General features: G+C 63.2%; 212 protein-coding genes, 4 tRNA genes and 1 pseudogene (1 of these 217 running past the window's edge). 112 read left to right on the top strand and 105 right to left on the bottom strand.

Annotated features, from left to right (window positions below; genetic code table 11):
* From BHD08_RS05485 to BHD08_RS05470, 4 genes are all read left to right on the top strand, one after another.
* Window positions 1-201: the 3' end of a carboxylate/amino acid/amine transporter gene (locus BHD08_RS05485; RefSeq protein ID WP_015276151.1), read on the top strand. It extends 657 nt beyond the left edge of the window; only the last 201 of its 858 coding nucleotides appear in the window; the start codon falls outside the window, past its left edge; it ends in the stop codon at window positions 199-201.
* A 100-nt stretch (window positions 202-301) separates the two neighbouring features.
* Window positions 302-1,015 (top strand): endonuclease, encoded by a 714-nt coding sequence (locus BHD08_RS05480; RefSeq protein ID WP_125021090.1) that lies wholly within the window; start codon window positions 302-304, stop codon window positions 1,013-1,015.
* A gap of 74 nt (window positions 1,016-1,089) precedes the next feature.
* Window positions 1,090-1,725 carry a DUF2238 domain-containing protein gene (locus tag BHD08_RS05475; RefSeq protein WP_125021089.1) on the top strand — a complete coding sequence of 212 codons (636 nt, stop codon included), beginning with the start codon at window positions 1,090-1,092 and terminating at the stop codon, window positions 1,723-1,725.
* Window positions 1,722-2,093 (top strand): DUF2784 domain-containing protein, encoded by a 372-nt coding sequence (locus tag BHD08_RS05470; RefSeq protein WP_125021088.1) that lies wholly within the window; start codon window positions 1,722-1,724, stop codon window positions 2,091-2,093. The genes BHD08_RS05475 and BHD08_RS05470 overlap by 4 nt, the downstream gene beginning before the upstream one ends.
* Here the strand turns inward: BHD08_RS05470 and BHD08_RS05465 are convergent.
* On the bottom strand, window positions 2,051-2,611 hold the full coding sequence (locus BHD08_RS05465) for a flavin reductase family protein (RefSeq protein WP_125021087.1): 561 nt from the start codon (window positions 2,609-2,611) through the stop codon (window positions 2,051-2,053). The two genes, BHD08_RS05470 and BHD08_RS05465, sit on opposite strands and share 43 nt — an antisense overlap.
* Window positions 2,612-2,666: 55 nt before the next feature.
* Between BHD08_RS05465 and BHD08_RS05460 the strand changes: the two genes are divergently transcribed.
* Window positions 2,667-2,858, top strand: coding sequence for a hypothetical protein (locus BHD08_RS05460; RefSeq protein WP_125021086.1), 192 nt, complete (start codon window positions 2,667-2,669; stop codon window positions 2,856-2,858).
* Between the two features lie 11 nt (window positions 2,859-2,869).
* On the opposite strand, the gene BHD08_RS05455 is transcribed toward BHD08_RS05460, so the two are convergent.
* Complete coding sequence (locus BHD08_RS05455) at window positions 2,870-3,664, bottom strand: amidohydrolase (protein WP_015276145.1); 795 nt, start codon at window positions 3,662-3,664, stop codon at window positions 2,870-2,872.
* Window positions 3,652-4,800: a pyridoxal phosphate-dependent aminotransferase gene (locus BHD08_RS05450; protein ID WP_125021085.1), complete on the bottom strand. Its 1,149-nt coding sequence runs from the start codon at window positions 4,798-4,800 to the stop codon at window positions 3,652-3,654. Before BHD08_RS05450 ends, BHD08_RS05455 begins: the two co-directional genes overlap by 13 nt.
* Before the next feature lie 158 nt (window positions 4,801-4,958).
* Here BHD08_RS05450 and cysE (BHD08_RS05445) point away from each other — a divergent pair, with 158 nt between their 5' ends.
* The gene (gene cysE, locus BHD08_RS05445) at window positions 4,959-5,753 is read left to right on the top strand and encodes a serine O-acetyltransferase (protein ID WP_125021084.1); all 795 of its coding nucleotides are present in this window, start codon (window positions 4,959-4,961) and stop codon (window positions 5,751-5,753) included.
* Window positions 5,754-5,757: 4 nt separating this feature from the next.
* On the opposite strand, the gene der is transcribed toward cysE (BHD08_RS05445), so the two are convergent.
* The 19 genes from der to trmJ all read right to left on the bottom strand — a co-directional run bounded on the left by der (window position 5,758) and on the right by trmJ (window position 22,408).
* A complete protein-coding gene (der, locus tag BHD08_RS05440; RefSeq protein ID WP_015276142.1) occupies window positions 5,758-7,251 on the bottom strand; it encodes a ribosome biogenesis GTPase Der in 1,494 nt (497 codons plus the stop codon).
* A gap of 102 nt (window positions 7,252-7,353) precedes the next feature.
* Window positions 7,354-8,502, bottom strand: coding sequence for an outer membrane protein assembly factor BamB (gene bamB / locus BHD08_RS05435; RefSeq protein ID WP_041756925.1), 1,149 nt, complete (start codon window positions 8,500-8,502; stop codon window positions 7,354-7,356).
* Between the two features lie 3 nt (window positions 8,503-8,505).
* A complete protein-coding gene (locus BHD08_RS05430) occupies window positions 8,506-9,147 on the bottom strand; it encodes a tetratricopeptide repeat protein (protein ID WP_125021083.1) in 642 nt (213 codons plus the stop codon).
* 27 nt (window positions 9,148-9,174) lie between these two features.
* Window positions 9,175-10,464 (bottom strand): histidine--tRNA ligase, encoded by a 1,290-nt coding sequence (hisS, locus tag BHD08_RS05425; RefSeq protein ID WP_125021082.1) that lies wholly within the window; start codon window positions 10,462-10,464, stop codon window positions 9,175-9,177.
* A 16-nt stretch (window positions 10,465-10,480) separates the two neighbouring features.
* Window positions 10,481-11,593, bottom strand: coding sequence for a flavodoxin-dependent (E)-4-hydroxy-3-methylbut-2-enyl-diphosphate synthase (ispG, locus tag BHD08_RS05420; protein ID WP_015276138.1), 1,113 nt, complete (start codon window positions 11,591-11,593; stop codon window positions 10,481-10,483).
* A 7-nt stretch (window positions 11,594-11,600) separates the two neighbouring features.
* Window positions 11,601-12,611, bottom strand: coding sequence for a RodZ family helix-turn-helix domain-containing protein (locus BHD08_RS05415; protein WP_125021081.1), 1,011 nt, complete (start codon window positions 12,609-12,611; stop codon window positions 11,601-11,603).
* Window positions 12,608-13,366, bottom strand: a complete 759-nt coding sequence (gene pilW, locus BHD08_RS05410; protein WP_015276136.1) for a type IV pilus biogenesis/stability protein PilW — start codon at window positions 13,364-13,366, stop codon at window positions 12,608-12,610. The genes BHD08_RS05415 and pilW overlap by 4 nt, the downstream gene beginning before the upstream one ends.
* Window positions 13,367-13,377: 11 nt before the next feature.
* Window positions 13,378-14,526 (bottom strand): 23S rRNA (adenine(2503)-C(2))-methyltransferase RlmN, encoded by a 1,149-nt coding sequence (rlmN, locus tag BHD08_RS05405; protein ID WP_125021080.1) that lies wholly within the window; start codon window positions 14,524-14,526, stop codon window positions 13,378-13,380.
* A gap of 19 nt (window positions 14,527-14,545) precedes the next feature.
* Window positions 14,546-14,977, bottom strand: a complete 432-nt coding sequence (gene ndk / locus BHD08_RS05400) for a nucleoside-diphosphate kinase (protein WP_003284654.1) — start codon at window positions 14,975-14,977, stop codon at window positions 14,546-14,548.
* Window positions 14,978-15,143: 166 nt separating this feature from the next.
* Entirely contained in the window at window positions 15,144-15,344 is a 201-nt protein-coding gene (gene iscX / locus BHD08_RS05395) for a Fe-S cluster assembly protein IscX (protein WP_125021079.1), read from the bottom strand.
* A gap of 12 nt (window positions 15,345-15,356) precedes the next feature.
* Window positions 15,357-15,695: an ISC system 2Fe-2S type ferredoxin gene (fdx, locus tag BHD08_RS05390; RefSeq protein ID WP_015276133.1), complete on the bottom strand. Its 339-nt coding sequence runs from the start codon at window positions 15,693-15,695 to the stop codon at window positions 15,357-15,359.
* Between the two features lie 5 nt (window positions 15,696-15,700).
* Window positions 15,701-17,563 carry a Fe-S protein assembly chaperone HscA gene (hscA, locus tag BHD08_RS05385; RefSeq protein ID WP_125021078.1) on the bottom strand — a complete coding sequence of 621 codons (1,863 nt, stop codon included), beginning with the start codon at window positions 17,561-17,563 and terminating at the stop codon, window positions 15,701-15,703.
* Between the two features lie 41 nt (window positions 17,564-17,604).
* Window positions 17,605-18,126, bottom strand: a complete 522-nt coding sequence (hscB, locus tag BHD08_RS05380; protein ID WP_015276131.1) for a co-chaperone HscB — start codon at window positions 18,124-18,126, stop codon at window positions 17,605-17,607.
* 7 nt (window positions 18,127-18,133) lie between these two features.
* Window positions 18,134-18,457, bottom strand: a complete 324-nt coding sequence (gene iscA, locus BHD08_RS05375) for an iron-sulfur cluster assembly protein IscA (protein WP_003298170.1) — start codon at window positions 18,455-18,457, stop codon at window positions 18,134-18,136.
* Window positions 18,458-18,468: 11 nt separating this feature from the next.
* Window positions 18,469-18,855, bottom strand: coding sequence for a Fe-S cluster assembly scaffold IscU (gene iscU, locus BHD08_RS05370; protein WP_003284664.1), 387 nt, complete (start codon window positions 18,853-18,855; stop codon window positions 18,469-18,471).
* A gap of 43 nt (window positions 18,856-18,898) precedes the next feature.
* Window positions 18,899-20,113: an IscS subfamily cysteine desulfurase gene (locus BHD08_RS05365; RefSeq protein ID WP_125021077.1), complete on the bottom strand. Its 1,215-nt coding sequence runs from the start codon at window positions 20,111-20,113 to the stop codon at window positions 18,899-18,901.
* A gap of 31 nt (window positions 20,114-20,144) precedes the next feature.
* Window positions 20,145-20,636 carry a Fe-S cluster assembly transcriptional regulator IscR gene (gene iscR / locus BHD08_RS05360; RefSeq protein ID WP_015276129.1) on the bottom strand — a complete coding sequence of 164 codons (492 nt, stop codon included), beginning with the start codon at window positions 20,634-20,636 and terminating at the stop codon, window positions 20,145-20,147.
* A gap of 159 nt (window positions 20,637-20,795) precedes the next feature.
* Window positions 20,796-21,572: a serine O-acetyltransferase gene (gene cysE / locus BHD08_RS05355; RefSeq protein ID WP_125021076.1), complete on the bottom strand. Its 777-nt coding sequence runs from the start codon at window positions 21,570-21,572 to the stop codon at window positions 20,796-20,798.
* Window positions 21,572-22,408: a tRNA (cytosine(32)/uridine(32)-2'-O)-methyltransferase TrmJ gene (trmJ, locus tag BHD08_RS05350; RefSeq protein WP_232422570.1), complete on the bottom strand. Its 837-nt coding sequence runs from the start codon at window positions 22,406-22,408 to the stop codon at window positions 21,572-21,574. Before trmJ ends, cysE (BHD08_RS05355) begins: the two co-directional genes overlap by 1 nt.
* 94 nt (window positions 22,409-22,502) lie before the next feature.
* Here trmJ and suhB point away from each other — a divergent pair, with 94 nt between their 5' ends.
* Complete coding sequence (gene suhB, locus BHD08_RS05345; RefSeq protein ID WP_015276126.1) at window positions 22,503-23,318, top strand: inositol-phosphate phosphatase; 816 nt, start codon at window positions 22,503-22,505, stop codon at window positions 23,316-23,318.
* Window positions 23,319-23,376: 58 nt separating this feature from the next.
* Here the strand turns inward: suhB and BHD08_RS05340 are convergent, their stop codons facing one another.
* From BHD08_RS05340 to queA, 6 genes are all read right to left on the bottom strand, one after another.
* A complete protein-coding gene (locus tag BHD08_RS05340) occupies window positions 23,377-23,910 on the bottom strand; it encodes a glycine zipper 2TM domain-containing protein (protein ID WP_015276125.1) in 534 nt (177 codons plus the stop codon).
* A gap of 77 nt (window positions 23,911-23,987) precedes the next feature.
* Window positions 23,988-24,899 (bottom strand): protein translocase subunit SecF, encoded by a 912-nt coding sequence (gene secF, locus BHD08_RS05335; RefSeq protein ID WP_015276124.1) that lies wholly within the window; start codon window positions 24,897-24,899, stop codon window positions 23,988-23,990.
* A 12-nt stretch (window positions 24,900-24,911) separates the two neighbouring features.
* Entirely contained in the window at window positions 24,912-26,780 is a 1,869-nt protein-coding gene (gene secD, locus BHD08_RS05330; protein ID WP_125021075.1) for a protein translocase subunit SecD, read from the bottom strand.
* 64 nt (window positions 26,781-26,844) lie between these two features.
* On the bottom strand, window positions 26,845-27,174 hold the full coding sequence (gene yajC / locus BHD08_RS05325; protein ID WP_003296020.1) for a preprotein translocase subunit YajC: 330 nt from the start codon (window positions 27,172-27,174) through the stop codon (window positions 26,845-26,847).
* A 42-nt stretch (window positions 27,175-27,216) separates the two neighbouring features.
* Window positions 27,217-28,332, bottom strand: coding sequence for a tRNA guanosine(34) transglycosylase Tgt (gene tgt, locus BHD08_RS05320; protein WP_085990607.1), 1,116 nt, complete (start codon window positions 28,330-28,332; stop codon window positions 27,217-27,219).
* 14 nt (window positions 28,333-28,346) lie between these two features.
* Entirely contained in the window at window positions 28,347-29,396 is a 1,050-nt protein-coding gene (queA, locus tag BHD08_RS05315) for a tRNA preQ1(34) S-adenosylmethionine ribosyltransferase-isomerase QueA (RefSeq protein ID WP_125021074.1), read from the bottom strand.
* Window positions 29,397-29,509: 113 nt separating this feature from the next.
* Here queA and BHD08_RS05310 point away from each other — a divergent pair.
* The 3 genes from BHD08_RS05310 to BHD08_RS05300 all read left to right on the top strand — a co-directional run bounded on the left by BHD08_RS05310 (window position 29,510) and on the right by BHD08_RS05300 (window position 30,900).
* Window positions 29,510-29,596 (top strand) — tRNA-Leu (locus tag BHD08_RS05310).
* 496 nt (window positions 29,597-30,092) lie between these two features.
* Window positions 30,093-30,305: a cold-shock protein gene (locus BHD08_RS05305; protein ID WP_003298189.1), complete on the top strand. Its 213-nt coding sequence runs from the start codon at window positions 30,093-30,095 to the stop codon at window positions 30,303-30,305.
* 97 nt (window positions 30,306-30,402) lie between these two features.
* Entirely contained in the window at window positions 30,403-30,900 is a 498-nt protein-coding gene (locus BHD08_RS05300) for an RDD family protein (protein ID WP_015276120.1), read from the top strand.
* A 68-nt stretch (window positions 30,901-30,968) separates the two neighbouring features.
* Here BHD08_RS05300 and lptG read toward each other — a convergent pair whose 3' ends face one another.
* Both lptG and lptF read right to left on the bottom strand, forming a co-directional pair.
* Entirely contained in the window at window positions 30,969-32,030 is a 1,062-nt protein-coding gene (gene lptG, locus BHD08_RS05295; RefSeq protein ID WP_015276119.1) for an LPS export ABC transporter permease LptG, read from the bottom strand.
* Entirely contained in the window at window positions 32,023-33,144 is a 1,122-nt protein-coding gene (lptF, locus tag BHD08_RS05290; RefSeq protein ID WP_125021073.1) for an LPS export ABC transporter permease LptF, read from the bottom strand. Before lptF ends, lptG begins: the two co-directional genes overlap by 8 nt.
* A gap of 266 nt (window positions 33,145-33,410) precedes the next feature.
* Here lptF and BHD08_RS05285 point away from each other — a divergent pair, with 266 nt between their 5' ends.
* The 9 genes from BHD08_RS05285 to rlmF all read left to right on the top strand — a co-directional run bounded on the left by BHD08_RS05285 (window position 33,411) and on the right by rlmF (window position 45,088).
* A complete protein-coding gene (locus BHD08_RS05285) occupies window positions 33,411-34,898 on the top strand; it encodes a leucyl aminopeptidase (protein WP_125021072.1) in 1,488 nt (495 codons plus the stop codon).
* Window positions 34,899-34,971: 73 nt separating this feature from the next.
* On the top strand, window positions 34,972-35,391 hold the full coding sequence (locus BHD08_RS05280) for a DNA polymerase III subunit chi (protein WP_015276116.1): 420 nt from the start codon (window positions 34,972-34,974) through the stop codon (window positions 35,389-35,391).
* 71 nt (window positions 35,392-35,462) lie between these two features.
* Window positions 35,463-35,843 (top strand): hypothetical protein, encoded by a 381-nt coding sequence (locus BHD08_RS05275; protein WP_015276115.1) that lies wholly within the window; start codon window positions 35,463-35,465, stop codon window positions 35,841-35,843.
* A gap of 125 nt (window positions 35,844-35,968) precedes the next feature.
* Window positions 35,969-38,803 carry a valine--tRNA ligase gene (locus tag BHD08_RS05270; RefSeq protein ID WP_125021071.1) on the top strand — a complete coding sequence of 945 codons (2,835 nt, stop codon included), beginning with the start codon at window positions 35,969-35,971 and terminating at the stop codon, window positions 38,801-38,803.
* 367 nt (window positions 38,804-39,170) lie between these two features.
* Complete coding sequence (nhaD, locus tag BHD08_RS05265; RefSeq protein ID WP_015276113.1) at window positions 39,171-40,553, top strand: sodium:proton antiporter NhaD; 1,383 nt, start codon at window positions 39,171-39,173, stop codon at window positions 40,551-40,553.
* 64 nt (window positions 40,554-40,617) lie between these two features.
* Window positions 40,618-40,914, top strand: coding sequence for a helix-turn-helix domain-containing protein (locus tag BHD08_RS05260; protein WP_015276112.1), 297 nt, complete (start codon window positions 40,618-40,620; stop codon window positions 40,912-40,914).
* Between the two features lie 6 nt (window positions 40,915-40,920).
* A complete protein-coding gene (locus BHD08_RS05255; RefSeq protein WP_125021070.1) occupies window positions 40,921-42,747 on the top strand; it encodes an SLC13 family permease in 1,827 nt (608 codons plus the stop codon).
* A 109-nt stretch (window positions 42,748-42,856) separates the two neighbouring features.
* Complete coding sequence (locus BHD08_RS05250; protein ID WP_015276110.1) at window positions 42,857-44,026, top strand: YbfB/YjiJ family MFS transporter; 1,170 nt, start codon at window positions 42,857-42,859, stop codon at window positions 44,024-44,026.
* A 69-nt stretch (window positions 44,027-44,095) separates the two neighbouring features.
* Entirely contained in the window at window positions 44,096-45,088 is a 993-nt protein-coding gene (gene rlmF, locus BHD08_RS05245; RefSeq protein WP_015276109.1) for a 23S rRNA (adenine(1618)-N(6))-methyltransferase RlmF, read from the top strand.
* 27 nt (window positions 45,089-45,115) lie between these two features.
* Here the strand turns inward: rlmF and BHD08_RS05240 are convergent, their stop codons facing one another.
* From BHD08_RS05240 to BHD08_RS05230, 3 genes are all read right to left on the bottom strand, one after another.
* Complete coding sequence (locus BHD08_RS05240) at window positions 45,116-45,307, bottom strand: hypothetical protein (protein ID WP_003298204.1); 192 nt, start codon at window positions 45,305-45,307, stop codon at window positions 45,116-45,118.
* Window positions 45,308-45,763: 456 nt separating this feature from the next.
* On the bottom strand, window positions 45,764-46,975 hold the full coding sequence (locus BHD08_RS05235; RefSeq protein ID WP_015276107.1) for an MFS transporter: 1,212 nt from the start codon (window positions 46,973-46,975) through the stop codon (window positions 45,764-45,766).
* A 100-nt stretch (window positions 46,976-47,075) separates the two neighbouring features.
* Window positions 47,076-47,975, bottom strand: coding sequence for a prenyltransferase (locus tag BHD08_RS05230; RefSeq protein WP_125021069.1), 900 nt, complete (start codon window positions 47,973-47,975; stop codon window positions 47,076-47,078).
* A 163-nt stretch (window positions 47,976-48,138) separates the two neighbouring features.
* Here BHD08_RS05230 and yejK point away from each other — a divergent pair, with 163 nt between their 5' ends.
* The 3 genes from yejK to BHD08_RS05215 are packed head-to-tail and all read left to right on the top strand — an operon-like array spanning window position 48,139 to window position 50,811.
* Window positions 48,139-49,146, top strand: a complete 1,008-nt coding sequence (gene yejK / locus BHD08_RS05225; RefSeq protein WP_015276105.1) for a nucleoid-associated protein YejK — start codon at window positions 48,139-48,141, stop codon at window positions 49,144-49,146.
* Window positions 49,147-49,153: 7 nt separating this feature from the next.
* Complete coding sequence (locus tag BHD08_RS05220; protein ID WP_125021068.1) at window positions 49,154-49,972, top strand: hypothetical protein; 819 nt, start codon at window positions 49,154-49,156, stop codon at window positions 49,970-49,972.
* Window positions 49,969-50,811 carry a DUF4344 domain-containing metallopeptidase gene (locus tag BHD08_RS05215; protein WP_125021067.1) on the top strand — a complete coding sequence of 281 codons (843 nt, stop codon included), beginning with the start codon at window positions 49,969-49,971 and terminating at the stop codon, window positions 50,809-50,811. Before BHD08_RS05220 ends, BHD08_RS05215 begins: the two co-directional genes overlap by 4 nt.
* A 3-nt stretch (window positions 50,812-50,814) precedes the next feature.
* Here BHD08_RS05215 and BHD08_RS05210 read toward each other — a convergent pair whose 3' ends face one another.
* Together BHD08_RS05210 and BHD08_RS05205 are read right to left on the bottom strand one after the other, a co-directional pair.
* Window positions 50,815-51,753, bottom strand: coding sequence for a glutathione S-transferase family protein (locus BHD08_RS05210; RefSeq protein WP_125021066.1), 939 nt, complete (start codon window positions 51,751-51,753; stop codon window positions 50,815-50,817).
* Window positions 51,754-51,841: 88 nt separating this feature from the next.
* Window positions 51,842-52,117, bottom strand: coding sequence for a GIY-YIG nuclease family protein (locus BHD08_RS05205; protein ID WP_015276101.1), 276 nt, complete (start codon window positions 52,115-52,117; stop codon window positions 51,842-51,844).
* Window positions 52,118-52,287: 170 nt separating this feature from the next.
* On the opposite strand from BHD08_RS05205, the gene mltF reads away from it, so the two are divergent.
* Window positions 52,288-53,748: a membrane-bound lytic murein transglycosylase MltF gene (gene mltF, locus BHD08_RS05200; RefSeq protein WP_015276100.1), complete on the top strand. Its 1,461-nt coding sequence runs from the start codon at window positions 52,288-52,290 to the stop codon at window positions 53,746-53,748.
* Between the two features lie 21 nt (window positions 53,749-53,769).
* Here the strand turns inward: mltF and BHD08_RS05195 are convergent, their stop codons facing one another.
* Window positions 53,770-56,484: a cation-transporting P-type ATPase gene (locus BHD08_RS05195; RefSeq protein ID WP_125021065.1), complete on the bottom strand. Its 2,715-nt coding sequence runs from the start codon at window positions 56,482-56,484 to the stop codon at window positions 53,770-53,772.
* Between the two features lie 206 nt (window positions 56,485-56,690).
* Between BHD08_RS05195 and BHD08_RS05190 the strand changes: the two genes are divergently transcribed.
* The 8 genes from BHD08_RS05190 to guaD all read left to right on the top strand — a co-directional run bounded on the left by BHD08_RS05190 (window position 56,691) and on the right by guaD (window position 67,689).
* The gene (locus BHD08_RS05190) at window positions 56,691-57,371 is read left to right on the top strand and encodes an SDR family oxidoreductase (RefSeq protein WP_125021064.1); all 681 of its coding nucleotides are present in this window, start codon (window positions 56,691-56,693) and stop codon (window positions 57,369-57,371) included.
* Window positions 57,372-57,585: 214 nt separating this feature from the next.
* Complete coding sequence (locus BHD08_RS05185; RefSeq protein ID WP_125021063.1) at window positions 57,586-58,941, top strand: 8-oxoguanine deaminase; 1,356 nt, start codon at window positions 57,586-57,588, stop codon at window positions 58,939-58,941.
* A 202-nt stretch (window positions 58,942-59,143) separates the two neighbouring features.
* On the top strand, window positions 59,144-60,235 hold the full coding sequence (locus tag BHD08_RS05180; RefSeq protein WP_125021062.1) for a BMP family ABC transporter substrate-binding protein: 1,092 nt from the start codon (window positions 59,144-59,146) through the stop codon (window positions 60,233-60,235).
* Window positions 60,236-60,372: 137 nt separating this feature from the next.
* Window positions 60,373-61,347 (top strand): 2-oxoglutarate and iron-dependent oxygenase domain-containing protein, encoded by a 975-nt coding sequence (locus tag BHD08_RS05175; RefSeq protein WP_125021061.1) that lies wholly within the window; start codon window positions 60,373-60,375, stop codon window positions 61,345-61,347.
* A 161-nt stretch (window positions 61,348-61,508) separates the two neighbouring features.
* The gene (gene xdhA / locus BHD08_RS05170) at window positions 61,509-62,957 is read left to right on the top strand and encodes a xanthine dehydrogenase small subunit (RefSeq protein WP_125021060.1); all 1,449 of its coding nucleotides are present in this window, start codon (window positions 61,509-61,511) and stop codon (window positions 62,955-62,957) included.
* Window positions 62,950-65,346 carry a xanthine dehydrogenase molybdopterin binding subunit gene (gene xdhB / locus BHD08_RS05165; protein ID WP_125021059.1) on the top strand — a complete coding sequence of 799 codons (2,397 nt, stop codon included), beginning with the start codon at window positions 62,950-62,952 and terminating at the stop codon, window positions 65,344-65,346. The genes xdhA and xdhB overlap by 8 nt, the downstream gene beginning before the upstream one ends.
* A gap of 101 nt (window positions 65,347-65,447) precedes the next feature.
* Window positions 65,448-66,296: a xanthine dehydrogenase accessory protein XdhC gene (xdhC, locus tag BHD08_RS05160; RefSeq protein WP_125021058.1), complete on the top strand. Its 849-nt coding sequence runs from the start codon at window positions 65,448-65,450 to the stop codon at window positions 66,294-66,296.
* 85 nt (window positions 66,297-66,381) lie between these two features.
* Window positions 66,382-67,689, top strand: coding sequence for a guanine deaminase (guaD, locus tag BHD08_RS05155; RefSeq protein ID WP_125021057.1), 1,308 nt, complete (start codon window positions 66,382-66,384; stop codon window positions 67,687-67,689).
* A 187-nt stretch (window positions 67,690-67,876) separates the two neighbouring features.
* On the opposite strand, the gene BHD08_RS05150 is transcribed toward guaD, so the two are convergent.
* The 4 genes from BHD08_RS05150 to BHD08_RS05135 all read right to left on the bottom strand — a co-directional run bounded on the left by BHD08_RS05150 (window position 67,877) and on the right by BHD08_RS05135 (window position 71,351).
* A complete protein-coding gene (locus BHD08_RS05150) occupies window positions 67,877-68,749 on the bottom strand; it encodes a metal ABC transporter substrate-binding protein (RefSeq protein ID WP_125021056.1) in 873 nt (290 codons plus the stop codon).
* 9 nt (window positions 68,750-68,758) lie between these two features.
* Window positions 68,759-69,577 (bottom strand): metal ABC transporter permease, encoded by an 819-nt coding sequence (locus BHD08_RS05145; protein ID WP_177412650.1) that lies wholly within the window; start codon window positions 69,575-69,577, stop codon window positions 68,759-68,761.
* Between the two features lie 41 nt (window positions 69,578-69,618).
* Window positions 69,619-70,290 carry a metal ABC transporter ATP-binding protein gene (locus BHD08_RS05140; protein ID WP_125021054.1) on the bottom strand — a complete coding sequence of 224 codons (672 nt, stop codon included), beginning with the start codon at window positions 70,288-70,290 and terminating at the stop codon, window positions 69,619-69,621.
* Window positions 70,291-70,595: 305 nt separating this feature from the next.
* Entirely contained in the window at window positions 70,596-71,351 is a 756-nt protein-coding gene (locus BHD08_RS05135; RefSeq protein WP_015276087.1) for a GntR family transcriptional regulator, read from the bottom strand.
* 347 nt (window positions 71,352-71,698) lie between these two features.
* On the opposite strand from BHD08_RS05135, the gene BHD08_RS05130 reads away from it, so the two are divergent.
* Both BHD08_RS05130 and BHD08_RS05125 read left to right on the top strand, forming a co-directional pair.
* Window positions 71,699-73,045 (top strand): NCS2 family permease, encoded by a 1,347-nt coding sequence (locus BHD08_RS05130; RefSeq protein WP_015276086.1) that lies wholly within the window; start codon window positions 71,699-71,701, stop codon window positions 73,043-73,045.
* 80 nt (window positions 73,046-73,125) lie between these two features.
* Window positions 73,126-73,752, top strand: a complete 627-nt coding sequence (locus BHD08_RS05125) for a LysE family translocator (protein WP_125021053.1) — start codon at window positions 73,126-73,128, stop codon at window positions 73,750-73,752.
* Between the two features lie 201 nt (window positions 73,753-73,953).
* Here BHD08_RS05125 and uraH (BHD08_RS05120) read toward each other — a convergent pair whose 3' ends face one another.
* Window positions 73,954-74,307 carry a hydroxyisourate hydrolase gene (gene uraH / locus BHD08_RS05120; protein WP_125021052.1) on the bottom strand — a complete coding sequence of 118 codons (354 nt, stop codon included), beginning with the start codon at window positions 74,305-74,307 and terminating at the stop codon, window positions 73,954-73,956.
* A 280-nt stretch (window positions 74,308-74,587) separates the two neighbouring features.
* Here uraH (BHD08_RS05120) and puuE point away from each other — a divergent pair, with 280 nt between their 5' ends.
* The 10 genes from puuE (at window position 74,588) to BHD08_RS05070 (ending at window position 85,525) form a co-directional block, all read left to right on the top strand.
* Window positions 74,588-75,520 carry an allantoinase PuuE gene (puuE, locus tag BHD08_RS05115; RefSeq protein WP_125021051.1) on the top strand — a complete coding sequence of 311 codons (933 nt, stop codon included), beginning with the start codon at window positions 74,588-74,590 and terminating at the stop codon, window positions 75,518-75,520.
* Complete coding sequence (gene uraD, locus BHD08_RS05110) at window positions 75,517-76,032, top strand: 2-oxo-4-hydroxy-4-carboxy-5-ureidoimidazoline decarboxylase (protein ID WP_125021050.1); 516 nt, start codon at window positions 75,517-75,519, stop codon at window positions 76,030-76,032. The genes puuE and uraD overlap by 4 nt, the downstream gene beginning before the upstream one ends.
* A gap of 60 nt (window positions 76,033-76,092) precedes the next feature.
* Window positions 76,093-77,088: an allantoicase gene (alc, locus tag BHD08_RS05105; RefSeq protein WP_125021049.1), complete on the top strand. Its 996-nt coding sequence runs from the start codon at window positions 76,093-76,095 to the stop codon at window positions 77,086-77,088.
* A gap of 111 nt (window positions 77,089-77,199) precedes the next feature.
* Window positions 77,200-77,712: an ureidoglycolate lyase gene (locus tag BHD08_RS05100; RefSeq protein WP_015276080.1), complete on the top strand. Its 513-nt coding sequence runs from the start codon at window positions 77,200-77,202 to the stop codon at window positions 77,710-77,712.
* An 87-nt stretch (window positions 77,713-77,799) separates the two neighbouring features.
* Window positions 77,800-79,026 (top strand): urate hydroxylase PuuD, encoded by a 1,227-nt coding sequence (locus BHD08_RS05095; protein ID WP_125021048.1) that lies wholly within the window; start codon window positions 77,800-77,802, stop codon window positions 79,024-79,026.
* Between the two features lie 147 nt (window positions 79,027-79,173).
* A complete protein-coding gene (locus BHD08_RS05090) occupies window positions 79,174-80,514 on the top strand; it encodes a nucleobase:cation symporter-2 family protein (RefSeq protein ID WP_125021047.1) in 1,341 nt (446 codons plus the stop codon).
* 127 nt (window positions 80,515-80,641) lie between these two features.
* Window positions 80,642-82,189, top strand: coding sequence for a cation:proton antiporter family protein (locus BHD08_RS05085; protein ID WP_015276077.1), 1,548 nt, complete (start codon window positions 80,642-80,644; stop codon window positions 82,187-82,189).
* Window positions 82,190-82,364: 175 nt separating this feature from the next.
* On the top strand, window positions 82,365-83,876 hold the full coding sequence (locus tag BHD08_RS05080) for a nucleobase:cation symporter-2 family protein (protein ID WP_177412640.1): 1,512 nt from the start codon (window positions 82,365-82,367) through the stop codon (window positions 83,874-83,876).
* Window positions 83,877-83,975: 99 nt separating this feature from the next.
* Window positions 83,976-84,785 carry an outer membrane protein OmpK gene (locus BHD08_RS05075; protein ID WP_125021046.1) on the top strand — a complete coding sequence of 270 codons (810 nt, stop codon included), beginning with the start codon at window positions 83,976-83,978 and terminating at the stop codon, window positions 84,783-84,785.
* A 122-nt stretch (window positions 84,786-84,907) separates the two neighbouring features.
* On the top strand, window positions 84,908-85,525 hold the full coding sequence (locus BHD08_RS05070; RefSeq protein WP_125021045.1) for a TetR/AcrR family transcriptional regulator: 618 nt from the start codon (window positions 84,908-84,910) through the stop codon (window positions 85,523-85,525).
* A gap of 64 nt (window positions 85,526-85,589) precedes the next feature.
* Here BHD08_RS05070 and BHD08_RS05065 read toward each other — a convergent pair whose 3' ends face one another.
* From BHD08_RS05065 to BHD08_RS05045, 5 genes are all read right to left on the bottom strand, one after another.
* The gene (locus BHD08_RS05065) at window positions 85,590-86,042 is read right to left on the bottom strand and encodes a PA2169 family four-helix-bundle protein (RefSeq protein WP_015276072.1); all 453 of its coding nucleotides are present in this window, start codon (window positions 86,040-86,042) and stop codon (window positions 85,590-85,592) included.
* A gap of 122 nt (window positions 86,043-86,164) precedes the next feature.
* Window positions 86,165-87,415 (bottom strand): EAL domain-containing protein, encoded by a 1,251-nt coding sequence (locus BHD08_RS05060; protein ID WP_125021044.1) that lies wholly within the window; start codon window positions 87,413-87,415, stop codon window positions 86,165-86,167.
* Window positions 87,416-87,561: 146 nt separating this feature from the next.
* On the bottom strand, window positions 87,562-88,353 hold the full coding sequence (gene xth / locus BHD08_RS05055) for an exodeoxyribonuclease III (protein ID WP_125021043.1): 792 nt from the start codon (window positions 88,351-88,353) through the stop codon (window positions 87,562-87,564).
* 82 nt (window positions 88,354-88,435) lie between these two features.
* The gene (locus tag BHD08_RS05050) at window positions 88,436-89,794 is read right to left on the bottom strand and encodes a heavy metal sensor histidine kinase (RefSeq protein WP_125021042.1); all 1,359 of its coding nucleotides are present in this window, start codon (window positions 89,792-89,794) and stop codon (window positions 88,436-88,438) included.
* The gene (locus BHD08_RS05045) at window positions 89,791-90,465 is read right to left on the bottom strand and encodes a heavy metal response regulator transcription factor (RefSeq protein WP_125021041.1); all 675 of its coding nucleotides are present in this window, start codon (window positions 90,463-90,465) and stop codon (window positions 89,791-89,793) included. The genes BHD08_RS05050 and BHD08_RS05045 overlap by 4 nt, the downstream gene beginning before the upstream one ends.
* 142 nt (window positions 90,466-90,607) lie before the next feature.
* On the opposite strand from BHD08_RS05045, the gene BHD08_RS05040 reads away from it, so the two are divergent.
* Both BHD08_RS05040 and uraH (BHD08_RS05035) read left to right on the top strand, forming a co-directional pair.
* Complete coding sequence (locus BHD08_RS05040; protein WP_125021040.1) at window positions 90,608-91,111, top strand: heme-binding protein; 504 nt, start codon at window positions 90,608-90,610, stop codon at window positions 91,109-91,111.
* 16 nt (window positions 91,112-91,127) lie between these two features.
* The gene (gene uraH / locus BHD08_RS05035; protein WP_046620990.1) at window positions 91,128-91,538 is read left to right on the top strand and encodes a hydroxyisourate hydrolase; all 411 of its coding nucleotides are present in this window, start codon (window positions 91,128-91,130) and stop codon (window positions 91,536-91,538) included.
* Window positions 91,539-91,543: 5 nt separating this feature from the next.
* Here the strand turns inward: uraH (BHD08_RS05035) and BHD08_RS05030 are convergent, their stop codons facing one another.
* A complete protein-coding gene (locus BHD08_RS05030) occupies window positions 91,544-92,452 on the bottom strand; it encodes a LysR family transcriptional regulator (protein WP_125021039.1) in 909 nt (302 codons plus the stop codon).
* A gap of 310 nt (window positions 92,453-92,762) precedes the next feature.
* On the opposite strand from BHD08_RS05030, the gene gcl reads away from it, so the two are divergent.
* From gcl to BHD08_RS05000, 6 genes are all read left to right on the top strand, one after another.
* Window positions 92,763-94,544: a glyoxylate carboligase gene (gene gcl / locus BHD08_RS05025; protein WP_125021038.1), complete on the top strand. Its 1,782-nt coding sequence runs from the start codon at window positions 92,763-92,765 to the stop codon at window positions 94,542-94,544.
* A 207-nt stretch (window positions 94,545-94,751) separates the two neighbouring features.
* Window positions 94,752-95,534, top strand: coding sequence for a hydroxypyruvate isomerase (hyi, locus tag BHD08_RS05020; RefSeq protein WP_125021037.1), 783 nt, complete (start codon window positions 94,752-94,754; stop codon window positions 95,532-95,534).
* 32 nt (window positions 95,535-95,566) lie between these two features.
* A complete protein-coding gene (locus BHD08_RS05015) occupies window positions 95,567-96,457 on the top strand; it encodes a 2-hydroxy-3-oxopropionate reductase (protein WP_106157874.1) in 891 nt (296 codons plus the stop codon).
* Window positions 96,458-96,785: 328 nt separating this feature from the next.
* Entirely contained in the window at window positions 96,786-98,057 is a 1,272-nt protein-coding gene (locus tag BHD08_RS05010) for a glycerate kinase (RefSeq protein WP_125021036.1), read from the top strand.
* A gap of 32 nt (window positions 98,058-98,089) precedes the next feature.
* Window positions 98,090-99,505, top strand: a complete 1,416-nt coding sequence (gene pyk / locus BHD08_RS05005; RefSeq protein ID WP_125021035.1) for a pyruvate kinase — start codon at window positions 98,090-98,092, stop codon at window positions 99,503-99,505.
* Between the two features lie 94 nt (window positions 99,506-99,599).
* The gene (locus BHD08_RS05000) at window positions 99,600-100,448 is read left to right on the top strand and encodes an urea transporter (RefSeq protein ID WP_125021034.1); all 849 of its coding nucleotides are present in this window, start codon (window positions 99,600-99,602) and stop codon (window positions 100,446-100,448) included.
* A 1-nt stretch (window position 100,449) separates the two neighbouring features.
* Here the strand turns inward: BHD08_RS05000 and BHD08_RS04995 are convergent, their stop codons facing one another.
* Window positions 100,450-100,674, bottom strand: a complete 225-nt coding sequence (locus BHD08_RS04995; protein ID WP_125021033.1) for a DUF2188 domain-containing protein — start codon at window positions 100,672-100,674, stop codon at window positions 100,450-100,452.
* A 261-nt stretch (window positions 100,675-100,935) separates the two neighbouring features.
* On the opposite strand from BHD08_RS04995, the gene hmpA reads away from it, so the two are divergent.
* The 4 genes and pseudogenes from hmpA to pncB all read left to right on the top strand — a co-directional run bounded on the left by hmpA (window position 100,936) and on the right by pncB (window position 104,317).
* Window positions 100,936-102,114: an NO-inducible flavohemoprotein gene (gene hmpA, locus BHD08_RS04990; RefSeq protein ID WP_125021032.1), complete on the top strand. Its 1,179-nt coding sequence runs from the start codon at window positions 100,936-100,938 to the stop codon at window positions 102,112-102,114.
* 51 nt (window positions 102,115-102,165) lie between these two features.
* Complete coding sequence (locus BHD08_RS04985) at window positions 102,166-102,399, top strand: hypothetical protein (protein ID WP_125021031.1); 234 nt, start codon at window positions 102,166-102,168, stop codon at window positions 102,397-102,399.
* Between the two features lie 253 nt (window positions 102,400-102,652).
* Window positions 102,653-102,805: pseudogene (locus tag BHD08_RS04980) on the top strand (general stress protein); the annotation flags it as partial.
* A gap of 309 nt (window positions 102,806-103,114) precedes the next feature.
* On the top strand, window positions 103,115-104,317 hold the full coding sequence (gene pncB, locus BHD08_RS04975) for a nicotinate phosphoribosyltransferase (RefSeq protein ID WP_015276056.1): 1,203 nt from the start codon (window positions 103,115-103,117) through the stop codon (window positions 104,315-104,317).
* A 38-nt stretch (window positions 104,318-104,355) separates the two neighbouring features.
* On the opposite strand, the gene BHD08_RS04970 is transcribed toward pncB, so the two are convergent.
* Window positions 104,356-105,549 (bottom strand): diguanylate cyclase, encoded by a 1,194-nt coding sequence (locus BHD08_RS04970; RefSeq protein WP_125021030.1) that lies wholly within the window; start codon window positions 105,547-105,549, stop codon window positions 104,356-104,358.
* A 348-nt stretch (window positions 105,550-105,897) separates the two neighbouring features.
* On the opposite strand from BHD08_RS04970, the gene BHD08_RS04965 reads away from it, so the two are divergent.
* Window positions 105,898-107,799 (top strand): autotransporter domain-containing SGNH/GDSL hydrolase family protein, encoded by a 1,902-nt coding sequence (locus BHD08_RS04965; protein WP_125021029.1) that lies wholly within the window; start codon window positions 105,898-105,900, stop codon window positions 107,797-107,799.
* A 60-nt stretch (window positions 107,800-107,859) separates the two neighbouring features.
* Here BHD08_RS04965 and BHD08_RS04960 read toward each other — a convergent pair whose 3' ends face one another.
* Window positions 107,860-108,759, bottom strand: a complete 900-nt coding sequence (locus BHD08_RS04960; protein WP_125021028.1) for an ATPase — start codon at window positions 108,757-108,759, stop codon at window positions 107,860-107,862.
* A 358-nt stretch (window positions 108,760-109,117) separates the two neighbouring features.
* Here BHD08_RS04960 and BHD08_RS04955 point away from each other — a divergent pair, with 358 nt between their 5' ends.
* A complete protein-coding gene (locus BHD08_RS04955; protein ID WP_125021027.1) occupies window positions 109,118-109,387 on the top strand; it encodes a hypothetical protein in 270 nt (89 codons plus the stop codon).
* 5 nt (window positions 109,388-109,392) lie between these two features.
* Here BHD08_RS04955 and BHD08_RS04950 read toward each other — a convergent pair whose 3' ends face one another.
* Window positions 109,393-110,283, bottom strand: a complete 891-nt coding sequence (locus tag BHD08_RS04950) for a LysR family transcriptional regulator ArgP (RefSeq protein WP_015276051.1) — start codon at window positions 110,281-110,283, stop codon at window positions 109,393-109,395.
* A 92-nt stretch (window positions 110,284-110,375) separates the two neighbouring features.
* On the opposite strand from BHD08_RS04950, the gene BHD08_RS04945 reads away from it, so the two are divergent.
* From BHD08_RS04945 to BHD08_RS04930, 4 genes are all read left to right on the top strand, one after another.
* Complete coding sequence (locus BHD08_RS04945; protein ID WP_125021026.1) at window positions 110,376-110,984, top strand: LysE/ArgO family amino acid transporter; 609 nt, start codon at window positions 110,376-110,378, stop codon at window positions 110,982-110,984.
* A 401-nt stretch (window positions 110,985-111,385) separates the two neighbouring features.
* Window positions 111,386-111,967: a superoxide dismutase gene (locus BHD08_RS04940; RefSeq protein ID WP_003294652.1), complete on the top strand. Its 582-nt coding sequence runs from the start codon at window positions 111,386-111,388 to the stop codon at window positions 111,965-111,967.
* A 282-nt stretch (window positions 111,968-112,249) separates the two neighbouring features.
* Window positions 112,250-114,310 (top strand): bifunctional diguanylate cyclase/phosphodiesterase, encoded by a 2,061-nt coding sequence (locus BHD08_RS04935; RefSeq protein WP_125021025.1) that lies wholly within the window; start codon window positions 112,250-112,252, stop codon window positions 114,308-114,310.
* Window positions 114,311-114,435: 125 nt separating this feature from the next.
* Window positions 114,436-115,119, top strand: coding sequence for an MnmC family methyltransferase (locus BHD08_RS04930; RefSeq protein ID WP_125021024.1), 684 nt, complete (start codon window positions 114,436-114,438; stop codon window positions 115,117-115,119).
* A gap of 14 nt (window positions 115,120-115,133) precedes the next feature.
* Here BHD08_RS04930 and BHD08_RS04925 read toward each other — a convergent pair whose 3' ends face one another.
* Window positions 115,134-116,027 carry a GIDE domain-containing protein gene (locus BHD08_RS04925; protein WP_125021023.1) on the bottom strand — a complete coding sequence of 298 codons (894 nt, stop codon included), beginning with the start codon at window positions 116,025-116,027 and terminating at the stop codon, window positions 115,134-115,136.
* Between the two features lies 1 nt (window position 116,028).
* The gene (locus BHD08_RS04920; RefSeq protein ID WP_125021022.1) at window positions 116,029-116,601 is read right to left on the bottom strand and encodes a LemA family protein; all 573 of its coding nucleotides are present in this window, start codon (window positions 116,599-116,601) and stop codon (window positions 116,029-116,031) included.
* 169 nt (window positions 116,602-116,770) lie between these two features.
* Between BHD08_RS04920 and BHD08_RS04915 the strand changes: the two genes are divergently transcribed.
* The 7 genes from BHD08_RS04915 (at window position 116,771) to BHD08_RS04885 (ending at window position 128,100) form a co-directional block, all read left to right on the top strand.
* Entirely contained in the window at window positions 116,771-118,105 is a 1,335-nt protein-coding gene (locus BHD08_RS04915; protein ID WP_125021021.1) for an imelysin family protein, read from the top strand.
* Between the two features lie 166 nt (window positions 118,106-118,271).
* The gene (locus BHD08_RS04910) at window positions 118,272-119,690 is read left to right on the top strand and encodes a di-heme oxidoredictase family protein (protein ID WP_125021020.1); all 1,419 of its coding nucleotides are present in this window, start codon (window positions 118,272-118,274) and stop codon (window positions 119,688-119,690) included.
* Window positions 119,691-119,735: 45 nt separating this feature from the next.
* Complete coding sequence (locus BHD08_RS04905; RefSeq protein WP_125021019.1) at window positions 119,736-120,812, top strand: imelysin family protein; 1,077 nt, start codon at window positions 119,736-119,738, stop codon at window positions 120,810-120,812.
* A gap of 2 nt (window positions 120,813-120,814) precedes the next feature.
* Window positions 120,815-121,909, top strand: a complete 1,095-nt coding sequence (locus BHD08_RS04900; protein WP_125021018.1) for a DUF1513 domain-containing protein — start codon at window positions 120,815-120,817, stop codon at window positions 121,907-121,909.
* 81 nt (window positions 121,910-121,990) lie between these two features.
* Window positions 121,991-123,613, top strand: a complete 1,623-nt coding sequence (locus BHD08_RS04895) for a methyl-accepting chemotaxis protein (RefSeq protein ID WP_125021017.1) — start codon at window positions 121,991-121,993, stop codon at window positions 123,611-123,613.
* Between the two features lie 225 nt (window positions 123,614-123,838).
* The gene (locus tag BHD08_RS04890; protein ID WP_125021016.1) at window positions 123,839-124,975 is read left to right on the top strand and encodes an efflux RND transporter periplasmic adaptor subunit; all 1,137 of its coding nucleotides are present in this window, start codon (window positions 123,839-123,841) and stop codon (window positions 124,973-124,975) included.
* Between the two features lie 68 nt (window positions 124,976-125,043).
* Window positions 125,044-128,100: a multidrug efflux RND transporter permease subunit gene (locus BHD08_RS04885; protein ID WP_125021015.1), complete on the top strand. Its 3,057-nt coding sequence runs from the start codon at window positions 125,044-125,046 to the stop codon at window positions 128,098-128,100.
* Between the two features lie 32 nt (window positions 128,101-128,132).
* On the opposite strand, the gene BHD08_RS04880 is transcribed toward BHD08_RS04885, so the two are convergent.
* The 5 genes from BHD08_RS04880 to BHD08_RS04855 all read right to left on the bottom strand — a co-directional run bounded on the left by BHD08_RS04880 (window position 128,133) and on the right by BHD08_RS04855 (window position 132,059).
* Window positions 128,133-128,354, bottom strand: coding sequence for a hypothetical protein (locus BHD08_RS04880; RefSeq protein ID WP_125021014.1), 222 nt, complete (start codon window positions 128,352-128,354; stop codon window positions 128,133-128,135).
* Between the two features lie 167 nt (window positions 128,355-128,521).
* Window positions 128,522-130,171 carry a chaperonin GroEL gene (gene groL, locus BHD08_RS04875; RefSeq protein WP_125021013.1) on the bottom strand — a complete coding sequence of 550 codons (1,650 nt, stop codon included), beginning with the start codon at window positions 130,169-130,171 and terminating at the stop codon, window positions 128,522-128,524.
* A 49-nt stretch (window positions 130,172-130,220) separates the two neighbouring features.
* Window positions 130,221-130,514, bottom strand: a complete 294-nt coding sequence (locus tag BHD08_RS04870) for a co-chaperone GroES (protein WP_003294630.1) — start codon at window positions 130,512-130,514, stop codon at window positions 130,221-130,223.
* A gap of 247 nt (window positions 130,515-130,761) precedes the next feature.
* Window positions 130,762-131,220, bottom strand: a complete 459-nt coding sequence (locus BHD08_RS04860) for an FxsA family protein (RefSeq protein ID WP_014819374.1) — start codon at window positions 131,218-131,220, stop codon at window positions 130,762-130,764.
* 131 nt (window positions 131,221-131,351) lie between these two features.
* Entirely contained in the window at window positions 131,352-132,059 is a 708-nt protein-coding gene (locus BHD08_RS04855; RefSeq protein WP_023444102.1) for a HugZ family protein, read from the bottom strand.
* Between the two features lie 100 nt (window positions 132,060-132,159).
* Here BHD08_RS04855 and BHD08_RS04850 point away from each other — a divergent pair, with 100 nt between their 5' ends.
* Window positions 132,160-132,918 (top strand): SDR family oxidoreductase, encoded by a 759-nt coding sequence (locus tag BHD08_RS04850; RefSeq protein ID WP_023444101.1) that lies wholly within the window; start codon window positions 132,160-132,162, stop codon window positions 132,916-132,918.
* Between the two features lie 75 nt (window positions 132,919-132,993).
* On the opposite strand, the gene BHD08_RS04845 is transcribed toward BHD08_RS04850, so the two are convergent.
* Window positions 132,994-133,998, bottom strand: a complete 1,005-nt coding sequence (locus BHD08_RS04845) for a DUF481 domain-containing protein (protein ID WP_015276031.1) — start codon at window positions 133,996-133,998, stop codon at window positions 132,994-132,996.
* A gap of 136 nt (window positions 133,999-134,134) precedes the next feature.
* On the opposite strand from BHD08_RS04845, the gene BHD08_RS04840 reads away from it, so the two are divergent.
* Both BHD08_RS04840 and BHD08_RS04835 read left to right on the top strand, forming a co-directional pair.
* On the top strand, window positions 134,135-134,494 hold the full coding sequence (locus tag BHD08_RS04840) for an MGMT family protein (protein ID WP_125021011.1): 360 nt from the start codon (window positions 134,135-134,137) through the stop codon (window positions 134,492-134,494).
* Between the two features lie 38 nt (window positions 134,495-134,532).
* Window positions 134,533-136,233, top strand: a complete 1,701-nt coding sequence (locus BHD08_RS04835; RefSeq protein WP_125021010.1) for an AmpG family muropeptide MFS transporter — start codon at window positions 134,533-134,535, stop codon at window positions 136,231-136,233.
* A 48-nt stretch (window positions 136,234-136,281) separates the two neighbouring features.
* Here the strand turns inward: BHD08_RS04835 and BHD08_RS04830 are convergent, their stop codons facing one another.
* Together BHD08_RS04830 and BHD08_RS04825 are read right to left on the bottom strand one after the other, a co-directional pair.
* Complete coding sequence (locus BHD08_RS04830; protein WP_106157841.1) at window positions 136,282-137,106, bottom strand: mechanosensitive ion channel family protein; 825 nt, start codon at window positions 137,104-137,106, stop codon at window positions 136,282-136,284.
* A gap of 90 nt (window positions 137,107-137,196) precedes the next feature.
* Complete coding sequence (locus tag BHD08_RS04825) at window positions 137,197-137,676, bottom strand: YajQ family cyclic di-GMP-binding protein (protein WP_125021009.1); 480 nt, start codon at window positions 137,674-137,676, stop codon at window positions 137,197-137,199.
* A 157-nt stretch (window positions 137,677-137,833) separates the two neighbouring features.
* Here BHD08_RS04825 and BHD08_RS04820 point away from each other — a divergent pair, with 157 nt between their 5' ends.
* Genes BHD08_RS04820 through BHD08_RS04800 form a run of 5 tightly spaced genes read left to right on the top strand, consistent with a single transcriptional unit; the run spans window position 137,834 to window position 143,403 of the window.
* Window positions 137,834-138,799: a response regulator gene (locus BHD08_RS04820; protein ID WP_014819368.1), complete on the top strand. Its 966-nt coding sequence runs from the start codon at window positions 137,834-137,836 to the stop codon at window positions 138,797-138,799.
* Window positions 138,800-138,801: 2 nt separating this feature from the next.
* Window positions 138,802-139,713: a putative 2-dehydropantoate 2-reductase gene (locus BHD08_RS04815; protein WP_125021008.1), complete on the top strand. Its 912-nt coding sequence runs from the start codon at window positions 138,802-138,804 to the stop codon at window positions 139,711-139,713.
* Between the two features lie 46 nt (window positions 139,714-139,759).
* A complete protein-coding gene (locus BHD08_RS04810) occupies window positions 139,760-141,775 on the top strand; it encodes an ATP-binding protein (protein WP_023444096.1) in 2,016 nt (671 codons plus the stop codon).
* 16 nt (window positions 141,776-141,791) lie between these two features.
* On the top strand, window positions 141,792-142,382 hold the full coding sequence (locus BHD08_RS04805) for a cob(I)yrinic acid a,c-diamide adenosyltransferase (RefSeq protein ID WP_023444095.1): 591 nt from the start codon (window positions 141,792-141,794) through the stop codon (window positions 142,380-142,382).
* Window positions 142,375-143,403, top strand: coding sequence for an ion transporter (locus tag BHD08_RS04800; protein ID WP_177412639.1), 1,029 nt, complete (start codon window positions 142,375-142,377; stop codon window positions 143,401-143,403). Before BHD08_RS04805 ends, BHD08_RS04800 begins: the two co-directional genes overlap by 8 nt.
* A 63-nt stretch (window positions 143,404-143,466) precedes the next feature.
* Here BHD08_RS04800 and BHD08_RS04795 read toward each other — a convergent pair whose 3' ends face one another.
* The 8 genes from BHD08_RS04795 to secA form a co-directional block, all read right to left on the bottom strand.
* Window positions 143,467-144,243 (bottom strand): S9 family peptidase, encoded by a 777-nt coding sequence (locus BHD08_RS04795; protein ID WP_023444093.1) that lies wholly within the window; start codon window positions 144,241-144,243, stop codon window positions 143,467-143,469.
* On the bottom strand, window positions 144,230-145,357 hold the full coding sequence (locus tag BHD08_RS04790; RefSeq protein WP_125021477.1) for a DUF3182 family protein: 1,128 nt from the start codon (window positions 145,355-145,357) through the stop codon (window positions 144,230-144,232). Before BHD08_RS04790 ends, BHD08_RS04795 begins: the two co-directional genes overlap by 14 nt.
* A 152-nt stretch (window positions 145,358-145,509) precedes the next feature.
* The gene (gene ahpF, locus BHD08_RS04785; protein ID WP_125021006.1) at window positions 145,510-147,072 is read right to left on the bottom strand and encodes an alkyl hydroperoxide reductase subunit F; all 1,563 of its coding nucleotides are present in this window, start codon (window positions 147,070-147,072) and stop codon (window positions 145,510-145,512) included.
* A 120-nt stretch (window positions 147,073-147,192) separates the two neighbouring features.
* Entirely contained in the window at window positions 147,193-147,756 is a 564-nt protein-coding gene (gene ahpC, locus BHD08_RS04780; protein ID WP_003284760.1) for an alkyl hydroperoxide reductase subunit C, read from the bottom strand.
* A 168-nt stretch (window positions 147,757-147,924) separates the two neighbouring features.
* Window positions 147,925-148,866 carry a Nudix family hydrolase gene (locus BHD08_RS04775; RefSeq protein WP_125021005.1) on the bottom strand — a complete coding sequence of 314 codons (942 nt, stop codon included), beginning with the start codon at window positions 148,864-148,866 and terminating at the stop codon, window positions 147,925-147,927.
* Window positions 148,863-149,495 (bottom strand): glutathione S-transferase family protein, encoded by a 633-nt coding sequence (locus BHD08_RS04770; protein WP_011914251.1) that lies wholly within the window; start codon window positions 149,493-149,495, stop codon window positions 148,863-148,865. The genes BHD08_RS04775 and BHD08_RS04770 overlap by 4 nt, the downstream gene beginning before the upstream one ends.
* 123 nt (window positions 149,496-149,618) lie before the next feature.
* Entirely contained in the window at window positions 149,619-150,836 is a 1,218-nt protein-coding gene (gene argJ, locus BHD08_RS04765) for a bifunctional glutamate N-acetyltransferase/amino-acid acetyltransferase ArgJ (protein ID WP_003284766.1), read from the bottom strand.
* Between the two features lie 114 nt (window positions 150,837-150,950).
* Window positions 150,951-153,692 (bottom strand): preprotein translocase subunit SecA, encoded by a 2,742-nt coding sequence (gene secA / locus BHD08_RS04760; RefSeq protein ID WP_125021475.1) that lies wholly within the window; start codon window positions 153,690-153,692, stop codon window positions 150,951-150,953.
* 282 nt (window positions 153,693-153,974) lie between these two features.
* On the opposite strand from secA, the gene BHD08_RS04755 reads away from it, so the two are divergent.
* The 4 genes from BHD08_RS04755 (at window position 153,975) to BHD08_RS04740 (ending at window position 155,759) form a co-directional block, all read left to right on the top strand.
* Complete coding sequence (locus tag BHD08_RS04755) at window positions 153,975-154,430, top strand: DciA family protein (RefSeq protein ID WP_125021004.1); 456 nt, start codon at window positions 153,975-153,977, stop codon at window positions 154,428-154,430.
* A gap of 122 nt (window positions 154,431-154,552) precedes the next feature.
* The gene (locus tag BHD08_RS04750; RefSeq protein ID WP_003299830.1) at window positions 154,553-155,017 is read left to right on the top strand and encodes a hypothetical protein; all 465 of its coding nucleotides are present in this window, start codon (window positions 154,553-154,555) and stop codon (window positions 155,015-155,017) included.
* A gap of 96 nt (window positions 155,018-155,113) precedes the next feature.
* A complete protein-coding gene (locus BHD08_RS04745; RefSeq protein ID WP_003299828.1) occupies window positions 155,114-155,368 on the top strand; it encodes a YebG family protein in 255 nt (84 codons plus the stop codon).
* Window positions 155,369-155,489: 121 nt separating this feature from the next.
* Complete coding sequence (locus BHD08_RS04740) at window positions 155,490-155,759, top strand: DUF3509 domain-containing protein (protein WP_042922310.1); 270 nt, start codon at window positions 155,490-155,492, stop codon at window positions 155,757-155,759.
* 170 nt (window positions 155,760-155,929) lie between these two features.
* On the opposite strand, the gene BHD08_RS04735 is transcribed toward BHD08_RS04740, so the two are convergent.
* From BHD08_RS04735 to BHD08_RS04720, 4 genes are all read right to left on the bottom strand, one after another.
* A complete protein-coding gene (locus tag BHD08_RS04735) occupies window positions 155,930-158,551 on the bottom strand; it encodes a LuxR C-terminal-related transcriptional regulator (protein ID WP_125021003.1) in 2,622 nt (873 codons plus the stop codon).
* A 251-nt stretch (window positions 158,552-158,802) separates the two neighbouring features.
* On the bottom strand, window positions 158,803-160,164 hold the full coding sequence (locus tag BHD08_RS04730) for a DUF1329 domain-containing protein (RefSeq protein ID WP_125021002.1): 1,362 nt from the start codon (window positions 160,162-160,164) through the stop codon (window positions 158,803-158,805).
* Between the two features lie 102 nt (window positions 160,165-160,266).
* Window positions 160,267-162,138, bottom strand: a complete 1,872-nt coding sequence (locus BHD08_RS04725; RefSeq protein ID WP_125021001.1) for a DUF1302 domain-containing protein — start codon at window positions 162,136-162,138, stop codon at window positions 160,267-160,269.
* A gap of 589 nt (window positions 162,139-162,727) precedes the next feature.
* Window positions 162,728-163,285 (bottom strand): hypoxanthine-guanine phosphoribosyltransferase, encoded by a 558-nt coding sequence (locus BHD08_RS04720; RefSeq protein WP_041016218.1) that lies wholly within the window; start codon window positions 163,283-163,285, stop codon window positions 162,728-162,730.
* A gap of 250 nt (window positions 163,286-163,535) precedes the next feature.
* Between BHD08_RS04720 and upp the strand changes: the two genes are divergently transcribed.
* From upp to BHD08_RS04705, 3 genes are all read left to right on the top strand, one after another.
* Window positions 163,536-164,174, top strand: coding sequence for a uracil phosphoribosyltransferase (upp, locus tag BHD08_RS04715; RefSeq protein ID WP_003284783.1), 639 nt, complete (start codon window positions 163,536-163,538; stop codon window positions 164,172-164,174).
* A gap of 2 nt (window positions 164,175-164,176) precedes the next feature.
* Entirely contained in the window at window positions 164,177-165,436 is a 1,260-nt protein-coding gene (locus BHD08_RS04710) for a uracil-xanthine permease family protein (RefSeq protein WP_125021000.1), read from the top strand.
* An 82-nt stretch (window positions 165,437-165,518) separates the two neighbouring features.
* A complete protein-coding gene (locus tag BHD08_RS04705; RefSeq protein WP_003284787.1) occupies window positions 165,519-165,830 on the top strand; it encodes a YkgJ family cysteine cluster protein in 312 nt (103 codons plus the stop codon).
* A 57-nt stretch (window positions 165,831-165,887) separates the two neighbouring features.
* Here the strand turns inward: BHD08_RS04705 and BHD08_RS04700 are convergent, their stop codons facing one another.
* The 6 genes from BHD08_RS04700 to hemA form a co-directional block, all read right to left on the bottom strand.
* Entirely contained in the window at window positions 165,888-166,406 is a 519-nt protein-coding gene (locus BHD08_RS04700; RefSeq protein WP_014819350.1) for an acyloxyacyl hydrolase, read from the bottom strand.
* An 81-nt stretch (window positions 166,407-166,487) separates the two neighbouring features.
* Window positions 166,488-167,282 carry a glutamate racemase gene (murI, locus tag BHD08_RS04695; RefSeq protein ID WP_125020999.1) on the bottom strand — a complete coding sequence of 265 codons (795 nt, stop codon included), beginning with the start codon at window positions 167,280-167,282 and terminating at the stop codon, window positions 166,488-166,490.
* Complete coding sequence (locus BHD08_RS04690; RefSeq protein ID WP_102820282.1) at window positions 167,275-168,030, bottom strand: molybdopterin-synthase adenylyltransferase MoeB; 756 nt, start codon at window positions 168,028-168,030, stop codon at window positions 167,275-167,277. Before BHD08_RS04690 ends, murI begins: the two co-directional genes overlap by 8 nt.
* Window positions 168,031-168,052: 22 nt before the next feature.
* A complete protein-coding gene (prmC, locus tag BHD08_RS04685; protein ID WP_046622410.1) occupies window positions 168,053-168,880 on the bottom strand; it encodes a peptide chain release factor N(5)-glutamine methyltransferase in 828 nt (275 codons plus the stop codon).
* A gap of 34 nt (window positions 168,881-168,914) precedes the next feature.
* Complete coding sequence (prfA, locus tag BHD08_RS04680) at window positions 168,915-169,997, bottom strand: peptide chain release factor 1 (protein WP_125020998.1); 1,083 nt, start codon at window positions 169,995-169,997, stop codon at window positions 168,915-168,917.
* The gene (hemA, locus tag BHD08_RS04675) at window positions 169,994-171,262 is read right to left on the bottom strand and encodes a glutamyl-tRNA reductase (protein ID WP_014819346.1); all 1,269 of its coding nucleotides are present in this window, start codon (window positions 171,260-171,262) and stop codon (window positions 169,994-169,996) included. Before hemA ends, prfA begins: the two co-directional genes overlap by 4 nt.
* 200 nt (window positions 171,263-171,462) lie before the next feature.
* Between hemA and BHD08_RS04670 the strand changes: the two genes are divergently transcribed.
* The 9 genes from BHD08_RS04670 (at window position 171,463) to ychF (ending at window position 178,403) form a co-directional block, all read left to right on the top strand.
* Window positions 171,463-173,190: a tetratricopeptide repeat protein gene (locus BHD08_RS04670; protein ID WP_125020997.1), complete on the top strand. Its 1,728-nt coding sequence runs from the start codon at window positions 171,463-171,465 to the stop codon at window positions 173,188-173,190.
* Between the two features lie 3 nt (window positions 173,191-173,193).
* A complete protein-coding gene (lolB, locus tag BHD08_RS04665) occupies window positions 173,194-173,814 on the top strand; it encodes a lipoprotein insertase outer membrane protein LolB (protein ID WP_106157812.1) in 621 nt (206 codons plus the stop codon).
* Window positions 173,815-174,675, top strand: coding sequence for a 4-(cytidine 5'-diphospho)-2-C-methyl-D-erythritol kinase (gene ispE, locus BHD08_RS04660; protein ID WP_125020996.1), 861 nt, complete (start codon window positions 173,815-173,817; stop codon window positions 174,673-174,675).
* Window positions 174,676-174,694: 19 nt separating this feature from the next.
* A tRNA-Gln gene (locus BHD08_RS04655) sits at window positions 174,695-174,769 on the top strand.
* A gap of 58 nt (window positions 174,770-174,827) precedes the next feature.
* Window positions 174,828-174,902: transfer RNA gene (locus BHD08_RS04650), tRNA-Gln, on the top strand.
* 78 nt (window positions 174,903-174,980) lie between these two features.
* Window positions 174,981-175,922: a ribose-phosphate pyrophosphokinase gene (locus tag BHD08_RS04645; protein WP_003294564.1), complete on the top strand. Its 942-nt coding sequence runs from the start codon at window positions 174,981-174,983 to the stop codon at window positions 175,920-175,922.
* Between the two features lie 119 nt (window positions 175,923-176,041).
* Complete coding sequence (locus tag BHD08_RS04640) at window positions 176,042-176,659, top strand: 50S ribosomal protein L25/general stress protein Ctc (protein WP_015275994.1); 618 nt, start codon at window positions 176,042-176,044, stop codon at window positions 176,657-176,659.
* A gap of 33 nt (window positions 176,660-176,692) precedes the next feature.
* Complete coding sequence (pth, locus tag BHD08_RS04635; protein ID WP_125020995.1) at window positions 176,693-177,277, top strand: aminoacyl-tRNA hydrolase; 585 nt, start codon at window positions 176,693-176,695, stop codon at window positions 177,275-177,277.
* Between the two features lie 25 nt (window positions 177,278-177,302).
* A complete protein-coding gene (gene ychF, locus BHD08_RS04630; protein ID WP_125020994.1) occupies window positions 177,303-178,403 on the top strand; it encodes a redox-regulated ATPase YchF in 1,101 nt (366 codons plus the stop codon).
* A gap of 71 nt (window positions 178,404-178,474) precedes the next feature.
* On the opposite strand, the gene BHD08_RS04625 is transcribed toward ychF, so the two are convergent.
* The 10 genes from BHD08_RS04625 to BHD08_RS04580 form a co-directional block, all read right to left on the bottom strand.
* Complete coding sequence (locus BHD08_RS04625) at window positions 178,475-178,672, bottom strand: hypothetical protein (RefSeq protein ID WP_125020993.1); 198 nt, start codon at window positions 178,670-178,672, stop codon at window positions 178,475-178,477.
* 105 nt (window positions 178,673-178,777) lie between these two features.
* The gene (locus BHD08_RS04620; RefSeq protein ID WP_015275982.1) at window positions 178,778-179,785 is read right to left on the bottom strand and encodes a branched-chain amino acid ABC transporter permease; all 1,008 of its coding nucleotides are present in this window, start codon (window positions 179,783-179,785) and stop codon (window positions 178,778-178,780) included.
* Between the two features lie 2 nt (window positions 179,786-179,787).
* Window positions 179,788-180,675 (bottom strand): branched-chain amino acid ABC transporter permease, encoded by an 888-nt coding sequence (locus BHD08_RS04615; protein WP_125020992.1) that lies wholly within the window; start codon window positions 180,673-180,675, stop codon window positions 179,788-179,790.
* 67 nt (window positions 180,676-180,742) lie between these two features.
* On the bottom strand, window positions 180,743-181,960 hold the full coding sequence (locus BHD08_RS04610; protein WP_125020991.1) for an ABC transporter substrate-binding protein: 1,218 nt from the start codon (window positions 181,958-181,960) through the stop codon (window positions 180,743-180,745).
* 85 nt (window positions 181,961-182,045) lie between these two features.
* Window positions 182,046-182,762, bottom strand: coding sequence for an ABC transporter ATP-binding protein (locus BHD08_RS04605; RefSeq protein WP_023446998.1), 717 nt, complete (start codon window positions 182,760-182,762; stop codon window positions 182,046-182,048).
* Entirely contained in the window at window positions 182,759-183,535 is a 777-nt protein-coding gene (locus BHD08_RS04600; RefSeq protein ID WP_014819324.1) for an ABC transporter ATP-binding protein, read from the bottom strand. Before BHD08_RS04600 ends, BHD08_RS04605 begins: the two co-directional genes overlap by 4 nt.
* A gap of 319 nt (window positions 183,536-183,854) precedes the next feature.
* The gene (locus BHD08_RS04595) at window positions 183,855-185,129 is read right to left on the bottom strand and encodes an OprD family porin (RefSeq protein WP_015275977.1); all 1,275 of its coding nucleotides are present in this window, start codon (window positions 185,127-185,129) and stop codon (window positions 183,855-183,857) included.
* Window positions 185,130-185,231: 102 nt separating this feature from the next.
* Window positions 185,232-185,837, bottom strand: a complete 606-nt coding sequence (locus tag BHD08_RS04590; protein ID WP_125020990.1) for a peroxidase-related enzyme — start codon at window positions 185,835-185,837, stop codon at window positions 185,232-185,234.
* Between the two features lie 57 nt (window positions 185,838-185,894).
* A complete protein-coding gene (locus tag BHD08_RS04585) occupies window positions 185,895-187,577 on the bottom strand; it encodes an AMP-binding protein (RefSeq protein ID WP_015275975.1) in 1,683 nt (560 codons plus the stop codon).
* A gap of 289 nt (window positions 187,578-187,866) precedes the next feature.
* Window positions 187,867-188,898, bottom strand: a complete 1,032-nt coding sequence (locus BHD08_RS04580) for a UV damage endonuclease UvsE (RefSeq protein ID WP_125020989.1) — start codon at window positions 188,896-188,898, stop codon at window positions 187,867-187,869.
* A gap of 318 nt (window positions 188,899-189,216) precedes the next feature.
* On the opposite strand from BHD08_RS04580, the gene BHD08_RS04575 reads away from it, so the two are divergent.
* From BHD08_RS04575 to BHD08_RS04500, 16 genes are all read left to right on the top strand, one after another.
* On the top strand, window positions 189,217-190,380 hold the full coding sequence (locus BHD08_RS04575) for an isovaleryl-CoA dehydrogenase (RefSeq protein WP_125020988.1): 1,164 nt from the start codon (window positions 189,217-189,219) through the stop codon (window positions 190,378-190,380).
* Window positions 190,381-190,494: 114 nt separating this feature from the next.
* A complete protein-coding gene (locus BHD08_RS04570; RefSeq protein ID WP_125020987.1) occupies window positions 190,495-192,102 on the top strand; it encodes a carboxyl transferase domain-containing protein in 1,608 nt (535 codons plus the stop codon).
* A gap of 57 nt (window positions 192,103-192,159) precedes the next feature.
* On the top strand, window positions 192,160-192,957 hold the full coding sequence (locus BHD08_RS04565; RefSeq protein WP_125020986.1) for a gamma-carboxygeranoyl-CoA hydratase: 798 nt from the start codon (window positions 192,160-192,162) through the stop codon (window positions 192,955-192,957).
* On the top strand, window positions 192,957-194,867 hold the full coding sequence (locus tag BHD08_RS04560; protein ID WP_125020985.1) for an acetyl/propionyl/methylcrotonyl-CoA carboxylase subunit alpha: 1,911 nt from the start codon (window positions 192,957-192,959) through the stop codon (window positions 194,865-194,867). Before BHD08_RS04565 ends, BHD08_RS04560 begins: the two co-directional genes overlap by 1 nt.
* A gap of 176 nt (window positions 194,868-195,043) precedes the next feature.
* The gene (locus tag BHD08_RS04555; protein ID WP_125020984.1) at window positions 195,044-195,943 is read left to right on the top strand and encodes a hydroxymethylglutaryl-CoA lyase; all 900 of its coding nucleotides are present in this window, start codon (window positions 195,044-195,046) and stop codon (window positions 195,941-195,943) included.
* Between the two features lie 85 nt (window positions 195,944-196,028).
* Complete coding sequence (locus tag BHD08_RS04550) at window positions 196,029-196,724, top strand: CoA transferase subunit A (RefSeq protein ID WP_125020983.1); 696 nt, start codon at window positions 196,029-196,031, stop codon at window positions 196,722-196,724.
* A 4-nt stretch (window positions 196,725-196,728) separates the two neighbouring features.
* On the top strand, window positions 196,729-197,358 hold the full coding sequence (locus BHD08_RS04545; protein ID WP_125020982.1) for a CoA transferase subunit B: 630 nt from the start codon (window positions 196,729-196,731) through the stop codon (window positions 197,356-197,358).
* 258 nt (window positions 197,359-197,616) lie between these two features.
* Window positions 197,617-198,798 carry an acetyl-CoA C-acetyltransferase gene (locus BHD08_RS04540; RefSeq protein WP_106157799.1) on the top strand — a complete coding sequence of 394 codons (1,182 nt, stop codon included), beginning with the start codon at window positions 197,617-197,619 and terminating at the stop codon, window positions 198,796-198,798.
* 77 nt (window positions 198,799-198,875) lie between these two features.
* On the top strand, window positions 198,876-199,274 hold the full coding sequence (locus BHD08_RS04535; RefSeq protein ID WP_038662757.1) for a MerR family DNA-binding transcriptional regulator: 399 nt from the start codon (window positions 198,876-198,878) through the stop codon (window positions 199,272-199,274).
* Between the two features lie 406 nt (window positions 199,275-199,680).
* Window positions 199,681-200,766: a TRAP transporter substrate-binding protein gene (locus BHD08_RS04530; protein ID WP_038662759.1), complete on the top strand. Its 1,086-nt coding sequence runs from the start codon at window positions 199,681-199,683 to the stop codon at window positions 200,764-200,766.
* Window positions 200,767-200,939: 173 nt separating this feature from the next.
* Window positions 200,940-201,542, top strand: a complete 603-nt coding sequence (locus BHD08_RS04525) for a TRAP transporter small permease subunit (protein WP_125020981.1) — start codon at window positions 200,940-200,942, stop codon at window positions 201,540-201,542.
* Window positions 201,543-201,558: 16 nt separating this feature from the next.
* A complete protein-coding gene (locus BHD08_RS04520; protein WP_125020980.1) occupies window positions 201,559-202,929 on the top strand; it encodes a TRAP transporter large permease subunit in 1,371 nt (456 codons plus the stop codon).
* Window positions 202,930-203,004: 75 nt separating this feature from the next.
* Complete coding sequence (locus BHD08_RS04515; protein ID WP_125020979.1) at window positions 203,005-204,504, top strand: sigma-54-dependent Fis family transcriptional regulator; 1,500 nt, start codon at window positions 203,005-203,007, stop codon at window positions 204,502-204,504.
* 110 nt (window positions 204,505-204,614) lie between these two features.
* On the top strand, window positions 204,615-205,013 hold the full coding sequence (locus BHD08_RS04510; RefSeq protein ID WP_125020978.1) for a DoxX family protein: 399 nt from the start codon (window positions 204,615-204,617) through the stop codon (window positions 205,011-205,013).
* 255 nt (window positions 205,014-205,268) lie between these two features.
* The gene (locus BHD08_RS04505; RefSeq protein WP_125020977.1) at window positions 205,269-206,984 is read left to right on the top strand and encodes a tannase/feruloyl esterase family alpha/beta hydrolase; all 1,716 of its coding nucleotides are present in this window, start codon (window positions 205,269-205,271) and stop codon (window positions 206,982-206,984) included.
* A gap of 273 nt (window positions 206,985-207,257) precedes the next feature.
* The gene (locus BHD08_RS04500) at window positions 207,258-208,520 is read left to right on the top strand and encodes an OprD family porin (protein ID WP_125020976.1); all 1,263 of its coding nucleotides are present in this window, start codon (window positions 207,258-207,260) and stop codon (window positions 208,518-208,520) included.
* 123 nt (window positions 208,521-208,643) lie between these two features.
* On the opposite strand, the gene BHD08_RS23040 is transcribed toward BHD08_RS04500, so the two are convergent.
* The 8 genes from BHD08_RS23040 to otsB form a co-directional block, all read right to left on the bottom strand.
* Window positions 208,644-208,805 (bottom strand): hypothetical protein, encoded by a 162-nt coding sequence (locus BHD08_RS23040; RefSeq protein ID WP_177412638.1) that lies wholly within the window; start codon window positions 208,803-208,805, stop codon window positions 208,644-208,646.
* Window positions 208,806-208,976: 171 nt separating this feature from the next.
* Window positions 208,977-209,186, bottom strand: a complete 210-nt coding sequence (locus BHD08_RS04495; protein WP_125020975.1) for a hypothetical protein — start codon at window positions 209,184-209,186, stop codon at window positions 208,977-208,979.
* Window positions 209,187-209,428: 242 nt separating this feature from the next.
* On the bottom strand, window positions 209,429-209,710 hold the full coding sequence (locus BHD08_RS04490) for a hypothetical protein (RefSeq protein WP_125020974.1): 282 nt from the start codon (window positions 209,708-209,710) through the stop codon (window positions 209,429-209,431).
* Between the two features lie 78 nt (window positions 209,711-209,788).
* Window positions 209,789-209,865 (bottom strand) — tRNA-Met (locus BHD08_RS04485).
* A gap of 178 nt (window positions 209,866-210,043) precedes the next feature.
* The gene (locus tag BHD08_RS04480; protein WP_102821591.1) at window positions 210,044-210,943 is read right to left on the bottom strand and encodes a DMT family transporter; all 900 of its coding nucleotides are present in this window, start codon (window positions 210,941-210,943) and stop codon (window positions 210,044-210,046) included.
* A complete protein-coding gene (gene can, locus BHD08_RS04475) occupies window positions 210,943-211,587 on the bottom strand; it encodes a carbonate dehydratase (protein WP_125020973.1) in 645 nt (214 codons plus the stop codon). Before can ends, BHD08_RS04480 begins: the two co-directional genes overlap by 1 nt.
* An 80-nt stretch (window positions 211,588-211,667) precedes the next feature.
* Window positions 211,668-213,083 (bottom strand): alpha,alpha-trehalose-phosphate synthase (UDP-forming), encoded by a 1,416-nt coding sequence (gene otsA / locus BHD08_RS04470; RefSeq protein ID WP_015275953.1) that lies wholly within the window; start codon window positions 213,081-213,083, stop codon window positions 211,668-211,670.
* 16 nt (window positions 213,084-213,099) lie between these two features.
* Window positions 213,100-213,876, bottom strand: coding sequence for a trehalose-phosphatase (otsB, locus tag BHD08_RS04465; RefSeq protein ID WP_125020972.1), 777 nt, complete (start codon window positions 213,874-213,876; stop codon window positions 213,100-213,102).
* Window positions 213,877-214,055: 179 nt separating this feature from the next.
* Here otsB and BHD08_RS04460 point away from each other — a divergent pair, with 179 nt between their 5' ends.
* On the top strand, window positions 214,056-214,598 hold the full coding sequence (locus BHD08_RS04460) for a hypothetical protein (protein WP_125020971.1): 543 nt from the start codon (window positions 214,056-214,058) through the stop codon (window positions 214,596-214,598).
* Between the two features lie 236 nt (window positions 214,599-214,834).
* Here the strand turns inward: BHD08_RS04460 and rimI are convergent, their stop codons facing one another.
* From rimI to BHD08_RS04435, 5 genes are all read right to left on the bottom strand, one after another.
* Entirely contained in the window at window positions 214,835-215,287 is a 453-nt protein-coding gene (gene rimI / locus BHD08_RS04455) for a ribosomal protein S18-alanine N-acetyltransferase (RefSeq protein WP_125020970.1), read from the bottom strand.
* Between the two features lie 9 nt (window positions 215,288-215,296).
* On the bottom strand, window positions 215,297-216,106 hold the full coding sequence (locus BHD08_RS04450; RefSeq protein ID WP_125020969.1) for an energy transducer TonB: 810 nt from the start codon (window positions 216,104-216,106) through the stop codon (window positions 215,297-215,299).
* Window positions 216,103-217,647, bottom strand: coding sequence for a 2-isopropylmalate synthase (locus BHD08_RS04445; protein ID WP_125020968.1), 1,545 nt, complete (start codon window positions 217,645-217,647; stop codon window positions 216,103-216,105). The genes BHD08_RS04450 and BHD08_RS04445 overlap by 4 nt, the downstream gene beginning before the upstream one ends.
* A gap of 317 nt (window positions 217,648-217,964) precedes the next feature.
* Window positions 217,965-219,203, bottom strand: coding sequence for a saccharopine dehydrogenase family protein (locus BHD08_RS04440; RefSeq protein WP_125020967.1), 1,239 nt, complete (start codon window positions 219,201-219,203; stop codon window positions 217,965-217,967).
* A 26-nt stretch (window positions 219,204-219,229) separates the two neighbouring features.
* Window positions 219,230-220,327 (bottom strand): carboxynorspermidine decarboxylase, encoded by a 1,098-nt coding sequence (locus BHD08_RS04435; RefSeq protein ID WP_125020966.1) that lies wholly within the window; start codon window positions 220,325-220,327, stop codon window positions 219,230-219,232.
* 318 nt (window positions 220,328-220,645) lie between these two features.
* Between BHD08_RS04435 and mksB the strand changes: the two genes are divergently transcribed.
* The 3 genes from mksB (at window position 220,646) to mksF (ending at window position 225,516) form a co-directional block, all read left to right on the top strand.
* Window positions 220,646-221,887, top strand: coding sequence for an Mks condensin complex protein MksB (gene mksB / locus BHD08_RS04430; protein WP_177412637.1), 1,242 nt, complete (start codon window positions 220,646-220,648; stop codon window positions 221,885-221,887).
* Window positions 221,888-221,995: 108 nt separating this feature from the next.
* Window positions 221,996-222,685, top strand: coding sequence for an Mks condensin complex protein MksE (mksE, locus tag BHD08_RS04425; RefSeq protein ID WP_014819293.1), 690 nt, complete (start codon window positions 221,996-221,998; stop codon window positions 222,683-222,685).
* Window positions 222,682-225,516, top strand: coding sequence for an Mks condensin complex protein MksF (gene mksF / locus BHD08_RS04420; protein ID WP_125020964.1), 2,835 nt, complete (start codon window positions 222,682-222,684; stop codon window positions 225,514-225,516). The genes mksE and mksF overlap by 4 nt, the downstream gene beginning before the upstream one ends.
* A 97-nt stretch (window positions 225,517-225,613) precedes the next feature.
* On the opposite strand, the gene BHD08_RS04415 is transcribed toward mksF, so the two are convergent.
* Genes BHD08_RS04415 through BHD08_RS04405 form a run of 3 tightly spaced genes read right to left on the bottom strand, consistent with a single transcriptional unit; the run spans window position 225,614 to window position 229,182 of the window.
* Complete coding sequence (locus tag BHD08_RS04415) at window positions 225,614-227,923, bottom strand: PqiB family protein (RefSeq protein ID WP_125020963.1); 2,310 nt, start codon at window positions 227,921-227,923, stop codon at window positions 225,614-225,616.
* Window positions 227,916-228,539, bottom strand: coding sequence for a paraquat-inducible protein A (locus BHD08_RS04410; protein WP_125020962.1), 624 nt, complete (start codon window positions 228,537-228,539; stop codon window positions 227,916-227,918). Before BHD08_RS04410 ends, BHD08_RS04415 begins: the two co-directional genes overlap by 8 nt.
* Window positions 228,526-229,182, bottom strand: a complete 657-nt coding sequence (locus BHD08_RS04405; RefSeq protein ID WP_015275941.1) for a paraquat-inducible protein A — start codon at window positions 229,180-229,182, stop codon at window positions 228,526-228,528. The genes BHD08_RS04410 and BHD08_RS04405 overlap by 14 nt, the downstream gene beginning before the upstream one ends.
* Window positions 229,183-229,691: the final 509 nt, after the last annotated feature.

Raw genomic sequence — 229,691 nt, 5'->3', positions numbered from 1 at the left:
CAGTTCTGCTGGAACAAGGGCGCGACACTGGTGGATGCCGGTACCCTGGCGGTAATGAACAACATGGCGGTGCCGGTGGGCCTGATGCTCAACCTGTTGTTCTGGGGCACCACGACCAATCTGCTACTGCTCGCGGTGGGCGGGACGATCATCCTCGCCTCGCTGTGGATCAATCGCCTGGGGCAGATGAAGGCCAGGTGACATCATACAAGTTATTGTTTTATATGGCTTTTAATAGCAAGGACGGTAGAATGCCGGCCCTTCGCATGGATGCGGAACTCGTTCAGTCGTCGAGATTTCCATGCGCCGCTTCAGCTTTTTCCTGCTCGCCCTGCTGGTGTCCTCCAGCAGCTACGCCGACGCGCCTCGCACCTTCCGCGAGGCCAAGAAGGTAGCCTGGACCATCTATGCCGACCGCCCGGTGGATTTCTATTGCGGCTGCGAGTTCAAGGGCAACCGCATCGATCTCGCCAGTTGTGGTTACATTCCGCGCAAGCAGCCCAAACGTGCCGAGCGGGTCGAATGGGAGCATATCGTGCCGGCCTGGGTGATCGGCCATCAGCGCCAATGCTGGCAACAAGGCGGACGCAAGCACTGCACGGCCAACGATCCGGTGTTCAGCCGGGCGGAGGCCGACCTGCACAACCTGGTTCCGGTGGTCGGCGAGGTGAACGGCGACCGCAGCAACTTCGGCTTCGGCATGCTCAGCGAAAAGCCCAGCCAGTACGGTGCCTGTCCCTTCGTGGTCAACTTCAAGCAGCGCACGGCGATGCCGCCCGAATACAGCCGCGGCGCCATTGCCCGCACCTATCTGTACATGAGCGAGCGCTACAAGCTGCGCCTGTCGAAACAGGACCAGCGTCTGTACGCCATCTGGAACCGCCAGTATCCGGTCAGCGAATGGGAACGCTGGCGCAACCAGCGCATCGCCTGCGTGCAGGGCAACGGCAACGACCATGTCGGCAGCGTTGACCGGCGAAGTTGCAGCAAGGCCCCGTCGGTCGCTGCGCGCTGACGCTCCAAGCGACCGCTTGCCGTAGTTGCAGCGCAGCGCCATGCTAGCGCCAGTATTCGCCCAAGGCAGACCCTATGCAGCGAACCTCCGACAATGTTGCGCTGGCGAGCGCCGTCCTGCTGGCGCTGATCGTTTCCGGGATAGCTCCCTACGATAGGCCGACCTGGCTACTGGAGGTCGCACCAGTGCTGATCGCGGCGCCGATACTACTCTGCACCTACCGCCGCTTCCCGCTCACGCAGTTGCTCTACGTCCTGATCGCCGCCCATGCGCTGGTACTCATTCTCGGCGGCGCCTATACCTACGCGCGGGTGCCATTGGGCTTCTGGGTGCAAGACTTCTTCGAACTCAGTCGTAATCCATATGACAAGCTGGGGCATTTCATGCAGGGGCTGGTGCCAGCGCTGATCGCCAGGGAAATCCTGCTCCGCGGTGGCTATCTGGTTAGAGGCAGAATGCTCAATTTGCTGGCGGTTTGCGTGGCTCTCGCCATCAGCGCTTTTTATGAGCTGATCGAATGGTGGGTCGCACTCCTGGCTTGTCAAGGCGCAGTAGATTTCCTCGGTACCCAGGGAGACCCGTGGGATACCCAGTCGGACATGCTCCTGGCGTTGATTGGCGCGCTGGGCGGCCTGCTGCTGTTCGCAAAGCTGCAGGACCGCCAGCTTGCCGAGCTGCCCGGTGCCCGCCCCGCCAGGTCATCGCCATGATCTACCGCGTTGCAGCGGACGGGTTGCTGCTTCTGCACCTTGCCTTCGTGCTGTTCGCTCTGCTGGGCGGCCTCCTTTGCCTGTGGCGCCCAAGCATGATGCTATGGCATTTGCCGGCGGCGGCCTGGGCGATATTCGTCGAAATAGCCGACCGTGGATGCCCACTGACACATTGGGAGCAGCTGCTGCGTCTGCGTGCGGGCGACGCTGGCTACAGCGAAGGCTTCGTCGAGCACTATCTGATGCCGCTGATCTACCCGGACTGGCTGACCCTGCCGGCGCAATACGTGCTGGCCGCGGTGGTGCTGCTGGTCAATGTGGGTATCTATGGCTGGGTATGGCTACGCCGTCGCTCAACGCATCTTTGAAGCGAGCTGGATTTCTTTCCGGCAAGCATGAACTTGCCGTAGCCTCGATGATGCAGCGTACGTGGCGCAGTGACGGAAGGATCGATCCACGCCTGCACCACCTGCAGGATGAAGAAGTTGTAGCGATCCACCAGCTGCCGATCCACCACGCGGCATTCCAGATTCGCAAAACACTCCTCCACTCGCGGCACCGCCACCTCTGCCGAGGGCAGCGGGGTAAGTCCGAAACAGGCGAACTTGTCGCACTGATCGCCATGGCAATTGCCGCAACCAACCAGTTGTCGAGCGAGTGACTCGGTCGGGACGTTGATCACGCATTCGCCGGTGGCCTGCAAGGCGCTGAACGAATGGTTTCCAGCGCTGACCACACAGCCGACCAGCGGTGGCTCGAACTCCATCATGCAATGCCATGACAGCGGCATGAGATTGGCCCGCCCGCCCAGTGAGGTGCCAAGCAACACCACGGGGCCCGGCTCGAGAATGGCATAGACTTCGCTGAGCTGAAGAAGGCTCTTCACCGGACACCTCCCAAGTAGCTGGACTTCCGAATGGCTTGCTGCTCAGGGGAAGCCAATGAATACGCAGCGATCAGCGGCCGAGCGACCCAACTGGGTGCTTTACCGGATCGACGATAACGGCAACGAAGTGGAAATGCAGCGTTTCCATGATCGCGCCAGCGCCGAGCGGTGGATGGAGGCCTACCAGCGACGCGGACACAAGCAGACCTATCTGGTCACGCGGACCGCTGAACAGCCCTCGCGCTGATCGGCATACCGTCAGAATTTCAGCTCGAACTCGTCGCCATCGTGATAGGCCGGGAAACGCTCGCGGAACGCCGCTAGGTCGCGCGCGCGCAATGTGCAACGCAATACCGCATCGCGATCTTCGCCGTTCAGCAGCGTGTCGCCCTTGAAGTCGAGCACCTGGCTGTCGCCACTGTACGGGTAGCCCTTGCCGTCCTCGCCGACCCGGTTGACCGCGGCCACGTAGCACAGATTTTCGATGGCACGCGCCGGCAGCAGGCGATTCCAGGCATCGCGACGCGCGGCGGGCCAGTTTGCCGTGTAGAGCAGCAGGTCGGTGCCGTGCGGGTCGCGACTCCACACCGGGAAGCGCAGGTCGTAGCAGATCAGTGGGCGCACGCGCCAGCCGTTCAGCTCGAACAACGCCTGCTGCTGCCCGGGGGTGTAGTGCTTGTGCTCTCCAGCCATGCGGAACAGGTGGCGCTTGTCATAGTGCAGCACCTCACCATCCGGGCGCGCCCAGAGCAGGCGGTTGCGATGGCTGCCGTCGGCCGCCTCGATGATCACGCTGCCGGTGATTACTGCTTCCAGCCGCGCGGCCTGGGTGCGCAACCAGGCATAGGTCGCGCCCTCCTCCGGCTCGGCGAGCGCGGAAGATTCCATGGAGAAGCCGGTGGTGAACATTTCCGGCAGCACGATCAGATCCGCGCCGCTGGCCTGATCCAGCAGCGTGGCGAAGCGTTCGTGATTGGCGGCAGCGTCCTGCCAGATCAGGCTGGTCTGCACCAGCGCCAGTTCGAGGTCGGGCAGATTGTTCAAATCGCGCATAGTCGTTCCGCCGCTTGTCGCAGCGTCTCCTCTCGTTTGGCAAAGCAGAAGCGCACCAGCCTGAGATTGGCCGGCGGGTTCTGATAGAAAACCGATATCGGAATGCATGCAACGCCGTGCTCGCGGGTCAGCCACTCGGCCATGGCGACGTCGTCGAGGTCGGGGCGGATCGCCGAATAATCGGCGAGCTGGAAGTAGGTGCCGGCAGCACGGGTAAAGCTGAAGCGGGAACCAGCCAACAGATCGCAGAACAGATCGCGCTTGGCCTGGTAGAACGCCGGCAATTCGGCCAGGTGTTCGGGATGAGCGGCCATGAAATCGGCCAAGGCCCACTGCAGCGGCGTCACGCCGGTGAAACTGACGTACTGATGCACCTTGCGCAGCTCGACGCTGAGCATCGGCGGCGCAACGACGTATCCGGTTTTCCAGCCGGTGACGTGGTACGTCTTGCCAAAGGAACTGATGACGAACGCACGCTGGTAGAGCTCATCGTGGCGCAGCACGCTGGCATGCTCGCGGCCGTCGAACACCAGGTGTTCATAGACCTCGTCGCTGAGCAGATAGATATCGCGCTCGCGAATCAGCGCAGCCAGCCGATCGAGATCATCGGCATCGATCAGCGCGCCGCTGGGATTGTGTGGCGTGTTCAGCACGATCATCCGCGTGCGCGGTGTGATGGCGTCAGCCAGGCGCTGCCAGTCGATGCGGAAATCCGGCAGGCTCAGCTGCTGGTGGATGCAGACGCCACCGGCTAGCTGTACCGACGGCTCGTAACTGTCGTAGCAGGGGTCGAATACGATGACCTCGTCGCCGGGCCGGATCACCGCCTGGATCGCGCAGAAAATGGCCTGGGTAGCGCCTGGGGTGATCGTGACCTCGGCGGCGGCATCCACATCGCGCCCATACAAGCCGGCGACCTTCGCCGCGACCTGCTCACGCAACGCCGGCAAGCCGGTCATCGGGGCGTACTGATTGTGCCCCGCCATGACGTGACGTGCGACGGCTTCGCGTAACGCTTGGGGGCCGTCGAAATCGGGAAAGCCCTGGGACAGGTTCAACGCACCCGTGTCCGCAGCCAGTTGCGACATGGTAGTGAAAATGGTGGTGCCAACGTTGGGCAGTTTACTGATGAGCATGACGGCCTTCCGACAAGCCTGCCGCATGGGGGACGGCAGGAAGGCGAACAGAATAGCCGATGACGACTGCCCGATACGAGGCCGCCACAGCAGCCGCTGTCGGACTGCTACAGTTGCAGGCAACGGGCATCACTCGTATCGAACATAAGGAATTTTCCATGCCGAGCCATTCCGTCAGCGCTTTGTGGAACGACCTGCGCAATCAGGCGCAACATGCACTGGATACGGAGCCGACCCTGGCCACGGTGTTTCGCCAAGCCATCCTCGATCGTTCCGACTTCGGCTGTGCGCTGGCGTACCGCATCGGCCATGCGCTGGCCGAAAACGCCGACCAGAGCCACACGTTGGCCGATCGCTTCGCCGGCATACACCATCACGCCCCACGGCTCGCCGAGGCGGCGGGCAGCGACTTGCAGGCAATCGTCAGCCGCGACCCGGCGTTCGATACGGCACTGGAAGTCTTTCTGTTTTCAAAAGGCTTTCTTGCCCTGCAGGCCTATCGCGTCGGGCACGACCTGCAAGCCCGGGGCGAGCGTCTGCTGGCGATGTTCATCCAGGCGCGCTGCAACGAACGCCTCGGCATCGATATCAACCCGGCCAGCCGGATCGGTAATGGCATCATGCTCGACCACGGCACCGGTATCGTCATTGGCGAGACCGCGGTGGTAGGTGATGACGTGTCGATTCTGCAGGGCGTTACCCTGGGCGGCACCGGCAAGGAAGGCGGCGACCGTCATCCGAAGGTTCGCAGCGGGGTGATGATCGGCGCGGGCGCGAAGATTCTCGGCAACATCGAGATTGGCGAGGGGGCCAAGGTGGGTGCCGGCAGCATCGTGCTGCACCCCGTAGCGCCACATACCACGGTGGTCGGCAATCCGGCACGCCAGGTCGGCACGCCGCGCCACGCACGACCGGCCCTGGATATGGACCAGTCGTTCGACGGAGATCGCTGAGCAGTCAGCGCTTGTCGCGGCGCTTCTTCTCGGCCTTCTTGTGGTGCGACATGAGACGGCGCTTCTTGTTGACCTGGCGGTCGGTAAGCGTGTTTTTCTTGCCCTCGTAAGGGTTTTCTCCGCCCTTGTACTCGATCCGGATGGGCGTACCGACCAGCTTCAAAACGCGCCGATAGGTGTTTTCCAGATAACGGGTGTAGGACTTTGGAATCGAGTCGACCTGATTGCCATGGATAACGATCAGCGGCGGGTTGGCGCCGCCCAAGTGCGCGTAACGAAGCTTGATCCGGCGGCTGGCAACCATCGGCGGCGCATGCTCGCGCACCGCATCTTCAAGGATCTGCGTCAGACGGCTGGTCGGCCAGCGGGTAATGGCCGACTTGAATGCGGCCTGTACCGACTTGTACAGATGGCCCACGCCGGTGCCGTGCTTGGCTGAGATGAAGTGGATATCGGCGAAATCGACAAAGAACAGCCGGCGCTCCAGCTCGGTCTTCACATAGTCGCGCTCACCCGGTTCCATGCCGTCCCACTTGTTCAGTGCGATGACCAGCGCACGGCCAGTTTCCAGCACGAAGCCCAGCAGGTTCAGGTCGTGCTCGACGACACCTTCGCGGGCATCCATGACGAAGATGACCACGTTGGCATCCTGGATCGCCTGCAGCGTCTTGACTACCGAGAACTTTTCCACCGCCTCGAAGATCTTGCCGCGACGACGTACGCCTGCGGTGTCGATCAGGGTGTATTTCTCGTCGTCACGCTCGAAGGGGATGTAGATGCTGTCCCGGGTGGTGCCGGCCTGGTCGTAGACGATGACCCGCTCTTCGCCGAGCATGCGGTTGACCAGCGTCGACTTGCCGACGTTGGGGCGACCGATGATGGCGATCTTGATTCCGTCCTTTTCGCTCGGACCGGGGATGCGCTTGGGCTCCTGGCCCTCGGCAACGACTTCCTCACCGTCAATCAGCTCGGCAGCGTCATCGCCTTCTGCGTCCTCGGCATTGTCCTTGGGGAAAATGCCCAGCGCTTCTTCGAGCATGTGACTGATGCCGCGGCCGTGGGCGGCTGCGATCGGCAGTGCATCACCCAGCCCCAGCGGACTGAATTCGGCGCGGGCGATATCGGGGTCGACGCTGTCGACCTTGTTCGCCACCAGGAAGCAGCGCTTGTTCCGTTTGCGCAGATGCTCGCCGATCATCTGGTCCGCCGCCGTCATTCCGGCACGGGCATCAACCATGAACAGTACGGCGTCAGCCTCTTCGATGGCCTGCAGCGACTGCTCGGCCATTTTGGCGTCGATGCCCTCTTCGTCACCGGAAATGCCGCCAGTGTCGATCACGATGTAGGTCCGTCCCTGCCACTTGGCCTCGCCGTACTGGCGATCACGGGTCAGCCCGGCGTATTCGGCAACGATGGCGTCGCGGCTCTTGGTCAGGCGGTTGAACAGGGTGGACTTGCCGACGTTCGGGCGGCCCACCAGGGCGATTACGGGAACCATGCGGCTCTCCACTGCGATATTTCAGAAAACACGAAGGCCGCTGCAAGGCAGCGGCCGAATATTCATGGCTCCGCCAGGCGGAGCCGTAGGCACAACCTGCGGTCAGTCGGCCTGACGAATCGTCAGCGCCACCAGCTTGCCGTCGTTGCCGAATGCGTACAGCCAGTCACCTTCGACTACTGGCCGTGCACGTACGCCGGAGCTGTCGATACGCTCGCGGGCGACGAAACGGCCGTCGACCTGGCTCAGCAGGTGCAGATAGCCTTCGATGTCGCCCACCACAACATAGCTGGAAAACACGGCGGGAGCCGAAAGCTGGCGACGGGCCAGGGAATCGTTACGCCACAAGGCAGTGGTGGAGCGCTCGTCGATGCCTTCGACCGTACCGTCGGCAAGGCTCAGATAAACACTGCCATAACCCAGCGCGGCGCCCGAATAACTGGAGGCATCGCGCTGCCAGAGGATACGGCCACTCTCCAGTTCCAGCGCTGCGGCGCGGCCCTGGTAGCTTGCGACATAGAGCGTACCGCCGGACAGCAACAGGCCACCGTCGATATCGACGACACGCTCGAGCTCCGAACGACCTTGCGGAATGGCAACGCGCTGCTCCCATACCGGAAGGCCGCGGCGGGTATCCAGCGCAACGACCTTGCCGCTCGACAGCCCGGCGACAGCGAGCTGATTAGTCAGCAGCGGCGCACCGGTGCCGCGCAGCGTCAGCACGGCAGGCGAACTTTCATAGCTCCAGCGCTGCGCGCCGGTGTCGATTTCCAGAGCGATCAGCCGGTCATCCTGGGTCTGGACCAGCACGATATCGCCGTTCACTGCCGGAGCGGCCAGCACTTCACTGCTGACTTGGCTGCGCCAACGCTCCTCACCGGTGCTGACGTCCAGCGCCAACACCTCACCACGCAAGGTGCCAACCAGTACGAGGCCGTAGCCGGCGCCAACTGCACCGGAAACCGGCTTGTCGAGCTTCTTCTTCCAGTTGACCTTACCGGTCAGGCGGTCCATGGAAACCACCAGCCCTTCGACATCGGCGGCATAGATCTGGTCGCCATAAACCACCGGCGTCAAGAGATTGTAGGTCTTGCCCTGACCATCGCCGATCGAGCGGCTCCACTCTTTCTTCAGCGAAACCTCGGCCTTGAACTTCACCAGTTCTGCCGGCTCCGCCTCTTTGGTGTCCTTGCTGCTGCAACCTGCGGCCAGTACGGCCAAGGTCAGCAATGCTGCGGTCTTCCAGCGCATCGTTTACGCCTCCCCTCGGGCCAGATCATCCAGCTTCATTTGCAGACCGCCGATGGCCGCGTCCTGGGACAACGACTCCTTGGCCTTGGTGTAGGCGGCATGCGCCTCGTCGTTACGGCCAAGCTGCACCAGGAGATCGCCCTTGAGTTCTTCGCGACTGGCAGCAAAGGCCTGATCTACCTTGCCGTCCAGCAGCTTGATCGCTTCCTCTGCCTTGTCCTGCGCCGCCAGAACGCGCGCAAGACGCTGACGTGCCAGCTCGTCCAGGGTCTTGTCGGCCGGCTTGTCGACAACAGTGCGCAGCTCGCTGGCTGCCTCGTCCAGGCGACCGGACTCCACCGCAACCTTCGCCACGAAGAGGCTGCCGTACTGGGCGTAATGCGTGCCGGCAAAGTCCTTCTTCAACAGATTACCCAGGCGCGATACTTCAGCGGCATCGGCTTCGCCAGCTTCCAGCGCCGCACCCAGCAATTGCTGATAAACGATCGAGGCGTTCTGCGCCTGGGTGATCTGATGCTTCTGCCAGAACTGCCAGCCAAACACCAATACCAGTGCGAGCACTGCACCCAGCACCAGCGGCTTGCCGTTGCGCTGCCACCAGTCTTTGATCTGCGCCAGTTGTTCTTCTTCGGTACCCGAGGTCACGCTGTCACTCCTTTCATTCGCTTAGTCTCAGACCTGCTCGAGGCAGGCAGCCAGACGCTCGGGCAGAGCATCCCAGGCAATGCTTTGTTGTTCGCTGTCGTCGCGAAGCGGCTTGCAACCTACCACGCGCCCTGCCAGTTCGTCCTCACCCAGAATCAGTGCAAAGCGAGCGCCGCTCTTGTCAGCCTTCTTGAACTGGCTCTTGAAACTGCCACCACCGGCGTTGACCAGCAGGCGCAAGCCAGGAAGCGTATCGCGCAGGCGCTCGGCCAGGGCCAGCGCCGCCAGCTCTGCAGCCTCGCCGAATGCGCAAATATAGGCGTGCGGCGCCGGACTCAATGCATCCGGTACCAGTTCAAGGGTCTCCAGCAGCAATACCAGACGCTCGACGCCCATGGCGAAACCGACACCAGGTGTAGGCTTGCCGCCGAACTGGCTGATCAGGCCGTCGTAGCGACCACCTGCACAAACGGTCCCCTGGGCGCCCAGCCTGTCAGTCACCCACTCGAACACGGTGCGGCCGTAGTAATCCAGGCCACGCACCAGCTTTGGATTGATTTCGTAGGCGATGCCTACCGCATCGAGACGGGCTTTCAACCCGTCGAAGTGCGCTCTCGACTCGTCGTCGAGGTAGTCATGCAGCGTCGGCGCGTCGGCCAGCAGCGCCTGCGTCTGGGCGTTCTTGCTATCGAGGATACGCAGGGGATTGGTCGTCAGACGGCGCTGGCTGTCCTCGTCGAGCTGATCGAAACGCTGCTGCAGGTAGGCCACCAGTGCATCGCGATAGCGGGCGCGTGCTTCGCTGGAACCCAGGCTGTTGAGCTGCAGCGTCACGGCGCTGGCGAGACCTAGCTGCTTCCACAGACGCGCGGTCAGCACGATCAACTCGGCATCGATGTCCGGCCCGGGCTGGTTGAAGACTTCCACGCCGATCTGGTGAAACTGGCGATAGCGGCCCTTCTGCGGTTTCTCGTAGCGGAACATCGGCCCGGTGTACCAGAGCTTCTGCACTTGACCACCACCAGTCAGCCCGTGCTCGAGCACGGCACGCACGCACCCGGCAGTCCCTTCCGGACGCAGGGTCAGCGACTCCTCGTTACGGTCGAGGAAGGTGTACATCTCCTTGTCGACCACGTCGGTGCCTTCACCGATACCACGGGCGAACAGGTCGGTGAACTCCAAGATCGGCAAGCGAATCTCGCTGTAGCCATAGCTATCGAGCAATTGCGCGAAGGTGCTTTCCAGGTAACGCCAGATCGGGGTCTGCGCAGGCAGGATGTCGTTCATGCCACGAATGGCTTGCAGGGACTTGCTCAATGGATTTCCTTAAAGATCAGCTGCGCGCGATGACCGCCGCGTCGGACGCGAGCTTTTCGGCGGCCTTGCGCCGGATGAGCTGCTCCAGCTCATCGACGAGGTTTTCGTTGTTCAGTTTCTGTGCCGGCTTGCCATCGATGTAGACGAGGTTGTTCGGGCTGCCACCGGTCAAGCCGACATGGGCTTCCTTGGCTTCTCCCGGACCATTGACCACGCAACCGATCACCGCAACGTCCATCGGTACCAGCAGGTCTTCAACGCGGGCTTCCAGCTCGTTCATGGTCTTGACCACATCGAAGTTCTGTCGCGAGCAGCTCGGGCAGGCGATGAAGTTGATGCCACGCGAGCGCAAACGCAGGGACTTGAGGATGTCGAAGCCGACCTTGATTTCCTCGACCGGGTCAGCTGCCAGTGACACACGGATGGTGTCGCCGATGCCGTCCGCGAGCAGCATGCCCAGCCCCACAGCGGATTTCACCGTACCGGAACGCAGACCGCCCGCCTCGGTGATGCCCAGGTGCAGCGGCTGCTCGATCTGACCGGCAAGCAGCCGATAGGCCTCCACCGCCATGAACACGTCGGACGCTTTGACGCTGACCTTGAAATCCTGGAAATCCAGTCGATCCAGATGATCGACGTGGCGCAGCGCCGACTCCACCAACGCCTGCGGCGTCGGCTCACCGTATTTTTTCTGCAGGTCCTTTTCCAGCGAACCGGCATTGACGCCGATGCGAATCGGGATGCCCTTGTCGCGCGCGGCGTCGACCACGGCGCGCACGCGGTCCTCGCGGCCGATGTTGCCTGGATTGATGCGCAGGCAATCAACGCCAAGCTCCGCCACGCGCAACGCGATCTGGTAATCGAAATGAATGTCGGCCACCAGGGGCAACTGGACGAGCCGCTTGATGCGCCCGAACGCCTCGGCAGCCTCCATGGAAGGCACCGAAACCCTGACGATGTCCGCACCGGCATTGGCCAGGCGCTGGATCTGCGCAACCGTCGCCTCGACGTCGCAGGTCTCGGTATTGGTCATGCTCTGTACGGAAATCGGCGCATCACCACCGACCGGAACGCTGCCTACCCAGATCTTACGGGACTGACGGCGCTTGATAGGAGATTCGGAATGCATGGTCAATTTACTGTCCGAGCTTGAGGCGCGCTGTCTCGCCGCGCATGTGAGAGGCGAGGTTTACAGCTTCGCCGTTGTAACTGAGCTGGGCACCGCGAGCGTATCCCAGGTGTACGTCCAGCGGCGCCTTGCCACTGACCGTCCTGCTGGTCCCGGCCTTGGCCAATGCACTGAACAGTACACGGCCATCGGCATCCGACACACGGGTCCAACAATCGGCGGTAAAGCGCAGCTCCAGCTGGGCCTCGCCGGGTACCGGTGCCGGCGCCACGGACTCACTCGCTGGGGCTGGGGTCGCCAACGCAGGCGCCTGAGCGGAAACTACCGCGCTTTCGCTGGCGGTTTCGGGAAGTGCCAACGGCTGCGATTGCTGAGACTCGGCAGCAGGTGAGCTCGAATCAGAAGGCTCAGCGTTGCCTTCCAGTGTCTCGTCAGTCTCGCTTGCATCCGATTCGGCAATCGGCGCGCCCTGTTCGGGCTGCGCCTCAATCGCTGGTTCGGCAACTTCGTCAGTACGATCGAGCAGATGGATCTCAGTGGTGCCGTCAGCACCTTCCACTTCAATCCGCTCCAACACCGAGACAGGAGATCGCGTGGCCTCTCGCTCTGCGCGCTCCTGCCACCAGTACCAGGCAACGGCGGCCAGCAGCAGCAATAAAGCGAAGCCGAAGAAACGCATGAAGGTTCGCGACAGACGGCCCGGTTCCTCGATGCGTCCGAGGCTGTTGACGTTGCTACCGGATGCGTTGGTTCCGGTGTGCTGATCGAACTCCTGGACCAGGCGGGTCTGGTCCAGACCCAGCAACTTGGCATAGGCGCGAACATAACCACGGGCAAAGGTATGCCCCGGCAACTGACTGAAGTCACCCGCTTCGATACGGCCCAGCGAACGCTCGGTGAGATTGAGCTGTTGCGCAACAGCAGACAGCGTCCAGCCCTTGTCTTCACGGGCTTTACGCAGCGTCTCGCCTGGATTGTTGCCCGTCGGTGCAGCGGATTCTTGGTGCGGCGCGGTCATCGTTGCTCCGAAAGATATTGCTTGTACTCATCCGTACCGGGATACAACCGCCTCAGCTGCAGCCCGAGGCTGGCAGCCGTGTCGCGGTCCTGATGGATGTTGGCCAGACGAATACCGAGCAGCAAACTGCGTGCGTTCTGTTCGGCTACCTGGCTGAAGCTATCGTAGTAACGCTTGGCTGGAACGTACTGCTTGTCTTCGAAGGCCATGAGGGCAAGCTCGAGCAGCGCGCGAGGCTGGCGACCGTCGAGGCGCAGCGAGCGAGTAAAGTGAAGCTCGGCCTCTTCGCGCTGCCCCAGCTGCAGCGCGGTCATGCCGAGGTTCTGAAACACCCGTGCCCGCTCCGGGTACATGTTGTCTTCAGCCGCCTGACGAAAGCGCTCCATCGCCTCCGGATAGCGCTTCTGCTCGAATAGAAAACTGCCGTAATTGTTGAGGATGCGGGCATCCTTGCGGCTGGACAGCGCCTCACGGTAATGCTTGTCGGCGAGATCGTTTTCCATCTCGGTCTGGAATACCAAGGCCAACGCAGCATGTGCATCGGCACTGCGCGGATCCATCTCCAGCGCCTTGCGCAAAGGTGTCTTCGCGCGAGCTGCCGCGCCCTGCTGCAGATAACCGATGCCCAGTTGAATATAGGCGTCACGCGCCTGCTGGCGACCTTCGTCAGTTCTCAGCGGATCGACGGTTCCAGAAGACACACAACCGGCCAACAGGCCGGTCAGTAGAAGCAGCAGCGCAGCGCGCAGAGTCATCAGCATCCCCCTCAGGATCGGTTCGAAGCAATTTGCGCCGTACCTGGCTCGCTCTGTAGCTCACGCACAGCGATGTATCTCTCGCTTCGACGCGTCCGGTCCAGAACCTGGCCGACGAGCTGACCGCAAGCCGCGTCGATGTCTTCGCCGCGGGTGGTACGCACCGTCACATTGTGCCCGCCTTTGTGCAGGATGTCCTGAAAACGCCGGATGGCATTGTTGCTCGGCCGCTCATATCCGGAATGAGGGAACGGATTGAACGGAATCAGATTGATCTTGCAGGGAATATCCGCCAACAGCGTGATCATCTGCTCGGCATGCTCGGGCTGGTCATTGACGCCCTTGAGCAGCGTGTACTCGATGGTCAGCACGCGCTTCTCGCCAAGCTGCGAGATATAGCGCTTGCAGGCCGCCAGCAACATATCCAGCGGGTACTTCTTGTTGATCGGCACCAGCTGATCACGCAGCGCATCATTGGGCGCGTGCAGCGACAGCGCCAGGGACACGTCGATGACCTTGGCCAGCTCGTCAATCATCGGCACGACGCCCGAGGTCGACAACGTCACCTTGCGCTTGGAAATACCGTAGCCGAGGTCATCCATCATGATATGCATGGCGGCGACTACGTTATCGAAGTTCAGCAGCGGCTCGCCCATTCCCATCATCACCACGTTGGTGATAGCGCGATCGATCTTCGCCGGGATGGAGCCGAATGACTTGTTGGCAATCCACACCTGCCCGATAACTTCGGCAGCGGTGAGATTGCTATTGAAACCTTGTTTGCCGGTGGAGCAGAAGCTGCAGTCCAGCGCGCAGCCAGCCTGCGAGGACACGCATAGCGTTCCGCGCCCGCCCTGCGGGATATACACCGTTTCCACGCAACTGCCCGAAGCGACACGTACGACCCACTTGCGGGTGCCGTCGCTGGAGATGTCTTCGCTGACGATCTCCGGGCCGCGAATCTCGGCGCAGGCCTTGAGCTTTTCGCGCAAGGCCTTGCCGAGATTGCTCATGGCATCGAAGTCATCGACGCCAAAGTGGTGAATCCACTTCATCACCTGACCGGCGCGAAAACGCTTTTCCCCGATGGACTCGAAGAAGCTCTCCAGTTGCGACTGGGTAAGCCCGAGCAGATTCACTTTACCGGTGCTGGCAATCATTGGATTCACCTTCGCTCAATCAGCGAATGCGTGCGCACACTTCGGTGGCAGCGAAGAAGTAAGCGATTTCACGAGCAGCGGAAGCTTCCGAATCGGAACCGTGTACGGCGTTCTCGTCGATGGAAACGGCGAAGTCGGCGCGAATGGTGCCGGCAGCAGCTTCTTTCGGGTTGGTAGCACCCATCAGCTCACGGTTCTTGGCAATGGCGTCTTCGCCTTCCAGCACCTGAACGATAACCGGGCCGGAAGTCATGAAGGCAACCAGGTCCTTGAAGAAACCGCGCTCGCTGTGCTCGGCATAGAAACCAGCAGCTTCGCGCTCGGACAGCTGAACCATCTTGGAAGCGACGACGCGCAGGCCGGCCTTCTCGAAACGGGTGGTGATTTCGCCGATGACGTTCTTGGCGACAGCGTCAGGCTTGATGATGGAGAAGGTGCGTTGCAGGGCCATGTAGGGACTCCAAAACTGATGGGTTAAAGCGAACGAGTAAACCCGCGGATTATACGCGGGTTCAGCGTGAAAACATAAGGGTAGAGGGGTGGACTGTCGAAGAGGCGATCAACTGCCAAACGGTTGCTTCAACGCTCTCAGGGCAGCGATGCAAGCCACCCCGCTATCATTCGGCCTCTTCGATCCAGGCGGCCTGAATGGCCTCGAGGACCTTTTCTCCGCCGCGACTGGGTTCGTCAGAAAAGTCAGGCAATTCGATCACCCAACGGTGCAGATCGACGAAATTCACATAGCGCGGATCGACACCGGGCTTGCGCTCGGCCAGCTCGATGGCGATCTCCAGCACATCACTCCATTTAAGCTGCATCACGCTCGCCCCTTAATGACCTTCGGAAACCTGATTGATGGTGTACTTCGGTATTTCGACGACGAGATCGGCATCAGCCACCACCGCCTGGCAGGACAAGCGCGAATTAGGCTCCAGCCCCCAAGCCTTGTCGAGCATGTCGTCCTCCAGCTCGTCAGAGACCTCAAGCGACTGGAAGCCTTCGCGCACCACCACGTGACAAGTTGTGCACGCACAGGACTTTTCGCAAGCATGCTCGATGTCGATGCCGTTACGCAGCGCGGCATCCAGTACCGTCTCACCCGTCTGCGCCTCGATAACGGCACCTTCCGGGCAATGATCGGCGTTAGGCAGGAAAATGATCTGCGGCATCTGGGTCAATCCTCGATATCGTTGAGCCGCCGCCCGGCCAGCGCGGCCTTGACGGTGGAGTCCAGGCGACGCGCGGCAAAGGCGTCGGTAATCTGGCTAAGGCGTTTGGTCTGCCGCTCGATGGCGACCGCATCCTGGCTGTCCAGCAGCCCGCGCAATCCGGCCATCTGGGAGTCAATAGCAAGCCGCTCTTCGGCAGACAGCAGGCGCTCGCCATCAGCCGCCAACGCCGCCTCGACCGCTTCCAGCAAACGCTGCGCATCGACCAGCTGCTCACGCAGCGCGCGCGCATCGCGATCCTCGTCCGCCTTGCGGAAGGAGTCCTCGAGCATGCGCGCGATCTCGCCATCGGTGAGGCCGTAAGACGGCTTGACCTGGATACTGGCCTCGACGCCGGATGCCAGTTCGCGCGCCGATACGCTGAGCAACCCGTCTGCATCGACCTGGAAGGTAACGCGAATCTTCGCCGCCCCCGCTACCATCGGCGGAATGCCGCGCAGCTCGAAGCGCGCCAGAGAGCGGCAATCGGAAATCAATTCACGCTCGCCTTGGAGGACATGAATCATCATCGCCGACTGGCCGTCTTTATAGGTGGTGAAGTCCTGCGCCCGGGCGACCGGAATCGTCGTATTGCGCGGGATGATCTTCTCCATCAGCCCACCCATGGTCTCCAGACCGAGCGACAACGGAATCACATCGAGCAACAGCAGCTCTTCTCCGTCGCGATTGTTTCCGGCCAGCGTTTCGGCCTGAATCGCCGCACCGATCGCCACGACTTCATCAGGATCGATATCAGTCAGCGGCTCACGGCCAAATAACTGCCCGACTGCAGAACGCACTTTCGGCACGCGAGTCGAGCCACCGACCATGACCACCGCGGTGATCTCCTCCAGCTCCACGCCGGAGTCGCGCACGGCACGCCGGCAGGATTTCAGACTGCGCGCAACCATCGGTTCGATCAGCGCGTCGAAGGTCTCTCGATGCAGCTCACCGGACCAGCCGGCATAGGCAATAGTCACTACGTCGACGTCAGTGAGACGCTCTTTGGCATCACAGGCAATCTTCAGCAATTCCCGCTGCGCACCCGGCTCGAGGTCGCCGGACACGCCGGCACACTCGAGAATCCAGTCAGCCACGGTATGGTCGAAGTCGTCGCCGCCCAATGCAGTATCGCCGCCAGTGGCCAGCACTTCGAACACGCCTTTGGTCAGGCGAAGAATTGAAATATCGAAGGTTCCGCCACCCAGATCGTAAATGGCAACGACGCCTTCGGCCTGACGATCCAGGCCATAAGCAACAGCCGCCGCGGTGGGTTCGTTGAGCAGACGAAGGACGTTGAGCCCCGCAAGCCGTGCGGCATCCTTGGTTGCCTGACGCTGCGCATCGTCAAAATAGGCAGGAACGGTGATCACCGCCCCGACCAGCTCGCCACCCAGGCTCTCCTCGGCACGCAGACGTAGTGCGCGAAGAATTTCAGCAGAGACTTCCACCGGGCTCTTGGCACCCTGAACCGTCTCGATGAAAGGCATCTGCGATTCAGCCTGACGGAAGCGGTACGGCAACTGCTCGCCCATCTGCTTCACATCGGCGAGCCCGCGCCCCATCAACCGCTTAACGGAACTGATGGTATTGAACGGATCGGTCGCCGCAGCAAGCTTGGCTTGAGCACCCACCTCAACGTGATCCGCGTGGTAACGCACCACCGATGGCAGGATCACCTGCCCATCGGCATCCGCCAGGGGCGTAGTAACGCCACTGCGCAGGGCAGCCACAAGAGAATTTGTGGTACCCAGGTCTATTCCGACAGCCAGGCGCCGCTGATGAGGCTGTGGGCTTTGTCCGGGCTCAGCAATCTGAAGTAAGGCCATGTCTGTCTGATATCGGGCGCAACGCTCGGCGCTGCGCGGGGTTAATCGTCGAGGCGCTCTTCGAGTTGGCGCACTTCCTGGGTCAGCTTGTCGAGAAACTGCATGCGTCGAACCAAGCGTTCTGCGTCGGCGCGCCGCGCCGGGTCTCGCCAGATCTGAGCAAAGTCATCATTAAGACCTTGCTGCGCCTGCTTCAACCGTGACTTGAATGCCGCCACGCCGGCGAGGTCAGCCTGCTCGTGAAGCTCCTCGAGCTCCTCGCGCCAATGCATCTGCTGCATCAGGAAAGCAGGGTCCTGCACAGTAGCTTCCAGCGGCACTTCATGCCCTTCGATCGCCAGCAGATAGCGCGCGCGTCGGCTGGGGCTCTTGAGTGTCTGGTAAGCCTCGTTGAGGTTGGCGGAGCGCTCTAGCGCTTGGCGCTGCTCACTTTCACCAGCATCGGCGAAGCGATCCGGATGAACCTGGCGAGCCAGCTCTCGATAACGGTCGGCGAGATGCGCGAGATCCAGCTCGAACTCGGGCTTCAACTCGAACAGTGCAAAATGACAGGGAGTACCCACGGCGTCCTCAGATATTGAAGCTCTCGCCGCAGCCGCATTCGCCACGAACGTTCGGATTGTTGAACTTGAAGCCCTCGTTGAGCCCTTCGCGAACGAAGTCGAGCTCGGTGCCATCAAGGTAAACCAGGCTCTTGGGATCAATGATCACCTTGACCCCATGGCTTTCGAACACCGAGTCCTCGGCTGCCGTCTCGTCGACGAACTCGAGGACGTAGGCCAACCCGGAACAGCCGGTCGTACGAACCCCAAGCCTCACACCTACACCCTTGCCCCGCCCGTCCAGCGAGCGGCGAACATGCTGGGCGGCCGCGGGCGTCATGGTGATAGCCATTGCAACCTCCCTTAGAGCAGACCTTTCTTCTCGCGGTAATCGCGTACCGCTGCCTTGATCGCATCTTCGGCGAGCACGGAGCAGTGGATCTTCACCGGCGGCAGCGCCAGCTCTTCTGCCAGCTGGGTGTTCTTGATAGTTTCCGCCTCTTCCAGCGTCTTGCCCTTCATCCACTCAGTTGCGAGGGAGCTGGAGGCAATGGCTGAACCGCAACCGTAAGTCTTGAACTTGGCATCTTCGATGACGCCCTGTTCGTTGACCTTGATTTGCAGGCGCATCACGTCGCCGCAGGCCGGCGCGCCAACCATGCCGGTACCGATGCTCGGGTCTTCAGCGTCGAACTTGCCGACGTTGCGCGGATTTTCGTAGTGGTCGATGACCTTATCGCTGTATGCCATGGTGCAATCCTCTTAGATCAGGCTGTGCGGCGTTTGACACCGGTCAGTGGGCTTGCCACTCGACCTTGGAGATGTCGACGCCGTCTTTGAACATGTCCCACAGGGGCGAGAGTTCACGCAGCTTGGTCACGGCCTCACATACCTTCTGAGCTGCGTAGTCGATTTCCTCTTCGGTAGTGAAGCGACCGAAGGTGAAACGGATGGAGCTGTGCGCCAGCTCATCGTTACGACCCAGGGCACGCAGCACGTAGGAAGGCTCCAGCGAAGCGGACGTACAGGCGGAACCGGAAGATACCGCCAGGTCCTTGAGCGCCATGATCAGCGACTCACCCTCAACATAGTTGAAACTGAGGTTCAGGTTGTGCGGCACACGCGCAGTCATGCTGCCGTTGACGTAGAGTTCCTCGAGATGCTCGACCTGCTTGTAGAAGCGATCACGCAGCGCGCGGATATGCTCGTTTTCCTGGGCCATCTCTTGCTTGGCGATACGGAAGGCCTCACCCATCCCCACCAGCTGATGGGTAGCCAGGGTGCCGGAGCGCATGCCACGCTCGTGACCACCGCCGTGCATCTGCGCCTCGAGGCGTACGCGCGGCTTGCGGCGGACGTACAGCGCACCAACGCCTTTCGGACCATAGGTCTTGTGCGCAGAGAAGGACATCAGGTCGACCTTCATCTTCTCCAGATCGATCTCGACCTTACCGGTGGATTGCGCCGCATCGACATGGAAAAGAATGCCGCGAGAACGGGTCAGCTCACCGATGGCAGTGATGTCATTGATGGTGCCGATCTCGTTGTTCACGTGCATCACAGACACCAGAATGGTGTCGTCACGCAGCGCAGCCTCGACCATGGCAGGAGTGACGATGCCATCCTCACCGGGTTCGATATAGGTGACTTCGAAGCCTTCGCGCTCTAGCTGGCGAGTGGTATCCAGCACCGCCTTGTGTTCGATCTTCGTGGTGACGATGTGCTTGCCCTTGGATGCGTAGAAATGCGCAACACCCTTGATCGCCAGGTTGTCGGACTCGGTAGCACCCGAGGTCCAGACAATTTCGCGCGGGTCAGCATTGACCAGTTCGGCGACCTGGCGACGAGCATTCTCTACAGCTTCCTCAGCCTTCCAGCCAAAAGCGTGAGAGCGCGACGCCGGATTGCCGAAGTTGCCTTCGTTCGTCAGGCACTCGATCATCTTGGCGGCAACACGCGGATCCACGGGAGTGGTCGCAGAGTAGTCCAGGTAAATCGGCAATTTCATTCAGGTATCTCCTATCAGGCAGTCGCCCTGCTCATTCGATGGCGGACGTTTCTATCTTGTCCATCTGCGGTGAAGTGCCGCCAGCTTTACGCATATCCTGGCGCAGCGCGACCTGCTGCACATCCTGGCGCTTCACCAGGTCAGCCAGGCTGATACCGCTGAGGAATTCATGAATCTGCTGGCTCAAGTCGCACCACAGGTGGTGGGTCAGGCAGGTATCGCCGGAATGACAACCACCGAGGCCTTGGCAGCGCGTGGCATCGACCGACTCGTTGACAGCATCGATAACCTGAGCCACCTGGATACCAGCCATGTCACGCGACAACTGATAGCCTCCGCCAGGGCCGCGCACGCTGGTCACCAGACTACTGCGGCGCAGCTTGGCAAAGAGCTGCTCGAGATAGGAAAGGGAAATACCCTGCCGCTCGGAAATATCGGCCAGGGAGACCGGCCCATGCTGCGCATGTAGCGCCAAGTCAAGCATGGCGGTAACGGCATAACGGCCTTTGGTGGTTAATCGCATCGGTCTGCACCAAGCATTACGGTTTGGCGCAATTATGCTATTCCCGAGTATTTGAGTCAACTATAAGACCTATCAATTCAGTAGGTCTTTAGTCAGGAAGCCATATCTGGCCAGATGCAGCGGGCCCCCATGATATCAGCTGCTGCCAGCCCGCGCACTTCAGGTGCGGGCATCACCAGCATCGGACTTCACTTCGACGAAGTCCTCTTCTCGCAGCTCCGGCAGGTCCTTGGCGCAATAATCGCTGCCCAGCGCCTTCAGAGCGCCACACATACCCTCCAGGCGCTCTTCCACTGCCTGAACATGATCCAGCAGCTGCCCGATGGCTCGCGCGACAGGATCAGGCATATCCTCGCTGACGCCGTAAGCATCAAAACCGATCTTTTCGGCAATGGCTTTGCGCTTGGCTTCCTGCTCATCGCTGGACTTGACGATCACCCGACCCGGAATCCCAACCGCGGTCGCACCCGGCGGCACTTCCCGCGTGACCACCGCATTGGAGCCGATCTTCGCGCCTGCACCAACGGTGAACGGACCGAGAATCTTCGCGCCCGCCCCAACGATCACACCATCCTCGAGCGTCGGATGGCGCTTGCCCTTGTTCCAGCTGGTGCCACCGAGTGTCACGCCGTGATAGAGCGTCACGTCATCACCGATTTCCGCGGTCTCGCCAATGACGATCCCCATGCCATGATCAACAAAGAAACGACGCCCGATCCTGGCACCCGGATGGATCTCGACACCAGTCAGCCAGCGCCCCAGGTTCGATGACATGCGTGCCAGCCATTTCCACTCATGCACCCACAACCAATGGGAAAGACGGTGGATCCAGATGGCGTGCAGGCCCGGATAGCAGGTCAGGACTTCAAACGCATTGCGTGCTGCCGGATCACGATGGAAAACGCTCTGAATGTCTTCGCGCATGCGTTCGAACATCAATCACTTCTCCGCTTGTGAGGCTCGCCGCGCGCAGCCTTCTGTGTCTCGGTGAGAATACCGCGCAGGATGTTCATTTCCAGCTTGCTGATGCCGCTACGCCCGTAGAGGCGGCGCAACCGCGGCATCAGATGCCTGGGCTTGGCCGGATCAAGAAAACCAATATCAACCAGCGTCTGCTCGAGATGACCGAAGTAGTTCTCCAGTTCATCGACCGTCACCGGCTGAGCATCCAGCATCGCCGTGGTTTCCAGTTTCTCAACCTTCGTCGGCCGCCCCTCGGCCGCCAGCCAGGCCATGCGCACCTCATAGGTCAGCACCTGCACCGCCGCCGCAAGATTCAGCGAACTGAACTGCGGATCAGACGGAATATGGACGTGATACTGGCAGCGCTGCAGCTCCTCGTTGGTCAGCCCGGCGTACTCCCGACCGAACACTAACGCCACCTCACCGCCACCACTCGCTTGCTCCACGGAGACCGCCGCGCACTCTCGCGGATCCAGCAACGGCCAAGGAATGCGCCGATCACGCGCACTGGTCCCGAGCACCAGACTACAACCGACCAAAGCCTCTTCCAGCGTACCGACCACCTGCGCAGCATCGAGAATATCGGTCGCGCCGGACGCCCTGGCCACCGCATTGGGGCTTGGAAAGTCTTCCGGATCCACCAGAACCAGCCGGGAAAGACCCATGTTCTTCATGGCGCGGGCTGCGCCACCGATGTTGCCAGCGTGACTGGTGTTGACCAGCACGACACGAATGTTCTGCAGCGACACGATGATTCTCTGCGTGAAAGCGAGCGGAAAGCTTACAGGAAGCGCCTCTTGATCCGCCATCGGCGAGACCCAGTGACAGCACCGGTGACGCTACATGCGCTGACGCTTTCCTGATAGAATTTCGCGCTTTCTTTAACGACCAGGTAATTGATCCATGCAGCCCATGCTGAATATCGCGCTGCGCGCCGCCCGCAGCGCCGGCGAACTGATTGTCCGCTCCACCGATCGCCTGGATGCAATCTCGGTCAACGAGAAAGAAGCAAAGGACTACGTCACCGAGATCGACAAGGCCGCCGAGCAAAGCATCGTTGCCGCTCTGCGCAAGGCTTACCCGAATCACGGCATCCTCGGCGAGGAAGGCGGGCTGCTCGAAGGATCCGGTGACGGCACCGATTACCTGTGGATCATCGACCCACTGGACGGCACCACCAACTTCGTCCGCGGCATTCCACACTATGCTGTCAGCATTGCGTGCAAATACCGCGGTCGCCTGGAACACGCCGTCGTTCTGGATCCTGTCCGCCAGGAAGAGTTCACCGCAAGCCGCGGTCGCGGCGCAGCAGTAAACGGTCGCCGCCTGCGAGTCAGCGCACGCAAAAGCCTGGACGGCGCCCTGCTCGGCACCGGCTTTCCGTTCAAGGACGGCGACATGGACAACCTGGACGCCTACCTGAACATGTTCCGCAGCCTGGTCGGCCAGACGTCCGGCCTGCGCCGTGCCGGCGCCGCGAGCCTGGACCTTGCTTATGTCGCCGCTGGCCGCTTCGATGCGTTCTGGGAGTTTGGCCTCTCCGAATGGGACATGGCGGCAGGCGCCCTGCTGATTCAGGAAGCAGGCGGCCTGGTCAGCGACTTCAGCGGTGGACACGACTTCCTCGAGAAAGGACAGATCGTCGCCGGCAATACCAAATGCTTCAAGGCCGTACTGACCGCCATCCAGCCGCACCTGACGCCGTCACTCAAGCGCTGAGTTTGACGCAAAAAAACGCCCCGTCGGGGCGTTTTTTTCATCTGCAGCTTCGCTCAGATCATTGCTGCGACAGCAATAGTTGACCGTCCTGCACCGGAATCTGACTTCCCGGATCGCGATCCATGCGTACACGACCAACCTTTCCATCAAGGTCGTACTTGACGTCGTAGCCGACGACCTTGTCGTGCGTATCGGTAACCGTGCTGCAACGCGTTTCGGTGGTGGTATAGGTACTGTTGGCCTGCATCCGCCCCTGCACCTGGTTACCAGCGTAGCCCCCGCCGACCGCACCGGCGACGGTCGCGATCTTCTTGCCGTTGCCGCCGCCGACCTGATTGCCGAGCAGACCGCCGACCACGGCACCTACCGCAGTACCCGCGATGCGATGCTCGTCCTGCACAGGCTTCTGCCTCGTCACCGTGACATCCTTGCACACCTCACGGGGCGTTCGGATGGTCTCTTTGATTGGCTCGACCGCCAACACCTCGGCGAACTTCGGCCCTCTATCAACCAAGGTATAAGTAGCGAAAGCGCCGCCAGCGGTGGCGACCACCACACCGAGTGCCGTACCGACCAACATGGACTTGTTCACAGTGACATCCTCTTCCTTCGGGCTGAGCCCGTTCCGCAGCCTTGGACCTCGCCAGGCTGCGGAAGTTCAAGAGAGGATCAGGGGCGCTCGTCGACTTCCTCTTCTACCACTGGCGGAATCAGGTCATCGCGGGTGAGCTTGAGCCAGACCAGCAACATGCCTGCCACGTAGACCGACGAGTAGGTGCCCGCGCCGACGCCGATCAACAGCGCCAGCGAGAAACCCCAAAGGTTCTCGCCACCGAACACCATCAGCGCGCCTACGGCGAGCAAGGTGGATACGGAAGTCGCCACGGTTCGCAGCAGGGTCTGCGTGGTGGAGATATTGATGTTTTCCAGCAGCTCCGCCTTGCGCAGCATGCGGAAGTTCTCGCGAATCCGGTCAAAGATCACGATGGTGTCGTTCAGCGAATAGCCGATCACCGCCAGCACCGCGGCCAACACCGTAAGATCGAACGATATCTGGAAAAACGAGAACACCCCGAGCACCAGGATCACATCGTGGAACAGCGACAGCACAGCACCCAGGCCGAACTTCCACTGAAAGCGGAAAGCCACGTAAACCAGGATGCCGCCCAGCGCGAGCAGCATGCCTAGGCCACCTTGATCGCGCAGCTCCTCGCCCACCGCCGGCCCGACGAACTCGACGCGCTTTACGCTCACCGAATTGCCGCTGTCAGCGTTACGCAGCGCACTGGCGACACGCTCCCCAAGCTGCGGGTCATCACCTGGCATGCGCACCAGCACATCGGTGGTCGCCCCGAAGCTCTGAACCACCGCATCGGCGAAACCGGCCTGGACCAACTGCCCGCGAACCTGCTCGAGCTCAACCGGGCGCTCGTAGCCCAGCTCGATCAACGTGCCGCCGGTGAAGTCCAGGCCGAAATTGAGCCCCTTTACTACCAGGCTGGCCAGCGAAGCAACCGTGAGCAGCACGGTAAGTGCGAAGGCCACATGACGGACGCCCATGAAATTGATTACGCGTTTCATCGTGCTAGCCCCTTAAATCCACAGCTTCTTGAGATCGCGGCCACCGTAGATCAGGTTGACCATGCCGCGCGTCACGATGATTGCGGTAAACATCGACGTCAGGATGCCGATCGACAGAGTCACCGCAAAGCCCTTGATCGGGCCGGTACCCATGGCGAACAGAATGCCGCCCACCAGCAAGGTGGTCAGGTTGCCGTCGACGATCGCCGAGAACGCTCGATCGAAACCTTCATGAATGGCGCGCTGAATCGACATGCCATTGGCAATTTCCTCACGAATTCGCGAGAAGATCAGCACGTTGGCGTCGACCGCCATACCCATGGTAAGCACGATACCGGCAATACCCGGCAGGGTGAGCGTGGCGTTGAGCATCGACATCATGGCGGTCAGCACCACCATATTGAAGAGCAGCGCGATGGTCGCCAGCACGCCGAAGAACTTGTAGATCAGCACCATGAAGATGGCGACGAAAAGGAAGCCCCACATGGCGGCCTGAACACCCAGCTTGATGTTCTCGGCTCCCAGGCTTGGACCAATGGTGCGCTCTTCGGCGAAATACATCGGCGCAGCCAGGCCACCAGCGCGCAGCAGTAGCGCCAGTTCGGACGATTCACCCTGGCCGTCAAGCCCAGTGATACGGAACTGGCTGCCGAGCGGCGACTGGATGGTCGCCAAACTGATGATCTTCTTTTCTTCCTGGAAGGTTTCGACGCGAACTTCCTGCTCGACACCATCCACGGCCTGCCGCACATAGCGCGTCATCGGCCGCTGCTCGATGAAGATCACAGCCATGCTGCGACCGACATTGTTGCGCGTCGCGCGATTCATCAGATCGCCGCCGTGACCATCGAGACGGATGTTGACCTGCGGACGGCCATTCTCGTCGTAGCTGGCCTGCGCATCGGTCACCTGATCGCCGGTGATGATCAAGGTACGCTCCAACTGGACCGGCGGACGACCTTCCTGGCGGAACTCGAACGCCTCGGTGGAAGCGCGCGATGCGTCGGCGTCAGCCGCCAGACGGAACTCCAGGTTCGCAGTCTTGCCGAGGATACGCTTGGCTTCGGCGGTGTCCTGAACGCCCGGCAGCTCGACTACGATCCGATTGGCCCCCTGACGCTGCACCAGCGGCTCAGCCACACCAAGTTCGTTGACGCGATTGCGCACCGTGGTCAGGTTCTGCTTGATCGAGTACTCACGAATCTCTGCCAGCTTGGCCTCAGTCAGCGTCAGGCGCAGCACGAATTGACCGTTGCGCTCGGAGGAGGTCAGCTCGAAGTCCGTGAAGTTCTTGCGGATCAGCGACTGCGCATTACCAAGCGTGGCCTCATCGGCGAAGCCCAGCTGCACGGCATCTTTCAGATTCGGCAGACTGCGATAGCGCACACGCTCCTTGCGCAGCAGGCTCTTGACCTCACCCTCGGAAACGTTAAGTCGCGTCTCGATAGCCTTTTCCATGTCGACTTCCAACAGGAAGTGCACACCACCGGAAAGGTCGAGCCCCAGTTTCATCGGGCTCGCACCTAGACTGCGCAACCAGTCGGGCGTCGTAGGTGCCAGATTGAGGGCAACCACATAGGCGTCGCCGAGCGTGCGCCGGACGATGTCTTTCGCCGGCAACTGGTCATCTTGCCGTTCCAGGCGCACCAGGCCGCCGCGCCCCTGCTCGTCGAGCGTTGCAGACTTGACAGCGATACCGCCATCCACGAGCGCCTTGCTGATGCGCTCGAGATCTTCGGTTTCGATTTCCTGCGCCGTGCTGGCACCGGTGACCTGAATCGCCGGATCGTCCGGATAGAGATTGGGCGCCGAATAAAAAAAGGCGATCGCGAGCACTGCCAGAATCAGCAGGTATTTCCAGAGAGGGAATCTATTGAGCATGACGCAGCCCGTTTAATGAACGCGGGGCGCCTTGCGCGCCCCGTCGGTGTTGAATGAAGTCAGCTCAGATGGCTTTCAGTGTGCCTTTGGGCAACGTTGCGGCGATTGCCACTTTCTGGAACTTCAGCTCAACGTTGTCGGACACTTCGATGACCACGAAGTCATCGGCGACCTTGGTGACCTTGCCAGCGATACCGCCAGAGGTAACCACTTCGTCGCCCTTCTGCAGGCCGGCGATCAGGTTCTTGTGTTCCTTGGCACGCTTGGACTGGGGGCGCCAGATCATCAGGTAGAAGATGACCAGAAAACCGACCAGAAATACCCACTCGAAACCAGTACCAGCAGGACCAGCGGCAGCCTCCTGGGCATAGGCGGCGGGAATCAGAAAGCTCATGTAGCACTCCTGTTGCAGAAAGGATTGTTTTGCTCTGGCACGTCACGCAAGCGGCGGCGTTGGCAGACCGCGCTTGGCATAAAAGGCGTCGACAAAGGCCGCCAATGTACCCTGTTGAATGGCGTCGCGTAAACCAGCCATAACCCGCTGGTAATGTCGCAGGTTATGTATGGTATTCAACATGCTACCCAGCATTTCGCCGCATTTATCCAGATGATGTAGATAAGCGCGGGAGAAATGTTTGCAGGTGTAACAATCACAGCTCGGATCCAGTGGCGAATCGTCGTGTTTGTGCACCGCGTTACGAATTTTGATCACGCCGGTATCGGTAAACAGATGACCATTGCGCGCATTGCGGGTCGGCATCACGCAATCGAACATGTCGACTCCACGCCGCACACCTTCGACCAGATCCTCCGGCTTGCCCACGCCCATCAAATAGCGGGGCTTCTCGGCCGGCATTTGCGGCGGCAGGAAATCCAGCACGCGAATCATCTCTTCCTTCGGCTCGCCTACTGAAAGCCCACCGATGGCCAGGCCATCGAAACCGATCTCGCACAACCCTTCCAGCGAACGCATACGCAACGACTCGTGCATACCACCCTGGACGATGCCGAATAGCGCAGCCGGACTATCACCATGGGCAACTTTCGAGCGCTTAGCCCAGCGCAACGACAGCTCCATCGAGCGCCGCGCGACATCTTCGTCAGCCGGATAGGGCGTGCATTCGTCAAAGATCATCACGATATCCGAACCGAGGTCACGCTGGACCTGCATTGACTCCTCCGGCCCCATGAACACCTTCGCACCGTCGACCGGGGAGGCAAAGTAGACGCCCTCTTCCTTGATCTTGCGCATCGCCCCGAGACTGAACACCTGGAAGCCGCCGGAATCAGTCAGGATCGGTCCTTGCCACTGCATGAAGTCGTGCAGGTCGCCGTGACGCTTGATCACTTCCGTCCCCGGGCGCAGCCACAGGTGGAAGGTATTGCCGAGGATGATCTGCGCACCGATCGCCTCGATGTCGCGAGGCAACATGCCCTTGACGGTGCCGTAGGTGCCCACCGGCATGAACGCCGGCGTCTCGACGGTGCCTCGGGGAAAGGTCAGACGCCCGCGACGCGCCTTGCCGTCGGTGGCAAGCAGCTCGAAGGACATATGGCAGGAACGGGTCATTGGCTTTCCTCGGGACCGCGCGGCGCGGGATTGCGGGTGATGAACATGGCATCACCGTAACTGAAGAAGCGATAGCGCTGCGCTACGGCCTCGGCGTAGGCCGCCATCGTTTCCGGATAACCGGCAAAAGCGGAAACCAGCATCAGCAGCGTGGATTCGGGCAAGTGGAAATTGGTCACCAGCGCATCGACCACATGGAAAGTCTTGCCCGGATAAATAAAGATATCGGTATCGCCACTGAATGGTTTGAGTTCGCCGTCACGAGCAGCCGTCTCCAGCGAGCGAACGCTAGTGGTTCCGACAGCAATCACCCTACCGCCACGGGCGCGACAGGCTGCCACGGCATCGACCACCTCTTGCGTCACCTCGAGCCATTCACGGTGCATGTGGTGCTCTTCGATACGCTCGACACGTACGGGCTGGAAGGTTCCGGCGCCAACGTGAAGGGTGACATAGGCGGTTTCCACGCCGGCCTCCCGCAGCGAGTCGAGCAAAGCCTCATCGAAGTGCAACCCTGCGGTAGGTGCTGCCACAGCCCCCGCACGCTGAGCGTAAACGGTCTGATAACGCTCGCGATCTTCGGCGTCATCAGGCCTATCTATATAAGGAGGCAAAGGCATGTGGCCGATACGCTCGAGCAGCGACAAGACATCCTCGTCGAATTCCAGCTCGAACAAGGCATCATGCCGAGCGACCATTTCTGCCTCTCCGCCGCCATCCAGCAAAATCCGCGAACCGGCCTTGGGCGACTTGCTCGAACGGATGTGCGCCAGAACGCTGCGACTGCCAAGCACCCTCTCGACGAGGATTTCCAGCTTGCCACCAGTAGCCTTCTGTCCAAACAGGCGCGCCGGGATGACTCGAGTATTGTTGAATACCATCAGGTCGCCGGGGCGCACGTACTCCAGCAGATCCGCGAAATGACGGTGCGAAAGCTTGCCGGTTTCACCATCAAGCACCAGCAGACGACTTGCACGCCGCTCCGCCAGGGGATGTCGCGCGATGAGGGCGTCGGGCAGCTGGAAGAAAAAATCAGCGACTTGCATGGACAGGATTCAGGACGCGGAAAAGGGCGCAAATCTTATCCGAAAGGCGCCTATCTGACCACGCCAAACGATTGACCACCGCACTTCACATCCCTATACTGCGCGCCCACTGTGCCTCGATGGCGGAATCGGTAGACGCAGCGGATTCAAAATCCGCCGTTGGTAACAACGTGAGAGTTCGAGTCTCTCTCGAGGCACCATCAGTGAATCGCTACACGCAGCTACGCTGCAAGCCACTCGGCGCCGACAAACCGGAATGCCACAGAGGGCTACTCGCGGTAGCGAAGCTTCAAAGAGCATCAGACAGTACGCAACCATCTCGCACTCAGCATGGATCTGCAGTACAGCAAGCAAAACGGCAACATCGATTCTCCCGCAGACTGACATCCTTAGCGAGTCGGTCGGCACGCGGCATGACTCCCCACGCTAGTGGATACAGCGGGTCAGGCCCACCTCAAAAGCGCCGAACGGCGCCGCCTGGACAGGCAAATTCTATGGCTCCGAGGGGTTGGCATTCCCTGGCGAGTTATCGTAGAGTGTGCCCACTGTGTTTGCATGGGTCGCTGTTGAATCGTGACCTGGTGCAGTAGATCTTCAGATCCGCTACTCCGCTCGACTCTCTTACTCCTTGCAACCAGTTCCAGCTTCCTGCTTTGCGGGGGCAATTCTACTTTTGAGTTTCAAGGATACAAAGACATGTCGAATCGTCAGAACGGTACCGTCAAGTGGTTTAACGACGAGAAAGGTTTTGGTTTCATCACTCCTGAGAGCGGTCCGGATCTGTTCGTGCACTTCCGCGCGATCGAAGGCAACGGCTTCAAGAGCCTGAAAGAAGGCCAGAAAGTCAGCTTCGTCGCTGTGCAAGGTCAAAAGGGCATGCAGGCAGACCAGGTTCAGATCCTGGGCTAAGCCTTCTCTCCGAAAAGCCCCTGATGGCAACATCAGGGGCTTTTTTATGCGTGCAATTCCGTAGAATGCGCCACCGTTCCTTTGATCGAGACATGCAATGCGCAGACACCTGCTCAGCCCGCAGGGCCAATTCCCCGCCGCCGGCCTGCTGCGCCGACTGGCAGCGATGTTCTATGACAGCCTGCTGTGCATCGCGCTGATGATGGTGGTCACCCTGCTCTACCAGCAGGTGCTACTGCGACTGATCTATGGCAGTGAACAGCTGCAGACGCTCGCCGATGCCGGTCGCCTGGATATCGACCCACTGCTCTCGACCCTGCTGCTGTTCAGTCTGTTCGGCTTCTTTGCCAAATTCTGGACACACAACGGCCAGACACTGGGCATGCAGGTGTGGGGCATTCGAATCCAGAACGCGGACGGACGCGCCATCGATCTATGGCAAGCGTTGCTGCGCTTCCTGATCGCGCTGGTTTCCTTGCTGTGCCTGGGCATGGGCTACTGGTGGATGCTGATCGACAAGCAAAAGCGCACCTGGCACGACATCTACTCCGACAGCCAGGCCGTCCAGCTGCCGAAGAACATCCACAAGAAATAGGCGTCGCTAACCGAGCGATCCTTCGCCCACAAACATGGCCTTCAGCAGCATACAGCGAAGGCCAGCCACTAGCCCGCCCGACGCAGCAGCCAGGCACCGATCAGCGCACAGACACTCGCCGGCAACACCACCGCCAGCAATGGCGAAAAGCCGAACACCTGGCTTGCCGGGCCGAGCAGATCCTGGATGATGCGGAACACGAAGCCGACCACTACCCCAGTGAAGATGCGCTGACCGAGCGTGACCGAACGCAGTGGCCCGAAGATGAACGAGATCGCCAGCAGAACCAGCGCAACGGTCACTGCCGGCTGCAGGACCTTTGTCCAGAAGGCCAGCCAGTAACGCCCATTGTTCAAACCCTGCTCGCCGAGATAGTGGATATAACGCCACAACCCAGTGATCGACAGCGCTTCCGGCTCCATCACCACGGTGCCAAGCAGCTGAGGGGTCAGCTGAACATCCCAACGCTCTTCCGGCGCGCGCAGCACTTCGGTGTGGTCGCCGCGAAAATGCGTCGTCGAGATATTTTCGAGCTTCCAGTGATCCCCCTGATAGGTGGCACGCCGGGCAAAGCTGGACGCCTGCAGGCGGCGTTCATCGTCGAAGCGATAGCGCGTCACGCCGACCAGAACGCCACCGGGCTGCACGGCGTTGACGTGCACGAATTCGTTTTCCTGCCGATGCCACAACCCGCGCTTGCTGCTCTGCGCCTCGCCCGCGCCTTGCGCCAGGGAACGTCGTGCCTGGGCGATATCCTCGGTGGCGGGTGCGACATACTCGCCAATCAGGATGCCTGCGACGAGCAGCACCAGCATCGGCTTCATCACCGCCATCACGATACGACCCAACGAGACGCCGGCGGCGCGCATGATGGTCAGCTCACTGCTGCTGGCCAGGGTACCGAGACCGATAAGGCATCCGATCAGGGCAGCCATCGGCAGCATTTCATACAGCCGACGCGGCGAGGTAAGCAGCACGTACTGCAGGGCGTCGCCCAGGCCATAGCCGCCCTGGACATCACCCAGCTCATCAATGAAAGCGAACAGCAGCGCCAACCCGACGATGATGCCGAGGACGGTCAGAATCGCGAGAAAGACATGAATACCGATGTAGCGATCGAGCTTAACCATGGGCCACCTCCCGCTGCATCCGGCGCTTGCTCATCCGCAGCCGGATCGGCTCCCAGAACAGCATCAGCAGACCGATCGCCAGGAACAGTCCATGCACCCACCACAGCCCCAACGTCATTGGCAGACGTCCCTTGTCCAGCGCGCCACGTACAGCGATCAACAGTGCGAGATAGGTCATGTAAAGCAGGATGGCCGGCAGCAGCTTGAGGAAGCGTCCCTGCCGAGGGTTGACCTTCGCCAGCGGCACAGCCAGCACCGTGACCACGAACACCAACAGTGGCAGAGATAGCCGCCACTGCAACTCGGTCTGATGGCGCACGTTATCGCTTCCCAGCAGCTCGCGGGTCGGCATGGCCTCGCGCTCGCTCAGCTCCATGCTCACCTCAGGCTTGGGAAGCAGCACACCGTAGGTGTCGTATTGGATCGCACGATAGTCGGCCTGCCCCGGATTGCCGTCGTAGCGATAACCGTTTTCCAGAATCAGGTAGCGACTGCCGTCAGGCTGGATCTCCTGCCGGCCGCTTTCGGCAACCAACACCGACAGCCCGCTTTCCTTGCCGGTCTGGCGCGATACGTTGGTTTCGGAAATGAACACCCCGCCCAGCTCACTGCGGTCAGCCGAGAGCTCGCGGGTGTAGGTCACGCGCGAGCCCCCACGCAGCGTCTGGAAGCGCCCCGGGACCAGCGTGTCGAACTCGGTCAGCGAATCCTGCTGATTGAGGATGCGATCCACCTCGGCGATACCTTGCGGCGCCAGACCCAGGCTCAGCCAACCCACCATTGCCGCAACCAGCGCGGCCGGCGCCATGCTGTAGGCCAGCAAGCGGCGCTGGCTCATACCGGTTGCCGACAGCACGGTCATCTCGCTTTCAAGGTAGAGGCGGCCGTAGGCCAGCAGAATGCCGAGAAACAGCCCAAGAGGAAGGATCAGTTGAAGGAAGCCGGGCAGACGAAAGCCCATGATCAGCAACAGCACGCCGGGATCGAGCACCCCCTGCGCAGCCTGCGCCAGATACTTGATGAAGCGGCCGCTCATGATGATCACCAGCAGCACGGCGCTGACCGCGCTCATGGTGACCAGCAGCTCTCGGGACAGGTAACGAAAGACGATCAAACCAGACACTCCAGGGTTGTCAGGCTCTGGCGGCAACGCTCAAACTAGCCGCCAGTTGCCGGCCCGCCGCAGCAGACCGATGGAAATAGGTAATGGCACACCGACCGGACGCGGATCGCCGCGCCGAGGCAATCGCCGAAGCACGGTCGATTGCAACGTTTCTAGCCTAGCGCAGTCGTTAGCAACGACCGTACAGGCGAACCACCGGAAAAATAAGCCCGGCATTATCCTGCAAACCCGACTCTTTGTCTTGGGGACACCACGTCATGGAATTTGTTGTCAAAAGCGCCAAAGCCTCCACCCAGAAGACCGCCACCCTGATTCTGCCGCTGGGCGAGGATTGCGTCCTCGGCAGCGTCGCGCAGAGCGTGGACAGCGCCAGCGGCGGCGCGCTCAGTGCCGCGCTCAAGCGTGGTGACATTCAGGGCAAGTCGGGGCAGACACTGCTGCTGCACAGCCTGCCAGGACTCAAGGCCGAACGCGTATTGCTGGTCGGCATCGGCAAGGCGGACGACCTCGACAGTCGTCAATGGCGCAAGGTGGTCAACGCGGCATTGGCGGTGATCAAGAACCTCGGCGGCGGCGACGCGGCTTTCGCCATGCAGGACGTGCAGGTCAAGGGCCGCGACAGCTACGCGCGCACTCGCCTGCTGGTGGAGATCGTCGCCGACGGCCAGTACGTGTTCGACAGCTTCAAGAGCAAGAAAGCCGAACCGCGTGCGCTGCAGAAGATCATCCTGCTCTGCGACAAGGCCGAACAGCCGGCGCTGGAGCGCGCCGCGCGCGAGGCAGCGGCGATCGCCAGCGGCATGGCCTTCACCCGCGACCTTGGCAATCTACCGCCGAATGTCTGCCACCCGACCTACATCGCCGAGCAGGCCAAGCAGCTGAGCAAGGCTTACAAGGGCCTGAAGGTCGACGTGCTGGATGAGAAGAAGCTGCGGGACCTGGGCGCCGGTGCATTCCTTGCCGTGTCTCAGGGTAGCGATCAGCCCGGCTGCATCATCGTCATGCAGTACAACGGCGGCAAGAAAGGCGACAAGCCCTACGCGCTGGTGGGCAAAGGCATCACCTTCGACACCGGCGGCATCAGCCTCAAGCCGGGCCAGGGCATGGACGAAATGAAGTACGACATGGGCGGCGCCGCCAGCGTACTTGGCACGCTCAAGGCGGTGCTGGAGCTGCAGCTGCCGATCAACCTGGTCTGCTTGCTGGCCTGCGCCGAGAACATGCCCAGCGGCGGCGCCACCCGCCCAGGTGACATCGTCACCACTATGAGCGGCCAGACCGTGGAGATTCTCAACACCGACGCCGAAGGCCGTCTGGTGCTGTGCGACACCCTCACCTATGCCGAGCGCTTCGAGCCGCGCGCCGTGATCGACGTGGCCACCCTGACCGGCGCCTGTATCGTCGCACTGGGCAGCAACACCTCGGGGCTGCTGGGCAATAATGACGAACTGGTGCAGCAGCTGCTGCTGGCAGGCGAAAGCGCCGCTGATCGCGCCTGGCAGCTGCCGCTGTTCGATGAGTATCAGGAGCAGCTGGACAGCCCCTTCGCCGACATCGCCAACATCGGTGGACCCAAGGCTGGCACCATCACCGCGGCCTGTTTCCTCTCACGCTTCACCAAGAAATACGCCTGGGCGCATCTGGACATTGCCGGCACGGCCTGGACCAGCGGCGGCAAGGAAAAAGGCGCCACTGGCCGTCCGGTGCCGCTGCTGACCCAATACCTGCTGGATCGGGCCAGCTGACGATGCCGGCCGCCGCGCACGCACCCTCGGGCCGGAGCCGCCTCACGCCGGCCGGCTCGAGCGGAGCACGTTCATGACCCGGGTCGAGTTCTACGTACTGCCGGACGACAGCCCACTCGGCCGCCTGCGGGCGGCCTGTCAGCTGGCCGCCAAGGGCTGGCAGCATGGTATGCAGGTCTTCATCCGTTGCGTAGACGAAGCGCAGTCCAACCAGCTGGACGAGCTGCTCTGGAGCTTCCGCGCCGAGCGCTTCATTCCCCACGAGCAGGATGCCGATGAGCCTCAGACCCCTGTGGTCATCGGTATCGACCAGGCGCCGCCGTTCGCCCAGGGGCTGCTGATCAACCTGGCGTCGACGCTTTCATCGCACCTTGACCAGTTCAGCCGGATCATCGAGATCGTCAATCAGGAGCCGCAGCTGCTGACCGCCTGCCGGGAGAATTTCCGCCTGTATCGCCGTCAGGGCTATGATCCGCAACGGGTCGAGCTTTAGAACCCTCCATACGACAGCAAGGGACAACCCCTGGCAGCAGCCGGGATGCTGCAGCCTCCGGAACCTCTGAGATGACACCGAAAGCCCCGAACAAACCCGCCGAGCTGCTGAGCGATCTAGAGTCCATTCGTGCCCTGCTCGGTGACGATTTTCCTGACGAACCGCCGAACAGCGCCACGCTTGATCCGGACAGCATCCCGCTGCTGTCCGACATCGTCGAGCCCGCACCGGCCGTAGCCGCCGGCGGCGCCAGCGACGATGAGCCAAGGGAAACCAGTGTCCGCAGTGCGTTCCGCTCCTTGGCCGAGAGACATGTCGATCACGAGCTACGCACAGCCGCTAACCTGATCCTGCAGGAAGTCATCGACGACTTCGTGCCGCAGATCGAAGCCGAGCTCAAACGCCGCCTGGAAACACGCCTCGAGCGCCTGGTTCGTACACCGCGCCCCTGAAGCGTCGCCAACCGCGCGTTCTCCGCGCTAATCCGCAGTTAATCCCGCACGGCCGCAAAACCTCGCGGCCGTTTGCCTTTATACTTGCGCGTTTTTCCGACCAGCCGTTTTAAGGGTCCCGCCGCATGGACAAGACCTACCAGCCGCACGCCATCGAGACTTCCTGGTACCAGACCTGGGAATCGAACAACTATTTCGCCCCGAAAGGTTCCGGCGAGCCCTACACCATCATGATCCCGCCGCCGAACGTAACCGGCAGCCTGCACATGGGCCACGGCTTCAACAACGCGATCATGGATGCACTGATCCGCTGGCGCCGCATGCAGGGCCGCAACACCCTGTGGCAGCCTGGCACCGACCACGCGGGTATCGCCACGCAGATGGTCGTCGAGCGCCAGCTCGGCGCGCAGGGCGTTTCGCGTCATGACCTTGGACGCGAGAAGTTTCTCGAGAAGGTCTGGCAGTGGAAGGAAGAATCCGGCGGCACCATCACCCGGCAGATCCGTCGCCTGGGCTCCTCGGTGGACTGGTCGCGCGAGCGCTTCACCATGGACGATGGCCTCTCCGAAGCGGTCAAGGAAGCCTTCGTCCGTCTGCACGAGGACGGCCTGATCTACCGCGGCAAGCGTCTGGTCAACTGGGATACCAAGCTGCACACCGCCATTTCCGACCTGGAAGTGGAGAACCACGACGAGAAGGGTTACCTCTGGCACCTGCGCTACCCGCTGGCGGACGGCTGCAAGACCGCTGACGGCCTGGATTATCTGGTGGTCGCCACTACCCGCCCGGAAACCATGCTCGGTGACGCCGCCATTGCAGTGCACCCTGAAGACGAGCGCTACAAGAGTCTGATCGGCCGCCACGTCATGCTGCCGCTGGTCAACCGCCTGATCCCCATCGTCGCCGATGACTATGTCGACCTCGAATTCGGTACCGGCTGCGTGAAGATCACCCCGGCGCATGACTTCAACGACTACGAAGTCGGCAAGCGCCATCATCTGCCGCTGATCAACATCTTCGACCAGAACGCCTGCGTCCTGGCCCGCGCCCAGGTATTCAACATCGATGGTTCGGTGAACGACAAGCTCGACGGCAGCCTGCCAGACGGCTACGCGCACATGGACCGTTTCGATGCGCGCAAGGCCATCGTCGCCGAGTTCGAAGCCATGAGCCTCTTGGAAAAGATCGACGACCATGCGCTGAAAGTGCCGCGCGGTGATCGCTCAGGCACCATCATCGAGCCCTGGCTGACCGACCAGTGGTACGTCTCAACCAAGCCGCTGGCCGAAAAAGCCATCGCTGCGGTGGAGAGCGGTGAGATCGAATTCGTACCCAAGCAGTACGAGAACATGTACTTCAGCTGGATGCGCGATATCCAGGACTGGTGCATCAGCCGTCAGCTCTGGTGGGGCCACCGCATTCCAGCCTGGTACGACGAAGCCGGCAACGTCTACGTTGGCCGCGATGAAGTGGAAGTGCGCAGCAAGTACAACCTCTGCAACAACGTCGAGCTGCGTCAGGACGAGGACGTGCTGGACACCTGGTTCAGCTCCGGCCTGTGGACCTTCTCCACCCTCGGCTGGCCGCAGCAGACCGATTTCCTCAAGACCTTCCACCCAACCGACGTGCTGGTCACCGGCTTCGACATCATTTTCTTCTGGGTCGCCCGGATGATCATGCTGTCCACCCACCTGACCGGGCAGATCCCGTTCAAGACCGTCTATGTGCACGGTCTGGTGCGCGATGGCCAGGGGCAGAAGATGTCCAAGTCCAAGGGCAACGTGCTCGACCCGCTGGACATCGTCGACGGCATCACCCTTGATGAACTGCTGACCAAGCGCACCAGCGGCATGATGCAGCCCAAGCTGGCCGAGAAGATCGCCAAGCAGACCCGCGCCGAATTTCCCGAAGGCATCGCCAGCTACGGCACCGACGCCCTGCGTTTCACCTTCTGCTCGCTGGCCTCCACCGGCCGCGACATCAAGTTCGACATGGGCCGCGTCGAGGGTTACCGCAACTTCTGCAACAAGATCTGGAACGCCGCCAACTTCGTCTTCGAGAACACCGAAGGCAAGGACACCGGCGCCAATGATGAGCCGGTGGAGCTGTCCTCGGTGGACCGCTGGATCATTTCCGCACTGCAGCGTACCGAAGCCGAAGTGACCCGCCAGCTGGAAGCCTTCCGCTTCGATCTGGCTGCTCAGGCGCTCTACGAATTCATCTGGGACGAGTACTGCGCCTGGTATCTGGAGTTGGTCAAACCGCTGCTGTGGGACGAAACCGCCAGCGCCGAACGCCAGCGCGGCACCCGCCGCACCCTGGTGCGCGTGCTGGAAACCGCGCTGCGCCTGGCACATCCGTTCATGCCGTTCATCACCGAGGAAATCTGGCAGCGCGTCGCGCCGCTGGCCGGCAAATCCGGTCCGACGCTGATGCTGCAGCCCTGGCCGGAGTTCAACCCCGAGCGCATCGATGAAGCGGCCGAAGGCGATATCGAGTGGGTCAAGGCCTTCATGCTGGGCATCCGCCAGATCCGCGGCGAGATGAACATCTCCATGGCCAAGCGCATCGACGTGGTGCTGGGCAATGCCTCGGCCGAGGACCAGCGCCGTCTGGCCGACAACGAGCCGCTGCTGAAGAAGCTGGCCAAGCTGGAAAGCGTGCGCCTGCTCGGCGCCGGCGAGGAAGCGCCGCTGTCGGCGATCGCTCTGGTCGGCGACATGCAGGTGCTGGTGCCGATGGCCGGCCTGATCGACAAGGACGCCGAACTGGCACGCCTGGACAAGGAGATCGCGCGTCTGGACGGCGAGGTCAAGCGCGTCGGCGGCAAGCTGTCCAACGCCGGCTTCGTCGACAAGGCACCGGCCGAGGTGATCGACAAGGAACGCGCCAAACTGGCCGAGGCCGAACAGGCCAAAGCCCGGTTGCAGGAGCAGCGCGACCGTATCGCAACGCTCTGATCAACCACTCGAAAGCGTTAAACGAGAAGGCCAGCCCGAAAGGTGCTGGCCTTTTTGCTTAAGAAGGTCATCTTGATTGATGACAAGTTATTACCGGTAACGCTGATACACTATGCCGCACATGAAACACCCCTTTACAAACTGGCAGGCCGTTAAAGCCAAGACGAACAGCTCGACGATGTGAAATGAGTCCCCTGCTGCGAAGCGCAATGCCCCATGTATTTCGCCGAACGCGCAACCGTCTCCCAGGGCAGTCCACCGCCCCGAATTGTTTCACCTCGCTAGCGTATCGTTCCCCTGCCAGCCGCTGAGGCTGCGTCGCCACGCCCGCATGCCCGGCAAGGTTCCTCAAGATGGAGTCCCTCCGATGTATGCGCTAATGGCTGTCGTGTTCGTCATAGGCTATCTATGCATAGCCTTTGAACATCCACTGAAAATAGACAAGGCTGCCGCGGCGATCCTCACCGCGGTGTTGACCTGGACCATTCTGGTGCTGGGCGCCGACCAGATTCTTCCGCTGCTGCAACCTGGCAGCCATGACCCGGCGGACTCCTCGGCGGTGGTGGTTGAATCGCTGCGTCATCATTTGGGAGAAGTCTCGGAGATCCTCTTCTTCCTGCTCGGGGCGATGACTATCGTCGAGCTGATCGACTCCCATGAAGGGTTCAAAGTAATCACCGACCGCATCCAGACACGCAAGCGCGTGCACCTGCTGTGGATCATCGGTTTCCTGACCTTCTTCCTCTCTGCAGCGCTGGATAACCTGACCACCACCATCGTCATGGTCTCCCTGCTGCGCAAGCTGATCCGCGGCCGTCCCGAGCGCTGGTTGTTCGTCGGTGTCGTGGTGATCGCCGCTAACGCCGGAGGTGCCTGGTCGCCGATCGGTGACGTGACCACCACCATGCTCTGGATCGGTAGCCAGATCAGCGCTTCCGGAGTGATTACCGGCCTGTTCCTGCCAAGCCTGGTGTGCCTGTTAGTACCGCTGATCATCCTCAGCTTTCGTCTGCGCGGCGAGGCACCACGCCCGCGCGCCCGTGCTCACCTGGCCGAGAAACACCCGCCGACCACCACGGTATTCGAACGCAATCTGGTACTCGGTCTTGGCCTCGCTGCCCTGCTGTTCGTGCCGGTATTCAAGACCGTGACCCACCTGCCGCCGTACATGGGCATCCTCTTCGGCCTCGGTGTGCTCTGGGTGACCACCGAGTTCATCCACCGCAACAAGAATGCCGAAGACAAGCACCCGCTTTCGGTGGTAGGCGTTCTGCGCAAGGTGGACACCCCCAGCGTGCTGTTCTTCCTTGGCATCCTGCTGGCCGTTTCCAGCCTCGCTACCGCCGGCCATCTGACTCAGGTCGCGACCGCCCTGCGCGAATCGCTCGGCCACATCTACCCGATCACCTACGCCATTGGTCTGCTCTCGGCGGTGGTCGACAACGTGCCGCTGGTGGCAGGTGCGATGAAGATGTATCCGTTGGTTAGCCCTGCCGTACTGGCTGCATCCAGCCCCGAGGAGACCAGCTGGTTGTCGCAGTTCGTCGTCGACGGCAACTTTTGGGAAATGCTCGCCTTATGCGCCGGTACCGGCGGTAGCACGCTGATCATTGGTTCTGCCGCAGGCGTCGCCGCCATGGGCATGGAGAAGATCAGCTTCACCTGGTACATCAAGCGCGTCAGCCTGCTGGCCTTCCTCGGTTACACTGCGGGCGCCGCGACCTACATCGGCATGCTCGCCCTGCGCTGAGCCATCGCCCTGCCAGGTCGTTGCCGCCGAAAGGCGCCATCAACGACCTGGCCAGGGACCACGCATGACCGTCAGCAAGACCAAAACCAGTTTCTACCGTCGACTCTACGTCGCCTGGCTGATCGACAGCGGCAGCGCCACCAGCGTTCCGACGCTGATGGAAGCCACCGGCATGCCGCGCCGCACCGCCCAGGACACCCTTGCCGCGCTCGCGGACCTGGACATCGATTGCACGTTCGAGCAGGACGATGGTGAGCGGCATAACGCCGGCCACTATGCCATCCGCAACTGGGGCGCGATCGACAAAGGCTGGATCGAGCGAAACCTGAAGCACATCAAATCCGTCCTTGATTATCCCTGATCGTCCATGAACACCGATCTGCTGCTGGTTCTCGCGCTGCTGGCGGGCTGCATTGGTCTGTTCGCGCTGAACAAGCCACGCATGGATGTGGTAGCCGTGCTGGCAATGGTCGCCCTGCCCCTCACCGGCGTGCTCAGCGTGCAGGAGTCTCTCGCCGGCTTCAGTGATCCGAGCGTGGTGCTGATCGCCACACTGTTCGTCATCGGCGACGGCCTGGTGCGTACCGGCATCGCCTATCGCCTGGGCGACTGGCTGATGCGCGCCGCTGGCAGCAGTGAAACCCGCCTGCTGATCCTGCTGATGCTGGCGGTCGCCGGGCTCGGCTCGGTTATGAGTTCCACCGGCGTGGTGGCGATATTCATCCCCGTAGTGCTCGGCATCGCCAATCGCATGAAGGTATCGCCGCGGCGGTTGATGATGCCGCTGGCATTTGCCGGGCTGATCAGCGGCATGCTGACCCTGGTGGCGACGCCGCCAAACCTTGTGGTCAACAGCGAGCTGCGTCGCGCCGGCCTTGAGGGCTTTGCCTTCTTTGATTTCACCCCGATCGGCCTGGCCATTCTGCTGCTGGGCATCGGATACATGCTCGTTGCACGTCGATGGTTAGGCACCGACAAGCACAGCGAAACGCTGGAGCCACGGCATACCCTGGCCGACCTTGCGCAGAGCTACCGGCTCGACGAACGCGAGCGGCGCCTGCGGATCTTGCCGGGGTCGGTCCTGGCCAACCAGGCACTCGATGCGCTGCAACTACGCAGCCAATACGGCATCAACGTGATCGCCGTGGAGCGCCACGAGCGCCTGCGCAACCTGCTACTGATGGCCACCGGCAACACCGAACTGTTTGTCGGTGATGTGCTGCTGGTCGATCTCGCCAGCCCGGCCATCGGCCTGCTCGGCGCCTACCAGGAACTCGGCCTGGAACCGTTGCAGCTCAGCACGTCCTACTACGCCGACCATGCACGCGAGCTGGGCCTGGCGGAGGTCGCACTGCCGCCGGATTCGCGCCTGCCGGGCAAGACCATCCAGCAGCTCGGGTTTCGCAGCCGCCACAAGCTCAACGTTGTCGGCCTGAGGCGCAACCGCGAGGCGCTGCAAGGGCTGCTGGTGGATGAGAAGCTCAAGCCGGCCGACACCCTGCTGGTCGCCGGCAGCTGGAAGCACATCCACCGGCTGCAGGGGCTGAGCCGCGATTTCCTGGTGTTGAGCCTGCCGGCGGAAGTGGACGACGTCGCTCCGGCCGCCAACCAGGCCCCCTTCGCACTGCTCGGGTTGGCGGTGATGATCGTGCTGATGGTCAGCGGCGTGGTGCCCAATGTGCTTGCCGCGCTGATCGGTTGCCTGGTCATGGGCCTGTTCCGCTGTATCGACATGGACAGCGCCTACAAGGCGATCCACTGGCAAAGCCTGATACTGATCGTCGGCATGCTGCCGTTCGCGCTGGCGCTGCAGAAGACCGGCGGCATCGCCCTGGCTACCTCCGGGCTGGTCGGCCTGCTCGGCGACGCCGGCCCGCATGCCCTGCTTGCCTGCCTGTTCCTGCTCACCGCGCTGATCGGCCTGTTCATCTCCAATACGGCGACGGCCGTGCTGATGGCGCCCGTCGCGCTTTCCACCGCCGAACAGCTGGGCGCCTCGCCCTACCCGTTCGCCATGATCGTCGCCCTGGCCGCCTCGGCCGCGTTCATGACACCGATTTCCTCGCCGGTGAACACCCTGGTACTCGGCCCAGGACAATACCGTTTCGCTGATTTCGTACGCATCGGTGTGCCCTTCACACTGTTGGTGATGGCGGTTTCCGTGGCGCTGGTTCCGCTGCTGTTCCCGCTTTGATCTAGCTGGCAGCGGATCGCCGGCTCGTCTGCCGCTGTCGAAAAGTGGCATGGCGGCGGTAAGGTCCAGCCGTTAAGCTCCAGCTCTCATTCTAAAAAGAACAGATTCCATGCCTCAGCGTGTCGCCCTGTTTCCGGTCCTGCTGGCCGGTGCCGTCCTATTGTTGGTCGTCCACGGCCTTGGCCGCTTCGTCTATACCCCGCTGCTGCCCTGGCTGGTGGAGGACGGCTTGCTCAGCGTGCAGGAAGGCGCCAGCATCGCCAGCTGGAACTACCTCGGCTATCTGATCGGCGCGCTGCTCGCGGTGCGCTGGCATCGCGTCGCGCAGATCCGCCGCACCCTGCCCTGGGCGCTAGGGCTGCACGTGTTGAGCAGCCTGCTGCAGACCCAGGCCGAATCCGCCGATGCGCTGGCTGCCTTGCGCCTGGCCAACGGCATCAGCAACGGCCTGGTGTTCGTCCAGGCGCCCTCGCTGATCCTCGAATGGCTGGCACGCCAGCAGCGCGTGTCCTCCAGCGGCCTGGTCTATCTCGGCGTCTGCGTCGGCCTGATTCTCTCCAGCCTGCTGGTCAGCCTGAGCGATGGGTATCTGCTCGGTGCCGAGCGCTGGTGGCCGGCGGCGCTGCTGTCGATACCGCTGGCCTGGTGGGGCTGGCGCCAGCTGTCGCGGCTGGACGTGCCTGACGAGGAAAAGGCTCATCCTTCCGCGGAGCCACCCAGCGGCAAGCTGCTCGATCGCTCCAGCACACCACTGTTTCTTTCTTACGCCGGTGCCGGGATGGGCTACATCCTGCCGATGACGTTTCTGCCGATGGTCGCGCGCCTGCAGGTGGAGCCCGGTGACTTCCTGATCGGTGGTAGCTGGCTGGTGGTAGCGCTGGCGACCCTGCCATCGCCCTGGCTGTGGAATCGTCTCGGCGTGCGCATGGGTGACGACATCGCCTTGCGCCTGAGCTATCTCACCCAGCTGCTCGGCGTGCTGGCCGCGCTGCTGCTGCCGGGCGCGGTCGGCATCCTGCTCTGTGCGGTACTGGTCGGCGGCACCTTTCTCGGCACCGTGCTGCTGACCCAGCGTCTGGCGCGGACACTGCATCCACATCAAGGACCGCGGCTGTCGGCGGCGCTGATCGCACTCTACGGCCTGACCCAACTCGCCGCACCCTGGCTGACCAGTATCTGGATGGGGATGGGCGGCAGCCTGCACAGTGCCTTCTGGCTCGGCGCGGGGGCGCTGCTCTGGGGGCTGTTCTGGATGCTGATGGTGCCGCGTCGGCGCTAGCATCAAGCCTATCCGTCAGCAGCGGTTGTGGGACAATGCCCGCCCCAGCCGCCAACCTCCGCCGATCAAATGCCGCGCAAATCCCCGAGCCCAACCCCGCAGCCTGCCCGCGCCGAAGCCAAGGCGGTGCTGCATCCACGCAACCGCCACACCGGCCGCTACGACTTCCCCGCGCTGATCGCCGGCTGCCCTGAGCTCGCCGAGCATGTGATCATCAACCCCTACGGCAAGCAGAGCATCGACTTCGCCAATCCGGATGCGGTGCGGGTGTTCAATCGCGCGCTGCTCAGGCAGTTCTACGGAATCCAGCACTGGGACATTCCGCCTGGCTACCTGTGCCCGCCGGTGCCAGGGCGCGCTGATTACCTGCACGGACTGGCCGATCTGCTCGCGCAGAACGATGCCAGCGCCATTCCCCGCGGCACCGCCATTCACGCGCTGGACATCGGCACCGGCGCCAACTGCATCTACCCGCTGATCGGCCACCGGGAATACGGCTGGCGCTTCACCGGCAGTGATATCGACGCTACGGCTCTGGCCTCGGCGCACACCATCGTCTCGGCCAACGGCCTCGCCAAGGCCATCGAATTGAGGCAGCAGGCAGCGCCGAAGCACATCTTCAAGGGCATGGTGTTGCCGGAGGATCGGTTCGACCTGACGCTGTGCAATCCGCCCTTCCATGCTTCGCAAGCCGAAGCCAGCAGTGGCAGCCAGCGCAAGTGGCGCAACCTGGGCAAGCTCGACCCCAGCCGCAAGCTGCCCGCGCTCAACTTCGGCGGTCAGGCGGCAGAGCTCTGGTGCGAGGGTGGCGAAGCGGCCTTTGTCGCGCGCATGGCGGAGGAAAGCGCCCTGTTCGCCGGACAGGTCTACTGGTTCAGCACATTGGTATCGAAGGGCGCCAACGTGGCGCCGCTGGAGGCACGGCTGAAACGCCTCGGTGCCCGCCAGGTGCATACCTTGGACATGGCGCAGGGGCAGAAGAAGAGCCGCTTCGTTGCCTGGACGTTTCTGACCGAAGCTGAGCAGGCGACCTGGCGCGCCGAGCGCTGGCCGAAAGGGTGAGATTCAGGCAGGCGCCAACGGAGGGCGTTAGACCGCCACGTCCCAGAGCTGCTTGTTCTTCAGCGCCATGGTCTGGATATAGCGCGGTTCGCCGTTGATCTCTTCCAGTTCCGTCATCCCGGCCAGCTCGCCTACCACGCGATAACGCTTGCCTACACGCTTGTCCTTCAACGGATAGAGCTTGGCGATTTGTTGGGCGAGTTCGGTAAGGGTGGACATTGCTTGTTGCTCCATTGACTGCGTGCCGCAGGTATTTACCAACTGTTGATGACGGTTATGCGACAGCCGAGCCGTAGAACAGGACTCCCAGGCTGCCGCTTGTTCACAGGCGTACACGCACAAAAGCCGATAGCGTGCTGCTAAGAACCAGCGATTTGTTCTTAACTTCTTCTACGCCGCTTCGCTTTGGAGCAACGAATTTCGAATTGATTCCGTCACGTTCGTCGCTGTTCGCCGGCTACAGACGTGGGCATCGCAGCGGTAACCGCTAGCGGCGCGACCAGACAAGCCGGTCACGCTAAAAAGAAGGAATCTGGAGGTCGCGGAAGAATCGGCTTCAGCAGGTGCCAAGGCCCATCTGCAAAAGCGCCAGGCCGCCGCGCTGCCAGCCCCACCAGGCAAGTGCCAGCAGACCCAGCAGCGCCGCGCCGGCAATACCAAGCCAGAGCGGCTTCATCAGTTAACCTGCGCCTCGCGCAGTCGCTCGACTGGCTGCTCACGGATCGGCCAGTTGAGCACCGCTGCCATCAGGCTCAGCGCGATTGCGATCTGCCAGACCAGGTCGTAGCTGCCAGTGCGGTCGTACAGCCAGCCGCCAAGCCAGCCGCCGAAGAACGAGCCCAGCTGATGGAAGAGAAAGGCGATGCCGCCGAGCATCGACAGGTTGCGCACGCCGAACATGGTCGCCACGGTGCCGTTGGTCAGCGGCACCGTAGACAGCCAGAGCAAGCCCATGGCGATACCGAAGGCATAGGCGCTCCAGACACTCAATGGTGCCAGCAGGAAGATACTGATCACCACACCGCGAATCAGGTACAGCCCGGCCAGCAGCTTCGGTTTCGAATAGCAGCTGCCCAGCCAACCGGCGGTGTAGGTGCCGACTACATTGAACAGCCCGACCAGTGCCAGCACCGTGGTGCCGACCTGCGCCGGCAGGTGCTTATCGACCAGATAGGCCGGCAGGTGCAGACCGATGAAGACCACCTGGAAGCCGCAGACGAAGAAGCCCAGCGCCAGCAGACGGAACCCGGAATGCCCGGCTGCCTCGCGTAGCGCCTCGCCCAGTGACTGCTGCGTGCCGGGTGCCGCGGGCGCCTGCGCCGGGCTGCGCATCATCCCGGCAAGCGGCACGATCAGCGCGACCAGCAAGCCCAGCGCCAGCAGTGCCGACGACCAGCCCAGCCATTCAATCAGGCCGAGGCTGCCCGGCAGCATGATGAACTGGCCGAAGGAGCCGGCGGCACTGGCGATGCCCATCGCCATGCTGCGCTTCTCCGGCGGCACCGCCCGCCCCACTGCACCGAGGATCACCGAGAACGAAGTGCCCGAAAGTCCCAGCCCGATCAGCAGGCCAGCACTGAGTGTCAGGGTCGCCGGCGAATCGGAAAGCGCCATCAACGCCAGGCCCACGGCGTAGAGAATGCCGCCGATCAGCACCGCACGGGCCACGCCGAAGCGATCTGCCAACGCGCCGGTCACCGGTTGCACCAGCCCCCAGATCAGGTTCTGTATCGCAATGGCGAAAGCGAACACCTCACGGCCCCAGCCGAACTCGGCACTCATAGGCGGCAGGAACAGACCGAAGCCGTGGCGCACGCCAAGGGATATCGCAAGGATCAGCGAGCCACCAGCGAGAATCCAGGCAGAGTTGCGCCATGCAGCGGTCATGGGTGTCATTCCTCGAAGAAAAGGCGACCAGTTTACTCAGTTAAGCCTTTCTTTCGTCACCCCATGTGTCCGATCGGGTGCCCTCCGCTCTCGCGGAACGCTAAAGCGCCATCAACCCTACGGCCATCAACAACGGCGTCGCTACGCTGACCGCAGCGTTCAGTCCCAATGCCGGCAGCAGGCGTTGCGCCTGCAGCGGTTCGCGACGCAGCAACCATGCGGCGCGCAGGGCCAGCGGCAAGGTCAACAGACCGAGTGCGCCACCAACCAGACCGGGCTGTGCCAGCACAGCCAGAAGCACGCCGTAGGCCAGCAGCCACTGCACAAGCGCCACGCGCACGGCGTTGGCGCAGCCGATATGCATCGGCAGGGTACGCCGGCCGACAGCGCGGTCGGCATCAATGTCCGGAAACTGGCCGAGCAAAAGCAGGTTATTGCAGAGCAGCAAGGGCGTCAGGATCAACCACAGATCGCCGAGATCCGGCGCCCCGCCCAGAACGATGCGTGTACCCAGCACCATGAGCGCGAATCCCAGGCCCGGCGCGAACAGGCACAACCAGGGATGGCGGGTCAGCCAGGGCGTGTAAAGCAGCACCAGGAGCAGCCCCGCCAGACCGATCGGCGCCAGACTGAGCAACAGCTGCGGCTGGCGCAGCAGGAAGAACAGGCCGATCAGCGCGCAGGTCAGCAGGCTGCCGAGACCGAGCAGCAATGTGCGACCCAGCAGATGCGGATGGGTCACCAAGGTACCGCTGCCACCGCTGAATGCCGTGCGGCGGGTCTGCAGGTCCAGCCCACTGCGGTAATCACCCCATTCGTTGAGCGCATTGACTGCCACATGGGCGGCCAGGGCGCCGAGCATCACCAGCAGTGCATCACTGTAGGACATCGCTTCCGCGCTCCCGCGCGCTGCCAAGGCCAGCCCGAGCGCCACGCAGCTCAGCGTCAGCAGCAGGAAACGACCGCGCGCCACACCCAGCCAGTCCAAGGTTCCGCTCATCTACGCCTCCCGCTATCGTCTGGTGTACGGCAGGCTAACCCCAACGCCGCCAGGCGTCCTTGACACAGATCGACTCCGCCAGACCGCAGCTTCGGCTGCAGGCACGCACCACCCGCTCTCGGGTAAACTGCCCAACCTGTTGCATTCCAGCCGTGAGATCACCATGCCCATCCGCCACTGCATCGTCCATCTGATCGAGAAAAAGCCGGACGGCACCCCCGCCGTGCTCCACGCCCGTGACTCGGAGCTGGGCAACTCCCAGGCTATCGAGAACCTGCTGGCCGATCTCAACGAGAGCTACAACGCCAAGCAGGGCAAAGCCTGGGGCTTCTTTCACGAGGAGTCCGGCGCCTATCCGTTCAGCGGCTGGCTCGCGCAGTACATGGAAGGCAATCAGGACTTCACCGCATTCAGCCGCCAGGCAGTCGAGCACCTGCAGAAGCTGATGGAGGAATCCAACCTGTCCACCGGCGGCCACGTGCTGTTCGCCCACTACCAGCAGGGCATGACCGATTACCTGGCCATCGCCCTGCTGCACCACAGCAACGGCGTCACCGTTACCGACTCGCTGGACGTGACCGAAGCCCGGCACCTCGACCTCGGCCAGCTGCACCTGGCGACGCGGATCAACATCTCCGAGTGGCAGAACAACAAGCAGTCCAAGCAGTACATCTCCTTCATCAAGGGCAAGAACGGCAAGAAGGTGTCCGAGTACTTCCGCGACTTCATCGGCTGCCAGGAAGGCGTCGATGGCCCGGGCGAGACGCGCACGCTGCTCAAGGCCTTCAGCGACTACGTCGAAAGCGAGGACCTGCCCGAAGAAAAAGCGCGGGAGAAGACCAGCGCGCTGGTCGGCTACGCCAGCAGCCAGGCGAAGATCGGCGAGCCGATGTCGCTGGAGGAGCTGTCCGGGGTGATCGACGAGGAAAACCCACGCGCGTTCTACGAGCACATCCGCAACAAGGACTACGGCCTGTCGCCAGAAATTCCGGCCGACAAGCGCACGCTCAACCAGTTTCAACGCTTCACCGGGCGCGCCGAAGGACTGTCGATCAGCTTCGAGTCGCATCTGCTGGGCTCGAAGGTCGAGTACGACGAGGCGCGCGACATGCTGATCATCCGCCAGCTGCCGACCCAACTGAAGGACCAGCTCAAGCGGCGCAAGGACTGACCACGCCATGCGCCTGGCGGACGCCATTCTCGATGACTGCCTGTGCGACCCGGCGGCACCGCTGGGGCGTGATCCGGCCCGCTGTTACAGCCTCGACAAAGCACAGGCTCGGGCACAGCTGGCGAGCCTGAAGGACTGGCTGCGGGTGCAGCAGACCATGCTCTGGGCCAACCGCAGGGATGCGTTGCTGCTGGTACTGCAAGGGCCGGACTGCTCCGGCAAGAACGGCGTGATCCGCCGCGTGCTCGGTGGCCTCGACCCAATCGGGCTGTCGCCACACAGCTTCCAGGCGCCGAGCGCAGAAGAACGTCGCCAGGACTTCCTCAGGCGCTACCGGGAGCGACTGCCGGCGCCCGGCATGCTCGGCGTATTCAATCGCAGCTACTACGAAGCGCTGGTCAGCGATCTGCGTGATGGCCTGTGCACGCCCGCCGACATCCCGCAGCGTCAGTCCGCAATCCAGGCTTTCGAGCACGAGCTGCCGGCCACAGGCATCCAGCCGCTCAAGTGTTACCTGCAACTTTCGGCCAGCGAGCAGAAGCAGCGCTTGCATCGCCGTCTGGAGCAGCCGGAAAAACGCTGGAAGCTGACCCTCGGCGATCTTCGAGACCACCGCCACTTCGCCCAGCAACAGGCGCAATGGGCCGAGGTGCTGAGCAACAGCCACAGCCTCGAAACACCTTGGTACGTCATACCGGCCGATCACCGCTGGCTGCGCGACCTGCTCGTGGCCAGCCTGCTCGCCCGCGAATTCGAGCGCCGGGCGCTCGCCTGGCCGACACACCCGGCGCCATTCACCCATGCCGATCTGGACAGCACGCCATGAAGTGCCTCGCGCTGCTGCCGCTGCTACTTCTGCCGTTGCTGGCGCACGCGCAGCAAGGCGACCCGGCAGCGGAGCTGTCGGTGGACGAGGTCCGCTTCACGGTCGCCAATTCGGAATTCACCCTGATGCACGAGATGGGGCACCTGCTGATCAGCGAACTGCAGCTGCCGGTGCTTGGCCGTGAGGAAGACGCTGCCGACCAGCTGGGTTTCATGGGCCTGTTCCTGTTGCAGCAGGAACAGCACCGCGACGACTTCTACGCCAAGCTGATGGACGTCGCCGATTACTGGCGTCTGGAATGGCAGAGCGCCGAACGCAGCGGCACCGAAATTCCAGTCTGGGACAGTCACGCACTGGATGCCCAGCGCTTCTACAACATCGCCTGCCTGGCCTATGGCAGCGATCCGGATCGGCTCGACTGGGTACTGGAGGTCAGCGGGTTGCCGGTGGAGCGCGCGCTGTACTGCCCCGAGGAATACGCACAGGCGGCCCACGCGGTGCAGTGGTTTCGTGAGCATTTCGGCCGCAGCAACGAGCGACCGGCACGGCACCGCATTCGGGTGATCTACGACACGCCACCCGGGCATCTGCCGGGCGGTACCGAATTGCTGGAAAAGATTCGCGCCAGCGGCGAACTGGAGGCGGTCGCGGCCAAAGCGAGCGAGGCCTTCGAGCTACCCCGCGACCTGACCTTGCGCATGAGCACCTGCGGTGCTCCGGATGCCTGGTTCAACCGCATCAGCGGCGAGCTCACCCTGTGCTACGAGCGCATCGCCTACTTCCGCGACCTCGCTGCGGAACTGCCGCGGCTACGCCGCGAGTCAGCCCCGCCGCACTAGCTTTCAGCGCGCCTCGATCCGGTAGCCCACGCGCGGGAAGTGCACATGCACGACCCCAACACGATCATCGCTACGGCGCAGGATCAGCTCCTCGAGACCGGCAAATACCAGCTCGCCCTCGACCGGATCGGCGCCGTAATCCACTGCGGCGATCGCGACCTGCTGGCCTTCATGGAAACCGTTTGGCTCGGCAAAAGCCTCATCCGGCAGCGCGGCCGGCTCAGCCTCCAGTGCCATGCGCAGGGCGTCTTCAGCGGACAGCTCACTGCTCGAGCCATGCCCGACGCCGAGGACCTTGGCGAGCCAGGCGCTGACCTCCGGATAGGCATCCACCAGCGGCGCGGTGACCGGCGTGGCACGCAGGAACCAGAGGTAATGCGCGACGGAGAAGTCGGCGATCGATGGCGCCGCACCCAGCAGGAACTCGCCCTCCTCGCGCGCCAGCTGCTGCTGCAGGCGCCCCATAAAGGTCGGCCAATCATTCTTCGCCTGCTCCAGCGGAACGCGACTGACCGAGCCATTGGCGAACAGCTGCGCGCGGTCCTTGCTGAAGGTCTGAACGAACTCCTTGGGCACCTGGGCAAAGCGCACCGCCATGGACTCAGGCTGGAACACCAGGCTCACCGCATTCAGGAACAACACCGAGTCGGCCCACTTGGCCAGCGTCGCGGCGGCAAATTCCTGCCCCTCGGGAAACAGCGCCGGAGCGGCCTTCTCGGCTTCGAGGCGACGGGCAATCAACGCAGTATCGCAAAAGATATCGGCACCGACCTGCAGTACCGGGGTGCGTCGATAGCCCCCAGTCAGCGCGGTGAGATCGGGCTTGGGCATGACCGGAGGGATCATCACCGAGCGCCAGGACAACTGCTTGAAACCCAGCATCAGACGCGCCTTTTCGGCAAAGGGCGAGGTGGGATAGTGGTGCAGGATCAGCTCGTGCATGGCAGGCTCCGCCGGGTGTTAGGTGAGAACGGGACCGTCAGCTTAGACGCTCTGCCCAAGCGAGCCTACCGGCTGATTAACGCATCATTCACGCGAGCGGAGCGGCGAGGGCCACCAGGCGCTCCTTGGCACGCTTGTCCAATCGCTTGATGGCGATCTCCCGCCGCAGCGCATCGCCCTTGCTGGCGCAAGCCTCGACGTAGACCAGAGCCTGTGCCGGACTGGAATGGAAGAAGCGCGCGCCGCGCCCTCGCTGATGCTCGGCAAAGCGCCGTTGCGCGTCGTCGCTGATGCCGCAGTACAGCGCACCGTTGGCAGCGCGGACCAGATAGACGAACCAGGGTTTGGGCATCACCTCGGTCATGGAAAGGAAAGCCTCGATACAGCGGCAGATCGGGTCGGCATTATGCCCAACTCCCGCGCCACAGCCAGTCGCCAACAGCTCTGCCGTACATCGCCAACGCTGCTCGCTTAGCAGAGAGCCGGTTTGCTGTCCAGATATGGTGGCGGTTCGCCTTTGCGTATACTGCGCCGATGTTTGCCCAAACCGTGTTCCGCAAGCGCTGCGCCATCTGGCTGTTGGCGACCGGACTCTTCCTGATGCTCAGCAGCTGCGCCGAGAAGCCCAGCGAGCTGGAGCGTATACAGGAGGAAGGCGTACTGCGCGTGATCACCCGCAACAGCCCTTCTACCTATTTCCAGGATCGCAACGGCGAGGCCGGCTTCGAGTACGAGCTGGTCAAGCGTTTCGCCAGCAATCTCGGCGTCGAACTGCAGATTGAAACTGCCGACAACATCGAAGAAATCTTCAGCCGCCTGAACCGCCCCGGCGGTCCGGCTCTCGCTGCTGCGGGTCTGGTCGCCAGCGAAGGGCGGATGGAGCTCGCCCGTTTTACCCGTTCCTATCTCGACGTCACCACTCAGGTGGTCTACCGCAGTGGCCAGCGCCGGCCGACCAATCCGCAGGACCTGATCGGCAAGCGCATCCTGGTGCTCAAGGGCAGCAGCCAGGCGGAAAAACTCGCCTCGCTGCAGGCCGAGTACCCGGAGCTGCGCTACGAGGAATCCGATGCGGTGGAAGTGGTCGACCTGTTGCGCATGGTCGATGAGGGGCAGATCGACCTGACCCTGGTCGAATCGAACGAGATGTCCATGAACCAGGTGTACTTCACCAACATCCGCGCCGGTTTCGATGTGGGCGAGCAGAACAGCCTGGCCTGGATCGTCGCCAAGGGCGAGGACGACAGTCTGCTCAAGGCGGCCGACGCCTTCCTCGAACAGGCGCAGCAGAACGGCACACTGCAGCGCCTGCGCGAGCGCTACTACGGCCATGTCGACGTGCTCGGTTACGTCGGCGCCTACGCCTTCGCCAAGCACCTGCAGCAACGACTGCCGCGCTACGAAAAGGCCTTCCGCGAAACGGCCAAGCAACATGGCATCGACTGGCGTCTGCTCGCCGCGATCGGCTATCAGGAATCCCACTGGCAACCGGAGGCCACCTCCAAGACCGGCGTGCGCGGCCTGATGATGCTGACCCTGCGCACCGCTAACGCCATGGGCGTGACCAACCGCCTCGACCCGGTGCAGAGCATCCAGGGCGGCGGCAAGTACCTGGTCAAGATTCATACGGGCCTGCCGGAGAGCATCGAGGAGCCGGATCGCACCTGGTTCGCCCTCGCCGCCTACAACGTCGGTGGTGGTCATCTGGAAGATGCGCGCAAGCTGGCCGAAGCCGAAGGGCTCGACCCCAACAAGTGGCTGGACGTGAAACAGATGCTGCCGCGCCTGTCGCAGAAGCAGTGGTACAGCAAAACCCGTTATGGTTACGCCCGCGGCGGCGAGCCCGTGCACTTCGTGGCCAACATCCGCCGCTATTACGACATCCTTACCTGGGTGACCCAGCCGCAGATGGAAGGCCAGCAGCTCGCCAAGAGCGACCTGCACATCCCTGGCATCTATGCCACCGACCTGATGGAAGAACTGCCGCCGCTCTGACTGGCAGGCGGCCCGACCGCCTCACGGCCCAGCCCCGACGCGACGCAGCAGCGCCTTCTCGATTTCCAGAATCAGCAGCACCGCCACCCCGGCGAGCACCACCAGTACGCCGGTAGTCAGTGACAGCGCCTCGGAGGCGAACAGCGACTGCATGAATGGCGCGTAGGTGAACAGCAGCTGCAGCGCGAACACGCCGAACACCGCCACCAGCACCCGTGGCGTGCCCTTCACGCCTTGCACGGTGAAGGACGGTGCCTTCAGATAGCGCACGCTGAACAGATAGAACACCTCCATGCAGACCAGTGTATTCACCGCTACGGTGCGCGCTGCTTCGACTGTCGCGCCCTGGGACAGCATCCACTGATACATGCCGAAGATGCCGGCAAGAAACAGCGCCGAGACGAAGAAGATCCGCCAGATGACGAAGCGCGAGAGCATCGGCTCATCCGGCCGCCGGGGCGGACGCTGCATCACATCCGCCTCGGTCGGCTCGAAGGCCAGCACCAGCGCCAGTGCCACCGAGCTGACCATGTTGACCCAGAGCACCTGTACCGGAGTGATCGGCAAGGCGATGCCGAGCAGCACGGCAAGCAACAGCGACAGCGATTCACCCCCGTTGATCGGCAGCAGGAAGGTCACGGTCTTGCGCAGGTTGTCGTAGACCGTCCGCCCTTCTTCCACCGCATGGGCGATGGAGGCGAAATTGTCGTCCGCCAGCACGATCGCGCCAGCCTGTTTGGCTGCCTCGGTGCCTTTCATGCCCATGGCCACGCCGACGTCCGCCTGCTTCAGCGCCGGCGCATCGTTGACGCCGTCGCCGGTCATGGCGACCACCTCGCCGTTGGCCTGCAGCGCGCGCACCAGACGCAGCTTGTGTTCCGGGCTGGCGCGGGCGAACACGCGGGCCTCGGCGACGGCCTGGCGCATGGCCGCTTCATCCATCAGCTCCAGCTCCGGCCCGGTGATCGCCTTGATGTCATCGCCCATGCCCAGCTGTCTGGCAATGGCACTGGCAGTGACGCCGTGGTCGCCGGTGATCATCACCACGCGAATGCCGGCCGCGCGGCACTGCGCGACTGCGGTTATCGCCTCGTCACGCGGCGGGTCGATGATGCCGACCAGGCCGAGCAGCGTAAGGCCACTGGCGACATCGGCATGGTCGAGATCCTCCTTGTCGGCGGCCAGCCTACGCCGGGCCAGCGCCAGCACGCGCCGCCCGGCACGCGCCTGCGCCTCGATCTGCTCGTGCCAATGCGCTTCGCCCAGTAGACGCTCCTCGCCATCGGCTTCGAGCTGATACGAACACATCGCCAGCACTCGCTCCGGCGCGCCCTTGAGCAGCACCTCGCGCGCGCCTTCGCAGTCATGCAACGTTGCCATGAAGCGATGCTCGGACTCGAAGGGGATCACATCCAGCCGCGGCCGATCGACCTGCAGCAACGTCGGCGACAACCCGGCCTTCATCGCCAGGGTCAGCAACGCGCCTTCGGTGGGGTCGCCGGCCAGCACCCAGGCCTGGTCCTTCTCGTGCAGGCTGGCGTCGTTGCACAGTGCGGCAGCTTCGACCAGAGCGCGAGCGGCCGGCGAGCGCGCCTGCAGCAAGGCCGGCTCGACTATTGAGCCTTCGAACAGCAATGCACCCTGCGGCGCGTAACCGGCACCTTCGACTTCCACTGACTGGCCGGCGCAAATCACCTGCTGCACGGTCATCTCATTGCGGGTCAGCGTGCCGGTCTTGTCCGAGCAGATCACCGTCACCGAACCGAGGGTTTCCACCGCCGGCAGGCGTCGGATCACCGCATTGCGGGTGGCCATGCGCTGTACGCCGATGGCCAGGGTGATGGTCATGATCGCTGGCAAGCCCTCCGGAATCGCCGCCACCGACAGTCCCACCGCCGCCATGAACATTTCACCGGCGCCCATGCCGCGCACCAGGGTGCCGAAGAGAAATAGCAGCGCGCCGGTCGCCAGAATGACCATGGTCAGAATGCGACCGAACTCTTCCATCTTGCGCAGCAGCGGCGTGGTGCCCTGCTCTACCGATTCCAGCATGCGACCGATCCGGCCGATCTCGGTGGATGCGCCGGTGGCGACCACTACGGCGCGTGCCTGGCCCTGGGTCACCAGCGTGCCGGCATAGCCCATGCAGAGGCGATCACCAATCGAAGCATCAGCGGCCACGGCATCGACCTGCTTGTCGACGGGGACCGACTCACCGGTCAGCGCCGCCTCGTCGACCCGCAGATTGCGCGCCTGCAGCAAACGCACATCGGCCGGCAGGCTGTCGCCCGAAGCCAGCAGCACGACATCGCCAGGCACCAGATCGGCCGCATCGATATCCTGCTGACGACCATCGCGCAGCACCACCGCGTGGGGCGCCAGCAGATGGCGGATGGCCTGCAACGCCTTTTCTGCCTTGCCTTCCTGGACGAAGCCGATGACCACATTGAGCACTACCACCGCCAGGATCACGAAGGTGTCGACCCAGTGGCCCATCAGCGCGGTGACCAGCGCAGCGGCGATCAGCACGTAAAGCAGCACGTTGTTCACATGGCGCAGCAGACGCTGCCAGATGCTCGCCGGCTTGGCTTCGTCGAGCCGATTGGCGCCGTACTGGAGCAGCCGCTGCTGGGCCTGCTCATGAGTGAGGCCGGCACTCGAAGACTCCAGCGCTCGCAACGCCTCGTCGGTCTGGCATGCATGCCAACGGGTCGATCGGGTTTGCTGTTCGGGCATTGGATCCCCCTGCTCATTGATTCGACGCGGTCGAGCGCACCGGCAAAGTTAGTTCATAAGAGCCGAAATAGAGCCTTCGATGCCATCGCCGGGAAACGGCTTGCAACACTCAGGCAGCGGTCGAATGCCGCAGGCCGCGCGAGCATCCCGCAGACGCCACTGTCGCGCTATTCTTGCCGGCCAGTCATGACTACCGAGGACGCACCATGCAAAAAACCGTACTCATCGTCGGCGCTTCCCGCGGCCTGGGCCTTGGCCTGGCGAAGCAGTTTTCCAGCGCAGGCTGGCAGGTGATCGCCACGGTACGTGATCCGCAGCACGCCGACACGCTGCGCCAGATACCGCAGCTGCGCGTCGAAACGCTGGATATGGACGATGCGGCCAGCGTCGATCAGCTCGCCGGACGCCTGGCAGGTACCAGGCTGGATGTGCTGTTCGTCAACGCAGGCGTCGCAGGCCCGCAGAACAAACCGGCCACACAAGCCACGCAAGCGGAAGTCGGCCAGCTGTTCTACACCAACGCGGTCGCACCGCTGCGCCTGGCCGAGCAACTGCTGCCACTGGTGGAGACTGACCAGGGCATGATCGTCTTCATGAGCTCGATTCTCGGCAGCGTCGAGACCGGCCCGGGCATGGGCATGGACCTCTATGGCGCGAGCAAGGCCGCGCTGAATCACATGACGCGCACCTTTGTTGCTGGGTTGGGTGAAACGAAGCTGACCGTGCTGTCGATGCATCCGGGTTGGGTCAAGACTGACATGGGTGGCGACCAGGCACCGCTGGATGTCGAGACCAGCACGCGGGGGATGGTCGAGCAGGTTACTCGGGCCATTGGTCAGGGCGGGCATCGGTATCTGGATTACCAGGGCAATCCGCTGCCCTGGTGATCGCCGCGCGCTTTCATGGGCCTGACTTGTCTGCGGCAGGCTGAATTCGGTGCCGGATTCAAGACTGTTGCCACTAGCCAGGCCTTGGCAGCCCCTGTGACATTTCTTATCTTTTGGCCCGCGGCAGAGGCAGCCCCTCCGCCCCCCTGGATCAGCAGACAGGGCATAACTGAGCTGGCTACTCTGAACTCAACCCTTCAGGAGAAAGCCGGCCATGCCCGCTGACCGTATCTGGATCAAGAATCCCCTCGCTCTGTTCACCGCAAACGACCATCAGGCCCCCGGCGGACTGGTGGTCGAGAACGGCGTCATTGTCGAAATGCTCGCCGCCGGGGCCTCGCCCGCGCTGCCGGTGGACGAAACCTTCGACGCCCGCGAGCACGTGGTGCTGCCGGGGCTGGTCAACACCCATCACCACTTCTACCAGACCCTCACCCGCGCCTGGGGGCCGGTGGTCAACGAGCCACTGTTCAACTGGCTGCTGACCCTCTACCCGGTCTGGGCGCGACTCACTCCAGCGGCATTGCAGCTGGCGAGCAAGGTGGCGCTGGCCGAATTGCTGCTGTCCGGCTGCACCACGGCAGCGGATCACCACTACCTCTTTCCCGGCGGGCTCGAGGATGCCATCGACATTCAGGTCGAGGCCGTCCGCGAACTGGGCATGCGCGCCATGCTCACCCGCGGGTCGATGAACCTGTCCAAGGAGAACGGCGGTCTGCCCTGCAAGAGCGTGGTGCAGGACGCCGAGACGATTCTTGCCGACAGCGAGCGGCTGATCGATCGCTACCACCAGCGCGGCGACGGCGCGCAGATCCAGATCGCCCTGGCGCCCTGCTCGCCGTTCTCGGTCACCACCGACATCATGCGTACCTGCGCCGAGCTGGCCGAAGCACGCGACGTGCGCCTGCATACCCACCTGGCCGAAACCCTGGACGAGCAGGAGTTCTGCGCGCAGCGCTTCGGCATGCGCACCGTGGACTACCTGCAGAGTGTCGGCTGGCTCGGCCCGCGGACCTGGCTGGCCCATGGCATCCATTTCAACCAGGTGGAGATTCACCGCCTGGGCGCGGCCGGTGTCGGCATCTGCCATTGCCCGAGTTCCAACATGCGCCTGGCCTCGGGCATCTGTCATACCCTGGAACTCGAGGAGAAGGGCGCCATCATCGGCCTGGGCGTCGACGGTTCGGCCTCCAACGACGCCTCCAACATGATGCTCGAGGCGCGTCAGGCGCTGTTCATCCAGCGCCTGCGCTACGGCGCCGAGAAGATCCCCCCTCAGAAGGTCCTTGGCTGGGCCACCCGCGGTTCGGCGCACTTGCTCGGGCGCAGCGACATCGGCGAACTGGCGGTCGGCAAGCAGGCCGACCTCGCCCTGTTCAAGCTCGACGAACTGCGCTTCTCCGGCAGCCACGACCCTGTCGCCGCGCTGCTGCTATGCGCCGCCGACCGTGCCGACCGGGTGATGGTCGGCGGCAAGTGGCGCGTCATCGACGGCCAGGTCGAAGGCCTCGACGTGCAGGGACTGATCGCCGATCACCAGCAGGCAGCCCGGCAGCTGGTAAACGGCTGACTGGTAATGATCCAGGCTTGCACCAAAGCTGGGCGCCGTGGATTACTGGCGCACCAGCGCAAGCCTCGACTGGCCCCCCAGTCGAGTCGAAGCGGCCGCAATCCGGTACAACCAAGGTATCTGTCCAGTTGGTCAGCTTTTTGCTAACCAGCTATCAGCCAACACAGGCTCTGTAGCTAGACAAACAGGAGCGTCACCCGCCATGCAGAACAACTCACGGAAAACCCTGCTGCGCACACTCGCCGCAGCGATCGGCTTCAGCGCCGCACTGACGACCGCAGCGGCGTCGGCTGCCGATCCGTTGAAAGTCGGCTTCGTCTATATCGGCCCGATCGGCGACCACGGCTGGACCTACCAGCACGAGCAGGGCCGCAAGTACATGGAAGATAAGCTCGGCGACAAGGTGAAGACCAGCGTCGTCGAGAACGTGCCGGAAGGCGCCGATGCCGAGCGGGTCATCCGCAACATGGCCAAGAGCGACTACGACCTGATCTTCACCACCTCCTTCGGCTACATGAACCCCACACTGAAGGTCGCCAAGCAGTTCCCCAAGGTCACCTTCGAGCACGCCACCGGTTACAAGCAGGCAAAGAACGTCGGCACCTATCTGACCCGTTCCTATGAAGGCCGCTACGTCGGCGGTTTCCTCGCGGCGAAGATGACCAAGAGCAAGAAGGTCGGCTACATCGCCTCCTTCCCGATTCCGGAAGTGGTCCGCGACATCAACTCGATCCAGCTGGCGCTGGACAAGTACAACCCCGGCACCGAGATCAAGGTGGTGTGGGTCAACACCTGGTTCGATCCGGGCAAGGAAGCCGATGCCGCCAATGCGCTGATCGACCAGGGCGTCGACGTGATCTTCCAGCACACCGACAGCCCGGCACCGATCCAGGCCGCCGAGCGCCGTGGCGTCTACTCCGTCGGTTACGCCTCGGACATGCAGCACTTCGGGCCCAAGGCCGTGCTGACCTCCATCGTCAACGACTGGGGCCCGCACTACACCAAGTCCGCCGAAGCCGTGATGGCCGGCACCTGGAAATCCGAAGATTTCTGGGGCGGGCTGGCCCAGGACAGCATCAGCCTGCCGATCAGCGATCTGGTGCCGGCCGCTGTGAAGACCGAAGCCGAAGCGATCATCGCCAGCATCAAGAGCGGTGAATTCCACCCATTCACCGGCCCGATCAAGGACCAGGCTGGCGAAGTGCGCATCGCCGAGGGCGAGACCGCCAGCATCAAGGACCTCGCTTCGATGAATTACTACGTCGAAGGCGTCAAGGCTGAAATGCCGAAGTAAGCGTTACCCGCGCCGGTCCGGCCGGCGCACTGCGGAATCTGCGTGCCGTCCCGCCACCTGGCGCACCGCACGCAGGGGGCCTTGTCCTCGAAAGCCGCCGGTACGAGAAGACCGGCGGCGCCGTACCGGAGTCAGCCATGAATGCACTACCCATCATCGATATTTCCCCGCTCTACGATGCCGACGAAGCCGGCCATCTGGCCATTGCCGAGGCGATCGACCGCGCCTGCCGCGAGTGGGGCTTCTTCTATATCAAGGGTCATCCGATCAGCGCCGAGCGCATCGCCACGCTGAGCGAGCATGCCCGCCGTTTCTTCGCGCTGCCGGCCGAGCAGAAGCTCGAGATCGACATCACCAGGAGCCAGCACCACCGCGGCTATGGTGCCGTCGCCACCGAGCAGCTCGACCCGAGCCAGCCGTGCGACCTCAAGGAAACCTTCGACATGGGTTTCCATATGCCTGCCGATCATCCCGAGGTACTGGCCGGCAAACCGCTGCGTGGGCCCAACCGTCATCCGCTGCAGATCGAAGGCTGGACCGAGCTGATGGAGGGCCACTACCGCGACACGCAGGATCTCGCCTGCACCCTGCTGCGTGCCATCGCGCTCGCCCTGGGCATCGAGCGCGACTTCTTCGACAAGCGCTTCGTCGAGCCGATCAGCGTATTCCGCATGATCCACTACCCGCCCCGGCAGACGGCCACCAGCGCCGAACAACAGGGTGCCGGCGCGCACACCGACTACGGCTGCGTCACCCTGCTCTATCAAGATCAGGCCGGCGGCCTGCAGGTGCAGAACGTCAAGGGCGAATGGATCGATGCGCCACCCATCGAAGGCACCTATGTGGTCAACATCGGCGACATGATGGCGCGCTGGAGCAACGACCGTTACAAGTCGACGCCGCATCGCGTGATCAGCCCGCTGGGCGTGGATCGTTACTCGATGCCGTTCTTCGCCGAGCCGCACCCGGACACCGAAATCAGCTGCCTGCCTGGCTGCTACAGCGACGAAAACCCACCGAAATACCCGAGCACCACGTGCAGCCGCTACATGCTCTCGCGCTTTGCCGAGACCTACGCCTACCGACGGCAGGGTGAGGCCGAACCCGTCTGAGCGGGCTTTAATTGCAGTATGAAAACCTGGGCGAGCGCATCGATACATCTCGCCCGAACTGCGCGCACCTGCCGCATTGACTTTTGAGTCAGGAATTAGTTGACCGAAAAGTCAGATAGCGATAGTTTGCGTGTCAGAACAACAACAGCGGAGGCATCGCCTTGATCCAGTTTCTCCTCAATCGAGAATTGCGCAGCGAGCGCGCCCTCGATCCCAACACCACGGTGCTGCAGTACCTGCGCGAGCACCGTGGCAAGACCGGAACCAAGGAAGGCTGCGCCTCCGGTGATTGTGGTGCCTGCACCGTGGTGGTCGGCGAGCTGGTGGATGACCGCCTGCGCTATCGCACCCTCAACTCCTGCCTGACCTTCGTCTCCGCGCTGCACGGCAAGCAGCTGATCAGCGTCGAAGACCTCAAGGACCAGGGCGGGCTGCACAGCGTCCAGCAGGCCATGGTCGACTGTCATGGCTCACAGTGCGGCTTCTGCACCCCCGGCTTCGTCATGAGCCTGTTTGCCCTGCAGAAGAACGCCGGCGCGGTCAATGAATACGATCCGCACCAGACTCACGAAGCGCTGGCCGGAAACCTCTGCCGCTGCACCGGCTACCGCCCCATTCTTGAAGCCGCCGAACAGGCCTGCTGCGGTAAGCAGCCGGACCAGTTCGACGCCCGCGAAGCGGAAACCATTGCCCAGCTGAAAGCCATCGAGCCGCGTGAGACCGCCGAGCTGAACAGCGGCGACAAGCGCTGCCTCTCCCCGCTGACGGTGGACGATCTGGCCGACATCTACAGCGCCAACCCGGACGCCCGCCTGCTGGCCGGCGGCACTGACCTGGCCCTGGAAGTCACCCAGTTCCACCGCGAACTGCCGGTAATGATCTACGTCGGCCATATCGCCGAGATGAAAAAGGTCGAGGTAACGGACACCAGCATCGAGATCGGTGCAGCCGCACCGCTGACCGACTGCTACGCCGCGCTGGCCGCCGAGTACCCGGATTTCGGCGAACTGCTGCAGCGCTTCGCCTCGCTGCAGATCCGCAACCAGGGCACGCTGGGCGGCAACATCGGCAACGCCTCACCGATCGGCGACTCGCCGCCGCTGCTGATCGCCCTGGGTGCCGAAGTTGTCCTGCGCAAGGGCGCCAGCAGCCGCACCCTGCCGCTCGAGGATTACTTCATCGACTACAAGGTCACCGCACGTCAGCCTGGCGAGTTCATCGAGAAGATCATCGTGCCGCGCGCCACGCCGGATCGCCTGTTCCGCGCCTACAAGGTTTCCAAGCGCCTGGACGACGACATCTCCGCTGTCTGCGCCGCCTTCGACCTGCAGATCACCGATGGCGTGGTTGCCGATGCCCGCGTTGCCTTTGGCGGCATGGCGGCGATCCCCAAACGTGCCGCGGCCTGCGAGGCGACCCTCAACGGCGCGCCGTGGAACCAGCAGACCGTGGAGGCGGCCTGCGATGCGCTGGCCGAGGACTTCACGCCGCTGACCGACTTCCGCGCCAGCCGCGAGTATCGCTTGCTGGTCGCACAGAACCTGCTGCGCAAATGCTTCCTCGAACAACATGCTCCGAAGACCGAGACGAGGGTGACCGCTTATGTCTAACCACGTAACCACCCGCACTCAGGAAGAAATCGCGGCGCTGTTCACCCAGGACCTGGTCACCGGGGTCGGTCGCAGCGTCAAGCACGACAGCGCGCCCAAGCACGTCTCCGGCGAGGCGGTATACGTCGACGACCGCCTGGAATTCCCCAACCAGCTGCATATCTATGCGCGCATGAGCGAGCGCGCCCATGCCCGCATCGTCCGCATCGACACCGCGCCCTGCTACCAGATTCCAGGCATGGCCATCGCCATCACGTCGAAGGACGTACCGGGCCAGTTGGATATCGGCGCCGTATTGCCGGGTGATCCACTGCTGGCCGACGGCAAGGTCGAGTACATCGGCCAGCCGGTTATCGCCGTCGCCGCCGACAGTCTGGAAACCGCACGCAAGGCGGCCATGGCCGCGATCATCGAATACGAGGATCTGGAGCCGGTGCTCGATGTGGTCGATGCGCTGCACAAGAAACACTTCGTGCTCGACAGCCACACCCACCAGCGCGGCGATTCGGCGACGGCCCTGGCCAGCGCGCCGCGTCGGCTGCAGGGCTCGCTGCACATCGGCGGGCAGGAGCACTTCTATCTGGAAACCCAGGTGTCCTTGGTCATGCCCACCGAAGACGGCGGCATGATCGTCTACACCTCGACGCAGAACCCCACCGAGGTGCAGAAGCTGGTCGCCGAAGTGCTCGGCGTGCCGATGAACAAGATCGTCATCGACATGCGTCGCATGGGCGGCGGTTTCGGCGGCAAGGAAACCCAGGCCGCAGGACCTGCGTGCCTGTGCGCGGTGATCGCGCACCTCACCGGTCGGCCGACCAAGATGCGCCTGCCGCGCATGGAAGACATGACCATGACCGGCAAGCGCCACCCGTTCTACGTCGAATACGACGTAGGCTTCGACGATGACGGCCTGCTGCACGGTATCGAGATCGATCTCGCCGGCAACTGCGGCTACTCGCCGGACCTCTCCGGCTCCATCGTCGACCGCGCCATGTTCCACTCCGACAACGCCTACTACCTGGGCGACGCCACCATCAACGGCCATCGCTGCAAGACCAACCTGGCCTCGAACACCGCCTACCGCGGCTTCGGTGGCCCGCAGGGCATGGTCGCCATCGAGGAGATCATGGACGCCGTGGCCCGCGAGCTGGGCAAGGACCCGCTCGACGTGCGCAAGCGCAACTACTACGGCAAGACCGAACGCAACGTCACCCACTACTACCAGACCGTCGAGCACAACATGCTCGAGGAGATGACCGCCGAGCTTGAGGCTAGTAGCGAGTACGCACGCCGCCGCGAGGAAATCCGCGCGTTCAATGCCGCGAGCCCGATCCTGAAGAAAGGCCTGGCGCTGACGCCGGTGAAGTTCGGTATCAGCTTCACCGCGAGCTTCCTCAACCAGGCCGGCGCGCTGGTGCATGTCTACACCGACGGCAGCATCCACCTGAACCACGGTGGCACCGAGATGGGCCAGGGCCTCAATACCAAGGTCGCGCAGGTGGTGGCCGAGGTGTTCCAGGTGGATATCGAGCGCATCCAGATCACCGCCACCAACACCGACAAGGTGCCCAACACCTCGCCGACGGCAGCCTCCAGCGGTGCCGACCTCAACGGCAAGGCGGCGCAAAACGCGGCGCAGACCATCAAGCAACGGCTGGTGGAGTTCGCCGCGCGCAAGTGGCAGATCTTCGAGGAAGACATCGAGTTCAAGAACGGCCAGGTGCGCCTGCGCGACCAGTACATCAGCTTCGATGAGCTGATCCAGCAGGCCTACTTCGGCCAGGTCTCGCTGTCGTCCACCGGCTTCTACCGCACGCCGAAGATCTACTACGACCGCAGCCAGGCGCGCGGGCGGCCGTTCTACTACTTCGCCTATGGCGCGGCCTGTTCGGAAGTGATCGTCGATACCCTGACCGGTGAATACAAGATGCTGCGCAGCGACATCCTGCATGACGTCGGCGCCTCGCTGAACCCCGCCATCGACATCGGCCAGGTCGAGGGTGGCTTCGTCCAGGGTCTGGGCTGGCTGACCATGGAAGAGCTGGTGTGGAACGACAAGGGCAAGCTGATGACCAACGGCCCGGCCAGCTACAAGATCCCGGCGGTGGCGGACATGCCGCTGGATCTGCGGGTCAAGCTAGTGGAGAACCGCAAGAACCCCGAGGACACCGTGTTCCACTCCAAGGCCGTCGGCGAGCCGCCGTTCATGCTCGGCATCTCGGTCTGGTGTGCGATCAAGGACGCGGTGGCCAGCTTGGCCGATTACCGGGCGCAGCCGCAGATCGACGCACCGGCGACGCCCGAGCGCGTGCTCTGGGGCGTGGAGCAGATGCGCAAGTTGAAGCAGGCGGCGAGCAAGTCTGCGGCAACGCAAACGACTCCGGCCTGACGTAGGGTGGACAACGCTGTGCTTGTCCACCGTTAGCGCAACACGAATGTCCCGGTGGCGGCGCTTTGCACGCGCCACCGGGCGATACGAAGGACAGAACCATGAGCAACACGGTCTGGATCGACGCCCTCGCCGACCTGCAACAACAGGGCGAACCCTGCGTGCTGGTGACCATCATCGAGGAGCGCGGCTCCACGCCGCGCAATGCCGGCTCGAAGATGGTGGTCAGCCGCGAACGCCTGTACGACACCATCGGCGGCGGCCATCTGGAATACAAGGCGCAAGAGATCGCCCGCGAGATGCTGGAAAAGCGCAGCCGCGACACCCGCCTCGAGCGTTTCTCCCTCGGCGCCAGCCTCGGACAGTGCTGCGGTGGCGCCACGGTGCTGCTGTTCGAGCCCATGGGCCAGCCGCAGGCGCATATCGCCGTGTTCGGTGCCGGGCATGTCGGGCGCGCGCTGGTGCCGCTGCTGGCGAGCCTGCCGTGCAAGGTGCGCTGGATCGATTCGCGCGATAACGAATTTCCTGCCGAGATTCCGCGCGGAGTGGAAAAGGTGGTCAACGACGATGTGGTCGAGGAAGTGGATAACATGCCCGCCGGCAGCTACTTCATCGTCATGACCCACAATCATCAGCTGGATCTGGAGCTGACCGCCGCGATCCTCTCGCGCAACGATTTCACCTACTACGGGCTGATCGGCTCGAAGAGCAAGCGCGCCAGGTTCGAGCATCGCCTGCGCGACCGCGGCTTCCAGGCCGAAACGGTGCAACGCATGCGCTGCCCGATGGGCATCGCCGAGGTGAAGGGCAAGCTGCCGGTGGAGATCGCCGTGTCCATCGCCGGCGAAGTGATCGCCACCTACAACGCGAGCTTCGGTGACAAAGCAGCCGACGGTGAAAAACCGCTGCCGATGCTGGTCCCCGCGTCGCGCCGCGCCCGGACAAACTGACCACCCGACCTTGTGGCAGGCACGCCTTCCCCGCGGCCTGCCCATGTCAACGCATCACCTCACACAACGATTTTCGAGAGTCACCATGCCCAGCACCAAAGCCTACCGTGCCGCCCTGCTCCACTGCCTCGCCGACCCGCGCGACGTGGGCATCGAGCAATCCCATGAGTACTTCGAGGACGGCCTGCTGGTCGTCGAGGACGGCAAGGTCGCGCGCATCGGCCATGCCGCCGAGCTGCTGCCGACGCTGGCGGTCGGCACCGAAGTGGTCGAATACCCGGACGCGCTGATCACCCCTGGGTTCATCGACACCCATATCCACTACCCGCAGGTCGGCGTGATCGGCTCCTACGGCGCGCAGCTGCTCGACTGGTTGGAAACCTACACCTTCCCCAACGAAGGCCGCTTCAGCGATATGGCGCATGCCCGCGAGCAGGCCGAGCTGTTTCTCGGCGAGCTGCTGCGCAATGGCACCACCACCGCGCTGGTGTTCGGCACGGTGCACAAGCAGTCGGTGGACGCCTTCTTCGAGGCCTGCGAGAAGCGCAATCTGCGCATGATCGCCGGCAAGGTGCTGATGGACCGCAACGCCCCGGAGTTCCTCACCGACACCGCCGAGTCCGGCTACGCCGACAGCCGCGAGCTGATCGAGCGCTGGCACGGCAAGGGCCGCCTGCATTACGCCGTCACCCCGCGTTTCGCCCCGACCAGCACCCCGGAGCAGCTGACCCTGGCGGGCAAGCTGTTCGCCGAATTCCCCGACCTGTACATGCACACCCACATCTCCGAGAACAAGCAGGAGGTCGAGTGGGTCAAGGAGCTGTTCCCCGAACGCAAGGGTTACCTGGACGTTTACGACCACCACGGCCTGATCGGCCCGCGCTCGGTATTCGCCCACGGCGTGCACCTGTGCGACGACGAGTGCAAACGCCTCGGCGAGACCGGCTCGGCGGTATCGTTCTGCCCCACCTCCAACCTGTTCCTCGGCAGCGGACTGTTCGATCTGGCCAAAGTGGAAGGCTTTGGCGTGCGTGTCGGCCTGGGCACGGATGTCGGCGGCGGCACCAGCTTCTCGCAGCTCGCCAGCCTCAACGAGGCGTACAAGGTGCTGCAGCTGCAGGGCCAGAAGCTCGATGCGTTCAAGGCGCTCTATCTCGCCACCCTCGGCGGCGCGCGGGCGCTCTATCTGGACGACAAAATCGGCAATCTGCAGCCGGGCAAGGATGCCGACTTCGTCGTACTCGACTACAAGGCGACGCCGCTGATCGACTATCGCCTGAGCCAGGCGACGGCCCTGCAGGAAAAGCTCTTCGCCCTGATGATCCTCGGCGACGATCGCGCGGTGAAGGAAACCTACGCCGCCGGGGCCTCAGTGCATCGCAAGGGTTGCTGAACATCAGCTCGCGAACGTAATCATCAACAGTAGTTGATGCATGCCTGTTGAACGCGCGGATCGGGCAAGCGTGATCCACCCTACGGTTCGAGCCACAACCGCCCGTAGGGTGGATGTCGCTTTTTACATCCACCGTCGGATCGCACGGAGCTCACTGAACGCGTGGATCGATGAAGCGTGATCCACCCTACGGCTTCAATGCGGCCATCAAGGTGTCGAGGTTGTGCTCGAACATCCCAAGATAGCTGCTGGCCGGCCCTTCGCTGGCCAGCGCATCCGAATACAGCGTACCGCCGACCGTTGCGCCGGCCTCGTCGGCGATCTGCCGGATCAGTCGCGGATCACGAATGTTCTCGACGAACACCGCCCGCACCCCTTCGCTGCGAATCTGCCGGATCAGAGCCGCGACTTCGGCCGCCGAAGGCTCGTCGTGGGTGGACAATCCTTGCGGCGCGATGAATTCGAGCTGCCAGGCCTGCCCCAGATAGCCGAATGCATCATGACTGGTCACCACCTTGCGCTGGCTGGCCGGCAAACCGGCGATCTGCGCGTCGGCCTTCTTCAGCAATGCGTGCAGGCGGGTCAGGTAAGCGTCGCGGCGCTCGTTGTAGACATCCCGGTTGACGGGGTCCAGTTCGCCAAGTGCCTTGGCGATATTGCGCACATAGATTTCGGCATTGGTCAGGCTCTGCCAGGCATGCGGATCGGGCACCCGCTCGCCATCTTCATCCAACATCAGCGGAACGATGCCCGCGCTGGCATTGATGCGTTTTCCCTCGGGTTGGCTGCTGGCCAGCACGCGCTCCAGCCAGGGTTCAAAGCCCAGCCCATTGGCGACGATCAGGTCGGCACGCAGCAGCGCCTTGGCATCGTCCGGGCTGGGCTCGTAGACATGCGCATCGGCATCGGCGCCGACCAGGTTGGTGAGTTCGATATGGTCGCCGCCCACTTCGCGGGTCAGGTCGGCGAGGATGCTGAAGCTCGTCACCACCTGCAGTTTTTCAGCGGCTTGCAGTGAGAGCGGGAGCCACAGGGCCAGCACAAAAAGCAGGTAACGCATGTGAATACCTCAAACGGTGATGGGAAGAGGGGTCGAGCGCAGCAGGCCATTTACCGGGCCTGCCACCAGCGAGAACAGATAGCAGGCCCCAGCCAGCAAGACGATGCACGGCCCGCTGGGCAAGCTGGCGTAGAAGGAAAGAACGAGCCCGAGCCACACGCAGAGCGCGCCGAGCAGCGCGGCAAGCGGTAACAGGATCAACAGCCGCCGACTCCAGAAACGCGCGGCCGCCGCGGGCAGCATCATCAGCCCCACCACCATCAACGCGCCGATGGCCTGGAAGCCGATCACCAGATTGAGCACCACCAGCGTCAGAAACGCCGCGTGCGCCAATGGGCCGAAGCGGCTGATGCTGCGCAGAAACAGCGGATCGAGGCTGTCCAGCGCCAGGGCGCGATAGCTCAGCGCAAGCACCACCAGGCTGAACAGGGCGGTGCCAAGCATGCCGTACAGGGTCGGGGTATCGACTGCCAACGCCGAGCCGAACAGAAGATGCAGCAGATCCAGCTTGCGCCCGGCCAGGCCAAGGAGCAGTACGCCGCTGGCCAGCGAAATCGGATAGAGCGCGGCCAGGCTGGCATCCTCGCGCAGCCCGGTGCGCCGTGTGACCCAGGCGGCGGCGCCGGCCATACCGAGACCGGCGACCAAGCCGCCCGCGGTCAATGCCGGCAGGCTCAAGCCGAATAGCCAGAACGCCAATGCTGCACCGGGCAGGATGCCGTGGGCGATGGCATCGCCGATCAGGCTCATCCGCCGCAGGATCAGAAACACGCCCAGCGGCCCCGCGCTGCAGGCCAGCGCAACGCCACCAAACAGTGCCCGGCGCATGAAGGCGAACTCTCCGAACGGCGCCCAGAGCAGATCCGGTGTCACGCGACCTGCCCGAGCCGTTGCCGCTCGGCCATGAACTGGCGGATCGGTGCCTTGACGCAACCGCCGCGGGCGATCAACAACCCATCACAGTGGTGATGACTCAGCCCGGCTAGGTTATGGCTGACCAGTACCAGTGTCCTGCCCTCGTGCCGCCAGCGCTCGATGTGTTGCCAGAGCAGACGCAGGCCGACATCGTCCAGCGCTGCCTCGGGCTCGTCGAGCAGCAACACCTGGGCATCGGTCAAGCTCAAGCGCGCCAACAGGGCGCGCTGCAGCTCTCCGCCGGACAACGCATGCAGCCCCTGGGTTTGCAGATCGAGCAGGCCCCAGTCCACCAGCGCTTGGCGCAGCCTTGCCCGACGCTCGTCGCGTCCGAGCCGGCTACGCCAGAAACCGGCGCTCACCAGTTCGGCGACTCGGATTGGAAACTGCCTGTCCACATGTTGCTGCTGCGGCAGATAGGAGACACCGCCCAGCAGCGGTACGCCCAGTTCTATACGTCCCGCTAAGGGGCGACTCAATCCGGCAATTACCTTGAGCAGACTGCTTTTGCCCGATCCGTTGCTGCCAATGACAGCTGTCAGGCTGCCCGCAGCCAACCGCAAATCCAATGGCGGCGTAAGCGGGTGCCTACCCGCGCCCCATTGCAGCCTGTGGCATTCGATCATGGTTACCTCGTGTTCAGCCTTCCAGACCAAGCGCGCCGATCAGGCCTCCGCTAAACAGCAAAAAGGCGATGTCCGCACGCAGAATGTAATAGTTATAACATAACACTTACTAAAACATTCGAGGTATTGCGCTGAGCAGCAAGACGTACCGATCGGATCGGGAGCGCACGCGATCAGGGCTATGCCTGGCTGTTAAGGGCGGTAGTGACTGCTGCTCGGCGATGGCGAGCCGGTTATGGCTCAGTCACCGCAGCAGGTGATAACTGACGGCGCCGACTCAGGACGAGCCAGCGCGCGGGGTAGCGCTAGCGAGCCGTGCGAGGCTTCTTCTTTGCCAGCGTCAGATGCGAGAAGACCGCGTGCAGGTCGCCCGAGGCGCTGTCTTCTTCGAGATTGAGCTTGCTGTCGATGTGGTCCATGTGGTGCATCATCAGGCGCACCGCCTTGTCGCTGTCGCGGGCGGCGATGGCGTCGATCAGCTCGTTGTGCTCGTCGTAGGAACAGTGCGAACGGCTGCCGCTTTCGTACTGCGCGATGATCAGCGAAGTCTGTGAAACCAGGCTGCGCTGGAAGCTCACCAGCGGCGCGTTCTTCGCCGCTTCGGCAAGCTTGAGGTGGAACTCGCCGGAGAGGCGGATGCCGGCGCCGCGATCACCGCGAGCGAAGCAGTCGCGCTCGTCGATCACCATCTGGCGCAACTCGGCCAGTTGCGCTTCGCTGGCATGCTGCACGGCCAGCTCGGTAATGGCGCGCTCCACCAGGCGGCGGGCGAAGAAGATCTGCCGCGCCTCCTCGACACTCGGGCTGGCCACCACCGCGCCGCGATTGGGTCGCAGCAATACCACGCCCTCATGGGCCAGTCGCGAAAGCGCGCGACGGATGATCGTGCGGCTGACGCCGAATATCTCCCCCAGCGCCTCTTCGCTGAGCTTGGTTCCCGGAGCGAGGCGCTGCTCGAGAATGGCATCGAAGATGTGGGCATAAACGATATCGTCCTGCGTCCCGGTGCGAATCTTGCCGGTCTTGTTCGGCTTCTTCAGGGGCTGCAATTGTTCGTTCATCGATGGCTCGCAAATGAGGTGTCGGCAAGGCCGAACTTTACTGGGTTCACGGCGTGACAGGCAGCTCGTCGGGCAAATAAATCACGAAAAGTCCGTTTCGCTTGTGCACAAAAATGACGCCACCAAGTCACTGCCATAGGCAGATTACGTCTGTTAACTATTCGCCAGGCCAATCCACTCAGGTCACCGCGCGATTTAGTGTTTGCAATTCTTGTATACAAAAGCATAATCCAGACAGCCTTTCTGACCTTTCGGTCAACTACCGAGACAGACGGCCCACCATCACCCGCCCCTCGGGAGTTCTAGCGCTCCGGGTGATCGACAACAAGAACGATGAGGAACGCCCAGTGGAAAGCATCAAGCGCAAGCCCCAGGCTGCACCCTTGCAGCGCACCGCCCCCGTTTGGCTGGACCGCCTGTTCAAGCTCAGCGAACACCGCACCAGCATCCGTACCGAACTGCTCGCCGGCCTGACGACCTTCGTCACCATGGCCTACATCATCTTCGTCAACCCGAACATCATGGCCGACGCCGGCATCGATCACGGCGCCGCGTTCGTCGCCACCTGCATCGGCGCGGCGCTCGGCTGCCTGTTGATGGGCCTGTACGCCAACTGGCCGGTGGGCCTGGCGCCCGGCATGGGCCTTAACGCCTTCTTCACTTATACGGTGGTCGGCGAGATGGGCTACAGCTGGCAGATAGCCCTCGGCGCCGTGTTCATCTCCGGCGTGCTGTTCATGATCATGAGCCTGTCGCGCATCCGCGAATGGTTGCTCAACAGCATCCCCATGAGCCTGCGTTTCGCCATGGGCGCCGGGGTCGGTCTGTTCCTCGGGCTGATCGGCCTGAAGACCGCAGGCATCGTCGTCGACAGCCCGGCCACTCTGCTGACCATGGGTTCGTTCGGCGAGCCGACCGCCCTGCTTGCCGCGGTGTGTTTTCTGATGATCGCGGTGCTCAGCCACCGCAACGTATTCGGTGCGATCCTGGTCAGCATGCTGGCGGTCACCGCCATCGGCTGGGCGTTCGGCCTGGTCGAGTACAAGGGACTGGTGTCGATGCCACCGAGTCTGGCGCCGACCTGGCTGGCCATGGACATCGCCGGCGCGCTCAACCTGGCGATGGTCAGCGTGATCCTCGCCTTCCTCTTCGTGAACATGTTCGACACTGCCGGCACCCTGATGGGCGTCGCCCATCGCGCCAATCTGGTGAACGAGGATGGCAAGATCGAGAACCTCTCCCGCGCGCTGAAGGCCGACAGCAGTTCCAGCGTGGTTGGCGCCTTCGTCGGCTGCCCGCCGGTGACCAGTTACGTGGAAAGCGCCTCGGGCGTCGCCGCCGGCGGTCGCACCGGGCTGACCGCAGTGACCGTCGGCGTGTTGTTCCTGATCGCCATGTTCTTCGCCCCGCTGGCCGGCATGATTCCGGCGTACGCCACCGCCGGCGCGCTGATCTATGTGGCGATGCTGATGATGAGCGGCCTGGCCAACATCGACTGGAAGGACCACACCGACACCATCCCGGCCATCGTCACCGTGGTGATGATGCCGCTGACCTTTTCCATCGCCAACGGCATCGCGCTCGGCTTTCTGACCTATGCGACGCTCAAGCTGCTGACCGGCCAGCGTGACAAGGTTTCGCTCAGCCTGTATGTGTTGTGCGTGATCTTCATCGCCAAGTTCGCGTTTCTCTGAACCGCGCCGGATAGCGTCCGACTCCACCGATAGCCCCACTGCCTGGCAGTGGGGCTTTTGCATAGGCCAAGGAGGCCCACATGACCCTTGAGATATGGCTGCTGTTCGCCGGAGCGGCGCTGGTGGTGATCCTGATCCCGGGACCGCTGTCGCTGTTGATGATCAGCAACAGCCTGAACTACGGAGTACGCGGTTCCTGGCCAGCCTTTGTCGGCGGCGTGACGGCCTCCATCGCCCTGCTCAGCGCATCTGCGCTGGGCCTTGGCGCGTTGTTGATGGCTTCAGAGCGACTGTTCAGTGCGCTCAAGCTGGTCGGCGCGCTGTACCTGTTCTATCTGGCCTGGCTGAGCTGGCAGGAGGCGCGCCAGGCGCCCGCTGCCCGCGAGATCGAAAGCCCTGCCCTCGCCCCGCGCTTCAGCCGGCTGTTCGGCAGAGCGTTCATTCTAGGTGGCAGCAATCCCAAGGACATTCTCTTCTTCGCCGCCTTCCTGCCGCAGTTTCTCAGCGCGAGTCAGCCGTTGCTGCCGCAGCTGCTGGTAATGGTCGTCACCTGGGCAGTGCTGGATCTGTGCTGCAAGCTGGCCTATGGACTTGGCGCGCAGGGAACGGCGCGCTATCTGCGCACCGGCAAGGGGCATGTATGGTTCAACCGGACCAGTGCGGCGCTGTTTGGGGGCGCGGGAGCGGCGTCTTTGCTGAGCCGCTGACTTGGTTGGCGCTGGTAGCACCGGCTCGCGGCGTGATGTGAGGCGTTTCGCCGGCACTGGCGAAAGTGAGCCCACCGCGCAACGCGTCGTCCCCTGTAGCCTGCGCCGAACACCACAGGGCTAGCAAACTCACCCCATAAAAAACCCGCCATTACGGCGGGCAAAAGGGACTCCATAGAGTCAGCACGAACAAGAACCGCTTCAGCTACCCCGATAGGTCGAATAGCTGTACGGCGAAATCAGCAGCGGCACGTGGTAGTGATCCTGCCCGGCATCGATCCCGAAGCGCAGCACCACCTCGTCGAGGAACGCCGGCGCGCCTAGCTTTACGCCGCGACCACGGTAGTAGTCGCCAGCGTGAAAATGCAGCTGGTAGACACCGGACAGATAGTCATCGCCCTCCAGCAACGGGCTGTCGCAGCGGCCATCGGAATTGGTTTCTCGGCTGGCAACCAGGGTTAACGCCTGGTCATCGACGCGATACAGCGACACCTTGATTCCGCTGCCCGGGCAACCATGGGCGGCATCGAGTACGTGTGTGGTCAATCGGCCCACGGGCACCTCCGCTTCGTTGAAAGGAAACTGACCCGAGCATAACCATGCCGACCAAGCCACTCAAGACAATTTGATGATTATTTTGTACACAATTTATCTGATGGCAGTTGGCCCGAACTCTGCAGGTCTCTACTCGCACCCACGCTGCGCGCGTAGCGATGCCTCCGGGCGGTTCAGCTGATACTTGAAGTAATTGGCTATTTACAAACGACACATCAATTTGTATACAATCGATTCATCCGGTCGAGCCAAGACGACCCGCCATACAGGAAGCACCTCAGTGACCGCCGACTACCCACGCGACCTGATCGGTTACGCCAGCAACCCACCGCACCCGCACTGGCCAGGCGATGCCCGTATCGCCTTGTCCTTCGTACTCAATTACGAGGAAGGCGGCGAGCGTTGTGTGCTGCACGGTGACAAGGAGTCCGAAGCCTTCCTTTCCGAGATGGTGGCAGCGCAACCGTTGCAGGGCGTGCGTCACATGAGCATGGAATCGCTCTATGAGTACGGCAGCCGCGCCGGTGTCTGGCGTCTGCTCAAGCTGTTCGACAAGCACGCTATTCCGCTGACCATCTTCGCCGTGGCCATGGCCGCCCAGCGCCATCCGGAGCTGATCAAGGCGATGGCCAGTGCCGGTCACGAAATCTGCAGCCATGGCTATCGCTGGATCGACTACCAGCACATGGATGAAAGCGAAGAACGCGAGCACATGCAGGAGGCCATCCGCATCCTCACCGAGCTCACCGGCGAACGGCCGCTGGGCTGGTATACCGGTCGCACCGGCCCGAACACCCGGCGTCTGGTGCGCGAAGAAGGCGGCTTTCTCTACGACTCCGACACCTACGACGATGACCTGCCCTACTGGGATCCGGAATCAACCCCGGAAAAACCGCATCTGGTGATTCCTTACACGCTGGACACCAACGACATGCGCTTTACCCAGGTCCAGGGCTTCAACACCGGCGACGATTTCTTCACCTACCTCAAGGACGCCTTCGACGTGCTCTACGCCGAAGGCTGCGAAGGCGCGCCGAAGATGCTGTCCATCGGTATGCACTGCCGGCTGCTCGGTCGCCCGGCGCGCCTGGCTTCGCTTGCCCGTTTCCTCGAATACGTGAAGGGCTTCGACAAGGTCTGGTGCGCTCGCCGCGTCGACATCGCGCGCCACTGGCATGCCACCCACCCTCTCACTGCGGAGCGCAATGCATGACACCTTTCAATACGATCAAACCTTCGACGCTGGATCGCGACGCTTTCGTCGCCGCCTTCGCCGATGTCTACGAACACTCGCCCTGGGTCGCCGAGACGGTCTACGGCGCAGGCGCCGACGAGACGCTGGACTACGTCGAAGTGATGCACACCCGCCTCTCGCAGGCCATGCTCGCCGCCGATCACGACACCCAGCTGGCACTGGTCAACGCTCACCCTGATCTGGCTGGCAAGGCCGCCGTACGCGGCGAGTTGACCGCCTCCAGCACCTCCGAACAGGCCGGCGCCGGCATTCATGAATGCACCGCCGAGGAGTTCTCCCGTTTCACCGAACTCAACGATGCCTACAAGGCCAAGTTCGGCTTCCCCTTCATCATGGCGGTCAAGGGCAGCAATCGGCACCAGATCCTTGCCGCGTTCGAAGAGCGCATCCACAACGACCCCGAGCGGGAGTTCGCCCGGGCGCTGGCGGAGATCAACAAGATAGCCCTGTTCCGCCTGCAGGCAATGTAACGACCGCAACAAAGCCAGTCTCGATACAAAACCGCTTCTCTCAGCCAAGGCAGACGAGTCATGAAAGCTTACGCCGCACCCTTCGAAAAATACGTCAACCTGGCTGATGCCCGCCTGGGCACGCGCGCCATCTCCGTCACCGACGACTGGTTCGCCGACGTCAACCGCCTGTTCCAGCCGACACCAGCGGTGTGGAAGGAAGGCGTGTTCGATGACAACGGCAAGTGGATGGACGGCTGGGAGTCGCGCCGCAAGCGTTTCGAAGGCTACGACCATGCGGTGATTCGCCTGGGCGTGCCGGGCCAGATCAAGGGCGTGGATATCGACACCAGCTTCTTCACCGGCAACTACCCGCCATCGGCCTCGCTGGAAGCGTGCTACATCACCGACGGCGAGCCGAGCGACGACATCGTCTGGAGCGAAATCCTTCCGGCCGTCGAGCTCAAGGGCAACAGCCACCACTACCACGAGATCGCCTTCGACCAGCCGGTCAGCCATCTGCGCTTCAACATCTACCCGGACGGCGGCGTCGCCCGCCTGCGCGTGCACGGCATTCCGTACCGCGACTGGAGCAGCGTCGGCGACAACCAGCAGATCGACCTCGCCGCCGCACTCAATGGCGGCCGCGCACTGGCCTGCTCCGACGAGCACTTCGGCCGCATGAGCAACATCCTCAACCCCAATCGTGGCGAGAACATGGGCGACGGCTGGGAAACCGCCCGCCGCCGTACCCCGGGCAACGACTGGGTGATCGTCGCTCTCGGCCACCCGGGCGAGATCGAGCGCATCGTTGTCGATACCCTGCATTTCAAGGGCAACTACCCGGATAGCTGCAGCATCCAGGCGGCTTACGTCAAAGGCGGCACCGACAGCCAGATCGAAACGCAGAGCCTGTTCTGGCGCGAACTGTTGCCGAGCCAGAAGCTCTCGATGCACGCCGAACACGAGTTCGCCGAGCAGATCGCCAGGCTCGGGCCGATCACCCATGTGCGCCTGAACATCTTCCCGGACGGCGGCGTCAGTCGGCTGCGCCTGTTTGGCAAGGTGGCCCGCTAAGCGACCAGCCGGGGTAGCCGTGGTGGGCTGAAGCCCAGGCTACGGATCTGGCAGCCTCAACGGCGGTTTGCAGCCGCCCTTCGATTCAGCAATCAAGATAACGAGCACCGCATGCGCACACTCAAGATCGAACCGTTGACCAAGGAAGCCTTCGCCCCATTCGGTGATGTGATCGAAACCGAAGGCAGCGACTATTTCATGATCAATAACGGTTCCACCCGCCGCTATCACAAGCTGGCGACGGTCGAGACCGCGCAGCCGGAAGACCAGGCGATCATCAGCATCTTCGCCGCCGACGCACTGGAGATGCCGCTGGCCATCCGCATGCTCGAACGACACCCGCAGGGCAGTCAGGCGTTCATACCGCTGCTCGGCAACCCTTTTCTGGTCGTGGTCGCGCCACTTGGCGATGCACCTGTACCGGGTCACGTCCGCGCCTTCCGCAGCAACGGCAGGCAGGGCGTCAATTACCACCGCGGCGTCTGGCACCACCCGGTGCTGACGATCGAAAAGCGGGATGAATTCCTGGTGGTCGATCGCAGCGGTTCTGGCAACAACTGCGACGAGTACTTCTTCACGGAGGATCAGCAACTCCTCCTCGACCCCCAACGGAAATCGACTTGAGTGCAGCCGCACTCACGACGCGCTCAAGCCGACTCCAATAAGAAGAAATGACGGCCGCTACGGCGACCGTGCAAAGAGGTAATCAACGTGGACGCACATCTGACCGAATGGCTGAACCTGAGTATTCGCTGGATTCACATGATCGTCGGCATCGCCTGGATCGGTGCCTCCTTCTACTTCGTCTGGCTGGAAAACAACCTCAACCGCAGTAACCCACGCGAGGGGCTTTCGGGCGACCTCTGGGCCATCCACGGGGGCGGTATCTACCACCTGGAAAAGTACAAGCTGGCCCCGCCGCAGATGCCGGAGAACCTGCACTGGTTCAAGTGGGAGGCCTACACCACCTGGCTGTCCGGTGTGGCCCTGCTGATGGTGGTGTACTACCTCAACCCGAGCCTGTACCTGATCGCACCGGGCAGTGAGCTGTCCCCCGCTGCGGCCATTGCCATCGGCTTCGGCTCGCTGATCGTCGGCTGGTTCGTCTATGATCTGCTCTGCGATTCGCCGCTGGGCAAGACCCCCGCCCTGCTCGGCCTGGTGCTGTTCGTGCTGGTGATCGCCGCATGCTGGGGCTATTCGCAGATCTTCAGCGGTCGCGCCGCCTATATCCATACCGGCGCCCTGATCGGCACCATCATGGTCGGCAACGTGTTCCGCATCATCATGCCGGCCCAGCGCGCACTGGTCGCCGCCATCGAGCAGAACCGCACGCCCGATCCGGTGCTGCCGGCCAAGGGTCTGCTGCGTTCGCGACACAACAACTACTTCACCCTGCCGGTGCTGTTCATCATGATCAGCAACCACTTCCCGAGCACCTACGGCAGCCAGTACAACTGGCTGATCCTCGCCGCCCTCGGCGCGCTGTCGGTGCTGGCACGCCACTACTTCAACACCCGCCACAGTGGCAACCGCTTCGCCTGGGCGCTGCCGGCCGCGGCGCTGGGCATGATCTGTCTGGCCTACGTCACTGCACCGAACCGCCAACCGGCACCAAACCTGGCCGCGACCTCGCCGGAGCAGGCGAGCATGGCGAACCAGGCCACTGCCGGCGCCGCCGACTTCGCCAAGGTCAACGCGGTGATTCATGAGCGCTGCACCGTCTGCCATTCGGCCAACCCGAGCAGCCCGATGTTCAGTGCCGCGCCGGCCGGTGTCATGTTCGACAGCGCCGAACAGATCCGCCAGCAGGCGGCGAAGATCCACGCTCAGACCGTGGCCAGCCAGATCATGCCGCTGGGCAACATCACTCAGATGACTCAGGAAGAGCGCGACCTGCTCGGTGACTGGATCGCCAAGGGCGCCAGGGTCAACTGAGCCTGCTGCAAGCCGCACGCATAGCGTGCGGCTTTTTTATGCAACGCCGTTTCACCGTCGGGCACGCCCCCGGTGCAGGCCATACCGGCCCCTCCGTGCAGGGGGCTGTCGCGACAATCAATAACAAACGCGCCCGAGGTATCTTGCATGAACGATCTGAACGCCCGCCCCGCCGGGGCGAATCGGCTGCCCTGGCTGCAGCAATTGCTGGTGAGCCTGCAGCATGTGCTGCTGATGTACGGCGGCGCCGTCGCCGTCCCGCTGATCGTCGGCCAGGCCGCCGGACTGTCCCGCGACGAAATTGCCTTTCTGATCAATGCCGACCTGCTGGTCGCCGGCATCGCCACGCTGGTGCAGTCGCTGGGCATCGGCCCGCTGGGCATCCGCATGCCGGTGATGATGGGCGCCAGTTTCGCCGCGGTGAGCAGCATGGTGGTCATGGCCGGCATGCCAGGCGTCGGCATGACCGGTATCTTCGGCGCAACCATTGCCGCCGGCGCCTTCGGCCTGCTGATCGCGCCGTTCGTCTGCCGCATCGTGCGCTTCTTTCCACCGCTGGTGACCGGCACCGTGATTACCGCCATCGGCCTTTCGCTGTTCCCGGTGGCGGTGAACTGGGCCGGCGGCGGCAGCAGTACCAGCCAGTTCGGTAGCGTGCATTACCTCGGTATCGCGGCTGCGGTGCTCGGCACCATTCTGCTGGTGAATCGCTTCCTGCGCGGCTTCTGGGTCAACGTATCGGTGCTGATCGGCATGGGCCTCGGTTACGCCCTGGCCGGCGCGTTGGGCATGGTCGACCTCTCCGGCATGGCCGCCGCACCTGCCGTGCAGGTGGTCACGCCGAACCACTTCGGCGCGCCGACTTTCTCGCTGGCGCCAATCCTGTCGATGTGCCTGGTGGTGGTGATCATCTTCGTCGAGTCGGCGGGCATGTTCCTGGCGCTCGGGCGGATCACCGGCGAGACGGTCGACCCGCAACGGTTGCGCCGCGGCCTGCTGTGCGATGCCGGCGCGACCTTCCTGGCCGGTTTCATGAATACCTTCACCCATTCATCGTCCGCGCAGAACATCGGCCTGGTGCAGATGACCGGCGTGCGCAGCCGCTACGTCACCGCGATCGCCGGGCTGATCCTGATCGCCCTGAGCCTGCTGCCGAAAGCGGCATTCCTGGTCGCCTCGATACCCGCCGCAGTGCTCGGCGGCGCCGGTATCGCCATGTTCGGCATGGTCGCGGCGACCGGCATCAAGATTCTCCAGGAAGCCGATATCAGTGATCGACGCAATCAGCTGCTGGTCGCCGTGAGCATCGGTTTGGGCATGATTCCGGTGATTCGCCCGGAGTTCTTCGCCCAGCTGCCGCACTGGCTGGAGCCGATCACCCACAGCGGCATCGCCCTGGCAACACTGAGCGCGGTGGCGCTGAACCTGCTCTTCAATGTGCTCGGCGGCCCTGAGCGCGAGGCCCTGACCGGTTCGGCTCACGCCTGAGCGTCCACTGGCGGCCCGTGCCGGGCCGCCCCACCTACATCCTTCGCTCTGCCGCCACGAGGTCAGCTCGACAAGCCGGTACATCCCGTTAAAATGCCGCGCCCCTCCTCTGCGCCGGACGCCGCCCGTGATTGAAGCCAGCTGGATTGCCTTCGCCTTCGCCCTCGGGCTGCTTGCCCGCTTCATTGGCCTTCCGCCACTGATCGGCTATCTGGGCGCCGGTTTTGCGCTGGCCGCGGCCGGTGACTATGTCGGCGTCACCCAGGACGACAGCATCATCCTCGACCATCTGGCGCATCTGGGCGTGCTCCTGCTGCTGTTCACCGTGGGGCTCAAGCTCAAGCTTGGCAATCTGGTGCGCCGCGAAGTCATTGGCGGCAGCCTGCTGCACTTCTTCATATCCAGCGTACTGGTGCTGCCGGCGATCATGCTGATCCTCGACAGCGACTGGCGCGAAGCAATGCTGCTGGCCATTGCCCTGTCATTCTCCAGCACCGTGCTGGCGGCCAAGGTGCTGGAAAGCAAGCGCGAGCTGCGCGCCTTCCACGGCCGCGTCGCCATCGGCGTGCTGATCATCCAGGACCTCATCGCCCTGGTGGTGATGAGCCTCGCCGCCGGCAAGTTGCCTTCCGCCTGGGCGCTGCTGGTGTTTCTGCTGCCGCTGCTGCGCCCCGTGCTGTTCCGCCTGCTCGACCACAGCGGTCACGAAGAACTGATGGTACTGCTCGGCCTGATGCTGGCACTGGTCGCGGGCGGCCTCGGTTTCGAATACGTGGGCCTGAGTTCCGAACTGGGCGCCCTGGCCTTCGGTGCCATGCTCGCCAAGCACAAGCGCGCCAGCGAGCTATCCAACTCGCTGTGGGCGATCAAGGAAGTGTTCCTGGTCGGCTTCTTCCTGAAGATCGGCATCGGCGGGCTACCGGATGCCGACGCCCTGTGGTTCGCCTTCGCCATGGCGTTGCTGCTACCGCTCAAGGGCGTGCTGTTCTTCGGCCTGTTCATCGCCTTCCGCCTGCGCGCACGCAGCGCCTTTCTCAGCGCGGCCAGCCTGACCAACTACAGCGAGTTCGGCCTGATCGTCGCCAGCGTGGTACTGCCGCAATGGTTGATGCCCCTGGCGATCACGGTCGCCCTGTCATTCATCATTTCCGCACAGCTCAACCGCATCGCCCACCCGCTGTACGAACGCCTGGCGCCGCGGTTGATTCGCTGCGAGCGCAACATTCGCCACCCCGACGAGCAACCGGTGTCGCTGGGCGACGCGCGCATCCTGATCATGGGCATGGGGCGCACGGGGCGGGCCGCCTACGATTATCTGGCGCAGAAGGGCTTTCGCCTGATTAGCCTGGATTCAGACCCGGTGATGGTAGAAAAAAGCACCCAGGAAGGGCGCAAGATTCTCTTCGCCGACGCCGAGGACCAGATGTTCTGGCAGAGCCTGGAGATGAACCAGGTCGAGGCCGTGATCCTGGCGATGAACGACCCGGAGGCCAAGATCATCTCCACTCGCAAGCTGCGCGAAAGCGGCTTCCGCGGGCTGGTCGTCTCCCACGCCATGTACGAGGACATCGCCCAGCGCATTCAGGAAGCCGGCGCCGACCGTACCTATCTGACCATGAGCGAGGCCGGTGCCGGCCTGGCCGAAAACGTCGCACGGGAGCTGGAATCAAGATGAGGGTGCGACCATCGGTCATCTTGTACACAATCCAAAAATTTATTGTTCCAACGCCTGTCCACACATTGCTATAGTCGGGCCATCCGATCACCGACCCTACAGCCGGTGCAGCGGATAGAGGAGCCGTGACCCTCGAAAGCCCATGACCGTACAACAACAAATGGCAGGCTTGACCATGACCGCAACCGATTCGAGCAGCGGCACCGCTGCTGCACCTCAGCAGGATCTGATCTACGGGCTGGACGATCGCCCGGCTCCCCTTCCGGCACTCTTCGCGGCGCTGCAGCACGTACTGGCGAGTTTCGTCGGCGTCATCACCCCTACCCTTATCGTCGGCAGCGCCCTGGGCCTGGGTGCCTATGTGCCCTATCTGGTCAGCATGGCGCTGTTCGTCTCCGGCCTCGGTACCTTCGTCCAGGCCAAGCGCATCGGCCCGATCGGCTCCGGATTGCTCTGTTTGCAGGGCACCAGCTTCGGTTTTCTCAGCGCAATCCTCAGTGCTGGCTTCATCGTCAAGGCACGCGGCGGCACGCCTGAAGAGATTCTCGCCACGCTGTTCGGCGTGAGTTTCTGCGCGGCCTTCGTCGAAATCGCCTTCAGCCAGTGCATCAACAAGCTGCGCCGGGTAATCACCCCTGTCGTCACCGGAACGATCATCTGCCTGATGGGGCTGTCGCTGATCAAGGTGGCGATGACCGACATCGCTGGCGGTTACGGCGCGCCTGACCTAGGTGCACTGTCCAACCTCGCCCTGGCGGGCCTGGTGATCGGCATCATCGTGGTGCTCAACCGCTTCCCCTGGCCGGTGCTGCGACTGTCCGCGGTGATCGTCGCACTGTCCATCGGCTACGCCGTGGCACTGGCGATGGGCAAGGTCGATCTGTCCGGCCTGGGCGACCTGCCCTTGGTCAGCGTGCCGCAGCCGTTCCGCTTCGGCTTCGCCTTCGACTGGATGGCATTCATCCCGATCGCCGTCATTTTCCTGATCACGCCGCTGGAAACCGCAGGCGACCTCACCGCCAATTCGATGATCTCGCGCCAGCCGGTGCGCGGGCCGCTGTACATGCGCCGCATCAAGTCCGGCATTCTCGCCGACGGCTGCGCTTCGGCCACCGCCGCCGTGTTCAACAGCCTGCCGATGACCACCTTCAGCCAGAACAACGGTGTGATTCAGCTGACCGGCGTGGCCAGCCGCCATGTGGGCTTCTATATCGCCGGGTTGCTGGTGCTGCTGGGCTTGTTCCCGGCGGTCGGCGGCGTGCTGCAGGCGATGCCCAAGCCGGTGCTCGGCGGTGCCACGCTCATCATGTTCGGCACGGTGGCCATCGCCGGCATCAAGATCCTCGCCGAAGCGGGCCTGCACCGGCGCAACATGCTGATCGTCTCGATCTCCCTCGGCATGGGCCTGGGCGTTGCCAGCGTGCCGGAAGTGCTGAGCGCGATGCCCGACGTGCTGAAGAACATCTTCGGCTCGCCGATCACCATCGGTGCCTTCAGCGCCATCCTCCTCAACCTGTTCCTGCCGCGCGAAGCATCCGAGCGCGACGTGTTCGACCCGGAGGAGCTGATCGAGGACGCCGTGGGCACCAACACCCTGTCGGTGAACATCCCCGATTACCGACAGCAGGATGATCGGCACCACCGTGACGCCATGTCGCGGGCAGCCAGGGCCGATTCCACAGGCTGAACGGCACACGCACCGCTTCCCGCCGTCTCGGCCTTCGCCCAGAATACGCGCCGGTCGCGACGGCCCGGCCCATAAAAAAACACACAGGAACCACATCTTATGCAACTCAAGACCACTCCTCTTTGCCTCGCCCTAACCAGCACGCTGCTCGCGACCCCGGCGCTGGCCGGCGATCTGCTGCACTGGCAGAACAACAGCCTGACCTATCTTTATGGCCAGGATTACAAGATCGATCCCGACACCCAGCAGACGGTGACGTTCGAACATGCCAGCGGCTGGGCCTGGGGCGACATGTTCTTCTTCGTCGATAACATCTGGTACAACGGCGTGAGTGGCGGCGATGGCCACACTTATTACGGCGAATTCAGCCCACGCCTGTCGCTCGGTAAGGTCAGCGGCCGCGACATGACTTTTGGCCCAGTCAAGGACGTCCTGATCGCCGCGACCTACGAGCGCGGGGAAAGCCTCGCCGACGGCACGCCAAATCAGAACTACCTTCTCGGCCCGGCAGTAGACCTTGAACTGCCTGGCTTCGACCGCTTCGCCCTCAACCTTTACTACCGCAAGCCCGATGGCAGCACTGGCAAGCCGTCCGGGCAGTGGCAGGTCACCCCGACGTGGGCGATGACCTTCCCCGTTGGCAAGTCCGATATCCTTTTCGACGGCTTTATCGACTGGGTAGTCAACGACGCTGGCTCGAAGTCTCGTGGCGACTTTATCTCGAAGAACCTGCATATCGTGCCGCAGATCAAGTACGACCTCGGCAAGGCGCTGGACTACACACCGGGCAAGCTTTACGTCGGTATCGAGTACGACTATTGGTCCAACAAATACGGGCTAGAGGACGGTTCGCTACCGTTCAAAACCGACCAGAACACCTTCAGCGCCATCGTCAAGGCGCATTTCTAAGCGCTGCTGCGAAGGGGCAACGCGCCCCTTCGCTTCCCTCGCCGTTCGGTTGAGGGGCTCGCGAACAGGGTGCTAGCATGCGGACGCTTGTCCGTATCGCCGGCAGCCAGCGAAAGGCCCCCATGTCCAGTATCCGTGAGCGCAACAAAGAGCTGATTCTCAAAGCCGCCAGCGAAGAGTTCGCCGAAAAAGGCTTCGCCGCGAGCAAAACCAGTGACATTGCCGCCCGCGCCGGGCTGCCGAAGCCCAACGTCTACTACTACTTCAAGTCCAAGGAAAACCTCTATCGCGAGGTGCTGGAGAGCATCGTAGAACCGCTGCTCGAGGCATCGGCGCCGTTCAACCAGCCGGGGCATCCGGCCGAGGTGCTGCGCGCCTACATCCGCACCAAGATCAGGATTTCCCGCGACCACGCCTGCGCTTCCAAGGTGTTCGCCAGCGAGATCATGCACGGCGCTCCGCACCTGTCACCTGAGCGCACCGCGCAGCTCAATGCGCAGGCGGCGCACAACATCGCATGCATCCAGCGCTGGATTGACGACGGCCTGATGGCCGATATCGACGCAAACCACCTGCTGTTCAGCATCTGGGCGGCGACGCAAACCTACGCTGACTTCGACTGGCAAATCAGCACCGTCACCGGCAAGACCCGCCTCCACGATGCCGACTACGACGCGGCCGCCGACACCATCATCCGTCTTGTGCTCAAGGGCTGCGAGATCGCCGACCACTCCGTCTGATCGGCAGAAACAAAAAACGCCAGCGTCCGCTGGCGTTCTTCAAACCTGAGTTGCTAGCGAATTATCAGCCGCGCGCGCGTGCGGCGTCGCGCAGTGCCTTGACCTGGTCGTGATTGCGCTGCACACCCTGATACTGGCGTTCGACAACGATCCGCACCTCGGCCGGCAAATCCTTTTCCAGCGCCTTGCGGTAGCTCTTCACCGCCACGTCCTCGCCACGTTCGCACTCATTGAGAATCGCCTCATCGTCCTTGCCGGTGATCATCGCCTTGAGATCGACCCAGCGACGGTGCATGTCGGCCGAGAGGCTGGTGCTGGTTTCCGGATCGCCGCCCATCGAGCGCACCAGCTGCTGCAGCTCAGCCGCGGCGGTGGCGCAATCGCGCGAGCGCTGGTTCATGGTGCTTTTGAGCTGAGGATCGCGCAGGTCTTCGGCGCATTCGAGGAAGCCTTTTTCGCCGTCCTTGCTGGTTTCTATCAGGTCGTTGAGTACTGAAATCGTCTCTTTCGTATCCATCTTGTACCTCCTGCCAAGTCGACTCGGGAGGAGCCGCATCGCTGCGGCTCGCGTTAAAAGTCGACTGCCGGTGCACCACAAAGGTTCAGCGAAACCGCCGGAAGGCGGTGTGCCAGGACGACTCAGCCAGTCGCGGCACGCTTGCGCAGCGGCATCGGCCTGCCCAGCAGGTAGCCCTGCGCCTTGTTGACTTCCAGACGTCGCAGCATGGCCAGTTCTTCATGCGTCTCGACACCCTCTGCGACGACCTTGCAGCCGGTTTCCTCGGCGAAACGGATCAATGCGGCAGCCAGGGCACGACAGCCCATGTCGCTGTCGACATTGCGGATCAGGCTGCTGTCGAGCTTGATCACGTCCGGCTTGAGTTTGAGGATATGGCGAAAACTCGCATAACCGGCCCCGGCGTCGTCGACAGCCAGCCGCAGGCCTCTGCTGCGCAGTGGCCGCAACGCGTCGGCCAGCCTTTCGTAATCCTCGACCAGCGCATGCTCGGTGACTTCCAGCATCAGGCGGTCCAGCGGCTGCTCGCTCAGCACCTCAGCGACCGCTCCGGCCAGAATGGTCTCGGGTGAAACGTTCAAGGACAGATAGCTATCCGCGGGCAGCAGATCGAAACCCTGCAAGGCCGCCTCGATCAGGGCGATCTCCAGTTCCTGCTGTAAGCCGACCTGGCCGGCATCGGCGAACCACTTGTCCGGGCTGCGCACAGGCTCGTCGGTGAACCGCGCAAGCGCCTCATGACCGACGATGCGGTTCTCCACCAGGTGCACGATGGGTTGGTAAACCACGCCGTAGGCACGCTTGGCGAGCACTGCCGCGACCCGATTTTGCTGAGTCTGCCGCGCCTGCTGGCTCTTCGCCTGAGTCTCCAGCAGCCGCCCGGCGAACGCCGCGAACAGACGCAGGGTATTGAGATCGCGGTCATTCAAGCTGCCGTCGGACCGGGTGCTGAAACAGCAGAACGTGCCGTACAGAGCGCCATCGCTGAAGCGAATGGGCACGCTCAGGTGCGCACCGACCGGTAGCTCGGTGGTCACCGGCAGCAGCAGCGCTTCGGCCAGCTGTGCGGCGTCGTGGATCAATTCCGGAAGACGCCCATCGACCACGCGCTGGCAGTAACTGTCTTCCAGCGGATTGGCATCCCCTACGCAGAGCGTTAGACGCTCGGTTCTCCCGTCGACGTGGCGGAATATGCGGGCGCCTTCGCTGAACTCGGCGATGAACGCCACTTCCATGCCCAGATGGCTGCGCACCGCATGCAACGCCTCGCAGAGCATCGAACCGATCGGCATGCTGCCGGCTTCAAGTCTCGCCAATATCGCGACAGGGTCATCGCGGGTAATAGCCGTGGCTGATTGCAAATGTGCGAGCATCCAATTCTCCTTTGGCAAGCAGGCGGGCGGACTCCTTTTACCCGGGCCGCTGTTACATAGAACATGCGAAACCGTAGCGAATGGCCAGTGGGGCGTTGTGCCAACCGACCGGCGGCTTTACCCGCCCCAACCGCCACGAGGTCCGGCTATCCCTTGCCCATCGCCAGACTGACCCACGTCGGCGCATGGTCACTGGCATGCTCCTGTCCGCGTACCCAGCGGTCGACACCGGCATCCTGCAGGCGCGGCGCGAGGTCCGGACTGAGCAGAAGATGATCGATGCGCAGGCCGGAGTTCTTCTGCCAGTGCTGGCGAAAGTAGTCCCAGAAGGTGTAGATGCGCTCGTCCGGGTAGCGGCTGCGCAGCGCGTCGGTCCAGCCCTGTGCCAGCAGGCGCGCGTAACATTCGCGGCTTTCCGGCTGCAGCAACGCATCCTTCTTCCAGGAGCGCGGGTTGTAGATGTCCTCGTCGGTCGGCACCACGTTGTAGTCGCCGGCCAGCACCACCGGATGGCCGCTGGCGAGCAGGCCCGCCGCGTGCTCGATGAAGCGCTCGAACCAAGCCAGCTTGTAATCGAATTTCGGCCCCGGCTGCGGATTGCCGTTGGGCAGGTAGAGACAGGCGACGATCACGCCCTGCACGGCCGCTTCCAGGTAGCGGCTGTGGCTGTCATCCGGATCGCCGGGCAGGCCACGGCGGATCTCCAGCGGCTCGCCGTCGCGGGCGAGGATTGCCACGCCGTTCCAGGACTTCTGCCCGTGCCAGATCGCGCCGTAGCCGGCCGCACGGATATCGTCGATGGGGAAGTCGGCATCCTGCGCCTTGAGTTCCTGCAGGCAGACCACGTCGGGCTGTTCGCGCTCCAGCCATTCGAGCAGGTTGGGCAGGCGTGCACGGATACCGTTGATGTTAAAGGTGGCGATTTTCAGTCGATCCACAGGCGTGTCTCTCGAAGGCGTTGTTATGACCTTAGCTGTGACAGCGCGGTGTGGCATCCGTCCGAGGTGCCGGTAATCGGAATCAGGCTGATGTTGCAGCGAAACGCAGGGTGAATTCGGTCTGCCGGGAATCGCTACGCACATCAACCTCGCCGCCGTGCAGCTGCATGATCGAGCGCACGATGGCCAATCCCAGGCCGCCGGAATCGCCCGGTTCCGCGCGTGACGGATCGCAGCGGTAGAAGCGGTCGAACAGCCGCGGCAGCTGTTCCGCCGCGATCGGCGGCCCCTGGTTGATCACGCTGACCCAGCGCCAGCCAGCCCCTGAGCCGCTGACGATGCGCACCGGGCTGTCGCCCGCGCCATAGCGCAGCGCATTGGCCAGCAGGTTTGCCAGTGCGCGGCGAATCAGGTCGGCATCGCCAAACAGCTCGCCCTCGGTCTCGTCGAGCAGCTCGATGCCACGCTCTTCGGCGACACCTTCGAAGTACTCGCACAGCTGCTCGACCAGTTCCGGCAGCGAAAAAGCCTGCCGCGTGATGGCCGTTGCCGGCTGCTCGGCACGGGCGAGAAACAGCATGCTGTCGATCATTCGCGCCAGGCGCTCGTACTCCTCCTGATTCGACACCAGCAGCGCGTGATAGACCTCGCCATCGCGGTCCTTGTGCAACAGCTGCTGGGTCTGCCCCATGAGATTGCCCAGTGGTGTGCGCATCTCGTGGGCAAGGTCTTCGCTGAAGCGTGACAGCCGCGCGAAGCCCTGTTCCAAGCGATTGAGCATCTGGTTCAGCGCCCCACGCAGCGGCTCCAGCTCGCTGGGCATGGCCGATTCGTCCAGGCGCAGGTGCAGGTGCTGCACGTCGATCGCCAGCGCCTGACGGGTCAGGTGACGCACCGGACGCAAGGCGCGCCGACTGATCAGCCAGCCAAGCACTGACGCCAGCAGCGCGCCGAGGCTCAACGCCCACCACAGTTTTACACGGTAGGCGGCGAGCATCTGCTCACGCTCAGCGAGCATGCGCCCGGCGACCAGGGTCAGCCCCGCCTCGCCCGGCAGGCGCCGCCAGGCCAGCCGCGCTCCATCTGTATCAGTCAGCTCCGCTGCAGCGCTGGCCGGCAATGTCGGAATGGACAGCCGCGCCGGGTTGATCTCGATCAGCGCGCGCCCCTGAGCATCGAGCAGCCAGAGCAGGCTGTCGCGATTACCCAGCATGTTCTCGTACAGCTGCGGACGTTGCCGTAGCGCCTCGATGCTGGCGCTGTCGTCCAGCAGCGCCTGCATACGCTCCAGTCGACCGAGCAGTGCCTGATCGTCACGCCAGCTGATTTCACGCTCCAGCGAGCGGTACAGATACAGGCCTATGCTGCCCAGCAGCACGCTCGCCACCAGGGCGAAGGCCAGCGCCAGGCGCAGGCTGAGTGAACGCGGCAACAGGCTCACGTGGCGGCTTCCAGCACATAGCCCATGCCGCGCACGGTGTGGATCAGCTTGAGCGGATAGGGATCGTCGACCTTGGCGCGCAGGCGGCGGATCGCCACGTCGACCACATTGGTGTCGCTGTCAAAGTTCATCTGCCAGACCTGCGAGGCGATCTGCGCACGCGAGAGCACCTCGCCTTGGCGCAGCAGCAACAGGTGCAGCAAGGCAAACTCCTTGTTGGTCAGGCTGATGCGTTCGCCCTGGCGACTGACGCGACGGCGCAACAGGTCCAGCTCAAGATCAGCAACCTGAAAGCGCTCGACTTCCCGCGGCGGCCCGCGCCGCAGCAGGGTGCGTACCCGCGCCAGCAGCTCGGCGTAGGAGAACGGTTTGACCAGATAGTCGTCGGCGCCCAGCTCCAACCCGCGCACACGGTCTTCCACCGCATCGCGCGCGGTGAGGAACAGCACCGGTGTATGCGTCGAACGATTGCGCACCACCTGCACCAGCTGCCAACCATCGAGCCCCGGCAGCATGACGTCGAGGATCACCAGGTCGAACGGCTCCTCCTCGATCAGGTGTTTGCCGTCGACGCCGTTGCGCGCCACCTCGACGCGATAGCCAGATTCCTCCAGCCCGCGCTTGAGGTAGTCAGCCGTCTTGGCCTCGTCCTCCACCACCAGAATTCGCATCGGATCACCTCGCTGATGGCGCATAGGTTATGGGAGTGGATGACCAAGCGGCCATTACAAAAGCGTAATGCGCAGGCAACGGTTCTGACGGGCAGGCATCGGCACCATGCGCTCCGCAGCCAAGTCACCCAAGGAAACCGATATGCGTACCGCAGCCACACTGTCATTGCTGACGCTGGCATTACTTACCCCGGCCCTAAGCGCCAACGCCGCCACGCCGGCACCGATCACCCAACAGAACGTCTCGCTGGCCCTGGCCGATGGCCTGATCCAGGCCACGCTGGACCAGTGCCACGCGGAAAACCGCACGGCGGTGGTCGCTGTGGTCGATCGCGGCGGCAATCTGGTTGCCCTGCGCCGGGACGACAACGTCGGCCCGCACAACACCCTCGCCGCCCAGCGCAAGGCCTACACCGCGCTGTCGAGCAAGACACCGACGCGTCTGTTCGCCGAGCGCGCCGCCGCTACGCCGGACGCCGCCAACCTCAACACGCTGGATGAGCTGTTGCTGCTCGGCGGTGGCGTGCCGCTGAAGGTCGGCAACGAGGTGATCGGCGCCATCGGCGTGGCCGGCGCCGGCGGTGCCAAGAACGACGAGGCCTGCGCCATGGCCGCCATCGAAAAACTGCTGCCCTCCTCCCACTGAAGAAAAGGAAAACCCCATGAAAGCATTACGTTCCATCGCCGCCGGTTTGATGCTCAGCGGCCTGTCCGGTCTGTCCCTGGCCGCTGGCAACCCCCTCAGCGTGCATGTGCTGAATCTGCAAGACGGCCTGCCTTCGCCGGATGTGCGCGTCACCCTGGAACAACGTCAGGGTGACGCCTGGAAATCACTCAACAGCGGCGAAACCAACGCCCAAGGCCGCATCACCGCGCTGTACCCCGAAGGCAAGGCGCTGGAAAAAGGCACCTACCGCGTCACCTTCAAGACCGGCGACTGGTTTGCCGCGCACAAGGCCAGCACCTTTTTCCCCGAAGTTCCGGTGATCTTCGAAGCCGATGGCAGCGTCGAGCACTACCACATCCCGCTGCTGCTGAGTCCCTACGGCTTCTCCACCTACCGCGGAAACTGAGCCGCTCAGCGCACTTCCCAATAGCCCGGTGCGTTGTAGATGTCCTTCAGGTAGTCGATGAAGAAACGCACCTTGGCCGGCAGGTAGCGCTGCTGCGGGTACACCGCCTGGATGTCGTAGGCCGGCAGCGCGTACTCGTCGAGTACCGTGACCAGCTCGCCGCGCTTGAGCTCGGCCTGGATCTCCCAGGTCGAGCGCCAGCCGATGCCCAGGCCCTGCTTGACCCAGTCGAACAGCAGCTCACCGTCATTGCAGTCCAGATTGCCAGCCACGCGGATCGCCACCTGCCTGCCGTCGCGCAGGAAAGTCCAGCCACGCTGCTGGCCACCCTGCAGGTTGAAGGCCAGGCAATTGTGCTCGGTCAGCTCCTCCAATGCCGTCGGCGTGCCGTGGCGGGCGAAATACTCCGGCGAACCGCAGACCACCCGCCTGTTCGGAAACAGCCTTACCGCCACGTAGTTGGGGTCGGTCACCTCGCCGATGCGAATGCCCATGTCATAGCCGTGGCGCACCAGATCGACCACGCTGTCGGTAAAGTTGAACGACAGTTGCAGGTCGGGATAACGCGCCTGGAATGCCGGCGCGTGCGGGCCGATATGTCGCCGGCCGAATGCTGCCGGCGCCGACACCACCAGATGGCCACGCACCGAAGTGCGGTCGTGGCTGATGCTGGCATCCACCTCATCGAAATCCTTCAGTAGCCCACGGGCGCGATCCAGGTATTGCTCGCCCAGATCGGTCAATGACAGCCCGCGCGTCGAGCGGTGCATCAGCTTCACACTCAGGTGCCGCTCCAGCGCATCCAGCCGCCGCCCCATCACCACCGGGGTGACGTTTTCCTTGTGCGCAGCCGCGGCGAAGCTGCCGCAATCGGCCACCAGCACGAAGCTGCGCAGGGTCGTGTAACGATCCATTCGATACTCCTGATATCGACAGAACTGAAGTCTCGGCCAATTCCGCCTGCGAATCCAGGGCGGCATGCTTGAGCCACGTAGAAAAACTATCGAATAAAAAGACAGCCACGATCTAGCGAGCTAGAGACCTGCAAGGCGCAACGACCAACGGGAGTAACAGCCGAAGGCTGGCCCGAAGGGTAAGCGCCAGCGAGTCAAAGCAGGCGAGGAAGCGGAGTTTGCTGGTGCAAATGAGCATTCCGAGCCTGGTTTTAACGCAGCAGGGCCGACGCGCAGCAGATCGTGATTCCAAGAATCAGGAGGAAGAACAATGGCCCGCATGAGAGCAATCGACGCCGCCGTCGCGGTATTGCGCAAGGAAGGCATCGACACCGCCTTCGGCATCCCCGGTGCCGCGATCAACCCGCTGTATTCCGCCCTGCGTGCCGATGGCAGCATCCGTCACATTCTCGCCCGCCACGTCGAAGGCGCCTCGCACATGGCCGAGGGTTACACCCGCACCAAGGCCGGCAACATCGGCGTGTGCATCGGCACCTCGGGCCCGGCCGGCACCGACATGATCACCGGCCTCTACTCCGCCTGGGCCGACTCCATTCCGATTCTCTGCATCACCGGCCAGGCGCCGCGTGCTCGCCTCTATAAAGAAGATTTCCAGGCCGTGGACATCGAGTCCATCGCCAAGCCGGTGACTAAGTGGGCCGTGACCGTGCGTGAGCCGGCGCTGGTGCCTCGCGTATTCCAGCAGGCCTTCCACGTGATGCGTTCGGGCCGTCCGGGGCCGGTACTGATCGACCTGCCGTTCGACGTGCAGATGGCCGAGATCGAATTCGACGTCGAGACCTACGAGCCGCTTGCGGTTTACAAGCCGGCAGCCACCCGCAAGCAGATCGAGAAAGCCATCGACATGCTCTGCGCTGCCGAGCGCCCGCTGATCGTCGCCGGTGGTGGCATCTATAACGCCGGTGCCGAAGCGCTGCTGGTGGAATTCGCCGAGACCGTGGGCGTGCCGGTGATCCCGACGCTGATGGGCTGGGGCTCGATTCCCGATGACCATCCACTGATGGCCGGCATGTGCGGCCTGCAGACCAGCCATCGCTACGGCAACGCCAACATGCTGGCTTCGGACTTCGTGCTCGGCATCGGCAACCGCTGGGCCAACCGCCACACCGGCTCGGTCGAGGTCTACACCAAGGACCGCACCTTCGTGCACGTGGATATCGAACCAACCCAGATCGGGCGAGTGTTCTCGCCGGACTTCGGCATCACCTCCGATGCCGGCGCCGCGCTGAAGCTGTTCGTCGAAGTTGCCAAGGAGCGCAAAGCGGCGGGCCGGTTGCCGGACCGTACGCCATGGGCCGCCGACTGCCAGGAGCGCAAGCGCACGATGCTGCGCAAGACGCACTTCGACAGCGTGCCGATGAAGCCGCAGCGCGTGTACCAGTGCATGAACAACGCGTTCGGCAAGGACGGCTGCTACGTCAGCACCATCGGCCTGTCGCAGATCGCCGCCGCGCAGTTCCTGCATGTCTACAAGCCGCGCCACTGGATCAACTGCGGCCAGGCCGGCCCGCTCGGCTGGACGATTCCGGCAGCGCTCGGCGTGGTCGCGGCGGACCCAACACGCAAGGTGGTGGCGCTGTCCGGCGACTACGACTTCCAGTTCATGATCGAGGAGCTGGCGGTGGGTGCGCAGTTCAAGCTGCCGTACATCCACATCCTGGTGAACAACGCCTACCTCGGCCTGATCCGCCAGTCGCAGCGCGGTTTCGAGATGGATTACTGCGTGCAGCTCGGCTTCGAGAACATCAATGCCGACCAGAGCGGCATGGAAGGCTACGGCGTCGATCATGTCGCGGTGGTCGAGGGCCTGGGCTGCAAGGCGATCCGCGTGTTCAAGCAGGAAGACCTGCGCCCGGCCATCGAACAGGCCCAGGCCTGGATGGCCGAGCACCAGGTGCCGGTGGTGATCGAGGTGATCCTCGAACGCGTGACCAACATCGCCATGGGCACCGAGATCGACGCCATCAACGAGTTCGAGCCATTGGCCGAGCGCCGCGAGGATGCGCCGACGGCGGTTGGATTGCTGGACTGATTCACCAAACGCGTGGAAGACGCTTCGCGGTCTTCCACGGGGCGGCCACCCGTCCTACCGGCCGCCGCAGTTATCAGCGACGGGCACCGAAGCAACCGTAGGGTGGATATCGCGAAGCATATCCACCGCAACGCAACACCCAGGGTGGTCACCACACCACCGTAATGCAGAACCGAATTTGATCCCTACAGATCAGGAGAGAGAACCATGCCCCGCTTTGCCGCCAACCTGTCGATGCTGTTCACCGAGCAGGACTTCACCGATCGCTTCGCCGCCGCTGCCGCAGCCGGCTTTACCGGAGTCGAATACCTGTTCCCCTACGACTACCCGGCCGAGGAAATCAAGGCCCGGCTGGACGCCAACAAGCTGACCCAGGTGCTGTTCAACCTACCGGCCGGTGACTGGGCCGGCGGCGAACGTGGCATCGCCATCCTGCCGGAGCGGGTCGAGGAGTTCCGCGCCGGCGTGGACAAGGCCATCGCCTACGCCAAGGTGCTGGGCAACACCCAGGTCAACTGCCTGGCCGGCATCGCCCCGCGTGGCGCCGATCTCGGCCAACTGGAAATCACCTTTATCGAAAACCTGCGCTACGCCGCGCAGAAGCTCGAGGAGGCCGGCATCCGCCTGGTGATGGAGATGATCAACACCCGCGACATTCCGCGCTTCTTCCTCAACAACACCTCCCAGGCGCAGGAGATCCGCGGCAAGGTCGGTCACGCCAACCTGTTCCTGCAGTACGACATCTACCACATGCAGATCATGGAGGGCGACCTGGCGCGCACCATCGAGAACAACCTGGCGGCGATCAACCATATCCAGCTGGCGGACAACCCCGGACGCAACGAGCCGGGCACCGGCGAGATCAACTACCGCTTCCTGTTCGAGCATCTGGATCGCATCGGCTACCAGGGCTGGGTCGGCTGCGAGTACAAGCCGGCCACCACCACCGAAGCCGGCCTTGGCTGGCTGAAAAGCCACAACGCCATCTGACCCGAACTGAATCGAATTGAAGGAGATTACCCATGGCTAAGATCGGATTTATCGGCACCGGCATCATGGGCCTGCCCATGGCTCAGAACCTGCAGAAAGCAGGCCACGATATCTTTCTGTCCACGCATCACGACGCCGCTCCGGCAGCTCTGCTCGAGGCCGGCGCAGTCGCCCTGGCCAACCCGAAGGAAGTCGCCCAGGAAGCCGAGTTCATCATCGTGATGGTGCCGGACACCCCCCATGTCGAGGACGTGCTGTTGCGCGAGAACGGCATTGCCGAAGGCGTCGGGCCGAACAAGCTGGTGATCGACATGAGCTCGATCTCACCCAGCGCCACCAAGGCGTTTGCCGAGAAGATCAACGCCACCGGAGCCCAGTACCTCGACGCCCCGGTATCCGGCGGTGAAGTCGGCGCCAAGGCAGCCACCCTGTCGATCATGGTCGGCGGCAGCGAAGAAAGCTTCGCCCGTGCCCTGCCGCTGTTCCAGGCAATGGGCAAGAACATCACCCTGGTCGGTGGCAACGGCGATGGCCAGACCGCCAAGGTGGCCAACCAGATCATCGTTGCGCTGAACATTCAGGCGGTGGCCGAAGCCCTGCTGTTCGCCGCACGCAACGGCGCCGACCCGGCCAAGGTGCGCGAGGCGCTGATGGGCGGTTTCGCCGGCTCGAAGATTCTCGAGGTGCACGGCGAGCGCATGATCAAGGGCACCTTCGACCCGGGCTTTCGCATCAGCCTGCACCAGAAGGACCTCAACCTCGCCCTGGCCGGTGCCCGCGAATTGGGCCTGAACCTGCCCAACACCGCCAACGCCCAGCAGGTGTTCAGCACCTGCGCGGCCATCGGCGGCAGCGGCTGGGACCACTCGGCGCTGATCAAGGGCCTGGAGCACATGGCCAACTTCTCGATCCGCAAGGAGTAAAGCCTTCGAGCGCGCGGCAACAGGCCAGCGATCCCACCTTCAGGGACAGACAGACCAGGTGGTGGGTCGTCGTGAAGCCTCACGCAGCGCACTCAAAGGGTCGGGTCACAGGTTCGCCAGGCCGGAATCATCGCGTCTCCCCACGACCAGCATGACCTGCGTACCTCAGCCCGACCGCCGTCACCAGACGGCACCTTTTCGATTCGCCCGGCACAAGGAGTCACGGCCCGACTGCCGGGTGGGTCGATTTCAATTGCAGACCTTAGCGCTTGCATTGGCGAGCCCTAAGGTCTGGAATCGGTTGCACACCTCATACAAGGAGCTTCAGATGACCCTCGACCCACAAGCCCTGCTGCGCCAGTTGTTCGACAGCGCCATCGAGGCCGCCCACCCGCGCCATGTGCTCGCCGACCATCTGCCCGAAGACCGCAGCGCCCGGGCCATCGTCATCGGCGCCGGCAAAGCGGCCGCGGCCATGGCCGAAGCCATCGAGAAGGTCTGGGAAGGCGAACTGTCCGGGCTGGTGGTGACCCGCTACGAGCACCACGCCGACTGCCGGCGCATCGAAGTGGTGGAGGCCGCACACCCGGTCCCGGACGATGCCGGCGAGCGCGTCGCCCGCCGTGTGCTGGAGCTGGTCAGCAACCTCGAGGAAAGCGATCGGGTGATCTTCCTGCTCTCCGGCGGCGGCTCGTCGTTGCTGGCATTGCCGGCCGAGGGCATCTCGCTGGCGGACAAGCAGGCGATCAACAAGGCGCTGCTGCGCTCTGGCGCGCACATCGGCGAGATGAACTGCGTGCGCAAGCACCTTTCGGCGATCAAGGGCGGGCGCCTGGCCAGGGCCTGCTGGCCGGCCAGCGTGTACACCTACGCGATCTCCGACGTGCCCGGCGACGAAGCCACGGTGATCGCCTCCGGGCCGACCGTCGCCGATCCGACCACGTCGGCCGAGGCGCTGGCGATTCTCGAGCGCTATCACATCGAGGTGCCGGCCAACGTGCGTGCCTGGCTCGAAGACCCACGCTCGGAAACCCTCAAACCGGGCGACCCGATGCTCTCGCGCAGCCATTTCCGGCTGATCGCCACGCCGCAGCAGTCGCTCGATGCCGCAGCCGAGGTAGCCCGTGGCGCCGGTATCACCCCGCTGATCCTCGGTGATCTGGAAGGCGAAGCACGCGAGGTGGCCAAGGTGCATGCCGGCATCGCCCGCCAGGTGGTGCTGCACGGCCAGCCGATCGCCGCGCCCTGCGTGATCCTCTCCGGCGGCGAGACCACCGTCACCGTGCGCGGCAACGGCCGCGGCGGGCGCAATGCCGAGTTCCTGCTCGCCCTGACCGAAGCGCTGCAAGGCCTGTCCGGCGTTTACGCCCTGGCCGGCGACACCGACGGCATCGACGGCTCGGAAGACAACGCCGGCGCACTGATGACCCCGGACAGCTTTGCCCGCGCCGAAGCACAGGGCCTGCGCGCCGCCGACTCGCTGGCCAACAACGACGGCTATGGCTACTTCGCCGCGCTGGACAGCCTCATCGTCACCGGCCCGACGCGCACCAACGTCAACGACTTCCGCGCCATCCTGATTCTGCCGCCCTCGGCCTAGACCGAGGACGTTCACCTGCCAGCGAGCCCGCCATGAAACCCGACAAGAAGGTCAAGATACTTGCCACCCTCGGCCCCACCACCCGCAGCATCGACGATGTACGGGCGCTGGTCGCCGCCGGAGTCAACCTGTTCCGCCTGAACTTCAGCCATGGCGAGCACGCCGACCATGCCGAGCGTTTCGCCTGGATTCGCGAGGTCGAACGTGAGCTGAACCAGCCGATCGGCATTCTCATGGACCTGCAAGGGCCCAAGCTCAGGGTCGGCCGCTTCGCCGAGGGCAAGGTGCGCCTGGAACGCGACCAGGCCTTTCGCCTGGATCTGGACCCGACCCCGGGCGACAGCCAGCGGGTCAACCTGCCGCATCCGGAAATCATCGCCGCGCTGGAACCCGGCATGCAGTTGCTGATCGACGATGGCCGCTTGCGCCTGACGGTCACCGAGCGTCATGCCGAGGCCATCGATACCCGCGTGGTCGCCGGCGGCGAGCTGTCCGACCGCAAGGGTGTGAACGTGCCGGAGGCGGTGCTGGAGCTGAGCCCGCTGACCGAGAAGGACCGTCGCGACCTGACGTTCGGCCTGCAGCTGGGCTTCGACTGGGTCGCACTGTCGTTCGTCCAGCGCCCGCAGGACATCCATGAGGCACGCAAGCTGATCGGTGACCGCGCCTTTCTCATGGCCAAGATCGAGAAGCCATCGGCGGTGCAGCACCTGCGCGAAATCGCCCGTCTGTCCGACGCGATCATGGTGGCGCGCGGCGATCTGGGCGTGGAGGTGCCGGCCGAGAACGTGCCGCGTATCCAGAAGGACATCGTGCGCATCTGCCGCCAGCTCGGCCGCCCGGTGGTGGTGGCCACGCAGATGCTCGAATCCATGCGCTTCGCTCCGGCCCCCACCCGCGCCGAGGTCACCGACGTGGCCAATGCGGTTGCCGAGGGCGCGGACGCGGTGATGCTGTCGGCGGAAACCGCTTCCGGCGACTACCCGCTGGAAGCGGTGAGCATGATGAGCAAGATCATTCGCCAGGTGGAAAGCGGCCCGGACTTCCAGGCCCAGCTCGACGTGCACCGACCTAACGCCGAGGCCACCCTGCCGGATGCCATCAGCTGCGCGATCCGCCGCATCAGCGGCATCCTTCCGATTGCCGTGCTGGTCAACTACACCGAATCCGGCCGCTCCAGCCTGCGCGCCTCACGTGAACGCCCGGCCACGCCAATCCTCAGCCTGACGCCAAGCGTCGCCACCGCACGCAAACTCAGCGTGGCCTGGGGCGTGTATTCGGTGGTGGATGCGCCGATGCGCGACATGGAACAGGTCAGCAGTCACGCCCTGGAACTGGCGCGTGCGCAGGGCATGGCGCAAAGCGGCGACACGGTGCTGATCACCGCCGGCGTGCCTCTCGGCGAGCCCGGCACCACCAACACGCTGCGCATCGAAGTGCTGAGCTGACACGGCCGGGCGCCTGCCCGGACAAGCTACCGATAGCCCTTCTGCCGCTGGCCCCATGCGGGCCGGCGCCCTTGCGTTCGCCCGGACTTCACCGATGCGTGTTCCCGTTGCACTTCATCCCCTGCTGCATGCCTTTGCCCAGGTTTTTCTGCAGCGGCATGCCGGCTGTGGCGCCCTGATCATGCTCGCGCTGGCCGTGGCCGATCCGGCGTTGCTGGCCGGTTCGCTTTTCGCCGTCGTCATGGCCCATAGCTGCGCGACCTGGCTGGGCTATGCAACGGACGACCGCGAAGACGGCCTGTACGGCTATAACGCCGTGCTGCTCGGCGCACTGCTGGTCCATCTCTTCGGCCTGTCGACGGTAAGCCTGGCCATGATTGCCGCCACCTCGCTGGCCAGCTGTCCGCTCCAGGCATGGCTGCTCGACCGCCTGCGTCAGCACGGTGGACTCCCGGGATTCACCCTTCCCATCGTCCTGATCGGGTTCGTCACGTTGCTGGCCGCAACCCCCGCGCCCGTATCCGCAGCCACCGGCCTAGCGCCAGACATCAGCGGGCTGCTCGGTGCCTGGCTGTTGGGCGTCGCTCAGGTGATATTCGTCGATGATCGGCTTGCGGCGGCCAGCCTGGTACTGGCCGTCGCCGTGGCGAACTGGCGCGATGCGCTCTGGCTGCTGGCTGGTTCGGCTCTGGGCATGACCGTGGGCGGCTGGATCGGAGCCGCCTGGTCCGATGGCCAGGCCGGTTTCAACCCGGCTCTGGCCGCCTTGGCGCTGGCCCAATGGCGTGATGGCTGGAGCCTGCCGGTACTGGGCATGCTCGCCGCCATCGCGTTGTGGCTGGCTCTGCATAGCCTTGGCCTGCCGACCCTAACCCTGCCCTTTCTGCTGGCTACCTGGCTGGGCCTGCTGATTCGACTGCCGCACCGCAGCCACAACCGCTAGTTCAACCTCCGGTTGCCAGCGGGTCTTGCTCCTGCGGGTAGCGATGCTCTTCCGCAACCTCGCCATCCTCGCCATGTACCTTGACCAGCGCCGTGCGCAGCTTCATGTAGTCGCGTGTCTCGTCGAGGATGTCCTGCCTGCTGCCCGCTTCGAGCAGCGCGCGTTGGTCGCCTTGTTCGCGTAGCACCCAACGGTCGTCTTCGTGGGTGATGTGATAAGTCTCCATGGCGTTCTCCGGTTTGGCGGTTTGTTCTGGATGCTCTGTTTTGAAAGCCGTCATCGTCCGAGGTTCGCTACTGCGTAATGGTAAAAACAACCTTGAATGGTTCATGCGACCTTAAAAGTTAGGGTCGTTTTAACTCTCTATCCGCTGCAAACCTTGATTTAAGTCAATTTCAACCTGGAACGATTGTTGAAAGCACCTGTGTAGAACGTTTCGTGATCGCACCACGATCACCGGACGCCTTTCCCACCAGAGGAGTCATAGATGCTTTGCGCTGAACAGATCGCCCTGATCAAGGCCACCGTACCGCTGCTGGAAAGCGGCGGCGAGGCCCTTACCAACCATTTCTACAAGCTGCTGCTCTCCGAACACCCCGAGGTGCAACCACTGTTCAACCAGGCCCACCAGGCCAGCGGCGAGCAGCCACGCGCCCTGGCCAACGGTGTGCTGATGTACGCCAGGCATATCGACCGCCTCGAAGCGCTCGGTCCGCTGGTCGCACAGATCATCAACAAGCACGTCGCCCTGCAGGTGTTGCCCGAACATTACCCGCTGGTGGGCTCCTGCCTGCTGCGCGCCATCCGCGAAGTACTGGGCGAGGAAATCGCTACCGACGCGGTGATCGATGCCTGGGGCGCCGCCTATCAGCAGCTGGCTGACATCCTCATCGGCCAGGAGGAGCAGCTCTATCAGTCCAAGGCCGAGGCCGTCGGTGGCTGGCGCGGCGCGCGGCGTTTTCGCATCGCCCGCAAGGTGGTCGAGAGCGACGAGATCACCTCTTTCCACCTGCAGCCGGAGGACGGCGGGCCGTTGATGGACTTTGTCCCCGGCCAGTACATCGGCTTGCGCCTGGAGATCGACGGCAAGGAAGTACGGCGCAACTATTCGCTGTCAGCCGCGAGCAACGGCCGCGAGTACCGCATCAGCGTCAAACGCGAGCCTGGCGGCGTGGTGTCCAACGCGCTGCATGACATGCCCGAAGGCGCAACGCTGGAGCTGTTCGCGCCGGCCGGCGAGTTCACCCTGCAACCCGGCGACAAGCCGCTGGTGCTGATCAGTGGCGGCGTCGGCATTACGCCAACCCTGGCGATGCTGGAACAGGCGCTGGCCAGCGCCAGGCCGGTGCACTTCATCCACTGTGCCCGCAACGCTGGCGTGCATGCGTTTCGCCGCAGCGTGGATGCGCTGGCAGAGCGCCACGCGCAGCTCAAGCGCTTCTACTGCTACGAGGAACATTCCGATACGGCTTCTGCACCGGATGCCGTCGGCCGGCTCAGCGAACGTCAGCTTGCCGAATGGCTGCCTGCCGACCGCGATGTCGACGCCTACTTCCTCGGGCCGAAGCCATTCATGGCCGCCGTTCGCCGTCAGCTGAAAGCCCTCGGCGTGCCGGAGCAGCAGACTCGCTACGAGTTCTTCGGCCCCGCTTCCGCCCTCGATTGATCCATCCCGAGGCTCGCTCGCTGCGAGCCTCCTCGCGAAGGAGATTCAGCCATGCTTTATCACCCGATCGCCCCGCAGCGCCTGATGAGTGCTGCCAACGCCCTGATGATCGCTGGCGTACTGCTTCTACTGGCAGGAATCAGCGGTGCTTACCTGTTCGACCAACACCTGGCGCTAGGCGGCATCGTTGCGGCCCATGCGCTGGTCATCCTCGGCCCTACGGCATTGAAGATCGGCTACGTCATGCGGCTTCTGGCCGAGCGCAACGGCAAACTAGCGGCCTGAAACGGGCGCCTGCGTTCTCCAATATGGAGAGGTCTGCTTACTATATTAACTCCACCGCTCCGCTTGTAATTTCACTCCGCCATAGTCCTACTCGACATGGGGAAAACCATTCGTCTACGCATTTTAATTATTCGAAACTCCTGCCGCCGGACTCCCTCTGACACAGTGAAGGCTGATTGATCTCTTTCCTTCAGCCCTTTTGTGAAAGTCTCTATCCACTTGAGGAGAAAAAGACATGGCAAATAACAACCCAGGCAACTTCGCCAACGATAAAGAGAAAGCATCCGAAGCTGGCCGCAAAGGCGGTCACAACAGTGGCGGAAACTTCGCCAACGACCGCGAGAAGGCCTCCGAGGCTGGCCGCAAGGGTGGCCAGAACAGCCACGGCGGTGGCCGCAGCAGTTAAGCGCTGACGGCAAAAGAAGGGCAGGCGCCTGATTGGCACCTGCCCTTCTTTTTTAATACCTGGTTATTTTGATCTTCCTGATCAGCGAGTAATTAGCAGCCGAGCAATTTCACCCGAAGTAAATACAGATATCAAAATAATATATAAATCACATCATCACCCTTGCACTAACCGGCAACTAACAGAACAGGCATGCGCAGTTTTCCAGCACCAAACTCCGCTGAACTATCAAAAACGTCCGGCAAAAGCAGCCGGCGCTTGATGCCGTTTGTCGTATCATCAGACCGGACTTTGAATCTGGAGTGATCGATGAGCAGCACTGCATTCTCCGAACGAATCATCCAGAGCCTGCTGGACACTGATTTCTACAAGCTGACCATGATGCAGGCAGTACTGCATCACTACCCCAATGCAGAAGTGGAATGGGCATTTCGCAGCCGCTCCGGTGAGAATCTAACGCCCTTCCTCGATGCGATCCGCCAGCAGATCGAAGCGCTTGCCGAGCTGCAAATCACACCCGAAGAGCTGGCCTATCTCGAACGCATCCCTTACATGCAACCGGATTTCATCCGCTTCCTCGGCCTGTTTCGCTTCGACCTGCGTTACCTGCGCGTCGACATCGAGGACGGCGAACTGGTGATGCACCTGCGTGGCCCCTGGCTGCATGTGATTCTGTTCGAAGTGCCGCTACTGGCCATCGTCAGCGAGGTACGCAACCGGGCGCGCTACCCGCAGGTAACCCTGGAACAGGCAAGCGAGCGGCTGAACGAGAAGCTGAACTGGCTACGCAGCCAGGCTAGCGCCGAGGAACTGGCGAACTTCACCCTGGCGGACTTCGGCACGCGCCGGCGCTTCTCCTACGCGGTTCAGGCGATGGTGGTCGAACGGCTGCAACAGGATTTTCCGGGCCGTTTCGTCGGCACCAGCAATGTGCACCTGGCGCGCGTGCAGCAGGTGAAGCCAATGGGCACCATGGCCCACGAATGGATCATGGCGCACCAGCAACTTGGCCCGCGGCTGATCGACAGCCAGGTCGCGGCACTCGATTGCTGGGTACGCGAATACCGCGGGGCGCTGGGGATCGCGCTGACCGATTGCATCACCATGGATGCCTTTCTGCGCGACTTCGATCTCTACTTCGCCAAGCTGTTCGACGGCCTGCGACATGATTCGGGTGATCCGCTAGTCTGGGCCGAGAAAGCGATCGCGCACTATCAGCGCCTGGGCATCGACCCACGAACCCGCCAGCTGATTTTTTCCGATGGGCTGAACTTCGCCAAGGCGCTGGAAATACATCGCGCGCTGGCCGGGCGTACCCACGCCAGCTTCGGTATTGGTACCGGGCTTACCTGCGATATCCCTGGAGTCGAGCCAACCAACATGGTCATCAAGATGACCAGCTGCAACGGCCAGCCAGTGGCGAAACTGTCGGATTCACCGGGCAAGACCATGTGCCGCGACGCCGCGTTCCTTAGTTATCTGCGCCATGTCTTCAAGGTTGACGCCAGCTGAGCGGCCCGCCGCGAACCGGTATTTTCCTGCCGCCGCAGCTAGGCGCCGAGTACGAATGTGCCCTGCTCCAGAGCTTGCGGCTCCATCACGCAGAGGCGATTGCGCCCGCTTGTCTTGGCGCGGTACATGCGTTTGTCCGCCAGCTCCAGCAGATCGCGGTAGTCGGCGACCTGATCGCAGCGCCGTTCGGCCAGACCGATGCTTGCTGTCAGCGCCGCGCCGTCCGGACGCTGCCCCAGCCCCTGACCAACGATGCGCTCGAGTGCCTGGCGCGCCTGCAGCATGTCGGTGTCCGGCATGATCAACAGAAACTCCTCACCGCCCCAGCGCAGCAGACTGTCGGAAGCACGCAAGGCCGCGACCAGCCGCCTGGCCGCTTCGCGCAGCACCTGATCCCCGGCTTCGTGGCCATGGTTGTCGTTGATGGTCTTGAAGTGGTCGAGATCGATGAAGGCCAAGGCCAGCGCGCCGTTCTTGCGCTGGGCGCTGTCCCATTGCAAACGGAGGATTTCCTCACCGCTGCCGCGAGAGAACACCCCGGTAAGCGGATCACGGATCGCCTGGCGTACCAGGGCGAACATGAACGCCAGCTGGCTCATGCTGGCCAGGCTGGCGACGCCGGCGATCAGGATCAGCAGCCAGAACGCCCCGGCAAACGACGGCCAGTTGAGCGTGGCCCAGCTGAGATAGCCGGCCAGCGCCTGGGCGAGTAGCAGCAGGCTGGAAAGCACCAGATTCTCCACCAGAGTCAGCGGGAATATCGTCAGTCCCGCCATCAGCACGAACGGCAGAAATGCGTAGCCGGCACCGACCACTGCGGAGAACTGCGCCAGCTGGTAGCTGCCAAGCAGGGTATGCGAGGCGATGTAAAAGATGGTTGGAATGGCGAACAGGATCGCTATTGCACGGTAGGCATCCAGCAGGTTGCCGCTCGGGCGATAGAACAGCAGCAGGCAGGTGAACGCCAGGCAGGCCATCATCCGGAACCCGGCCAGCGCCGCCCACAGCTTGGGCTCAAACACCATCAGATCGATCAGACTCCACAACGGCGTCAGCACGGCGAAAAGGAAGGCGAACAGGCGTACGCGATTGACGATCAAGGTTGCGCGCCGCTGGCACAGCAGCAGCGGATGGCGCCGCGGGCTGAGCAGATGACGAAGCTCATTGGGTTTCAACTCGCTGGGCAGCAGCGAGGACAGACGGTCACGTAACAGATCGAGAAACGCTGGCATTTATTGTTTTGCTCCCAGGTCGGGATGGTTTTCTTTGCTCAGCCCGGGTCGATAGCTGCCGACCTCGGGTCCTCCAATTCCCTTTTAAACAGCCGCTGCGGTATTCGCCAGCCAGCCGGCTCGCAAGCGAAGCCGCTGGATGGTACGCAGCTCGACAGTGAAATCCTTTGAGCCAAAGCAATAAACCTGAAGGCAAATAGCCAGTACGCCAAAAGAACTAGCCGCCAGACGAGAACGATTCGCCCTTTCGAGCGCTTATACGCACCTGCTCCAGCCATTAGCGTGAGCCAGGTCGCCCGCGTCTGCGTGAGCGACGTATCCACAAGAAAAACAATAAGGAGATACTCCGTGCAGAGCGCTCTCAAACCGCTTGCGGCAGTTATTTTGCTCACCTGTGCGGCCGGAACGGCTACCGCAAACAGCAGCCCGTTCAGCCAGTTTGTCGTCTTCGGCGACTCGTTGAGTGATGCCGGCAACTTCCCTGACCTGCAAAGCCCAACGCTCGGCGGTCTGCCCACCGGTGGCTTGCGCTTCACCAACCGAACCGGGCCGACTTATGGTGCTGGCGAATACAGCGGCGAGGTCGGCACCCAGCGTTTGGCTGGCCTGCTGGGCCTCCAATCGCTGCCTTCCACACCGCTGCTGCCGGCGCTTGTGACGGGCAACCCAGACGGCACCAACTATGCGGTCGGCGGCTATCGAACTGACCAGATCCTCGACTCGATCAACGGGAATTCAACCGTCTCGATCAGTGGCATGACCCGCACCAGGCTCGGTTATCTGGTTGAGAACCCGCGCGCCGATGCCAACGCCCTCTACTACCTGAACGGCGGCGGCAACGACATCTTTCAGGGGCGTGACATGGTCGCGGCAGCGCGCGACCTGGCGGAGGGCGTCCGAGCCCTGCAGGCCGCCGGGGCCCGCTACATTATCGTCTCCGATCTGCCCGATGTCGGCAGCACGCCGCTTGGCGCAGCTAATAACGTGACCGACTATTGGAATGGCCTGAGTACAGCGTTCAATACCGAGCTGGCTAGCCGCCTGCAGGCCCAAGGCGGCAACTACGTGCTGGTGAATAACCGTTTGTTGCTCGCCGAGGTACGCGCTGACCTGGCCGCATTCGGCTTCGACCCGAACGTGGCGCAAACCGCTGTTTGCTTCGACTCTTCATCTTCGACCCCTTGCCTGCCGGACCCGACCTACGGCCTCGGCGGCGCCGCGCCGGACCCGAGTCGCCTGATGTTCAATGATGGCGTCCATCCAACCACCGCAGTTCATCAGATCAGCGCCGACTACCTCTACTCGATCATCGCCGCCCCGTGGGAAATCTCACTGCTACCGGAAATGGGTCGCTCCGCGCTGCGCGCCCACCTGCAGCAACTGGACAACGAATTGTCCGCCCAGCGCGGCAACTGGCAAGCGGTCGGTGCCTGGCGCACCTTCGTCCAAGGCGGTTACAACCGACCTGAGTACGATGGTTACGGTGGCGGCGACGGTCATGGGCTGAGCCTGTCCGTGGGTGTTACCCAGCGTCTGAGCGAAGCCTGGCTGGCCGGCATTAGCCTGGGACTGGCGGAAAACTCTCTGGAACTGGGAAGAAACGACTCCGATTACGACATGCGCAGCTACCTGGCCACGGCCTTCGCCCGTTACGAACATCAACGTCTGTTCGCCGACTTCAGCCTCAGCGCCGGTTACCTCGATTACCACGACCTCAAGCGCACCTTCGCCCTCGGCATCACCGAACGCGCGGAAAAAGGCGATACCGAAGGCACGCTATGGGGCGCGGCCGCCAAGGCTGGCTTCAATCTCATGCAGCCAGGCGACCAGCTACAGTTCGGTCCCTTTATCGGCGCGAGCTACCAGAAGGTCGACGTCGACGGCTACAGCGAGAAAGGTGCGCGATCAACCGCGCTGAGCTACCACGACCAGGAGCTGAAATCGCTGCGTCTGTCGCTAGGGCTGTTCGGCGAGTACGCGCTGACGGACCGCACGCGGCTGTTCGGCGAGGTGGCACGGGAGGTGGAGCGTGAGGATGAGGATCGAAAAGATCTGCGCATGTCGCTGAACAGCGTGCCAGGCAACAGCTTCGAGCTGCCGGGCGCGATGTCGACCGGCGACCAGACGCGCTTCAGCCTTGGCCTGGCGCACCGCTTGAACCCAGGCCTGTCCCTACGCGCCAACTATAACTACCGGGGCAACGACAACCGCGACCACGGGCTGGGGTTGTCACTGGCCTGGGATTTGTAACAGGACTCGCCGGAGGAGGGATAAGCCGCCGCCGCGACAGGCGCGGCGGCGAACTGCGGGTCAGCGACCGTCAATCTGCCCCTGCAGATTGGCGATCTGGCTCTGCATGGCATTGATGGTACGGGTGACCTGAGCCCGGAAGGAGTCGAACTCGGCGGTGTTGGCGGCGCTCGGTGCCGGACGGTTGTCCAGCTGGCTGCGCAGCACCAGGATGTCCTGCTCCAGACGGCTGATCGCCTGATTCTGATTGCCGCCCTGCTTCAGTGTTGCCACATCCTTGCTCAGGCTATCGATCCGTCCCGCCAGCTTGGCCTGCTCATCCAGCGTCGACTTCAGCGACGCCTGCTCGCTACCCAGCGTCTTGACGGATTCCGCCAGAGACGCCGTGGTGCCTTGCTGAGTCTGAAGATCATTGCCCAGGCGCTCGAGACGTTTGCCCTGCTCTTCCAGACGCTGATCCTGATTGCCCTGGCGACCGGCCAGACTCTGCTGCTCGGTGGCGAAGGCCTGCTGCTTGCGGCCGAGCTCCACGGTCTGCTGCTCCAGCTGCTTGATGCGCAGCTTCACGGCCTCGCTTTCGGTGGTCACGTTGGACTCGGTCGCGACAACCTTGCCGGAAATATCCTGCAGGCGCCCCGCGGCGTCTTCGCTGATACGGGCGAAACTCTCCTGCGTGGCGACCAACTGCATTTCCAGCATCGCGATCTTCTGGTAGCTCCACCAGCCAAGCGCGCCAAGGCTGATCAGCAAGGCCAGCACCATGACCCAAAGCGGCGCCGAGCTCGCTCGACCACCACCGCCACCGGCGCGGCGCTTCTGCCGTGAGCGACCATCATCGACAGGTTCGGCAGCCGTACGCCGAATCGGCTCGAGATCCGGCGCCGGATAGGGCTCCACGCGATCACGGCCTGCGGTCAGGCTGGGGATATTGTCCAGTTCGTCGTGAGCATCGTTGCGCATGGGGTACCTTCAATGGCGCGGAGCGAAAAACAGCGCGCAGTATAACGATTCGGGACGCAGCCATCAGCGACGGCTGCCTTGCTAGCCAGATGCACCGCGTTAGAGCATGGCGCGGGCTGTCAAACGCATCACGGTGCACAAAACATCGAGTTCGCCTCCCTGCGAGACGCCTGCGCATCGCGGGCCAATCACGACGGATAAGGTACAAACCTCGCCAGCTGTGCCCTGCGCGGCGCTGCGCCGGTTTTCGACGGGTGTCGGGCACGACTTGGTACGCCGCTTGCTCTATCTCTCATGCCAGCGGATAGACACTTCCGACACGGATGTCGGGCCTTAGGGCAATCATGAGGAACACAGCATGGAGCTGAACAAAGCGGTTATCGACTGCATGCGCAGCCTGCGACGCAGACTTCGCGATGAGCAGCAACTCGACATCCATCTCAACCAACCGGACGCGGTATCGGCCATGCTGGCCGGCTGCGTGCGCTCGAATGACGAACTGACGCGCGAACTCGGCCGCCAGCTCGCCGCTTTCAGCGATCAGTTGCCGGCGCCTGTGCCGCCTCCGTCGCGGAGCTCAGGCAGTGCTACCGTGCGCATCTATCGGGGCCAGCGAGTCCTAGCCTGAAGCTGTCAATCGACCAGCAACCAGCCGCTGGCGCAATGCACCAGATGCCGGGTCAGTTCATCGAGCAACTGCCCGCCATTACGCCAGTGGTGCCAGTACAACGGCACGTCGATCGGCGGTCCGGACAGCACATCGACCAATTCCCCACGCGCAAGTTCGCCGCGCACCTGCAACTCCGGCACCAGCCCCCAGCCCAGTCCGCTGTGCAGCAGACGCACAAATCCCTCGGAAGACGGGCACAGATGGTGGATGAAAGCCTCACCGCCGCCGATTGACGCCATGTAGCGATGCTGCAACTGATCGTCCGGACCAAAGACCACAGCCGGTACACGTGCCAGATCCGTCGCCGCTGGCAGCTGCTTGAAATGACGACTGATGAATGCCGGGCTGGCCAGTGCACGGTAGCGCATCGCCCCGAGAAACTGGCTACGCGCACCCGCCAGCGGGCGCTCCGCAGCGCATACGCACGCAGCTACCTCGCCCGCCCGCATCCTTTTGAGACCGACGGCCTGATCCTCCACCACATGGTCGAGCAACACCCGATGCTCGGCGCAGAAGGGTGCGACCGCAGCTGCCCACCAGGTCGCCAGACTGTCGGCATTGAGGGCGATCCGCAGCCGTTCGGGCAAGCGGTTCTCGTCCAGCGCCGGGACCTGGCCCTGCAGGTCGCGCTCGAGCAGGCGCACCTGCTGAACATGATTTAGCAAGCGTTGGCCCAGCTCGGTCGGCCTCGGCGGGGCATCACGCAGCAACACGGGTTGCCCGACACGTGCCTCGAGCAGCTTGATCCGCTGTGATACTGCCGATTGCGAAAGCCCAAGCGCCTGTGCGGCACGCTCGAACCCCGCCTGTTCCACGACCGCCGCCAAAGCAGCGAGCAGTTTGTAATCGAACATCAGTTTTCCTAATGCTGCCTGACGATAATTTGTTTCTCTTATAGACCGCCAGTCACCAGACTCGCCAGCAGAATTCGAACGAGGCGTGCGACATGAATGCGATCTGGCAAAGCTATATCAACGGTCTACTGGTGGCGGCCGGGCTGATCATGGCCATTGGCGCTCAGAATGCGTTCGTGCTCGCGCAGAGCCTGCGCCGTGAACACCATCTGCCCGTGGCCGCGCTGTGTATCGTCTGTGACGTACTGCTGGTCAGCGTCGGCGTGTTTGGTCTGGCGGCGGTACTGGCGAGCAATCCGCTGCTGCTGGAAATCACTCGCTGGGGCGGTGTCGCTTTCCTGGTCTGGTACGGCACCCTGGCATTGCGCCGGGCGGCGAAGCCGCAGAGCCTGCGCAGCACCGACACACAACCGCGTCCGCTGCGCGCGGTATTGCTGGCCGCACTGGCCGTGACCCTGCTCAACCCCCACGTCTATCTCGATACCGTGGTCCTGATCGGATCTCTCGGCGCGCAGCAACCCGAGCCAGGTGCCTACACGCTCGGCGCGGCCAGCGCGTCGACGCTGTGGTTCATGACCCTGGCGCTCGGTGGCGCCTGGCTTGCGCCCTGGTTGGCCCGTCCGCTTACCTGGCGCCTGATCGACCTTGGCGTTGCGGCCATGATGTTCGCCATCGCCACGCAACTGGCATTCGCTGGCTGAGGCCGTTGCCCGCGGCATCCCACCGCGCACCGATTGGCAGCTCGCAAGGAACGCCCGAGCAGGTGACGCGGTCCACGCAAGGCGCAGCCAGTCTTTCGCAACCGATGGCATCACACCGCCAACCCCTCTGGAACCTATATTCCATACAGTTGCCGCGTGGTTTTGCCGCAGGTCGGGTGCTATGATCGCTGGCTCGCAGACATGGAGCGGAAGGCTTCAGTCTGTCTGTTCGGCCGACCGTGAACGGCCAGAGATTGCGCAAGCATGTAGCGAGCGAAGGGAACGACAGAGGTCAGGGCGGGATGCGCATTCGCACCTGTTCACCGGCAATGTCCGGCACGCCTCGTACGCTCCTTCCAGCTGGCCGCATCAATCCTCGACACCTGAGTAGGAGATACATCATGGCTTTCGAATTGCCGCCGCTGCCGTACGAAAAGAATGCTCTCGAGCCGCACATGTCCGCCGAGACGCTCGAGTTCCACCACGACAAGCACCATGCTGCTTACGTGACCAACCTGAACAACCTGATCCCGGGCACCGAGTTCGAAGGCAAGGATCTGGAAAGCATCATCAAGACCTCTTCGGGTGGCATCTTCAACAACGCCGCTCAGGTCTGGAACCACACCTTCTTCTGGAACTGCCTGGCGCCGAACGCCGGTGGCCAGCCGACTGGCGCCCTGGCTGATGCCATCAACGCCTCTTTCGGTTCCTTCGACAAGTTCAAGGAAGAGTTCACCAAGACCGCTATCGGCACCTTCGGCTCCGGCTGGGCCTGGCTGGTCAAGAAGTCCGACGGCAGCCTCGGCCTGGCGAGCACCATCGGTGCCGGCAACCCGATGACCGCTGGCGACAAGCCGCTGCTGACCTGCGACGTCTGGGAGCACGCCTACTACATCGACTACCGCAACGCTCGTCCGAAATTCGTCGAAGCGTTCTGGAACCTGGTCAACTGGGACTTCGTCGCGAAGAACTTCGCAGGCTAAGCAGCCAGACCGCAGTAATGAAATGCCCGCCCCCACGCGGGCATTTTCATTTAAGGCTTGGCCCGGGTCTGCCGCTATAGATTGGTATTCGTGCTCAACGGATGTCTCCGTGAAATGATTCAATACGCTATCTTTGCTTAGTAATACGGGATTGCCCTTGCATCCAGCGAGGTGCCGCACGTGCTTACGCTGCGAATCCCGGGGTTAACGGCCTCTTTGACGATTGCCGAATGACTATCAACATTTCTGCGACCGGGCGTCGGCACGGAAAAGGACCTTCATTTGAAGCTGGAAATACGCAATAGCCTGTCGCGTAAACTCCTGCGTGTCGTCCTGCTATCGGCGCTGGCGGTAGGACTGGTACTCAGCTGCGCGCAGATCATCTTCGGCGCGTACAAGACGCGCCAGCTGATCGAGGCCGATGCCCAGCGCATCCTGCGTATGACGCGCGACCCCTCCACGCAGGCGATCTACAGCCTCGACCGGGAGATGGGCGCCCAGGTGATGGAAGGCCTGTTTCAGCATGAATCGATTCGCATGGCATCGATCGGCCATCCGGATGAAGGCATGCTGGCGCTGAAGATCAGACCTCCCATCAGCCTGCCGACCCGCTGGCTGACCGATCCGATTCTTGGTCGCGACCAGCAGTTCTCGATCCCGCTGGTCGGCAAGCCGCCCTACAACGAGTACTACGGCGAACTGCGCATTACCCTGGATACCGCCCAATATGGCCAGGAATTCGTCAACGACTCCGTCGTCATCTTCATCCTTGGCCTCCTGCGCGCGCTGACCCTCGGCTTTGTGCTCTTTCTGATTTACCAGTGGCTGCTGACCCGTCCGTTGACCAAGCTCATCGAGCACCTCGCGCAGATCAATCCCGACCGGCCCGGCGAACACAAGCTGCCGATGATCAGGGGACACGAGCGCAACGAATTGGGCCTCTGGGTGGAAACAGCCAACGGCCTGCTCGCCTCCATCGAACACAATATGCATCTGCGTCAGGAGGCCGAAAGCAGCCTGCATCGCCTGACCCAGTACGACTCACTGACCGGTCTGCCCAACCGCCAGCAACTGCAGAGTCAGCTCGACCATATCCTCGACGAAGCGCGCCGCCTGCAGCGACGTATCGCCGTGCTCTGCCTGGGCCTTGATGACTTCAAGGGCGTCAACGAGCAGTACAGCTACCAGGCCGGCGACTACATGCTGCAGGCTCTGGCCGATCGTTTACGCGCCTCGGAGACGCGCCTGGGCGCGCTTGCGCGGCTGGGCGGCGACCAGTTCGTGCTGGTACTGAGTGGCATCGAGCAACCCTACGAGGCCGCCGAGCTGGCCCAGGCGGTGCTCGACGATCTGGAGAACCCGATCGAGCTGGACGGCCACCCGATTCGGCTGCGTGCGACCATCGGCATCACGCTTTATCCGGAAGATGGCGATAACACCGAGAAGCTGCTGCAGAAGGCCGAGCAGACCATGACCCTGGCCAAGAGCCGCTCGCGCAACCGCTACCAGTTTTATGTTGCCAGTATCGACAGCGAGATGCGCGCCCGCCGGGAGCTGGAGAAGGATCTCAGCGAAGCGCTCAAGCGCAACGAGTTTCATCTGGTCTACCAACCGCAGGTGGATTACCGGCACAACCGCATCACCGGCGTCGAGGCGCTGATTCGCTGGAAGCACCCGCAGGGCAAACTGGTACCGCCAGATCTGTTCATTCCGCTGGCCGAGCAGAACGGCAGCATCATCGAGATCGGCCAGTGGGTGCTCGATCAGGCGTGCAGCCAGCTACGGCAATGGCACGCTCAGGGTCATACCGGCCTTCGCGTGGCGGTGAACCTTTCCACGGTGCAACTGCGTCATCCGCAGCTGCCAGCGATGATCGGCGAGCTGCTGCACAAGCATCAGCTGCCCGCCGAAACCCTTGAGCTGGAGGTCACCGAAACCGGGCTGATGGAGGACATCGATGCCGCGGCGAACAACCTGCACAGCCTGCGGCGTTCCGGCGCGCTGATTGCGATCGATGACTTCGGTACCGGTTATTCCTCGCTCAGCTATCTCAAGAGCCTGCCGCTGGACAAGATCAAGATCGACAAGAGCTTCGTTCAGGACATCGGTCAGGACGAAGGCGCGACCATCGTCCGAGCGGTCATCCAGCTGGGCAAGAGCCTGGGCATGACGGTGATCGCCGAGGGTGTTGAAACGCCGGCGCAGGAAGCCTACCTGATCGCCGAAGGGTGCCAGGAGGGTCAGGGGTACTATTACAGCAAGCCGCTGCCGGCTCGCGATCTCGACCTGCTGCTGCGTCAGTCGGCGCCGTTCGACCGGGCTGTCAACTCCGAATTCCGCTAGATCAGGTCAGCAAGTCCTCGCCATCTTAATCATTTGGCTCACGAGCCCAAACGCTGGCCAGCCGCAGGGACTTCGGCCACACTTCCCGCCCCTTTTCGCCATCCGCGGCCTGCGACGAGCCCTCGATGAAACGTTTCGTACTTCTGGACACCGCTGCGATCCCCACCGGTGGCGCCCTGTGCCTGTTCGAATATGGCGATGACTTCGTCATCAAGATCCAGGGCGGTAACGGCAACCAGCTGATGAACACCCGTACCCACGGCTCGGAAGACGCGTTGGCGGAGATTCCCTGCAAGCGGATCGCCGGCCGGCCGCAGGTACGCGTCCTGATCGGTGGATTGGGCATGGGCTTTACCCTGGCTTCCGCCCTGCGCCATTTGGGACCTGATGCCGAGGTACTGGTAGCGGAACTGGTGCCGGGGGTGATCGAGTGGAACCACGGCACGCTCGGCGCGAAGTCCGGACATCCTGTGCGCGACCGCCGCAGCCAGGTGCTCAATCAGGACGTCGCCGAACTGCTGCAACAGCAGCCTCAGGGCTTCGATGCAATCATGCTGGACGTGGACAACGGTCCCGAAGGCCTGACGCAGAAGAGCAACAGCTGGCTCTATTCACTGGATGGTCTGAACGCCTGCGCCCGCGCACTGCGCCCCTCCGGCGTGCTCGCCGTGTGGTCGGCAAGCGCCGACCGGGCTTTCTCCGACAAGCTTGCCAAGGCTGGTTTCAAGGCCGAGGAAGTGCAGGTGTTCGCTCATGGCAACCGCGGCACACGCCACACCATCTGGATCGCTGAAAAGCGCAAGCGCTGAGCGGCGGCTGGCGGTTACCAGGCGGTTATACCCAGCTGCATTGCAAGCCATACGGCGCCCACCAGGCACATCGCCGCGCCTCCCGCTGCCTGCCAGTAGAAACGCCGGGTAATGACCTCCTCACCATGACTGGACAGCACGAAGGGCAACGCTTCATTGGGGCGAGCCAATTGATGCTGTTCCGGAGCAGCGCTGCTCTGGCGATGACGGTCCTCTGCCTCGAGCCGCGCGGCCAAGTGGACGCGATTCCATTCCTGCTCGTCGAGCAGCCCGTCGGCGTTGCTATCGAAACGCTGCAGCAAACCGGCGTAGTCACCCTTCCACTGCCGGATCACTTCACGCTTGGCTGATGAGAGATCGAGGCCGTGACGACCGCCGCCGGTGGTGCGAAAGTCGCCGATCGCATACAGCGGTTCACCCTCGTGTAGCCGTTCCTCGGTGTAGCGATAGCGTTTGCCGCTACTGAGCAGGCCCAGCCAGCCACTTGGCGCGACGCCACGGGGGTGGCGCAGGCTGCCGGTCCAGACCTTGCGAAAAGCAGGATGCACATCGGCGCCACGCGGGTCGATCAGGCACTCGCCGGTGGCATCGGCCAGGCGCAACCAGGCCTCGCTGGTGCCTCGCTCCAGCACATTCCAGCTGCTGCGCTTGCCATTGGAGCGATACTCTTCGATGCAGTAGCGCCACCAGAGGCAATGCTCACCGGTAAGCGGCGCGATGGGTTGTGGCACGCCCAGCTCACGCAGAATGCCGACCAGCTCGACATAGCCCTGCGCCGCCGAGCGGATGCGTGACGTCGGGGTATCGAGCAGATGCCGTGCGCGCGACCAGCGCCCGATGCAGATCCAGGCACCACCGATGCACAGCGCAGCAGCCAGCGCGAGGCTGAAAAACTGGCCGAGATCCATTTCAGCCGAACAGCGCCTTCAGATCGACGTCGGCCTTCTCCGCCTCGCTGAACTGCAACAGCGCGGCCTCCTTGAAGCCGAACGCCCGGGCCAGTAGCACATCGGGGAACTGCTCGATGCGCACGTTGTTCAGGTTTACCGCCTCGTTGTACAGCTCGCGGCGGTCAGCGATGCCGCTTTCAAGCCCACTGATGCGTTGTTGCAGATGGCGGAAACTGTCGTTGGCCTTCAGCTCAGGGTAGTTCTCAGCCAGCGCGAACAGCCGCCCCAACCCAACACGCAGGCCGGTCTCGGCCTGTCCCAGCGCACCGACGTCGCCTTGCTCCCGAGCACTGGACACCGCGTTGCGCGCGCTGATCACCTGCTCCAGCGTGTTGCGTTCGTGTTGCATGTACTGCCGACAGGTTTCCACCAGCTTGGGCAGCTCTTCATGGCGCTGGCGCAGCAGCACGTCAATGTTCGCCCACGCCTTGCCGACGCCATGCTTGAGCCGCACAAGGCCGTTGTAGAGGATCACCGCATAGGCGGCGACGAGAAACAGCACCACCAGCACAACCACCGCGCTCAGGCTCATGACATCTCCATACCTTGGCTTCAAAACGCCAGCATTCTACCGGTTGCGCTGACACGGAAGAGAGAGGCCGTGCACGCATTGGCTTTGCACAAAATGAAAATCTTTCGCATTATTGAGCGCTTCCGAGCAGCACTCGGCTTCGTTCATTCGCACGCAAAGGAACCCGCACATGCTACGCACCCCCATCTGGGCAACCGCCAGCCTTCTCGCTGTGGCTATCTCGCTCGCCGGTTGCGGTGAAGACAAGACACCGACCAACCAGACCGCTGCACCGCAAAGCACAACCGAGAGCGTGCCGGCAGAACAGGCGCAGAAGCCGGACGAGAAGGCTGCCAAGGCCGTGGTCAGCCACTACGCCGATCTGGCCCTGGCTGTGTTCAGCGATGCCCACAGCACCGCGGTGCAACTCCAGCAGGCCATCGATGCGCTGCTCGCCAACCCCAGCGAAGAAACCCTGCAGGCCGCTCGCCAGGCCTGGCTGGCCGCTCGCGTTCCGTACATGCAGAGCGAAGTGTTCCGCTTCGGCAACCCGGTGGTCGATGAGTGGGAAGGACAGCTCAATGCCTGGCCGCTCGACGAAGGCCTGATCGACTACGTCGAAGGTGACTACCAGCACGCCCTCGGCAACCCCGGCGCCAACGCCAACATCATCGCCAATACCGAATTGCAGATCGGCGAAGACAAGATCGACACCAGCGAGATCACCGCCGAGCTGCTGACCAGTCTCAACGAACTGGCCGGCTCCGAGGCCAACGTCGCCACCGGCTACCACGCCATCGAGTTCCTGCTCTGGGGCCAGGACCTCAACGGCACTGGTCCGGGCGCCGGCGAGCGTCCGCATACCGACTACGTCGTGGGCGAAGGCTGCACCGGCGACAACTGCGAGCGTCGCCGCACCTACCTGAAAGTCGCCACCGACCTGCTGGTAAGCGATCTGCAGGAAATGGTCGAACAGTGGCAGCCGGGCGCCGAGAACTACCGCGCCAGCCTGGAAGCCGAATCGGGCGAAAACGGCCTGCGCAAGATGCTCTTCGGCATGGGCAGCCTGTCGCTCGGTGAACTGGCCGGCGAGCGCATGAAGGTCGCGCTGGAGGCCAACTCCACCGAGGACGAGCACGACTGCTTCAGCGACAACACGCACAACTCGCACTTCTTCAACGCTCGCGGCATTCGCAACGTTTATCTGGGCGAGTACAAGCGCGTCGACGGCAGCACCCTGACCGGCCCAAGCCTCGCCTCGCTGGTGCAGGGTGTCAGCCCTGAAGTGGACAGCACGCTGAAGACCGACCTGGAAACCACCGAAGCCAAGCTGCAGGTGCTGGTTGAAAGCGCCAACAATGGCGAAGCCTTCGACCAACTGATCGCGGCGGACAACGCCGAAGGCCAGGAAAAGGTGCGTAACGCCATCGCCGCACTGGTGAAGCAGACCGCCTCCATCGAACAGGCCGCCGCCGCTCTCGGCATCAGCGATCTCAACCCCGACACTGCCGATCACGAGTTCTGATTAGCTCTGACACGGGCGCAGCCCCTGCGCCCGTGTCCCCCTTGGATCCACGCCAAGTGCCAGTGCGCAATGCTGCAGCCTCCACGCAAATGCAAATCCCTCTTATTCAATTTCGATTAGCCTGCTAAGATCGCGCGGCTTAATTCACGCTCCGCAGGTATTCCCCATGCGCCCGCTGTTTCGCCGCCTCTTTCCGTTGCTGGCCCTGGCTCTGGCCGCCTGCGGCACCGATGAAACGCCGCGCTTCGAACAGGCCGAACCCGGCGAAGCCCTCTCGGGCGGCACCACCACGGTCATGAAGTTCGACCAGAACGCCTTCTCCATGCCTTCGGCCAACCTCGCGCCGACACGTCGGCTCGACTTCAGCGTCGGCAACAGCTTCTTCCGCAACCCCTGGGTCATCGCCCCCGCGTCCACCACGGCGCGCGACGGCCTCGGCCCGTTGTTCAACACCAACGCCTGCCAGAACTGTCATATAAAGGACGGCCGCGGACACCCGCCGGCGCCGGATGCGGCAAGCGCCGTCTCGATGCTGGTGCGGCTGTCGATTCCGGCGGGGCCAGAGCACGCCGAGGTCGTCCGCGAGCGCGGCATCGCCCCCGAGCCGAGCTATGGCGGCCAGCTGCAGGACATGGCGGTTCCCGGCGTCGCGCCGGAGGGCAAGGTACGTCTGCGCTATTCGAGCGAGCGTGTGCAGTTTGCCGACGGTACCGAGATCGAATTACGCAAACCGATCATCGAGCTGAGCGAACTGGGCTACGGCGATATGCAGCCGGATACCCAGATGTCGCTGCGCATTGCGCCGCCGATGATCGGCCTCGGCCTGCTCGAAGCGATCCCCGAGGAGGCGCTGCTGGCCAATGCCGACCCCGATGACCGCGACGGCGACGGCATTTCCGGGCGCCCGAACCGGGTTTTCGACCAAACCACCCGGCAAACCGTGATGGGTCGCTTCGGCTGGAAGGCCGGCCAGCCGAGCCTGAATCAGCAGAACGCCGACGCCTTCTTCAACGACATGGGGCTGTCCAGTAGCCTGTTCAGTGGCAGCAGCTGCACCGAGCGGCAGACCAAGTGCCGCGCCATGCCTGACGGCGGCGAGCCGGAAGTGAGTGACAATATCCTTGCCCAGGTACTGTTCTACACCCGCAATCTCGGCGTGCCGGCGCGGCGCAACGTCGGCGATCCGCAGGTGCTCGCCGGCAAGACGCTGTTCCACCGTGCCGGCTGTCAGAGCTGCCATGTACCGCAGTTCACCACCGCCGCCGACGCAGCGGAACCGGAGCTGGCCAACCAGCTCATCCGCCCCTACACCGACATGCTGCTGCATGACATGGGCGAAGGCCTGGCCGATCACCGCCCCGAGTTCGAGGCCAGCGGCCGTGAGTGGCGCACCGCGCCTCTATGGGGGATCGGCCTGACCCAGACGGTCAGCGGGCATAGCCAATTCCTGCACGACGGCCGCGCCCGCAATCTGCTCGAAGCGATACTCTGGCACGGCGGCGAAGCAGAGAAAGCCCGCCAGGTCGTACTGGGCTTCAACCAGGAAGAACGCAACGCGCTGCTGAGCTTCCTCGAATCGCTCTGAATACCATTCAATCCAGCTTTCCGCGCTAAAGCCTATGAGGACACCATGATCCGTTCCTACTCCCTGCGCATCGCCAGCGGCGGCCTGCTGACCGCCCTGCTGCTGAGCGCCTGCACCCCGGCTGACCCGCGCGCCGAAACCAGCAAGGCGCTGACCGATGGCGTACTGCTGCCGACTTATAGCCAGTGGGCCGAAGCCGACCGCCGCCTCGCCGCGAGCGCAATCGCCTATTGCGCCGACAACCAGACCACCGAGGAAGCGCGCGAAGCCTTCGTGCATGCGCAGACCGCCTGGGCCGGCCTGCAGCCGCTGCTGATCGGCCCAATGGGCGAAGGCAACCTGGCCTGGCAGGTGCAGTTCTGGCCGGACAAGAAGAATCTCGTCGCGCGCCAGGTCAGCGCATTGCTCAACAGCAAACCCGACCTCACCCAGGCCGACCTGGACGGCGCCAGCGTCGTGGTCCAGGGTCTTAGCGCCTACGAGTACATCCTTTTCGATAAGAGCATCTCCCTCGACGATGCGGCTACCAAGCAGCGCTATTGCCCGCTGCTTACGGCGATCGGCGAGCACCAGCAGCAGCTTGCCGCCAGCGTGCTGCAGCAATGGCAGGACAAGGACGGTGTGGCCGACCAACTGCGCCATTTTCCCAATGAGCGCTACGCCGAGCCGAGTGAAGCGATCGCCGAGCTGCTGCGCGTTCAGGTCGCCGCACTCGATGGCCTGAAGAAGAAGCTTGGCGCCCCCCTCGGCCGCCAGACCAAGGGCCATCCGCAGCCCTATCAGGCCGAAGGCTGGCGCAGCGACACGACACTGGCCAACATCACCTCAGCGATCAAGGGTGCCGAAAGCCTGTGGCTGGGCGCCAACGAGAACGGCCTGCGCAAGCTGCTCAGCGCCGAGCAGGCAGATCTGGCCCAGCGCATCGACGCCGCTTATCACGAGCTGTTGCAGCAGCTGACAGGCATGCAGCAACCCTTCGGCGAGCTGCTGGGTAACGAGGCGGGGCGGGGCGAGCTCGACGCGCTGTACAAGCGCATCGACGGCCTGCATCGCCTGCATCAGCTGGACCTGGCCCGCGCCCTTGGCGTGCAAATCGGTTTCAACGCGCACGACGGAGACTGAGCATGAGGCGCCGAACCCTGCTTGGCCTGACCGGCGCCATGTTTGCAGCCGGCGGCATTGCCGGCTGGACACTGACCCGTCAGGGTGACCAGTCGGTGCTGCTGTCGGCACGCAACGACAAGGACGGCAAGCATTACGCCGTCGGTTATCGTCTCGACGGCAGTCAGGTATTCGCCACGCCGGTCGCCGAGCGCTGCCACGATGTCTACCCGCATCCTTATCTGCCGCTCGCAGTATTCGTCGGGCGTCGCCCGAGCCGCGAAAGCTATCTGATCGATTCGCGTGACGGTCGGCTGTTGCAGGTGCTGGCGTCGCCGCCACATCGCCATTTCTACGGTCATGGCGTGTTTCACCAGGATGGTGAATGGTTCTACACCACCGAGAACGACACCGCCGATGCCGGCCGTGGCGTGCTCGGTGTCTACCGCCTGGAAGATCGACAGCTGGTGCGCGTCGGCGAACACACGACCCACGGTATCGGCCCGCATCAGCTCCTGTGGATGCCGGACAACGAAACCCTGGTGGTTGCCAACGGCGGCATCCGCACCGAGGCGGACAGCCGCGCGATGATGAATCTCGATGCCATGGAGCCGAGCCTGGTGCTGCTGCGCCGCGACGGCCGCCTGATCAGCAAGGAACAGCTGCCGGAGCGGATGAACAGCGTGCGTCATCTTGCGATCGCCGCCGACGGCACCATCGTCAGTGGCCAGCAGTACGAGGGCGATGCCATGGACCGCGTACCGCTGCTGGCGATCAAGCGGCCCGGGCAGGCCTTCCAGCACTTCCCGCTGGGCGAAAGGCAGCGGCAGATCATGAACCAGTACACCGCGAGCCTCGCCATTCATGACGAATTGCGCCTGCTGGCGGTAACCGCACCACGAGGTAACAAGGTCTTCATCTGGGATCTGGACAGTACCGAGCTACGCCAGGAAGCCCACCTGCCCGACTGCGCTGGCGTCGCGGCAGTCACTGAGGGCTTCGTGGTCAGTTCCGGACAGGGTCGTTGCCGCCTGTTCGATTGCCGTGGCCAAGGCATCGCCAGCACGCCGCTGGAGTTGCCGGCCGGGCTCTGGGACAACCATTTACGCATCGTCTAGCTCAAGAAACGCACCACACCGCCGATGCATGCAGGCTACGGCAGGGATGCCTCATCGAGTTTTTCATACGAGGCCTTGCCCATGTTCCAGAAGTCCCTGCGCGCGCAGATTCTCGCGCTGATCGGCGGTAGCCTGCTGCTCACAGTGCTGATTGCGCTCGCCTGCATCCGCCTGCTCAGCAGCAATATCGACAATTTCCAGGCGCTGCTCGACGGCCCGCTGGAAGAGCTGCAACTGATCGACGAAGCCAACCTTGAATTCAAGGTGCAGGTCCAGGAGTGGAAAAACGTGCTGCTGCGCGGCAAGCAGTCCGGTGCCCGCGAGCGTCACTGGAGCCAGTTCGAAGCCCAGGAAGCCAAGGTGCAGAAGACCCTTGGCGACCTGCTTGTGCTAAGCGCCGACGAGCCGGCGCTGGCCAGCCAGATCGAGCGCCTGCGCAACGAGCATCGCACCCTTGGAGCTGCCTACCGCAAGGGTCTGGATGCCTACATCGCGGCTGACAGCGATCCTCTCGCTGGGGATGCCGCGGTAGCCGGTATCGACCGCGCCACCAGCGCGCAGCTGAGCGAGCTGGTCGACCAGCAGCACAAAGCCGCCAAACAGCGCGCGGAAGCCATCCGGGCTGATGCCGCGAACACCGCTGTGCTCGGGCCGATCATCATGATTCTGGCCGCCTTGCTGGTGGCGCTGTTCGCCCTGTGGCTGGTCAACCGACAGATCATCGAGCCGATCCGCAGCCTGATCGAACATATTGCACGTCTCAGCCAGGGCAAGTTTGCCGACCGTGTGGATGCCAGCCGCGCCGACGAACTGGGCCGCCTGGCCGTCGCCGCCAACGTGCTGCGCGATTTTCTCGCCGATACTTTCACCCGCCTGCAGCAGAGCACGTCCAATCTCGACGGCGCCAGCGGCGAGCTGAGCGCCATCGCCAGGCTGATGGCAGACGGCACTCGCGAGCAGTTCTCGCGTACCGACCAGGTCGCCACGGCGATGCATGAGATGTCCGCCACCGCCCAGGAGGTATCGCGACACGCTGCCGAAGCGGCGCAGGCCGCTGATGCCGCTGACCATTCGGCACAACAGGGCGAAGCGGTGATGCGCGCCACGATAGCCACCATCACCGACGTGAGCGGCGAGATCGCCAGCACCGCTGAGGTCATTCGCCGCCTGGAAGGCGACAGCGGCCGCATCGGCAAGGTGCTGGAAGTGATCCGCGGCATCGCCGACCAGACCAATCTGCTGGCGCTCAATGCCGCCATCGAGGCGGCCCGTGCGGGCGATGCCGGACGCGGCTTTGCCGTGGTCGCCGATGAAGTGCGCACCCTGGCGCAGCGCACGGCCGAGTCCACCGCCGAGATTCACCAGATCATCGATACCGTGCAGACCGGCGCGAGCAATGCCGTGCGCGCCATCGAGAGCGGCCAGGCCCGCAGTGAACAGGGCGTCGGCCAGGTAACCGAGGCCGGTCTGATGCTGCAGCGCATCACCGAAGCGGTAGAAGCCATCCGTGACATGAACCGCCAGATCGCCACCGCTGCCGAGGAGCAGACTGCTGTCGCCGAAGACATCTCGCGCAACATCACCGAGATCACCTCGATCGCCACCATCAACCAGCAAAACGTCGAGCGCACCGAAACGGCCAGCCAGAACCTCCACGGGCTGTCGGCGCAACTGACCGAAGTCACCCAACGCCTCGCCGGCTGACGGTCAGCGGGGCGGGCTGACAGTCTGTCGCCCGCCCCGCATTTCACTGGTCTTCCGCCCCCTGTCCCCCTTTACTTGCCTCCGATTCGGGGCTAAGTTCCTCCCTCCCCGATCCAGCTGCGCCAGCGCCAGCGATCGTCCATCGCGACGATGATCGGACCGTTCGAACGGCTGCCTCGATCACGGCAGTAGACAGCCGGCTCACATCTCCAAGGAAATCGGAAAATGTTGCGCCGCATGCTGTTCATGCTGGGCGCGGTGGTCGTCGTCGTTGCGATCCTCGCCGCGCTCAAGTTCAATTCCATCTACCAACAGATCCAGCAGTTCCAGGCACCCAAGCCGGCGATCGATGTCGAGACCGAGCTCGCCCGACGCATGGACTGGCAGAGCCGTCTGCCGGCAATCGGTACGCTCAGGGCTTCCCAGGGCATCGACCTCAGCGTCGAGATCGCCGGGACGATTACCGATGTGCAGTTCCAGTCTGGTGAAAAGGTCAGCAAGGGGCAGCCTATCGTGCTGCTGGACAGCGAGATGGAACGCGCCAGCCTGGCCAGTGCCGAAGCGGACCTCAATCTGTCTCGTGTGGAATTCCAGCGTGCGCGTAGCCTGCTGGATCGCCAGGCCATTTCGCGCAGCGAGTACGACCGGCTCAATGCCGAATCGCAGAAGGCCGCGGCCAGCGTCGCGCAGCTGCGCGCCAGTCTGTCGAAGAAGCGCATCCTGGCGCCCTTCTCCGGCACCATCGGCATCCGTCAGGTGGATGTCGGCGACTACATCGCCGCCGGCACGCCGATCGCCACGCTTCAGGACCTGACCACGCTGTACGTCGACTTCTTCCTGGCCGAGCAGCATGTGCCGCTGCTGAAGCTCGGCCAGCGAGTGCAGCTACAGGTCGCCGCCTATCCCGGCGAACGTTTCGAAGGCGTGATCAGCGCGCTGAACCCGAAGGTGGAAACCACTACCCGCAACGTTCAGGTGCGCGCCGAACTGGGCAATCCGGACGGACGTCTGCTGCCCGGCATGTTTGCCGACCTGCAGGTGCTGCTGCCGACCGAAACCGCCCAGGTGGTGGTCCCGGAAACCGCCATCACCTACACCCTGTATGGCAACTCGGTGCTGCTGGTGACCGAGGGCACGCCGCCGGAAGGCGTCAGCAGCGACGAGCCCTACCTGGTGGTCGAGCGCCGCTTCGTCACCACCGGCGAGCGGCGCGACGGACTGACGGTCGTCCTCGACGGCCTGGAGGGCGGCGAACAGGTGATAACCGCCGGCCAGCTCAAGCTGGACAGCGGCACCCATGTCGCCATCGCCGAAAGCCGCACGCTCAAGCTGGAAGGCTCTCAGCAGCCGGCGACCGAATAGAAAAAGCCTGTTCCTCACGCGGCAGGCCCGACGCACAGCAGACTCAGACAAGGTTCCAGGGACTTCCCATGGCGTTCACCGACCCCTTCATCCGCCGCCCCGTGCTGGCGAGCGTCATCAGCCTGCTGATCGTGCTGCTCGGCATCCAGGCCTTCAACAGCCTGACCATCCGTCAGTACCCACAGATGGAAAGTGCGCTGATCACGGTGACCACCGCCTACCCCGGCGCCAACGCCGAGACCATCCAGGGCTACATCACCCAGCCGTTGCAGCAGAGTCTGGCCAGCGCCGAAGGCGTCGACTACATGACCTCGGTCAGCCAGCAGAACGCCTCGGTGATCTCGGTCTATGCGCGTATTGGCGCCGACACGGATCGCCTCTACACCGAGCTGCTGAGCCAGGCCAACTCGGTGAAGAACCAGCTGCCGCAGGATGCCGAGGACCCGGTGCTGAACAAGCAGGCGGCCGACTCCACCGCGCTGATGTACATCAGCTTCTACAGCGACCAGCTGAGCAATCCGCAGATCACCGACTACTTGTCGCGGGTCATCCAGCCCAAGCTGGCAACGCTACCGGGCATGGCCGAAGCGGAAATTCTCGGCAACCAGGTGTTCGCCATGCGCCTCTGGCTGGACCCGGTGAAGCTCGCGGCCTATGGGGTTTCCGCCAGCGACGTGAACGAGGCGGTGCGCAAGTACAACTTCCTCTCGGCGGCCGGCGAAGTGAAGGGCCAGTACGTGGTCACCAGCATCAACGCCGACACCGAGCTGAAGACACCGGAAGCGTTCGCCGCCATCCCGCTGCGCACGCAGGGCGACAGTCGCGTTCTGCTGGGTGATGTGGCGCGGGTGGAGATGGGCGCCGAAAGCTACAACTCGATCAGCTCGTTCGACGGTATCCCCTCGGTCTATATCGGCATCAAGGGCACACCCAGCGCCAACCCGCTGGACGTGATCAAGGAAGTGCGCGCGATCATGCCGCAGATCGAGGCACAGCTGCCGCCGGGCCTGAAGGCGACCATCGCCTACGACGCCACCGAGTTCATCCAGGCCTCCATCGACGAGGTGGTGAAGACCCTGGCCGAAGCCGCAGTGATCGTCATCGTCGTGGTGTTTCTCTTCCTCGGCTCGCTGCGCACCGTGCTGATTCCGGTGGTGACCATTCCGCTGTCGATGATCGGCGTGCTGTTCTTCATGCAGGCGATGGGTTACTCGATCAACCTGCTGACGCTGCTGGCCATGGTGTTGGCGATCGGCCTGGTGGTGGACGATGCCATCGTCGTGGTGGAGAACATCCATCGGCACATAGAACAGGGCAAGTCACCGTTCCAGGCGGCCATCGACGGCGCACGGGAAATCGCCATGCCGGTGGTGACCATGACCATCACCCTGGCGGCGGTCTATGCCCCCATCGGCTTCCTGCAGGGGCTGACCGGCGCGCTGTTCCAGGAGTTCGCCCTGACCCTGGCCGGCGCGGTGCTGATTTCCGGAGTCGTGGCGCTGACACTTTCACCGATGATGTGTTCGAAGCTGCTGCGCCATGAGGAGAACCCCAGCGGCCTCGCCCATCGCCTGGACGAACTGTTCGAACGCCTCAAGCAGCGTTACCAGCACGCGCTGCACGGCACCCTCAATACCCGCCCGGTGGTACTGGTGTTCGCCGTGCTCGTGCTGGCGCTGATTCCGGTGCTGCTGATGTTCACCGAGAGCGAACTGGCGCCGGAAGAGGACCAGGGCATCGTCTTCATGATGGCCAGCGCACCGAAGACCGCCAACCTGGACTACCTGAACGCCTACACCGACCAGTTCCTGGATATCTTCAAGAGCTTTCCGGAGTACTACTCCTGGTTCCAGATCAACGGCTTCGACGGCGTGCAGAGCGGCATCGGCGGCTTCCTGCTCAAACCCTGGGACGAGCGCGAGCGCTCGCAGATGGAAATCCTTCCCGAGGTGCAGGCCAAACTCGATCGCCTGCCGGGCCTGCAGATCTTCGGTTTCAACCTGCCTTCGCTGCCGGGCACTGGCGAAGGCCTGCCCTTCCAGTTCGTGATCAACACCGCCAACGACTACGAGACGCTGCTGCAGGTGACCGAGCGCATCCGCAAGCGCGCCGAGGAGTCCGGCAAGTTCGCCTTCCTCGACGTGGACCTGGCCTTCGACAAACCGGAAATCGTGGTCGAGATCGACCGCGAGAAGGCCGCGCAGATGAGCGTATCCATGGAAGACCTCGGCCTGACCCTGAGCACCCTGCTCGGCGAAGGGGAGATCAACCGGTTCACCATCGAAGGCCGCAGCTACAAGGTCATCGCTCAGGTCGAGCGCGCCTACCGCGACAACCCGGACTGGCTGAGCAACTACTACGTGCGCAACGGGCAAGGCCAAATGCTTCCACTGTCGACGCTGATCCAGGTGCACGATCGCGCCCGACCGACTCAGCTCAAGCAGTTCCAGCAACTCAACGCCGCGATGATCCAGGGCTTTCCGATCGTCAGCATGGGCGAGGCGATCGAAACGCTGCAGACCATCGCCCGCGAAGAAGCGCCCGAAGGTTTCAGCTTCGATTACGCCGGCGCCTCGCGCCAGTACATCCAGGAAGGCGACGCGCTGTACCTGACCTTCGCGCTGGCATTGGCGGTGATCTTCCTGGTCTTGGCCGCGCAGTTCGAGAGCTTCCGCGATCCGCTGGTGATCCTGGTCACCGTGCCGCTGTCGGTTTGCGGTGCGCTGGTGCCGCTGTTCCTTGGCCTGTCGAGCATGAACATCTATACCCAGGTGGGCCTAGTGACGCTGATCGGACTGATCAGCAAGCACGGCATCATGATCGTCGAGTTCGCCAATCAGCTGCGCCGCGAACAGGGCCTGAGTCGACGCGAAGCGGTGGAAGAAGCGGCGGCGATCCGCCTGCGGCCGGTGCTAATGACCACAGCAGCGACGGTGTTCGGCATGGTGCCGCTGATCATCGCCAGTGGGGCCGGCGCGGTCAGCCGGTTTGACATCGGCCTGGTGATTGCCACCGGCATGTCGGTGGGCACGCTGTTCACCCTGTTCGTGCTACCGGCGGTCTATGACCTGCTGGCCAAGCCCGACCAAAGCCCGTCCACGGCGGCCGTACCGAGCGCCGGCTGAGTGCGGTGTGGCCTGCGAGGATAGCCTCCAGCTCACCGCATGCCCTGGGACAGGCCATACAGCAACAACAACAAATCCTGATCAGGCCGCATCGCCTCGAACTGCGGGTGCCCACCAGGCGGCACCGGGCAATAGCTGCGGCTTTCGCTGCTCTGCACCAGCGTCGCTCCGGGCTCATTCCAGGCCGCCACGCACAGCGTGGTCACTCCCAGAGCGCCAACCAGGAACAATCCTCGAGCTATTTCCAGCTTCATGGCGTAAGCCCTTGATTAAGCGAGTAGTTAACTGACCGTAGTTCAGTTGTTTAATTCCTGTGCAATTTTGGACGAACGGTATGTACGGCCTGTGACGCCACTGTTCAGCAGGCATAAAAAAACCCCGCACGAGGCGGGGTTCTTTTTGTAGCTAAGGGCCGGTCGGCTTACATCATGCCGCCCATGCCACCCATACCGCCCATGCCACCCATGTCCGGCATGCCGCCGGCGGCCTTGTCGTCAGCCACTTCGGCGATCATCGCTTCGGTGGTGATCATCAGGCTGCCGATGGACGCTGCAGCTTGCAGAGCCGAACGGGTCACCTTGGCCGGGTCGAGAATACCCATCTCGATCATGTCGCCGTAGGTGTCGGAAGCGGCGTTGAAGCCGTAGTTACCTTCACCCTGCTTGACCTTGTCGACCACTACGCTTGGCTCGCCGCCGGCGTTGGAGACGATCTGGCGCAGCGGTGCTTCGACAGCGCGACGCAGCAGTGCGATACCAACGTTCTGGTCTTCGTTCTCGCCCTTCAGCTCGGAGATGGCCTGCAGAGCGCGCACCAGGGCAACGCCACCGCCAGGAACCACGCCTTCTTCGACGGCAGCACGGGTCGCGTGCAGGGCGTCTTCAACGCGGGCCTTCTTCTCTTTCATCTCGACTTCGGTACCGGCACCGACCTTGATCACGGCAACACCTCCGGCCAGCTTGGCCAGACGCTCTTGCAGCTTCTCTTTGTCGTAGTCGGAGGTGGTGTCTTCGACCTGCTTGCGGATCTGCGCAACGCGGGCTTCGATATCGGCCTGCTGACCAGCACCGTCGATGATGGTGGTGTTTTCCTTGTTCAGCACGACGCGCTTGGCGTTACCCAGGTGCTCCAGGGTAGCGGTTTCCAGGCTCAGGCCGACTTCTTCGGAAATCACGGTACCGCCAGTCAGGATGGCGATGTCCTGCAGCATGGCCTTGCGGCGATCGCCAAAGCCCGGGGCCTTGACTGCAGCAACCTTGACGATGCCGCGCATGTTGTTGACCACCAGAGTCGCGAGGGCTTCGCCTTCGACGTCTTCGGCAACGATCAGCAGCGGACGACCGGCCTTGGCAACGGCTTCCAGCACCGGAAGCAGTTCGCGGATGTTGGAAATCTTCTTGTCGACCAGCAGCAGCAGCGGGCTGTCCAGCTCGGCGACCATGGTGTCCGGCTTGTTGATGAAGTACGGCGACAGGTAGCCGCGATCGAACTGCATGCCTTCTACGACGGACAGCTCGTTCTCCAGACCCGAACCTTCCTCGACGGTGATCACGCCTTCCTTGCCTACGCGCTCCATGGCTTCGGCGATGATGTCACCGATGGAGGAGTCGGAGTTGGCGGAGATGGTGCCAACCTGGGCGATGGCCTTGGAGTCGGTGCACGGCTTGGCCAGGTTCTTCAGCTCGGCGACGATGGCGATGGTGGCCTTGTCGATGCCGCGCTTCAGGTCCATCGGGTTCATGCCGGCCGCAACAGCCTTCAGGCCTTCGTTGACGATGGCCTGGGCCAGAACGGTAGCGGTGGTGGTGCCGTCACCGGCTTCGTCGTTGGCCTTGGACGCAACGTCCTTGACCAGCTGGGCTCCCATGTTCTCGAAGCGATCCTTCAGCTCGATTTCCTTGGCAACGGAAACGCCATCCTTGGTGATGGTCGGGGCACCGAAGCTCTTCTCCAGCACGACGTTACGGCCTTTCGGGCCGAGGGTCGCTTTAACGGCATCAGCCAGGACGTTTACACCGACCAGCATCTTCTTGCGTGCGGAGTCGCCGAATTTGACTTCTTTAGCAGCCATGTTGATTGATCCTCAATTCGTGAATTATTTACGGAGATTCGCGGGGCGATCAGGCTTCGACGACAGCGAGAATTTCGTTCTCGCTCATCACCAGCAGGTCTTCGCCGTCAACCTTGACGGTGTTGCTACCCGAATAAGGGCCGAACACCACCTTGTCGCCGACCTTCACGGCCAGGGCGCGTACTTCGCCGTTGTCCAGCACGCGGCCGGTACCCACAGCAACGACTTCGCCACGGTTCGGCTTCTCGGCAGCGGAGCCCGGCAGGACGATGCCGCCTGCTGTCTTGGTTTCTTCTTCGCTGCGACGAATCACGACGCGGTCATGCAGAGGACGAAGCTTCATTGTCGATCTCTCCTAGTAGAGTTGTTCCATGCCGATGATCTTCATCGGCGGGTTGGGCAAATCCGGCGGTGCCGGTTGCGGCCCGCAATGCGAGCCGCAGAAGACGGACTGTCGAACACGACAGCGACCTTGCGGTGTCCGCTACATGCGGGCGTTCAAGTGCATTTCAAGGGGCGCAGATGAAATTTTCATGGCCACAAACGAAACCGGCATGCCTGATGGCATGCCGGATTATCGGCTGAGCAGCTTAGCGGTCGCGGTCATTGCGCTCCCACTCGCCTTCGATCACATTCGGCCGTTGCGGGTTGGAGCGCGCCTGCAGATCGTCGGCAAAAGCACGCTGGCGGCGCACCTGCGCCTCGATCCGCCGGTTGATCTGGCGGAACAGGAAGTTGCGTGTCGGTGGGAAAAGCACAACCAGCGCCAGCACATCGCTGATGAAACCGGGCAGGAACAGCAAGCCACCGCCAATGGCCATCATCAGCCCCTGCAGCATCTCGCGCTCGGGCAGTTCACCGCGGGCCAGACGTTCGCGGGCGCGCCAGGCGGTGGCGAAACCCGCCAGGCGCAGCAGCAGAATGCCGGCGATGCCACTGAGCACCAGCAGCAGGATGGTCGCCAGCGCGCCAATGGAGCCGCCGACCTTGATCAGCACATACAGCTCGGCCAGCGGAAACAACAGAAACAGTACAAAGAAGATTCGCATCGATGGTCCTTGACGGAAGATCAGCTTCCAGTCCTCTGTAGATGGCGGCAGGAGGGGTCTAATTCAACCCGGGTGACAATCGGCCTGTAACCGGATTATGCGCGACACGGCTGAAGCGAAACTGAATCCCCTCAACCTCGCGCCATGGCAACCAGCGCCTGGCGCACCGCCATTGGCGTTTCGCATGGTTCCGGAAACGCCAGCCAATGCAGTGCCTGGCCGATACGCAGATGGAAGCCCTCGCTATCGATCCCGACCATTTGCGCTGGCGCGCTCTGACGCACCCCGGCCTGTTCGACATAGCGGGCGATGGCAGCGGCGTGGTCATCGTTCATGTGCTCGACCATGCCCTGCTCCACCTCGCCGCTTTCGATCGCGAAGGGATTGGCCAGCGCGACGTGGTCCAGCCAGTGAATGGCGCCAAAGCCGCCGATGTAGCGCCAGCGCACCGGCTCCAGCATCCAGAAATCGAAGTCATGCACACGATGGTAGTCGCGCGACTCGGGAAAGTAGCGGTAGTAGCGCTGTGCCGCCGACTCGATTGCAGCGGGCTCAGCGAGCTGACGGGCTTCGGCAAGCAGCGTGAGTCGACCGGCCGCCTGCACATCCTCGGCGCCGCGTTCGCCGACCAGCAGCGAGCACCGCCCATCGGCCTTCAGATTGCGCGTGTGCTGGGCGATGCGGCTGATCAGGATCAGCGGCCAGCCATTGGCGTCCAGGCAGTAAGGCACTACCGAGCCGAACGGAAAGCCGGGCATGGCCTGGGAATGGGTGGAGAGCACGCCGCGGTATTCCTTGAGCAGGAGTTGTCGGGCATGCTTGCTGGCTTCGGCGCTCACCTGAGGCTCCTCGAGACGGGTCCGGATCGACGGGCGCCCAGCATAACGGTTTCCCCGGCGGGCGTCGTTCCCGCAGCAGAACGACCACATGGAGATAGGCATGCACCTTCAAGACAAAGTCATCATCGTCACCGGCGGCGGCCAGGGCCTCGGCCGCGCCATGGGCGAGTACCTGGCGAGCAAGGGCGCGCGGCTGGCACTGGTGGACCTGAATCAGGAGCGTCTGGATGAGGCGGTCGCGGCCTGCAAGGCCGCTGGCGGTGACGCCCGCGCCTACCTATGCAACGTCGCCATTGAAGAGCAGGTCAGCGACATGGTTGCGCGCGTTGCCGAGGATTTCGACGGCCTGCATGGCCTGGTGAACAACGCCGGCATCCTGCGCGACGGTCTGCTGCTCAAGGTCAAGGACGGCGAGATCAGCAAGATGAGCGTGGCGCAGTGGCAAGCGGTGATCGATGTCAACCTGACCGGAGTGTTCCTCTGCACCCGCGAGGTCGCGGCGAAGATGGTCGAGCTCAAAAGCGAGGGCGCGATCATCAACATCTCCTCGATCTCCCGCGCCGGCAACATGGGCCAGACCAACTACTCCGCCGCCAAGGCCGGCGTGGCCTCGGCCACAGTGGTCTGGGCCAAGGAGCTGGCGCGTTACGGCATCCGCGTTGCGGGCGTGGCGCCGGGCTTCATCGAGACGGAGATGGTTGCCAGCATGAAACCCGAAGCGCTGGAGAAGATGACCTCCGGCATCCCGCTCAGGCGCATGGGCAAGCCGGCCGAGATCGCCCATTCGGTGGCGTACATCTTCGAGAACGACTATTACACTGGGCGCATTCTCGAACTCGACGGCGGTCTGCGCCTCTGACCGCGTCGTCGGCCAAAAAAAGAAGGCAGCCATCGGGCTGCCTTCTTTATATATGTGCAAATCGGCGGGTTTCGCTTACCAGCCCACCCCGAAACCGATGCTGTAGCGTGTCTCGTCAAGGTCGTTGTCGGCGCCGCTGATGATGTCTTTCTGCGCCTTCATGTTCAGCGAGGCCCAGTCGGTCACCTTGTAGCGCAAACCAACCTCGGCATCGAGTGCGTAGTCAGCAACGTTTTCCAGCGGCTTGCCAAGCTCACCGGTACTGAACAGCTCGAAGGTCTTGCCGACCAGGTAGCGGTTGTAATCCCACTTGACCGCGGCCAGGTAGAAGTTTTCCTTGTCGCCATCGGCGAACTCGTAGTCGCTGCGGTTGATCAGCCCGGCCAGCGAGAATGCGCCCAGCTCGTTGTCCCAGAACTGGTAACCCGGACCGGTACCGATGGTGCGCTGACGGCGCACGTCTTCGATCTGGTCGCGCTTGTAGCTCAGGCGCCCCTGCCAGAACCAGTGCTGATCGAGGAAACGGTCCAGCGCGTACTCGGCGTCCCAGTTGTCGGTAACGGTCACACCGTCGCGGTATTCGCGGTTGTAGTTGCCGGTGCCGTTGTGCCGCCACAGGCCATGACGCGCCTTGGTATCGAAGGAGACGTCGTAATCATCCGTATCGGTTTCCGCACGCTTGTAATCCATCGCCACGTCGATGTTGCCTTTCCAGGTCAAATCCTGAATCAGCGGCTTGGGATGGATGATCTGGGTGATGCTCGCCAGCTCCACCGTGCGCGGCGCGGCACCGTTGACCAGGGTGACCTTGCCTGGATCGGAGGCCTGCAGCGAATGCGCGATTTCGCCGGAGACGTCGTCCTGTTTGACGAGCAGCTTGCGGTCGCTTTCCAGCGTGGCGATCTGGTTCCACTTCAATGGAATAGAGCCGCCGTATTCGGTTTCGATAAGCAGTTTGCCGCCGTCGAGCACGCTGATCTTGCCGGTCAGGCGATCGCCGTTCTTCAGCCAAACGGTGTCGGCGAACGATGGCAGGGCAACGGCGCAAAGGGTCGCGCAAAGCAGGGTTCTGGTGAGCATATGAGGGCTGCAAATCTGTCGAAGACGGTTGAAAGGCTGGCATTATCCCTATGCATTGAGCTACAGCAAGCACAGACCGCCGAATGGAGCGCGAGTTCGCTGCCGCCGGCTCTCACATCATCCGGAAGCCTCCTGCATGATTGACCACGCACCGCTGCTACCGCCTTCTGCCGACGCTGAAACGCGGCGCGCTGCCGTTTACCTGGTTATGTCGCAGATTCCGCCCGGCAAGGTCGTCAGCTACGGCGAACTGGCTGCCATGGCCGGGTTGGGCCGCGCTGCTCGCTGGGTTGGCCGGCTGATGTCACAGCTGCCAGATGACACCAGCCTGCCCTGGCACCGAGTGATCGCCGCGGGCGGCCGCCTCAGCCTGCCAGCTGGCACAGCCGCCGGACACGAGCAGCGCATGCGGCTGCGCGCCGAAGGGCTCTCCATCGTCAACGACCGGGTGGACTTGCGTCGGCACGGCTGGCATTCGACGGAGCACAGCGGTTAGAGTGCGCCCTTCGTCCGAACTGTACAGAACCTCGATGTATGTCCCGTGAAACCTGGCGCGATGCGCTAGCCGCCTACGCCAGCCCCGCTACGCTGGCCCTGCTGTTGCTGGGTTTCGCTGCGGGCCTTCCCGCTGTACTGGTGTTCTCCACGCTGTCGGTCTGGCTGCGCGAAGCGGGCGTTTCCCGGGAGACCATCGGTTTCGCCAGCTGGATCAGTCTGGCCTATGCCTTCAAGTGGGTCTGGTCGCCGATGCTCGACCAGTGGCGCCTGCCCTGGATCGGCAGCCTCGGCCGCCGGCGCTCATGGCTGGTGCTGTCGCAGGCGCTGATCGCCATCGGCCTGATCGGCATGGCGTTGTGCAATCCGCAGCACAACCTGACCATGCTCATCGCGCTGGCGGTGGTGGTGGCCTTCTCCTCGGCCACCCAGGACATCGCCATCGATGCGTACCGCCTGGAAATAGCCGAGGACAAGTTGCAGGCGACCCTGGCCGCGAGCTACATGACCGGCTACCGGATCGCCATGCTGCTGGCCAGCGCCGGCGCGCTGTTCCTCGCCGAATGGCTGGGGTCGAGCAGCCTCGACTACAACCAGGCGGCCTGGACCACCACCTATCTGGTCTTTGCGCTGCTGATCGTTCCCGGCCTGATCACCAGCCTGGTGATCCGTGAGCCGGATGCAGGCATCCCGCTCCCCAACGAGCCGTCACGCTTCAGCTTCAACCATCAACTGGCAGCAGTCGGCCTGCTTTTGGTGCTGCTGATCTCGGTACCGGCAATGATCAATGCACTGATCGCTCAGGCCTGGCCACGGGCGACACTCTACGCGCTGTTCATTCTCGGGACGATTTCGCCGGTAGGACGGGCGCTGTTCGTCCCGGTACGGCACATCTTCAGCCAAGCCAAGGAACGCCAACGGCCGACACGCTTCGACTTCACCCATCAGGCGGTATCGGTGATCGTGCTGATCATCCTGATGGTCTCCACCACGGGCATGTTCCAGTCCTACTGGGGCGGCTACTGGCCACGCGGCACCATGTACCTGCTGATCTGCTGGGGCTGCCTGTCGGCACCGGGGCGCATCCTGATGGGCCCGGTGCTGACGCCGATCACCGACTTCATCGTCCGCTACCGCTGGCAGGCCTTGTTGCTGCTCGGACTGATCGCCACCTATCGCATGTCGGACACGGTGATGGGCGTAATGGCCAACGTGTTCTACATCGACCAGGGATTTTCCAAGGACGAGATCGCCAGCGTCAGCAAGCTGTTCGGTCTGGTCATGACACTGCTTGGCGCCGCATTCGGCGGCTTGCTCATCGTGCGCTTCAGCATCCTGCCGATCCTCTTCATCGGCGGTGTCGCCTCGGCGGCGACCAATCTGATGTTCATGCTGCTGGTGGAGATGGGTGCGAACCTGCAGATGCTCATCGTCACCATTTCCTGCGACAACTTCAGTGGCGGCCTGGCGTCCACCGCGTTCGTTGCCTACCTGTCGAGCCTGACCAATCTGAAGTTCTCCGCCACGCAATATGCCTTGCTCAGCTCGCTGATGCTGCTGTTGCCGCGCCTGCTTGGCGGCTATTCCGGCGTGATGGTCGAAAGCCTCGGCTACAGCAACTTCTTCCTGGTCACCGCCCTGCTGGGCATCCCGACGCTGGTGCTGATTGCCTGGCAGTGGACCCGGAGCCGACGGCAACCGGATGACGGGGTACGCGAGGGCGCCTCGGAGCGCAGCTGAAAACGAAGAAGCCGGCAGATGCCGGCTTCGTTCTGTCTGCAGGTCGAATCAGCGCTGCACCAGATGCACTACCCGCTGCGGGAACGGGATTCCGACGCCCGCGGCAGTCAATCGCTCCTTGGCCTGCTCGGTGAAGCTGAAGGTCACCGGCCAGAAATCAGCGGTCGCCACCCAGACACGCAGGGACAGATTCACCGAGCTGTCGCCAAGCCCGGTAACGAACACCACCGGCTCGGGTTCGCGCAATACCCGCGGGTCCTCGGCAATCTCCAGCAATACCTGGCGCGCCAGCTTGATGTCGCTGCTGTAGTCGATGCCAATGTTGATGTCGGCACGGCGCCGCGGCTCACGGGAGAAGTTGGTGATGTGCCCGTTGGACAGCGCCCCGTTGGGCACCACCACGGTCTTGTTGTCGCCGGTCTTGAGCACCGTATGAAATATCTGGATGGAGTTGACGGTGCCCGCGATACCTTGCGCCTCGATCCACTCGCCAACGCGAAACGGACGGAACAGCAGGATCAGCACACCACCAGCGAAGTTCGCCAAGCTACCCTGCAACGCCAGGCCGATGGCCAGACCGGCAGCGCCGATCACCGCGATGAAGGATGTGGTTTCTACGCCGATCATCGACGCCACGCTGACCAGCAGCAGGACCTTGAGCACCACGCTGGCCAGGCTGCCGATGAAGCCATGCAGGGTCGGGTCCACCTGCCGGCGCTGCAGCAGGCTGCTGACCTTGGCGGTCAGGGTGTTGATCAGCCACCAGCCGAACAGAAACGTCAGCAGCGCCAGCGTTACCTGCGCGCCGTATTGCAGCACGACGGGCAGCCAGGATTCGGAAAGATCGACCAGGTAGTCGACGGAGAGGTCCATGGAGATACTCCTTCAAGGCATCAGTGCCCGGAGAACGGGCACCGACGAAAAGCGGGGGATGAAGGCACGCGCCGAGGCGCTGAGGCAGGATCAGTCGCGGAAGTTGTTGAACTGCAGCGGCATGCCGAATTCGTGGCCACGCAGCAGGGCGATGGCTTCCTGCAGGTCGTCGCGCTTCTTGCCGGTGACGCGCACCTGCTCGCCCTGAATGGCGGCCTGCACCTTGAGCTTGGCATCCTTGATGTAGGCGACGATCTTCTTCGCCAGCTCCTTGTCGATGCCCTCGCGCAGCACCACTTCCTGCTTGGTGCTCTTGCCGGAAGCGTAGGCATCCTTGATCTCCAGGCACTGGATATCGATCTTGCGTTTGACCAGGCTCAACTTGAGGATCTCGAGCATCTGCTCCAATTGGAACTCGGCGTCCGCCGTCAGCTGCACGGTCAGATCCTTTTGCTCGAAGCTGCCTTTGCCGCGCAGATCGTAACGACGATCCAGTTCCTTGATCGCGTTATCGACCGCGTTGGTGACTTCGTGCTTGTCCAGTTCGGACACCACGTCGAACGAGGGCATGGGGATTCCTCCACTGTATAGCGCGACTGGCCGCATGAGCCGAGCGCGTATGTCTTGACGGTTAAGAAAGCGCGGTCATTATAACGATTCGACGTGTCAGCGCCCGCCCTACGGCAAGGAGTGACAGGACGTCCCCATTCAATTGATTGAGCTTGCCATGCCCAACCCTCTCCTGAGCATTCTCGTCGTCGATGACGCCAAATTCTCCAGCGTCATGATCGGTCGCGCACTGAGCAAGGCCGGCTACCAGGATATCCGCTTTGCCAGCAGCGCCGCCGACGCACTGGTGCAGCATTCGCAACGCCCCGCGCATGTCCTGCTGGCGGACTGGCTGATGCCGGAAATGGACGGCCTCGAGCTGACCGGCCAGATTCGCCAGCGCGACGCCCAGAGCGGGCACTACAGCTACATCATCCTGCTCACCGGCCGTGACAGCGAGAACGCCCTGGGGCAGGCGTTCGACCACGGCGTTGACGACTTCATCAGCAAGTCGGCGATGAACGAGCAGCTGTTGCCGCGCATCTTCGCCGCCGACCGTCTATGCGGCTCGCTGCAACGGCTCAAGCAGGAGAATCACCAGCTCGCAGAGAATGTCGCGAGCCTCGAAGGGCAGAGCCTGCAGGACCCGCAGACCCATCTCGGCAACGCCCGCTACATGCACCAGCGCCTGGCGGCCAGCCTGCGCCAGATGGAGAACCGCGGCACGGCGCTGTACTACCTGCAGATCGGCCTGCCCGACGCCGATGCGCTGCGCGAGCGCTATGGCGATGCGGTCTACGCGGAGATACTCAGCGCCATCGGCACACGCCTGCAGCAGCTCGTCCGCCCACTGGATGTCGTGTGCCGAATCAATGAAAGCCAGTTCGGCCTGCTGGCCCTGGTCAACGATCTCAAGGGTTGTTCGCCGAGCAGTTTCAAGCGCCTGCATGAAGGCCTGAATCTCAGGGCGCTGAAGACCAGCGAGGGTTTCGTATCCATCAAGGCGGGCATCAGTCTGATCAGCCTCGACACTGATGCGCTGCCGATCGCGCCTGAAACCATCATCGAGCGCGCGGCCGCCCTGCTGCCGAGCGCCTACAGCACCGGCCGCATCGTGCCGTTGCGCCTGAAGCAGTCGGCCTGAGGGTGAGCTGGCACGTCCTCGGCGCAGGCGCACTCGGCAGCCTCTGGGCGGCCCGCCTGGCTGAAGCGGGCGCAACAGTACGGATAATCCTGCGCTCTGCCCAGCGCCTCGCCGATTACCAGCGCGCCGGCGGGCTCACGCTGACTGCCGACGATCTATCTCGGCTCTACGCCATCCCGGCAGAACTGCCTGATGCAAGCACGCCGATCCAACGCCTGCTGGTCGCGTGCAAAGCCTACGACGCCGAAGGCGCAATCGCTCAGGTGGCGTCCCGCCTCTCCTCTGGCTGCGAAATACTCCTGTTGCAGAACGGCCTCGGCAGCCAGCAGGCGATCGCCGAACGCTGGCCGCAGGCGCGTTGCATCTTCGTGTCGAGTACCGAAGGGGCCTATCGAGAAGACAATTTCCATGTCGTGTTCGCCGGCCGTGGGCAGAACTGGCTGGGCGATTCGAACGGCGGCAGTGCACCGGCCTGGCTGGACGAACTGAACCGAGCGGGCATCCCGCAAACCTGGTCCAGCGACATCCTCGCGCGGCTCTGGCGCAAGCTGGCACTGAACTGCGCGATCAATCCGCTGACGGTGCTCCACGATTGCCGTAATGGCGAGCTGCTGCAGCATCGCGAGCAGCTCGCCGAGCTGTGCGAAGAACTCGTCGAACTGCTCGAAGCCAGCGGTCAGCCATCCGCGGCCAGCGATCTGCAAGGCGAGGTACTGCGGGTGATCGACGCCACCGCGGCCAACTATTCATCGATGTATCAGGACGTTCGACTCGGCCGGCGCACCGAGATCGCCTACCTGCTCGGCCATGCCTGCCGCAGCGCCGACTCGCTGGGGCTCGCGCTACCCCGGCTGCACGAACTGCATCGCCACCTGCGTGAACACCTGAGCCAGCGCGGATTGCCCACGGACTGAGCCGCAGCTACCCTGCAGAAACTCTCTGCTATGCCGTGTCCCGCCAATGATCCTGCGTCAGCGCCTCGAAAACCTTCCGGTCGGCCGTAAACTGCTGCTGGCACTGCTCGTCCTGCTTGCCGCCGTTCTGCTGGTTTCCAACCTGACGTTCATCAGCGCGGCCTACTGGATTTCACGGCAGAGCGTCGCGCCGCAGGCCATGCACACCCTCGGCGAGCTATTCGCTACCGAAGAACTGAGCGCGCGGGCGCTGTCTTCGCCGGAAGCCGCCAGTAGATTGCTCAAGCGCCTCGAAGGCTACGCACCGCTGCGCGCGGCGATGATCTACGACCGTGACGGCAACAGCCTCGCGCAACTCCAGCAAGGCGACCGATTGCGTCTGCCGGAACAGCTCAGCGATGTCGAACGTTGGCGCGCCAGCGAGATTCGCGCCAACCTGCTGGTCAGGCTGCCGCAAGCCGATGGCAGTGCCGGGCATCTGCTGATGGTCGCCAGCAGCGAGCTGCCCGGCGCCTTCTACACCGGCACGCTGACCGCCAGCCTGGCCATTCTCGTTGCCAGCCTGCTGCTGTGGATCCTGGTTGCGCGGCAGATCCGCCAGCTCATTACCCGCCCGATTCGCGATCTGGAGGCGCTGTCGCGCCAGGTCACCCGCGAGGAGGACTATTCCCTGCGCGCCAAGCCCGGCAACCAAGACGAGATCGGCCGATTGGCCGATGCCTTCAACACCATGCTGTCGCGCATGGAGGCACGCGAGCAGCAGCTCAAGCGCGCCCGTGACGATGCCCAGGAAGCCTTCGACCATGCCCAGGGTCTGGCCGAGGAAACGCGCCACTCCAACCGTAAACTGGAGCTGGAAGTGCAGGTGCGCAGCAAGATCGAACAGAAGCTCACCGGCTTCCAGAAATACCTCAATAGCATCATCGACTCGATGCCCTCGGCGCTTATCGCCCTCGACGAACAGCTCTACGTCACCCAATGGAACCAGGAAGCCAGCGCCCTTTCCGGAACGCCGCTGGATGACGCGCTCAACCAGCCGGTATTCGTCGCCTTCGAGCCGCTCAAGCCGTTTCTCGCGCAGATTCGCCGCACTTCGGAACAGCACGTGGTGGCGAAGATCGAGCGGGTGACCTGGATGCGCAACGACGAGCCGCACCACTATGCGCTGACCTGCTACCCACTGACCGGCGCAGGTGGCCGCGGTGTGGTGATCCGCATCGACGACATCACCCAGCGCATCAACATGGAAGAAATGATGGTGCAGTCGGAGAAAATGCTCTCGGTGGGCAGCCTCGCGGCCGGCATGGCCCACGAGATCAACAATCCTCTCGGCGCCATCCTGCACAACGCGCAGAACATCCGCCGCCGGCTCTCGCCCGAGCTCGAGCGCAATCGCGAGGCCGCGGAGGAAACCGGCGTGCGCCTGGAAGCGGTCAACCAGTACCTACAGCGCCGCGAAGTGCCGCAGCTGCTCGATGGTATCCAGCAGGCCGGCTCGCGCGCGGCGAAGATCGTCAGCCACATGCTCAGCTTCAGCCGCATGAGCAACCGTCAGCTGGCGGACTGCCAGTTGCCCGTTCTGATCGATCAGGCACTGGAGATCGCCGGAAACGACTTCGCCCTGATGGAAGGCTTCGACTTCAAGGCCATCGATATCGTTCGTGACTTCGACCCGCGGATCGACCGCGTACCGTGCATCGGCAACGAGCTGGAGCAGGTCTTGCTCAACCTGCTGAAGAACGCTGCACAGGCCATCCATACCCATCAGAGCGACGAGCCGGGACAGATCATCCTGCGCACGCGCCTGAATCCGCCGTGGGCGGAAATTCAGGTCGAGGACAACGGCGGCGGCATCCCGGAGAATGTGCGCAAGCGCATCTTCGAGCCGTTCTTCACCACCAAGGAAGTCGGCCAGGGAACCGGGCTGGGTCTTTCCGTCTCGTATTTCATCATCACCAACAACCATCAGGGGCAGATGGAGGTGCAGTGCCAAGCTGGCCACGGCACCACGTTCACCCTGCGGTTGCCGCTGAGCTCGCCCGGCGAGCAGATGGCGACCTGAACCAAGGAACCGATACATGGGCAATCGACTGTCGAAAATCTACACCCGCACCGGCGATAGCGGCGAAACCGGCCTCGGCGACGGCCGTCGGGTTGCCAAGGACCATCCTCGCGTGGAGGCCATGGGCGAGGTCGACACCCTCAACAGTCAGCTCGGCCTGTTGCTGGCCGAACTGGCCGATGCGCAGGTGCAGTGGCCAACGCTCGACGAGCTGATCAGCGTTTTCGCGCCTTGCCAGCACCGTTTGTTCGACCTCGGCGGCGAGCTGGCGATGCCCGACTACCAGGCGCTGCAGGACAACGAAATCGAGCGGCTGGAACAGGCCATCGATCGCTGGAACCAGGAGCTCGGGCCGCTGAAGGAATTCATCCTGCCAGGTGGTTCCCGGCTGATCGCCCTCGCCCACCTGTGCCGCAGCATGACGCGCACTGCCGAGCGTCGCTGTCAGCAGCTCAATGCCAGCGAAACGGTACGCCCGGTGCTGCTGGCCTATCTGAACCGGCTCTCCGATGCGCTGTTCGTCGCCGCTCGCTTGATCGCTCGGCGCCAGGGTTGCGGTGAAATACTCTGGCAGCCAGCCGCTGCTTCACCTGCCGCGGATGACTGAGCCGGTCGTGGCGCGACAGGCCCGCCGTCGCGACCAGCTGCACGCCGCCTGGGAAGCCTTCATCGTCCTGTTGGTGTGCATCAACCTGTCGCTGATTCTGTTCGACAGCCTGTTCGCCCTGCAGCCTGTCAGCGCAGTGCTGGCGGACCTCGTGCCAGAGCTGCACGCGCGTTACCAGCAGAGTGTCCACGCCAACTTCCAGTACATCGACCTGGGCTTCGTCGCGATCTTCGTCCTCGACGTGCTGCTCGGCTGGACCGTGGCACTGTTCGAGCGCCGCTATGCACGCTGGTACTACTACCCGTTCGCGCACTGGTATGACGTGCTCGGCTGCATTCCCCTGGCCGGGCTGCGCTGGTTGCGCGTACTGCGTGTCGGCACGCTGCTGATCCGCCTGCAGCGCCTGGGGCTGATCGACATGCGCGGCTGGGCCATCTACGGCCTTTTCAGCCGTTATTACTACCTGCTGATCGAGGAGCTTTCCGACCGGGTGATGGTGCGCCTGTTCGGCCGCCTGCAGCAGGAGATCGGCGCCAGCGACGACCTTTCGCGCCGGCTGCTGCAGGAAGTGGTGCGGCCGCGCAAACAGCGCTTGCTCAACGACATCTCGCGGCGCCTGCAGGACATGCTGGAGACCGGCTACCGCGACAATCGCGGCGCCATCGAAGGTTATGTCAGCCAACTGATTCACCAGGCGCTGCAGAACAATCCCGAGATGCACAATCTGCGGCGCCTGCCACTGGGCAACCGCCTGGCCAGCACGCTCGACGATGCACTCAGCGACATCGCCGCGCGGCTGCTGCAGGGCGCCGTGGAAGGCATGCGTGGCCCGCAGTTCCAGGCACTGGCCGGCAATCTCGCCGACGAGTTCTTCGATGCCTGGGTCTACCAGGACAAAAATACCGACCTGGCGCTGGAAGAACTGCTGGTCGACGTCATCGAAGTGCTCAAGCAGCAGGTGCTCGACCGCCGCTGGAGTCGTTTCGTCGGCCCCACGCCCCCACCGACACATCCCGAGTGAGCGGACTGACGCAGTGCTCTCCGCTGCGTGCCCCAAGGGCCGTTGGAGGCGAGTGCTGACCTGCTACTCGTCGACCGCCTTGAAGCCCTCAGGAGATTTTTCGTCGAGACGCGCGCCGATGATCATCTCGGTCGCCCAGTTCACCAGAATCGAGGTGTAGGCCTCCTGGCAGCGCTCGTTGCTCAGCGCATGGTCGGCACCGTCGATGATGCGATGGGTGAGGGAGTGGGTGCCGTGGAAGGCGGCACGATAGCTCATGATGGTTTCGTGCGGGACGAAGGTATCGTGCTCGGATTCGACGATCAGCACGTCGCCGCGAAACGCCGCGCAGGCGGCCAACGCGCGGTTCTCGTCCGGTAGCACGCGCCGGCTGCGCAGCTGGTTGAGGACGTCGCGATCGAGCTGCCGCTTGGGCACCTGCCACTCCTCGTCGCGGTACAGCGCCGGCACGCGCAGGGCCAGCCACTTCACCGGACGCAGCTCGGTGAGAATCGCCGCGAGGTAGCCGCCATAGCTGGTGCCGACCACTGCAATCGCGGAGGGGTCGATATGCGGGTGCTGGGCCAGCAGATCGTAAGCGGCGAGCAGATCATTGAGGTTCTGCTCCCGCGTCACGGTTTCCTGTTGCGCGCGGGTCTGCGCATGGCCGCGCAGATCGAACGACAGGCAGACACAACCAAGCCCGGCGATACCACGCGCGCGGTTCAGGTCGCGCTGCTGGCTGCCACCCCAACCGTGTACGAACAGCACGCCTGGCATCTTCTCCGGCGGTGAGAGGAAGGTCCCGGCGATATGCTCATCACCCACCAGGATGTTCACCATTTCGCTATGCGTCGCCATAGTCCTCCACCGTTACACACTTGGTGATGAAACCCACATCGGCGTCCTCGTCCCGATACAGAACTTGCGCACCGGCCGGCACGCTCTGCTCGCGCCCATAGAACTCCAGCGAAGACGCCTTCACCGCGCGCGCCGAAGTGCCTTGCCTGAAGACTTCCAGGGCAGCCACTTCAGCGCTGCTGGCACCGCCGATACGCCAGGATTGCTCGAGCACGCCGGAACGTGACCGGCCCCGGCCATCGACGCCCTGGGCGATGTCGTAGTTGCGTCGCGAGGCGAAGAAATGCCGATAACAGGCCGAGGCTGCCTCGTCGTAGACCTGCGCCTGGCGCACGGCCAGACGAGTCGTCTCCGGCAGATCAAGGGCCATCAGCGCCTCGAAGTCGCCATCGACGACCACCAGATCCGAGCCGCCATACACCTCGTTGCCCGCGTTGTCCCGAGTCAGGCGCTGCGTACCGTAGTAACTGGCCAGACGGCCCCCGACACGTACCTGGCCGACACTGAAGGTGATGACGCGATCCAGATGCGCCTCCAGAACCAGGCCGTACTGGGCCAGCTCCTTTTCATCGAGCGCAAACAAGGCCTCATCGAGGGTATCGGCATCATCGACGCGCTGCTGCCCGCGGCCACCCGTGGCGCGTACCGGCTTGATCCGCACCGGCCCTTCGTGCAAAAGGCGCCGCCCGGCGTCACGCGCATCCTCGATGCTGAAGGCGCTGTAGCCGGCCAGCACGCTGCCCTTGACCTGGGTACTGAAGTCCCGCGACCAGCCGACCGGCGCCACGGCGTCCGGACGCACCAGCGGGTGGGTGATCGCTTTGGTTTCGACAAAGGCCTGCGGCACGACACCACCAAACAGGTCACCCTCCTCGTTCAGCCCCAGCTCCAGGGCTTCGCGGAGGCCGACGACGGTGCCCGACGGTATCAGGTAGGGATGGGCGTCATAGCGACGCGTTGGATCGTACTCACCGCCGTAACTCGTCCCCAGCAAGGTCGCCAGGCGTTCGGCCAAGGCCGCGTGGACGACCTTCTCGTGCTGCGGCTCGCGTGGTCGGTTGGCATAGGTCAGCACGACCCGGCGTGAGCTCTGCAGCGTTTGCGCATTCATCATCGTTGTGGACAGCTCCATGGACTGCTCGGCATGTACGTCCTGAGACCCGGCGCGCCGGCAGGCGTTCGCTTCTGACTGAGCGTCCCGCCGAGCGCCAGAAACGAAAAAGGGGAGCAACCTCGCGGCTGCTCCCCTTCTTTTTGCGCTTCGATTCAGGCCGTCGCAGACGACCGGATCAGGTGATCGAAGGCGCTCAGCGAGGCCTTGGCGCCTTCACCGACGGCGATCACGATCTGCTTGTACGGCACCGTGGTCACGTCGCCGGCAGCAAACACACCGGGAATGCTGGTCTGGCCCTTGGCATCGACGATGATCTCGCCGAAGCGCGACAGCTCCAGGGTGCCCTTGAGCCATTCGCTGTTGGGCAGCAGGCCGATCTGCACGAAGATGCCTTCCAGCTCGATGCTGTGCATTTCTTCGCTGGAGCGGTCCTTGTAGACCAGACCGGTGACCTTCTGGCCATCGCCCTTGACCTCGGTGGTCTGCGCCATCTTCAGCACGCGAACGTTGGACAGGCTGTTGAGCTTGCGCTGCAGCACGGCGTCGGCACGCAGGTCTTCGCCGAATTCCAGCAGGGTCACGTGGGCGACGATGCCGGCCAGGTCGATGGCCGCCTCCACGCCGGAGTTGCCACCGCCGATCACCGCCACGCGCTTGCCCTTGAACAGCGGGCCGTCGCAGTGCGGGCAGTAGGCGACGCCACGGCCGCGGTATTCCTGCTCGCCGGGCACGTTCATTTCGCGCCAGCGCGCGCCGGTGGCGAGGATCAGGGTCTTGGCCTTGAGCTCGCCGCCGTTTTCGAACTGCACGCGATGCAGGCCGTCGTCGCCCGCCGGAATCAGCTGGCTGGCGCGCTGCAGGTTCATGATGTCGACCTCGTACTCGCGCACGTGCTCTTCCAGCGCGCGGGCCAGTTTCGGGCCTTCGGTTTCCTTCACCGAGATGAAGTTCTCGATGGCCATGGTGTCGAGCACCTGACCGCCGAAGCGCTCGGCGGCGACGCCGGTGCGGATGCCCTTGCGCGCGGCGTAGATCGCCGCTGCGGCGCCGGCCGGGCCACCACCGACGACCAGCACGTCGAAGGCATCCTTGGCCTTGAGCTTCTCGGCGTCACGGGCGCTGGAGCCGGTGTCGAGCTTGGCGAGGATCTCTTCCTCACTCATGCGACCCTGGGTGAACAGCTCGCCGTTGAGGTAGATGCTCGGCACCGACATGATCTGACGGGCTTCGACTTCGTCCTGGAACAGTGCGCCGTCGATGGCGACGTGCTTGATGTTCGGGTTGAGCACCGCCATCAGGTTCAGCGCCTGAACCACGTCCGGGCAGTTCTGGCAGGACAGCGAGAAGTAGGTTTCGAAGCTGTAGTCGCCATCCAGCGCCCTGATCTGCTCGATCACTTCCGGTGCAGTCTTCGACGGATGACCGCCGACCTGCAGCAGGGCCAGGACCAGCGAGGTGAATTCGTGGCCCATGGGGATGCCGGCGAAGCGCAGGCTGATGTTGCCGCCGATGCGGTTGAGCGAGAACGACGGCCTGCGTGCATCGTTGCCATCGGTCTTCAGGGTGATCTTGTCGCTGAGGCCGGCGATGTCCTGCAGCAGGCTCAGCATTTCCCGGGATTTCTCGCCGTCATCGAGGGACGCGACGATCTCGAAGGGCTGGGTGACCTTCTCCAGGTAGGCTTTCAACTGGGTCTTGAGATTGGTGTCCAACATGAGCAGCGGTACCCCGTACGGAATTCAGGAAATAAAACGCCCGGACGGTTCGCGTCCAGGCGTTGGGTTGCCAGAGGGCTTTGAAAAGCCCTCGAGCACGCAGGGCAGATAGGCGAAGCCTTAGATCTTGCCGACCAGGTCCAGCGAAGGAGCCAGGGTCTTCTCGCCTTCTTTCCACTTGGCCGGGCAAACTTCACCCGGGTGAGCGGCGGTGTACTGAGCGGCTTTCAGCTTGCGCAGAGTTTCCGACACGTCACGAGCGATCTCGTTGGAATGAATCTCGACGGTCTTGATCACGCCTTCCGGGTTGATCAGGAAGGTGCCACGCAGAGCCAGACCTTCTTCTTCGATGTGCACACCGAAAGCGCGGGTCAGCTGGTGAGTCGGGTCACCGATCAGCGGGAACTGCGCCTTGCCAACGGCAGGGGAAGTTTCATGCCAGACCTTGTGCGAGAAATGGGTGTCGGTGGTGACGATGTAAACCTCGGTACCGGCCTTCTGGAATTCGGCGTAGCTGTTGGCTGCGTCTTCGATTTCAGTCGGGCAGTTGAAGGTGAAGGCAGCCGGCATGAAGATCAGCACGGACCACTTGCCCTTCAGGGATTCTTCGGTGACTTCGATGAACTTGCCATTGTGGAAGGCATTGACTTTGAAGGGTTGAACTTGAGTGTTGATCAGCGACATCTGCTAACTCCTTTAGGGGGTTCAGAAACTTAACGGGGCCTACGATAACGCAGTCAGCAGCATACCGTTAATTGATTAAGGGAATGACCGCGATTGCTTTCATCTATCGAAGACACATTTATCGGGTTTACAGCAGCATCGCCAGTGACCTGCATCAGCGCCAGCGGTTCAATCCGGCCAGAACGCTCGAATCGCAGCGACACCCTGCGCACCGGCCTGGCGTGCCGCGGACAGGTCGGATGCCTGAAGTCCGCCCAACAGGTAGGCCGGGCGGTCGAAGCCTAGCAGTAAATCCGCGACCTGCGGCCAGCCCAACGGTGAGGCATCCGGATGGCTGGCTGTCGCCAGCACTGGCGACAGCGTGACGAAATCTACTCCCAATGCGGCCGCCAGCGCCAGCTCCACGGCATCGTGACAGGACGCCGCCAACCAGCGGCTCGCCGCGATCGGTCGTTCCCGCCCCGCATGCTCTCGCAGCTGCCCAGCGGTCAGATGCCAGCCTGCCTCGGGATAGTCGCATGCCCACTGTAGCGGGCCCTTGAGCATCAGCTGAGCCCGCCCCTCGCACAAGGCCAGCGCCCGCTCCGCCATTGCACGGTAGTCGGCAGACGGTAGCGACGGCACGCGCAGCTGGATCAGCCGTATGCCGTCATCCAGCGCTCGCGCCAGTCCTTCGAGCAACCGTTGTGGGGCGATGCCATCCGGCGTTATCAGGTAGCGGTGCGGCAAGCGCGCAGCCGCGACGATCGGCTGATTCGCAGCCGGGAAGCTGTAGTTCGTCAGCTGATCCGCCGTCACCCACATCAGCGGTTGGCCTTCCGCCCCGTGGGGTTCACCGGTAAACGCCTGCACCTCCCAGACATCGAGCAGCACTTGCTTGTCCGGATAATCGTGGCGCACCTGGATCAACGGCTGCGCCGCGGTAACGACGATGCCCAGCTCCTCCAGCAACTCACGCGCCAGCGCCGCCTCGACGCGCTCATCAGCCTCGACCTTGCCGCCGGGAAATTCCCACAATCCTCCCTGGTGTTTTTCGAGCGGACGCTTTGCGATAAGCACGCGCGCGTCGGCGCCACGAATGACGGCTGCGGCTACATGGATTCGTTTCACTTTCGCACTTCCTGCAGGGCGCTCTGATGCCAGCGCTGAAAAGCCGGCCACTGATGGATAGTCTCGACGTAGCTCGCTGCAACCGCCGGCAGTGCCACTCGATAGCTTCGCAGGCGGGAAGCCACCGGGGCATAGAACGCATCAGTGATGCCTGGTTGGCCAAATAGATAATCACCGCTCTGGCCAAAGCGCTCGCGGCAATCGCTCCAGATAGCGCAGATTCGCTCGACGTCTGCCCGCACTGCCTCGGGTAGCTCGGGCAAGGCCTGATCACGCGCCATATCCATCGGCAGATGACTGCGCAGCGCCTGAAAGCCACTGTGCATCTCCGCGCAGATACTTCGCGCCAATGCGCGCGCATAGCGCTCGCGTGGCCAGAGGTGTGCATTGGGGAAATGCTCGGCCAGGTATTCGGCGATTGCCAACGAATCCCACACCGGGCCGTCCTCGGTTAGCAGTACCGGCACCTTGCCGGTCGGCGAGTAAGCCAGCAGCCGGGCTCGGCTGTCCGGCCGATAGAGCGAGACCGGAACCTGCGCGCACGCAGCGCCGGACAGTTCTACAGCCAGGGCGGCGCGCAGCGACCAGGATGAGTAGTTCTTGTCGCCGATTACCAATTGCAGAGCCATGACCGATGCACCTCGAGTTGCCTTCGGAAGAGTCAGCGGACGTTAAAGCGCGGCAAGCGGAAATGGCAATTCCCGTTGCACATGGGGCCATGCGCAACGGGAATAGCTAAGGGCAGGGTTCGATCAGGTCCGGTACTCGGCGTTGATCTTCACGTACTCGTGGGACAGATCGGTGGTCCAGATGGTCTCGCTGCAATCTCCACGTCCGAGCTCGATACGGATGGTGATTTCCTCACGGGCCATTACTGCCGCGCCCTGCTCTTCCGTGTAGCTGGGCGAGCGCCCGCCCTGGCTGGCGATGCAGACCTCGCCGAGGAACACATCGATCTTGCTCACGTCCAGGTCTCGCACGCCGGCATAGCCGACCGCAGCGAGAATGCGGCCCCAGTTCGGGTCCGAGGCGAACAGCGCAGTCTTTATCAGCGGCGAATGCGCGACGGCATAGGCGACGTCCAGGCACTCCTGATGATTACCACCGCCGTTGACCTGCACCGTGACGAACTTGGTCGCACCTTCGCCGTCGCGGACGATGGCCTGAGCCACTTCCATGAACACTTCCAGCACAGCCTGCTTGAGCTTGCCGAACAGTTCGCCGGCAGCTTCGGTGATCTCCGGCAGCGCCGCCTGGCCGGTGGCGATCAGCATGCAGCAATCGTTGGTGGAGGTGTCACCATCGATGGTGATGCGGTTGAACGACTTGTTTGCCGCATCGCGTACCAGATCCTGCAACACGCTGCCGGCGACCTTGGCATCGGTGGCGATATAGCCAAGCATGGTCGCCATGTTCGGCCGGATCATCCCGGCGCCCTTGCTGATACCGGTGACGGTCACCGTCACGCCATCGTGCTGGAACTGACGGCTAGCACCCTTGGGCAGCGTATCGGTGGTCATGATGCCGGTAGCGGCCTCTGCCCAATGATCAGGCGACAGATCATCGAGCGCAGCCTGCAGCGCCGATTCGATCTTCTGTACCGGCAGCGGCTCGCCGATCACGCCAGTCGAGAAAGGCAGCACGGCCGTCTCGTCGCTTCCGGTGATGGCCGCAAGGGCCGCGCAGGTGTGGCGGGCGTCGGCCAGACCTTGCGGCCCGGTTCCGGCATTGGCATTACCGGTGTTAGTCAGCAGGTAACGCACCGGTCCGTGCATACGCTCGCGCGTGACGAGCACGGGGGCGGCGCAGAAGGCGTTGGTGGTGGTCACTCCAGCGACACGGGAGCCCTCGGCACAGCGCATGATCACTACGTCCTTACGCCCCGGTCGCTTGATTCCGGCCGAAGCAATGCCGAGTTCGAAACCGGGTACCGGGTGCAGGGTAGGTAAAGGACCAAGACCGACAGCCATGGATGCGCTCCTTCAGAACAATGGATGGCCAACAGGCCAAGAAAGGGTTTGCGACAAAAACGCCGCGAGCGGCAGAAGCCGGTCGCGGCGCGGAATCAACAGGCGAGGTCGGACTTACTGAACCTGCCCGTGACAATGCTTGTACTTCTTGCCCGATCCGCACGGGCAAGGCTCGTTGCGACCGATCTTCGGCTCGGTACGCACCGGCGCCACGGCGACGTCTGGCTGGCCCTCGACTTCTGCGGGCTCCTCCTCCGGCTGATCCAGCGCGGACACCTCGGCATGCTGGAACTGCATGCGCTTGGCCAGTTCTTCGGCTTCGTGGCGCAGGCGGGCTTCCTCTTCGGCCGGGTCTTCTCGACGAACCTGCACATGGGACAGCACGCGGATGCTGTCGCGCTTGATCGATTCGAGCAGGTCCTGGAACAACGTGAAGGACTCGCGCTTGTATTCCTGCTTCGGGTTCTTCTGCGCGTAGCCGCGCAGGTGGATGCCGTGACGCAGGTGGTCCATGGTTGAGAGGTGGTCTTTCCACAGATCATCCAGCACACGCAGCACGATCTGCTTCTCGAAGGAACGCAGTGCCTCGACGCCAGCCAGCTCTTCCTTCTCGTTGTAGGCGGCCAGCAGCGCTTCGAGAATGCGCTCGCGCAGCGTTTCCTCGTAGAGTTTTTCGTCCTCGTCGAGCCACTGCTGGACCGGCAGACGCGTACCGAAATCGCTGTAGAGCACCGCCTCCAGGCCCGGGATATCCCACTGTTCCGGCAGCGACTGCGGCGGGATGTGCGCGCTGATCGCGGCGTCCAGCGCTTCCTGGCGAAATTCGGCGATGGTCTGGCCGATTTCATCGGCTGCGAGCAGGCTGTTGCGCATGTGGTAGATCACCTTGCGCTGCTCGTTGGCCACGTCGTCGTACTCGAGCAGCTGCTTGCGCATGTCGAAGTTGCGGCCTTCAACCTTGCGCTGCGCCTTTTCAATGGCGTTGGTGACCATGCGGTGCTCGATGGCCTCGCCGGACTCCATGCCCAGCGCCTTCATGAAGTTCTTCACCCGATCGGAGGCGAAGATGCGCATCAGGCTGTCTTCCAGCGACAGATAGAAACGGCTCGAACCCGGGTCACCCTGACGACCGGCACGACCGCGCAACTGGTTGTCGATACGACGGGATTCATGACGCTCGGATGCAATCACGTGCAGGCCGCCCGCCTCGAGGACCTGCTGGTGACGCTTCTGCCAATCCGCCTTGATCTGCGCGACCTGTTCTTCGGTCGGGTTGTCCAGCGCCGCGACTTCCACTTCCCAGTTGCCGCCCAGCAGGATGTCGGTACCACGGCCGGCCATGTTGGTGGCGATGGTCACGGCACCGGGGCGCCCGGCCTGGGCGATGATCTCGGCTTCCTTGTCGTGGTGCTTGGCGTTGAGCACCTTGTGCTCGAAACCTTCGGCCTCCAGCAGGCGCGACACGTATTCGGAGGACTCGATGGTGGCTGTACCGACCAACACCGGACGGCCCTGCTCCCGGCACTCCTTGATGTCGGAGATGATCGCGGCGAACTTCTCTTCCTGGGTCAGATAGACCAGGTCGTTGAAGTCCTTGCGCGCCAGCGGCCTATTGGTCGGGATAACCACGACCGGCAGGTTGTAGATCTGCTGGAATTCAAACGCTTCAGTGTCGGCGGTACCGGTCATGCCGGCCAGCTTCTTGTACAGGCGGAAGTAGTTCTGGAAGGTGGTCGAAGCCAGGGTCTGGCTCTCGGGCTGGATCTGCAGCCCTTCCTTCGCTTCGATGGCCTGATGCAGACCTTCGGAAAGGCGGCGGCCCGGCATGGTGCGGCCGGTGTGCTCGTCGATCAGCAGCACCTGGTTGTTCTGCACGATGTATTCGACGTTGCGATGGAACAGCTTGTGGGCACGCAGGCCAGAATACACATGTGTCAGCAAACCGAGGTTATGCGCCGAATAGAGGCTTTCGCCCTCGGCCAGCAGACCGGCTTGGGTCAGCAGCTCCTCGATATACTGGTGACCCTGTTCGTTCAGCTCGACCTGGCGGGTTTTCTCATCGATGGAGAAATGCCCTTCCTGAGTAACGACTCCCTCCTCTTCCTCGATGTGCTGGGTAAGGCGTGGAATGAGCAGGTTGATCTGCTGGTAAAGCTTGGAGCTGTCTTCAGCCTGCCCGGAAATGATCAGCGGTGTGCGCGCTTCATCGATCAGAATGGAGTCGACTTCGTCGATTACGGCGAAGTTGAGTTCGCGCTGGTTCTTTTCCTGCAGGCTGAACGCCATGTTGTCACGCAGGTAGTCGAAGCCGAACTCGTTGTTGGTGCCATAGGTAATGTCGGCTGCGTAGGCAGCGCGCTTTTCTTCCGGCGGCTGGAACGGGGTGACGATGCCGACCGAGAGGCCGAGGAATTCGTACAGCGGGCGCATCCAGTTGGCATCGCGTCGCGCCAGGTAGTCGTTGACCGTGACTACGTGCACACCTTTGCCGGCCAGCGCATTGAGGTAAACGGCCAGGGTTGCCACCAGGGTCTTGCCTTCACCGGTACGCATCTCGGCGATGCGCCCTTCGTGCAGGGTCATGCCACCGATCAGCTGCACATCGAAGTGGCGCATGCCCATGACGCGCTTGCCCGCTTCGCGGCAGACGGCGAATGCTTCGGGGAGGATCTGATCGAGGGTTTCGCCTTTCTCGAGACGGGCCTTGAACTCTTCGGTCTTGCTGCGCAGTTGCTCGTCGGAGAGCGACAGCATCTGCTCTTCGAGGGCATTGACGGACTGCACCGCCTTGAGCATGCGTTTGACCTCACGCTCATTCTTGCTTCCAAAGAGTTTCTTCAATAAAGGCGCAAACATATCGACAAAGACTTCCATGCTGGGGATGGAGGCACGTCCGCGAGGTCACGGCTGCGTGCAAAGGGGCCATTCTACTCGGAAACGGCAGTGAGGAAAGGTGCCTGACTGCGCAGCACCATGACGCAACGGACGCGCTACCGGGTACCTGTATATTCGCAGCTGGCAGGCGATAAACCCTCTAGACAGGGCCTTTGCGCAGCACGCCAAAGCCGGAGGCAGCAGGATATTCCCCGAACCGGCTTCTGCTACCATTCACGCTTCTACCAAGCATCTCGGACCATCATGGCCTTTCGCCCGTCGCCGGCTCGTGCTCCTGCCTCATTGTTGCGCGAAGCGAAGCCGCTCAGAGCTTTGTTCGGCGAAGCCCTTCGGCTCGATCGTCTGCAACAGCTGCTGGAGAGCCAGTTGCAGCCCGCAGCACGCGAACACTGCCGCGTGGCATCCTGGCGCGAAGGTTGTCTGCTGCTTATCGTCACTGACGGCCACTGGGCGACACGGCTGCGCTATCAGCAGCGGCGTCTGCAACGTCAACTGGAAGTGCTCGAAGAGTTCGCGGGCCTGACGCGTATCCAGTTCAAGGTACAGCCACCGCCCCCGCCCAGGCACACGCCGGCGCGTACGCAACCGCTTTCGAGCAACGCCGCCGACAGCATTCAGGCGGCAGCTGATGGCATCCGCGACCCCAAGCTTCGCGCTGCACTGGAACGTCTGGCCAGCCGCAGCAAAGTGGAAGACTGACATCCTGCGACAAATGCTTGCCACTTCGTTGTTGCCCGGGGTCCGCCGCCACGGGTTAGCATGCCCCCATCGCAACGGAGAACGTTCATGCTGCCCAACCACCTGATCGTCGGTACTCGACCATGCTGATTGGCGCTCTGCTCATCCTGACCTGGCTGGTGCTGCTGATCCGCTATCCATTCAGGGCCGTACCCATTTCACTGGGTGCCGTGCTCGGCCTTGCCTTGGTCGCTGGCTGGGTACTCTGGCAGGAGCATCGCGAAGAGCAGTTGCTCGCTCGTATCGAAATTCAGCTGACTCACGACCCTCGTCGCTGCGCCGGCGGGCAGCCGCTGCATGTGCGCCTGCACAATCACACCGACAAGAAGTTGCAGAGCCTGCAGTGGGAAGTCGCCGCCTATGCGCCGGGCTCGCGCACCAACCTGGCGCGACGCGCCTACGATGCACCGGACTACCAGGGGGCAGGTGGTCTGCAGCCCGGCGCAAGCTGGGAATCCTGCCTGCCGCTACCGCTGCTGCGCGCCGGTTACCGCGCCGCCACACTGGAGTTTCGGGCCGAGCGCGTGCAAGGCCGATTCGAGAACTGACGAAACTCCGCTTCCTGCGCAGACTTTCAATCTTCGCCGCAGCCGCTTATGCTGTACAAATAAACAGTATCAATCTGCCAATGACCGAGGTGGTAAATGGCCGTCGAAGTGGTGTACCGCAGCAGTCGGGACCTGGAGCGCTTGTTCATGGATAAAGCCGAAGCCGATCGTCACGACAAGATGCTTGAGCTGGCAGAGGCGCTAGCTGCGGTGCTGCAGCAAGCTTCGCCGTCGCTGAGCGAACAGCAAGCCGAAGACATCGGCATCTACATGGCCAGGCACCGCGAGTTGTTTGCCAAGGCATTCAAGAGCAGCCCCGATGTTCTGACGGAGCTGACTGCGCAGGCATGAGATGAGATGAGATGGCAGGTATGCCCGCGACATTTTGCGGCGGTCAAGCCGTTGCGCCCGGGAAACTTGTCATCGCCTTGCCTGGTCCATTGCTGGCAACCCCTCACACAGGTATCCAGGCATGACGAGTCCATTTCAGAAGATCAGTGATGTGTTTCGTCCGCGCTACAACGTCAACTTCAGCATCGAGAAGCCCGATGGCAGCATTCTGCTGACATTGACGGGCTCGGAAGGCGTTGCAGTGAAGCGCTACATCAGTGCCGACCAATGGCGCGATCAACAGCAATTGCAGCGACTCATCACCAGCCTGCAAGTCAGTCTGGCCATCGAGCGCGGCGAGCAGTTACCACAACGGATGTCCCACGGAGGCTTGCAACCCGCACCAGTGTAATGTCATCAACCTGACTGCCTGCAGGTTGCGCCGCTCCGCCCCGAAACTTACCCAACAACAACAAGAATCCATCTTCGTCTGACAGCCGCCAGGCTTGCAGCGAATCGTCGCGCCTGAACTTTGCTGTTTCAGGCGCGACGATGAATGATCCCTTGGATAACTGCTTGTTCTCAGAGCCAGGCCAGCGCTTTGGCCTTCGCCACCGCCTGGGTACGGCGCGCGACGCCCAGCTTCGTGTTGATCCTGCGCGCATGGGTCTTTACGGTATGTAGGGATATGAACAGCTGTTCGGCAATTTCCTGGTTCGAGCACCCCTGGGCGATCAGCCGCAACACCGTCAGTTCGCGGTTGCTGAGCACCGTTTCATCCGCTGCCGGGAGCGTCACTTCCGGCTCACGCTCGTAGCTCAGCAGCCGCTGCCGAAGCGATTCACCCTTCGCTGCGGGTAGCACTCGCGCCAGCCATTGCGGCTGCCGATACTGTAGTTCGTACAAGGGCTTTACCAGATGCTGACGCGCGGCCTCGCTGAGCGCCAGACGCAGCTCCAGCTCCGCCTCGGCAACCTGGCCATCGACCTGTAACGCTTCCGCCAGACTGAAACGACACTCGCATGCCAGCCCCAGACGCTGGGCAAGCAGGTTCTGCTCGATCTGCTCACGCAAGGCTATGATCGCTCGTGCTGGCTGTCCCTCGAGCACATCGATGACCGCCAGATAGCGACGCACCCGAGGCAACAGCTCGTAGAATCCGGACGGCGACAGGTAACCCCGTCCTTCATACAGTTCCAGTACCTGATACAGCGCACCACGCGCCTTGCGCAGCTCGCCCTGATGCAGCCAGGCCACACCGTTTATCAGAGGCAGGATGCCGCGGAATCTCGCCTCAGGTACATGTCGCCACTGAGACAGGCGCTCGGCGTCCCGCAGCCAGTGATAGGCGCAGGCAAACTCGTGACTGCGCGCGGCAAGCTCGGCAAGCCCGACATAACCGAAGAAACAGTAGGAATCACCGCAGGTTTCGGTCTCCGCCTTACCGAGCTGATATGCCTCCTGCGCCGGCTCGTCGAGCCCCTGGTAAGCCAGCAGATGCCCCTGCAGCAGTTGCAGCCTGCCGATGAGAGGGCTGCGCCGGACGGAGTCACGCAACGCCTGGAGTGTCTCGTTGAGCACGCCGACCGCACGCTCGAACTCACCGGTGAGCTCAAGCAACTGGATTCGATCGACGCTGAGCATCACTTCGTAGAGCACGCTGCCTTTCAGCCGTGCGAGCTTCATGCCTTCGCTGTTGTATTGCTGGGCAAGGTCGAGCTCACCTTCGGCCATCGCTTGCTGCGTAAGCACCTGATAACAGAGCACGCGCTGCGCCCAGGCGTGATCGGACAGTACCTCTAGCGCCTGCAAGCAGTTCTGGTGTGCCTCGGGCTCACCGCGCAGGCGGGCCAGAAACCCCCGAAGGGCCTGCCACTGAGCCAATAACTGGGCTTGCCGGCGCGCATCGGGTTGGGGGAAGAACTTGGCCAGCTCGGCCAGACAGTCATCCACTTCATCAAGTCGCGCCGAAATGATCAGCGCCCACCCCTGCAAGACGATCAGGCGCGTGGTGCTGGCGAACAGGTCCTGTGGCAGCTCGCTTCGCCATTTCAGAAAGCGCGATACGTTATCGCCGATCAGCAGCTGTTCCTGTCCGTAACGCTGCAAGTAGTTGGCAGCGACCTCAGGCTGGCCGGCCCATAGTGCATGCTCTACCGCCTCGCGCATCTCGCCGCGACTGGCGAACCACTGACAGGCACGCAGATGGGCCTGGGTCGGAGCGGTCGTTTCTGCGGAGCGCTGCAGCATCAGCGCCAGCGGCTTCCACAGGCGAAACCACTCACCGCAGTTATCGATCTGCCGAATGAAGAGCTGGAGCGTCTTGAGGATATCGAGGATTTCGCGACCAACACCGTCGAGCACATGGTCACAAAGCTCTGCCGAGAAACGCGGCATACGCGCCAGTGCCAGCATGGCCCGCCGCACTTCATCGCTCAGTCCAGCCATGACCTCACGCTGGACGTAATCACGCAGCAATGGCGTCCCGGCAACCAGACGCTCACGCAGCGCCTGCTCATCGGCGTGGAGCAACATCAGACAGACTCCAGCCGGCCACCCCTCCATCACATGATGCAATTGCTGAAAAGTATCGGACGAGAGCGTCAGACGATGGACGCTCAGGAGTTGCTCGAGCTCTTCGGCGGTGAACGCCAGCGCTTCCGCCTCCAGCTCCAGAAGGTGCCCTTGCAGCAGGAGCCGTGGAAGCTTCCACGCTGGCTGGCGGCGACTGGATACCCACCAACTGATTTGTGCCGGCCCCATGTCCAACAACATATCAATGCAAGCATCGAGTTCCGGGCTGTAATCACGCGGGTAGTCGTCGAGCATGATCCACAGCGGCTGCCGGACTTGTCGCAGCAGCGCCAGCATGTCGTTCTCGGAACGATCATCCTTGCCCGTCCGCTCCCCCAACGCATCGCTCAACTGGCCGTACAGCGCCTGAACCGTACATGCCCGCCCGCCGAGATCCAGCCACACCAGGCGTGTGCCCGGAGGCACCAAGCGCGCGCACTCGCTCATCAGCACGGTCTTGCCAAACCCGGCTGGAGCGCAGATCAGGCGCAGACGGCAATCGGTATCGAGCAGCGCACGAACCAGCCTGGGCCGGTCGATATGCAGCGGCGGCAGCCGAGGAATGGATGCGAGTTGCTCTACGGCACCTGCCTCTGCACTGAGCGCATCAGGAATGAAGCGTACGGACATGGCAAAGGTTCTCTTGTTCGAATCAGTCCATTGAAACACAGCGCGGTCTGTGCCAGGCATCGCGCTCGGTCGTTACCACGGGCAGCCGAAACGCCAGCCTTGTCGTTGCACACGTCGCATATTGGGCTCGGTGCTCCAGCGATGCGATCATCCTGACCTCGGGCACCGAATGGAAATTATCATCCACTGGTTCGCAGCAAAAAAAAAGGCGGCCACTTGGCCGCCTTATTCACAGGTTAAATGTCAGTCGATCAACGCACCCCTGCATTACGCAGAGCAGCCGGCGTGAAGTCCCGAGCGGAGGCACGATAGCCGTATTCGTGCGGCTTCTCCTCGTTGCTCATGCCGATCGCGATGTAGCGGCCGGAGATGATGTCGTAGAGCGCCTCGAACGCGTAAGCCGGCACTTTGTGCTGGTAGTACTGCAGCGAGTGGGCCTCGCCTACACGCCAAAGCTGACCACGACCGTCGTACAGCTCCGACTGGACGATGGTCCAGCTATCCTCGTCGACGAAGAAACGGCGCTTGGCGTAGATGTTGCGCTCGCCGCTCTTGAGCGTGGCTTCAATCTCCCAGACGCGGTGTAGCTCGTAACGCGCCAGATCCTGATTGACGTGGCCAGCCTTGATGACGTCGTCGTACTTCAGTTCGCTAGAGGCGATTTCATAGCTGTTGTACGGGATGTACAGCTCTTTCTTGCCGATCAACTTCCAGTCGTAGCGATCAGGTGCGCCGCTGAACATATCGAAGTTATCCGTGGTGCGCATACCGTCCGAAGCGGTACCCGGCCCGTCGTATGCAACTTGCGGCGCGCGGCGTACCCGACGCTGGCCAGCGTTGTAGATCCAGGCCTGACGGGGCTCCTTGACCTGATCCAGCGAATCGTGCACCAGCAGGACGTTCCCAGCCAGGCGAGACGGCGCTGTCACCCGCTGCTTGAAGAACAGCAGTGCGTTCTTGGCGCGCTCGGGATCCAGATCGGTCATACCCAGCGGGAACGCCACTTCGTCCTCGAAGTGGACCATGGTGTAGCTACCGTTGGTTTGCGGGGTAGCCTGGACGATATTGCGACGGACGTTGCCACCGCGATAGCGGGTGATATGGTTCCAAACCACTTCCAGACCATTCTTCGGAATCGGGAACGCGTAATAACGGCTGTCGGTGAAGTTGGCGATACCGTTGCCGCCCTCGACGAGCTCGGTATTCACCGCACTCTTCTTCGCTGCCTCGTAGATCTCATCCGGCACGGCGACCGAACGATGAGTCGGGAACACGCGAATCTTGTAGGTTTCCGGATAGCGCTTGAACATGGCCAGCTGACCTGCGGTCAGCTTGTCCTTGTACTGTTCGGCGTTCTGCGCGGTGATGACGAACTTCGGCTGCTCGTTCTTGAACGGATTGGTCAGATGCCCATTCTTGAGGGGGGCCGCGTCGGTCTTGAGACCACCGGTCCACTCAGGGATGCTGCCGTCGGCGTTACCAGCTTTTTCTGCGCCCAGCGGCGTCAGTGATGAACCGAGCTTGGCGGCTTCTTCTGGGGAAACGGCAGCCATCACACTGCTCGCGAGCAGAGAGAAGGCCAAGACACTGAATAGCTTTCTTGTTGTTTTCATACGATTCCAGTTCCTCTTGATCTTGTTATACGGCCGGAGGCCATGCCTACCACTATCGTCCGGCCGGCGCTTCCTCGCCGGCCGGACGTCAGGCTGATCTCCTTAGAAGTTCACGCCCACGCTGAACGCGAGGAAGTCGCGATCAACCAACGTATTGTAATCGCCGCCGAAGAAGTCGGTGTAGGACAGGCTGGCGGTGTACATGTTTTGGTATTCGGCATCCAGACCAATGCTGACCGCTTTGGAGCCTTCGTTGAACAGGCCGTTCGGGCCATAACCGTCAACATCGTGGGAGAACGACAGGTTGGGCTTGAAGTTGATGCCGGCAAAGACGTTGTCGTAGTCCGCAATGGCGCGCAGGCGATAACCCCAGGAGTTGGCGGTTACGAAGCCATCATTCCCATACTCTGGCGTATCCAGACCATAAATGGAGTCACGACCGTAACGAAGCTCGCTCTTACTTTCCAGCCCACCAACATGTGCATAGCCGATCTCACCCACTACGGTGACTCGCTGAGCGCCCAAGACCTGATCGAAGAAGTGCGTAAACGTGGTCTGTAGCTGAGTGACTTCCTTGCGGTTATAGCCCCGATGTTCGATACCCGCCTGGCCGATCGCACCCGCGAAGTCACCGGTAGCAATGGAACCGCCGATGCCGGTAGCAAGCAATCCGGTGGTATATGTAGAGTTGAGAGCTACCGGAAGGTTTGGCCTATAGCTGATTTCACCAGACCACGCTGTGCCTGTTGGCAAGGTCGTAGAAAAGCTTGCGCCATACAAGCGGATATCTTCCGGATACTCGAGATAGTACTCGCCGTTGCTTAGCAAAGCGGCAGATGCCAGGCCGCTGAAGGCCGCCCCTGATGGAAGCGGACCGCCTGGAGACGGAGTACCGAGAAGCCCTAACAACGCCTGGATCTCAGCGGCGGATGCATTCTGGTAGCCGACGGTTGGCGTACGGCTGTGGTAGTTCATGAAATACAGACCGTATTCGGCCACGTCACCCAGCCACCGAAACGCAAATCCATACTGGCCGGAATCTCGAGCATCCCGGTCACCACCACGCGGAACTGTTACACCTTCAGGCCCCACGATAATGCCTAGATCGTCCAGGCCGGCATAATAGTCGGCACCGATCAATGCATTTAGCTGATCAATCGTAACCCCAGCACCAATGATAGCGTCGCGCTGAGCAGCAGATAGGACCGTGTAATTATCATCGCAACCATCGGCTGCAACGTCATTACTGGCGAAGAAGGTGCCGCAATTGTCGATGATCGTTTGATCCCACTCGAGCTGATAGAACGCCTCCATGCTAAGTCGATCAGTCAGACTCTGCGAGACGTAGAGCATATTGACAGGAATCAGGCCTTCCTTGATTTCAGCACCGGGGCGACGGAAAGCGGCCGCATCCAATGGGTTGATTGAGTTGATGCTGTTACCAATAAAAGTACTTTCACCCCAGCTCACTACTTGCTTTCCGAGACGCACGGTCCCCGGCAAATCACCAATCGCATAGTTGTGATAAAGAAACGCGTCCAGAATCTGCGCACCCGATGATTGAGCCGCCTCTTTCCGGTTGCTGTCGCTGATATCCTTGAACAGACGGTTTTCATCCTTCAGTTCGAAGTCATACCAGTACTTACCACGAATAAAGGCGCCGCTATCGCGATAACGAAGCTCGAGATCATGGACACCTTTGAAAATCTTGGAAAAGGTTTCGCCCTTCTTGAAGTTAAGCCGCCCATCATCCCCTGTCTGGGTATAGCCAGTTCCTCCATTGGCCAAGCCGACCAGATCCATGTCCCTGTCCGCCATGGACCAGCTGGCACCGATGGACATCGCCGAGTCGAATTGCCCTTCGATTTCTCCGATATTGAAATTGACAGCGTAAGCCGGTGCGGCAGTGCCCAGCGCGACGGCGAGAGCTAGAGACTTCGGCTGGAAGATTCCTTGCCTTGTTGTTTTTGTCATGAGGCGCTCCTGGTTGGTTCGAAGTGCGTCAACCCTACCCAGACACCGGGGTAGGGTTAAGCGCACTAAGGTTTGATTTAGCTTGTAATCCTTTAGTGTTAATAGCCTTTCCAGCAGTGGCTTTCAGCGTGATTGCGCGGAGCCATGCCCTTTAAGGTCCAAATCAGCTTAGCCGTGAATGCCAGGGCCGCAAAGCCCGATCCAGAGCCTTTCAGCTTGCAAGATAGGAGAATTGTCGGTCAGTTATCCTAAAGTTCAATTCATGAGCGCGATAACGCACACGAAACCCGCCGAATGAGTCGGACGACAAAGGCGCAGGCCGTCATTCAGCCAACCAAAGGAAATGGCCAACACACGCGAAAAACGGAAAGGAGGGCGTTACCGCAACTATGAGGTGGGGCGAAAGGAAACAGACGGACCGGCGTGTACGCTTTGGTTCGCTGGAATTGCCGCGTCGGTCAGCAGCGGAGGGCCGCCCGAGCGCTGCTCGGCGCCCATTGCGTCACAGCGTCACAGCTGCGAAGCGCACCCCGCCACTGGTGCGCACGCATGCCTTTCTAAGCGGGACGCGCTGCCCAAAATTGGCTACCTATAGCCCTTTCACCGCATAGATTCCCGGTGCGTTGCGCCAGTAACCCTTGTAATCCATGCCGTACCCAAAGATGTAGCGATCAATACAGCTGAGGCCAACGTAATCGGCTTTGAGATCCGGACGCGCCTTACGCTGATGATCCTTGTCGATCAGCACCGCTGTATGCACCGCGGCGGCGCCCGCGTGGCGACAAAAATCGATGATCGCACCCAGGGTGTGTCCTTCATCCAGGATGTCATCGATGATCAGCACGTCGCGATCGATGAAGGAGATTTCCGGCTTGGCTTTCCAGAAGAGCTCGCCACCGCTGGTTTCATTGCGATAACGGGTGGCATGCAGGTAGGACAGTTCGAGCGGGAAGTTCAGCTTAGGGACGAGCTTGCCGGAAAAGATCAGACCGCCATTCATGACGCAGAAGACCACAGGATTGCGGTCGGCCAGCTCGCCGTTGATCGTTTCGGCGACCTGGCTGATTGCCGCTTCTACCTGCTCTTCGGTGTACAGGCAGTCAGCCTCGGCCATGACTTGGCGGATATGTGCGAGATCGACGGACATGATGCGATTCCCCTCAGAAAGATGAGTGTTAGAGCGCCAATTGAGCCTGGCAACTCGCGCGGTTGAATCGCCGTATCCTGAACAGCGAAAAACCTGACCGAACAGCCCACTTTCAGCCGTCCGCGAAAGGGCGTGGAAGATACCCACCCCCGCGGGCTGCAGCAAGTCTGCCGGTCGAATGACGCGCGAATAGCCGCTGACTCGACGATGCTTTAATCTAAGCCGGTTTATTTGCCCGCCGGAGCCCACAATGCCCATTCGAGAGATCCGCCATCCGCTGATCCGCCACAAGCTCGGCCTGATGCGCCGCGCCGACATCAGCACCAAAAACTTCCGTGAACTGGCTCAGGAAGTGGGCTCGATCCTCACTTATGAAGCAACTTCTGATCTGCCGCTGGAACACTACAGCATCGACGGCTGGTGCGGCCCGGTGCAGGTCGAGAAGATATCCGGCAAGAAGATCACCGTCGTACCCATCCTGCGTGCGGGCATAGGCATGCTCGACGGCGTGCTCAGCCTGATCCCGGGTGCCAAGGTCAGCGCGGTAGGCATCGCCCGCAACGAAGAAACGCTGCAGGCGCAGACCTATTTGGAAAAACTGGTTCCGGAAATCGAACAGCGCCTGGCCATCATCATCGACCCGATGCTCGCCACCGGCGGCTCGATGGTCGCCACCATCGACATGCTGAAGAAGGCCGGTTGCAAGGAAATCCGTGCTTTGGTGCTGGTCGCCGCCCCGGAAGGCATCGCCGCTGTGGAAAAAGCACACCCGGACGTGCTGATTTTCACGGCATCCATCGATGAGCGTCTCGACGAACACGGCTACATCGTCCCGGGCCTGGGTGACGCTGGCGACAAGATCTTCGGCACCAAGCAGAAGGACATCTGAGCATGTCGCATACCGACGAGCCGCTTGGCCGGCAGGTACTGGCCGGCGCACAGATGCTGTTCGTGGCCTTCGGCGCCCTGGTGCTGATGCCGCTGATCACCGGCATGGACCCCAACGTAGCGCTGTTTACCGCCGGCCTTGGCACCCTGCTGTTCCAGCTGATCACGCGGCGTCAGGTACCGGTATTCCTGGCCTCCAGCTTCGCCTTTATCGCACCGATCATTGCGGCTAAGGGTGAGTTCGGCCTGCCGGCGGTCATGGGTGGCGTGGTCGCTGCCGGACTTGTCTACATGCTGCTCGGCTTCGCGGTGCGCCTGAAGGGCCCCGGCTTCATCGATCGCCTGCTGCCGCCAGTGGTCATCGCCCCAGTGATCATTTCGATCGGTCTGGCGCTGTCACCTGTGGCGGTGAACATGGCCATGGGCAAGGCCGGTGATGGCAGCGCCCAGTTGATCCCCTACCAGACGGCGATGCTGATCTCGATGCCGGCACTTGTCACGACCCTGCTCGTAGCGGTGCTGGGCAAGGGCTTGTTTCGCCTGGTACCGATTCTCGCCGGCGTTGCCGTCGGCTACGGGCTGTCGTTTGCTTTCGGCGTGGTGGATACCAGCGGTATCGCGGCCGCACCCTGGCTAGCGATGCCGAACTTCGTCGCACCGGAGTTCAATATCGGCGCCATCCTGTTCATGGTGCCGGTCGCCCTGGCACCGGCCATCGAGCATATCGGCGGCGTGGTGGCCATCGGCAGCGTGACAGGCAACAACTACGTCAAGAAGCCAGGCTTGCACCGCACGCTACTGGGCGATGGCGTGGCCACCTCGGCAGCCGGCCTTTTCGGCGGCCCGCCGAATACCACCTATGCCGAAGTGACCGGCGCGGTGATGCTGACCAAGAACTACAACCCGAAGATCATGACCTGGGCGGCGGTATTCGCCATCGCCCTGGCCTTTATCGGCAAATTCGGCGCCGGCTTGCTGAGCATTCCGGTTCCGGTGATGGGTGGCATTCTCTGTCTGCTGTTCGGCTCGATTGCCGTAGTGGGTCTGAGCACGTTGATTCGTCATCAGGTCGACCTGTCCGAGGCACGCAACCTCATTATCGTTTCGGTGACACTGGTGTTCGGCATCGGCGGCATGGCGTTCGGCTACGGTGAATTCACCCTGTCCGGCATCTCGCTGTGCGCGATCATCGCCCTGCTGCTCAACCTCCTGCTCCCCGGCGGGGATGGTTGGCGCAACAAGCAGCTGAACGAAGATTTGTAAAAGCATGGCACCGGCTTTGCTGGTGCCACCACTCGGCGCCCTGAGTGGGCGCCCGGTCGAACGTATCGACTAAACTGGCACGATGAACGATTCGACCATTCCCCACCAACAACTCGAAGACACCAGCGTGAGCTGCGCCACCTGCGCGGCCTGCTGCTGTCGACTCGAAGTGTTGCTGTTCAGCGATACCGGCGTTCCGCAGCGCTATATCGACACCGACAGCTGGGGCGGCGAAGTCATGCTGCGCCTGGAGGATGGCTGGTGCGCGGCGCTTGATCGGGACAGCATGCGCTGCACGATCTACGAAAACCGGCCATTGATCTGCAGGGAGTTCGAACTGGGATCAGAGGATTGCCACGAAGAGCGCAAGGGCAGCGCCACGGCATATGGCTGAACGCTATTGGCAGTGCAGGGCTGGCGAAACGCCCTGCAGCACCTAGAGAAAACTCGCTTAGAACGCCATGCGGTAATGCAGGGCGTAGCTTTCGACACCATCGTTCGGCTTCTTGATGCCGGCGTTGGAATAGTGGATTGCGCGCACGCCCACTTCGTGGCCACCGGCGAAGCGCAGGCCCGCACCGATCCGATCCTCGAACTGGAAAGACGAACCGAGACCGTTGCCCTCGACCTCGGTGTTCTCGAATGCCGCGACACCGATGCCTGCCTCGACATAGGGTTTCACCGATTCACCAGCGAACTCGTAGACGAAGACCGGGGCCAGCGAAATGCTGTGATTGCTCGACGATTCATCGCCCTCCCAGTAGGTATAACCGGCGTCCCAGTAGCCGGTCAGTCGGCCTACGCTGGTCTGGAACCAGCTGGTGCCGAAATCGAATTGCGCACCCAGGCGATAGGTCATGGTCGACTCGTCCGTCTGGCCGACCGCAACGGTAAAGTCTACGGCGTGGGCAGCCGCCATCGAACCTACTGAGAGTGCCGCCACTGCAGCCAGGGAGAACAGTTTTTTCATGAGAACTTCCTTATCAAACACTGCATTTGTTTGGTTTTTTGGTGCCAGCATATTTGAGAAACCCCGCTGCGCTTGGAGTTCCTAGCGGGGAAAAAACTCGACTTCCGCGTTTTCGCCCCAAAGTATAGGCAACACACTGGCCATTCGCCGCGGATCGCCGCTGCAATAGAAGCGCTCGGAGGCCACCCCGCTGGCGAGCAGATGGCGCTCCGCCAGCAGATCACGCAAGTGTCGCGCGACGGCTGCTCCGGTATCAATCAGGCGGACGCTTCCAGGCAGTAGCTCGCCGAGCAGCGGCCTTATAAAGGGGTAATGCGTGCAACCCAGAATCAGCGTGTCGCAGCCTTGTGCCAGCAGCGGCCCGACCCACGTCATCAGCATGGCGCGCGTTTCGGCACTGCTCAGATCGCCTGCCTCGATGCGCTCGACCAAACCGGGACACGGCTGAGTGATCACCCGTACATCTGCGGCAAAGCGATCGAGCAACGCGGCAAAGCGGGCGCTCTTCAGCGTTCCGGTGGTCGCCAGCACGCCGACGACACCACTTCGCGTGGCCTGGGCGGCGGGCTTGACGGCCGGTTCCATGGCGATGATGGGCAATTGCGGATACAGCTCGCGCAATTCGGTGACGCCAGCGGCGGTCGCGGTATTGCAGGCCACCACCAGCGCCTTCGCGCCCTTCTCGACAAAAAAGGCCGCAATGACACGGCAGCGCTCACGGATGTAGTCCGGGCTCTTTTCGCCATAGGGGACATGGGCGCTGTCGGCGAGATAGAGTAGCGACTCATGCGGCAGGCGCTGCCGGATCTCACGCAGCACCGAGAGCCCGCCTACTCCGGAGTCGAAGACGCCGACCGGTGCTGCGCAGTCAGCCATGGCTTGCGCCACACACCGCACAATGTGGATCGCGCTTGACCCGCAACTCACGGAAGCGACTGGACAGCGCATCGATCAGTAGCAGTCGACCAATCAGCGGCTCGCCGAAGCCAACCAGCAGCTTGAGCGCTTCCAACGCCTGCAGGCTGCCAACCATGCCCACCAGCGGCCCCACTACACCGGCTTCGCTGCAGGTCAGCTCGGCTTCGCTACCGTGCCCATAGAGGCAGTGGTAGCAGGGGCTCGTTTCGACTCGCGGATCGAACACCGAAAGCTGCCCCTCAAGACGGATCGCCGCGCCGCTGACCAGCGGCTTTTTCGCTTTCACGCATGCGGCGTTCACCGCTTCGCGAATGCCGAAGTTGTCCGTGCAATCGAGCACCAGATCGACCCGCTCCACTGCCGCATCCAGGGAATCGGCGTCCAACCCGCTGCGATACGGCACCAGCTGTACATGGGGGTTCAGCGCCCCCAGCCGGGCCATGGCCGAGTCGACCTTGTGCAGGCCAAGCGAGGGCGTGTCGTGAGCGATCTGCCGCTGCAGATTGGTAAGATCCAGCGCATCGAAGTCGGCCAGGTGCAGCTCACCGACACCAGCGGCCGCCAGATAGAGCGCTACCGGCGAGCCCAACCCGCCAAGCCCGACGATCAGCACGCGACTCTGTTTGAGGCGCAACTGGCCGTCGATATCGACCTGCTTGAGCAGGATCTGCCGGCTGTAGCGCAGCAGCTCTTCGTCACTCAGCATCCAAGCACCTCACAAAACGCAATCATGGCAGGCGGCCAAGGCTGATGCGCTCATGCCCACCCAGATCGAGCCGGCTTTGCACATCCTCGAAACCGCGGGAAAGCAAAAGCATGTGCACCGCCTCAGCCTGATCGTAACCGTGCTCCAGCAGCAACCAGCCACCCGACTGCAGGTGCGCCGCCGCCTGGGCGATGATCGTGCGGATGTCGTCCAGGCCATCCGCACCCGCGATCAGCGCACTCTGCGGCTCGAAGCGGACATCGCCCTGCAGCAGGTGCGGGTCGCTGGCCGGAATATAGGGTGGATTGCTGACGATCATCTGGAACCGCTCCCCGTTCAGACCGGCAAACCAGTCGCTCAGGGTGAACGCAGCGTTGTGCAGTCCGAGCCGCAGCCGGTTGCGCTCAGCCAGCCTCACGGCGGCCTCGATACGGTCCACACCGCAGACCTGCCACGCCGGCCGCTCGGTCGCCAGAGCCAGCGCAATCGCGCCGGTGCCAGTGCCCAGATCGAGCACCCGGGCCGGTGCAGCGGAGAGCAGTTGCAGCGCGGTCTCCACCAGCAGTTCGGTGTCAGGCCGGGGGATCAGCGTATCCGCTGCCACTTCAAGTTCCAGACTCCAGAAGCCCTGGCGCCCGAGAATGTAGGCGACCGGTTCACCCTGACGCCTCCGTGCGAGATCAGCAGCAAAGCGCGAGGCGCACTCTGCCGGCACCTCGCGCTCCGGCCAGGTGCGCAGATAGCTGGTCGACTTGTTCAGGGCGGCCGCGAGCAACCATTCGGCATCCAGCCTGGCGCTCGGCGAGTCCGGCAGATCGGCACTTTGCAGCAGGGACTCGATGGTTGGCATGAGGTGCTCTTAGCGCGGAGCGCAGCGAAAAGGATCAGTCGCCCAGCGCGGCCAGCTGGTCGGCCTGGTATTCCTGCAACAGCGGCTCGATGACCTGCTCCACGGCGCCGCCGATCACTTCGTTGAGCAAATACAGCGTCAGGTTGACGCGATGGTCGGTGACCCGGCCCTGGGGGAAATTGTAGGTACGGATACGTTCGGAGCGATCCCCGGAGCCGACCAGCAACTTGCGCGTCTCGGAGATTTCCTTGTGCGCCGCGGCGTCCTGGCGGTCCTGCAGCTTGGCGGCGAGCCAGGCCATGGCCTTGGCGCGGTTCTTGTGCTGCGAACGCTCTTCCTGACACTCGACCACAATGCCAGTGGGCAGGTGCGTGATACGAATCGCCGAGTCGGTCTTGTTGACGTGCTGACCGCCGGCGCCGGAGGAGCGATAGGTGTCGATACGCAGCTCGGCCGGATTGATCTCCACCGCCGCCTGCTCATCCGGCTCCGGTAACACCGCCACGGTGCAGGCGGAGGTGTGAATGCGTCCCTGGGATTCGGTCTCCGGCACGCGCTGCACGCGGTGCGCGCCGGATTCGAACTTGAGCTTGGCGTAGACGTTGTCACCCTCGACGCGGGAAATCACTTCCTTGTAGCCGCCGTGCTCGCCCTCACTCTCGGAGAGGATCTCGACGCGCCAGCCCTGCTTCTCGGCATAGCGCGAATACATGCGGAACAGATCGCCGGCAAAGATCGCCGCCTCGTCGCCGCCGGTGCCGGCGCGGATCTCGAGGAACACGTTGCGCCCGTCGTTGGGGTCCTTGGGCAGCAGCATTCGCTGCAGGTTGGCTTCAAGCGTCTCGAGCTGGGCCTTGGCTTCGGCAACCTCCTCCTCGGCCATCTCGCGCATGTCGGGATCACTGTCCTTGAGCAGCGCCTGAGCGCCCTCGAGATCCTGCTGAACCTTGCACAGCTGCCGATAGGCGACGATCACCGGCTCGACTTCGGCGTACTCGCGGGAATAGGCGCGAAAACGGCTTTGATCGCTGATGACTTCGGCGTCGCCGAGCAGTGCGGTGAGTTCTTCGAAACGGTCCTGCAGGATGTCCAGCTTGTTCAGCAGCGAAGCTTTCATGGTTTTTCCGTGCCCTCGTGCAGGGCGAAGAGTTCCTGGGCCATGCTCAGCGCCTCGACGCGGCCCTCGGCTGAGAGTTTCTTCAGTTGCACGCTGGGTGCATGCAGCAGTTTGTTGGTCAGGCCACGGGCGAGCTGAACGAGAACCTCCTCGGCGCTGCCCCCATTGGCCAGCAGACGCTGAGCCTTGCTCAGCTCGTCGTCGCGAATGCGCTCGGCGTGCTGCCGGTAGGCCTTGAGCACATCAACTGCGGCCAGCTCGCGCAGGCGCTGCATGAAGTCCTCGGTGCCAGCCGCGACCAGCTCCTCGGCGGCTTGGGCCGCGCCCTGGCGACTCTTGAGGTTCTCCGCAACCACCTCATGCAGATCATCGACCGTGTACAGATAGACGTCGTCCAGCTCGCCGACCTGCGATTCGATGTCCCGCGGCACGGCGATATCGACCATGAACATCGGCTTGTGCTTGCGTCGCTTCAGCGCCTGTTCGACCGCGCCCTTGCCGAGAATCGGCAGCTGGCTGGCGGTGGAACTGATGACGATGTCGCTGTTGTGCAACTCGTCCGGGATATCGGCAAGCAGGATCGCCTGCGCCCCTAGCTCGGCGGCCAGCGCGCTGGCCCGCTCGAGGGTGCGGTTGGCGACCACGATCTTCTTCACGCCCTGCTCGTGCAGATGGCGCGCGACCAGGGTGATGGTCTCACCGGCGCCGATCAGCAGGGCCTGGCTGCGTTGCAGATTGCTGAAGATCTGCCGCGCCAGACTGACCGCGGCAAACGCCACCGAAACCGGGTTCTCGCCGATGGCGGTGTCGGTGCGCACGGTCTTCGCGGTGCTGAAGGTGGCCTGAAACAACCGGCCAAGCAGAGGCCCGACGCTGCCGGCCTCACGGGCGACCGCATAGGCCGACTTCATCTGCCCGAGAATCTGCGGTTCGCCCAGCACCAGCGAGTCGAGCCCGGAGGCGACGCGCATCATGTGGCGTACGGCCTGATCGTCGACATGCACATAGGCGCATGCCTTGAGCTCGTCGAGGCTGAGACGGTGATAATTGGCCAGCCAGGCGAGCACGGCATCGGCCTCGACCTGATCCTGTTGCAGATACAGCTCGCTGCGATTGCAGGTCGAGAGGATCGCCGCTTCGCGGGTCGGAGTGACGCGGCACAGTTGCCGCAAGGCCTCGACCATCTGGTCGGGCGTGAAGGCTACGCGCTCGCGGACGTCCACCGAAGCGGTCTTGTGATTAATGCCAAGCGCGAGGAAAGCCATGCAGAATCGCTGATTCGATAACAGAGCGCGCAATTCTCCTACTTCGTCAGATGGAGAACAACCATTGCCCTCGATTGTCGGATTCGATTGGTACTGCCAATCAGCTACCGAACCGGCCTGCGCGCCTCCCAGGGCCCATGGGCTTGACCTGCGGCTTGTGTCATCATGCCGCGACCGCACACCAGCCGTACATTTCCCCTATGAAAAAACTCGCCGCACTTGCCGCCCTGCTGTTTATCGGCGGCTGCCAGACCTTCACGCAGCAAGCCCCCGAAAGCAGTCCGCCGGTCGAGGACGCTGCCCAGGAGAGCTCCGCCAGCGACGCGGCAGAGTACGGCTCGTTCAGTCGCCAATCCCTCTATGCACTTCTGGTCGCAGAGCTTGCCGGCCAGCGCAACCGCTTCGACATTGCCCTGGGCAATTACGTACAGCAGGCGCATGCGACACAGGACGCCGGCGTCGCCGAACGCGGATTCCGTATCGCCGAATACCTTGGCGCAGACCAGGCGGCGCTGGATACCGCAATGATCTGGGCGCGCAACGCCCCCGACAGTCTCGACGCACAGCGCGCCGCAGCCGTGCAGCTGGCCCGCGCCGGGCGTTACGAAGAATCGCTCGAGTTCATGGAGAAGGTTCTGCAGGGCCAGGGCGACACTCATTTCGATTTCCTCGCCCTTTCGGCCTCGGAAACCGACCCGGACACCCGCGCCGGTCTGCTGCAAAGCTTCGACAAGCTGTTGGTCAAACACCCCGACAATCCACAGCTCTCCTTCGGCAAGGCCGTGCTGCTGCAACAGGATGATCGCAGCGAGGAAGCACTGGCGCTGCTGCAGAAGCAGCCAGATAAGGAACGGCAGATTCCGTCGATCCTGCTCGAAGCACGCCTGCTGCACAGCTTGCAGCGCAGCGACGAAGCGATCCCGCTGCTCGAGCGAAGCCTGCGCCAGCACCCCGAGGACAAGCGTCTGCGCCTGACCTATGCACGCCTTCTGGTGGAACAGGAGCGCCTGGAAGACGCCATGGGCGAGTTCGCCACCCTCGTCCAGCAGCACCCCACCGACGACGACCTGCGCTTTTCCATGGCGCTGGTCTGCATGGAGGCCGAAGCCTGGCGTGAGGCCACCGTCTACCTGGAAGAATTGATCGAGCGCGGCAGCCATGTCGACGCTGCCTATTTCAATCTAGGCCGCGCCTACCAAGCCATGGGGCGAAACGCCAAGGCCCTGGATGCGCTGGCCCAGGTCGGCCCGGGCAATGAATACCTGCCGGCGAAGCTGCTGCAGAGCCAGCTGCTCTACTCCGCCAAGCGCGACCAGGAAGCCTCTGCAGTCCTCGCCGACGCGCGCCAGCGGCAGCCCGACTATGCCATTCAGCTGTACCTGATCGAGATCGAAGCACTCTCGGAACACAATCGCCTCGAGCAGGCGTGGAAACTGGCCGAGCAGGCACTCGAAGACTTCCCCGACGACCTCAACCTGCTCTATACCCGTGCCATGCTCGCGGAAAAGCGCGGCGATCTGGCCCAGCTGGAACGAGACCTGCGCTTCATCATCGAGCGTGAGCCGGACAATGCCATGGCCCTCAACGCACTCGGCTACACCCTGGCCGATCGTACCAATCGCCATGACGAGGCCTTGCAGCTGATCGAGCAGGCCTACCAGCTCAACCCCGACGACCCGGCAATCCTCGACAGTCTCGGCTGGGTCAACTTCCGCCTGGGCAACCTGACCGAGGCAGAAGCTCTACTGCGCAAGGCTCTGCAGCGCTTCCCCGACCACGAGGTAGCGGCACACCTGGGTGAAGTGCTGTGGACCATGGGTGAACGCAGCGAGGCCCGCGCGGTCTGGGCCAAGGCACTCAAACTACAACCCGACAGCGAGATCTTGCGCGAAACGCTCAAGCGGCTGACCGGATCGGAGAAGCCCTGACTCATGTCCTTGCTGAAAAAACTCGTCACCCCCTGCCTGGCCCTGCTACTCGCCGGCTGCGCCGGCATGGGCCCGCAGGAATCGGTCGAAGGCCCCGGCAACGCCGCCGCCTGGAAAGAACACCGCAGCCAACTCGAGACGCTCGACGGTTGGCAGATCAGCGGCAAGATCGGCATTCGCGCCCCCCAGGAATCCGGCAGCGGCACGCTGTTCTGGCTGCAACGCCAGGACTATTTCGACATTCGCCTGTCCGGCCCTCTAGGCCGCGGCGCCACGCGGCTCACCGGCAGGCCGGATGCCGTATCGCTGGAAGTGGCCGGCCAGGGTCGCTTCGAAGCGGAGTCCCCGGAAGCGCTGGTCGAAGCGCAGCTCGGCTGGCAGCTGCCGGTGTCCCACCTGCTCTGGTGGGTGCGCGGACTGCCGGCGCCGGACAGCCGCAGCCGTCTGAGCCTGGATAGCGAGAGCCGCCTGGCCCGCCTGGAGCAGGACGGCTGGCAGGTCGAGTACCTGGCCTATGCCGAACACAACGGCTTCGTCCTGCCCGAACGCATCCGCCTGCAAGGCCGCGACCTGCAAATCACCCTGGTGGTCAAGGACTGGCAGCCGAGACGGCTGGGCCGCTGAATGCAGACACTCACCCTGCCAGCGCCGGCCAAGCTCAACCTGATGCTGCACATCACCGGCCGCCGCGCCGATGGCTATCACGAGTTGCAGACGCTATTCCAGTTTCTCGACCACGGCGACGAGCTCGGCTTCCGCCTGCGTGAAGACGGCGAAATCCGTCTGCATACCGAGCTCCCCGGCGTCGACCACGACAGCAACCTGATCGTCCGTGCGGCGCGCCTGCTGCAGCGCACCAGCAACTGCTCGCTCGGCGCAGACATCACCCTGCTCAAACGCCTGCCCATGGGTGGCGGCATCGGCGGCGGCAGCTCCGACGCAGCGACCACCCTGCTCGGTCTCGACTACCTGTGGAATCTGCACCTCGGCGAAGAGCGCCTCGCCGAACTGGGGCTCAGCCTGGGCGCCGATGTACCGGTGTTCGTCCGCGGCCGCGCGGCGTTTGCGGAGGGGGTTGGCGAGCGCCTGCAACCGGTCGATTTACCCGAGCCATGGTTCCTCGTAATCGCGCCGCAAGTCTCTGTTAGTACAGCGGAAATATTTGCCGACCCAGAGTTGACACGTAATACCCCGGCCATTACAGTTCGCAGCCTTCTTGCAGGGGGCGGTCATAATGACTGTCAGCCGGTCGTCGAGAAGCGTTATCCAGAAGTTCGTAACGCTTTGAGCTTGTTGAACAAATTCGTTCCGGCAAGCATGACTGGCACTGGAGCTTGTGTGTTTGGGAGCTTCCCAAACGAAGGCGAGGCTGATAAAGTCCGCCGCCAACTTCCAGACACTTTGCCAAGTTTCGTGGCCCGCGGTCGTAACGTTTCGATGTTGCACCGATGGCTTGAAAAACTGGCGCAGGAAGTAAGTGCGTAGCACACAGGTTGTACGATACAGGGGCGTCGCCAAGCGGTAAGGCACCAGGTTTTGATCCTGGCATGCGTTGGTTCGAATCCAGCCGCCCCTGCCATAACCTCCCAAGGTTCGTATGATCGAAAGCGCACTGGATACGTAGAAGTTGACCCTACAGGGGCGTCGCCAAGCGGTAAGGCACCAGGTTTTGATCCTGGCATGCGTTGGTTCGAATCCAGCCGCCCCTGCCATACACTTGAAGCTGTTCAGAAGCTTGCCTTTTGAACAGCTTTTTATTCATCGGACCCACCCTCAGGCAGGTACTGCGCGTGTCCAAGATGATGGTCTTCACGGGGAACGCCAACCCCGACCTGGCCCGGCGTGTCGTACGTCAGCTGCATATCCCCCTCGGTGATGCCTACGTCGGAAAGTTCTCCGACGGCGAAATCAGTGTCGAGATCAACGAGAACGTTCGCGGTAAGGACGTCTTTCTGATCCAACCGACCTGTGCTCCGACCAACGACAACCTGATGGAACTGGTGGTACTGGCCGATGCCTTCCGCCGCTCCTCGGCGTCGCGAATCACCGCCGTGATCCCCTACTTCGGTTATGCCCGCCAGGATCGTCGCCCGCGCTCTGCTCGTGTGCCGATCAGCGCCAAGGTCGTGGCCGACATGCTCGACGTCGTTGGCGTCAACCGTGTTCTGACCGTCGACCTGCACGCCGACCAGATCCAGGGCTTCTTCGATATGCCGGTAGACAACATCTACGGCTCGCCGGTACTGGTCGACGACATCCAGGCTCAGCGCTTCGAGAACCTGATGATCGTTTCCCCGGATATCGGTGGTGTGGTCCGTGCCCGTGCCGTGGCCAAGTCCCTCGGGGTGGATCTGGCGATCATCGACAAGCGTCGGCCGAAGGCTAACCAGTCCGAAGTGATGCACATCATCGGTGATATCGAAGGCCGTACCTGCATCCTCGTCGATGACATGGTCGATACCGCCGGCACCCTGTGCCATGCAGCCAAGGCACTGAAGGATCATGGCGCCGCCAAGGTCTACGCCTACTGCACACACCCGATCCTGTCCGGCCGCGCCATCGAGAATATCGAAGGTTCGGTGCTCGACGAGCTGGTGGTGACCAACACCATCCCGCTGTCGGCAGCCGCACAGTCGTGCACCCGAATTCGCCAACTGGACATCGCGCCAGTGGTGGCTGAAGCGGTTCGCCGCATCAGCAATGCCGAATCGATCAGCGCGATGTTCCGCTAAGCGAAAGCTACGCAAATCGCACTGAACGTAATGTGCCCCGCCTCGCGCGGGGCTTTTTGCCCAACAGCCCGAGCGCTGGTCGCAAGCGCGACAGGTAATGTTGCTACTGGAGAATCACCATGAACGATTTCACTCTGAATGCCCAAGTGCGTTCCGACCTGGGGAAAGGTGCGAGCCGCCGCCTGCGTCGTAACGCCGCCCTGGTTCCGGCCGTCATCTACGGTGGCGACAAGGCCCCGCAGTCCATCAGCATCCTGGCCAAGGACTTCGCCAAGCTGCTGGAGAACGAAGCTTCCTTCAGCCACGTTCTGAACCTGAACGTCGATGGCCAGAACGAATCCGTTCTGATCAAGGCGCTGCAGCGTCACCCGGCCAAGAGCTTCGTGCTGCACGCTGACTTCGTTCGCGTCGTTGCCGGCCACAAGCTGACCGCTACCGTTCCCCTGCACTTCATCAACCAGGAATCTTCGGTTGGCGTGAAGAAGCAAGGCGGCGAGATCCTGCACAACCTGAACGAAGTCGAAGTTTCCTGCCTGCCGCAAGACCTGCCGGAATTCATCGAAGTCGACATGATCAACGTCGAAGTCGGCCAGGTTCTGCACATGACCGACATCAAACTGCCGAAAGGCGTTGAGCTGGTCGCCCTGGCCCACGGCAGCGACCTGCCGGTTGCCAACGTTCACGCTCCGCGCGTGAGCAAGGAAGACGCTCCGAAAGAAGAAGGCGCTGCCGAGTAATTCACTCGCATAGCCGAAGAAGAGGCCCCCGTCGTGACTGCCGTAAAACTGATCGTCGGCCTGGGAAATCCAGGCCCTGAATACGACCAGACCCGGCATAACGCGGGGGCTCTTTTCGTTGAGCGCCTGGCTGCCCGTGAAGGCGTCGTGCTCAGCAATGATCGCAAGTATTTCGGCCTGGTCGGCAAGTTCAGCCATCAGGGCGAAGATATCCGCCTGCTCATCCCCACTACCTACATGAACCGCAGCGGTCAGGCAGTGGCGGCATTGGCCGGCTTTTTCCGAATTCCCCCCGAGTCCATCCTGGTCGCCCATGATGAACTCGACATGCCCCCCGGCGTCGCCAAGCTCAAGCAGGGCGGCGGTCATGGCGGGCACAACGGGCTGCGCGACATCATCGCCAAGCTCGGTAATCAAAACAGCTTTCATCGCCTGCGCCTGGGTATCGGCCATCCGGGTCACGCCAGCCTGGTCAGCGGTTACGTGCTGGGGCGTGCGCCGCAAGCCGAGCGCGAAAAGCTCGACGCCAGCATCGACTTCGCGTTGGATGTTGTGCCGGAAATCCTGACCGGCGACTGGACTCGCGCCATGCAGCGCCTGCACAGCCAGAAGGCCTGAAACCTAACTCCGAGGCAAGATCACCATGGGATTCAACTGCGGCATCGTCGGTCTGCCCAACGTCGGCAAGTCCACCCTGTTCAACGCCCTGACCAAATCCGGCATCGCGGCGGAGAACTTCCCCTTCTGCACCATCGAGCCGAACAGCGGCATCGTGCCGATGCCCGATCCGCGTCTCGACGCGCTGGCGGCGATCGTCAAGCCGGAGCGGGTGATCCCAACCACCATGGAGTTCGTCGACATCGCCGGCCTGGTGGCAGGCGCCTCGAAGGGTGAAGGCCTGGGCAACAAGTTTCTCGCCAACATCCGCGAGACTGACGCCATCGCCCACGTGGTGCGCTGCTTCGAAGACGAAAATGTCATCCACGTCGCCAACAGCGTCGACCCCAAGCGCGACATCGAGATCATCGACCTCGAACTGATCATGGCCGACCTCGACAGCTGCGAGAAGCAGCTGCAGCGCGTCGCCCGTACCGCCAAGGGCGGCGACAAGGACGCGGTTGCGCAGAAAGGTCTGCTGGAAAAGCTGATCCCGCACCTCACCGAAGGCAAGCCGGCACGCAGCCTGCTGAAGAACTTCAGTGACGAGGAAAAGCGTCTGACCAAGACCTTCCACCTGCTGACCACCAAGCCGGTGATGTACATCGCCAACGTCGCCGAAGATGGCTTCGAGAACAACCCGCACCTGGACGTGGTCAACGCCATTGCCGAGGAAGAAGGCGCCATCGTCGTGCCGGTCTGCAACAAGATCGAAGCCGAGATCGCCGAACTGGACGATCTGGAAGAGATGCAGATGTTCCTCGACACCATGGGCATGGACGAGCCGGGCCTGAACCGTGTGATCCGCGCCGGTTACGAGCTGCTCAATCTGCAGACCTACTTCACCGCCGGGGTGAAGGAAGTCCGCGCCTGGACCGTGCGTATCGGCGCCACCGCCCCGCAGGCGGCCGCGGTGATCCACACCGATTTCGAGAAAGGCTTCATCCGCGCCGAAGTCATCGCCTATGACGACTTCATCCAGTACAAGGGCGAAGCCGGCGCCAAGGAAGCCGGCAAATGGCGCCTGGAAGGCAAGGAATACATCGTCAAGGACGGCGACGTGATGCACTTCCGCTTCAACGTCTAGTCCGTCAGCCACTCGGCTAAAGGCCCCGACTCGTCGGGGCCTTTTCGTTTCCGGCAGGCAAAGGTCTGGAGCTACAACGGTCCCGGATCGGGGATCGGCTCTGGTGGTGGAGCGACTTTTTCCAGCTGCTCGAGCACCTCTTCCGGCAGCTCATCCGGGCTGTCCAGTTCGGTGTCGCTCTCGGCATCGTCCAGATCGTTGAGCGGCGATTCGTCGGCTCGCCACGGCCAGACGGGCTGCGAGGGTTGGTGCGGTTCGATACCAGGCATGACGGTGTCCTCTCGAGGGGTCTGCAGGTTAGGCACGCATCTAACCGCCGGGTTCGCAAGGCAAGGCACCGCCCGGCGCAATCCGGGCGGTGCCGCATCAAGCCGCTACTTGAAGTTGCGCTTAACCAGCCGTTCCAGCCAGCCGACGATGCCGGAGCGGAACAGCAGCACGCAGAGCACGAAGATCACCCCGAGAATGACGTGCACCCACTCCCCCAGGGGTCCGTTAGACAGCGAACTCTGCAGCGTCACCACCACGGTGGCGCCGACCAGCGGGCCGAGGATGGTGCCGACGCCGCCGAGCAGGGTCATCAGGATCACCTCGCCGGACATGTGCCAGTGCGCGTCGGTCAGCGAGGCCAGCTGGAACACCACGGTCTTGGTCGCGCCGGCCAGGCCGGCAAGCGCCGCGGAGATGACGAACGCCAGCAGCTTGTGCCGATCGACGTTGTAGCCGAGCGACACCGCGCGCGGCTCGTTCTCGCGGATTGCCTTGAGCACCTGGCCGTACGGCGAATGGATGGTGCGCTGGATGATGGCGAAGCCAAGGACGAACACCGCCAGCACGAAGTAGTACATGGCCATGTTGTTCTTCATGTCGACAAGGCCGAACAGATGCCCACGCGGCACGCCCTGCAGACCGTTCTCGCCACCGGTGAATGGCGCCTGGACGAAGACGAAGAACACCAACTGCGCCAGCGCCAGGGTGATCATGGCGAAGTAGATGCCCTGCCTGCGAATCGCCAGCATGCCGAACAGCCCCCCGAGCACCGTCGAGGCCAGGGTGCCGGCAAGGATGCCCAGCTCGGTGCTGAGCCCGCTGTAGCTGCTCAGCATGTAACCGGTGATGTAGCCGCCAGTGGCGAAGAACGCGGCATGGCCGAAGGACAGCAGCCCCGCGTAGCCCAGCAGCAGGTTGAAGGCGCAGGCGAACAGGGCGAAGCACAGCAGCTTCATCAGGAATACCGGATACACCGCCAGCGGCGCCAACAGGGCGATCACCAGCAGCACCGCATAGAAGACCTTCTGCCGCCGCGCGGCTGCATGCCTGCGCTCGCGTACCACACTGGCATGCCGCAGCGCTGCGGCCTGCACGTTTGCTGGATTCGTCATGCTCATGCCTCCTTACCAAAGAGTCCCGCAGGACGAATCAGCAGCACCGCCACCATGACCAGGAACACCACGGTGTTGGCCGCTTCCGGATAGAACACCTTGGTCAGGCCCTCGATCAGGCCCATGGCGATACCGGTAACGATGGCGCCGAGGATCGACCCCATGCCGCCAATCACCACCACGGCGAACACCACGATCAGCAGATTCGAGCCCATGCCCGGTGTCACCGCGTAGATCGGCGCCGCCAGCACGCCGGCGAACGCCGCCAGCGCCACGCCATAGCCATAGGTCAGGGTCACCAGCAGCGGTACGTTGATGCCGAAGCCCTGCATCAGTTTCGGGTTCTCGGTGCCGGCGCGCAGGTAGGAACCCAGCCGGGTGCGTTCGATGACGTACCAGGTCGCCAGGCACACCACCAGCGCGGCGACGATTACCCAGGCGCGGTAGGTCGGCAGGAACATGAAGCCGAGATTGAAGCCGCCGCGCAGCAGCTCCGGCATCGGATAGGACGAGCCGGACACGCCGAACAGCTTGACGAAGCTGCCCTCGACGATCAGCGCCAGGCCGAACGTCAGCAGCAAACCGTAGAGGTGATCCTCACCGGCGATGCGCCGTAGCAGGCCGCGCTCGATGGCCATGCCCAGGCAGCCCACCAACAACGGCGCCAGCACCAGCGCAAACCAGTAACTCACGCCCAGGTAGTTCAGCCCGAGGAACGCCACGAAGGCACCGAGCATGTACTGCGCGCCATGGGCGAAGTTGATGATGCGCAGCAGGCCGAAGATGATTGCCAGGCCCAGGCTCAGCAGCGCGTAGAACGCCCCGTTGATCAGGCCGAGCAGCAGCTGCCCGAGCAGCACGCTCAGGGGTACGCCGAATACGAGAGTCATGGTTCACCACCCAAAGAAGTCCGTGGCACCCGGCCATCGCGGCCGGGTGATGGCGCGGATCAGCCGGTCAGTCCTTGGCGACCAGCTTGGTGCATTGGGTTTCGGCGATCGGCCGGTAGGCCTGCTCGCCTGGAATGGTGCTGACCACCTTGTACAAGTCCCACTCGCCAGTCGATTCGGCCGGCGTCTTGACCTGCACCAGATACATGTCGTGGACCATGCGGCCGTCCTCACGGATGCGACCGTCCTTGGCGAACATGTCGTTGATCGGGGTCTTGGCCATCTGCGCACGTACCGCGACCGTCTCGTCGGTGCCGGCGGCCTTCACCGCGTTCAGATAATGGGTGGTGGCCGAATAGATGCCGGCGTGCACCATGCCCGGCATGCGCTTGGTGCGCTCGTAGTAGCGCTTGGCCCAGGCACGGGTGTCATCGTTCATGTCCCAGTACCAGCCAGTAGTCAGCATCAGGCCCTGGGTCACATCCAGGCCCATGGCATGGATGTCGTTGAGGAACACCACCATCCCGGCAAGCTTCTGCCCGGACTGGGTAACGCCGAATTCGCTGGCAGTCTTTAGCGAGTTGACCGTATCCGCACCGGCGTTGGCCAGGGCGATCACCTCGGCGCCGGAACCCTGCGCCTGCAACATGTAGGAGGAGAAATCGCTGCTCGGGAACGGATGGCGGACCTTGCCGACGACACTCCCGCCATCGCCTTCCACTACCTTGGTGATGTCGGCTTCCATGGCGTGGCCGAAGGCATAGTCGGCGGTGAGGATGTACCAGCTCTTGCCACCATCGGCGAGCACTGCCTTGGCCGTGCCATTGGCCAGCGCGTAGGTGTCGTAGGTCCAGTGGATGTGGTTCGGCGAGCAGAACTCATTGGTGATGCTGGAAGCCGCGGCACCGGAGATCAGCGCCAGCTTGCCGCCCTGCTCCACCACCTTGCTCGCCGCCAGTACCACGGAGCTGGCGACCATGCCGGTCACCATGTCGACGTTACGCTCGTCGATCCACTGGCGCACGGTGTTGGCGCCGACGTCAGGCTTGTTCAGATCGTCGGCATGAAAGACGACGATCTTTTTGCCATCGACCTTGCCACCGAAATCCTCCACCGCCATCTTCAGCGCCTCCAGGCCGCCCGGGCCGGACAGGTCGCGATAGGTGCCGGACATATCGGCCAGGTAGCCGATACGGATCTCGTCGTTGCTGATCTCGGCCTGGGCGGCCGAGGCGATCAGGGATGAAGCCAGGATGGCGCTCGCACTCTTGCGGAAAAAGCTCATGTAATCACCACTCTCGATTGTTTTTGTTGTGGTCGGGGGCCGGCATCCACTGCGGCCGGTTGCTGCTTCCTGAGTCGTCCGGGGCTTACACCCCGAGACAGGAATTGAGGAAATCCTTCTTCGAATCCAGCTCGGCCGCCTCGATCTCTTCGATGATGCGGCCATGCTCCATGACGTAATGGCGGTCGGCCAATGGCGCGGCGAAGCGGAAGTTCTGCTCCACCAGGACGATGGTCAGGCCGCGCTGCTTGAGCTTGATCAGCACCTCGCCGAGCTTCTGCACGATGACCGGGGCCAGGCCTTCGGTGATCTCGTCGAGCAGCAGCAGGTTGGCGCCGGTGCGCAGGATGCGCGCCATGGCCAGCATCTGCTGCTCGCCACCGGAGAGCCGCGTGCCCTGGCTGAAACGGCGTTCGTAGAGATTGGGAAACATCTCGTAGAGCTCGTCCAGGCTCATGCCGCCGCTGCGCACCGTCGGCGGCAGCAGCAGGTTCTCCTCGACGCTCAGACTGGCGAAGATGCCGCGCTCTTCCGGGCAGTAGCCGACGCCAAGACGCGGAATCTGGTGGGCCGGCATGCCGATGGTTTCGTTGCCGTTGACCACGATGGAGCCGGTGCGGCGACCGACCATGTTCATGATCGCGCGCAGCGTGGTGGAGCGCCCGGCGCCGTTGCGTCCGAGCAGGGTCACCAGCTCGCCGCGGCCGACCACCAGATCGACACCGTGCAGAATGTGCGACTCGCCGTAGAAGGCATGCAGATCGCTGACGCGCAGCTGATCGCGGTCCATGGGTGGATTCATGCGTGCGCCTCCTCGAGCGTTGCGGCTTCGCTGCCGAGATAGGCTTCGCGCACCTGCGGGTTGGCCGAAACGCTTTCATAGTCGCCCTCGGCGAGCACCGAACCACGCGCCAGCACAGTGATGCGATCACACAGGCGGCTGACCACGCTGAGGTTGTGCTCGACCATCAGCACCGTACGGTTCGCCGCGGCCTTGCGCACCAGCTCGACGACCATGTCGACGTCTTCGCTGCCCATGCCCTGGGTCGGTTCGTCGAGCAGCAGCACGAAGGGATCGAGCGCCAGGGTGGTGGCCAGCTCCAGCGCGCGCTTGCGGCCGTAGGGCAGCTCGACCGCCAGGGTCTGGGCGAAGGATTGCAGATCGACTTCAGCGAGCAGCTGCATCACCTGGTCGTCCAGCTCACGCAGGCTGCGTTCGGATTTCCAGAAGTGAAAGGAGTTGCCCATCTTCTGCTGCAGCGCGACACGCACGTTTTCCAGCACGCTCATGTGGCCGAACACTGCGGAAATCTGGAACGAGCGCACCAGGCCGAGCCGGGCGATCTCGTTGGCCTTCATCGAGGTGATGTTCTTGCCGCGATAGAGAATCTCGCCGCGGGTAGGCGTAAGGAATTTGGTGAGCAGATTGAATACGGTGGTCTTGCCGGCGCCGTTGGGGCCGATAAGCGCATGGATGTGACCCTGACGGACCTTCAGATCGACGGAATCCACTGCGGTGAAGCCGCGGAATTCCTTGGTCAGGCCGCGCGTTTCCAGCACGAACTCTGGTTCCATTGGGTGCCCTCTAACCTTGATTGTTGTTGTTGGTTATGGCGCAGGTCGCTGCATGACCTTTACGTAAACGATAACAACCAGTTTCCGTATACGGCAAGTGGCTTTTTCAAACGGGCGATTGAGCGGTAAAGCGTGCAACTTGAAGGCATATAGCCAGCATATAGCCCGCTCTACACCAGTTGCCCAGTGCCCCAGGCTCTGGGGTTCGTCCCCGTTTTTATGGCGCCCGAATGCCGAAGTAGCTCCTCGGACGACGCAAAAAAGCCGGGCCTGTGCGGCCCGGAAAATTCCAACGAGGAGAGGTGCTGCGGCGTTGCGCTTACCAGAGCGGCAGGCTGTAGCTGACGATGACGCGGTTCTCGTCTAGGTCGTTCTGGAAGTTGCTTCGCGTAGTGGCGTTGCGCAGCTTCAGGCCGAGATTCTTCAGCGGGCCACTCTGGATGACGTAGGCAATATCAGTGTTGCGCTCCCAGGTCTTGCCTTCACTGGCGCCGGCACCGCGGTCGACGTTGTCACCCGAAACGTAACGGGTCATCAGCGTCAGCCCGGGCACGCCCATGGCGGCGAAGTCGTAGTCGTAGCGGACCTGCCAGGAACGTTCGTCCTCGTTGCCGAAGTCGTTGATCTGCAGCAGGTTGATCAGCGCGTTGTCACCCCCGGCGACATAGGCGAAACCGGTGTCGCCGCGCATGTGCTGATAGCCGCCGGTGAAGCCGTGGCCGCCGAGCTTGTAGGTGAACAGTGCGCCGAACGCATCGTTGTCGACATTGCTGCCGCCATCGTCAGTCGAACGGACGAAGCGCAGGTCGGTCTTGAAGCTCTGCTTGTCGCCCAGTGGCAGCACATGGACCAGATTGAAGTTGTGCTGGTCGTAGATGCCGTCCAGCCCACCGTAGTAGTAACTGGTGGCCAGTTGCGGCGACCAGTCGTAGCGACCTCCGGCGAAGAGGAATTCATCGCTGGTACTGCCCCCGCTACCGAAGGTGATATTGCGCCGACCAGCGTTGAAGACTGTCATTTCCTCGTTGTCCGAGGAGTCGCGCTGGTTGACGCGGTCCAGCATACCCAGGTCCAGCGTCAGACCGCTGACCTCCTTGCTCTGCAGCCAGGCGCCACGGTAGGTCTGTGGCAGCAGGCGGCTGTCGTTGCGCATCAGCACGGGCACCACCGGCTGCAGCGTACCGACGTGCAGGGTGGTGGCGGACAGCTTGGCCTTTGCCGTCAGGCCGGCCGAGCCGTAATCATCCTGGGCGCGGTTAGGCGCGTTGCGATCGCGCTGCAGGATGCCGGTGCCGGTACGGTCCGGACTGGAATCGAGCTTCACGCCCAGCAGCCCGACGGCGTCCAGACCGAAGCCGACCGGGCCTTCGGTGTAGCCGGATTCCATTTTCAGGATGAAGCCCTGGGCCCACTCCTCGGCCTTGGACTGAGCGGCGCCAGATTGCCGGAAGTCGCGGTTCATATAGAAGTTGCGCAGTTCGACAGCGGCCTTGCTGTCTTCGATGAAAGCGGCCGAGGCCACGCCCGATGCGCCGAGGGCGACGGCGGCGATGCTGGCGGCCAGAAGGGTTCGGCTTGCTGGTTTCAGTTGCATAGCTTTCTCTCTTGTTGTTGTGATCGTTGATGCAGCTGTTGAGCCCGACTGCGAACTGCCCGGGCTCGGATTACCACGTCATGCGGTAATGCGGTGTCGCGCTCAACGCGCGGGGCTCCTGGGCACACGGCCCAGCAGATAGAACTCGTCGTTGGGTGGCGTGCGCGCCATGGACACCAGGCGGTTGGAAAGGCCGAACAGCCCGGCGATGGCGCCGATGTCCCAGATGTCGTCGCGGCTGAAACCCTGCGCTTCCAGCCGCGCCTGCCAGGCGTCGCCCAGCACGCCGCGCTCGGCGGCCAGATGCACCGCAAAATCGAGCATGGTCCGCTGGCGCTCGGAGATCGGTGCGGTGCGGTAGTTGACGGCGATCTGGTCGGCCAGCTGCGCGTCCTTGGCGAGGATGCGCAGGATCGCGCCATGGGCAACCACGCAATACAGGCAGCCGTGGTCGGCGCTGACCGCGACGACGATCATCTCCTTCTCGGCCTGGGTCAGGCTGTCGGCTTCGCGCTCCATCAGCGCATCGTGATAGGCGAAGAAGGCACGGAACTCCGCCGGCCGATGGGCCAGCATGAGAAACACGTTGGGGATGAATCCGGCCTTTTCCTGCACGGCGAGAATCCGTTCGCGCAGGTCAGCAGGCAGTGCGTCTAGGCTGTTGGGCAGCGGAAAACGGCTGATCGACTGAGCAATAGGCAGCGCCATGGAAAGCTCCTTTTCGGATGAGCGAATTGCCGGCCGGGCGAACCCGGCCGGTGCCGGTCAGTGCTGTTCGCTGATGCCCAGCTCGACCACGCTGATTTCGCGCATGCGGAACTTCTGCACCTTGCCGCTGATGGTCATCGGGAAATCGTCGACGAATTTGATGTGCCGCGGCGTCTTGAAGTGGGCGATGCGGCCCTTGCAGAACTCGCGCAGCGCCTCGCCCTCGACCTCATGGCCCGGGTGCAGCTTGACCCAGGCGACGATCTCCTCGCCGAACTTGCTGTCCGGCACGCCGATCACCTGCACGTCGGCCACCGCCGGATGGGTGAAGAGGAATTCCTCGATCTCGCGCGGGTACACGTTCTCGCCGCCGCGGATGATCATGTCCTTGTTGCGGCCGACGATCTTGATGTAACCCTCGTCGTCCATCACCGCGAGGTCGCCGGTATGCATCCAGCGCGCGCCGTCGATGGCATCGCGGGTGGCGTCCGGGTTGTTCCAGTAGCCGAGCATCACGCTGTAGCCGCGGGTGCAGAGTTCGCCGATCTGCCCACGCGGCACCACCGCGCCGTGCTCGTCGACGATCTTGCTTTCCAGATGCGGCTGGGTGCGGCCGACGCTGGTCACGCGGCGTTCCAGGTCGTCGTCGGCGCTGGTCTGGGTGGAGACCGGGCTGGTTTCGGTCATGCCGTAGGCAATCTGCATTTCCGCCAGGTGCATGTCGTCGATGACGCGTTTCATCACCTCGATCGGGCAGGTCGAGCCGGCCATGATGCCGGTGCGCAGGCTGCTCAGGTCCAGCGACTGGCGCTCCGGGTGGTCGAGCATGGCGATGAACATGGTCGGCACGCCATACATGCCGGTGGCCTTTTCCTCGGCCGCGGCCTGCAGCGCCGCCAGCGGCTCGAAGGCGGCGCTCGGATAGATCATGGTGGTGCCATGGGTAACGCAACCGAGGTTGCCCATGACCATGCCGAAGCAGTGGTACAGCGGCACCGGGATCACCAGGCGGTCGTGCTCGGTCAGCCTGAGACTCTCGCCGACCATGTAGCCGTTGTTGAGGATGTTGTAGTGACTGAGCGTGGCGCCTTTCGGAAAGCCCGTGGTGCCGGAGGTGTACTGGATGTTGATGGGGTCGTCGAACTGCAGGCGCTCGCCACACTGGCGCAGCTGCTCGGGGCCGACCTGCTCGGCCATCTCCATCAGCGCCTGCCACTGCAGCATGCCGTCCACCGGCTTGTCGCACAGGCTGATCACCCCGCGCAGCTCCGGCAGCATGTGGCTCTGCAGGGCACCGACAGCGGCGCTTTCCAGCTCCGGCAGCAGCTCGTGGAGCATGGCGTGGTAATCGGAAGTCTTGAAGGCATCGGCGCAGATCAGCCAGCGGCAGCCAGACTGCTTCAAGGCGTATTCGAGTTCGCTGAGGCGGTAGGCGGGATTGATATTGACCAGCACCACGCCGATCTTCGCGGTAGCGAACTGGGTGATGCACCACTGGGCATTGTTCGGTGACCAGATGCCCACTCGTTCGCCAGCTTGCAGTCCGAGGGCCAGCAGGCCACGCGCGCAACGGTCCACCGCCTCCGCCAGTTCCGCCCAGGTGTAACGCAGCTGCTGATGGCGCACCACCAGGGCCTCGCGCTGGGGAAAGCGCTCCACGGTACGGTCGAAGGCCGCGCCGATGGTCATGGGCAACAGGGGTTTGCTCTGCGGTCCGCAGGTATAGCTCGGAAGACTCATGACGATTTTCCTCAGTCTTATGTTTGTTATGAGGCGTGCTCGCAAGGGCGCTGGCGCTGCTGACAGTCACCCTAGGTCACGATTACGTTAACGTAAAGGTAACTAGCTGACAATATGCCGCAGGGTAGGCGAAAGTCGAGGGGTGCGAGCAATCAAATGGCCATTACTCAGCGAAGAATCGCGGCGGTAGTTGCGGGTAAGACCAGCCTGCCAAGGCAGGCTTGAAGTAGGCAACCGCGGCGCTGAACGCGTGCGCCAGAGCCTTCGCAATGATGCTGCGGTCGCCCCGTCAGGCGCGTTCGCGCTGGTACTCGTGATGGAAATCCAGCGCGGCGAGGTTCTTGTCCTTGGCTTCGAGCATGATGTCGAAGCGATCCAGAAACTGAAACGCATAGCGATTTGTCCAGCGGTTCCACATGCGTTTGCTGTGCGCATAGAGGTCGCGCTTGTTGACCTTTTCCAGCAACTCGGGGATTTCCAGCTTCTGCTCCGGCGCGAAGCCTAGTTCCATCAGGCTCTCCTGTGGCTGCGAGTAGTGCATGGTCGGCCGCACACCGCGCCAGCTTTCCAGAACGCGCTCGATGCGCGGATCGTCCGGCTCGATGTAGCAGCCCTCGTGAATCCAGCAGTGATGGATATCCAGCACCACCGGCGCGAGGTCGGCGAGGCTCAGGCAGTCGTCCAGGCCATAGGTCTTTTCGTCGTTCTCGAAGGTGATGCAGTGGCGCGCCTCGGTCGACAGGCGCGGCCACACGGCACGCACCCCCTCGGCGCCGAGCCGCCCGGCGATATGCAGGTTGCACTTGAAGTCCTGGAAGCGCCGGCCATAACCCATCATGCGGATCATGTCGGCGTGGTACTCGAATTCCGCCAGGCTGTTCTCCACCACTTGCGGCTTGTCCGAACCGAGCACGCAGTACTGGCCGGGATGCATCGACAGGCGGATGTCGTGGGCCCGCGCCAGTTCGCCGATCGCGGCGAAACCCGCCTCGAGGCGGCTCTGCATTTCGGCGCGGCGGTAGAACGGCGCGATCTCGGCATGGCTGTAGAACGGCAGCAGGTCGCTGGACAGGCGCAACATGCGCAACATGCGCAGCATCGGCGGCAACGTGGCGACGTATTCGAGCAATACCCGCTGAGCGTTCAGGTTGTGCTCGACGATCTCCTCCAGCCTCGCCTCCGCCGCTGCGCGACCGACCGAAGCCATCCAGCGCAGCGTGGTGCTGCGTGGGTTGAAGGTGCGCTCGATGCGCTCCAGCTCCTTCAGCGAGAGGCTCTGTTGCGGGTGGCGATACATGCAGGCGAAGCCGATGCGGGGCATGGAGTTCCTCGTCGGTGACAGGCCGGCGCTACGGCCACTGCCTGTTTAGTCCCGCCACGCCCACGGCGAGTGCCCCGCCACCGACGAAACACCTCCGCGCGCCAGCAACCCACGGCCGCACCTTGGCGGGCCTATGCTTGCAGACATGCCGACTCGGCGGTGTGTTGACAGACCCGCAGCGGACCTTTACGTTAACGTAAAGCAGCGAACGATCATCCATACCGATGACCTCAACCGCTACCAGAGCGCCGGCCTGCACTCCGCCGGACGAACGAATCCTCTGAACACAGAACAATTACAAGACAAGCAGGTGGCCCCATGAACTACTCCAGCCTCAATTTCGCCCTCGGTGAAACCATCGACATGCTGCGCGAGCAGCTGCAGGCCTTCGTCGCCGCCGAGATTGCTCCGCGCGCCGAAGCCATCGATCAGGAAAACCTGTTCCCGGCGGACATGTGGAAGAAATTCGGCGAGATGGGTCTGCTCGGCGTGACCGTCTCCGAGGAGTACGGCGGCGCCGGCCTCGGCTATCTGGCGCATGTGGTGGCGATGGAAGAGATCAGCCGCGGCTCGGCCTCGGTCGCCCTCTCCTACGGCGCCCACTCCAACCTGTGCGTCAACCAGATCAACCGCAACGGCAACCCCGAGCAGAAGGCCCGCTACCTGCCCAAGCTGATCAGCGGCGAGCACGTCGGCGCGCTGGCCATGAGCGAACCGAATGCCGGTTCCGACGTGGTGTCGATGAAGCTGCGCGCCGAGAAGCGCGGCGACCGCTACGTGCTCAACGGCAGCAAGACCTGGATCACCAACGGCCCGGACGCCAACACCTACGTGATCTATGCCAAGACGGACCTGGACAAGGGCGCGCACGGCATCACCGCGTTCATCGTCGAGCGCGACTGGAAGGGTTTCTCCCGCGGCAACAAGTTCGACAAGCTCGGCATGCGCGGCTCCAACACCTGCGAGCTGTTCTTCGATGACGTCGAGGTGCCGCAAGAGAACGTGCTCGGTGTCGAGAATGGCGGCGTCAAGGTGCTGATGAGTGGCCTGGACTACGAGCGCGTGGTGCTCGCCGGCGGCCCGACCGGGATCATGCAGTCCTGCCTCGATGTGGTGGTGCCCTACATCCACGATCGCAAGCAGTTCGGCCAGAGCATCGGCGAATTCCAGTTCATCCAGGGCAAGGTGGCGGACATGTACACCCAGCTCAACGCCAGCCGCGCCTATCTGTACGCCGTCGCCCAGGCCTGCGACCGCGGCGAGACCACCCGCAAGGACGCCGCCGGGGTCATCCTCTACACCGCCGAGAACGCCACGCAGATGGCGTTGCAAGCGATCCAGATTCTCGGTGGCAACGGCTATATCAACGAATTCCCCACCGGCCGCCTGCTGCGCGACGCCAAGCTCTACGAGATCGGCGCGGGCACCAGCGAGATCCGCCGCATGCTGATCGGCCGCGAGCTGTTCAACGAATCCAGGTGAGCCTGCGGGCAAAAAGAACGCCCCCAGCCTCGTAGGGTGGAAAATCGCGAAGCGTTTTCCACCGCAGTCGGTGGATGGCAATGCCATCCATGATGGAATTGAACGGAGCCAACCATGGCCATCCTGCACACCCAGATCAATACCCGTTCGCCGGAGTTCGCCGCCAACAGCGCAGCGATGCTCGAACAGGTGAACAACCTGCGCGCCCTGCTCGGTCGCGTCAGCGAAGGCGGTGGCGCCACCGCCCAGCAGCGCCACGTCTCGCGCGGCAAGCTCTTGGTGCGCGAGCGCATCGATACCCTGCTCGACGCCGGCTCGGCCTTCCTCGAACTCGCCCCGCTGGCCGCCCATGAGGTCTATGGCGAAGACGTCGCCGCCGCCGGCGTGGTCGCCGGGATCGGCCGTGTCGAAGGCATCGAGTGCATGATCATCGCCAACGACGCCACCGTGAAAGGCGGCACCTACTACCCGCTGACGGTGAAAAAGCACCTGCGCGCGCAGACCGTCGCCCGCGAGAACCGCCTGCCCTGCATCTATCTGGTGGACTCCGGCGGCGCCAACCTGCCGCGCCAGGACGAGGTGTTCCCGGATCGCGAGCACTTCGGCCGCATCTTCTTCAACCAGGCCAACATGAGCGCCATGGGCATTCCGCAGATCGCCGTGGTCATGGGCTCCTGCACCGCCGGTGGCGCCTATGTGCCGGCGATGGCTGACGAAACCATCATGGTGCGCAACCAGGCGACCATCTTTCTCGCCGGCCCGCCGCTGGTAAAAGCCGCCACCGGTGAGGTGGTGACTGCCGAGGAACTGGGCGGGGCCGACGTGCACTGCAAGACCTCCGGTGTCGCCGACCACTACGCCGAGAACGACGAGCACGCCCTTTCCATCGCCCGCCGCTGCGTGGCCAACCTCAACTGGCGCAAGCTCGGCCAGTTGCAGACCCGCGAACCGCGCGCGCCGCTGTATGCCGCCGACGAGCTGTACGGCGTGATCCCGGCGCAGGCCAAGCAGCCCTACGACGTGCGCGAAGTGATCGCGCGACTGGTGGACGGCAGCGAGTTCGATGAATTCAAGGCGCTGTTCGGCACCACCCTGGTCTGCGGCTTCGCCCACCTGCACGGCTATCCGATCGCCATCCTCGCCAACAACGGCATCCTCTTCGCCGAGGCGGCGCAGAAAGGCGCGCACTTCATCGAACTGGCCTGCCAGCGCGGCATTCCGCTGCTGTTCCTGCAGAACATCACCGGCTTCATGGTCGGGCAGAAATACGAGGCCGGCGGCATTGCCAAGCACGGCGCCAAGCTGGTCACGGCGGTGGCCTGTGCCCAGGTGCCGAAGTTCACCGTGCTCATCGGTGGCAGCTTCGGTGCCGGCAACTACGGCATGTGCGGCCGCGCCTACGACCCGCGCTTCCTCTGGATGTGGCCCAACGCACGCATCGCGGTGATGGGCGGCGAACAGGCCGCCGGGGTACTCGCCCAGGTCAAGCAGGAGCAAAGCGAACGCGCCGGCAAGAGCCTCGGCGCCGACGAGGTAGCCGCAATCAAGCAGCCGATCCTCGAGCAGTACGAGCGCCAGGGCCATCCGTATTACTCCAGCGCGCGGCTGTGGGACGACGGCGTGATCGACCCGGCGCAGACCCGCGAGGTGCTGGGACTGGCACTGTCCGCCGCGCTGAATGCGCCGATCGAGCCGACCCGCTTCGGCGTGTTCCGCATGTAATCCGAGCCGCCGGCAGCCAAGCGCGCCGGCGACTGCAGTCCCATCGAGGATGCCGAGATGACCGATTTCCAGACCATCGAACTGAACAAAGACGCGCGCGGCGTGGCCACCCTCTGGCTAAACCGCGCGGACAAGAACAATGCCTTCGACGCCCGGGTGATCGGCGAATTGAACGCGGCGCTGGCCCAGGTGCAGGACGATGCCAGCATCCGCTTCCTGATCCTGCGCGGACGCGGCAAGCATTTCTCCGCCGGCGCCGATCTGGGCTGGATGCGCGAGTCGGCCAAGCTCGACTACCAGGCCAATCTCGCTGATGCCCATGAGTTGGGCGAGCTGATGCAGCGCCTCTACCAGCTGCCGCAGCCGACCCTGGCCGTGGTGCAGGGCGCGGCCTTCGGCGGCGCGCTGGGGCTGATCGCCTGCTGCGACATGGCCATCGGCGCCAGCGAAGCGCTGTTCTGCCTGTCGGAAGTCCGCATCGGCCTGGCCCCGGCGGTGATCAGCCCGTTCGTGGTCAAGGCCATCGGCGAGCGCGCCGCCCGCCGCTACGCGCTGACCGCCGAACGCTTCGACGGCCAGCGCGCCCGCGAACTCGGCCTGCTCGCCGAAACCTATCCGGCCAGTGAACTGGACGCCGCGCTCGAGCAATGGGTCGACAACCTGCTGCTCAACAGCCCGCAGGCGCTCAAGGCCTGCAAGGAGCTATTACTGGAGGTGGGCGACGGCGATTTCGACGCTGACCTGCGCCAGACCACCGAACAGGCCATCGCCCGCCTGCGCACCAGCCCGGAAGGTCAGGAAGGCCTGAGTGCCTTCCTGGAAAAACGCACGCCCGCCTGGCAGGAGAACAAGTAATGAATCGTCCTATCGATACCCTGCTGGTGGCCAACCGCGGCGAGATCGCCTGCCGTGTGATGCGCACCGCCAAGGCCATGGGCCTGACCACCGTCGCCGTACACAGCGCCATCGACGCCAGCGCGCGCCACGCCCGCGAAGCCGATATTCGCATCGACCTCGGCGGCGCCAAGCCGGCCGACAGTTACCTGCGCATCGACAAGCTGATCGAAGCGGCCAAGGCCAGCGGCGCCCAGGCGATCCACCCGGGCTACGGCTTCCTCTCGGAGAACGCCGAGTTCGCTCGCGCCATCGAACAGGCCGGGCTGATCTTCCTCGGCCCGCCCGCCTCTGCCATCGACGCCATGGGCAGCAAGTCGGCGGCCAAGGCGCTGATGGAAGAAGCCGGCGTGCCGCTGGTGCCGGGGTATCACGGCCAGGCCCAGGACTACGAAACCTTCCGCGCCGCCGCCGAGACCATTGGCTACCCGGTGCTGCTCAAGGCCACCGCCGGCGGTGGCGGCAAGGGCATGAAGGTGGTCGAGCGCGAGGCCGATCTGGCCGAAGCGCTGGCCTCCGCCCAGCGCGAGGCGCAGTCGTCGTTCGGCGATTCGCGCATGCTGGTCGAGAAATACGTGCTCAAGCCGCGTCACGTGGAGATCCAGGTGTTTGCCGACCAGCACGGTAACTGCCTGTACCTCAACGAGCGCGACTGCTCGATCCAGCGCCGCCACCAGAAAGTCGTCGAGGAAGCGCCGGCACCCGGCCTGACCCCGGCACTGCGCCGCGCCATGGGTGAGGCGGCGGTAAAGGCCGCGCAGGCCATCGGCTACGTCGGAGCCGGCACCGTGGAATTCCTGCTCGATGCCCGTGGCGAGTTCTTCTTCATGGAGATGAATACCCGCCTGCAGGTCGAGCACCCGGTCACCGAAGCCATCACAGGCCTCGATCTGGTCGCCTGGCAGATCCGCGTCGCCCGCGGCGAGCCGCTGCCGATCAGCCAGGCGCAGGTGCCGCTGATCGGGCATGCCATCGAAGTGCGGCTGTACGCCGAAGACCCGGACAACGATTTCCTCCCGGCCACCGGCACCCTCGAGCTCTACCGTGAAGCGGCGGAAGGCCCGGGGCGTCGCGTCGACAGCGGCGTCGCCGAGGGCGATACGGTGTCGCCGTTCTACGACCCCATGCTCGGCAAGCTGATCGCCTGGGGCGAGAACCGCGAGGAAGCGCGTCTGCGCCTGCTGGCCATGCTCGACGAGACCGCCGTTGGCGGTGTGCGCACCAACCTCGCGTTTTTGCGCCGCGTCGTCGGCCACCGCGCGTTCGCCGAGGCGGAGCTGGATACCGGCTTTATCCCGCGTCACGAAAGCGAATTGCTGCGTCCGGCTGGCGAGCTATCCGATGCGTTTTGGCAGCAGGCTGCGGAGTGCTTCGTGCAGACCGAACCGACCAAGGTACGCGGCGACGATGCCCACTCGCCGTGGTCCAAACGCGACGGGCTGCGTTTCGGCATGCCGGCGCAGATCAGCCTGCATCTGCAGTGCAATGGCGAGAGCCGCCGGCTGAAGGTCGATCCCGCAGCGCAGCAGCCAAACGCGCGCACGCCCAGGGCGATCCGCCAGGGTGGTGCGCTGTATCTGCAGTGGAACGGCGAATGGCTGGCCGTGCGCGCCTTCGACCCCATCGCAGAAGCCGAAGCGAGCCACCAGCATCACGGCGGCCTGACCGCGCCGATGAACGGCAGCATCGTTCGTGTACTGGTGGAGGCCGGCCAGCATGTCGAGGCCGGCACCGCACTGATCGTGCTGGAAGCGATGAAGATGGAACACAGCATCCGCAGTGCCGAGGCCGGCGTGGTCAAGAGCCTGTTCTGCAGCGAAGGCGAGATGGTCAGCGAAGGCGCGGTGCTGCTGGAGATGGAAGAGGCCTGAAGGATGCACAAGGTGGACAAGGCTTCGCCGTTGTCCACCCTACGCATGAACGCAAGGCCATAGGGTGGAAAACGCCGCAGGCTTTTCCACTGACACCAGGCACCGGCCCCGTCCGGATGCCGGATGACAGAAATAAACCGGTGAGCGCGCCAATCGCGCTCACCCCAGGAGGACATATGAGCCTGCCCAAACAGGTCCGGCTGGTCGAAGTCGGCCCGCGTGACGGCCTGCAGAACGAGCAGCAGCCGATCAGCGTGGCGGACAAGGTGCGTCTGGTGAACGACCTCAGCGCCGCTGGCCTCAGCTACATCGAAGTCGGCAGCTTCGTCTCGCCCAAGTGGGTGCCGCAGATGGCCGGCTCCGCCGAGGTCTTCGCGCAAATCCAGCGCAAGGGCGGGGTCACCTACGCGGCGCTGACGCCGAACATGAAGGGGCTGGAAGCGGCCATCGAGGCCGGCGTGAAGGAAGTCGCGGTGTTCGGTGCGGCCTCCGAAGCCTTCTCGCAGAAGAACATCAACTGCTCCATCGCCGAGAGCCTGGCGCGCTTCGCGCCGCTGATGGAGGCTGCCCGCGAGCAGGATATCCGCGTGCGTGGCTACGTTTCCTGTGTGCTCGGCTGCCCCTACGAAGGTGAGGTGGCACCGGCCAAGGTCGCCGAAGTCGCCCGCGAGCTGTATGCCATGGGCTGCTACGAGGTTTCCCTTGGCGACACCATCGGCACCGGCACGCCGGGCAAGACCCGCTCCCTGTTTGATACCGTCGCCCGCGAGGTGCCGCGCGAACGGTTGGCCGGGCATTTCCACGACACCTACGGCCAGGCGCTGGCGAATATCTATGCCAGCCTACTGGAAGGCATCGCCGTGTTCGACAGCTCGGTCGCCGGCCTCGGCGGTTGCCCCTATGCCAAAGGCGCCAGCGGCAATGTCGCCAGCGAGGATGTGCTGTACATGTTCAACGGGCTGGACATAGCCACCGGCATCGACCTCGATGCGTTGATCGCTGCCGGCCAGCGCATAAGCCAGCTGCTGGGCCGCGCCAACGGTTCGCGGGTAGCCCGCGCCAGGCAAGCCGGTTAGCGGCATCGTTCTTGCTAAACCCTATTCGTCGGGCGCCCATTCAGGTAGCGCCCGGCGCAGACAGAACAACAAGTAGAGGTAATTCATGAACAAGATTTACCCCAGCGCCGCCCACGCCCTGGAAGGGTTGGTTCAGGACGGCATGGCCATCGCCGTCGGCGGTTTCGGCCTGTGCGGCATTCCCGAGCAGCTGATCGCCGCCCTGCGCGACAGCGGCAAGAAGGACCTGACTGCCATCAGCAACAACGCCGGCGTCGACGGCTTCGGCCTCGGCCTGCTGCTGGAAACGCGGCAGATCAGCAAGATGGTTTCCTCCTACGTGGGTGAGAACAAGGAGTTCGAACGCCAGTATCTGGCCGGCGAACTGGCCCTGGAATTCACCCCGCAAGGCACTCTGGCCGAGAAACTGCGTGCCGGCGGTGCGGGCATTCCGGCGTTCTACACCAAGACCGGTTACGGCACGCTGGTGGCCGAAGGCAAGGAAACCCGCCAGTTCAACGGCGAGTGGTACGTGATGGAAGAATCGCTGACCGCCGACCTGGCCCTGGTCAAGGCGTGGAAGGCCGACAAGGCCGGCAACCTGCTGTTTCGCAAGACCGCGCGCAACTTCAACCCGCTGGCAGCGATGGCCGGCGAGGTCTGCGTCGTCGAGGTGGAGGAGATCGTCGAAACCGGCGAGCTGGACCCGGACCAGATTCACCTGCCGGGCATCTACGTGCATCGCATCGTGCACAACCCGAACCCGGAAAAACGCATCGAAAAACGCACGGTGAGGAGCTGAGACCATGGCCTGGACACGTGAACAGATGGCGCAACGCGCCGCCCAGGAGCTGCAGGACGGCTTCTACGTCAACCTCGGTATCGGCCTGCCGACCCTGGTCGCCAACTACATCCCCGAGGGCATGGACGTCTGGCTGCAGAGCGAGAACGGTCTGCTCGGCATCGGGCCCTTCCCGACCGAGGAAGAGATCGACCCGGACCTGATCAACGCCGGCAAGCAGACCGTCACCGCGCTGCCCGGCTCGAGCTTCTTCGACAACGCGCAAAGCTTCGCCATGATCCGCGGCGGTCACATCAACCTGGCCATCCTCGGTGCCATGCAGGTGTCGGAAAAGGGCGACCTGGCCAACTGGATGATCCCCGGCAAGATGGTCAAGGGCATGGGCGGCGCGATGGATCTGGTGGCCGGCGTCAAGCGCGTCGTAGTGCTGATGGAGCACACCGCCAAGGGCGGCGCGCACAAGATCCTGCCGGCTTGCGATCTGCCGCTGACCGGCCTCGGCGTGGTCAACCGGATCATCACCGACCTCGGCGTACTGGACGTCACCGAGCAGGGCCTGAAGCTGGTAGAACTGGCCGAAGGCGTCAGCTTCGATGAGCTGCAAGAGGCTACCGGCAGCCCGATCCAGCGCTGAAGCCAGCGTGCGGGAAGAACGCCGGAGCATCCCTTGCCCGCCGCGTCTTCCCGCCTGCCCCGAACGCCCTCGAGCCGGCTGCCCGCCAGCACTGGCCAGTCACTGAGGCGCCCGTATACTGCGGCATTGACCGGTCTGCCAGCGCGCCGACCAGCGGCTTGCCCCCTGTCGTTCGAGGGCACCCTTTCCCGGAGCCAGGCCATGTGTCTGGCCCTCGCGTTACGCCCCGGCGTAGCGCTTTTTTATTCGGAGTCCGTCATGCAAGACGTCGTCATCGTAGCTGCAACCCGCACCGCCATCGGCAGTTTCCAGGGCGCGCTGGCCAATGTGCCGGCGGTCGAACTGGGCGCCACCGTGATCCGCGCCCTGCTGGAAAAAACCGGCATCGATCCGGCCCAGGTCGATGAAGTCATCCTCGGTCACGTGCTCACCGCTGGCGCCGGGCAGAACACCGCGCGCCAGGCCTCGATCAAGGCCGGCCTGCCCCACGCCGTACCGGCCATGACACTGAACAAGGTCTGCGGCTCGGGCCTCAAGGCCGTGCATCTGGCCGTGCAGGCGATCCGCTGCGGCGACGCCGAGGTGGTCATCGCTGGCGGTATGGAGAACATGAGTCTGGCGCCCTATGTCATGCCCGGCGCGCGCACCGGCCTGCGCATGGGCCACGCGCAGATGGTCGACAGCATGATCACCGACGGCCTGTGGGACGCCTTCAACGACTACCACATGGGCATCACCGCGGAGAACCTGGCCGACAAGTACAGCATCGATCGTGCGCAACAGGACGCCTTCGCTGCCCAGTCCCAGCAGCGCGCCGCCGCCGCCATCGAAAGCGGCCGCTTCGATGCCGAGATCACCCCGGTGCTGATCCCGCAGCGCAAGGGCGATCCGCTCGCCTTCGCCCGCGACGAGCAACCCCGCGCCGGCACTACGGCCGACTCCCTCGGCGGCCTGCGCGCAGCGTTCAAGAAGGACGGCAGCGTCACCGCCGGCAACGCTTCGACCCTCAACGACGGCGCCGCCGCGGTAGTGCTGATGAGCGCCAGCAAGGCCGAGGCCCTGGGCCTGCCGGTACTGGCGAAGATCGCCGGTTACGCCAACGCTGGCGTCGACCCGGCGATCATGGGCATCGGCCCGGTTTCCGCTACCCGCCGCTGCCTGGACAAGGCCAGCTGGTCGCTGGCCGAGCTGGACCTGATCGAAGCCAACGAAGCCTTCGCCGTGCAGGCGCTGTCAGTCGGTAAGGAATTGGGCTGGGATGCCGATAAGGTCAACGTGAACGGCGGCGCCATTGCCCTCGGCCACCCGATCGGCGCCTCGGGCTGCCGCATCCTGGTGACCCTGCTGCACGAGATGCAGCGCCGCGATGTTCGCAAGGGCCTGGCAACGCTGTGCATCGGTGGTGGCCAGGGAGTAGCCTTGGCAGTCGAACGCCCCTGAGCGCACCGTCGCGGCAGGGCATGCTGGCAGACACGCGCCCGGTTCGCCGGGCGTGACAGAGGATGATCGGAAGAATCATGGCTAAACAGACCTACAGCATTTCCGACCTGGCCAACGAGCTGGATATCACCACTCGCGCCATCCGCTTCTATGAAGAACAGGGCATGCTCACGCCGACCCGCCGCGGTCAGGAACGCATCTATTCAGGCAAGGATCGCGTCGCGCTGAAGCTGATCCTGCGCGGCAAGCGCATCGGCTTCTCGCTGGCCGAATGCAAGACGCTGATCGAGCTGTACGACCCCAAGGCCGGCAACCAGAAGCAGCTGAACATCATGCTGCAGATGATCGCCGAGCGCCGTCAGCAGCTGGAGCAGCAGCTACTCGATATCCAGCAGATGCAGCTGGAACTGGACACCGCCGAGGAACGCTGCCGCACCGCCCTGGAAAATACCCTGGCCAAACAAGCCGCCAGCTGATCGCTCTCCTCTCTCCCATTTCGCTCATCCGGCGTCGCGTCCGCGCAACGCCGGATTTTGTTTGCCCGCTGTCAGCTATTCAGTCGTCCACATAACTGGACATGTTCCAGAATTTCGGACACTGCCGCATTTCCACCTGAGCAGTGTCTGCCGCAGCGGACACCGCTATCGCCCTGCAAACATTCGAACGCCGCTGCAGCCCGCGCCTTTCCTCATCCGAGGGCGATAGGCACAGAACCTGCAATCCAGCCTACGACGCCAGAACAAACCAAAGAACAAGACTGGCGCCGGATCGGCAGCATCGGCTCGGCCTCTGTTCTTGTTCTGGCCTGTTAACGCCCTCGACCCACGGGCGGTTACGCGTCCGCCCTCGGGCACCAGAACAACAACAAGAAGGAAAACCTGCATGTCGACCAAGAACAAACTCTCCCGTATCGCCTGCGCCATCGGCGCCACCACCCTGCTCGGCGCCAGCCTGCTCAGTGGCGTCGCCAGTGCCGCGGAAAAGATCCGCTGGCAGGTACCGCTGGCCTTCCCCTCGCACCTGATCGGCCTCTCCACCCCGGTCAAGCATCTCTCCGAATCGCTCAAGGCCGTGTCAGGCGGTGATATCCAGCTGCGCTACTACGAGCCGGGCGAGCTGGTGCCGCCGTTCGAGATCATGGATGCGGTGAGCAGCGGCAAGTACCCGGCCGGCTACACCTGGATCGGCTACGACCAGGGCACCATCCCGGCCCTGCCGCTGTACTCCGGCGCGCCGTTCAACATGGAGCCGCCGGCGCACCTGGCCTGGTATTACCAGGGTGACGGCAAGAAGCTGCTCGAAGAGATCTACGCCCAGCGCAACATCCACCCGATGCTGTGCAGCATCATCGGCCCGGAAGGCGCCGGCTGGTTCGCCAAGCCCATCGAGAAGCTGGAGGACTTCGACGGCCTGCGCATCCGCTTCGCCGGCATCGGCGGCAAGGTGCTGGAAAAGCTCGGCGCCTCGGTGACCATGGTGCCGGGCGGCGAGATCTACCAGGCGCTGGAGCGCAAGACCATCGACGCCACCGAGTTCTCGCAGCCGGCGGTGGACAAGATGCTGGGCCTGGACCAGATCATCAAGAACTACATCATGCCCGGCTGGCACCAGACGCTGACCACCTCGCACCTGCTGGTGAACAAGGATGTCTGGGACAAGCTCAAGCCGGAAAGCCGCGCACTCATCGAGATGGGTTGCGAGTCGGCGACCCTCAAGGGTTTTGCCGAAAGCGAGTGGGCACAGCCGACCGCGCTGCGCGACTACCAGAAGCAGGGCGTGAAGGCCCAGGTGTTGCCTGAGCCGGTACTGCGCGAACTGCAGAAGGTCACCGATGAGGTGCTCGACGAGATGGCCGCCAAGGACGAGATGTTCAAGCGCGTGCTGACCAGCCAGCGCGAGTTCATGAAGCACCACTCGATCTGGCACGGCATGGGCTACCTGCCGCGCGACTTCTACAAGTACGACTGACGGCTACGCGCTGTGGCCTGTGCGGTGAGTGGGTTGAGGCAATGAGCAGCAACGTTGCATCGGGGCCATGGGCGCCGAAATTGACCAACCAGACTTACCAAACAGGCCACTAACCCGCGGGCACGGCAGCGTGCCCGCCTCCTATCCCCTGTGTCGAGATTTCGAGGTCCGCCGTGTCCTTCAAGCCCGTCTCTCCCGATGCGCCAGTGCCCGACGCGCTGCCGTACAACCGCATCTCGCGGCCGCTGGATCGTCTGCTGGTGGCCATCGGCGAAGCCAGCGCCTGGCTCTGGCTGGCGGTGCTGCTGGTCGTGCTGGCCAATGTGTTCAGCCGATTCGCCCTCTCACGCGGCTCCATTGCGCTGGAGGAACTGTCCTGGCACCTGTTCGGCGCCGCCCTGATGCTCGCCCTCGCCTACGCCGTGGTGCGCGACGACCATGTGCGCGTCGACGTGCTGCGCGAACGCTTCAGCCTGCGCAGTCAGGCCTGGATCGAGCTGATCGCCATCGTGCTGCTGGCCCTGCCGGTGATCGCGCTGATGATCGATGCGCTGATCCCCTACGCCTACAAGGCCTACCTCTACAACGAGCGTTCCCAGGCGCCGAGTGGGTTGCCCTACCGCTTCATCTTCAAGAGCGTGCTGCCGCTGGGCTTGCTGCTGGTGGCGCTGGCACTGCTGTCCCGCGCGCTGCGCTGCAGCACCCTGCTGTTCAATTTCCCGCGGGCCCTGACGGCCCCCTCGGACGAGCGCGACCGCGTTCGTTCGCAGCCCTGATGGAGTAGTCGCAATCATGGGTCTGGAAGAAATCCTCGTCATCGCCATGTTCGCCAGCTTCATGGGCCTGCTGCTGCTCGGCTTCCCGGTCGCCTGGTCGCTGGCCGGCATCGGCCTGCTGTTCGCCGTGGTCGGCTATGTGCTGGTGGAACACTTCGGCGCCAATCTCTGGTTCACCTGGGATGGCACCATCGGCGTGCTCGACGCGCGCATCTACGGCATCGTCGCCAACGAGCTGATGGTCGCGCTGCCGCTGTTCATCTTCATGGGCATCATGCTCGACCGCTCGGGCATCGCCGAACGCCTGATGCACAGCCTGGTGCGCGTACTCGGCCCGCTGCGTGGCGGCTACGCGGTGACGGTAGTGGTGGTCGGCATCCTGCTCGCTGCCTCCACCGGCATCGTCGGTGCCTCGGTGGCACTGCTCGGCATGCTTTCCATCGGGCCGATGCTGCAGGCCAACTACAACAAGAGCCTGGCGGTCGGCACCGCCTGCTCGGTGGGTACGCTGGGCATCCTGATTCCGCCGAGCATCATGCTGGTGCTGATGGCTGACCGCCTCGGCACCTCGGAAGCCTCGGTGGGCAAGCTGTTCATGGGCGCGCTGATCCCGGGGATGATGCTGGCGCTGATGTACATCCTCTACATCGTGGTCGTCGCCTGGTTGAAGAAGGACTTCGCCCCGGCACCGGCCAACCGGCCGAAACTCGACGCCCGTGCCCTGCTCGACGTGTTCTGGGCCGTGGTGCCGCCGCTGGCGCTGATCTTCGCCGTGCTCGGCTCGATCTTCTTTGGCATCGCCACCACCACCGAGGCTTCGGCAGTCGGCGCCTTCGGGGCCTTGCTGATGGCCGCCGCCAGCCGCCGCCTGAATCTGCCGGTGCTCAAGGATGCGCTGTACCAGACCAGCCGTACCGCCGCGTTCATCTTCGGCATCTTCATCGGCGCCACGGTGTTCGCCGCCGTGCTGCGCGGCCTGGGTGGCGACGACGTGATCCGTGCGGCGCTCACAGGCCTGCCGTTCGGCCAGACCGGCGTGCTGCTCACGGTGCTGGCGATCACCTTCCTGCTGGGGTTCTTCCTCGACTGGGTGGAGATCACCCTGATCATCCTGCCGCTGGTGGCGCCGGTGCTGTTTTCCATGGGCGTCGATCCGCTGTGGTTCGCGATCCTTTTCGCGCTGTGCCTGCAGACCTCGTTCCTCACGCCACCGGTGGGCTTCGCGCTGTTCTACATCAAGGGCGTCTGCCCGCCGGGCATCACCACCCGCGACGTCTACCTCGGCGTGCTGCCGTACATTGTCATCCAGCTGATTGGCCTGGCGCTGGTGTTTTACTTCGCCCCGCTGGCCACCTGGCTGCCGAACGAGGTTTATTCACAGCCGTGAGCATGCCCGGCTGCCTTGCCCGTGGCAGCCGGGGCCAACCATAATCGGTCGCCCCAGAACGGACCCTGACTGCCCATGAGCATTGCCCGCGACGCACTCGACAACCACGGCCTGATCGTCGGCGTTTCCCCGGAACGCTTCCGCGCCGTGGCCATGCCACTGCTGTTCGATCACCTGAACGCGCAGTGCGAGGGCACCATCGCGGTCAACCGTCAGGCGCGCATCGTCTGGATCAACGACAAGTATGCCGAGAAGGTCGGCATCCGCGACCCATCCAGCGTGCTCGGCAAGGAAGTCGAGGAGGTGCTGCCGGCCAGCCGCCTGCGCGAGGTGGTGGAGAGCGGCCTGCCAAGCATCATCGACCTGATGGCCTTCGGCGACGAACACTTCGTCGTTACACGCATCCCGCTGCGCGACGAGGACGGCACCCTGGTCGGCGCGCTGGGCTTCGTGCTGTTCGACCGCGCCCGCCACCTCAAGCCGCTGATGGCCAAGTTCACCAGCCTGCAGACGCAGCTGGTCGCCACGCAGAACGAATTGGCCAAGGCGCGCCGGGCGCGCTACACCATCGCCGGTTTCATCGGTAACAGCCCGGCCGCCAGCGAGATCAAGCGCCAGGCCCGGCGCGCCGCGCAGCTCGATGCCACCGTGCTGCTGCGCGGCGAAACCGGCACCGGCAAGGAGCTGCTGGCCCAGGGCATTCACAACCTGTCGCCACGGGCGCGCGGGCCCTTCGTCGCGGTCAACGTCGCGGCGATTCCGGAAAGCCTGGTCGAGGCCGAACTGTTCGGCACCGCGCCGGGCGCCTTTACCGGCGCCGACCGCAAGGCGCGCATCGGCAAGTTCGAGGTGGCCAACGGCGGCACGCTGTTCCTTGATGAGATCGGCGACCTGCCGCTGCCGCTGCAGGCCAAGCTCTTGCGCGTACTGCAAGAGCAGGAAGTCGAGCCGCTCGGCTCCAACCAGGTCAAGGCGCTCAACGTGCGGGTGATTGCCGCGACGCATATCGACCTGGAAGCCAAGGTCGCCGCCGGCCAGTTCCGCGACGACCTCTACTACCGCCTCAATGTCCTGGCCCTGCGCGTGCCGCCGCTGCGCGAGCGCAGCAGCGACATCCCCGCCGTGGTCGAACACCTGCTCGACGACATCGCCAACCGCTCCGGCCAGCCGCCCATGGAGCTGAGCCCCGAAGCCCTGGCGCTGCTCTGCGCGCAACCCTGGCGCGGCAACGTGCGTGAGCTGGGCAACCTGCTGGAGCGCGCGCAACTGTCCGCCGACGGCCCGCAGCTGCAGGCGGCACACTTGATGCCACTGCTCGGCGATCAGGCCCGCTCGGCGGACGCACCGGCCTATGTCGCCGCCGTACCAGCCCCAGCGCAGGCCGTGCCGGCAGCCAGTATCGAAGACGTGCCGCTGCAACCACTGGCCCAAACCATCGCTCAGGCCGAGCGCCGCGCCCTGCAGAGCGCACTGGCCGCCTGCAAGGGCAACCGTCGGCGCGCCGCCATGGAACTCGGCATCTCCCGCGCCAGCCTCTACAGCAAGCTGCAGCAACACGGCCTGAGCCAGCGCTGAGCGGTCTAAACCGCGGCTTGGCCGTAGTTGACGACGCGGCAAGGTCACAGTGGCTGATCTACATTGGAGTCAGGGCGCCGATTCCCGGCGCCGCAAGGGGACGCGCACCGATGACAGACGATGCAGGCAAACTGGTTCTCAGGCTTTCGGTCGGCGTGCTGTTGCTGCTGCACGGCATCCACAAACTGCTGCATGGCGTCGACGGGATCGCCGGCATGCTCGGCGGCATGGGGCTGCCGACGATTCTCGCCTATGGCGTCTACCTGGGCGAAGTGGTCGGGCCGCTGCTGGTGATCCTCGGCCTGTACACCCGCCTCGGCGCCCTGCTGATGCTGGGCAACATGGTCGTCGCACTGGCCCTGGCGCATCGCGCCGAACTGTTCGACATCGGGCCGATGGGCGGCTGGGCCATCGAACTGCAGGGCCTGTTCCTGTTCGGCGCACTGGCGATCATGCTGCTCGGTGCCGGGCGCTACAGCGTCGGCGGAATCAACGGCCGCTACAACTAACACCGTAGTCATGTCCGGCGCCACGGACAGTCGTCCAGCGCGCCGGACATCGTTTCACCTGCGATTCGCCGCGCTGGACGGCGCTCTGCCTCCCCCACTGCTTCCGGCATCCCCACCCTAGAGCCCTCGCCCCAGCGGCGAATGACCGGCCATCGCCTGCCGACCCTTCCCTCCGCCCGCTGGCATGTCATTGGCTTGAGCGCTTATGCGCCCGACCCGGCGCATCGGCTCGACAACAACAAGAAGGAAGCCTCAATGATGCCTATCCGTAGCAATCCGTTTACCCGCCGCGCGCTGTGCCTGACGCCCTTGGCGCTGGCGTTGCTTGCCGCCGAAGCCGCTCAGGCGGCGACCTGCACCGAACTGCTCGGCCACGAGATCCCGGCCCAGGCCATCGGCCTACCCAGCAGCGGCGCGCGCGTCACCGCAGCGAGCCCGGTGGCGGCTGGCGGCAGCGCACCGCAGACCTTCGGTGCCTATTGCGACCTCAGCGCCGAGATTCGCCCGATCGATCCCGCCGCACCGGCAATCCGCATGCGCCTGGTGCTGCCCGAGCAGTGGAACCGCAAGGCGATGATGTTCGGCGGCGGCGGTTACAACGGCACGGTGCCGAACGTTGCCGGCAACGTACCGGCCGGCCCGGTCGATCAGCCCACACCACTCGGCCGTGGCTACGCGGTGTTCGGCAGCGATTCCGGGCATGTGGCCGACCCGCTCAGCCCCGGCGCCTTCGCCTGGAACGACGAAGCCCTGGCCAACTACGCCCACGACGCGCTGAAGAAAACCCGCGATGCGGCCGTCTACCTGATCGAACAACGCTACGGCGCCGCGCCCGAGCGCAGCTATTTCGCCGGCGGCTCCACCGGTGGCCGCGAGGCGCTGGCCGTGGTGCAGCAATGGCCGACCGACTTCAACGGCGCCATCGTGCTCTACCCCGCCTACAACGCCCTGGCCCTGGACCTGCAGTTCGGCCGCATCACCCGCGCCCTTGCCCAGCCCGGCGCCTTTCCCAGCCTGGAGAAACGCGCCGCACTGCTGGAAGCCGCGATGCAGGCCTGTGACAAGTTGGATGGCGTGCGCGACGGCGTGATCAGCCACCAGGCGGCCTGCAATGCGCAGTTCGACCCGGCCCGCGCCAAGCTCAATGGCAAACCGCTGCGCTGCCCGGGCGGTGCCGACACCTCGCAACGTTGCCTCTCGGATGCGCAGATCCAGGCGCTGCGGGTGTTCAATACGCCGATTCGCTTCAACTTCCCACTGGCCAGCGGTGAAACCCACTACCCCGGCTTCAACACCTGGGGTACCGACCTCGGCCGGCCGGGTGAAGGCGTGCAGCTGGTGGTCAACCGCCTCGGCCTGAACACCCTGCAGCCGAGCTATCCGATGCCCGTGCACGGCACCGGCTTTGCCGAGGGCGCGCCCTACCATTCCGGCTTCTGGGATGAATGGGTGCGCTTCTTCGTGACGCGCAACCCCACCTTCAACTCGCTGACCCTCGACCCGCAGAACCCCGGCCCGTGGCAGGCGCGCATCAGCGAGCTGTCGCTGCGCCAGGACGTAAACCGGACCGACCTGTCCGCCTTCGCCCGCAACGGCGGCAAGATCCTCATGGCCCACGGTACCTCCGACCAACTGGTGAGCACCCGCGCCACCGCCGAGTACTACGAGCGCGTGCGCCGCGACATGGGCCCAGGCAAGACACAGCGCTTCCTGCGCTACTACGAGATCCCCGGCTACGGCCACGCCGCCAGCACCGTGTTCAACGCCGCCTGGGATTCACTGACCGCGCTGGAAGACTGGGTCGAACAGGGCCGCGCGCCGCGCCGGCAGGTCGTCGCCGATAGCATCGGCGTGCCCGGCCGCACCCGCCCGCTGTGCGAATACCCCGGCTGGCCGAAGTACGTCGGCAAGGGCGATGTCAACGCCGCATCGAGCTTCGTTTGCGTACAGAGCCGTAAGGGCACCCGCTAGCAGCTGACCGGCGCCAGCTCCCCGGCCGGCGCCTCCTCCTCAAACCGTCCGCTGCGCTGGACACCGCCCCGCCAAAGCTGGCCGCGCGCCATACATGTCCAGCCAGCCGGACGCTTCCTTGACCGCACCCGAGGCCTGCCACCGCACCACGCAACCGCTCTGGCGCAAGGCATTCAGCCGATCAAAGCCGGTACTCCCGCCACTGGCACGCCTTTCGCTCTATGCCCTGTAGCCGCCCGAGGGCGGCCCAAAACAACAACAAGAGGAAATACCATGCGACCGCACCACAAATCCCTCTGCCACATCCTCTGCGGCGGCGCCGTAGTGATCGCCACCGGCCCCGCCAGCGCCGCCTTCGTCGAAGACAGCAAGGCCAGCATCGACCTGCGCAACTTCTACATGAACCGCGACTTCCGCTCCGGCGACGGCCAATCCAAGGCCGAGGAATGGGCTCAGGGCTTCATGCTGAAAATGGAATCCGGCTACACCGAAGGCCCGATCGGCTTCGGCGTCGACGCCATCGGCCTGCTCGGCGTGAAGCTCGATTCCAGCCCCGACCGCGTCGGCACCGGCATCCTGCAGAGCGACCGCGAAGCGCCCAACCGCGCCCAGGACGACTACGGCTCCGCTGGCATCACCGCCAAGGCCAAGCTGTCCGCCACCACCCTGCACGTAGGCACCCTGCAACCGATCCTGCCGGTGGTGATGCGCAACGACAGCCGCCTGCTGCCGCAGACCTATCGCGGTGCCTGGCTGCAGAGCAAGGAGATCGACGGCCTGACCCTGGACCTCGGCAAGCTCGACCGCGTCAACCAGCGCAACTCCTCGGATAACGAGGAAATGACCGCCTTCAACGGCGGCCGGCGCAACATCCAGTTCGGCCGCCAGACCAGCAGCGACGAATTCCTCTTCGCCGGCGCGCGCTACGCCTGGTCGCCCGAGCTGAGCACCAGCTACTACTACGGCGGGCTTGACGGCATCTACAAGGAGCACAACTTCGGCCTGGTCCACGTGCTGCCGCTCGGCGACAAGCAGAGCTTCAAGAGCGACCTGCGCTACGTGCATCAGACCGACGACGGCGGCAGCAACGTCGACGCCGATGCCTTCGGTGCCATGTTCACCTACAAGCTCGGCGGCCACGCCTTCGGCGCCGGCTACCAGCAGCTCAACGGCGACACCGGCTTCGCCTACATCGCCGGCAGCGACAACTCGCTGGTCAACCTGGTGCAGATCAACGACTTCGGCAACGAGGACGAACGCTCCTGGCAGGTCCGCTACGACTACGACTTCGCCGCCATGGGCATCCCCGGCCTGAGCCTGATGACCCGCTACCTCTCCGGCGACAACGTCGACCGCGGCGCGGGCACCAGCGAAGGCAAGACCTGGGAACGCAACACCGACCTAGCCTACGTGTTCCAGAGCGGCCCGCTGAAAAACCTCGGCCTGCGCCTGCGCAACGCCACCACCCGCAGCAACTTTGGCAGCGACTTGGACGAAAACCGCTTTATCGTCAGCTACAGCCTGCCGCTCTGGTAGGCACCCACGCCGCAGCACCTCTCCTCGTTGGACTTCGCCGGGCCTCGCGCCCGGCTTTTTTCAGGCATGAAAAAGGCGACCCGCGGGCCGCCTCTTCTTCTATCCGTTGCTTCGCCTCTCGACTCAGCCCTGCTTGGTGCCGCGTCGCAGAATCTCATTCACACGCTCCGCGGTATACGCCCGCTTCGCCTCATCGCTCGGCTTAACGCGAACATCCAGCATCACACCCGCACTGATTGCCAGCACACAAACCACCACCGAGACCGCAGATAGCAACGTATTCATCACACGCCCTTAAGACAGCAAAGAAAAACCGCTAGCGGAGGATGGCTCCCCGCGAAATGGCGCCGATTCTGCGCCGCGCCATGGGCAGCGTCAACGGCTACCTAAGGCGCCACAGCCCTCTGATACCGCGGCCTTCACAAGACTCTGCTCACTAGCCTATCGCCCTAACCTTCACGGCACAGCAATCTGCAGACTACCCAACGCAAACCGCACAAACACCGCCCAACCCACGGCACTCAAAACGCCCAAGGCCAGATAACCCACCACAATCCCCAACGCGATCTGCTTCCACAATCCGACGTGGGGATCACGGTTGTAAACGGACGGCTCCACGGAACGAACATCCCGCTCGGCACGGATTTCATCAAAACGGTCAGGCATGGTTTACCTCGGTAAACGGAACAGCAAATAGATGGAACGAAAAAGGCGGCTAGCTTTGGCCAGGCGCCTTTGGATGTCTAGCGGAAGGCGACTAAGCGAGAGGGAGGCATCAGGTTTCCTGGGACACATGTCAGTGACCACGCGCTATGCGCCACCTGTCCGCCGGATGAGTTGGAATCGGCACTGCGCCTACCCCCTCCGGTGAAAGGGCACACACTTCAAACAGAAGCTAACGGACAGAATCAGAACAGCTGAAGTTTAACGAGCAGGAAAGGGGCAATGATGAAGAACAGCGTCGCGTTCTGCTGTCGACTTGTTAGCCACACAAATGAAACGAGTGATAACACAGTCGCCGGCAACAACAGCAGCTGATAAAGATAGAGGGAGACAGCGAAACAGTGTGTTCGGCTGTGGTCTGGCTCGAGAAAAAACAGACAGTCCGCGCCAAACAGGAAAAGTACAAGCCAGCCAAGCGCACCCAGGACCGCAGCGGCTCTGAAGAGCCATAAAGCGATTTTCTTCATAGCATCCTTGCCCTAGCGAGCCGTAGTCACCGGCACAAACAAAAAAGGGGCTAGCTTTCGCTAACCCCTTGTTTTGTCTGGTGGCTACACCGGGACTTGAACCTGGGACATCAGCATTATGAATGCTGCGCTCTAACCAACTGAGCTATGTAGCCAAGTGGCGCGCATTATTCTCTGGTCGGTTTGGGCTGTCAACCCTGGCTCCGCAGATTTTTTATCCTTTTCAAACGGTTAGTTACGAACGGTCGGGCCGCGTAGGCGGGGGCGCCTAGCTCGGGACCGCGCTGGTGGGCCGCGTAGGTGAGCCCGTCTAGGTCGGAATGCTTCGCGGGCCTAGCGGAACGACGGGCGTGTGGCCAGCAGCAGGCCGGCGAAGATCAGCGCGCCGCCGATCCAGTGGAAGGGCTGCAGGGCTTCGCCGAGTAATAGCCAGCCAAGCAGCGCGGTGAAGACCGGCATCAGGTAGCTGGCCATGGCGGCCTTGGCGGCGCCAACGACTTTTACGCCGTGGTTCCAGGCGAGGTAGGCGATCAGCGAGGCAAACACGGCGGTGTAGCCGATGGCGCCGAGGTTGGCCGGTGTGGCGGCGAAGCCCCCTACCCGACTCAGTTCGTACAGGTAGAACGGCAGGATCAGCGGCACCCCAAGCAGCATCAGCACGCCGAGCAGCACCAGCGGAGGGACGGTGAGGAAACTCGACCAGCGCCGCAGCAGCAGCGTGTACAGCGCCCACACCAGCACGGCCAGCAGCATGATGAGGTCGCCGGCCTTGAACGACAGGCTGGCGAACGTCTGCCAGCTGCCACGGCTGATCAGGTAGAGCAGCCCCGCTGCTGCCACGGCCATGCCGAACCAGGCGCGGCGCAGTGGCCATTCACCAAGCAGGAAGCCCGCACCGATGAAGGTCGCCAATGGCAGGCAGGTGTTCACCAGCGTCAGGTTGATCGCCTCGGTGCTTTGCGCGGCGGTATAGAGCAGCGAGTTGTAGCTGGCGATGCCGAGCGCGGCGATCACCGGCAGGCGCCAGCCGGCAGCACGCAGGGCTGCTCGATGGGTCCAGATGCCTTTCGCCACGAAGGGCAGCAGCAGCGTGGTGGCCAGCACCCAGCGCCAGAACGACAGGCTCAGCGGCGGGATCTGATCGTAAAAGGCACGGGCGACCAATGCGTTGCCGCTCCAGCAGAGCACAGCGATGAGCAGACCGGCAAAGGCCGGGGCGTGGCGGCTGTTCATCAGGCGTTACGCGGCGGACGCAGGCGGTATTGCGATGGCAGCTGATCGAGCCCGCTGACGGTGACGTTGAGGTTTTTCCACAGGCCATCCTTGATGCCGTAGATACAGCCATGCACGGCGAGCGGCTGGCCGCGGTGCCAGGCGTTCTGAACGATAGTGGTGTGGCTGACGTTGGCAACCTGCTGGATGACGTTGAGCTCGCAGAGTCGGTCGACCTGCTCGTCTTCGCTGGCCAGCTTGGCCAGGTGCACGCGATGCTCGTAGTAGAGATCGCGGATGCTGCGCAGCCAGCCGTCGATCAGGCCCAGCTGGTCGTCGCGCATGGAGGCCCGTACGCCACCGCAGCCGTAGTGGCCGGTAACGAGGATGTGTTTGACCTTGAGCACGTCGACCGCGTACTGGATGACCGACAGGCAGTTGAGGTCGGTGTGCAGCACGACGTTGGCGACGTTGCGATGGACGAACAGGTCGCCCGGCAGCAGGCCGACGATCTCGTTGGCCGGGACGCGGGCATCGGAGCAGCCGATCCACAGGTATTCCGGCGCCTGTTGCTTGGACAGTTTTTCGAAGAAGGTGGGGTCTTCTTCCTTGATGGCCTCGGCCCAGCGGGCGTTGTTCTCGAACAGCGGTTCCAGCTCGCTCATCTACGTTGTCCCTATGGTTCGGCCCCGCACCTTACGAGCCGGTCCGGCCTTTGACAAGCAAGGCCGGCTCGCACGGGCGATCAGTCCGGCTCGACGAGCTCTTCCGTTTCGATGACCGTGGTGCTGGGCTGGGAGACGAACGAGCGCAGGTCACGCATGAAGTTGTCACGCCAGGCATCCAGATCGGCGGCACGAATGGCGCGCATCAGGTGCTCGTAGCGATCCTTGCGTTCGGCCAGCGGCATGCTCAATGCGCGGTCGAGCGCTTCCGCCATGCCGACGCAATCGTACGGGTTGACGATGAGCGCCGAGGTCAGTTCGCGTGCGGCACCAGCGAAGCGCGAGAGCACCAGCACGCCGGGGTCTTCCGGGTCCTGCGCGGCGACGTATTCCTTGGCGACCAGGTTCATGCCATCGCGCAGCGGCGTGACGAAGCCGACGTCGGCGGTGCGGAACAGGCCCATCAGCACCCGGCGGTCATAGCTCTTGTTGAGGTAATGCAGCGGCGTCCAGTCGAGATCGGAGAGGCGCCCGTTGAGGTGCCCGGCCTGGCTTTCGAGTTGTTCGCGGATGTGCTGATAGGTGCGCACGTCGGAGCGCGAGGTCGGCGCGATCTGCAGGAATTCGACGTTGTTGCGGTGTTTGGGATAGCGGTCAAGAAACTCTTCGTAGGCGCGGAAGCGTTCCACCAGGCCCTTGGAGTAGTCCAGGCGGTCGACCGAGATGATGGTCTGGCGCGTCGCGTCGCTGGCGCGGCGCATGGGATGGGCGCGACCCTTGTAGCCTTCGGCGAGTTTCTGGATTTCGTCCGGCACCACACCGATCGGGTACACCCCGGCGCGGAAGTTCTGCCCGTAGGCGGTCAGGCTGCCGTCCGGCTCGATCACACCACGCACTTCGCGGGTGATGTAGTCCTGGAAGGCCAGGCGGTCCGTATCGGTCTGGAAGCCGATCAGGTCGTAGTAGCAAAGGGTCTTCAGCAGCTCGTTGTGCGGCGGAATCGCGGTGAGGATCTCCGGTGCGGGAAACGGGATGTGCAGGAAGAAGCCGATGCGGTTGCGGATGCCCAGCTGGCGGCAGGCTTCGGCGAACGGGATCAGGTGGTAGTCGTGAATCCAGATGATGTCGTCGGGCTTGAGCAGCGGCTTGAGCTTCTCGGCCAGCATGCCGTTGACCCGTCGGTAGCCGTCGTACTCTTCGCGGCTGTAGCGCGCCAGGTCGATGCGATAGTGAAAAATCGGCCAGAGCGTGTTGTTGGAGAAGCCGCGGTAGTACTGATCGTAGTCACGCTTGTTCAGCGGCAGCGTGACATAGGTGATGTTGCCCACTTCCTCGGTGTTGATGGCTGGCGTTGCATTGATCTCGCCGCTCCAGCCGAACCAGATGCCACCGGCCTGGCGCAGCGCGTCGTAGACACCGACGGCCAGCCCTCCGGCGGCTACCTTGCCCGGTTTGATTGGCGCCACGCGGTTGGAAACCACTACTAAACGGCTCATGGCAGTAAATCTCGCTCTAGTCGGGTTTTGTTCTGGGCTCGGCCGGCACACCGAGATCGTTCAGCAGCGCTTCGATCCAGGCGCCGACGGCAGCCACCGACGCCACCCGTTCGCGGGCTTCGCTGGGGCCGTCGCCGACCTTGATGGATCGACCGTCGAGCGCATTGACGGCGGCAAAGCCGGCTTCGTCGGTGAGGTCGTCGCCAAGGAACACGGGGGTGCGGCCGGCGAACGGCGCTTCCTGCATGAAGGCGCGGATCACCTCGCCCTTGCTCGCGCCGCGGGGCTTGAGTTCGAACACGCACTTGCCGGGCTGCAGGGTCAGTACCTCGGCGTAACGCTGGGCGAAGTCTTCGGCCAGGGTGCGGGCAATCTCCTCAAGTTCCGGCGCCTGACGGAAATGCAGCGCGAAGGCGACGCTCTTGTTCTCCAGATGCAGCCCGGGATGTTCGCAGCAAGCCTGCTGCAACTCGCGCTGGATGCGCTCCAACGCCTGCTTGTCGAGTGCCAGGTTGCGCAGCTCACCTGTGGCATCGCGGCGCTCGGCACCGTGCACACCGGCAGCGGGAAGTTGCAGGGGCGCCAGCAGCGCATCGAGTTGCGCGAGCGGGCGACCGGAAATCACTGCGACAGGAATGCCGCCAGCATGCAGGCGTTCCAGGGCCGCGAGCGTGGCCGGTGGAATAAAGACGAGTTCCGGTCGCGGCTGGATCTCAGCCAGCGTTCCGTCGACATCGAAGAAGAAGGCGTAGCGCCGAGGCTCTGGCGCGGGTTGGTCGTTTTGATCGTTCATGCAGAGTAGGACTCCGGATCACGCGCGGTGGTTCGTCCCCGTTTTCACTACTACGGTCATGCATCTATGGCGGGGGAAGGATGGACCCGGATGTCGGATCCAGCCAGCCGGCGAGCCTGAATCTTCGCCGAGCCGCCGGGTCACAACCTGCAAGACCGATGTCCTGACAGGAGACGATCATGAGCGATCAAAAACCCTACACCCCGACGGGGGTCGACGACACCGAAGACCGCATGGGCTCCATCGAACAGCTCGACTTCGACCAGCGCCGCGACGAGCGCAAGGGCCGCATCGGTGACGAAGTGCCGGGTGAGCAGATGGCAGACGAGTTCACCGCCGAACGCGCCGCCGAGGCAGGCATGACGGCCGGCGAAGTACCAGATGGCGAAACCACCATGGACGACATGGCCCCGGAAACCCTGATCCCCGAGGACGGCGCGCGCTCGCCGAGCGAACGCGGCCATGGCGGCCCTGCGGACCAGGACCTGAGCGTAGTGTCCGAGCATGAGATCGGCGCCGACGTGGACCTCGACGAAGCCGAACTCGGCCGCTACGACCCACTCGATGGCAAACCCTGGGATGGCCCTGCCGAGGGCGACCAAGACACTGGCCTCAGCGGTGGCGAGGCGGTATTGCGCGAGGATGACAGCGTGCTGTCCGACGAAGAACTGGAAGGCGAAGCGCCACTGGATTCGGGGCGGGACAAGCGGCCGGGCGAATAGAGCGGGGCCGTTCGCCGCACTCGGTAGGCAGGAGCGACAGTTCCGCGGAACTCACAAGGCGGCCTCGGCTGCCTTGCGTAGGCGTAGGTGGATGTTTGATTTTTACATCCACCATGACGCGAACACGGTGGATCGGTGAAGCGTGATCCACCCTACCAGGCTGGCGACAGTCAGAGGTCGGCAACAGCGATCGTGGCGCCAACGAACTCAAGCACAAAAACCGAAGCCCGCGGCGATCAATCCAGCAACGTGCAGGCCATCACCAGCGCATCTTCACGGCCGTCTGCCGCCGGGTAGTACGCACGGCGCCGGCCGACTTCGTTGAAGCCATAACGCTCGTAAAGCCGATAGGCCGTGGTGTTGCTCGCACGTACCTCAAGGAAGCACTCGCGCCCGCCACGTTCCCGGGCACGCTGCATCAGGTGCTCGAGCAGGCGCAGGCCGAGACCGCGGCCCTGGCTCTGCGGCTTGACGGTGATATTGAGCAGGTGCGCCTCGTCGAGAATGAGGTTGATCACACCATGACCGACCTGCTGCTCCCCTTCGAACATCACCCAGCACTCGTAGGCACTCAGCGCATCGTTGAAGATGCCGCGCGTCCAGGGATGGCTGAAGGCGGCGTACTCGATCTTCAACACGGTTTCGATATCCGCCGCGGTCATCGGGCGGAAGCTGACAGCATCACTCATCACGCGTACTCATGAACCTATGTGCCAGCGCGGCATGCTGCGGCGCAGGGCTTTCCACAGCTCGGCCTTGGCGGCCGGCTGCTCCATCAACTGTTCCAGGCCGGGCATCGCCAGTGCGCGACCGAGCCCTTCGACAGCCAGCTCGCGATAGCAGGCGTCGACATCCACTTCACCGGCGAAACGCAGCGCCGGACGACCGATCAGCCAGATGCAATCGCAGCCCATGTTTTCCAGCTCGGCGGCCATCACGCCTTGCACGTAATCGCGCGCGGCCTCGCCGCCCTGGTCGAGGCTACCCTTGTTCAGCAGCGGCCAGCGAATCGGCTCGCCATCGCCGACCTGTTGCGGCTTGTCCGGCAGGCGCGCGGCGCGCAGCAGGTCCTTGAGCAGGATGTAGGCCGGGTCGCGGCTCTGGAAGGATTCGCCGGTGGGCAGTTCAACCACCAGCAGCACGTTGCCCGCGCGCATCAGCTGCAGCGAGAAACGTGGCGGCGGCTCGATGGGCTTGGCCGGCTCGGCCGCTTGTTCTTCTGCCGCAGCAGCAACCGGTTCCGGCTGCTTGGGTTCCGGCATGGCGATACGTGGGCGCGGCGCCTGCGGCGGTTCGACTGCAGCTGCTGCGGGTGCCCGCTCCACCACCGGCGCGGCCACGGGCACCTCGGCTGGCGGAGCGACAGCAATATCCGGCTCCGCCTCGAGCTCGACCGGCGACAGCAACTCCAGCCGCGACGGTGCAGCAAAGGGCAGCTCGGTACGCGGCAGCCAGCTGGCTACCTGCATGGCGTCGAGGTAGGCCCGACGCCGGGCTTCGTTGATCAAACGCCTTCCACCTGTGGGTGAGCCTTGGCGCCGACCTGCATCAGATTGAGCGCGTTGAGGTAAGCCTTCGCCGAGGCGACGACGATATCGGTATCGGCGCCGTTGCCATTGACGATGCGCCCGCCCTTCTCCAGCCGCACGGTCACTTCGCCCTGGGAATCGGTGCCCTGAGTGATGGCATTGACCGAATACAGCTGCAACGTGGCGCCCGACTCGGCAACGGCCTCGATGGCTTTGAAAGTGGCGTCAACCGGGCCGGAGCCCTGGGCTTGGGCGCTGCGCTCGGCGCCGTCGACGCTGAGCACCAGCTTGGCTTCGGGGATCGTGCCGGTCTTGCTCGCCACTTCCAGGCTGGCCAGCTTGAAGTGCTCTGGCGCTTCGTCAGCCAGGGTGTCGGAGACCAGCGCCTGCAGGTCTTCGTCGAAGATTTCGTGCTTCTTGTCGGCCAGCTCCTTGAAGCGGGCGAACGCCGCATTCAGCTCGTCGCCTTCGAGCACGATGCCCAGCTCGTCCAGGCGCGAACGGAATGCGGCGCGGCCAGAGTGCTTGCCCATGACCATCTTGTTGGCGTTCCAGCCGACCGACTGGGCGGACATGATCTCGTAGGTTTCGCGGTGCTTGAGCACGCCGTCCTGGTGGATGCCCGACTCGTGGGCGAAGGCGTTGGCGCCGACGATGGCCTTGTTCGGCTGCACCGGGAAGCCGGTGATACCCGACACCAGACGCGAGGCGGCGAGGATGTGTTCGGTCTCGATGCGGGTATGCACATTGAGCAGGTCCTGACGGGTCTTGATCGCCATGACGATCTCTTCCAGCGCGGCGTTGCCGGCACGCTCGCCGAGGCCATTGATGGTGCACTCCACCTGGCGTGCACCGGCGACCACCGCGGCCAGGGAGTTGGCCACGGCCAGGCCCAGGTCGTTGTGGCAATGCACGGAGAACACCGCCTTGTCGGCGTTGGGGATGCGTTCGAGCAGCTGGCGGATGGTGTCGGCGTACTGGTGCGGGATCGCGTAGCCGACGGTGTCCGGGATGTTGATGGTGCGGGCGCCGGCGTCGATGGCGGCCTCGATGATGCGGCAGAGGAAGTCGATCTCGGAGCGGCCGGCATCCTCGCAGGAGAATTCCACGTCAGCACACAGGCTGCGCGCCTTCTTCACGGCGCGCACCGCCTGCTCGACCACCTGATCCGGCTGCATGCGCAGCTTGTACTGCATGTGGATCGGGCTGGTGGCGATAAAAGTGTGGATGCGCCCGGAATTGGCGCCGGCCAGTGCTTCGGCGGCACGCTCGATGTCGGCATCGACGGCGCGCGCCAGGCTGCACACGGTGCTGTCCTTGATGTTGTCGGCAACCAGCTTCACCGCGGCGAAGTCGCCGGGGCTGGCGATGGCGAAGCCCGCCTCGATCACGTCCACCTTCAGCCGCTCCAGCGCCCGGGCGATGCGCAGCTTTTCCTCACCGGTCATGGACGCGCCGGGGCTCTGCTCGCCGTCGCGCAGGGTGGTGTCGAAGATGATGACGCGATCATTGCTGCTCATAGGAAATCCTCACGGCTGCCGAGCGCCTCTCAGGGGGCGCTGTAGTCCGCGGATTGTCGCGTGAAATGAACAAAGCGGGAAGGCGAAGCTGCGTTTGGCATGGGTTGTTGTCGCGTAGGGTGGAAAACGCCAGAGGCTTTTCCACCGCGGGGGAACGTTGGTGGAAAACGCTTCGCGGTTTTCCACCCTACGAAGGCCAGCCCCCAACGTAGGGTGGATGTCGCTTTTTACATCCACCGCCGCGCCGCCAACAAAGCAAAAGGCCCCGCTACCAGAGCAGCGGGGCCTTTCGTTCTTGCGTGCAACTTGTCGCTGGCTTACTGATCCCAGGCCCGGTCGCCGTGCTCATCCTTGATCCGGGTCGGCAGACCCATCACATCGAGCAGCTTGAGGAACGGCTGGGCCGGCAGCTCTTCGACGTTGACCATGCGCTGCGCATCCCACTCGCCACGTGCTACCAGCAGCGCAGCGGCAACCGGCGGCACGCCGGCGGTGTAGGAGATGCCTTGGCTGTCGGTCTCGGCGTAGGCTTCTTCGTGGTCGGCGACGTTGTAGATGAACAGCTCGCGCGGCTGCCCGTCCTTCGTGCCCTTGACCAGATCGCCGATGCAGGTCTTGCCGGTGTAGCCCGGCGCCAGCGAGGCGGGATCGGGCAGCACGGCCTTGACCACCTTGAGCGGAACCACTTCCAGGCCTTCGGCGGTGCGCACCGGCTGCTCGGAGAGCAGGCCAAGGCTGTTCAGCACGGTAAAGACGTTGATGTAGTGCTCGCCGAAGCTCATCCAGAAACGGATGTTCGGCACATCGAGGTGTTTGGACAGCGAGTGCACCTCGTCATGGCCGGTCAGGTAGAGGCTCTGTTCACCCACGACCGGCAGGTCATCGGTGCGTTTGACCTCGAACATGCGATTGGTCGTCCACTGGCTGTTCTGCCAGCTGTAAACCTGACCGGTGAATTCGCGGAAATTGATTTCCGGGTCGAAATTGGTGGCGAAATACTTGCCGTGCGAACCGGCGTTGACGTCGAGGATGTCGATCGACTCGATCTTGTCGAAGTACTCCTGCTGCGCCAGGGCAGCGTAAGCATTGACCACGCCTGGGTCGAAACCGACGCCGAGGATGGCGGTGACGCCCTTTTCCTGGCACTCGGCCAGGTGCTTCCACTCGTAGTTGCCATACCACGGCGGCGTTTCGCAGATCTTGCCCGGCTCTTCGTGGATCGCGGTATCGAGATACGCGGCACCGGTGTCGATGCAGGCGCGCAGCACGGACATGTTGAGGAAGGCAGAACCGACGTTGATGACGATCTGCGATTCGGTTTCACGAATCAGTGCCTTGGTCGCTTCCACGTCCAGGGCGTCCAGCGCATAGGCCTTGATCTCGCCGGGCTGCTGCAGCCCGCCCTTGGCTTGGACGCTGTCGATGATGGCCTGGCATTTGGAGATGCTGCGCGACGCGATAGCAATACGACCGAGTTCGTCGTTGTGCTGCGCGCACTTGTGGGCCACCACCTTGGCAACACCTCCTGCACCAATGATAAGAACGTTTTTCTTCAATTGTTTCACCCCCTTGTACTGCGGCCTCAGGAAAGGCTGGACAGGTAATCGTTAAAGTCGAACTCACGAACCACCTCGACGCTGCCGTCGAGCTGCTTTACCACGATGGACGGCATTTTCAGGCCGTTGAACCAGTTCTTCTTGACCATGGTGTAGCCCGCCGCGTCGATGAACGACAGCCGATCGCCGATGGCCAGCGGACGATCGAATTGGTACTCGCCGAAGATGTCGCCGGCCAGACAGGATTTGCCGCACACCATGTAGCTGTGCTCGCCGTCGTTGGGCGCCATCTTGGCGTTGAGGCGATAGATCAGCAGGTCGAGCATGTGCGCCTCGATCGAGCTGTCGACCACCGCCAGGTTCTTGCCGTTGTACAGCGTGTCGAGCACCGTCACTTCCAGCGACGCACTCATGGTGATCGCCGCTTCGCCGGGCTCCAGGTAAACCTGTACGCCGAATTTTTCCGAGAAGGCTTTCAGCCGCGCACAGAAGGCATCCAGCGGATAGCCTTCGCCGGTGAAATGGATGCCGCCGCCGAGGCTGACCCACTCGACCTTTTCCAGCAGGTGGCCGAAGCGCTCCTCGATGGTGGTCAGCATCTGGTCGAACAGCTCGAAGCTGGAGTTCTCGCAGTTGTTGTGGAACATGAAGCCGCTGATCTTGCCGATCACCGCCTCGATCTTTGCCGGATAGTGCTCGCCAAGACGGCTGAACGGCCGCGCCGGGTCGGCCAGCAGATAGTCGGAACTGCTCACCTGCGGATTGACCCGCAGGCCGCGGATGATGCCCTCGGTGCCGGCCTCGAAACGCTCCAGCTGGCCAATGGAGTTGAAGATGATCTTGTCGCAGTTGGCGACCATCTCTTCGATCTCATCATCGGCCCAGGCCACGCTGTAGGCGTGGGTTTCGCCGGCGAACTTCTGCCGGCCGAGCTTGAGTTCGTACAGCGAGGACGAAGTGGTGCCATCCATGTACTGCTGCATCAGGTCGAATACCGACCAGGTGGCGAAGCACTTGAGGGCCAGCAGCGCCTTGGCGCCGGAGTGTTCGCGCACGTAGGCGATCTTCTCCAGGTTGCCCAGGAGCTTCTGTTTATCAATGAGGTAATACGGCGTCTGGATCATGTCTACGTGCCCCCAAGGGATTTCGCCGGACAGGAGCCGGCAGCTCCCGTTTGCAAAAGCCGCGAATTGTGCCGATTACCGGCGCAGATCGAAATAGATTTTCAACACTTCGTCACCATTCAAGGACATCCGGCAGCACCGATGTGGCTGCAAGCGCCGATGCTAGACAGGCTAACCCGCCTGCAATGACGTTCAAGTGAATCGCCCAGTTGATTGCCGGGCGCCGCATTCAGAGCGCGTCCGATTGTCCGGCGGGCCTTCAGTGGGCTGTCAATGCAGTACAATTCGCGCTTTTTCACTGGCTGGACTGGCGCCTCGATGATCGAACCCAAGCGCGTACTGCGTGCCCTCGCCGAACACTGGACGTTGCTCGAGCCGCTGTGCGAGCGTTTCGACGCCGGCACCCTGAGCCTGGTCGAACTTCGTCATCAGCTGGCCGCGCAACTGCCCGAAGGCACGCCCACCGATATCACCGCCCTGCTCGACCAGTGGATCCGCCTGGACATCCTGGTGCCGGTGGCCAAGAGCCCCAACCGCTTCGAGCTGAACGCGCAGATCCACGACTTCCTCGCCTACCTGCGCCGCGAGCACCGCCTCGGCCTGTGCCTGGAGATCGAAGCCTACCTGCGCCACCTGGAGCGCCTGGCCGGGCATATCCTCGATGCATTCGAGATTCGCGATGGCAACGATCTGGCCCGCCAGCTGCGGCTGCTGGACATGCGCGTGCGCGATGTATTGAAGAAGCTCGATAACGACGAGCAGGCGCTAGTTGCCGTGGCCGACCGGGCCAAGACCAGCGACCGTCAGATTCCGCTGCGCCAGCGCTATGCAGAGGTGTTGGCGACCTGGGACGAATACGTTGAGCCGATGATCCAGCTGGTCTCCGCCGATGGCGCCTTCGAGCAGGGCGTGCACCGCGTCGAGCAGGTTCTGATGAAACTGCTCGGCGAACAGCAACGCCTTGGCCAGCTGGTGGACGACGACCTCCTGCTGCGCACCCACGCGCGCATCCTCGAGATGCAGACCACCGCTCAGCTGACCCTGCGCAAGGCCCGCGAACTGCTGCTGCCGCTGCGCGAGGAAGCCCGCCGGCACAATGCGGTGACCCGCGGCGCCGCGCTGGCGCTGTCGGCGATCCGCAAGAAAGGCCTGGACGCCGTACCGCAGGCCTCGCTGCCGCTGTTCACCCGTCCACAGAGCACTTTTCTCGGCACTGCCAGCCAGGTCGAGGCCTACGTCTATGCCCTGGCCCGCTTCGAGCCGAAACCGGCGCAGTTCCCGCGGGCCAGCAGCAAGCGCAAGAGCGAGCAGCCGCGCGCACCGCGCACCGCCCGCGAGATGATCGAGCGGTGCCAGCAGGCACTGCCGCTGCCGGACCTGATGGCCTGGCTGCTGGAACAGGAACCCGAGGGTGCCACCGACGAGCTGCTCTACTGGTTTTCGCGCCTGTCCCGCGACAGCCGCTTCCAGCGCGACCGCCTGGAGCGTCGCGAATACCTGACCCGCGAGCACCGCGTCAGCCTCAGCTCCTTTGCGCTGGTGGCCAATGCGAATGGCTAATCCCTACGTAGGGTGGACAACGCTTTGCTTGTCCACCGCTGACACCGAACTTTCCGGTGAAAAAGGCTGCGCCGTTTTCCACCCTACGATTGCCTGTGAGCCACATCTATGAACATCGACCTCAAGGAAATGACCCAGCTGGCGCCGATCTTCCGCGAGCTGTTCAAGGGCTATCACCTGTCGCGCAGCGAGCCGGAGCCCTACGCGCAGCTGTCGAACATGCAGGACCAGTACCGCGCGCTGTTCAAGGCACTCGGCTTCGAGCTGGTCTGCGATCCGCGCGGCTTCTACTACTTCGTCCCCGAGCAGATGGGCGCGCAGGTGAACAAGACCGCCCAGCGCCTGGCGCTGTTCACCTTTATCCTCGTCGAGCACCTGGCTGACCAGGGCCGCGATCCGCTGGCCGTGCTCGACGGCGGCAGCCTTGGTCGCGATGAACTGCCAGCACTGCTGGACAAGTACCGCGACCTGTTCCTGCAGGCCGAAGTCACCACGCAGGAAGAGCTGGAAGAGAAGGTCATCCGCCGCCTGACACAGCTGGGCTTCGCCGAGGACAGCAACGGCGTCTACCGCTTCCTGCCGCCGATGCACCGCTTCCTCGACGTCTGTCTGTCGGTGCAGCAGGACCGCGATCTCGCCGCCAGCCTGCACAGCAGCGACCTGCCGCTGCCGGCACCCGAGCTGATCGCCGAAGACGAGAGCGAGGACGACATCATCCTCATCGACGAGCCGCTGGAAGAGTCCGAAGAGGACGCCCTGGCCCGCGCCATCGCCGAAGAAAAGGAGCTTGAAGCATGAGCCAGGAACGCTACGGCATCCGCCGCTTCGCCCTGCTGAACACTGCCGGCTACAGCCTCGGCATCTTTCCGCTGGAGAATCCGCTGTCGGTCTACGGCGCCAACAACCTGGGCAAGTCTGCGTCGATCAACGCGCTGCAGTTCCCGATCCTGGCGCGCATGTCGGACATGAGCTTCGGCAAGTACAGTCTCGAACAGTCGCGCAAGTTCTACTTCGCCTCGGACACCAGCTACATCCTCGTCGAAGTCATGCTGCCCCACGGCCCGCACGTGATCGGCGTGGCCGGTCGTGGCCCGGGCGGCGGTTTCGGTCATCAGTTCTTCGTCTACCAGGGCTCGCTGGATCTCGACCATTACCAGCAGAACGGCACCTGCCTGCGCCAGCGCGAGCTGTTCGCCAACCTCGAGCGCGCCGGCATCAAGGCCTACGAGGCCAAGCCGGACGAGCTGCGCCGGCTGCTGGTCGGCGGGCACACCTCGATCCCGCTGGACATGACGCTGATCCCGCTGCGTTCGACCAGCGAACAGAGCCTGAAGACCTTCCGCGCGCTGTTCATCAACCTGCTGCATATGCGCGAGATCACCGCGGCCAAATTGAAGCAGCTGTTCCTCGATGCCTTCGAGCACAGCCTGCGCTCGGGCAGCGTCGATTACATCGCCGCCACCGAAGAAGCCTTCCGCGATGTGCGCCGCATGGAGCAGGACTACCAGGCGCTGGTCGCCGCCGGCCCGCTGGTCGAGGCGCTGGCTTCCGGTGTCGCCCAGCGCGAGCTGCTGCGCGGCAAGCTGCATCGCCTGTCGCCGTTGCTCGACAACCTGCTCGGCACCTGGCACGACTACGCCGATGCACGCAAGGAAGAGCTGGTGATCCAGGCCGAGCACTACCGTCGCGAGCAGGACGGCCTGCAGAACGAACAGCGCGGCTCGACCGGCGAACTGATGCGCCTGGAACGTGAAATCAGCGAAGCCCAGCGCTGGCTCGGCGAGCTGGCGGTGCTGAAGAACCGTTTCGCCCTGGTCGAGGACGCCCATGTGCTGGAGCAGCAGCTGCTCGCCGCCAAGGACGCCCATGACGAGCTGGCCGGTGCATTGGCGCAGTCCCGTCAGTTCTCCAGCGAAGACCTCGACGAGCGCCTGCGCGATCTGGAGAAGCGTTTGAAGTCGGTGAAGCAACAGCTCGATCACGCCGACAACAACAGCTATTCGCGCCTGCGCGAAGAGTTCTCCCAGGCCGACGTCGACCGCCTGATGCGCCTGTTCAACGGCCAGTTGTTCAGCCTGCCGCTCGGCGAAAAAGGCATCACTGCCGAGGGTGACGACTGGGTCAAGGCGGTCGAGGCCGTGCTGGATCGCTTCAAGGGCGACACCTTCTCGGTGCCGGGCCTGTCCATCGACCTCTCGCATATCGAGCCACCGGCGCTGCAGGCGCTGGCCGACCGTGCCGCCCTGCGCGACCAGAAGGATCGTCTGGAGCGCGAGCTCAAGCAGCTCAAGACGCAGCATGCGGTGGCCGTCGACCGCGCCGCAAGCAAGGCCCAGGCCGAGGCGCTGTATCAGGCCGTGCTGGATGCGCAGAAAGCGCTGGAAGACTTCCGCCGCAGCCAGACCCTGGCCGCCGAAGAGCCCGCCAAGCTGGAACAGCTGGCCCAGGCCGAAGCCGCCCAGGAAGAACTCAAGCGCACCAGTGACGCCTTCGCCGAGCGCGTCCAGCACCTGTCGGCCAAGCTGCAATTGGTCGGCCGCCAGCTGGCCGACCTGGAGGCCAAGGAGCGCACGCTGGAAGACGCCCTGCGTCGTCGCCAGCTGCTGCCGAGCAACCTACCGTTCGGTACGCCCTTCATGGACCCGGTGGACGACTCCCTCGATAACCTGCTGCCGCTGCTCAACGACTACCAGGACAGTTGGCAGGCGCTGCAGCGCGTCGACGGCCAGATCGAGGCGCTGTATGCGCAGGTGCGCCTGAAAGGCGTGGCCAAGTTCGACAGCGAGGAAGATCCCGAGCGTCGTCTGCAACTCTTGGTCAACGCCTACGCGCATCGCCAGGACGAGGCGCTGACCCTGGCCAAGGCCCGCCGCGCCGCGGTCACCGACATAGCCCGGACACTGCGCAATATCCGCAGCGACTACGAGAGCCTGGAACACCAGCTGGCGCTGTTCAACCGCGAGATCAACAAGCGTCAGGTTTCCAACCTGGCGAGCTTCCGTATCGTGCTGGCGCCGAACAAGGATGCGCTCAAACACATCGACCAGATCATCCACAGCGCCGGGCAGTATGAGGAAGGCGAGACGCTGTCGGTGTTCGATCTTTCCCAGTCCGCCGAACAGGATGCGAAGAACGAGGAAGCCAAGGAGTACCTGGCGCGCCTGGTGGCAGCGAACAACAACCAGCTGGGCTTGAAAGACCTCTTCGAGCTGGCATTCGAGATCACCAAGGTCGGCGGCCAGCCGGTGATTCACACCGACATCGATGGCGCAGCGTCGAACGGCACCACCATGACCATCAAGGCGCTGACCAACATGTATCTGTTGCTGCACCTGATGGATCGCGAGCAGGCTGGGCGCATCCGCCTGCCCTACTACCTCGACGAGGCGGCGGACATCGACGAGCGCAACCAGCAGGCGCTGATCGAAACCAGCCTGCAGCTGGGCTTTGTGCCTATCCTCGCGTCGGTCAAGCCACAGGTCTCGGCCCACGTCGCCATCGACCTGGAAGGCGGCAGCGGGCCGGCCGGCATCTACATCGACGAGGCGGACTGGAAATACATCAGCCGCCGCGAACCGGTCGCCAGTGAGCACACTGCTTCAGCCCAAAGGGCGGAAGAGCCGGCCTGATCTCCCTGAACGACAAAGGGCCCCAAGGGGCCCTTTTTAATGCGCTCGCCGTAAGACGGGTTAGGCCCACCAATACCCGGACCACCAAGCCAGCGCGTCACCTGCCACTGGCAGCTTGCCCCAGCTCGATCTTCGGCGCCCAGTCGAACCACTCCTCCTGCGGCTCCTTGAACAAGGCAAAGGTCTGCCCTGGCAAGGCTCGCTGCCCCATACGCTCGCCATCAGGCGTGGCAAAGGCAACGCCGCCCTCGATCAGCGACTCCAACGAATCGGTACGCAGGCTGGCACCTTTGAACAGGCTGAAGTCGACACCGAAGCCACTGGTTTCCCAGAACCGGCTGCCGGTGTGCACCAGCGCGGCATAGCGTGGTTCGATCAGTACACGGATCAGCACACGGTCGGCAGTCTGACCGAGCTCAAAGCCAGTCACCTCACCGACCTTCACCTCGCGGTAGGTCACCGCATTACCCGGCTTGATCGAACCCAGACGCGCAGCGCTGAGGACCAGGGCGAGCCCTTCACCAGCCTTCTGCGGCTCACGCTCCTGGCCCACGAAACGCGCTTGAGCGACCGCACCCGGTTTGCCGGGAGCAACCTCAAGATAGGGACCACTGACCAGCGTATCCAGATTGGCGGTGCGCATGAGCCCCAGCTCGGGCCGGACGACCCAGAACTGCGTGCCCGCACGAGCAATCCGCGACTCCGCGGCGGTAATCCGGGCCTGCAGCACGACGTGTCCGAGGTCGTCGCTCAGCGTCACACTGTCAACCTCGCCGACCTCCAGCCCCTTGTAGCGGATCGGCGCTCCGGCACCGAGGCCGTCGCCGCGGTCCAGGCGAATCTCAATCGAGGTACCGCGGCGTATCGCGCTATCCCTGTCCTTGTGCAATTCAAAGCGGGGCACTTTTCTGGTGGCCGAGGCGTGCGGATCCGGCGTCTCGAACGCGATGCCCCCCGCCAGCAGGCTCTGCAGTGATTCGCTGCGCACCTCTATGCCGGATAGTCCGCCGGTCAGGGAAATGCCGCTGGCGTTCCAGAACCGGCTCGAGCTGTTCACCAGATCGGCATAGGGCTGTTCGATATGCACGCCAACCACGACCCGCTGCTGGTCGCGCGAGAACTGGTAGCTCTGCACGGAGCCAACCCGTACCTGCCGGTAGAGGACCGGGCTGCCGACATCCAGCGAGCCGAGATTGTCGGCGGTCAGCACAAGGTGAAGACCGGGCGAACGGATATCCAGAGGCGGCGCCTTGGCGCGCGCGACGAAATTGCGCCGGGGTTCGGCGCCCTTCTCGCCAGGGCGAACCGAAATGTAATTGCCGCGCACGAGGGCCTCGAGCCCGGAAATGCCGGCGACCGATACTGATGGCTTGACCACCCAGAATTGCGTGTCCTCGACCAGATAGTCCTCGAACAGCGGGTCGATCGAGAGTTCGGCCTGCGCGCCGCTGAGGTCCGAATCGATATCCAGCTTCTTCAGCAAACCGACCTGCATGCCTTTGTAGATCACCGGCGTGCGACCGGCCTGCAGCCCGTCGAAATCCTGCAGCGATACGAGCGTCTTGATACCGGCCTGGGCGGCATCGAAGTCCTCGTAAAGACGGAACGGAATGCTCGGGTCGGTGGCTGGGCTGTCCTTGCGGTGCGCTGGCGTGGCAAAGGCGATGCCGCCGGCCACGATGCTGGCCAGCGACTCAGTACGAAACTTCACCCCCGTCAGCCCGGCGTCCACGGTGACACCGCTGGCGTTCCAGAATCGCGTGTGTTTGCGCACCAGATGCGCGTACTCCGGCTGGATATACAGCTGCACCTCGACAGTACTGTCGTCCTCGGCCAACACGTAGTTCTTCACCTGGCCAACCTGTATCTGCCGATAGAACACCGGACTGCCGCGATTCAGCGAGCCGAGCCGCTCGGCCTTGAGCGTCAGGTGCAGGCCGATACGGCTGTCGGACATCGGCGGCTCTTCCGCCAGCGCGACGAACCGCTTGGTCGGCTCGCCATCGGCAGGGCTGATGCCGATATAGTTGCCCGATACCAGCGTCTCCAGGCCTGTGATCCCGGCTAGCGTCACACTGGGCTTGACTAGCCAGAAGCGCGTACCGCTGCGCAGGTAGCCATCGACGTCCTTGTTCATCTCGATGTCCGCCACCACGACTTGCCGACGCTCATCGTCGCCTAGGCGCAGATCACGCACGACACCGATCGTCATGCCCTTGTAGAGCACCGACGTCTTGCCGATCTCGATACCCTCGGCACTTTCGAAGACCACCTCGATGTGGATGCCTCGCTCGCTATAGGCCTGCCAGGCGAGCCACGCTCCGATCATCAGAGCGATCAGCGGCAGAATCCAGATGGCCGACCAGCTTGAGGCAGGACGGGTATTGGCTTGTGGCAGGTCAGTCATGCTTGTTCCCGGATTCCGTGTTATCCCAGATCAGACGAGGGTCGAACGTGATCGCAGCCAGCATGGTCAGGATGACCACGCTGGCGAAGGCTATTGCACCGAAGCCGGCTTCAACGCTGGCAAGGCTGCCAAAATTGACGATTGCCACCAGAATCGCGATGACGAAGATATCGAGCATGGACCAGCGTCCAATCCACTCGATAAAGCGAAAAACCAGAATCCGCTGGCGCGGCGACATCGGATGGTGGCGCTGCACCGAAAACAGCAACATCGCGATCCCGACCAGCTTGAAGGTCGGTACCAGAATGCTGGCGATGAACACCACAGCGGCAATCGGAAACATGCCGTGCTTGGCCAGGGTGACGACGCCGGACATGATCGTATCCGGCGTGCCGCTGCCGAGCATGCGCACCGTCATGATCGGCAGAAGATTGGCCGGCAGATAGAGCAGTGCTGCAGTGATCAAAAGTGCCCAGGTTCGAACGATGCTATTGGGCCTGCGCATATGCACGCGGGCGCCACAGCGGGTGCAGCGCCGATGGCGCTGGCCGGCGTCGGCTCGATTGAGCTGGTGACACTCGTGGCAAACCATCAACCCGGCGTCAGCGGCGCGCATCGCGACGCTCCGACAAGGCTTCCCAGACTTGGTGCGGTGACATCACCAACTCTAGCCAGACCTGAACGACCAGCAGACCGGCAAAGCACGCCAGCCCAATACCAAGGCTAAGCTCGGCCATATCCCTGAGCTTGATGATCGATACCAAGATGCCGAGCAGATAGACCTCCAGCATTCCCCATTCACGTAGATGGTGATACGTCCGATAGAGCGCCACGCCTAATGGCTTTGCTCGATCGAAAGCAATGCACGACAGTACTGCGAGCTGACACAGCAGCTTCAGCAACGGCACCGCCATGCTGCAAAGAAATACCACTACGGCAATGCCTTGCATGCCGCTGTTATAGAGGCTCAGCACACCGCTCCAGACGGTATCTTGGGTGACCCTGCCAAGCAGATTCAATTGCATGATGGGAAGAAAATTGGCGGGGAAGTACAACAGCAACGCGGCAAGCACCAAGGCCATTCCAGGCCCGACGATACGATGGCGCAAGCGAAACAGCTCACAACCGCAACGCGGGCACTCGGCGACCTCGCCGAGATTGAGCGTCGGCTTGAGCATCAGCAGGTCACATTCAGGACAAGCGGCCAGCTGCTCGAGCGGAACCTCCTCAAGCCCTGGCGTAGCAGCCGATTCCGGCATGGCAAATATCCGAGCAAAGTATTCATTCTAAACGAGCGATGGATGTCGCTGTGAGCTGTCAGTCGAGCGAGTCGACGAGACTGCCTGAGCTGCAACTCCGCCTGAATCTCGAGAGACTCCTGCAGTTTGCCGTCCCATGCTTGTGGCCCGGCTCATATCATCGCCAGAGAAAAGAGATCGCTGCACGGCTTGTAGAGCAGCCATCCCCTGTCGGCAACGTCCGACACCATCACTGGCGCTATCTGAAGCAATAGCTTGGACTTGGATACAGCCGCACACGGCCCTTCTGGTGAGGCGCGGCCTATTCCTCCCTCCCAACCCGAGCGGTTTGAAACCGGCCTCAAGCACCCAACACATCTCAAGCCTAAGTGCCTGCTGCGGTTTTCCAGAGCCCAAAAGCAAACCCCCGACCCGCTTTCGCGGATCGGGGGTTTGGGAAAGGAGCTTGACGATGACCTACTCTCACATGGGGAAACCCCACACTACCATCGGCGATGCGTCGTTTCACT

This window comes from Pseudomonas sp. SCT (assembly GCF_003864275.1).
Lineage (GTDB): Bacteria > Pseudomonadota > Gammaproteobacteria > Pseudomonadales > Pseudomonadaceae > Stutzerimonas > Stutzerimonas stutzeri_AE.
The sequence above is the reverse complement of the archived record's forward strand: the minus strand, read 5'-3'. Positions and strand labels throughout refer to the sequence as shown.

Bases quoted from the DNA above. Each gene is read 5' to 3' on its own strand.
- mksB (WP_177412637.1), top strand. From the start codon at position 220,646: ATGATCGAACCCAAGCGCGTACTGCGTGCCCTCGCCGAACACTGGACG.
- BHD08_RS04500 (WP_125020976.1), top strand. From the start codon at position 207,258: ATGCGACCGCACCACAAATCCCTCTGCCACATCCTCTGCGGCGGCGCC.
- BHD08_RS05250 (WP_015276110.1), top strand. From the start codon at position 42,857: ATGCCTCAGCGTGTCGCCCTGTTTCCGGTCCTGCTGGCCGGTGCCGTC.
- fdx (WP_015276133.1), bottom strand. From the start codon at position 15,695: ATGCCGCAGATCATTTTCCTGCCTAACGCCGATCATTGCCCGGAAGGT.
- BHD08_RS04735 (WP_125021003.1), bottom strand. From the start codon at position 158,551: ATGTCCGTACGCTTCATTCCTGATGCGCTCAGTGCAGAGGCAGGTGCC.
- upp (WP_003284783.1), top strand. From the start codon at position 163,536: ATGCCCATTCGAGAGATCCGCCATCCGCTGATCCGCCACAAGCTCGGC.
- BHD08_RS04940 (WP_003294652.1), top strand. From the start codon at position 111,386: ATGGCTTTCGAATTGCCGCCGCTGCCGTACGAAAAGAATGCTCTCGAG.
- der (WP_015276142.1), bottom strand. From the start codon at position 7,251: ATGGTTCCCGTAATCGCCCTGGTGGGCCGCCCGAACGTCGGCAAGTCC.
- BHD08_RS05060 (WP_125021044.1), bottom strand. From the start codon at position 87,415: ATGCTCGCACATTTGCAATCAGCCACGGCTATTACCCGCGATGACCCT.
- BHD08_RS05285 (WP_125021072.1), top strand. From the start codon at position 33,411: ATGGAATTTGTTGTCAAAAGCGCCAAAGCCTCCACCCAGAAGACCGCC.
- BHD08_RS04970 (WP_125021030.1), bottom strand. From the start codon at position 105,549: ATGCCAGCGTTTCTCGATCTGTTACGTGACCGTCTGTCCTCGCTGCTG.
- BHD08_RS04820 (WP_014819368.1), top strand. From the start codon at position 137,834: ATGCCCAACCCTCTCCTGAGCATTCTCGTCGTCGATGACGCCAAATTC.
- BHD08_RS05065 (WP_015276072.1), bottom strand. From the start codon at position 86,042: ATGGATACGAAAGAGACGATTTCAGTACTCAACGACCTGATAGAAACC.
- suhB (WP_015276126.1), top strand. From the start codon at position 22,503: ATGCAGCCCATGCTGAATATCGCGCTGCGCGCCGCCCGCAGCGCCGGC.
- BHD08_RS05010 (WP_125021036.1), top strand. From the start codon at position 96,786: ATGACCCTCGACCCACAAGCCCTGCTGCGCCAGTTGTTCGACAGCGCC.
- BHD08_RS23040 (WP_177412638.1), bottom strand. From the start codon at position 208,805: ATGAATACGTTGCTATCTGCGGTCTCGGTGGTGGTTTGTGTGCTGGCA.
- BHD08_RS04840 (WP_125021011.1), top strand. From the start codon at position 134,135: ATGATTGACCACGCACCGCTGCTACCGCCTTCTGCCGACGCTGAAACG.
- BHD08_RS05260 (WP_015276112.1), top strand. From the start codon at position 40,618: ATGACCGTCAGCAAGACCAAAACCAGTTTCTACCGTCGACTCTACGTC.
- BHD08_RS04705 (WP_003284787.1), top strand. From the start codon at position 165,519: ATGAACGATTCGACCATTCCCCACCAACAACTCGAAGACACCAGCGTG.
- BHD08_RS04615 (WP_125020992.1), bottom strand. From the start codon at position 180,675: ATGACTCTCGTATTCGGCGTACCCCTGAGCGTGCTGCTCGGGCAGCTG.
- prmC (WP_046622410.1), bottom strand. From the start codon at position 168,880: ATGCCAACCATCGAGTCCCTGCTGCAAAGTGCCGATCTGCCGGACTCG.
- BHD08_RS04845 (WP_015276031.1), bottom strand. From the start codon at position 133,998: ATGCTCACCAGAACCCTGCTTTGCGCGACCCTTTGCGCCGTTGCCCTG.
- yajC (WP_003296020.1), bottom strand. From the start codon at position 27,174: ATGAGCTTTCTGATTCCCGCCGCCTATGCCCAGGAGGCTGCCGCTGGT.
- BHD08_RS05415 (WP_125021081.1), bottom strand. From the start codon at position 12,611: ATGACCGCGCCGCACCAAGAATCCGCTGCACCGACGGGCAACAATCCA.
- BHD08_RS04955 (WP_125021027.1), top strand. From the start codon at position 109,118: ATGGAGCTGAACAAAGCGGTTATCGACTGCATGCGCAGCCTGCGACGC.
- BHD08_RS04505 (WP_125020977.1), top strand. From the start codon at position 205,269: ATGATGCCTATCCGTAGCAATCCGTTTACCCGCCGCGCGCTGTGCCTG.
- ahpC (WP_003284760.1), bottom strand. From the start codon at position 147,756: ATGTCGCTGATCAACACTCAAGTTCAACCCTTCAAAGTCAATGCCTTC.
- BHD08_RS05470 (WP_125021088.1), top strand. From the start codon at position 1,722: ATGATCTACCGCGTTGCAGCGGACGGGTTGCTGCTTCTGCACCTTGCC.
- hyi (WP_125021037.1), top strand. From the start codon at position 94,752: ATGCCCCGCTTTGCCGCCAACCTGTCGATGCTGTTCACCGAGCAGGAC.
- BHD08_RS04520 (WP_125020980.1), top strand. From the start codon at position 201,559: ATGGGTCTGGAAGAAATCCTCGTCATCGCCATGTTCGCCAGCTTCATG.
- hemA (WP_014819346.1), bottom strand. From the start codon at position 171,262: ATGGCTTTCCTCGCGCTTGGCATTAATCACAAGACCGCTTCGGTGGAC.
- BHD08_RS04495 (WP_125020975.1), bottom strand. From the start codon at position 209,186: ATGCCTGACCGTTTTGATGAAATCCGTGCCGAGCGGGATGTTCGTTCC.
- ahpF (WP_125021006.1), bottom strand. From the start codon at position 147,072: ATGTTGGACACCAATCTCAAGACCCAGTTGAAAGCCTACCTGGAGAAG.
- BHD08_RS04410 (WP_125020962.1), bottom strand. From the start codon at position 228,539: ATGCGCGCCGCTGACGCCGGGTTGATGGTTTGCCACGAGTGTCACCAG.
- BHD08_RS05145 (WP_177412650.1), bottom strand. From the start codon at position 69,577: ATGCGCCGGGCACTGTTTGGTGGCGTTGCGCTGGCCTGCAGCGCGGGG.
- BHD08_RS05455 (WP_015276145.1), bottom strand. From the start codon at position 3,664: ATGCGCGATTTGAACAATCTGCCCGACCTCGAACTGGCGCTGGTGCAG.
- BHD08_RS04850 (WP_023444101.1), top strand. From the start codon at position 132,160: ATGCACCTTCAAGACAAAGTCATCATCGTCACCGGCGGCGGCCAGGGC.
- BHD08_RS04710 (WP_125021000.1), top strand. From the start codon at position 164,177: ATGTCGCATACCGACGAGCCGCTTGGCCGGCAGGTACTGGCCGGCGCA.
- BHD08_RS04745 (WP_003299828.1), top strand. From the start codon at position 155,114: ATGGCCGTCGAAGTGGTGTACCGCAGCAGTCGGGACCTGGAGCGCTTG.
- BHD08_RS05230 (WP_125021069.1), bottom strand. From the start codon at position 47,975: ATGAGCGGAACCTTGGACTGGCTGGGTGTGGCGCGCGGTCGTTTCCTG.
- gcl (WP_125021038.1), top strand. From the start codon at position 92,763: ATGGCCCGCATGAGAGCAATCGACGCCGCCGTCGCGGTATTGCGCAAG.
- BHD08_RS04620 (WP_015275982.1), bottom strand. From the start codon at position 179,785: ATGACGAATCCAGCAAACGTGCAGGCCGCAGCGCTGCGGCATGCCAGT.
- BHD08_RS04810 (WP_023444096.1), top strand. From the start codon at position 139,760: ATGATCCTGCGTCAGCGCCTCGAAAACCTTCCGGTCGGCCGTAAACTG.
- BHD08_RS05125 (WP_125021053.1), top strand. From the start codon at position 73,126: ATGACCCTTGAGATATGGCTGCTGTTCGCCGGAGCGGCGCTGGTGGTG.
- uraD (WP_125021050.1), top strand. From the start codon at position 75,517: ATGACACCTTTCAATACGATCAAACCTTCGACGCTGGATCGCGACGCT.
- BHD08_RS04570 (WP_125020987.1), top strand. From the start codon at position 190,495: ATGGCCATCCTGCACACCCAGATCAATACCCGTTCGCCGGAGTTCGCC.
- otsA (WP_015275953.1), bottom strand. From the start codon at position 213,083: ATGAGCCGTTTAGTAGTGGTTTCCAACCGCGTGGCGCCAATCAAACCG.
- BHD08_RS04700 (WP_014819350.1), bottom strand. From the start codon at position 166,406: ATGAAAAAACTGTTCTCCCTGGCTGCAGTGGCGGCACTCTCAGTAGGT.
- bamB (WP_041756925.1), bottom strand. From the start codon at position 8,502: ATGCGCTGGAAGACCGCAGCATTGCTGACCTTGGCCGTACTGGCCGCA.
- otsB (WP_125020972.1), bottom strand. From the start codon at position 213,876: ATGAACGATCAAAACGACCAACCCGCGCCAGAGCCTCGGCGCTACGCC.
- BHD08_RS04740 (WP_042922310.1), top strand. From the start codon at position 155,490: ATGACGAGTCCATTTCAGAAGATCAGTGATGTGTTTCGTCCGCGCTAC.
- BHD08_RS04995 (WP_125021033.1), bottom strand. From the start codon at position 100,674: ATGGAGACTTATCACATCACCCACGAAGACGACCGTTGGGTGCTACGC.
- BHD08_RS04545 (WP_125020982.1), top strand. From the start codon at position 196,729: ATGGCCTGGACACGTGAACAGATGGCGCAACGCGCCGCCCAGGAGCTG.
- cysE (WP_125021076.1), bottom strand. From the start codon at position 21,572: ATGTTCGAACGCATGCGCGAAGACATTCAGAGCGTTTTCCATCGTGAT.
- BHD08_RS04950 (WP_015276051.1), bottom strand. From the start codon at position 110,283: ATGTTCGATTACAAACTGCTCGCTGCTTTGGCGGCGGTCGTGGAACAG.
- BHD08_RS04575 (WP_125020988.1), top strand. From the start codon at position 189,217: ATGAACTACTCCAGCCTCAATTTCGCCCTCGGTGAAACCATCGACATG.
- BHD08_RS05220 (WP_125021068.1), top strand. From the start codon at position 49,154: ATGCGCCTGGCGGACGCCATTCTCGATGACTGCCTGTGCGACCCGGCG.
- can (WP_125020973.1), bottom strand. From the start codon at position 211,587: ATGAGCGAGCTGGAACCGCTGTTCGAGAACAACGCCCGCTGGGCCGAG.
- BHD08_RS04890 (WP_125021016.1), top strand. From the start codon at position 123,839: ATGTTGCGCCGCATGCTGTTCATGCTGGGCGCGGTGGTCGTCGTCGTT.
- BHD08_RS05000 (WP_125021034.1), top strand. From the start codon at position 99,600: ATGCGTGTTCCCGTTGCACTTCATCCCCTGCTGCATGCCTTTGCCCAG.
- nhaD (WP_015276113.1), top strand. From the start codon at position 39,171: ATGTATGCGCTAATGGCTGTCGTGTTCGTCATAGGCTATCTATGCATA.
- BHD08_RS04860 (WP_014819374.1), bottom strand. From the start codon at position 131,220: ATGCGAATCTTCTTTGTACTGTTTCTGTTGTTTCCGCTGGCCGAGCTG.
- BHD08_RS05240 (WP_003298204.1), bottom strand. From the start codon at position 45,307: ATGTCCACCCTTACCGAACTCGCCCAACAAATCGCCAAGCTCTATCCG.
- BHD08_RS04670 (WP_125020997.1), top strand. From the start codon at position 171,463: ATGAAAAAACTCGCCGCACTTGCCGCCCTGCTGTTTATCGGCGGCTGC.
- BHD08_RS04870 (WP_003294630.1), bottom strand. From the start codon at position 130,514: ATGAAGCTTCGTCCTCTGCATGACCGCGTCGTGATTCGTCGCAGCGAA.
- BHD08_RS04435 (WP_125020966.1), bottom strand. From the start codon at position 220,327: ATGATCCAGACGCCGTATTACCTCATTGATAAACAGAAGCTCCTGGGC.
- BHD08_RS04795 (WP_023444093.1), bottom strand. From the start codon at position 144,243: ATGGCGACGCATAGCGAAATGGTGAACATCCTGGTGGGTGATGAGCAT.
- BHD08_RS04770 (WP_011914251.1), bottom strand. From the start codon at position 149,495: ATGGCTCTGCAATTGGTAATCGGCGACAAGAACTACTCATCCTGGTCG.
- argJ (WP_003284766.1), bottom strand. From the start codon at position 150,836: ATGGCTGTCGGTCTTGGTCCTTTACCTACCCTGCACCCGGTACCCGGT.
- cysE (WP_125021084.1), top strand. From the start codon at position 4,959: ATGCCGAGCCATTCCGTCAGCGCTTTGTGGAACGACCTGCGCAATCAG.
- BHD08_RS05235 (WP_015276107.1), bottom strand. From the start codon at position 46,975: ATGACCGCTGCATGGCGCAACTCTGCCTGGATTCTCGCTGGTGGCTCG.
- BHD08_RS04985 (WP_125021031.1), top strand. From the start codon at position 102,166: ATGCTTTATCACCCGATCGCCCCGCAGCGCCTGATGAGTGCTGCCAAC.
- BHD08_RS05195 (WP_125021065.1), bottom strand. From the start codon at position 56,484: ATGCCCGAACAGCAAACCCGATCGACCCGTTGGCATGCATGCCAGACC.
- BHD08_RS05275 (WP_015276115.1), top strand. From the start codon at position 35,463: ATGACACCGAAAGCCCCGAACAAACCCGCCGAGCTGCTGAGCGATCTA.
- pilW (WP_015276136.1), bottom strand. From the start codon at position 13,366: ATGACTCTGCGCGCTGCGCTGCTGCTTCTACTGACCGGCCTGTTGGCC.
- ispE (WP_125020996.1), top strand. From the start codon at position 173,815: ATGCAGACACTCACCCTGCCAGCGCCGGCCAAGCTCAACCTGATGCTG.
- BHD08_RS04720 (WP_041016218.1), bottom strand. From the start codon at position 163,285: ATGTCCGTCGATCTCGCACATATCCGCCAAGTCATGGCCGAGGCTGAC.
- BHD08_RS04790 (WP_125021477.1), bottom strand. From the start codon at position 145,357: ATGATGAATGCGCAAACGCTGCAGAGCTCACGCCGGGTCGTGCTGACC.
- BHD08_RS04725 (WP_125021001.1), bottom strand. From the start codon at position 162,138: ATGACAAAAACAACAAGGCAAGGAATCTTCCAGCCGAAGTCTCTAGCT.
- BHD08_RS04835 (WP_125021010.1), top strand. From the start codon at position 134,533: ATGTCCCGTGAAACCTGGCGCGATGCGCTAGCCGCCTACGCCAGCCCC.
- BHD08_RS04925 (WP_125021023.1), bottom strand. From the start codon at position 116,027: ATGGATCTCGGCCAGTTTTTCAGCCTCGCGCTGGCTGCTGCGCTGTGC.
- BHD08_RS04885 (WP_125021015.1), top strand. From the start codon at position 125,044: ATGGCGTTCACCGACCCCTTCATCCGCCGCCCCGTGCTGGCGAGCGTC.
- pyk (WP_125021035.1), top strand. From the start codon at position 98,090: ATGAAACCCGACAAGAAGGTCAAGATACTTGCCACCCTCGGCCCCACC.
- mltF (WP_015276100.1), top strand. From the start codon at position 52,288: ATGTTTGCCCAAACCGTGTTCCGCAAGCGCTGCGCCATCTGGCTGTTG.
- BHD08_RS04460 (WP_125020971.1), top strand. From the start codon at position 214,056: ATGAGCGATCAAAAACCCTACACCCCGACGGGGGTCGACGACACCGAA.
- BHD08_RS04535 (WP_038662757.1), top strand. From the start codon at position 198,876: ATGGCTAAACAGACCTACAGCATTTCCGACCTGGCCAACGAGCTGGAT.
- BHD08_RS04610 (WP_125020991.1), bottom strand. From the start codon at position 181,960: ATGAGCTTTTTCCGCAAGAGTGCGAGCGCCATCCTGGCTTCATCCCTG.
- BHD08_RS04750 (WP_003299830.1), top strand. From the start codon at position 154,553: ATGCTGATTGGCGCTCTGCTCATCCTGACCTGGCTGGTGCTGCTGATC.
- BHD08_RS05450 (WP_125021085.1), bottom strand. From the start codon at position 4,800: ATGCTCATCAGTAAACTGCCCAACGTTGGCACCACCATTTTCACTACC.
- BHD08_RS04910 (WP_125021020.1), top strand. From the start codon at position 118,272: ATGCGCCCGCTGTTTCGCCGCCTCTTTCCGTTGCTGGCCCTGGCTCTG.
- BHD08_RS05215 (WP_125021067.1), top strand. From the start codon at position 49,969: ATGAAGTGCCTCGCGCTGCTGCCGCTGCTACTTCTGCCGTTGCTGGCG.
- rlmN (WP_125021080.1), bottom strand. From the start codon at position 14,526: ATGATTGCCAGCACCGGTAAAGTGAATCTGCTCGGGCTTACCCAGTCG.
- BHD08_RS04690 (WP_102820282.1), bottom strand. From the start codon at position 168,030: ATGCTGAGTGACGAAGAGCTGCTGCGCTACAGCCGGCAGATCCTGCTC.
- BHD08_RS04920 (WP_125021022.1), bottom strand. From the start codon at position 116,601: ATGAGCCTGAGCGCGGTGGTTGTGCTGGTGGTGCTGTTTCTCGTCGCC.
- BHD08_RS04580 (WP_125020989.1), bottom strand. From the start codon at position 188,898: ATGCCCCGCATCGGCTTCGCCTGCATGTATCGCCACCCGCAACAGAGC.
- BHD08_RS05190 (WP_125021064.1), top strand. From the start codon at position 56,691: ATGCAAAAAACCGTACTCATCGTCGGCGCTTCCCGCGGCCTGGGCCTT.
- BHD08_RS04900 (WP_125021018.1), top strand. From the start codon at position 120,815: ATGAGGCGCCGAACCCTGCTTGGCCTGACCGGCGCCATGTTTGCAGCC.
- BHD08_RS05475 (WP_125021089.1), top strand. From the start codon at position 1,090: ATGCAGCGAACCTCCGACAATGTTGCGCTGGCGAGCGCCGTCCTGCTG.
- BHD08_RS05140 (WP_125021054.1), bottom strand. From the start codon at position 70,290: ATGATCGAATGCCACAGGCTGCAATGGGGCGCGGGTAGGCACCCGCTT.
- BHD08_RS05365 (WP_125021077.1), bottom strand. From the start codon at position 20,113: ATGAAATTGCCGATTTACCTGGACTACTCTGCGACCACTCCCGTGGAT.
- BHD08_RS04510 (WP_125020978.1), top strand. From the start codon at position 204,615: ATGACAGACGATGCAGGCAAACTGGTTCTCAGGCTTTCGGTCGGCGTG.
- BHD08_RS05080 (WP_177412640.1), top strand. From the start codon at position 82,365: ATGACCGCAACCGATTCGAGCAGCGGCACCGCTGCTGCACCTCAGCAG.
- iscX (WP_125021079.1), bottom strand. From the start codon at position 15,344: ATGCAGCTTAAATGGAGTGATGTGCTGGAGATCGCCATCGAGCTGGCC.
- BHD08_RS05460 (WP_125021086.1), top strand. From the start codon at position 2,667: ATGAATACGCAGCGATCAGCGGCCGAGCGACCCAACTGGGTGCTTTAC.
- BHD08_RS05090 (WP_125021047.1), top strand. From the start codon at position 79,174: ATGAACGATCTGAACGCCCGCCCCGCCGGGGCGAATCGGCTGCCCTGG.
- BHD08_RS04565 (WP_125020986.1), top strand. From the start codon at position 192,160: ATGACCGATTTCCAGACCATCGAACTGAACAAAGACGCGCGCGGCGTG.
- BHD08_RS05180 (WP_125021062.1), top strand. From the start codon at position 59,144: ATGCAGAACAACTCACGGAAAACCCTGCTGCGCACACTCGCCGCAGCG.
- secA (WP_125021475.1), bottom strand. From the start codon at position 153,692: ATGTTTGCGCCTTTATTGAAGAAACTCTTTGGAAGCAAGAATGAGCGT.
- BHD08_RS05185 (WP_125021063.1), top strand. From the start codon at position 57,586: ATGCCCGCTGACCGTATCTGGATCAAGAATCCCCTCGCTCTGTTCACC.
- iscR (WP_015276129.1), bottom strand. From the start codon at position 20,636: ATGCGATTAACCACCAAAGGCCGTTATGCCGTTACCGCCATGCTTGAC.
- lolB (WP_106157812.1), top strand. From the start codon at position 173,194: ATGTCCTTGCTGAAAAAACTCGTCACCCCCTGCCTGGCCCTGCTACTC.
- alc (WP_125021049.1), top strand. From the start codon at position 76,093: ATGAAAGCTTACGCCGCACCCTTCGAAAAATACGTCAACCTGGCTGAT.
- BHD08_RS04805 (WP_023444095.1), top strand. From the start codon at position 141,792: ATGGGCAATCGACTGTCGAAAATCTACACCCGCACCGGCGATAGCGGC.
- ychF (WP_125020994.1), top strand. From the start codon at position 177,303: ATGGGATTCAACTGCGGCATCGTCGGTCTGCCCAACGTCGGCAAGTCC.
- BHD08_RS05030 (WP_125021039.1), bottom strand. From the start codon at position 92,452: ATGGATCGTTACACGACCCTGCGCAGCTTCGTGCTGGTGGCCGATTGC.
- BHD08_RS05270 (WP_125021071.1), top strand. From the start codon at position 35,969: ATGGACAAGACCTACCAGCCGCACGCCATCGAGACTTCCTGGTACCAG.
- secF (WP_015276124.1), bottom strand. From the start codon at position 24,899: ATGAAACGCGTAATCAATTTCATGGGCGTCCGTCATGTGGCCTTCGCA.
- BHD08_RS05210 (WP_125021066.1), bottom strand. From the start codon at position 51,753: ATGCACGAGCTGATCCTGCACCACTATCCCACCTCGCCCTTTGCCGAA.
- iscU (WP_003284664.1), bottom strand. From the start codon at position 18,855: ATGGCATACAGCGATAAGGTCATCGACCACTACGAAAATCCGCGCAAC.
- xdhC (WP_125021058.1), top strand. From the start codon at position 65,448: ATGAGCAACACGGTCTGGATCGACGCCCTCGCCGACCTGCAACAACAG.
- trmJ (WP_232422570.1), bottom strand. From the start codon at position 22,408: ATGGCGGATCAAGAGGCGCTTCCTGTAAGCTTTCCGCTCGCTTTCACG.
- BHD08_RS04515 (WP_125020979.1), top strand. From the start codon at position 203,005: ATGAGCATTGCCCGCGACGCACTCGACAACCACGGCCTGATCGTCGGC.
- BHD08_RS04585 (WP_015275975.1), bottom strand. From the start codon at position 187,577: ATGAGTCTTCCGAGCTATACCTGCGGACCGCAGAGCAAACCCCTGTTG.
- groL (WP_125021013.1), bottom strand. From the start codon at position 130,171: ATGGCTGCTAAAGAAGTCAAATTCGGCGACTCCGCACGCAAGAAGATG.
- BHD08_RS04560 (WP_125020985.1), top strand. From the start codon at position 192,957: ATGAATCGTCCTATCGATACCCTGCTGGTGGCCAACCGCGGCGAGATC.
- BHD08_RS04600 (WP_014819324.1), bottom strand. From the start codon at position 183,535: ATGGAACCAGAGTTCGTGCTGGAAACGCGCGGCCTGACCAAGGAATTC.
- BHD08_RS05480 (WP_125021090.1), top strand. From the start codon at position 302: ATGCGCCGCTTCAGCTTTTTCCTGCTCGCCCTGCTGGTGTCCTCCAGC.
- xdhB (WP_125021059.1), top strand. From the start codon at position 62,950: ATGTCTAACCACGTAACCACCCGCACTCAGGAAGAAATCGCGGCGCTG.
- BHD08_RS04880 (WP_125021014.1), bottom strand. From the start codon at position 128,354: ATGAAGCTGGAAATAGCTCGAGGATTGTTCCTGGTTGGCGCTCTGGGA.
- tgt (WP_085990607.1), bottom strand. From the start codon at position 28,332: ATGTCCTTCGAGCTGCTTGCCACCGACGGCAAGGCGCGTCGCGGGCGT.
- BHD08_RS05280 (WP_015276116.1), top strand. From the start codon at position 34,972: ATGACCCGGGTCGAGTTCTACGTACTGCCGGACGACAGCCCACTCGGC.
- BHD08_RS05135 (WP_015276087.1), bottom strand. From the start codon at position 71,351: ATGAACGAACAATTGCAGCCCCTGAAGAAGCCGAACAAGACCGGCAAG.
- BHD08_RS05100 (WP_015276080.1), top strand. From the start codon at position 77,200: ATGCGCACACTCAAGATCGAACCGTTGACCAAGGAAGCCTTCGCCCCA.
- BHD08_RS04415 (WP_125020963.1), bottom strand. From the start codon at position 227,923: ATGACTGACCTGCCACAAGCCAATACCCGTCCTGCCTCAAGCTGGTCG.
- BHD08_RS04625 (WP_125020993.1), bottom strand. From the start codon at position 178,672: ATGCCTGGTATCGAACCGCACCAACCCTCGCAGCCCGTCTGGCCGTGG.
- prfA (WP_125020998.1), bottom strand. From the start codon at position 169,997: ATGAAAGCTTCGCTGCTGAACAAGCTGGACATCCTGCAGGACCGTTTC.
- BHD08_RS05070 (WP_125021045.1), top strand. From the start codon at position 84,908: ATGTCCAGTATCCGTGAGCGCAACAAAGAGCTGATTCTCAAAGCCGCC.
- secD (WP_125021075.1), bottom strand. From the start codon at position 26,780: ATGCTCAATAGATTCCCTCTCTGGAAATACCTGCTGATTCTGGCAGTG.
- BHD08_RS04755 (WP_125021004.1), top strand. From the start codon at position 153,975: ATGGCCTTTCGCCCGTCGCCGGCTCGTGCTCCTGCCTCATTGTTGCGC.
- mksE (WP_014819293.1), top strand. From the start codon at position 221,996: ATGAACATCGACCTCAAGGAAATGACCCAGCTGGCGCCGATCTTCCGC.
- BHD08_RS04945 (WP_125021026.1), top strand. From the start codon at position 110,376: ATGAATGCGATCTGGCAAAGCTATATCAACGGTCTACTGGTGGCGGCC.
- BHD08_RS04405 (WP_015275941.1), bottom strand. From the start codon at position 229,182: ATGCCGGAATCGGCTGCTACGCCAGGGCTTGAGGAGGTTCCGCTCGAG.
- BHD08_RS04895 (WP_125021017.1), top strand. From the start codon at position 121,991: ATGTTCCAGAAGTCCCTGCGCGCGCAGATTCTCGCGCTGATCGGCGGT.
- ndk (WP_003284654.1), bottom strand. From the start codon at position 14,977: ATGGCCCTGCAACGCACCTTCTCCATCATCAAGCCTGACGCTGTCGCC.
- BHD08_RS05255 (WP_125021070.1), top strand. From the start codon at position 40,921: ATGAACACCGATCTGCTGCTGGTTCTCGCGCTGCTGGCGGGCTGCATT.
- BHD08_RS04590 (WP_125020990.1), bottom strand. From the start codon at position 185,837: ATGGCGCTGCCTATTGCTCAGTCGATCAGCCGTTTTCCGCTGCCCAAC.
- BHD08_RS04445 (WP_125020968.1), bottom strand. From the start codon at position 217,647: ATGAGCAGCAATGATCGCGTCATCATCTTCGACACCACCCTGCGCGAC.
- BHD08_RS04480 (WP_102821591.1), bottom strand. From the start codon at position 210,943: ATGAACAGCCGCCACGCCCCGGCCTTTGCCGGTCTGCTCATCGCTGTG.
- guaD (WP_125021057.1), top strand. From the start codon at position 66,382: ATGCCCAGCACCAAAGCCTACCGTGCCGCCCTGCTCCACTGCCTCGCC.
- uraH (WP_046620990.1), top strand. From the start codon at position 91,128: ATGAAAGCATTACGTTCCATCGCCGCCGGTTTGATGCTCAGCGGCCTG.
- BHD08_RS05175 (WP_125021061.1), top strand. From the start codon at position 60,373: ATGAATGCACTACCCATCATCGATATTTCCCCGCTCTACGATGCCGAC.
- BHD08_RS05150 (WP_125021056.1), bottom strand. From the start codon at position 68,749: ATGCGTTACCTGCTTTTTGTGCTGGCCCTGTGGCTCCCGCTCTCACTG.
- BHD08_RS04730 (WP_125021002.1), bottom strand. From the start codon at position 160,164: ATGAAAACAACAAGAAAGCTATTCAGTGTCTTGGCCTTCTCTCTGCTC.
- BHD08_RS04595 (WP_015275977.1), bottom strand. From the start codon at position 185,129: ATGCAACTGAAACCAGCAAGCCGAACCCTTCTGGCCGCCAGCATCGCC.
- BHD08_RS04605 (WP_023446998.1), bottom strand. From the start codon at position 182,762: ATGAATCCACCCATGGACCGCGATCAGCTGCGCGTCAGCGATCTGCAT.
- BHD08_RS04830 (WP_106157841.1), bottom strand. From the start codon at position 137,106: ATGGACCTCTCCGTCGACTACCTGGTCGATCTTTCCGAATCCTGGCTG.
- BHD08_RS05305 (WP_003298189.1), top strand. From the start codon at position 30,093: ATGTCGAATCGTCAGAACGGTACCGTCAAGTGGTTTAACGACGAGAAA.
- hmpA (WP_125021032.1), top strand. From the start codon at position 100,936: ATGCTTTGCGCTGAACAGATCGCCCTGATCAAGGCCACCGTACCGCTG.
- BHD08_RS04800 (WP_177412639.1), top strand. From the start codon at position 142,375: ATGACTGAGCCGGTCGTGGCGCGACAGGCCCGCCGTCGCGACCAGCTG.
- BHD08_RS04905 (WP_125021019.1), top strand. From the start codon at position 119,736: ATGATCCGTTCCTACTCCCTGCGCATCGCCAGCGGCGGCCTGCTGACC.
- lptG (WP_015276119.1), bottom strand. From the start codon at position 32,030: ATGGTTAAGCTCGATCGCTACATCGGTATTCATGTCTTTCTCGCGATT.
- BHD08_RS04550 (WP_125020983.1), top strand. From the start codon at position 196,029: ATGAACAAGATTTACCCCAGCGCCGCCCACGCCCTGGAAGGGTTGGTT.
- BHD08_RS05300 (WP_015276120.1), top strand. From the start codon at position 30,403: ATGCGCAGACACCTGCTCAGCCCGCAGGGCCAATTCCCCGCCGCCGGC.
- iscA (WP_003298170.1), bottom strand. From the start codon at position 18,457: ATGGCTATCACCATGACGCCCGCGGCCGCCCAGCATGTTCGCCGCTCG.
- BHD08_RS04490 (WP_125020974.1), bottom strand. From the start codon at position 209,710: ATGAAGAAAATCGCTTTATGGCTCTTCAGAGCCGCTGCGGTCCTGGGT.
- BHD08_RS05015 (WP_106157874.1), top strand. From the start codon at position 95,567: ATGGCTAAGATCGGATTTATCGGCACCGGCATCATGGGCCTGCCCATG.
- queA (WP_125021074.1), bottom strand. From the start codon at position 29,396: ATGCAAGTCGCTGATTTTTTCTTCCAGCTGCCCGACGCCCTCATCGCG.
- murI (WP_125020999.1), bottom strand. From the start codon at position 167,282: ATGGCTGACTGCGCAGCACCGGTCGGCGTCTTCGACTCCGGAGTAGGC.
- BHD08_RS04825 (WP_125021009.1), bottom strand. From the start codon at position 137,676: ATGCCCTCGTTCGACGTGGTGTCCGAACTGGACAAGCACGAAGTCACC.
- rlmF (WP_015276109.1), top strand. From the start codon at position 44,096: ATGCCGCGCAAATCCCCGAGCCCAACCCCGCAGCCTGCCCGCGCCGAA.
- BHD08_RS04530 (WP_038662759.1), top strand. From the start codon at position 199,681: ATGTCGACCAAGAACAAACTCTCCCGTATCGCCTGCGCCATCGGCGCC.
- yejK (WP_015276105.1), top strand. From the start codon at position 48,139: ATGCCCATCCGCCACTGCATCGTCCATCTGATCGAGAAAAAGCCGGAC.
- pncB (WP_015276056.1), top strand. From the start codon at position 103,115: ATGAGCAGCACTGCATTCTCCGAACGAATCATCCAGAGCCTGCTGGAC.
- BHD08_RS04555 (WP_125020984.1), top strand. From the start codon at position 195,044: ATGAGCCTGCCCAAACAGGTCCGGCTGGTCGAAGTCGGCCCGCGTGAC.
- BHD08_RS05040 (WP_125021040.1), top strand. From the start codon at position 90,608: ATGCGTACCGCAGCCACACTGTCATTGCTGACGCTGGCATTACTTACC.
- rimI (WP_125020970.1), bottom strand. From the start codon at position 215,287: ATGAGTGATGCTGTCAGCTTCCGCCCGATGACCGCGGCGGATATCGAA.
- BHD08_RS05045 (WP_125021041.1), bottom strand. From the start codon at position 90,465: ATGCGAATTCTGGTGGTGGAGGACGAGGCCAAGACGGCTGACTACCTC.
- BHD08_RS04960 (WP_125021028.1), bottom strand. From the start codon at position 108,759: ATGCGCAACGATGCTCACGACGAACTGGACAATATCCCCAGCCTGACC.
- BHD08_RS05075 (WP_125021046.1), top strand. From the start codon at position 83,976: ATGCAACTCAAGACCACTCCTCTTTGCCTCGCCCTAACCAGCACGCTG.
- hscA (WP_125021078.1), bottom strand. From the start codon at position 17,563: ATGGCCTTACTTCAGATTGCTGAGCCCGGACAAAGCCCACAGCCTCAT.
- BHD08_RS05205 (WP_015276101.1), bottom strand. From the start codon at position 52,117: ATGACCGAGGTGATGCCCAAACCCTGGTTCGTCTATCTGGTCCGCGCT.
- BHD08_RS04640 (WP_015275994.1), top strand. From the start codon at position 176,042: ATGAACGATTTCACTCTGAATGCCCAAGTGCGTTCCGACCTGGGGAAA.
- ispG (WP_015276138.1), bottom strand. From the start codon at position 11,593: ATGCATTCCGAATCTCCTATCAAGCGCCGTCAGTCCCGTAAGATCTGG.
- BHD08_RS04915 (WP_125021021.1), top strand. From the start codon at position 116,771: ATGCTACGCACCCCCATCTGGGCAACCGCCAGCCTTCTCGCTGTGGCT.
- BHD08_RS04930 (WP_125021024.1), top strand. From the start codon at position 114,436: ATGAAACGTTTCGTACTTCTGGACACCGCTGCGATCCCCACCGGTGGC.
- BHD08_RS04540 (WP_106157799.1), top strand. From the start codon at position 197,617: ATGCAAGACGTCGTCATCGTAGCTGCAACCCGCACCGCCATCGGCAGT.
- mksF (WP_125020964.1), top strand. From the start codon at position 222,682: ATGAGCCAGGAACGCTACGGCATCCGCCGCTTCGCCCTGCTGAACACT.